Source organism: Streptomyces sp. TSRI0107, assembly GCF_001905845.1.
Taxonomy (GTDB): domain Bacteria; phylum Actinomycetota; class Actinomycetes; order Streptomycetales; family Streptomycetaceae; genus Streptomyces.
Window position 1 is genome coordinate 1 of the sequence record NZ_LIVZ01000015.1, and the last position, 216817, is coordinate 216817.

Consider the following 216817-nt stretch of genomic DNA (forward strand, 5'->3'; position numbering starts at 1 on the left):
AAACTCGCCCGCCACTACCAGGCCCTGGTCACCATCGCCTGCCTACGAATCTGGCTACCCTGACTTTGCGGACACCCCCTAGGCCAGTACGGTGCTGTCCAGGTGCTCGCTCCCGGGCACGCGCCCGCCCACACGGTCGACCGGGGAGACGCCATGGCCGGCAAGCAGACGGCGAAGCTGCCGCGCAAGACGTACGAGAGGGAGCTGCTGCGCCTGCAGACGGAGTTGGTGAAGCTCCAGGAGTGGGTGCGCGCCGAGGGCGCCCGGCTCGTCGTCGTCTTCGAGGGGCGGGACGCGGCGGGCAAGGGCGGCACCATCAAGCGGGTCACCGAGCATCTGAACCCGCGCGTGGCGCGGATCGCGGCACTGCCCAAGCCCACCGAGCGCGAGCGCACCCAGTGGTACTTCCAGCGGTACGTCGAGCAGCTGCCGGCCGGCGGGGAGATCGTGCTGTTCGACCGCAGCTGGTACAACCGGGCCGGCGTCGAGCACGTCATGGGCTTCTGCACCATGGAGGAGTACCAGCTCTTCCTGCGCCAGTGCCCGATCTTCGAGCGGATGCTGGTCGAGGACGGCATCCTGCTGCGCAAGTACTGGTTCTCGGTGAGCGACGCCGAGCAGCAGGACCGGTTCCGGCGCCGCCTGGAGGACCCGCTGCGGCGCTGGAAGCTGTCGGCGATGGACCTGGACTCGATCACCCGCTGGGAGGCCTACTCCCGGGCCAAGGACGAGATGATGGTGCACACCGACATCTCCGAGGCCCCGTGGTACGTCGTGGAGAGCGACGACAAGCGGCGGGCGCGGCTGAACATGATCGCCCATCTGCTGGACTCCGTGCCGTACCACGACGTGCCGCCCCCGGTCCTGGAACTGCCGGAGCGCCCACCGTCGAGCGGCTACGAGCGGCCGCCCCGCGATCTGCAGACCTACGTCCCCGACCACGCGGCGAGCCTGTGACGTCCGCATGACCCCTCTGCGCGCGGCCGCCCGGTCTCAGCGGCGCGCCCATTCCTCCGCGAGGAGTTCGTACGACCGGACCCGGTCGGCGTGGCCGTGGGTGATGGTGGTGACGAGCAGTTCGTCCGCGCCGGTGGCCTCCCTCAGTTGTTCCAGCCGGTCGGCGACGTGTGCCGGGGAACCGACGAACCGGGTCTCGACGCGGTCGGCCACCAGCGCCCGGTCGGCCTCGGTCCAGGCGTGGGCGCGGGCCTCGTCCGGGGTCGGATAGGGGATGGCGCCCTCGGCGGTGCGGATCGAGCGGACCCAGAGGGCGTAGCCGGTGGCCAGTTCGCGTGCGGTCGCGTCGTCCTCGGCGACGACGACGTCCGCGGAGACGCTGACGTAGGGCTTGTCGAGGTGGTCGGACGGCTGGAACGCGGCCCGGTAGCCCTCCACCGCCTCCAGCACGGTGGCCGGGCTGACGTGGTAGTTGGCCGCGAACCGCAGCCCGTTGCGGCCCGCGACGCCGGCGCTCTGTCCGCCGCTGCTGCCGAGGATCCACACCTGCACGTCGGCGCCCTCTCCGGGCACGGCGTGCGCCTCGGTGCCCTCCGGCGAACGGTAGTCGCCGCGCAGGAGGGCGAGGACGTCGTCGATCTGCTCGGCGTAGTCCTGGGGGTTCGCGCCGGGCTGGCGCAGCAGCCGCTGCTGGAGGCGGAAGCGCGGGGAGCCGAGCAGGTCGTCAGGGGTGAACGGGGCCGGTATCGGCAGGCCGTTGGGGGTGCGGCCGTCGACGACGGGCGTCGTGGTGGGCCGGGGTCGCGGCGGCGGGGCCGAGGGGCGGCCGCCGGAGCGGCCGAGGCCGAGGTCGAGACGGCCGGGGTGGAGGGCGTCGATCAGCCCGAACTCCTCGACGGTGGACAGGGCGGTGCGGTGGCCGAGCTGGACGGCGCCGGAGCCGAGCCTGATCGTGCCGGTCGCGGCGGCGGTCAGGGCCAGCACGACGGCGGGCGAGGTGCCGGCCACGCCCGGGTTCAGATGGTGCTCGGCGAACCAGTAGCGGTGGTAGCCGAATCGTTCCGCCTGCCGGGCGAGGTCGAGTGAGGCGCGCAGCGCGTCGGCCGCCGTGGAACCGGAGGGGATCGGGACGAGGTCGAGCACGCCGAGGGGTGTGCGGGGCATGGTCGGGTGCTCCTCAGCGGGGAAGGGACTCGGGTCCGGGCTCGGGGCCGACCGGCGCCCACGGGAACGGCGGGTCGGGGATCTCGCGGCGCAGCACGGGTGCGACGGCGGACTGGAACAGTTCGAGCGAGGCCCGGTGCCGGTCCGGGGCGAGGCCGCCAGCGTCGGCCTGCACGTGCAGCACGCTGTGGCCGAAGTGCTCGTGGTAGCGGTGGACCTTGTCGACGACCTGCTGCGGGCTGCCGACCAGGGCGGAGCTGCGTTCGACGAAGTCCTCCAGGGTGGGGAAGACCACGGGCAGGCCGGCCTCCTTCTGGAAGGCGAGGGTGCTCTCGAAGACCGGCCGGTACGCCGCCAGCGCCTCCTGGGAGGTGCGGGCGACGTACAGTCCGGCGGTGCCGGCGCCGACGGCGAGGTCCGCCGGGTCGTGGCCGTGGTGCTCCCAGCGTTCGCGGTAGTGGCGGATCAGCTCGGCGTACGGCTCGATCGGGTGGGTGACGTTCGCCGAGAACAGCGGGTCGCCGTGCCGGGCGGCCAGCTCCACGGACTCGGTGCTGGTGGCGCTCCCGTGCCAGACCCGCACGGGCCGCTGGTAGGGGCGCGGCCACACCTCGGCGTCCTTCAGCGGGGGCCGGAAGCGGGTGTCGGCGGTCACCTTGTCCTGCCGCCAGATCCGCCGGAACACCTCGTAGCTCTCGGCGTTGCGCTCCCACTGGTCGTCGGGCGTGACGTGGAAGAGGTCGCGCTGGGCGGTGCCGTTGCCCTTGCCGATGATCAGCTCCAGGCGTCCGCCGGAGAGGTGGTCGAGGGTGGCGTAGTCCTCGTAGGCGCGGACCGGGTCGAGCAGGCTGAGCGTGGTCACGGCGGTGAACAGCCGGATGCGCCGGGTCAGGGCGGCGATGTGGCTGAGGACCACCGGTGGGGAGGAGGAGAGGAACGGCCACTCGTGCCGCTCCCCCACGCCGAAGCCGTCGAAGCCCAGTTCCTCGGCGAGCAGCGCGTTGTCCAGCGCCTCGCGGAAGCGGTCCCGGGTGGGCTTGCGTACGCCGGTGACCGGGTCCGGGCGGTGCACGATCAGGGTGACGGCGAGGAACTTCACGACGCCACCTGCTCGCTCGGCGCGCCGTCCGGGTGGTCCAGGCCGAGATGGTCGCGCAGGGTGGTGCCCTCGTACTCGGTGCGGAAGACGCCCTGTTCCTGGAGGAGGGGGACGACCCGGTCGGCGAACTCGTCGAGTCCGCCGGGCGTGAGGTGCGGGACGAGGATGAAGCCGTCGGCTGCGTCGGACTGTACATACTCGTTGATGGTCCGGGCGACGGTGGCCGGTGAGCCGACGAAGGTCTGGCGGTTGCCGGTCTCGATGACCAGGTCGCGGATGGACCAGTTGTTGGCCGCCGCCAGCTCGCGCCACTCGCGGGCCGTGGCGAGCGGGTCGCGGTACATCCGGACCTGGGCGCGGCCCCGGGCGACGTGGTCGGCCGACACGTCGGGGTCGATGTCGGGGAGCGGGCCGTCCGGGTCGTAGCCGGACAGGTCGCGGTTCCAGACGAACTCCAGGTGCTTGAGGGCGGTGGCGCCGCTGACCTGCAGGCGGCGCACCTCCTTGGCGAGCTGTTCGGCCTCGGCGTCGGTGTCGGCGAGCACGAAGCTCGCGGCGGGCAGGATGAGCAGCTGGTCGTGGCGGCGGCCGTACTTGGCGAGGCGGGACTTCACATCCGTGTAGAAGGCCCGGCCGGTGTCGAGGGCGGCGTAGCGGCTGAAGATCGCGTCGGCCTCGGCGGCGGCGAACTCGCGGCCCTCCTCGGAGTCGCCGGCCTGGAAGATCACCGGGCGGCCCTGGGGGCCGCGCGGGACGTTGAAACGGCCGTGTATGTCGAAGTGCCGTCCCTCGTGGACGAACGCGCCGGCTTTGGCGTCGCGGAGGAAGACCCCGCCGGCCGGGTCGGCGACTATGTCGTCGCCCCGCCAGGAGTCGAACAGTTCGTGGGCGGTGGTCAGGAACTCCTTGGCGCGCGAGTAGCGCTCCTCCTCGGGCAGGAAGCCGCCGCGGCGGAAGTTCTCGCCGGTGAAGGCGTCCCAGGAGGTGACGACGTTCCAGGCGGCCCGGCCGCCCGACAGATGGTCGAGGGTGGCGAACTGGCGGGCCACCTCGTAGGGCTCGTTGAAGGTGGAGTTGATGGTGCCGGTCAGGCCGAGGCGGTCGGTGACGGCGGCGAGCGCCGACAGCACGGTGAAGGTGTCCGGCCGTCCCACCACGTCCAGGTCGTAGATCTTGCCGCCCTGCTCGCGCAGGCGCAGGCCTTCGGCGAGGAACAGGAAGTCGAACCTGGCGCGTTCGGCGGTCCGTGCGAAGTGCGCGAACGAGCTGAACTCGATGTGGCTGCCGGCCCGTGGGTCGCTCCACACGGTGGTGTTGTTGACGCCGGGGAAGTGGGCGGCCAGGTGGATCTGCTTCAGCGGCTTGCTCATGTGCGCACTCCCTCAGGCGGCGTAGCGGTTGGCGGGGCGGGCGAGGCCGAGCAGCCCGCGCAGGGTGTCCGCCTCGTAGGCGTGCCGGAAGACGCCCCGGCGCCGCAGTTCGGGCGCCAGCCGGCGGGTGATCCGCTCCAGGTCGTGGCCGATCACGCCGGGCCGCAGCCGGAAGCCGCTCAGGCCGGCGGTCCGCAAGTCCAGCAGGCGGTCGGCGAGTTGGTCCGGGGTGCCGGTGAAGATCTCGGCGTCGCTGGTGTAGGGCTGTCCGGCGAGTTCGTCCAGGCGGGCCTTGCGGTCCTCGGCGGCGCCGGGGTCGTCGTCGAGGAACACGACGAGGTCGCCGAAGACATGCACCGGCTCCTGGGCGCGCCCCGCCGCGGCCTGGGCCTCGCGGATCTCGGTGACAGCGGCGCGGGCCTGGCCGGTGGTGTGCGCGGTGATGTAGCCGACGTCGGCCGAGCGGCCCACCAGCCGGTACGGGACGCTGCGGTGCGCGAGCGCGGTGACGACGGGCTGGCCCTGCGGCGGGCGGGGGGTGATCGAGGGGCCCTTGACGCTGAACCAGCGGCCCTCGAAGTCGACGTAGTGCAGCTTGTCGCGGTCGATGAAGCGGCCGGTGGTGACGTCGCGGATCTCGGCGTCGTCCTCCCAGCTGTCCCACAGGCGGCGCAGCACCTCGACGTAGTCGGCGGCCTCGTCGAGCAGTCCGTCGATCAGCTCCTCGCCGGCCGGGGTCTCCCACTCCTCGGCGGTGAGCCGCGGGATGGCGCGGCGGCCGAAGTGGTCCGCCTCGTTGCGCCGCGCGGTGACCTGGACGCGCAGTCCGGCACGGCCGGTGCCGGCGTAGTCGAGGGTGGCGATCGCCTTGGCGAGGTGGAAGGGCTCGGTGTGGGTGACGACCACGGTCGGCACCAGGCCGATGTGCCGGGTCAGGGGTGCGACGCGGGCGGCGACGAGGACGGCGTCCAGCCGGCCGCGGACCTGGTCGGTGCGGTCGTCCGGCTCGGCGAAGTCCGAGGACTGGAGGCCGAGTCCGTCCTCGAAGGTGACGAAGTCGAGCAGGCCGCGTTCGGCCTCGGTCACCAGGTCGGCCCAGTAGGCGGCGGTGAACAGGTCGCGGGGGCGGGCACTCGGTTCGCGCCAGGCGGCCGGGTGCCAGCCGGCGCCGTCCAGTGCGACGGCGAGGTGCAGGGGTGAGGATGCGGACACGGAGAGGGTGCCTTCCTGATGGTGCGTCGGGCGGGGGCCGGCCCAGGGGTGCCGGCCTCGGCGGTGGGATGCGGTTTCAGGGACAACAGAGCGGGGCGGGCCGGCCGGTGCCGTCCGCGGTGTGCGCCGCCCAGTCCAGGATCTGCACCGCCGCTCCGGCGGCCTCCAGGCCCTGGCAGCGGGCGTGGTGGCGGCGGGCGATGCCGGTGAGGTCGAGGTGGCGGCCGAACGCGGGGTGGGTGGCCAGTCGGCGGGCGTAGGCCCACAGGTTCGGATGGCCGGCGACGCGGTGGACCGCGTCGGCGTCCAGGTGCCGGCGGTGCACGGTGTCGAGCTGGACCAGCGCCACCCACACGTGCACGTCGGCGAGGGTCAGCCGGTCGCCCAGCACGAACTCCTGGAAGCCGAGCCGCCCTTCCCACTGCCGCAGGGTGCCCAGCAGCCGGGTGAGAGCGGTCCGCCGTGCCGCGGGGCCGGCGCCGGCCCGCCCGGCGTTCTGCGCGGCCTCGTGCACGCCGTACGCGCAGAGGAGCTCGACGGCCTCCGTCTCCGCCCACGCGCCGGGCGGGCACAGGTCGGAGCGGTCCCGGCCGAAGTGGCGGACCATGTCCCGCAGGATGTCCGGGGCGTGGCCGCTGACGATCCGTCCGGTCCAGTCGTCGCTCAGCACCGGTGCCGCGGTGGGGCCGGGATGGCGGTGCGCGCTGGCCTCGTACAGCGGGCGCAGGGCGGTGTGCCCGCCGTCGGGGCCGTCGGGCACGGCCGGCAGCAGGGTGACGGGCAGGGTCTGCTCCAGGCCGAGCAGGCTGTGGGCGATGGCAAGGCGCAGACCGTGCGGGCACGACAGGGCGAGGTGGAGGCGGTAGCGGCGGGCGACGGCGTAGTAGCCGCTGCTCGCGTGGCAGCCGATCCTGCCCCGGAACGACGGCAGGGTCGGCAGGCTGGTCAGGGGTGCGGCGGGCATGTGTCTCCCTGGATCCGGATCCGGCTTCTGAGGGCGCGCGTTGGCGGCCGGCGGCGCACGGGAGGAGTCAGGGACGCGCGACGATGCCTGCCCGTGTGCGAGGGGTCCGCGGTGCCGGTGGGCACCGTCGGTTCAGTGCCCCCGGCGGCCGGCCGCGCTGCAGACGCGCAGGAGATCGATGTGGCGGCGGGAGGTCAGGAGCAGAGCCGGCCGGCCCGCGCGCATCGCGCGGTCGGTGGACGACTCCGGACGCTCCATCTTTTCCTACCTGTCCGCTGGGAAATCTCTCCTGGAGTGTCAGCCCGTCGCCGGGTCCCGTCAAGAGGGCCCGGGGCGGGTCCACAGCCCGCGCGCGGCGAGGCGCGGCAGCACGTTCTCCCCGAACCAGTACGCCTCCTCCAGGTGCGGGTAGCCGGAGAGCACGAACTCGTCGATGCCGATCCCGTGGTACTCGGCGATCCGCTCGGCGACCTCGTCGTGGCTGCCGACCAGGGCCGTGCCCGCTCCCCCGCGCACCAGGCCGATGCCCGCCCACAGGTTGGGGTGGATCTCCAGGTCCGCGCGGTCCCCGCCGTGCAGGGCGACCATCCGCCGCTGCCCCTCGGACTCGCTGCGGGCGAGGCCTTCCTGCACGGCGGCGACGGTCTCGGGGGCGAACCCGTCGAGCAGCCGCTCCGCCTCGGCCCACGCCGCGGCGGAGGTGTCGCGCGTGATGACGTGCAGGCGGATGCCGAAGCGGACGGACCGGCCCTCCTTCTCGGCGAGCGCCCGGATCCAGGCGGTCTTCTCCGCGACGGCGGCGGGCGGCTCGCCCCAGGTGAGGTAGACGTCCGCGTGCCGGGCGGCGACCTCTCCGGCGGCGGGTGAGGAGCCTCCGAAGTAGATGTCGGGCCGCGGGTCCGGCAGCCGGGCGAGGCGCGCGTCCTCGACCCGCAGGTGCCGCCCCGTCAGGTCCACGCCGCGGCCGTCCCACAGTTCGCGGACGATCGTCAGGAACTCGTCCGTGCGGGCGTACCGGGCGTCCTTGTCGAGGAAGTCGCCGTAGGCCCGCTGCTCCTTGCTCTCCCCGCCGGTGACGACGTTGAGCAGCAGCCGGCCGCCGCTGTGCCGCTGGAAGGTGGACGCCATCTGCGCGGCCAGTGTCGGGGAGACGAAGCCGGGCCGGAAGGCGACCAGGAACTTCAGCCGCTCGGTGTGCCGGCTGACCATGGCCGTGGTCAGCCAGGCGTCCTCGCACCAGGCGCCGGTGGGGGTCAGCGCGCCGGTGAAGCCGAGGTCCTCGGCGGCGCGGGCGATCTGGCTGAGGTAGCCGATCGTGGGCGGCCGGTCGCCGGCACTCGCGGTGGCCGGGGTGCCGTGGCCGCCGCCGACGACATGCCGGCTGTCGCCGTTGGTGGGGAGGAACCAGTGGAAGGTGAGGCTCACGTGCTGCTCAGGCCTTTCGTTCGGCGCCGCTGACGGGGGCGCCGGCGGACGGGGCGTCGGCGGACGGGGGGCGCTCGCTCATCCGGCGGCCGCCAGGAAGGCCGTACGGCTGCCCAGGGCGGCGGAGAACTGGTCGACGACCTGCGCCAGGGCCTCGGCGGCGGCGGGGGCGACGGTGAGGGTGCCGTCGTCGGCCACGGCGATCTCCTTGTCCAGGGTGAACCAGCCCTGGACGATGTGCCCGGCGCCCATGGAGCTGAGCACCGGGCGCAGCGCGTAGTCGATGGCGAGGACGTGCGCGGTGGTGCCGCCGGTCGCCAGCGGCAGCACCGTCTTGCCGACCAGCCCGTACTGCGGGAGCAGGTCGAGCAGGGACTTCAGCAGCCCGGAGTAGGCGGCCTTGTAGACGGGCGTGCCGATCACGACCCCGTCGGCGTGGTCGAACAGCGCGAGCGCCTCGGCGATCGCCGGGTGCCGGACGTCCGCGCCGAGCAGGGCCTCGGCGGGCAGGGTGCGGACGTCCAGCGGGATCACCTCGTGTCCCTGGGCGGTGAGCCGCCGGTCCAGGTGGCGCAGCAGCCGGGCGGTGCGGGAGGTGGCGGAGGGGCTTCCGGAGACGGACAGGACGGTGGCCATGGCGGACCCTTCGAGGTGCGGGACGGGCGGGACGGCTACTGGTTGGTCTTGGGCAGGCCGGGCGGGTTGATCTCGGACTGGGGGACGGCCTCCTCGGACAGGCCCCAGCGCTTGAGCACCTGCGCGTAGGTGCCGTTGTCGATGACCTCGTCGAGCGCGGCGGAGAGCGGCTTCACCAGGCCGCTGTCCTTCTTGGTGGTGGCCGCGATGAGGCCCTGGAGGGTGGCGCCGGCCCCGGAGTAGGTGCCGACGACCTCGGTCTTGCCGGAGGTGGCCGCGTGGTAGGCGGCGGTCGGGTGGGGGCCGAGGTAGAGGTCGATGCGGCCGGACTGGAGGGCGAGGTAGGTGTCGCTGTCGTTCTGGTAGTACTTGATGTCCACCGGCTTCCGGCCGGCCTTCTCGTTCTCCTCGCTCCACTCGATGAGCAGCTTCTCCTGGTTGGTGCCGCTGCCCACGGCGACGGTGCGGCCCGCCACGTCCTCGGGGCCGTCGATCTTCAGGCCGCTGCCCTTCTTCGCCTCGAAGCCGAGGTTGTCCTCGCGGTAGGTGGCGAAGTCGTACTTCTCCTTGCGTTCCTCGGTGACGGTGATGTTGCTGAAGCCGACGTCGTACTTGGCGCTGTCGAGGCCGACGAAGATGTTCTCCCAGGAGACCGTGTTGACCTTCGGCTTCAGGCCGAGGACGTCGGCGACCAGGCGGGAGAGGTCGGTCTCCACGCCGATGAGGGTCTTGTTGTCGGTGGCGTAGAAGTTCAGCGGCGCCGCCGAGGTGGAGGAGTAGACGATCTCCAGGGTGCCTCTCTCGCGGATCTCCTTCGGGACCTGGGCGGCTATGGAGTCGACCTTCCCGGTGGTGACGCGGTCCTGGTCGGGGCTGGTGTTGATCTTCGTCTTGGTGCCCTTGGTGTCCGCGACCTCGGTGGTGCCGCCGTCGTCGGGGTTGGCGCAGGCGGCGAGGACGAGGGCGGTGGCGAGTCCGAGAGCCGCTGCGGAGGTACGGCGGGTGAGGGTGGACACGGTGGTTCTCCTTGCGTGCGGTTGCGTGCGGTGAGGGTTGCTGGGTGGTCAGAGGACCTTGGAGAGGAAGGCGCGGGTGCGTTCGTGCCGCGGGGTGTCCAGGACGGCCGCGGGCGGCCCCTGTTCCACGACGACGCCGCCGTCCATGAACACCACGGTGTCGGCGACCTCGCGGGCGAAGCCGATCTCGTGGGTGACGACGATCATGGTGGTGCCGCCGGCGGCCAGGTCCTTGATGACGTCGAGGACTTCGCCGACGAGTTCCGGGTCGAGCGCCGAGGTGGGCTCGTCGAAGAGCAGCACCTTCGGTTCGAGGGCCAGCGCGCGGGCGATGGCGACGCGCTGCTGCTGGCCGCCGGACAGCTGACGCGGGTAGGCGTCCGCCTTGTCGGCGAGCCCGACCCGGTCGAGCAGCCGGCGGGCGGCCCGCTCGGCGTCCTTGCGCGGGCGGCGCAGCGCGGAGACGGGGGCCTCGACGATGTTCTCCAGCACGGTCAGGTGCGGGAAGAGGTTGAAGTTCTGGAAGACGAACCCGATGTGGGTGCGCTGCTTCAGGACGTCCTTCTCCCGCAGCTCGTGCAGCTTGTCGCCGGAGCGGCGGTAGCCGATGAGTTCGCCGTCGATGCTGATCCAGCCGCGGTTGACCTTCTCCAGGTGGTTGATGGCGCGCAGCAGGGTGGACTTGCCGGAGCCGGACGGGCCGAGGATCACGGTGACCTCTCCGGCGCGGACCTGGAGGTCGACGCCGCGCAGCACCTCCAGCGGCCCGAAGCTCTTGTGGACGCCGTGGACGTCCACCATCACCTGACTCATCGGCTGTCTCCCAGGGGCTTGAGGGTTACGACGGGCTGGTCGCGCCGGGCGGCCGCGGTGCGCAGGTCGCGGACGAGACGCCGGGCGCGCTGGAGCGGGGTGGGCGGCGGGGTGCGGTCGGCGCCGCGGGCGAAGTGCCGTTCGACGTAGTACTGGGCGACCGAGAGCACGGAGGTCAGCACCACGTACCAGGCGGTGGCGACGAGGAGCAGCGGGATCACCCGGCCGTTGCGGCCGTAGATCACCTGCACCTGGTAGAACAGCTCGCCGATCGACATCACGTACACCACCGACGTGCCCTTCAGCAGGCCGATGATCTCGTTGCCGGCGGTGGGCAGGATGGCCCGCATGGCCTGCGGGAGCACGATCCGGCGGATCTGGCGCAGCCGGGGGATGCCGAGCGCCGCGGCGGCCTCCAGCTGCCCGTGATCGACGGCGATGACACCGCCGCGGACGATCTCGGCCGCGTACGCCGCCTGATGCAGCGTCAGTCCGATGACGGCGGCGCCGATGGTGCCGATGAGGCTGTTGCTGTCGACGGACCAGAACACCGGCCCGAACGGGATGCCGACGCCCAGCCGCTCGTACAGGGCGCTCAGATTGAACCAGAACACCAGCTGGACGATCATCGGGATGGACCGGAAGACCCAGATGTACGTCCAGGCGACGGTCTGCAGCACCGGGCTGCGGGACAGGCGCATGAAGGCGAGCACGGTGCCGAGGAGGAAGCCCAGGACGGTGGCGTAGGCGGTGAGCTGGAGCGTCACCCACACGGCCTGGACGATGGTCTCGGACAGGATGTAGTCACGGAAGACGTGCCACTCCCACACGGGGTTGGTGGCCAGTCCGTGCGCGAACTGGGCGACCAGCACGATCACGGCGGTGGCCGCCACCCACCGGGCGTAGTGGCGGACGGGGACGACCCTGAACTCGGCCGGTTCGCCGGCCAGTCGCTTCGTCGGTTCGGTCAAGGTGTCGCTGCTCATGGGTCACCTGTGCTCTGGCGGGTTGATCCGCGACGCGTCGATCGCGGAGGCGCTGGTACCCCACTTGTCGAGGATCCGGGCGTAGGTGCCGTTCTCGATCAGCTCGTTGACCGCGGCCTGGAAGGCCTTGGTGAGCGGGGAGCCCTTCTGGAAGGCGAAACCGACATCGAGCCGGTGGTACTCGCCGAGGAAGGCGGTCCGGGACGCGGGCTGGGACGCCTGGTAGCGCAGTCCGTTGATGGTCGACATGATCACGTCGATCCGGCCCTGCTGGAGCGCGGTGAGGCTCGCCGCGTTCTCCGAGTACACCTTCACGTCGTACGGCTTCTTGCCCGCCTCGGCGCACACGCCCTTCTCCGCTTCGAGGGTCGCCTCGAAGGTGGTGCCGGCGTTGGTGCCGACGGTCAGGCCGCACAGCTGGGTGAGGTCGGTGACCTTTCCTTCGAGCGCGGGGCTGTCCTTCCGCACGGCGAAGCCCTGGCCGTCGTTGATGTAGGTGACGAAGTCGACGCGCTTCAGGCGTTCGGTGGTGACGCCGAAGTTGCCGGTGCCGACGTCGAACTTGCCGCTGCCGAGGGCGGGCAGGATCGACTCGAACGAGGCCTCCTGGCGCTCCAGCTTCACCCCGAGGACCTTGGCGACCGCGTCGGCGAGGTCGATGTCCTGGCCGGCGGGTGCCTTGTCGGAGCCGTTCGGGTAGTAGGCGCCGGGCGGGAAACCGATGGAGCTGCCGACCCGCAGGGTGCCCGACTTCCGTACGTCGGCGGGCAGCAGGGCGGCGATGGAGTCCACCTTGCGCACGGCGGCGACCGGGTCGTCGGTCGGCGCGGGGGACGGCTGCGCGCCCACCGCGGTGGTGCCGGTGGTGCCGCCGGAGCCGCAGGCGGTCAGCGCGAGGACCGGCAGGAGCGCGAGGCCGAGTGCGGACACGGTGCGTCGGAGGTTCACGGGGTGGCTGCCTTTCCGGTGGCGGCTGTGGTGCGGGCGGTGTGCGGCAGGTGCTTCTCGAAGGGCAGCGGGCCGATGGTCTCCGGATCGGCGTGCGTGTCGAAGAGCGGTGTGTAGCCGGTCGCCAGGTACAGGCCGCGCGCCTCGGGCTGGCGCGGGCCGGTGGTCAGGTAGACGCGTCGGTAGCCGCGGGCGAGCGCCTCGCGTTCCAGTTCGGCGACGACCCGCCGGGCGAGGCCGCGCCGCCGGTGGGCGGAGTGCGTCCAGATCCTCCCCCGGACTTCGTCCGGGGGGACCCCCATCCGTTCGGCCGTGCCGGTGTCGTACCGGCGGAACGCGCCGCCCGCGACGGGTTCGCCGCCTTCGAGGAGCAGCAGGAGGACACCGCCGTACCGGGCCGTGAACTCCTCGTCCGGGTAGCGGGCGAGTTCGGCGTGGGCGTCCTTGCCGTAGCGGGTGGAGTACTCGTCGCGGAGTTCGCGCAGCAGCGGCCGGACTCTGGGGTCGGAGACCGGGACCTGAACGACGGTCAGGTCGGGGGCGGACGTCATTCCCCCACCGCCGCCAGGGTCTGGGTGCCGCGGGCGGCGCGTTCGGCGTCGCGCTTGGCGACCTCCTCGCGGACGATCGGGATCACGTACCGGCCGAAGTCGATGGCGTCGCCCAGCAGGTCGTAGCCGCGGGCGGAGAGGATGTCGACGCCGAGGTCGTAGTAGTCGAGGAGGGCCTGAGCGACCGTCTCCGGGGTGCCGACCAGGGCGTTGGAGTTGCCCGCGCCGCCCGTGGCGGCGGCCGTCGGGGTCCACAGGGCGCGGTCGTAGCGCTCCCCCGCCTCCGCGATGGCGATCAGCCGCTGCGAGCCGGTGTTCTGCGGGGCACCGCTGCGGTGGTGGCGGACGAGTCCGGCCTCGCGGCGCTCGCGGATGGCCCCGACCGTGCGGTGGGCCTTCTCCCAGGCGAGTTCCTCGGTGGGGGCGATGATCGGCCGGAACGCCACCTGGACGCGGGGCACGTCGGTGCGGCCGGCCGCCCGCGCCGCGGCCTTCACGGCCTCGATCTGCTCGGCCGTCCTCTCCAGGGGTTCGCCCCACAGGCAGTAGATGTCGGCCTCGGCGCCGCCCGCGGCGTACGCGGCGGGTGAGGAGCCGCCGAACGAGACGCCGGGGCGGGGCTGTTGCACCGGGAAGACGTCGCTGACGAAGTCGTGGAAGCGGTAGTGCTCGCCCTCGTGGTCGAAGGGCTCGTGGGTCGTCCAGATCTTCTTGACGATCCGGATGTACTCGCGGGTGCGCTCGTAGCGCTCGTCCTTGGTGAGGGTGTCGCCCTCGCGGCCCTGCTCGTGGTCGTTCCCGCCGGTGATGAAGTGCACCGTCAGCCGGCCCTCGCTGATCTGGTCGAGGGTGGCGAAGGTCTTCGCGGCGAACGTCGGGTACGAGACGTTGGGGCGGTGGGCGAGCAGGATCTGCAGCCGCTCCAGCCTGCTCGCGACGTAGGCGGCGGCCGGCGCGGGGTCCGGGGATCCCGAGCCGTAGGCGAACAGCACCCGGTCCCAGCCGTGGTCCTCGTGCGCCCGGGCGAGCCGGAGCGTGTACTCCTTGTCGAAGGCGGCACCGGAGCGCGGGGTGGTTTCGGAGCCGTCGTTGGTGGCGGCGATGCCAAGGAACTCCACGGGCATGGGAGAGGGCCTTTCCTCGGGTTCGCTGAGGCGGCGCCGTGCCGTGCGGGGCGTGCGGGCACGGCACCGCGGCCTCAGTGCGGAACCGGGTGGTGAACGTGGTGAACGGGTGCGGCGACGCCGGGGCGTGGGCCGGCGGCGCGGCGGGAGAGCGGCAACACGGGTGCCGGGAACGGGGAGTCCGGCCCGCTTACGGGATGGGCCGGGAAAGAGAGGGGGCCGGTCGGCCGGCCCGCTGCCGCGTCAGGCGCAACACGCCGCGGACCACACCCGACCGAAGTCGATGTGGCCACGGGTGACCAGGCGCTGCTCGGCATTCATGCGATTAATTGAGCAGTACATCGCACGTCTCGTCAACTGCGGCCCGTATGCCGGACGACCCCTCCGAGCCACCTTCCCCAGATTTCCTATCGATTTACTAGGAAAGTATTGACGGTGCCTCAGAACGCTGCGCAGGATGAGGCACATGCCCACTGCCCCTGCGCCGTCCCAGCCCGCCGCGGAGCCCGAGCGAACCGGGCCCGGCCGTGCGCACTGGCTGCGCGTGACCCGTGAGACGGCGGACGACCTGGCCACCGACGCGGTGGTCCGGGAACAGGCCGGCAAGGCCCCGTTCGACGAGGTGTCCCGGCTGCGCGAGGCGGGGCTGCTGACCCTGCTGATACCGGCGGCGCTCGGCGGAGGCGGCGCGGACTGGCCCACGGCCTGCGCCGTCGTGCGGGAGATCGCCGCGGCCGACGGCGCCATCGGCCAACTGCTGGGCTCCCACTACTTCCTGTCGTGGAGCGCCCGGTTCCTCGGCGACCCCGTGTGCACCGACCGGCTCGCCCGGCGGTCCGCGGCGGAGCAGTGGTGCTGGGGCGGCGGCCTGGCCCGCCAGGAGCCGCAGTTGGCCCTGGCCCCCACCGCCGGCGGCCATGTGCTGGACGGCCGCCAGAGCTATGTCACCGGAGTGCTGGTGGCCGACCGCGTCGTCGTACGGGCCGTGCGCACGGACACGGCCGAACCGGTCGCCGTCCTCGTCGACCCGGCCGCCCCCGGCGTGCGGATAGACAACGATGCCGACCCCTTCGGCCAGCGGCTCGCGGCCGGCGGCAGCATGGAGTTCGACGCCGTGCCGGTCGCCGCCGAGGACGTCCTCGGCTCGCTGTCCGCGGAGGAGGAGGCGCTGTCGCCGCGCGCCGCCCTGGTGTCGCCGGTCGGGCGGCTGCTCTCCGCGCAGCTCCAGCTCGGCATGGCCGAGGGCGTGCTCTCCGAAGCCCGGGAGTACGGCAGAGCGGGTCACGCGCCCTGGCACCCCGCCTGGCCGGTCGGCTCCCCGCACGACCCGCATGTGCTGACCGCCTTCGGCGAGCTCACCGTCCTCACCCGCGCCGCCTCCGCCCTCACCGATCAAGCCCTGGCCGCGGTCTGCGACGGACTGGCCCGCGGCGACGACCTCACCTTCGAGGAGCACGCGGAGACCGCCGTCCTGGTGGCCATGGCCGAGGCCGCGGCCACCCGGGCCGCGCAGGAGTCGACCAGCCGGGCCCTGGACATCGTCGGCGCCCGCTCGACCTCCGCCCGGCTGGGCTTCGACCGCTTCTGGCGCAACGCCCGCACCCACACCCTCTATGAGCCCACGGCCCATCGCCTCCGCGATGTCGGGGACTACTTCCTGAACGGCGCACACCCGCCGTTCGCCCTGCCGATCTGACACCGGCCGGCGCTGGGGGCGGGGCGGGCCACTGGTGCCCGTGCCCCCTACGGAGAGCGGCCGGGACCTGCGGGATAATGGCCGTATGCGGATCTCAGCCAGGGCGGATTACGCGGTACGAGCCGCGCTGCAACTCGCCGCGTCCCGGGACGACGGGCCACTGAAGGCCGAGGCGATCGCGGCCGCCCAGGACATTCCGCACAAGTTCCTCGAAAGCATCCTGAACGACATGCGGCGCGGCGGCCTCGTGCTGAGCCAGCGCGGCGGCAACGGCGGCTACCGGCTGGCCAAGCCCGCCGACTCCATCAGCATCGCCGACGTGATCCGCACCGTGGACGGACCGCTGGTCTCGGTGCGCGGCGTCCGCCCGCCGGAGCTGTCCTACACCGGCCCCGCCGAATCGCTTCTGCCCCTGTGGATCGCACTGCGATCAAATGTGCGAGAGATCCTGGAGGGCGTATCGCTCGCCGACGTCGCGTCGGCCCAGCTACCTGCGGATGTGTCCGCGCTGACCCATGCGCCGGACGCCTGGGTGAACCCCTGATTCCGCCTGCATCCCAAGTTATGGGATGACAATGTCCATCATATGAACACCCCCTTGGGGTGCGGGCACCCTTCTGCCACGATCCCTAGCAACCAGGTAGGAAAACTAGGAATCCAGGGGGGTCGTCATGCGTGCGCTCACGCTCAGCCCCGCCACTCCTCTCCTGCCTCGTCTGACCTCGCGTCGCCACATCGATCTCGGCCGCATCTCCAGCGCGATCTGTCGGCTCGTCTGAGCCCTTCCGCAGCTCCACGGCGCCCCACGCAAAGCCCTGTCGCGCCCCCCACGGGCATGCCGCCCCGCTTTTTCCGCGCTTCCCTGATCACCCTTCCCTGAGAGGACACCTCCGTGTCTGCCGCAAGACCGCTCAACGCTCTCCGCGCCCTCGCCGCCATAGCGACGCTCCCCCTCCTGCTGACCGCCTGCGGCTACGGCGCCGAGTCCAAGGACGACAACCCGCAGGCCGAGGTCGCGGCGGGCGCCGAGAAGCTCTCCGCGGACCGGGTGCGCATCGGCTACTTCCCCAACCTCACCCACGGCACCGCGCTCGTCGGCCGTGAGAAGGGCATCTTCCAGAAGGAGTTGGGCGGCACCAAGGCCGAGTACGCCACCTTCAACGCCGGCCCGTCGGAGATCGAGGCGCTGAACTCCAAGTCGATCGACATCGGCTGGATCGGCCCCTCCCCCGCGATCAACGGCTACACCAAGTCCAACGGCCAGAACCTGCGCATCATCGGCGGTTCGGCGTCCGGCGGCGTGAAGCTCGTCGTCAACCCGGACAAGATCAAGTCCCTGAAGGACGTCAAGGGCAAGAAGATCGCCACCCCGCAGCTCGGCAACACCCAGGACGTGGCGTTCCTCAACTGGATCGCCGAGCAGGGCTGGAAGGTCGACGCGGAAAGCGGCAAGGGCGACGTGTCCGTCGTCCGCACCGACAACAAGGTCACCCCGGACGCCTACAAGTCCGGTTCCATCGACGGCGCGTGGGTGCCGGAGCCGACCGCGTCGAAGCTGGTCGCCGAGGGCGCGAAGGTGCTGCTCGACGAGGCCGACCTGTGGCCCGACAAGCAGTTCGTGATCACGAACATCATCGTGTCCCAGGACTTCCTGAAGAAGCACCCGGACGTCGTCGAGGCGGTGCTGCGCGGTGCCGTGAAGAGCAACAAGTGGATCAACGCCAACCCCGACGAGGCGAAAGCCGCCGCCAACGACGCGCTCGAGCGTGACTCCGGCAAGGCGCTGCCCGCCGAGGTCATCGACCCGGCCTGGAAGTCGATCACGTTCCTCGACGACCCGCTGGCCGCGACCCTCGACACCGAGGCCGCGCACGCCGTGAAGGCCGGCCTGCTGGAGGAGCCGGACCTGAAGGGCATCTACGACCTCACGCTCCTCAACAAGGTCCTCGCGGCCGAGGGCGCCGAGAAGGTCGACGACGCCGGTCTCGGCGCCAGCTGACGCACACCCGACGAGTTCCCAGGAGGTGACGACCATGGCCACCGCATCGGCCCCGGTCAAGGAGCACGCCCCGGCGATACCGCACGCCGCCCGGATCGACCACGTCTCGAAGTCGTTCCCGGGCACCGCCGGGCGGCAGCTCGTGCTGGACGACATCACCCTCGATGTCGCACCCGGCGAGTTCGTCACCCTCCTGGGCGCCTCGGGCTGCGGCAAGTCCACCCTGCTCAACCTGGTCGCCGGACTGGACGAGCCGTCCGCCGGGTCCATCGCGACCGACGGCCGCCCGGCTCTGATGTTCCAGGACCACGCCCTCTTCCCCTGGCTGACCGCCGGTCAGAACGTCGAACTCGCCCTGAAACTGCGCGGGGTCGCCAAGGCCGAGCGCCGGCCGGAGGCGGAACGGCTGCTGGAGCTCGTACGCCTGCGCGACGCGCACGGCAAGCGGGTGCACGAACTGTCCGGCGGTATGCGCCAGCGCGTGGCACTGGCCCGCGCTCTCGCGCAGGACAGCCGGCTGCTGCTGATGGACGAGCCGTTCGCCGCCCTGGACGCCATCACCCGGGACGTGCTGCACGACGAGCTGACCCGGATCTGGCGCGAGACCGGCCTGTCGGTGCTGTTCGTGACGCACAACGTGCGTGAGGCGGTACGGCTCGCGCAGCGCGTGGTGCTGCTGTCCTCCCGCCCGGGCCGGATCGCCCGCCAGTGGACCGTGGACATCCCGCAGCCGCGCCGCCTCGAGGACAGCGAGGTCGCCGAGCTGTCCCGGGAGATCACCGAAGAACTGCGTGGGGAGATCCGCCGCCATGGCCAGCACTGACACACCCGCCAAGGACGACCTCGCCGGCCTGGAGGCCGGGCTGGACGCCCTGGACTCGGTCCAGGTCGGCCGTACGCCGCTGCGGACCACCCTGACCCGCAAGGTGCTGCCGCCCGTCACCGCCGTCGCGCTGGTGCTGGCGGTCTGGCAGCTGCTGGTGTGGGCCGGGGCCGCCCCCGCCTACAAGCTGCCCTCACCCGGCGCCGTCTGGGCCGAGGTGGAGACCGCCTGGCTCCAGGGCACCCTCCTCGACTACATCTGGACGTCCGTCTCACGCGGCCTGCTCGGCTTCCTGCTGGCGCTGGCCATCGGCACGCCGCTCGGTCTGCTGGTCGCCCGGGTCGGTTTCGTCCGGGCGGCCATCGGGCCGATCCTGTCCGGCCTGCAGTCGCTGCCGTCGGTGGCCTGGGTGCCGCCGGCCGTGATCTGGCTCGGCCTGAACGACTCGATGATGTACGCCGTGATCCTGCTCGGCGCGGTCCCGTCCATCGCCAACGGCCTGGTGGCGGGCATCGACCAGATCCCGCCGCTGTTCCTGCGCGCCGGCCGGACGCTGGGCGCGACCGGGCTGCGCGAGGCCTGGCACATCGTGCTGCCGGGTGCCCTGCCCGGCTATCTGGCGGGGCTGAAGCAGGGCTGGGCGTTCTCCTGGCGGTCCCTGATGGCGGCGGAGATCATCGCCTCCTCCCCTGACCTCGGCGTCGGGCTCGGCCAGCTGCTGGAGAACGGCCGGAACAACGCCAGCATGTCGCAGGTGTTCCTGGCGATCTTCCTGATCCTGCTCGTGGGCATCGCGATCGACCTGCTGATCTTCAGCCCGCTGGAGCGGCGGGTGCTGCGCGGCCGCGGCCTGCTCGCGAAGGGCTGAGCGCGGCGGCGCGACGGCGGACGCGTCACCTCTGCGGCCTACCCCGGTTGGTCGCGGGGCGGCCGTCGCCCGGAAGGTGGAGAGGCGGGGCAGCGCGAGCGGGCCCCGCGATCCGTCCGAAAGGTGCCGGGCATGCGCCGCTACCCTCCCATCGCCGAGCACGGTTTGATCGGTGACCTCCAGACCTGTGCCCTGGTGTCCTCGGAGGGCGTCCTGAACTGGCTCTGCTGGCCGCGGTTCGACTCGCCGAGCGTCTTCGCCGCGCTGCTGGACCACGACCGCGGCGGGCATTTCACGATCACGGCCGCCGCGCCCGGCGTCACCGTCCGCCAGCTCTACCTCGCCGACACGGCCGTCCTGATCACCCGGTTCCTCACCCCGGACGGCGTGGGCGAGCTGGCCGACTTCATGCCGGTCGACCGGCCGGAGGAGGCGAGCCGGCGGCACCGGGTGATCCGCGTGATGCGGGCCGTCCGGGGCACGGTGCGGTTCGCCCTGGAGTGCCGTCCGCGCTTCGGCTACGGGCGCGAGCGGCACGAGCTGGAGGCGGACACCGCCGAGGCCCGCTTCCGCGGCCGGTCGGTGACGGCGTATCTGCAGACTCTCGGTGCGGTGCCGCTGCGGCGGGACGGCGACGGGGTCCGCGCCACCGCGACCCTGTCCGCCGGGCAGGTGGCCGCCGCCGTCCTCACCCTGGACGACTCCCGCAGCCCGGCACCGGAGCGGGTCACCGGGGACGGGCTGCGGGCGGAGTTCGCGGCGGTGCGGGAGTTCTGGCACGGCTGGATCGGCCGCAGCCGCTACCGGGGCCGCTGGCAGCAGCAGGTGAACCGGTCCGCGATCACCCTGAAACTCCTCACCTACGCGCCCACCGGCGCCCCCGTCGCCGCCGCCACCACGGGCCTGCCCGAACAGGTCGGCGGCGAACGCAACTGGGACTACCGCCACACCTGGGTGCGGGACGCCTCGCTGTCCGTGCGGGCCCTGCTCGACCTGGGCTTCGGCGACGAGGCCCACGCCTTCCGGCACTGGCTGGGCGACCGGCTGCGGCTGGGCGACACGGTCAGCGGCGAACCCCTGCAGATCATGTACCGCGTCGACGGCGATCCCCGGCTGCCGGAGCAGCGACTGGACCATTTCGAGGGCTGGCGCGGCTCGGCACCGGTACGGATCGGGAACGCGGCGGCCGGGCAGCTCCAGATGGACATCTACGGGGAGGCCGTGTTCGCGCTCAGCCAGGGCCCCGACCTCGGCAGCGCGGGCGGCTACGAGGCGTGGCAGCGGTTCGCCGCGCTGATCGACTGGCTGTGCGACCACTGGGACCGCCCCGACGAGGGGATCTGGGAGACGCGCGGCGGGCAGCGCGACTTCACCTACAGCCGGGTGATGTGCTGGGTCGCCTTCGACCGCGCCATCCGGCACGCCACGGCCTTCGCCCGCCCCGCCGACGTGCCCCGCTGGACCGCCGCCCGCGACGCGGTCTTCCGGCAGGTGATGGAGCGCGGCTGGAGCCCGGAGCGGCAGGCGTTCGTCCAGCACTACGACAGCCAGGTGCTGGACGCGTCGCTGCTGCTGATGCCGCTCGTCGGCTTCATCGCCCCGAAGGACCCGCGCTGGCTGTCCACCCTGGACGCCATGGACGCCGAACTGGTCGCCGACAGCCTCGTCCACCGCTACGACCCCGCCGCCTCCCCCGACGGACTGCGCGGCGCGGAGGGCACCTTCTCGCTGTGCAGCTTCCTGTACGTCGACGCCCTCGCCCGCGCGGGGCGGCTGGAGCAGGCCCGGTACGCCTTCGACAAGATGCTCACCTACGCCAACCATGTCGGTCTGTTCGCCGAGGAGATCGGCCCGACGGGCGAACAGCTCGGCAACTTCCCGCAGGCGTTCACGCACCTGGCGCTGATCATCGCGGCCATGGCGCTGGACGCGGAGCTGGACGCCGCCGACCCCGCGGCCGGAGCGGGATTCGGCCATGCCCGGCCATGACTCCGGGGAGCTGCCCGCCGCCGTGCTGGAGGCCCTGTTCACCCAGGCGCCGGTGGGGCTGTACGTGTTCGACGAGCAGTTGCGGGTGGTGCGGTACAACAGCGCCGGGCCCTGGGTGCGCGGGCTGCCGGAGGAGTCCGTGCTGGGCAAGCGGCTCGACGAGGTCGCGGAGGGCTTCGACGATCCGGAGTTCCCCGAGCTGGCCCGCCGGGTGCTGGCGGGCGAGTCGCGGGTCCAGGACCGGCTGCTGCGCGGACGGCCGCCGACGGCCCCGGACCAGGAGGTGGTGGTCTCGGTATCGGTGTTCCGGGTGCGGCCCGGCGGCGGACCCGTGCTGGGCGTCGCCGTCGCCCAGGACGTGACCGCCCGGCAGCGGGTCGCGGACCGGCTGGAGATCCTGCACGACGCGCACCGGGCGATCGGCACCAGCCTGGACATGCGGGCGACGGCGGAGGCGCTCGCCGAGGTGGTGGTGGGCCGGTTCGCCGACGCGGTCTCGGTGGACGTGCTGGACGAGGCGGTACGCGGGGCGCGGCCGCCGGCGGGTCCGGTCGACGCGGACGTGCCGTTGCGGCGGCTGGTGTTCCGCTCGGTGGACGACGGCCCGGCCCGGCTGCGGTCGGGCGCGCTGTCCACCTTCCCCTTCCCGACGCCGTTCACCCAGAGCCTGCGGGACGCGGCGCCCCGCCTGGTCGCGCGCCTGACGCCGGACGAGCCCTGGCTCGCGGCCGACCCGGAACGGGCCCGGCGGCTGACCGAGGCGGGCGTCCACTCGTTCCTGGTGACCCCGCTGGTGGTGCGCGGCACCGTCCTCGGCATCACCGCCCACTACCGGCACCGCGATCCCCGCCCGTACGACGAGGAGGACCTGGCGCTGGCCGAACAGCTCGCCCGGCGTACCGCGCTGAGCATCGACAACGCCCGCAGCTACGCCTACGAACGCGGCATCGCGAGCACCCTGCAACGCCAGCTGCTGCCCCGTACGCCGCCCCCGTTGACGGCCGTGGAGACCGCGCCGCTGCATCTGCCGGGCACGACCGGTGCGGGCGGCGACTGGTACGACGTCATCCCGCTGTCCGGCGCCCGGGTCGCCCTGACGGTCGGTGACGTCACCGGCAGCGGCATCGAGGCCGCGGCCGCCATGGGCCGGCTGCGGACCGCGCTGCTGGCCCTGGCGACACGGGACCTGGCACCGGAGGAGGTGCTGGCCTGCCTCGACGACATCACCACCGAACTGGCGCCCGAGCACGGCGAGCCGGTCACCGCCTCCTGCCTGTACGCCGTGTTCGACCCGATCACCCGTGCCTGCACCGCGGCCAGCGCCGGACACGCGGCCCCGGTGGCCGTCGGACCGGAGGGCGACCCGATCCGGTTCGCCGTACCGGCCGGCCCGCTGCTCGGCACCCGCCGGGGTGGCTACGAACCGGCCGGCGTGACCCTCCCGGACGGCGCCACGCTGGCCTTCTACACCAACGGCCTCGTGCCCTCGACGCCCGGCCCGGACACCGAGGCGGCCAGGGCCACCCTGCACCGCGTCCTGGCCCAGTCCGGCCGCACCCCGCGCCAGCTCGCCGACGACGTGGTGTACGCCCTGATGCGGGAGCCCGTCGAGGACGACGCGGTGGTGCTGATCGCCCGCACCCGGGGGCTGGACGAGGACCATGTCGCCGAGTGGACCCTGCCCGCCGACCCGGCCGTCGTCGGCACCGCGCGGCGCCTCGCCGCACACCAGTTGACGGCGTGGGGGCTGGACGACCTGGCCTTCACCACGGAACTGATCGTCACCGAGCTGCTCACCAACGCGCTCCGCTACGGCACCCCGCCGATCCGGCTGCGGATGATCCGCGACCGCACCCTGGTCTGCGAGGTCTCCGACGGCAGCAGCACCGCCCCCTACCTGCGGCACGCCCGCGTCACCGACGAGGGCGGCCGGGGTCTCGGGCTCGTCGCGCAGCTCACGGGCCGCTGGGGCACCCGCTTCGGTCACCGCGGCAAGACGATCTGGTGCGAGCAGCCGCTGGAGGACGGCGACGAGCCGGGGACGGCCCGGGCGGACTGACGCCGGGCGGCGGCGTCAGGGTGCGGGCACCGCGTCGCGCACGGCACGGTGGACGGCCCTGGCGAGCCGGGCACCCCACACGGAACGGGGGCCGGCGAAGGCGTGCGCCTCGGTGCCGGGGCCGGGCACGGCGGCGGCGACGCACACCGCGTCGGTGGGGGTGCCCGAGCAGTCGAGACCGGCGTCCAGCAGTGCCTGCACCTTGGCCTCGGTGGCGGTCGCCACCGCGTTGACCAGGGCGCCGTCGGTCAGGGCCACGGGCACGGCGACGACGATGTTGATCGTGCCGGGCCCGGCCGGGGCGGCCGTCCCCTCCGCCGCGACGGCGGCCCACCCCCGCACGGACACGCCCGCGGTGACGACGGCCTCGACGCCGCCGTCGTACGCCTGCGCGTACGCCGAGACGTCGGCGGCGGTCATGAGGCCGACGCCCGGACCCCGCAGGCCCATGGCGTCCGCCAGCTCGGCCAGGTGCCGGTCGGGATCGCGCCGGCGGTAGCCGTGCGCCACCTGGGCGTTGAGCACCCAGCCGCGCTCGCCGATGCCGCCGCCGAGCACGGCGTTGCTGATCATCCGCCATCCCGGCCCCGGCGCCCACAGCAGCGCGGGCAGCCGCTCGCCGTCCTCCGTACGGGTCGGACACTGCACGGACAGCGGCCCGGACGCGGAACGGGGCCGGGGGACGAACGCGGTCACCGGAAGGGACTCCTCACATGGCGGGAACCGCATGATCCTACGCACCGGGGCCGGACGGGTGACCGCGCGAACCGGCCGGGCCCGGCCGCGTCGGCGACACGGGTGTCCTGCTGTGCCCCGCGCCACCCGGCCCGCTCCTCGCGGGTGGGTCAGGCCCTGGCGAGGAGGTCGGCCGCCCGTTCGGCGAGCATGGTCACGGGCGCGTGGGTGTGCGCCCGTACGATGCTCGGCATCGCCGAGGCGTCCACCACCCGCAGGCCGGTCAGGCCGCGCACGGCGAACTCCGGGTCCACCACCGAGTGCGGGTCCGCGCCCATGCGGCAGGTGCCGACCAGGTGATGGATGCTGCCGCCGGTGGCCCGGACGTAGGCGGCGATCTCGTTCTCGTCCTCGGAGAGCGCCCCGTCGGTGAGCGGCTTCCCGCGCCACCGCGCGAAGTCCGGCTCCCGCAGGACGCGCTGGGCGGCGCGGACGCCGGCCACGAGGGTCGCGAGGTCGTCCCCCTTCTCGTCCGACAGGTACCGAGGGTCGATGAGCGGCGCGTCGTGCGGATCCGCGCTGCGCAGGGCGACCGTGCCGCGGCTGTGCGGGCGCAGCAGGATCACCCCCAGCGCGAGGCCGTGTGCGGCCGGCCGCCGGTGCTCCCCGAGCGGCAGCACCAGGTGCACGACCTCGATGTCCGGGGCGGTCAGCTCGGGGCGGGTGCGCAGGAACAGCAGTGCCTCGGAGACGATCGAGCCCAGCGGGCCGCGCCGGTCGCGCAGATACCGTGCCGTGTCCTCGGGTGAGGCGTCCGCGCCGGGCGAGCGGAAGCCCCGTGCCTCGAAGGCGAGCGGCACGAGGAGGTGGTCCGTCAGGTCGCGGCCCACGGACGGCAGATCCCGGACGACGGGGACGCCGTGCCGGGACAGCTCGTCGGCGGGGCCCACTCCGGAGAGCAGCAGCAGGTGCGGGCTGCCCACGGCTCCCGCGCAGAGGACGACGTCGCGCCGGGCGCGGACGGTCTCTGTTCCCGACGCCCCCTCGACCTCGACGCCGATGGCGCGCGTGCCCTCGAAGACCACCCGTCGTACCAGGGTGTCCGCGGTGACGGTCAGGTTCGGACGGTGGCGTGCCGGGCCGAGGTAGGCGTCCGCCGAGCTGTGCCGCAGGCCGTCGCGGTGGGTGGCGCGGGCCGGTGCGTACCCCTCCTGCTCCTCGGCGGCCGGCAGGTGCCCCAGCCGGGCGCAGGCGTCGGCGAAGGCCGCGGTCGGCGGCAGCGGGTGGCGCAGTCCGGCCAGACCGATCCGCCGCTCGGCCCGCTCGAAGCAGGGCCGCAGCTCGTCGTGGCTCCAGCCGGTGAGGCCCGCGTCCGCCCAGCCGTCGTAGTCCGCCCGGTGTCCGCGCGTCCAGAGCTGGGCGTTGATCACCGAGGAGCCGCCGACCGCCTTGCCGCGCGGGATCGGGATCGTACGGCCGTCGAGGCTTTGCTGCGGCACGGTGGCGAAGTTCCAGTCCAGTTCACCGCCGAACAGCCGGGGGAACAGGACCGGCACCCGCACCTCCGGGTGGCGGTGCGGGTCGGCCGTTCCGGCTTCGATCAGAAGTACCCGGGCCGTGGCGTCCGCGCTGAGCCGGTCGGCGAGCACACAGCCGGCCGATCCGGCGCCGACGATCACGTAGTCCCATTCGTTCTCGGTCATGACACACCTCGGTGTGGGGTCTTGTTCGTTGTCGGGTGGGTCGCCAGGTCAGCGCCCGGCCGGGACGTCCGGGTGACCGGCGGGCGAGGTCGCCCGCGGGTTCGACGCCGGCTCGGACCGGCCGCGCAGGGCGTGCCGGAGCAGGGCGAGGCCGGACAGCAACGCGGCCAGGGCGCACACCCCGGTCCAGCCGAAGGCGGCGTAGGCGCGGACGCCGAGCCATGAGCCGGCGCTGCCGCCGAGGAACGCGCAGGTCATGTACGCCGTGTTGAGGCGGGCCCGGGCCTCGGGGCGCAGCGCGAAGATGCGGGCCTGGTTGGCGACCTGGCCGGACTGCGTGGCCACGTCGAGCAGCAGCATCCCGGCGCCCAGGCCGACGAGGCCGACGGGGCCGCCCAGGAGGCCGGTGAGCAGGAGCAGGGCGGCGGCGAGGGCGCCCAGCATGCACCACAGGCTGACCGCGTCGGGCCCGCGCCCGTCGGTGCGGCGCCCCGCGAACGGGGTGGCGAACATGCTGGCCGCGCCCACGAGCGCCAGAACGCCGACGGCCTCGGTGCCCAGGCCGTAGCGCGGGCCGGTGACGAGCAGCGCGAGCGCGGTCCAGGCGGCGCTGAACGCGGCGAACACCAGGACCTGGTACTGGCAGGAGCGGCGAAGCAGCGGTTCGGTGCGCAGGAGGTGCCAGGAGGCCGCGAGCAGCGCCGGGTAGCGCCGGTCGGTGCTCGGTGTGGTGGGCGGGAGCGCGACGGCCAGCGCCACGGTGAGGACGAGGACCAGCGCGGCCGCGACGAGGTAGGGGGCGCGCCAGTCGAACCACGCGCCCAGCGTGCCGGAGAAGGTCCGGGCCAGGAGGATGCCGCCGATCAGGCCGGCGAGCAGTGTGCCGGTCACCGCGCCGCGGCGCGCCGGGTCGGCCAGTCCGGCGGCCATGGGGATGAGGATCTGCGGCACCACCGTGGTGAGCCCGACGAGCACGCCGGCCACGGCGAGGACGGGCAGGGCGGTGGCGGTCCCGGCCAGCACGAGGCCCGCGCAGGTCAGGGCCAGCAGGGTGGTGACCAGCCCGCGGTGCCGGAGCCGGTCGCCCAGGGGGACGAGCAGGAAGATGCCCGCGGCGTAGCCGAGTTGGGCGCAGGTGACCACGAGTGCCGCGGAGGCGTCCGTGACGCCCAGGTCGTCGGCGATCAGCGGACTGATCGCCTGCGGGAAGTAGATGTTGGCCACGGCGATGCCGCAGGCGACGGAGAGCAGCAGGGTCAGGGGGCGGCTCAGGACCGGAGTGACAGGTGACATGACTCGTACCTCGCCCGAGAGAGAAGGAGCTGGGGTGGGGGTGGGAAGGAGAGACGTGGGCACGGCGGCGGTCGCCGGTGCGGGCACGTCCCGCCGACGGCTGCCCGGTCCTGCCGGCTGCCCGCCGCGTGAGCGCGAACGGGCAGCCGGTCAGGTCGGAGTGGCTCTCACGCCGCGCGGTGGGCGGGCCGGCCCGGGTGCGCGTCCACCGGACGGCACCAGGAGCGGTCGTAGTGGAGCAGCGGGGTCTGGGGACCGGTGTGGGTGGCCTCGACCCGGCCGACCAGGATGCTGTGGTCGCCCCCGTCGAGGACGTCGTGGAGCCGGCAGGCCACCCGGACCGCCGCGTCGGCGAGACCCGGCAGGCCCAGTTCGCAGCGCTCCATGTCGCCGGCCGCGAAGCGGTCGGTGCCCCGCGCGGCGAACCGGGCCGCCACGTCGGCCTGATCGGCGGCCAGCACGTTGACGAGGAAGCAGCGCGCCGTGGTGAAGGCGCGGTGCACGCTCGCCGTCCGGCCGACACACACCAGGACCAGGGGCGGCTCCAGTGACAGCGACGAGAACGAACTCGCCGTGAAGCCCCACGGGCGCCCCTCCCGGTCGACGGTCGTGGTGACCGTCACCGGGGCGGGGACCCGTGCCATGGCGCGGGTGAACGCCGTGCGCTCGACGGCGCCGCTCACCGCCGTACCTCCTCTTCCAGGACGCCCGCCCCGGCACGGCCGGTGCCCGCCTGGAGCGGGATCCGCGCGGTCCGCGGCCGGAAGTCGACGATCGTCTTCAGGTCCGTGGTGGTCCGGTAGTCGGCCAGGATGTTCACGAGCCGGTCGTAGTCGTCGAAGGGGCAGACCGTGGACAGCAGCCCCTTGGCGTTCACGATCCCCGTGGACAGCATGTGCGCCGCGGCGACGATGACGTTGGCCGTCCGGTGCATGGGGAAGCTGGTGACGTCGAAGGGGGCCGAGCTGATGTCGATGCCCTTCGCCAGCATCAGCCAGGTGTCGAACTGCTGCATCTCCTGCGACGCCCCGTACAGGATGTACCGCCCGCGCGGCTTGAGCTTCAGCATCGCCAGCCGGCGCGGGTCCTGCTCCCGGTCCGCCGCCTTGACCGTGGGCAGCGCGTCGAAGACGTAGTCGAAGGTGTTGTCGGCGACGTCCCGCTTCAACTCGTCCGGCAGGTAGGCCCGCTCGGAGAAGTGTTCCTCGGCGTGCGTGTTGCGGCGCGGGTTGGCGTCCACCGAGACCACGCTGTGCGGGGCGAACAGACGCTTGATGACGCTGCCGACGATGATGCCGATGGGCCCGGTGCCGAGGACGAGGACACGGTCCCCGATCCTCGGCGGGTGGGTCAGCACCGAGCGGAGGGCGCCCGTGGTGGGCTCGATGAACGACGCCTCCAGGTCGCCGAGGGTGTCCGGGACCTTCACGGCGGCGGCTCGGTGGTCGTCGAAGAAGTCCCGGTCGGCCCAGAAGATGTCCTGCTTGTCCTCGCCGGAGAACACCGGCCGCAGGGACCGGTACTCGGCGAACCCGCCGAAGTCGGTCTGGCCCCAGTAGACGATCCGGTCGCCCACCGAGATGTCCACCGGGCCGCTGAACCGCGGCCCGATGTCGACGACTTCTCCGAGGTACTCGTGGCCGAGGACGACCGGATACTCCGAGGGGTACAGGTGTCCCTCGTAGAACGAGATGTCCGTGGAGCAGATGGACACGCACCGTGTCTTCATCAGCAGGCCGTCGGAGGGCGTCCGGGGCACGGGGACCTCGGCGAGGACGGTCTTGCGGGGAGCGAGGAGCTGGAGTGCCTTCATGGTCGGCATGGTGTTTCTCCTTCGGGTGTGAGGGGTTGCCGGTCAGCGGTGCAGGGCGAGGCCGTCGTCGAGCAGTCGGCGGCCGACGGTCTCGAAGTGCGCCGGGGACAAGGTGATGTGCTTGACCGCCGTGTGGATGTCGCGGAAGCAGCGTTCGAGGCGGCCGCTGGTGTACACGGCCCGTGACCCGGCCAGGTCGTAGAGGACGTCCACCGCTGCGGTGGTGTCCTCGGCGACGGTCGCCGCGGTCAGCCGGACCAGCGCGCTCAGCGGCTCTCCGCCGTCCTCGCCGTGGCTCGACACGCGCCGGGCCGCGTCGGCGAGCAGCAGGCCTGCGCGGCGCACCCGCATCTGGGCGCGGGCGAAGCCCGCCTGCGCGGTGGCGCCGGTGCCCGCGTCCGCGGTCAGCCGGCGGAACGTCTCCACCGCGTCCTGCGCGATGCCGAGGACCGTGGAGGCGGACGTGAACGGGCCGAAGTCGTGGTAGCCGATGGCGTACGCCCGTGAGTCACGGCGTGGCGGCGGGCGCAGCATCGCGTCGCCGTCGACGGTGAACTCTTCTGGTACGAAGGCGTCGTCGACCTCGAAGTGGCGGCTGCCGGTGCCGCGCAGCCCCACCGAGTGCCAGGTGTCCCGCAGCCGGGCCGCCGACCCGGGCACGAACAGCATGCGCGGCGCGGGCTCCGGTGTGCCGGCGTCCGTCACGCGGGCCGCGCAGACCAGCCAGTCGGCGTGCGCCGAGCCGCTGGCGAACGGCCAGCTGCCGGTGAGCCGGTAGCCGCCGGGGACCCGGCGGGCCCGGCCGGCGGGGCGGACGCTGCCGACGACCAGGCCGGAGGACTCGGCGAAGACGGTGCCGGCCGCCGATTCGGGAAGGTAGTCGGACAGGCGTCCGATGGCGCCCTGTACGCCCATCTGCCAGGCGACCGAGGCGTCCAGTCGCGCCAGGTACCGCAGGACGGCGGAGCCGGTGGCCAGGCTGACGTGCCCGCCGCCGAAGCGCCGGCCCACCCACATGCGGTGGAGGCCGGCCTCGCGGAGCGCCGCGACGACGGGCTCCGGGGTGACGCGGTCCCGTTCGGCCTGCTCCCGGTGGGCTGTCACCACGGGCGCGAGGTCGTCGACACGAGCCAGCCACTCCACCCCGTCGGCGGGAACCGGTGTCGTCGCGAGCAGCGACGGGCGGTGCTGGGTGTGAACTGCGTGAGCCGTCACGGTGATACCTCCTGTGCACGACGGCGTGCCGGACCGGATCGCCGTCGTGTCCCGAGGACGGCGATCCGGCGTGTCACCACCGTCGTGCGCCCGCCGTCCCGGGCACCTGAGCCGGTCCGCCCCTCCCCGTCCCCGTCGCGGGCGGGACGGCGGCGGGAGCGGAGGGGGTGCGCTGGCCCAGGCGCGACCGGGACACGGATGGGCTGCGCGGCCCATGCGGCCGGGCGCGCGGGCGCACGAGACTGGCCCGCGGGGTTGCCCGTCAGGAGGTCGCGGTGAAGGTTGTCAGAGCGCGAAGGGTCCGTCGGCCCCGCCGGCGCCGGGTGCGGTCAGCCGTGAGCGCGCGGCGGCGGGACGTCCACGCCGAGCCCCGCGTTACGGGCCCGGACGATGGCCTGGGCCCGGTCGTTCACCTGCAGCTTGGCGAAGATGTTGGTGACGTGGTTGCGGACCGTCTTGTCGGTGATGGTCAGCTTCCGGGCGATCTGCCGATAGTTGAGCCCGGCGGCCAGCAGGCCGAGGATCTCCAGTTCCCGCGGGGTCAGTTCCGGGAAGGCGGAGCGTCCCGGCGCGGCGGCCAGGGAGTCGAAGAAGGTGCGCAACCGCAGGGCGACCCGAGGGCTGAAGACGGCGCCGCCGCGCGCGACGGTGCGCATCGCCGTCAGGATCTCCTCCCGGTCCGCTCCCTTGACCAGATAGCCGTGCGCGCCCGCCCGCATCGCGGCGAGGACGTTCTCGTCGTCGTCGGACATGCTCAGCACCAGCACCTTGACGTCCGGGCGGTCGGCCAGCATGCGCCGTGTGACGTCGATGCCGGAGCCGTCCGGCAGCCCCAGGTCGAGGACGACCACTTGCGGGGCGGTACGGCGGCACACGGCGACGGCCTCCTCCGCGCTCGTCGCCACGCCCACGACGCGGAAGCCGTCCTGGGGCAGGAAGACACCGCGCAACCCGTCGAGGAACATCGGGTGATCGTCGACCAGCAGCACGGTGACCGTGTCCACGTCGGTCCTGGGGGCACTCTCCTCAGCCACGACGATTACTATAGGTGATCGCATGACTTCACGAAGTGCGTGGACGATCCCCGGCGTCACCCAACGCAGCGCGTCGGAACGGCAATTGGCGGCCGCGACACTGTGCGCGGCGGCAGTTGTCGTCCTCATCGGGCTGTGGGTCTGCTACCTGCTGGTACGCCTCGGCGATCCCGGGGTGGCGCCGGCCGCGCTGGGGTTGACGATCGTGCCGCACAGTCTGGCGGCCGTCACCGGTGGGGTCCTGCTGCACGCGCACCGTCCGGGCAGCTCGGCGGGATGGGCGCTGATCGTCTTCGGCGCCTCCAAGATCATCCCGTTCGCCGCCGACGCCGTCGTCTGGCTGGAACAGCCGGGCCCCGCGGTACGGGCCGCGGTGCTCGTCCTGGACACGCTGGCCAACCTGGTCCACACCACGCTCTGGTACACGCTGCCGCTGTGGTTCCCGCAGGGCCGGCTGACCAGCCGGTGGTGGTGGCTCCACGTGGCCGCCGTCGCCCTCTGGATGGTGCCGCCCTCGTTCGTCTTCGGGGCGGCGCCCGCGCCGTTCGAGATGCCCAACCCGCTGACCGACGGCTGGTGGGGGCGGACCGCGGACCTGCTGCGCGGCTTCGTGGGGAGCACCAAGGAGGTAACGTACTACTCGCTCACCGGCCTGGGACTCGCCGTGCTGCTGGCCCGGCTCCGGCAGGGCGAGACCCGGCAGCGGCGCCGGATCCTGCTGCTGGTGTCCGGCTACGTCCTGATGGCGTGCTGGCAGTCGGCTTTCCGCTACCTGAACAACGACTGGCTCGCGTTCTGCCTGTACCTGGCCGGCTCGCTGCTGTGGACGGCGACCTTCGCCCACTACGTGGTGCGGACCGGTTCCTGGCGCATCAGCCGTTCGGCACGCCGGATGCTCGCCGGACTCATGGTGGCGGCGCTGCTCACCGCCGCCTACGTGGGCGCCGCCGCCGTGCTGGTGACCGGTCCGGCCTTCGGCGAGACCGGCAACGCCCTGGTGCTGGTGGCCGTGGCCTTCCTGCTCGGGGTCGGACTGCGGCGCACCATGGCGCGGGCGACCGGGCTGGTGGACCACCTCTTCTACGGCGACCGGGCGCACCCGTACCAGGTGCTGGACACGCTGGCCACGCGGATCAGCCGTACGGTCAGCCCCGAGGAGATCCCGGACACCCTGTGTGCCACCGTCGTGGAGAGCCTGCGGCTGCCCGGCGCGGTCCTGGCCGTCCACACGCAGGCGGGTCCGCGTCTGCTGGCCGCCGCGGGACGGGTGGGGCCCGAGCCGCAGCACTTCGACCTGCTGCACCAGGGTGCCACCATCGGGCGTCTCTCGGTCGGTCCGCGCGACGGCGAGCGGGAGCTCGACGGCTTCGACACCGGCATCCTGGCGTCCCTGGCCAACCAGGCCGCCCCGGCCCTGGCCTCGCTGCGGCTCCAGGAGGAACTTCGCAGCAGCCGGGAACAGATCGTCACGGCGCGGGAGGAGGAGCGGCGTCATCTGCGCCGGGACATCCACGACGGGCTCGGACCGACGCTCGCCGGGCTTCGGCTGCGGGTCGAGAACGCGACGCTGAGCCTGTCCGCCGACGATCCGGTCCGCGAGGCGTTGCGCGGCGTCAGCGACGGCCTCGGCGCGGCGGTCACGGAGGTGCGGCGGATCACCGAGCACCTGGGTCCCGCGCCGCTGGTCGAGCTGGGTCTCACCGGCGCTCTGCGGCAGTTGGTCTGTGCCTTCGACGGCGCCCGGACCCGGATCGACGCGGACCTCAGTCCGTCGTTCCTGCCGTCGCTGTCGGCGGCCGTGGAGGTGGCGGCCTACCGGATCGCCGCGGAGGCGCTGACCAACGTGGTGCGCCACGCCCGCGCCGCGCACGCACGGTTGCGGGTCCGGGTCGACGCGGACCGGCTCACGCTGACCGTCCTGGACGACGGGATCGGCATCGGCCCCGAGCCGCGGCACCGGGGTGTCGGTCTGCGGTCCATGGCGGAGCGGGCCGCCGAGATCGGCGGGCACTGCTCGATCGACCGGCTGTCGCCGGGCACCCGGGTGTGCGCCGTGCTGCCCCGGTCGATCGGGGCGGTCCTGCACGCACCGCGTGAGGCGCCGGCGCCGGGTGCCTCACCGGACGGACTCGGGGGCCGCAGCGGTGGGCACCGTGCGCATGGCGCGCAGCGGTGACAGGAGGTTGGGCAGGACGCTCAGCGTCATGCCGGCCGTGCCGACGCACAGGGTGGCGGTCGCCCCGAACGCGGAGCCCGAGACTCCGCCCAGGAGCCCGCCCAGCGGAATGCCGCCCCAGGACACGAATCGAGCCGTCGCGCTCATCCGGCCGAGCAGCCGGTCCGGTGTGAGGGCCTGCTGGAAGCTCGACTGCGCCACGACACGCACGACTCCGCCCAGTGAGAGAGCCGCGAGCCCGACGGCGGCCGCGTACATGCTCCACCCCGGCCGGGCGAACGGCATGAGGCCGGTCAGCGGACAGGTGAGCAGGGACGCGAGCCAGATGATCCGGCCCTGGCCGACCCGTTTCGAGAGCGCGGTCGCCGACAGCGCGCCCAGCACGGCACCGCAGCCCATCCCCGAGAGGACGAGGCCGATGCCGGAGGCCTGGAGGTGCAACTCCCTTTCCAGGAAGACCAGCAGCATGGACTGGTACACGGCGAGGAAGAGGTTGAACACCGCGTCCGCCAGCATGATCGCGCGGAGCGCGCGGTGCCGGAGGACGAACGTCAGGCCCTCCTTGATGTCGCGGCCCAGCCGGGGGCGTCGGCTCGGCGCAGGTTTCGGTTCGCGTTTGCGGATGGTGCCGGCGAGCAGCCCGGACAGGGCCATCCCGGCCGAACTGACGACGAGTGCCGCGGGGGCGCCCACCGCGCCGACTAGCGGCCCCGCCACCGTCGGCCCGCTGACGCTGGTCACCGAGCGTATGGCCGACAGCTTCGCGTTGCCCTCGACGAGGTTGCCGCGTCCCACGAGGTGCGGGAGACAGCTGGCGTAGGCGACGTCGAAGAAGACCGTCAGCACCCCGTGGACCAAGGCGACCGCGTAGAGCCACCGGATGGTGAGCAGGTCCGCCCACCACGCCACCGGTATCGTCGCGAGGACCAGCGCGCGCACGAGGTCGGTGCTGATCATCACCGGGCGTTTGCGCATACGGTCCACCCACGCGCCCGCCGGCAGGCCGACGAGGAGCGAGCCCGCCGTGGTCGTCGCGGCGAGGAGTCCGACCTGGAACTCGTCGGCGTCCAGCTCCGTGATGGCGACCAGGGGCAGGGTCAGGAAGACGACACGGTCGCCGAGTTGGCCGAGTGCCGTGGCGGCGGACAGGCGGCCGAAGTCCCGGTCGCGTAAGAGTCCGAGCCGAGAGGGTTCTGACATGCGGGTTCCTGGTTCTCGAAGGCTACGGCCGGTCGACGCCGAACTCGTAGACCACTTCCCGGCGCGCGTCCGGGACGACGATGTCGGCGGTTTCCACCGGACGTCCGTCCGTGTCGTGGATGGTCCGCTCGATCCGCAGTACGAGGTCCCCGAGGCTGATGCCGAGCAGGTTCGCCTGTGCCTGGGTGGCGCGGGCGGGGCGGGGCACCTCGACCACGGTCTCGACGGTCACGCCGATGGAGCGCATGCGTTCGACCACGCCCTTGCCGGCCAGGGGTCCCGTCTCTGGCAGCACGATCGGCGTACCGCCGGTGACGGCCATCGGCTCCCAGGACTCGGAGAGCTGCACGGGCTGTCTGTCGGCCAGGAACTCGTAGTGCGTGGTGACGCAGAGGTCTCCGGGGGCGATGGCCAGCCGTTCGGCGATGGCCTTCGGGGCGGGTACGCGTACCTGGCTGTGCGCGTCCCAGGCGTCGGCCCTGCCCCGCTCCTGCCACCAGGGGGGAGTGCCGCCCCGGCGGTCGCGGTGCCGCGAGCGGACCAGCCGCAGACGCTCGCGCGGCGTGCGGACGTACGTGCCCGAGCCGGCGCGGCCTTCGAGCAGGCCCTCGATGATCAGACGGTCCATGGCCCGCTGCACGACGTTGCGCCCGACCCCGTACTCCTCGGCGAGCCGTACCCGCGAGGGCAGGCGCTCCCCGATCCCCCACTCCCCCGCGACGACCCGTGCGCGCAGCGCGTCGGCCACGGCGAGGTAGGGCGCGTCTCGGGGCATCGGTGGTCCTCCGGTCGTGTCGCACGGCAACTGGTCGTCCTGCGAGGGACGTCGGAAAGCTACTGCACCAGGTCGAGGCTGCTGGAGTAGCACTACGAGGCGCAGCCGGATAGCAGACCGCGGGTGGCGGCACAACCCGTCCGGGTCCGCCTCGGGCCGGGCCGGGTGTGGGGCCCTGCGCCATACCGTTGAGCGTTGAACCAGCTCTACGGTTCCGGGCACCTACCCGAGGAGCCGCCATGCAGCCACCGCCACCCCCCATCGCGTCCGCAGCACCACCCGCAGATCCCCCGCACCGCCGCCCGTCGGTACGGGTCTGGCGTGCTCTGCTGTCCCGTCTGGTGGCCGTCGTCGCCCTGTCACTCGGAGCGGCGCTGATCGCTCCGGCGCCGGCCGCCCACGCGGCGGTCGGCCTCACCGGAGTCGGCGACTTCGGCGCCAATCCGGGCCAGTTGAACATGTACGTCTACCGGCCCGCGGCCCTGCCCCCGAACCCGGCGGTGGTGTTCGCGCTGCACGGTTGCACGCAGAACGCCCAGGGCTACGCCGACAACTCCGGGCTGCCCGAACTCGCCGACCGGTACGGGTTCCTGGTGGTGTTCGCGGAGACGACGACCTCGAACAACGCCAACAAGTGCTTCAACTGGTTCCAGAGCGGCGACAACCGCCGGGGCCAGGGAGAGGCCGCGTCGATCCGTCAGATGGCCGCGCACACCGTCTCCGCCTTCGGCGCGGACGCCCGCCGGACCTACGTCACCGGCCTGTCCGCCGGTGGTGCCATGACGTCGGTGATGCTCGCCGCCTACCCGGACGTCTTCCAGGCCGGCGCGGTCGTCGCCGGGCTGCCCTACGGCTGCGCCGACGACGTGCTCAGCGCGTACTCGTGCATGAGCCCCGGAACCGACCTCACCCCGGCCCAGTGGGCCCAGCGGGTCCGCGGCGCCCACCCGTCGTGGTCCGGCCCGTGGCCGCGCGTGGCCGTCTGGCACGGCGACCGGGACACCACCGTCGTACCGCGCAACGCCGACGAACTCCGGGACCAGTGGACCGCGCTGCACGGCCTGTCCCAGACCCCGACCCGCACCTCCGCCATCGGGCCGAACTCCACCCGGCACGAGGAGTACGTCGCCGGGGACGGCTCGGTGGCCGTCGAGGTGAACCGGGTGCCGGGCATCGGGCACGGCACGCCCGTCGATCCGGGCAGCGGCGCCCAGCAGTGCGGCGGCACCGGCGCGGCCTACTTCCTGGACTCGATCTGCTCCAGCTACTGGATCACCCGGTTCTTCGGGCTGGAGGGGTCCGGCTCCCAGCCCGGTTCGCTGCCCGCTCCGACCGGCCTGGCCGCCACCGGCGCGACCGACACGACCATCGGCCTCGGCTGGAACCCGGTCGACGGCGCCACCGGCTACACCGTCTACCGCGACGGCGTCCCGATCGCCACGCCCGACTCGGCCTCGTACACCGACACCGGGCTGACCGCGGGCTCCTCCCACACCTACGCGGTGGCCGCCCGCGACGCCGACGGCAGGGCGGGGCAGCTGTCCGGCACGGTCACCGCGCGGACCACCGGCGCCACGGCCGCCTGCTGGACCGGCTCCAACTACGCCCACGTCCAGGCGGGCCGGGCCACCACCAGCGGCGGCTACACCTACGCCCGGGGCTCCGGACAGAACATGGGGCTCTACAACACGTTCGTCACCCACACGCTGAAGGAGTCACCGGCCGGCTACTTCACCGTCGCGGACGGAGCCTGCCCCTGACGGCCCATCACAGCGTCAAGGCACACTCCCGCCCCGGCCGCAGGCACGCGCACCGCGCACCGCGCACCGCGCAACGCGCACCAAGCACCAAGCACCAAGCACCAAGCAGCACGCCTGCGGCCGGGCGCACGTCATGGCGGCAGACCACGTGCGTCGGCCGCTCACCATGGCGGACGCGCACATGTTCCCTCGCCCCACTCGCCGCCTAGCCTCCAGGCCGTCCATCCATCGCACCCCGGAGGCTCTCGATGGCCCTGCCCAACGGCGTCACCCGGCGCCCGAGAAGGCGCACCGCTCTCGGCGCCGTCGCCCTGGCCGCCGCCGCGGCCCTGCTCCCCGCACCGGCGACGGCCCGGCCGACCGCCCCCGGCACCGCGGACGGTCACTGCGCCGGCGAGTCCCGTCTACGGGTACCGGGTGCCGCGCACCAGGTGACCGACTGCCTGAGCGAGCTCACCACGGCCGGCACGGTGGCCTCCGGTCACACCGATCCGGCCGACTGGGCCGGCCTCACGCCGAAGGACCTCGCCGTGCCCGGCGGGGTGCCCGGCATCCAGATCGACGGCTACTTCCCCGACTCCTCCACCACCAACACCAACCACGGCTGGAACCACGACGCGCAGTTCGTCATCCGGCTGCCCGACCGCTGGAACGGGGGCCTGGTCGTGGCCGGCACCCCGGGCAACCGCGAGCAGTACGCCAACGACCGGGCCATCGCCGACTGGGTGCTGGCCCGCGGCTACGCCTACGCCGCCACCGACAAGGGCAACACCGGCCTCGCCTTCCACCGCGACGGCCGACGCCCCGGCGACGCCGTCGCCGAGTGGAACACCCGCGTCACCCAGCTGACCCGCGCCGCCCGCGCGGTGGTCGCCCAGCGCTACCACCGGCCGCCCGCGCGCACGCTGGCCACCGGGATGTCCAACGGCGGCTATCTCGTGCGGTGGCAGCTGGAGAACCACCCCGAGCTGTACGACGGCGGAGTCGACTGGGAGGGCACGCTCTGGCGCTCCGAGGGCCCGAACCTGTTCACGTTCCTGCCGTCCGCGCTGCGCCACTACCCGGCCTACGCGGCCGGCGGACCCGGCGCGGAGCGGGCGCGGGAAGAACTGCACGACGCGGGCTTCCCGGCCGGCTCGGAGTTCCTGTGGCCGTTCCACCACCAGGTCTACTGGGATCTGACCCAGCGGATCTACCGCGAGGAGTTCGACCCGGCGTTCGACGGCGCGACGGAGGCCGGCACACCGTACTGCGCCCCCGGCACCCCGGCCTGCGACGCCGACTACGACTACGCCGGCCGTCCCGCCGACGTCCGGCGCGCCGTGGAGCGCGTCGCGCTGACCGGCCGTATCGGCAAACCGCTGATCACCGTCCACGGCACCCTGGACGTCCTGCTGCCCATCGGGCAGGACTCCGACGTCTACGCCCGGATGGTCCGGGAAGCGGGCCGGGGCGGTCTGCACCGGTACTACCGCATCGAGGACGGCACGCACACCGACTCCCTCGTCGACGCGTTCCCCGACCGGCTCCGGCCCCTGCTGCCCTGCCACCGTTCGGCCTTCACGGCGCTGGAGGGATGGCTCACCGCCGGGGACCGCCCGCCCGCGAGTCACACGGTCGCCCGGCCGGCCGGGGCCACCCCGTCGGACCTGCTCACCGGCTGCCGCCTCGACGGCTGACCGTCACCCCGGGTGGCCGGGCAGCGGGAGCAGGACGCGGAAGGTGCACCCCTGCCCGGGCTCGGTGTCGAGGTCGATGCGGCCACCGTGCGCGGTGACGAGGGCGTGGGCGATGGCCAGTCCGAGGCCGGAGCCGGCACCGGTGCTGCGGGTGCGGGAGGCGTCGGCGCGGTAGAAGCGGTCGAAGACCCGCTCGCGCTCCCCGTCCGTCAGGCCGGGGCCCTGGTCGGCGACTTCGAGGACGGCGTGGTCGCCGACGGTTCCGACACCGATCCGGACGGGTGTGCCCGGCGGAGTGTGGGTGACCGCGTTGCCGACCAGGTTGAGGACGACCTGGCGCAGGCGTGCCTCGTCGGCCGCGGCCGGCGCGGTGCCGGGTCTCCCGCCGCCCGGGCCGGTCAGGGTGACGGGCCGGGCGGCGTCGAGGGCGCGTACGTCGTGTAGGGCGTCGGCGGCCAGGGTGCGCAGGTCCATCGGCGCGATGTCGAGGGAGAAGGACGCGTGCCGGTCCGAGCCGGCGGGCGGCCGGTGGGCGTCCTCGTCGAGCCGGGCGAGGAGCAGCATGTCCGCCACGAGGCGGGTGAGGCGTTCGGACTCCTCGGCGATGCGGGTCATGGTCTGGTCGACGTCCTCACGCGTGGCCAGGGCTCCCATGCGGTAGAGGTCGGTGTATCCCTTGATGCCGACCAGCGGTGTGCGCAGTTCGTGACTGGCGTCGGCGAAGAAGCGCCGCGTTCTGGACTCCGCTTCGGCGCGGGCGGCGAACGCCGTGTCGATCTGCGTGAGCATCTCGTTCAGGCACGCGGTGAGCCGGCCCACCTCGGTGTGCGGGGCGGCGAGTTCGGGGACGCGGTGGGAGAAGTCGCCCGCGGTGATGGCGGTCGCGGTCTCCTCGATGCGGGTCAGGGGTCGCAGGCCGGAGCGGACGGCGAACCATCCCGCCGCGGTGAGCGCCGCGAGCAGCACCGTCCCGGCGGAGAGGGAGATGTTCCGGGTCTTGTCGACGGTACGGTCGACCTCGTCCAGGGAGGTGGCCACGACGACGCTTCCCGGCGCCTCGTCCGCGGCCCCGAGGGGGAACCGCACGCCGGACCGGGGCAGGGCGATCAGGCGCCAGTGGTGCTCGCCGTGGCGGGCGCCGACGGTGAAGGGGCGGCCCCCGTGGGCCTGTACGGCCGCACGGTCGAGCTCCGGCAGGTCCGGTCCCCCGCCGGGGAGTTCCGTGCTCGCCCCGAACGCCGTGCGGACGGTGCCGCCGTCGTCGAGGTAGGTCACGGTCGCGTCGCCGAACAGGCCGAGGGCGCGTATCACCGGCGGGGTGTCGTCGGCGGCGGGCGGGGACAGGCGGGCGGCGATCCGCCCGGTCAGGACGAGGCGGTCGTCGACCCGGTCCTGGAGGTAGCCGCGCAGCGCGGTGCTCACCACGGCCCCGGTGGCGAACAGGCCCACGGCGACCAGCGCGACGGCCAGGAAGAGCAGGCGGGCCCGCAGCGACAGCCGCCGCAGCGGACGCCCGGGGAAGGTCACGTCCGTGGCCCTCGGACGACGTATCCGACGCCCCGGACGGTGTGGATGAGTTTCGGCTCCCGGGTGTCGACCTTGCGGCGCAGATAGCTGACGTAGGTGTCGACGATGCTCGGGTCGCCGCCGAAGTCGTACTCCCAGACGTTCTGCAGGATCTGTTCCTTGGTCACGGTGCGGCCGGTGTTGGCCATGAGGAAGTGCAGAAGCCGGAACTCGGTCGGCGACAGGCGGATCGTGCCGCCGCCGCGTGTGACGTGGTGGCCCTCCGGTTCCAGCTCCAGGTCGCCCACGCTCAGCCGGGTCGGCTGCTCGCCCCGGGTGCGGCGCAGGACGGCCTGGATGCGGGCGAGGAGTTCCTCCAGGTCGAAGGGTTTGGTGATGTAGTCGTCGCCGCCGAGCCGGAGTCCGTTGATGCGGTCCTGGCGTGCCTCGCGGGCGGTGACGAACAGCACGGGCACGCCGCCGCCGTGGCCCGGGCGGGGCTGCCGGGGCTGGGCGCGCAGGCGCCGGATCACCTCGAAGCCGTCCATGTCCGGCAGCATCACGTCGAGCAGGACGAGGTCCGGTGAGCGCTGCGCGGCGAGGTCGAGCGCCTCCTGTCCCGTCGCGGCGGCGTCCACGTCGAAGCCCGCGTAGCGCAGCGCGGTGCGCAGCAGTTCGCGGACGGTGGGTTCGTCGTCCACGACGAGCAGGTGGTCCTTGCGGGCCGCCGCGCGGGACGGAGGTGTCGGTGCGGTCATGGTCTCGGGTGCCGCCTCGGGAACAGCGTGGGGTCGAACCGTGCGTCGTCGGGGACCTCACCGGAAGTCCCCGCCTCAGGAGACCACAGAAGGGCTGCCGGGATCACAGGGGGGTCGCGGAAGCCGAGTCGGAGGGGACTCGGACGCGCCCGGTGCGCTCGGTGCGGGCGGGTGACCGAGTGCCGCCGCGTGCCGTCGGCGCCGGGGTGTCCCGGCGGCCGGCGCGCAGCCCGTACAGCCGGCTGCCGGCGTAGGCGGCGAGCCCGGTGAGGATGAACGCGGTGAGCCCGGACAGCCGTACGGCCCCGTCGAGGCCGGCGGTGACTCCGCCCAGTTCGTTGTCCATGACGCTGATGCCGAGCCGCAGGGACCCCTGTGCCGCCAGGCACGTCGGCATCACCGCGAGGGCGACCGCGGTGGCGGTGCGCAGGGCCAGTTCCAGATGCCGGCCCAGCAGCGCGTCCGCCTCCTCCCGTGCCGTGCGGACGGGGGTGCGGGCGGCGGCGAGGTATCCGGCGAGCACCAGCAGGCACGTCAGCAGGACCAGGCCGATCAGCCACAGCGGCAGCCCGGCCCCCGACCACTGTCCGAGGGTGAGATTCCGGTCTGCGGCCCCTCCCTCGGTCCCGCCGGAGCCGCCGAGCATGCCCAGCAGGCCGCCGCCGTCGCTCTGTTCCCGCCGGATCCCGGCCTGCCAGGAGGCGCCGAGGCCGGAAGTGAGCAGCACCACCGGCAGGTTGGCGCCCGCCAGCAGCAGGGTTCCCGTCGCCGTGGCAGCCCGGTCGGCTCCGGCCAGGGCCGCGACGGCGGCGACGGCGGCCGCGGCCAGGACGACGGCGGACACCGCCGCCCCGATCGCGGTGAGCGCCGACGCGACGGGGTTCCACTTCAGCCGCAGCCGGCTCAGCGCGAGGGGCCGGGGCAGCGTCGTACGCCGGGCGGCGACGCAGCCGCCGCCGAGGACGACGAGCAGGCCGAGCAGCCCGAGGAGGACGGTGGTGGCCGCGTCGGCGCGGAAGGTCACCGAGGACAGGGCGTCGTCGGCGAGGGAGCCGATCCGTCCGCCGTTCCCGAGCCGGCCGGTCACCTCCTCGGGCAGCCGGGCCGTGCCCCGCGCCAGGGCCGCCGAGAGCGGCAGCAGCAGCACGGCGACGGCGACCGCCCCGCCGGTCCGCGCGGCGAGCAGGGCGGGCGCCGGCCGCGTGCGACGGCGCAGGGGGCGGAAGAAGCCGAGACCGAGCACGGTCGCTCCGAGGAACGTCAGCGTCAGCGGCATCGCCGTCACCTGCCCTTCCAGGCCGACGGTCAGGCCCTCGCCCGAGCCGCCCAGCATGCCGAGCAGCCCGGCGGCCGGGCCGTCGCCGGACGGCGACGCCGTCGCGCTCAGACTCACGTCGCCGCCGCAGGCGAGGCTCAGCAGCGCGGGGACGAGGCGGGACAGCGGCGCGACGTCGTCGGCGTCCAGGGCCAGCAGGGCCGCCCAGGCGGTGGCCGCCATCACCGCGAACGCGCCCGCTGCGGCGAGGGCCCCTTCCGCGGCGTTGCGCCAGGGGCCACCGGGTGGCGCGAGTACGGGGGCTGACGCGGCGGGCATCCGGGGCTCCTTCGGCAGGGTTCGAGCGCGGGCAGGCGGGAGGGGTCCGCCTGTGCGGCAGCGGAGCCTGCCAGCCGTCGCTGGCCGAAGCCGGAGAGTTCCTGGGAGATTCCGGAGAGCGCACGCCCCGGCCCGCGCCGCTGTCCGCGGCCGTGCCGGGCCCACGGCAGGACGCTCCCGGGCCTCCGGGCCGGAACTCTCCGGGAACTCTCAGGAACCGCGCCCCGGTTGCCAGGTCGCCGACATGCCACCTCGGTCACCGGGGCCACCGACCACTGACACCCGGTCTCGGGGGCGGGACGTCAGACGACCTCGAGGTTGGCCATCATCCCCATGTCCTCGTGTTCCGCGTTGTGGCAGTGGAACAGGTAGCGGCCGCGATAGCCGTCGAAGCGGGTGATGATCTCCACCGCCTCGCCCGGCCTCAGGGACACGGTGTCCTTCAGGCCCGCGTCGTGGGCCAGCGGCGGCCTGCCGTTGCGGGAGAGCACCCGGAAGCCGACCAGATGCAGGTGGACCGGGTGGTGGACGTCCGCGATCAGCCGCCACACCTCGACGTCGCCCAGGTCGACGGTGACGTCGGAACGCGCGGGGTCGAACGGGAGCCCGCCGATCAGCCACCCGTGACCGCCGCGCATGCGCCCGGCGCGGAACGCGAAGTCGCGCACCCGGACGGCGTCCGACCGCCGCCAGGCGGGCAGGTCGGTGGAGAGGGTGCGCGGGACACGGCTGTCGTCGCGGGCCTTGCGCACGACCCGGAAGGCCATGACGTCGCGGGTACGGCCGGTGCCGAGCCGGTTGACGACTCTGACGAGGCTGCCGACCTCGGCGTGTGAGAAGTCGACGACGACGTCGTAGCGTTCGGCAGGGGCGACCGGCAGCCGGTGGTGGGTGACCGGTGCCGCGAGCAGCCCCTGGTCGGCGCCGATCTGGACGAGATCGAGCCGGCGCCCGTCGGCACCGACCGCTTCGAGCGCGTAGTGGCGGGCGTTCGAGCCGTTCAGGACGCGCAGCCGGTACCTGGCCGTGTCGACCTCGTGCACGGGCCAGGGGGCGCCGTTGACGAGGATCACGTCGCCGAGGACTCCGCCGAGATAGGGCTCGCGCACGCCCGGCCGCCCGCGCAGGGTGGGTTCGAGGGCGGGGTAGGCCAGGCTCCCGTCGTCGGCGAACGCGCGGTCCGTGATCATCAGGGGCAGCTCGCGCGTCCCCGAGGGAAGGCCGAGGGCGTCCTCGGCGTCGTCGCGCACGATCGTCAGGCCCGCGAGTCCCCGCCAGATCGCGGGGGCGGTGAAGTCCATCCGGTGGTCGTGGTACCAGAGCAGGGCCGGACGCTGGTCCAGCGGGAAGGTGTAGTCCCGCGTCACGTTCGTCACCACCGCGCGCGGGTCGTGCATGCCGTGGCCCGCGTGGTGCCCGGCGGAGGCCGACGGCCACCCCTCGGGGAGCACCAGGTCGGTCGGGTACCCGTCGGCCTCCGCCGGGGTCCGTCCTCCGTGCAGGTGCACGACGGTCGGCACCGGCAGCTCGTTGCGGTGCGTCACGGTGACCGGCCGCCCGCGACGGGCCTCGATCGTCGGCCCCGGGAAGGTGCCGTCGTACGTCCACATCGGCGTCCTGACGCCGGGCAGGATCTCCAGGGTCGCCTCGCGCTGGGTGATCTCGTAGCGGTCGGCGCCCCCTGTCGTGCCGACCGGCGCCGCCACTGAGGGAAGCGGCAACGGCACCCGGAACGCGGGCGGCAGCGGCACGGCGCTGCGCAACTCGGCGCCGGTGCTCGACGGGCGGCGGGACAGCGCGGCAGACGCCGACAGCCCGGTGACCGCCATCAGCCCGAGGGCCCCGCCGACGCCGAACACCTGACGCCTGCTCACCCCGCGCACACGGCCGGGTCCCGCGTCGTGCCGGTCACGCATCGCCGGCCTCCCGCCGCCGCAGGGGTGCGAGCCACACGGCGACGAACAGCAGGACGACGCCGGCGACGGTCAGCACGCCGAGCGGTATGTGCAGCCACAGAGCGCCTTCCAGCCCCGCGAAGTACTGCACCGTCTCGGCGACCGTGACTGCCAGTGTCGCGAGGAAGGGCCAGGCCTGACGCAGCCGGATCCACAGGACGACCGTCACGACGACCTGCAGATAACCGATGGAGGTGACGACGTCGGCGCCCGTCCCGTGCCAGCGCAGACCGTCGAAGTCACCGCTCAGATAGACACCGGCGAACACCGGCTGGCCGAACACCGCGACGGCATGCGCGGTGACGACGGCGCGCAGCGACCACGCTGCTTTGTCCATGAGGTGGTCTCCCCCTCGTTCCTTCGATTCCGGGGACACTCATGAACGTATGCGCGGAAGACTATGACGTCTAAGATCTATATCGCTATGCCGTTATGACGTAGGGAGCATGACGCTGCCGTCGGCGCGAGGAGAGCCGCCATGGACCTGAACACGCTCAAGCAGTTCCTCGCCGTCGCACGGCTCGAGCACCTCAGCCGCGCAGCCGAGGAACTCCGCGTGGCGCAACCGTCGTTGAGCCGTACGGTCGCCCGGCTCGAGGCCGAACTCGGCACCCCGCTGTTCGACCGGGCCGGGCGGCTCCGGCTGAACGAGGCCGGCAAGGTCTTCCTCCGCTACGTCGAACGCTCCCTCGGCGAGCTGGAGGCAGGGCGGCGAGCCGTCGCACAGCTCACCGACGAGGGTTTCGGCACCGTGAGTCTCGCGTCGGAGACGTTCCTGACGCTGACGGGACCGCTCGCGGCGTACAAGCGGACCCATCCCTCGGTCGACGTGCAGCTGCACCAGATGGCCGCCGCGGAGATGGCCCGCCGCCTGCGTTCCCAGGACATCGACCTCTGCGCCGCCTCCCAGCCCATCCCCGGCGAGGGCCTGGAATCGGTCCTCCTGCTCGACGAACCGGTGTGGCTGGCCACGTCACTCGACCATCCGCTGGCGGGCCGCACCTCCGTGAGCATCGAAGAGTGCGCCGAAGAGCCGTTCGTGACCACGCGGAAGGGTCACTGGCAACGCCGGCTGCTCGACCGGCTGTTCGCCGGGCGAGGCCTCCGCCCGAAGATCATCTGTGAGGGGGACGAGCCCGGTGCCACCGCCGTCCTGATCAGCGCCGGTCTCGGTATCGGTCTCGTCCCCGACATGGCCCGGCGCTCCACCGCCCAGACACCCGTCGCCTGGATCGCCGTCGACAACCCGGACTGCCGCCGCCTGCTCACCCTGCACTGGGGCGCCGACGCCCCTCTCTCACGCGCCGCGAGACTGATGCGGGCCACCCTCACCGGCTGGGACTTCACTTCATAGCCCCGGCGGGGCCTCACACGTCCGCGCGGACGAAAACCGGCTTCAGCCGCTTCTCCGGCAGCGCGGCCGGCAGGTCCTCCCAGTCGACGATGTGGGAGACGACCTTCCCGGTGCCCGAGAATGAGGCGATGGACCGCTTGCTGCACCTCGACCGCACCCTCGACGAGCTGGACCCGCCTCGTTGGGCGGCTCCACCCGCCGACGCGACCCATCTGGTGCGCAAGGTGCACGGGCTGCGTCGCGTTCCGTTGGGCCGGCTCGGCCCGGCTGATCTGCGTACGCTGATCTCACAGCAGGTGGCCCTGCCGCATGTGCTGCCGCTCGCGGTGCGCCTGCTGCTTCAGGAGCCGCTGCTGGACGCCTACTTCTACGAGGGAGACCTGCTGCTCGCGGCCGTCGAGGCTCCCGCCTCGGCCTGGGACCTGTTGCCGGACCTTGCCGCGCGGCTGCGCGCCTCGGTCATGAGTCTGCCGGAGGCGGCGGTCGCCGAGCTGCCAGCCGGCGCTGCCGAGTCGCTCAGGCGCTTCGCCGCATTGGCGTGATCACTTCGCCGGCCTGACTCGGCTTCGCCTCATGAGCCTCACTGCGGCGCAGCGCCGCTCGACTACCTGACGACGAGTCGCGGCTGAAGAAACACCTGACGGATCGGGACCGCGTCGAGGCCGGGCTCGTCGAGACGGTCGAGGCACAATCGCGCCGCGTGCGGGCCCACTTCATGCTTGGGCGGTGCGACGGACGTCAGGGGTACGTTCGCCAGGGCGGCGATCTCGTCGTCGTAGGCGAGTCAGTGCGAGATCGTGCGGCGCGCACAGCCCGCATGCCCGCATGCCCGCATGCGGTGCATCGCGCCCCGCCGGTGATCGGTCACCACGAACTCGCAGGGCGCGAACTCGTCGGTCGGCTGCGTGAGGACGGGAACGCAGGGCCATCGGCCGTTCCCCGACGAACGCGCCCGGCCGCCGGTACGGCCCCGCGTCACGCGGTGTCCCGGGAAGCCGCCCTGCTACGCGTGTGACCGGCCCCGGCGCGGGGCCGGCGCCGGCCGTTCCCCGCACCGCGTTCGGACGACTACAACCCGAGGAGTTCCGCGGCCAGGCGGGTTCCCTCGACGCGCGCCCGGATCTTGGCGAACGCGGTCTCACGCGACGTCGACGTGTCGTCGGCGAAAGGCGCGAAGCCGCAGTCGTCGCACGTGCCGAGCTGGCCCGGCGGGATGAACTCCGCGGCTTCCAGCACCCGGTCGCGCACCTCCTCGGGTGTCTCGACCCGGGGGTCGATGGGGTCGGTCACCCCGATGAAGACACGTTGGCCGGGCTTGATGTGCTGCCCCACCAGGGCCAGCACACGGCGCCGGTCGTGCTCGCCGGCCATCTGCAGGTAGAAGTTGCCCGCGTTCAGCTCGAAGAAGCTCGGCAGGAAGTCCTTGTAGTCCACGTCCGCGCTGTGGGTGGAGTCCTGGTCGCCGCCGGGGCAGGTGTGGACGCCGATGCGCTGCCGCTCGTCGGGCGAGAAGCGCTCCAGCACGCGGTTGTTGAGGGCGACGAAGTCCCGCAGCAGCCCCCCGCTCGGATCGAGCTTGCAGGACACCCGCCCCTCGGTGAAGTCCATCTGGACCTTGTGGGCACCGCCTTCGAGACAGCCGCGCAGGTCGGCCTCCGCCTCGTTCACGAGGTCGTCGAGGAACTGCTCCCGCGAGTAGCCGTCGATGCCGTCCGGCGGGTAGAACAAGCTCAGCATGGACGGTGCGATCACCGCCTGCTTCACCGGGAGGTCGGTCATCGACCTGACCGTCCGCAGCACCTCGCGGGTCTTCCTCAGGTAGTCGCCGCCGTGCGTCTGGTACCGGAAGTTCCCCTCCGTGAGCAGCGGCAGCCGGCGCGTGTGGCCGTCGGCGAACGGCACGACCGCGCCGCCGGGGTCGAGCTTCAGCCCCGCGACGGGATAGGTGGCGAAGCTCGGCTTGCTCTGCTCGCCGTCGGTGATGACCGGGGAACCCGTCTCGATGAACTGCTCGATCGTGTCGCGCAGTGCGCGGTCACGGTGCTCGTCGAGTTCCCGCTGAGTGATCCGGCCCTCCTCGAAGTCCTGGTTCGCCTGGATCAGGTGCGCCGGGCGCGGAATGCTCCCGATCGGCTCGGTCGGCAGGGAGATCTTCGTGCTCACGGGCTGCTCCTTCGATACGGCAGGGACCACGGCGGCAACGTATCGGGGCGCTCAAGTTTCCTGATCCACAAGGGCGTTGCCGTCACTCGATGGAGTGAGACGGGTGGCCGAGACCGTGTAGCGGAGTGGCGGGATACGTCCGCCCGATCCGGCCGGGATCGCCCGAACCGTGCGGTCGGGCGCTCCCGAGCGCCGTCGCGTCCTGGTCCCGCTGGTCCTCCTGACGGCGGACCCTTCTCTCCCCTGTGACGAGCAAAGCCCGCGCACGGGTGTACGAGCCGTGATGACCTCGAGCGACACCGTACGGATCCATCTCCCGGACGGGACAGTGGAGTCGGTGCCGGTGTCTGCGCCGGTACGCGTCAGCGAGCCTCGTACACCCGGGTCAGCAGCTCGATGAGCTGCCGCCCCTCCGCCGCGCTGAGCGGTGCCAGGAGCGCCGCGTTGGCCTGCTCCGCCAACTCCGCGCAGCGCGCCAGGGTCCGCTCCCCGGCCGGGGTCACCGTCACCGCGTTCTTGCGGCGGTCCCGCGGATCGGGCGTCCGCACGGCCAGCCCGGCCTTCTCCAGGTCGTTGAGGAGGAGGACCACGTCCTTCGCGTCGAAGCCGAGTCGGCGCACCACATCGGCCTGGGCGACCGGTCCGTACTCGGACACCGCCGCGAGCACGGCGTGATGCTGGAGTCTGAGCCCTTCGGCGGCGAACGCCTCGGCGACCAGACTCCGGCCGCGGGCCGCCACCCGGCCGAGCAGCCAGCTGGGCAGGGACTGGATGTGCGCGAGGGCGGGCGGGCGTTCGGTGGCGGTCACGGCAGCAGGCTATCCCGATGTCACAAATCATTGGACTCCCCAACAACCTCCTACCTACGCTTGCGATCTGTTGGGAACCCCAACGATTCCGAGTCCGTGCACCGGGAGGTGTCCATGCGTCGCGTCCGCTACGAGGTCAACGGCGGCCCAGAGGTTCTCTTCACCGAGGAGGTCCCCGCCCCGCAGCCCGGCCCCGGTGAGCTGCTCGTCCGTACCGAAGCGGTCGGTGTCACGCTGCCCGCCGTGCGGAAGGTGCGCGAGGGCACCGAGCCCGGCCCGCTCGGCGGCGAGGTGGCGGGCACTGTCACCGCCGTCGGAGAAGACGTCACCGGTTTCGCCGTGGGCGACCGCGTCACCGGCCTGTGCTTCTCGCACGCCTATGCCGAACTCGCCGTGCTGCACCACTCGATGGCCTCGGCGATTCCCGACCGGGCCACCGCCGTGGACGCCGTGGCGCTGGTCCGCAGCGGCCTGGTGGCCCGCGGGGCATACGAGGCCGGCCGGCCCCGCCCCGGGGACGCGGTCCTGGTCACGGCGGCGGCCAGCGCGGTCGGCACCCTCGCCGTGCAGTACGCGAAGGCCGGCGGAGCCTCCCGCGTGGTCGCGGCCGTCGGCAGCGCGGACAAGGCGGAGTTCGTTCGCAGCCTCGGTGCCGACGAGGTCGTGCTGTACGAGGACGACTCCTGGGGCGATCCCGTCGACGTCGTCATCGACGGGGTCGGCGGAGAACTCCTCGGCCCCGCGGTGCGTGCCCTCGCCGCCGGCGGCCGCCTGGTCGCCTTCAGTTCGGGTGGCGGCACGATCGACGCCTACCAGCTGCTCGTCCGCAGTGCCTCGGTCATCGGCTTCCAGATGGCGGCCGTCGCCCGGGACAGTCCCGGGACGTACGCGCACTGGCTTGCCGAGCTGTGGGAACTCCACCGCCACCACACACTGCGCCCCCGCGTCTTCGCCGAAGTACCGCTCGCCGAGGCAGCCCGCGCCCACGAGATCGTCGAGTCCCGCAGCAACCTGGGGAAGGTCGTGCTGGTCCCCTGAGGCCCGGGACGTAGAGTGCGTCCTCGTGGACGCTGCTGAACTCGACCGCCGGGCCTTGGCGCACGACGGATGGATCCCTCCCCACCTGGTCTCCTGGCTCGTCGACCACGGCCATGCCGACGAGGTCGAACGCCAGGCGCGGGCCGGCGACTGGTTCTGTGCGCAGGCGTGGGTGCGGATCCTCGTCGAGGAGGACCGGCGGGACGAGGCGCTGGAAGTGCTCGGCCCGTACCTCGCCACCGGCTGGTGGGAGGCGGCCCACCGCGTCGCCGAGCTGCTCGAGCGGTGGGGGCGGGTGGACGAGGCGGTCGCGGTCTTCCGCGCGAACATGCGGCCCGACGGGCGGCGGGCGCTGAAGTACTTCGCGCTGCTACTGGCCCGGAACGGCCGGGGCGACGAGGCGTTCGGCCTGCTCCTGCCGCACCTCGACGACTGGTTCCTCGCCGACGCCCTGGTCGAGGCGAGCGCCGGCCTGGGGCGGGACGAAGAGCTCGCCTCGCTGCTGGCCGCCCGTGTCGAGGCGGGCCGGGAGGGCGAGTGGCCGGACTTCGGTGGGCGGACCACCAGACCCGGCAACGCCGTCGACCTGCTGGCCACCGTGCGCGAGCGGCAGGGCCGGGTCGACGAGGCGATCGCCCTGCTGCGGACGCGGCAGATCACGTCGGTCAACGGCCGTGACCAGCTGGCCGATCTGCTCGTCCGGCACGATCGGATCGAGGAGCTGCGGGAGTACGCGGCGGCCGATCCTCTCGGCGACGCCGCCCAGTGCCTCGCGGAATACTTGGAGCAGCGCGGGGACGTGGCGGGCGCGATCGACGTCTACCGGACGCTCGCTCCGGAAGACATGCCGCACACGGCGGTACTGCTCTCACTGCTGCTGGCCCGGCACGGCCGGGGGGACGAGGCGATCGAGCTGCTGAGCTCGCTGCCGAGCGCGGCCGGCGGCGACGAGGACTGGGTCGTCGGCACGCTGTGCACCCTGTACATCGAGCAGGGCCGTGCCGAGGACGGTTTGGCGCACCTCGACGGTCTCAAAGCCCGGGTCGGTGGCGAATCCGATGCCGAGGCGAGCGAGTTCTTCCGGCTGCGGACCAAGCTCCTGGTCGCCTGCGGCCGCCGGGAGCAGGCGATCGAGGAGGCCCGCGCGCGCCCTGGGTCGGCCGGCTGGTACGAGACGCAGAACCTGGCGAGGCTGCTTTTCGACGCAGGACGCCCGGAGGAGGCAGTCGCGGTCCTGGACCCGGCCGTACCGGCCAACCGCAAGGCCCTCGCCGCACATCTCATGACGGCCGGCCGCATCGAGGAATCGGTGGCCCTCTTCCGCGATCCGGTGGAGGAGGCCGAGCCCCTGCGTACGCGGATCTGGCCGGCCGTCGCGCCATAGTCCGATGAGCGGGAAGGGGTGGGAACAAGCTGCCGTCACTTCACTTCACACCGCCCTGACAAGGCGGTTGGCGAGTGTCGACATGGTGTACGTACCGATGCCCATGACGACTTCCAGGGCGTTGCGCTCCGTGTAGCCGTGCGCCAGCAGGGCCTTGATCACGTCGTCCTCCACGGCGCCCGCGGCGGACAGGACCTCGAGGGTGAACGTCCGGATCGCGGCGAGGCGTTCGTCGGCCGGCGCGCGTTCCTCCCGCAGGGCGGTGATCAGTTCCGGGTCCGCGTCGAGCTTGCGCAGCTTGCCGGTGTGCATGGCGACACAGATGTGGCACTGGTTGCGGACGGCGATGGTCATGATGACGACCTCCCTGGCCAGGGGGTCGAGAGTGCAGCGCTCGAAACTCGCGCTCAGGGACAGGAAACCGTTGAGCAGTTCGGGCGATGCGGCCAGCCGCGCCACGGCGTCCGGCATGATGCCGCCCGACGCCTCGGCCACGGCCCGCATCGCTCGTCGCGACGCCTGCGGGGCGTTCTCCACGCTGTGTGCAGCGAACATGGCACCCTCCTAATATGGTCAACATGGTTGACGAACAGATGGTAAACCAGGTTGCCTTTCCGGGGAAGGGTGAAGGCGACGGCGGCGGCGACGCCCGCGGAAACCCCGACCGGCCGAGAGCCGGGTACGAACTCCCCCTGCTCCTCTTCGCGGGCTTCCGCACCCTCATCGACGACGTGCACGCCGAGCTGGCTCGTCAGGGGCATCCGGACGCGCGCCCGGCACACGGATTCGCCCTGCAGGCCATCGGCCTCGACGGCGCCACCGCCAGTGACATCGCCCGTCGCCTGGGGATCTCGAAACAGGCGGCCGGCAAGACGGTCGACCGGCTGGTCGCCCTCGACTACGCCGAGCGCGTCGACGACCCCGCCGACGCCCGGCGCAAGCTCGTACGGCTGACAGCGCGCGGTCATGACGTACTGGCCCGATCGGCCGCGATCTTCGACCGACTACGTGCGGAGTGGGCCACGGTCCTGGGCGAGGAACAGTTGCGTGCGATCGAGGACGGCCTGAGCGCCGTGGCGGCACCCGGGGCGTTCCGGCTCGACGCCGCCGGATGGATCGGCGGGATGGGCTGAGTGGGCCGACCGGGTCGGCTGGGTCGGCGGGTCGCCTGGGGGGAGTAGATCCATTATCGCGGTCCGCACGGGCGCCTGTCACCATTCTCCGAAATGATCTTTCCGTCCGGAATGCGTTCTAACGTTGCCGGCAACGAGCACAACGGCACCGACACACACGGGAGTTGGAAGTGGCACACGACGTTGCCGCGCTGGCGGAGGAACTGCGGGCCATGGCCGCGGCCGATCACCGGTCCTCGGTCCACGCGAACAGCGACGACCCCGCCGAGCAGCTGGCCTGGCGGCGGCTGACCGCACGGCACGGCGACCGACTCGCCGAGATCATGGACGAGTACGGCTGGCCGACCGCGGACCTCGTCGGCGAGGAGGCCGCCCGCGCGGCCTGGCTGGTCGCCCAGCACGCCGACCGGCAGCTCGACGTCCAGCGACGAGCCCTCCGGCTGATGCGGCAGGCGGTGGCGGAGGGGTCGGCCGGCCCTCGCGAGCTGGCCTTCCTGCACGACCGCACGCTGGTCAACGAGGGCCGCGAGCAGATCTACGGCACACAGATCGCCGGCGTGCGGGACGGCGCCCCGGTTCCGTGGCCCTGCGAAGAACCGGAGCGCGTGGACGAGCTCCGCGCGGAGGTCGGCATCGAGCCCTTCGACGAGTACGTCGGCAAGTTCGCGATGGGCTGACGTCCCGGCGTGCCCGGCGGGCGGGGCGGGCGGGGCGAGGACCTAGGGGGTGTCTCGTCGATCAGGCCGGATCAGGGAGCGGCGTCTGGTGCCGTGCATCGCAAGGCGGAGGAGGGAGTCGATGCGGAGCGATGGGGGTGCCCCCGCGGGAGCTCGTTCGAGCGTGGGGGAGAGTGACGACAACGCGGCGAGGCGTGGTGCCAGGCGCCGCGAGCCCGGCATGATCGGCGAGACACCCCCTAGGCCTGGGCGCGGCGCACCGCGGTCCGGCACTCACCTCGTGTCGCTCTTCGTCTCCGCGCAGGCCGCCCGTCCGGCCTCCAGGCGGGCCACCGGGACGCGGAACGGCGAACAGGAGACGTAGTCGAGTCCGGTGGAGTGGAAGAAGCGGACGGAGTCGGGGTCGCCGCCGTGTTCGCCGCAGACGCCGATCTGCAGGCCGGGGCGGGTGGCCCGGCCCTCGGCGACGGCGATCCGGACCAGACGGCCGACGCCCTCGCGGTCGATGGTCTCGAACGGAGACGTGCCGAACACGCCTTTTTCGAGGTAGGCGGAGAAGAAGGCCGCCTCGACGTCGTCGCGGGAGAAGCCCCAGGTGGTCTGGGTCAGATCGTTCGTGCCGAAGGAGAAGAACTCCGCCACCTCGGCGATCCGGCTCGCCGTGAGCGCGGCCCGGGGCAGCTCGATCATCGTGCCGATCGGGCAGCGCACGGGGACGCCGGACTCGTCGGAGACCTCGGCCAGCACCTGCTCGGCCTGCTCGCGGACGAGCCTCAGCTCGGTGACGTCTCCGACGAGCGGAACCATGATCTCCGCCCGCGGGGCGCCGCCCGCCCGGGTGCGTTCCACCACGGCCTGGGCGATGGCTCGCACCTGCATGGCGACGAGGCCGGGGACCACCAGGCCGAGGCGTACCCCGCGCAGGCCGAGCATCGGGTTCTCCTCGCGCATGCGCCGTACGGCGTCGAGGAGTTCGGTGTCGCGGGACTCCGGCCGCTCGCCCCGGGCCCGCGCGGCCGCGACGCGGACGGCGAGTTCGGTGTGGTCGGGCAGGAACTCGTGCAGCGGCGGGTCGAGGAGGCGGATGGTGACCGGGAGGCCGTCCATCGCCTGGAGGATCCCGGTGAAGTCCTGGCGCTGGAGGGGCAGCAGCGCGTCCAGGGCCCGGTCGCGGGCTTCGTCGTCGCGCGCGAGGATCATCTCCTCGACGAGCTTGCGGCGCTCGCCGAGGAACATGTGCTCGGTGCGGCACAGGCCGATGCCCTGCGCGCCGAACCGGCGGGCGCGTACGGCGTCCTCGGGCGTGTCGGCGTTCGCGAGGACCTTCAACCGCCGCAGTCCGTCGGCGAGTTCCAGCGCCCCGGCGACGGCGTCCACGACTCCGGCCGACCGCTCCCCGGTCTCCAGGTACCGCATGACCGCGGAGTCGGCCAGCGGCACCTCGCCCGCGTACACGGCACCGGCGGAACCGTCCACCGAGAGCACCGCGCCCTCCTCGACGACGGTGCCGTCCCGGGTCGTGAAGCGGCGGCCCGCCGGGTCCACGAAAAGTCCCTCGGCGCCGCAGACGCACACCTTGCCCATGCCGCGTGCGACGACGGCGGCGTGCGACGTCTTGCCGCCCCGGCTGGTGAGCACGGCCTGGGCGGCGACCATGCCGGGCAGGTCGTCGGGAGTGGTCTCCTGGCGGACGAGCACCACCCGCTCCCCGGCCGCGGCCCGCCGTACCGCCTCGGCGGAGTCGAAGACCGCCGTGCCGACCGCGGCCCCGGGCGCGGCCGGGATGCCCCGGGCGAGCGGATCGCCGGTCGCGGAGGTGTCGAAGCGGGGGAACATGAGCCGGGCGAGCCCGTCGCCGCTCACCCGGGCCAGCCCTTCCTCCCGGGTGATGACCCCTTCGTAGGCCAGCTCGGCGGCGATCGTGAAGGCGGCCTCGGCGGTGCGCTTGCCGACGCGGGTCTGCAGCATCCAGAGGGTGCCGCGCTCGATGGTGAACTCGATGTCGCACAGGTCGCGGTAGTGCAGCTCCAGGGTGCGCGTGTGGTCGCGCAGTCGCCGGTACGAGTGCGGGTCCAGCCGTTCCAGGTCGGCGAGGGTGACGGTGTTGCGGATGCCGGCGACGACGTCCTCGCCCTGCGCGTTGGGCAGGTAGTCGCCGTAGAGGCCGGGCCTGCCGGTGGCCGGGTCGCGGGTGAAGGCGACCCCGCTGCCGGAGTCGGGGCCGAGGTTGCCGTAGACCATGCGCTGCACGGTGACCGCGGTGCCCAGGTCGTCGGGGATGTGCTCGCGGCGGCGGTACAGGCGCGCCCGCTCGCCGTTCCAGGAGCGGAAGACCGCGAGCACGGCCCGGCGCAGCTGCTCGGCCGGGGGCTGCGGGAAGTGGTCGCCCGTCTCCTTAAGGATGAGCCGCTGGTACTCCTGGACGAGTCCGGCCAGGTCGTCGGCGTCCAGGCGCAGGTCGTCGCGGGCGCCCCGCCGCTCCTTCACCTCGGTCAGGATCCGGTCGAACAGCGCGCCGTCGACACCCATGACCGTGCTGCCGAACATCTGGACGAGGCGGCGGTACGAGTCCCAGGCGAAGCGCGCGTTCCCCGACACCTCGGCCAGGCCCAGGACCGACTCGTCGTTGAGGCCGATGTCCAGGACCGTCTCCATCATGCCGGGCATGGAGAAGCGGGCACCGGAGCGCACGGACACCAGCAGCGGGTCGTCCGGCTGTCCCAGCCGCCGGCCGGCGTCGGACTCGACGGCCGTCAGATGCCGGGAGATCTGTTCGAACATGCCGTCGGGTGCCGCCCCGGTGGCCAGGAAGACCCGGCACGCCTCGGTGGAGACGACGAAACCCGGCGGGACGGGCAGGCCCAGCCGCGTCATCTCGGCGAGGTTCGCTCCCTTGCCGCCGAGGAGGCCGGCCAGGTCACGGCCGCCCTCCGAGAAGTCGTACACGTAGCGGACCATGGCACCGCGCTCCTTAGCTGTGCAGCCGCAGCCGTCCGGGCTTCCTCCCTTCCAGTCTGGGTCGCGGGCCCGGCCGGGGCAGGTGGGAACGGCCCCGCCCGGTACCGGCCGCCGGCCGTGCGGCGGACGCGGGAATGCCGGACGCTGAGAGTGTCACCCGCCCACGACGGCGAGCGACGCGACCTCACCCCGGGAGGCGCTGCCATGACCACCGCGCCCACACCCCGCACCGGCGGCAGGCCCGTAGGGGGGTGGCTGTGGCGGTGGCGGAACAACCCGCTGCGCCGCCTCAGCGACCGAGTCGAAGCCTGGCTCGTGCTGGGCGTCTGGATCGCCGCCGTGCTGGGCGGCGCCGTCGCGGGCCTGGCCGCGGCCGACTCGGTCGGCCATGCCCTCGACGTACGGCGCGCGCAGACGCGGCCCGTGCCGGCCGTGCTGACCGAGGACGCGCCGAGGACCGTACCCGTCACGGAGGACGGCTCGGGCGGGGACACGGTGTGGGCGCGGGTGCGCTGGACCAGCCCCGACGGCGCCACGCACACCGGACGCGCCCGGGTCGCGCCCGCCGCAGAGGCGGGCACGCGGGTGACGGTGTGGGTCGGCCCGAGCGGCACAACGGGTGCCCGGCCGCCCACGCTCACGGAGTCGACGGTCCAGGCAGCCGTCATCGGCACGCTGGCCGGGCTCGGCACCGTGGCGACGGCCTGGCTCGGCGGGCGGCTCGCCCGCGCGCAACTCGACCGGCGGCGTCTGGCCCAGTGGGAGGCGGAGTGGCGGCAGGTGGGTCCGCGGTGGAGGAAGCGGATGACCGGCTGAACCGGCTCCGCCCCGGCGTCGGCGGAGGGTACGGGGCACCGGCTCCCCGGGACGCCTCCCGGCAGGACACGGGCACGTCGCTCATGTCTCGCTCCCGCTGCCGTACGGGGCGTACAGGTCGAGCAGCCGGATGCGGGAGGCGTGCAGCCGGTCGGCGACCACCTGGCCGACCCAGAGCGCCACGGCCCGGCCGAACGCGGCGTCCTGCTCGCACAGCGCCCGTACGGCTCGCGCGTCGAACTCGTACGCCCGTACCGTGGTCGTCGCCTGGGCGCCCAGGTGCCACATGTGCGGCGGGAAGTGCCAGGACCAGCCGACCAGTTGACCCTGCCCCAGCGACTCGATGACGGCACTGCGGCGGCCGGGGACGTGGAGGTCGAGAACGACCGTCCCGGTGCGCACGACCCAGAACCGGTCGGCTCGCTGGCCCTCCTCGAACAGGCGGGTGCCCTCGTCGAAGGACACCTCGCGGGCGAGCCGCATCAGCCGCTCGCGGTGCTCGGCCGGCAGGGCCCTGGCCAGGGTGGTGACGGACATCATCGCTTCGGCTCCTCTGGGTCGGCAGGAGAAGTCCGGGTCGGGGCGGCGGCAGCGGCCCGCTCCATGTGAAGGGCAGTCGGTCGGCGGCGCCCTGCTTCCAGCGTCTGCCCGACCGCGGCGGCGCGCCACAGGCCACCCGGAGTCCCCGTAGGGGCCGAACGTCCCCGGCGGGGGACGAACAGCCCCTCGTGGCGGACCCTTCCGGGTGCGACCGTGGAAGTGGTTCTGCAATCTGCCCGGTGCCGAGGCGGTGGGAACGATGACGCTGGAACATCCCCTGGTGGTGGGCGTCGACGGGTCGGAAGGCAGCGACGTGGCGGTCGACTGGGCGGTGGACGAGGCCTCCCGGCACGGCCTCGCCCTGCGCCTGGTGCATGCCTCGCTGTGGGAGCGCTACGAGCACCTGGCCCCGTCGGGGAGCCTGGAGCGCCCGGCCGAGCAGGTGATGGCGGAACACATCGTCGCCTCCGCGGCCGAACGGGCCCGGCGCCGCGACCCCGACGTGAAGGTCCTCACCGACATCGTCGCGGCGGACGCGACGAACGCACTCCTCTCCGAGGGTGAGCGAGCCACGGCCCTGGTCACCGGATGCCGCGGCCGCGGCGGGCTGAAGGGCCTGCTGCTCGGCTCCGTCAGCCTGGCCGTCGCGGCCCGCGCGACCTGCCCGGTGATCGTGGTCCGCGGCGACAAGGCCGGCCTGGCCGGAACCCACCGCCGGATCCTCCTCGGCGCCGGGGACGCCGCGGAAAGCGGGGACGCCGCTGAGTTCGCCTTCCGCGAGGCCGAGTGCCGCCGGAGCGTCCTGGACGCGGTCCGCGCCTGGCGCCGCCCCGCGCACGAACCGGCCGGCTCCGCCACCGGCGAGGAACCGGCCCGGCATCACGAGCGGCAGGCCCGTACCGGGCTGGACGAAGTCCTCCGCGCCGCCGTCGCCGCGCACCCCGGCGTACGGGTGCGGCCCGCGACCGTGGAGGGGCCCGCCCACAAGGTGCTGGTGCTCCGGTCGGCCGCGGCCGACCTAGTGGTCGTCGGAGCACGGCGCACGCAGGGCCACTTCGGGCTCCAGCTCGGCCGGGTCGCCCACACGCTGCTGCACCACTCGTACAGCCCGGTGGCCGTGGTGCCGCAGCGTGACTGAAAGGCAACCGGCAACCGGCGAACGGCTACCGGCTGCCGGCTACCGGCTGCCGACCCGCCGGTCGGTTCAACGCGAATCGACGCTGAGCGGCCGCCTGACCGGGATGGTCCTGATGCCCGTCGTCGCCTGCCGTACCGGCATCCTGACGGTCAGGACACCGTGCTCGCACTCAGCCGTCGCCTCGTCGCTCATGGCGCCGGGCGGCAGCGGGGTGGAGTGCCCGAAGTGGAATACCGTGACGCCTTGATCGGTGGTCTCGCCGCTGCGCTCCGCACGGAGAGTCAGGCAGCCTTCCGCGACGATGATCTCGATCTCCTCGGCGTCGATCCCCGGAAGCTCGGCCTGCAGCTCGAACCTGTCGTCGACCAGGCGTTCCTCGACGTGGATCCCGTGCCTCGCCGGAATGGCGTCCAGCTCGGGGAACCCCGCCTCCAGCCAGTCGGACGGATCGGACAGTGCGGGCCGGCCAGGGAGCCGGTCGGTCGTACCGCTCATGTCTGTGCCTCCTTCTCCCCACATCCAGGGTCGCCGCAGAAACCCGCGGGCGCATGGGCCGACCGGCCCCATACCGGCCCCATACCGGTCCATACGGCCCCATACAGCCCATACGGGCCCGTCCGGCCCTGTCAGCCGATCGGCGAACCCCGCGGAGCCTCCCGGCGCCGGTTCACGACGCCCGCCCGTGGTCTGCGGCATAGGCCACGAAAACGTCCGTCGGTGTGCCACCCGTGTGGAGGAAACGCTGGTCGAGGACGGCGGCGAGATCCGTCAGCGCACCGGCGAGCAGCTCACCCGCCAGGCGCACCTCCGGCCGGCTCGCCGCCTGTCCGTGCTCGGCGAGCGCGGCGGCGTAGCCGACCATGGCCGCCAGCGACGAGTGGTCCTCCCCGTCATGGAAGTAGTAGGCCTCGGCGTACTGAGTGAAGTCGATCCGGACGCGTACAACTTCGACGGCCAGACTGTGCAGCAGCAGCGCCCCCGTGGTGCAGTCGATCTGCCGCGTCGCCGCCCCCGTGTCGCGCAGCAGCGCCAGCCGTACGGCCAGGACCCTTCTGCGCGTCAGTGCCGGGTAGATCTCCAGCACCCAGGAGACCGTGGCCGTCAGGAGGGCGAAGCCGACCAGGGCCTCCAGCGGCGAGACCAGGCGGAGCCATCCTTCGGCGGGCGCGATGTCCCCCAGCCCCAGGGTCGCGACGGTGACGAGCGACAGGTACACCGAGTCGAGCAGCGCCGGCTCCTGCGCGGCGTCGGACGCGGGCGAGAAGGTGAACGCCCCGGGCATGTGGGGCCAGTAGACGATCGCCCACCCGAGGACGATGGTGCCCGCCCACATGCACACGACCGTGATCATGGCGAGCGGCCCGACCAGCCCGACCACCCGCCTGCGGCCGCGGACCCGCCGGGCAAGTCGCCACAGCGCCGTCATGACGAGGCGGCTCAGCCCGCCGTGGCGGGTGGGGTGCCAGAGCGTGTGGAACAGGTCCCGCAGGGTGATCATGATGAGGCCCGCACCCGCCAGCGAGACCAGCCACTCCATCCGTGCCTCCCACGGCCCTGTCCCCCGAAGCCGACCCCCGCTCCCGGAGCGTAGGCGGACCGCACCGCCACCGCGGGGCCGAATCGCCGTGCCGCCGCTGCCGTCACCGAGGGCGGGTCAGGGCGGCGGCGTCGCCGACCAGGGCCGTCACGCGTTCATCGGACGGCGGTGCCGGTCGGCTCACCGGAGCCTCCCTCCTCCCGCGAGTCGGCGGCACGCCGGGGACGGGACCACGTTGCGGCGGCTCATCGGTCGGCAGGCATGATGCGTCGGCCGGTGAGGGTCGCGGGCCGGATCGACACCCACATCTCGCGTCGCCCGCCGGCCCATGGGGTGGTGTGGGCGCGCTGGGCGAGCGCGCGCACCGCGTCGGGCTCCGTGACGACGCTCGCGGTGCCGACGGCGAGCACGCTCCAGCCCCGGCTCATGGCCTCGTCCACGTGGTCGACCTCGAAGGCGACCTCCTTGCCCACGGCCGCCGCCGGGACGGAGTCGGGAGCGGTCCGGAAGACGATCGCGTCACCGACGACCTCGTAGTTGACCGGGACGACCGCCGGGCGGCCGTCGGACGTCGACACCGCGATGCGTCCCACACCGTGCGTGGAGAGCAGAGTGCGGCACTCCTGCGGGTCGAGGTCCACGAGCCGCGGGTGCAGCAGCGCGTGGCCTTGTCCGGGTGGGAGATCGGCGCCGCCGCCGCGCAGGGCTCCGACGGTGGTGCCGAGCGCGTCGGCGAGCCTGACGAGCGTCGCCACGCTCGGGTCGGCGGGCTGCTCCTCCAGATAGGCCAGGTAGCCGGGCGACATGCGGGCGCGGAGGGCCGTCGTCTCCCGGCTCAGCCCCCGCCTCTGGCGTTCGGCGGCCACGCGCCGGCCGATGTCCCCGGGGTTGAGTGTCCCCGGCGGGGCCGCCGCGGGCATGGCCTGCGCCGCATCCGCGTCCGGCTGGGGAGAGCCGTAGCCGGTCCCGGCCCGTTCGTGCTCGAGATGGCGGATGTGCGCGTCGGGCCCGGGGAAGACGAGCGTCACTTCGTCCGTGTCCGACCAGCGCACGTCGTACGGAGGTGTTCCGTCGTCGTGGTGGAGTCCGACGATCTCCCCGTCGCGCCTCGTCGCGCCGGTCGCCGGGCTTTCGATGACGAGTTGGTCGCCGAGGTGAGCTCGCATGATCGCCGCCCTCTCCTCACAGTCGTGCTGTATCCAACGTGCCACGCGCGACATGCCTCCGCAGGGGACGGCGGGCCGCCCGTCCCGGAAGGCCGATGTTGATGTGCCCGGTGTCGGTCACACGGGCCAGCCGGCGGCCTGGCGGGTCGCCCGGGGCGCGCCGGCGTCCTCGATGTCGCGCTCGGCCGCGTTCAGGAGCTGCTGGGCCAGGTTGTTCATCGCCCGGCCTGCCGCCAGTTCGTCGCCGATCTCCGGCACGTTCGTGTCCGCCGGGTGGCAGTGCGCGGTGCCGTGGCCGGTGAGCGCCATGGTGCCGGTGTCCAGCACCACCTCCGCCTTGGTCGTCCCCTGGTCGTCCTCGAAGACATGGAGTCGGACCTTCCACTCCGCCGTGTGCGGCATCGTTTCCCTCCTCACCTCGGCGCGGGCCGATGCGGTCCGCGCGTGGACGGTTGGTTCTGGTTGCGGGGCCGAGGCGAGCCGGCCGTCACACGTTTCTCGATGCGGTGCCGGAGGTGGTCGGTGAGTTGCGCGCAGCCGCTCGGAGCCGAGCGTGGGCCTGGCGCCGGTGCGTCGTACTCCACCATCTTGTACGCGGAGTCCAGGTACGGCGCGTCGGCCGAGACCGCGACGCGGGTGCCGACCAGAGGTCGCCGCCGTCCTGCCGTACGGCCGAGCCGGGCCCGGTTGCCCGGGTCTCCTTCCGGAGCGACGGTTGAGGGAGCCGGGCGAGTCGGCCAGGGAGTGGGTGACCATGCGAGCGCTCGTCTACCACGGCCCCGGGCAGATCTCCTGGGACACGGTCAAGGATCCGGTGATCGAGGACCCCGCCGACGCCGTCGTACGCGTCGACGCCACCAGCGTCTGCGGCACCGATCTGCACATCCTTCGCGGAGACCTGCCCGAGGTCAGGCCGGGGACGGTCCTCGGCCACGAGGCCGTCGGCGAGGTCGTGGAGGTCGGCGGCGACGTGCACGGCCTGCGCCCGGGGGACCAGGTGATCGTGTCGTCGGTCTCGGCCTGCGGGCACTGCCAGTCGTGCCGTGACGGCATGTACGGACAGTGCCGCGGTGGCGGCGGATGGGTGCTGGGGAATGCGATCGACGGGACCCAGGCCGAGCTGGTGCGGGTGCCCTTCGCCGACTTCTCCGCCCACCGGCGGCCGTGGAACCTCCCTCTCGATGACGCGGTCCTGCTCTGCGAAGTCCTCCCCACCGCCTACGAGGTCGGGGTGCGGAACGGACATGTGAGCCCGGGAGACGTCGTGGCGGTGGTGGGCGCGGGCCCCGTCGGTCTCGCCGCGGCCGTCGTCGCGCGGCTCCTCACGCCCCGCCGGATCATCGTGGTGGACCTGTCCACCACGAGGCTGGAGGCGGCGGCCCGGCTGCGGCTCGCCGATGCCGCCGAACTGCCGGGGAAGATGATCGCCGAACTGTCCGAGGGACCCGGCGCCGACGTGGTCATCGAGGCGTCGGGCGAACCGGACGGCTTCGTCCTGTGCACCCGCGCCGTCCGCACCGGTGGGCACATCGCCGGCATCGGCACGCACGGCAGAGCGGTCACCCTGCATCTGGAGTCCCTCTGGCGCAAGAACGTCGTGATCAGCACCGGGCAGGTGGACACGTCCTCCACCCCCTGGCTGATGGAGCTGGTGCAGTACGGACGCCTGCAGGTCTCCCCCCTGGTCAGCCACACCTTCACCTTCGATCAGATGCGGGACGCCTACGACGTCTTCTCGCACAGCGCCACCTCCGGCGCTCTCAAAGTCGTGATGCACCGCCGGTGAAGCTCCACGTGATGCCGCTCGCGCCCGAGCGCGACATGGTGGACGTGAGCGTCCGGCCGTCGAAGGGCAGGAGGAGCGATGAGCAGCTTGGTGACCGTAGGAGTCGACGGTTCGGAGCAGAGCCTCGACGCCGTCGCCTGGGCGGCTCGTGAGGCCGAGTACCGCGACGCCGGCCTGCGCGTGGTGAACGCCGTCAGCGACCCGCCGGCCGTGGCGTGGGATCCCGTGCTGGCGAGGGCGGCCACGGACCGTCTCCGCGTGGACGCGGAGCAACTGCTGGCCGACGCCGAGGCACGGGCGCGGTCGGTGGCCCCGGAGATCGACGTCTCGGGGGTGGTCCTGCACGGTGACCCTCTGACCGTGCTGGAGGCGCAGTCCCTGTCGTCGCAGCTGGTCGTCGTGGGCAGCAGGGGCCTCGGCGGGTTCAAGAGCCTGCTGCTGGGCTCGACCGCGATCGGGCTCGCGGCGCACGGTCGGTGTCCCGTTCTCGTCGTACGCGAGCCGGTGGAGCCGTCGGGGCCGATCCTGCTCGGGGTCGACGGATCCCCCGCCGGCGCGGCGGCCGTGCGGTTCGCCATGGAGGCAGCCGCCGCGCGGGGCGCGCGAGTCGTCGCCCTGCACGCGTGGACGAACTGGAACGCGCCCATGCCCCGTCCGCACGACCCGGATGAGCCGTACGCCAACCCGCCCGGCTCGCTCGCCGCCGCCGAGGATCGGCTGCTGACCGAGGCACTGGCGGGCACCGGCGAGCGGTATCCGGACGTGAAGGTGGAGCACCGCACGGTGCACGGACCGACCCGGCCGGCACTGATCGAGGCCAGCCGTTCCGCCCGGCTCACCGTCGTGGGCTCGCGCGGCCGTGGCGGCTTCAGCGGCCTGCTGCTCGGGTCGGTCAGCCAGGCCGTGCTCCATCACGCGTCGAGCCCCGTGGCAGTCGTCCGGGGCTGACGAGGAGGGCGGCGCCTGCCGCACGAGCCGCAGACCGACGAGCCGCGGACCGCCGCCACGCGGCCTTGGCGAGGCGGTGACGGCGCGAGGCGGTGACCGGCCCGAGACGGTGACCGGCTCCACCCGTCCGCCGCCGGTCAGAGCAGGGCGGGCGCCGCCATCTCGTCGGCGACCCGTGCCGCCCACCGTTCGATGCCGGGGAAGTCCCGGAAGTCGCCGCCCCTGCCGTCGCGCAGGATCATCCGGGCGACGAAGCCTCGCGCGCCCTCCTCCAGGCAGCCGCCGAACGTGATGTGCTCCTGCGCGTCGAGCCGGACCATGACGCGCCGCACGCCGGGCACGGGCGGAATGTCCCGCTCGCCGGCCGAGGAGTCCAGCGGGCCGCTGCTGAACAGCCACAGCGGACGCTCGGCCAGGGCGCGGCGGTGCCGCCGGACGAACCGGCGGGCGTCCTTGTGCCACCGCCCGGCGTACAGGGCGCCGCCGACCACGACGGCGTCGTACGGCGTGACGTCGTCGACCGCGCCGGCCGGCGCCGTCTCCACGGTGAGCCCCCGCGTGCGCAGCACATCGGCGACGGTCTCGGCGATGCGCGCGGTGGAGCCGTTCGTCGTGCCGTAGGCGACCAGCACTTTCTCCGTCATGGTGATCAGCCGTCCTCTCGGTGCTTCACTTCCGTTCCCCCCTCAGCGGAGCCGGCGCAGATACGGGTCCCGGGGCCGGCGGGGCAGCAGGCGCAGCCGCGCGTCCAGCACGGTGACGCCGCCCGGGGTGGCGAGTACGGGGTTGAAGTCGGCCTCCGCCAGCTGCGGCAGGTCGCTCGCCATGCGGGACAGCCGCAGCAGCAGCCCTTCGAGTCCTTCCAGGTCGACGGGGCCGCCGCCCTGAGCCCCGACCAGCAGCGGAGCGCAGCGCGGAGAGAGGATCAGGTCGTGGACGTCGTGGTCGGTGAGCGGGGCCAGGCGCGCCGCGTGGTCGGCGAGCACCTCGGTGGCGGTGCCGCCGAGACCGAACAGCACCAGCGGACCGAACACCTCGTCCTGGACCACACCGGCGAACAGTTCGGTGCCGCGGTCGGCGAGCGGCTGGACGACCACGCCGGTGAGCAGGCCCTCGAACCGGGTCTCCAGGTCCCGGTAGGCGGCCCGCACCTGGGCGTCTCCCCGGAGGTCCAGATGTACGGCGTGCTGCGCGCTCTTGTGCACCAGCCCGGGCCAGTAGCCCTTCATCACCACACGGCCGTCGGCGCCGCGCAGCCGCTCGGCGGCGCGGGCCGCCGCGTCCTCGGTGTCGGCCCAGGCCCAGGGCAGTTGGGGAATGCCGTAACACTCCAGGAGCGCGGCGCCGCGGTGGGGGTCGAGCCAGCCGCCGTCCGGGTGGGTGGCGAGGTAGGCGTCGACCGCGCGGCGGGCCCGTTCCGTCTCCACGTCGGGGAGAGCGGGAACGGTGCCGACGGGCCTCGCCAGCCAGGCCGCCCGGCGAGCGGCGTGGGCCAGGGCGCGTGCGGCGGCCTGGGGTTCCGCGTACGACGGTACGGTCGTGCCGCCGGACGCCGGCAGCAGCTCGACCGGGAGGGCCTGCTCCAGCCGGATCGCGACGACCGGCTTCAGCGCGCGGCCGGGGGCCTGTGTGACGGCCCGCAGGAGGTCGTCGCCGGTCGCCGCGGCCACGGCGGTGGGGACCAGGGCGACGAGGACGGCGTCGACACCGTCGTACCGCATGATCCGGTCCAGGCAGTCACCGAGCTGTTCCTCGCCGACGGCGGCGGTGGTGTCGAGGGGGTTGCCCACGGCCGCGCCCTCGGGCAGGACCGCGCGCAGGTCCTCGGCCAGTCCGGGAGTGGGCGGCGGCAGGACCAGGCCGGCCTCCGCGCAGGCGTCCGCGGCGAGGACTCCGGCACCGCCCGCGTTGGTGACGATCGCGACGCGCGGCCCGGCGGGCAGCGGCTGGGAGTGCAGCAGAGCGGCGGTCTCCAGGAGTTCCCCGATCGAGTGGGTGGCGGTGATCCCCGCCTGTGTGAACAGGGCCCGCCGGGTCATGGTGCGGGTGGCCGCGGCGGCGGTGTGCGAGGCCGCGGCACGCCGGCCGGCCTCCGTGCGTCCGGCGTCGACGGTGAGCACGGGTATGCGGCGGGTGACGCGTCGGGCGGTGCGGGAGAAGGCGCGCGGGTTGCCGAAGGACTCCAGGTGCAGCAGGGCGAGGTCGGTGCGGCCGTCGCACTCCCACCACTGGAGCAGGTCGTTGCCGCTGACGTCGTACTTCTCGCCCAGGGACGCGAAGGACGACACGCCGATGCCGAGCCGGGACAGCCCGTCGAGCAGGGCGATGCCCACGCCGCCCGACTGGACGGCGACACCCGCGGTGCCGGGGCGCGGATGGTCGGCGGCGAAGGTGGCGTCGAGACGGACGCCGGGCTCGGTGTTGGAGACGCCGAGGCAGTTGGGCCCGACCAGGCGCATGCTGTACGCGCGGCAGGCCGAGACGAGGTCCCGCGCCTGGCCGGCGTCGAGCCCCGCGGTGACGACGAGCAGCGCGCGTGCTCCCGCCTCTCCGCACTGCTGCGCGACGACGGGAACCGATGCGGCCGGCACGGCGACGACCACGAGATCGGGCGGGACGGGCAGCGCGGTCACCGACGGGTGGCACGGCACGCCGAACAGGGACGTGGCAGCGGGGTTGACCGCGAACAAGCGGCCGTTGAAGCGCCCGGCCTTCAGATGGTGCAGGATGGCCCGGCCGACCGAGCCCGGCCTGCGCCCGGCACCCACCACGGCGACGGTGCGCGGTCGCAGGAGGGCCTGGAGGCTGGCGGTGCCGGCGGCCCGTCCGCGTTCCTCCACGGCCGACAGGTAGGTGTCACTCGTGTCGAGCGCGATGCTGCAGCGCACCTCGGGGCCGTCGAAGTGCCGGGCCGTTCGCAGTCCCAGGTCGGCGAAGAGTTTCAGCACCGGGCGGTTCTCGCTGAGCGCGTCGGCCGTGAAGTCCGTGACGCCGTCGGCACGGGCGGCCGAGACCAGATGCTCCATGAGCAGCGTGCCCACCCCGCGGTGGTGGAGCCCGTCGGCGACGGCTATGGAGATGTCGGCCTCACCGCCGGTGCCGCCCGTGTCGTATTCGGCCAGCCCGATCACCCGTCCCTGCCGCTCGGCGAGCAGGGCGCGGTATCCGGGGCGCGGCGGGGCGCAGGCGCGGTCGGCGGCCGCACGCGCGGATGCGGGATTGGCCGAGAAGAAGCGCAGTCGCAGGTTGTCCGGGGACATCTGCTCGTACAGGGCCCGCAGTTGAGCGTGGTCGTCGGGTTCCACCGGGCGGATGCACACGGTGGTGCCGTCCATGAGCAGGGCGTGGACCGGTGCGCGGGTGATCGTCTCGTCCCTCATCGCCGATTCTCCTCACCGCTTGTCATTGGTGCGGCACCGAGCGGGCGCCCCGGCAAGACCCGGCTGCGCCGATGGAGCGGTTCATCGCGCTGCCTCCTCGTCGGCGGTCTGCTTCCAGCATCGCGGCGGGCCGAGCGTGTCCACAGGGGCCGAATGTCCTGGGCCGAGACCGACCGGCCCACCCCGGCTGGGCCCGGCATCGGCCGTACGGCGTCGGCGCAGGGCCGTACGTCCCGCCGCGCGCCTCTTGCCACCACGGGGCTCGTGCGGTGTGCTTGAAGTGACGGGAAGGACCTGACTTGGACGCGGGGAAGCGGCTCGCGGCCGCGCACCGCGCAATGAGGATCCGCAAGAAGCGGGTGAGTCCTTCCCGCCTTTCACGCCGCGCTCATGGATCCGGAGGTCCGGAGCCCCGTCACCCCGCGCCACTGCCGGCGCCTCGACACTCCGACGTGCCTGTGGCCGTTGCCGTGGCCGCCGACGTACACACGAGCACTCCGCCGTCGGCGATCAGTGCGTCACGACGGCCACTTCCTCATGCGACTCCCCGCCGAGCACCACCTTGAGCGCACCGGTGTCGGCGGCCCGAGCGAACACGTCGTACGCCTCCGCCATGTGCTGCAGCGGGAAGGTGTGGGTGACCAGTGCGGGGGCGGGCAGCCGGCCGGCGGCCGCCATCCGCAGCAGGGTGGGCGTCGAGTGGGTGTCGACGAGACCGGTGGTGAGGGTCAGGTTCTTGATCCACAATTCTTCCAGGTGCAGTTGCGCCGGCTTGCCGTGAACGCCGACGTTGGCGACGTGGCCGCCGGGCCGCACCATGCGGGTGCACAGCTCGAAGGCCTCGGGCAGTCCGACGGCCTCGATGACCACGTCCGCGCCGAGCCCGTCCGTCAGATCGGCGATCAGCTCCTCGGGCGCCTCCGCCGGGTCCGCCACCGCGTCGGCGCCCAGCTTCCGCGCGGCCTCCCGTCGCGCCGCGGCCGGGTCGACGGCGAGGATCCGCTCGGGGCTGAACAGCCGTGCGGTGGCGATGGCCGCGAGGCCGATGGGCCCGGCGCCGACGACGGCGACGGTGTCGCCGGGCCGTACTCGTCCGTTCAGGACGCCGACCTCGTAGGCGGTCGGGAAGATGTCCGCCAGGAGTACGGCGTCCCGGTCCGGGAGCGTGGCGGGCAGCGGGTGCACCGACAGGTCGGCGTGCGGGACGCGCACGTACTCCGCCTGGGTGCCGTCGATCAGATGGCCGAGGATCCAGCCTCCGCCGCCCCGGCACTGGCCGTACATCGCCTTACGGCAGTAGGCGCAGCGCCCGCAGGCCGTGATGCAGGAGATCAGGACCCGGTCGCCCGGGCGGACCGAACGCACGTCGGCACCGGTCTCCACGACCTCGCCCACCGCCTCGTGCCCGAGAACCGTGCCGGGGCGCACCTCAGGCACGTCGCCCTTGAGGATGTGCAGGTCGGTGCCGCAGATGGTGACGGAGTCGACGCGCACGATCGCGTCGGTGGGCTCCTTCACGTCCGGATCCGCCACGTCCTCCCAGGAGGACTGGCCGGGGCCGTGGAACACGTAGCCCTTCATGATGATCCTTCCTGGATTCACGCACAGAGCTTTGCTTGCCCCCTCATCCAGCTTGTGCCGTGACGCGGCGCCTCGCTTGGGCACCGTCACGTTTGCGGCTGCGTGCTCGTGCCCACCCGGCAGACGCGAACGGCATCCGGAGGAGGCGATCCACGGTGACCATGGTCAACGTCAACGACATGCTCGACACCTACCCCGCCGACCTGGGACAGGTGGACCGGGCCAAGCTGACCCGCTGTATCGAGGAGTGTCAGGCCTGCGCCCAGGCGTGCACGGCCTGCGCGGACGCGTGCCTGTCCGAGGGCATGGTCGGCGACCTCACCAAGTGCATCCGCACCGACATGGACTGCGCCGACATCTGCAACGCCACCGCCGCCGTCCTGTCCCGGCACACCGGCTACGACGCCAACATCACCCGCGCGATCCTCACCGCGTGCGCCACCGCCTGCAAGGCCTGCGGCGACGAGTGCGCCACACACGCCGACACCCACGAGCACTGCCGCCTGTGCGCCGAGGCCTGCCGCTCCTGCGAGCAGGCATGCAACGACCTCATCCAGGCACTGGGCTGACACACCGCGGCACGTGCGTCAGCGGGGTGGGCGCGGACCGTGTCCCAATGGGTCGTCGTGGGGGCGCGGCCTCAGGGTTGTTCCCGTCCAGGGCACAGGTCGAGGGGATCGCACAGCTGGATCACCTGATAGGGATCTTCCCCGAGGTCCGCGCCGCGCAAGCGGTGGCTGGGTGCACGCGCCCGGTCTGATGCTCGGTGAGGAATCCGCGGGGTATCGAACCGCCATGCGCTGCCTGTTTCGAGGGCCGGAGGAAGTTCTGCTAGGCCGCAGGGACGAGTGGCGCTTCCGCAGCCCGGAAGTAACGGCGTGGGGCGGCTGGATCACCGTGAAGTACGAGGCCGTCGCCTGGATCAATCACGCCGGGCCGTTGCGGGTGGGGCCGTGGCGGATCAGCGCCGACGAAGAAAGCTGGCTGATCGAACTCCGGCCACCCAGAGCATTGGTGAATGTCAAGTGGAGCCGCATCGAGGTCAAGCTGGGTGACCTGGATGCCCATCGCGTTCTTCCGCCGGGGGCCTCTGCGGGCGGTGGCAGCCTGGTGTGGACCGAGCAGTGGCCGCTGAAGGTCCAGGCCTACCTGAAGCCGCCTTGGCAGGGGTCTTTCGCCACGTGGGCCCCCCGGCAGGCTTCGTCGAGCCAGCTGAGAGTCGCCTCGTGGTGGGGGTTCGCGTCACTGCTGATCGTGGTGGCGGCCGTCAGCTACCGGTGGCCGCCCCAGCCGGGCTCGTCCCGCTGGTGGACGCGGTGGCGGTTCCGCAGGAACGACGGGAGGGGACACAGTGCCGGCCTGGCCCGGGCGGGCCCTGGAGTGGGCCGTGCTGAGTGCGGCGGTCGCCCTGGCCCTGCTCCTGGTGATCCCCGGCGTACCCACAGCGGACGTGCAGCCTCGGTACACGCTCATCAGCGTCGCGGCAGGCCTGGTCATGATCGTCGTCGCCCGGCCGTGGTCGCCCGCCCCGACGTGGGACGCCCGCGGGTCCACGGACGAGGACCTGGCCGTCCTCGAACGCGTCCGGCGCCGTCAGGCCGTCGCCGTGCTGACGGCTGCCGCGGGAGTCGCCGCTGTCGCCTTGCTGGTGGCCTTGGCACCTCGGCTCTTCAGGCTGCCGGATGTCGCGCCGGCGAAACCGCTGCCGGCCTTGGCGCTCTTCGGGCTCGCCGTGATGGGAACAGCGGTGATGTGGCTGTGGCTCGCGGCGATGACGGCCTGGGCGTGGCGCTTCGCGCAGGAAGGAGGACTGGCCAGGAAATGGAGAATTGCGCGGGATGTCCGCACAGATCGCCTACCTCCTGGCCCAGGTCGCCATCGCGGCTTCCATCTGGAGCCAGCTGGCCGCACGCGGCGGTGATCCGCCGTAGGAACCGGCGTGCGTCGGAGCGTCACCACCTCCGCTCCCGGGCACGGCCGAGGGCCTGTGCACGTGACCTTCGCTGCCCCAAGGCCGATACTTCCGACAGGAGCGTTTCGGCCGACCGACGTACGAGCTGAGCTCACCAGGAGGCTACCCATGAGGATGCTGATCAACGTCCCGGAAACCGTCGTCGCGGACGCGCTGCGGGGTATGGCGGCCGCGCATCCCGAGTTGATCGTGGATGTGGAGAACCGGGTGATCGTGCGGCGGGACGCGCCCGTCGAGGGGAAGGTCGGGCTCGTCTCCGGCGGCGGGTCGGGGCATGAGCCGTTGCACGGCGGGTTCGTGGGGCCCGGGATGCTGTCGGCGGCCTGTCCGGGGGAGGTGTTCACCTCACCGGTGCCCGATCAGATGGTGCGGGCGGCGGCGGCCGTGGACAGCGGGGCAGGGGTGCTGTTCATCGTCAAGAACTACACCGGTGACGTGCTGAACTTCGACATGGCGGCGGAGCTCGCCGAGGACGAGGGCATCCAGGTCGCCAAGGTGCTGGTCAACGACGACGTGGCCGTCACCGACAGTCTGTACACCGCCGGGCGGCGCGGCACCGGTGCCACGCTGTTCGTGGAGAAGATCGCGGGGGCCGCCGCCGACGAGGGGCAGCCGTTGGAGCGGGTCGAGGCGGTCGCCCGGCAGGTCAACGAGAACGCGCGCAGCTTCGGCGTGGCGCTGAGCGCCTGCACCACGCCCGCCAAGGGCAGCCCCACCTTCGATCTTCCGCCGGGCGAGCTGGAGTTGGGCATCGGCATCCACGGCGAGCCGGGCCGTGAGCGGCGGGCGATGATGACGTCGGGCGAGATCGCCGACTTCGCGGTGAACGCCGTGCTGGAGGACCTCGACCCGCGCAGTCCGGTCCTGGTCCTGGTCAACGGCATGGGGGCGACGCCGCTGCTGGAGCTGTACGGGTTCAACGCCGAGGTGCAGCGGGTGCTCGCCCAGCGTGGGGTCGCCGTCGCCCGCACCCTCGTCGGGAACTATGTGACCTCCCTCGACATGGCGGGTGCCTCGGTCACCCTGTGCCAGGTCGACGAGGAGCTGCTGCGGCTGTGGGACGCGCCGGTGCGCACGCCGGGGCTGCGCTGGGGTATGTGACCTGGCGGCCGACGCGGCCGACGTGATCCACCCACCTCTCACGCAAGGAGATCCAGTGCTCGACGCCGATTTCTTCCGCCGTTGGATGACGGCGACCGCCGCGTCCGTGGACCGCGAGGCGGAACGGCTCACGGCCCTCGACTCACCCATCGGGGACGCCGACCACGGCAGCAACATGCAGCGCGGGTTCGCCGCCGTGACCGCGGCGGTGGAGAAGGAGGCTCCCGCGACGCCGGGGGCCGTGCTGATCCTGTCCGGGCGGCAGCTCATCTCGACGGTCGGCGGCGCGTCCGGGCCGCTGTACGGCACCCTGCTGCGGCGCACCGGCAAGGCACTGGGTGACGCCGGCGAGGTGGGAGAGGAGGAGTTGGCGCGGGCGCTGCGGGAGGGGGTGGACGCGGTGATGGCGCTGGGCGGTGCCGCGCCCGGCGACAAGACCATGATCGACGCCCTGGTGCCGGCGGTGGACGCGCTCGGTGACGGCTTCGGCGCGGCGCGGGCCGCCGCCGAGCAGGGCGCGATCGCGACGACGCCGTTGCAGGCCCGCAAGGGGCGGGCGAGCTATCTCGGTGAGCGGAGCATCGGTCACCAGGATCCGGGCGCCACCTCGGCGGCGCTGCTGGTCGCGGGTCTCGCGGAGGCCGCCGGTGAGTGACACGACGGCCGGGAAGCTCGTGGGGATCGTGCTGGTGTCGCACAGCGCGCAGGTCGCCGCGTCGGTCGCGGACCTCGCGCGGGGGCTGGCGGGCGGCGGTGCGGAGGTGCCCGTGGCGCCGGCGGGCGGCACGGAGGGCGGGGAGCTGGGCACCAGCGCCGAGTTGATCGCCGCGGCGGCCGCCTCCGTGGACCGGGGGGCCGGTGTCGCCGTGCTCACCGATCTCGGCAGCGCCGTCCTCACCGTGAAGGCACTGCTCGCCGAGGGCGACGAACTGCCCGCCGGGGCCCGTCTGGTGGACGCCCCGTTCGTGGAGGGCGCCGTCGCCGCCGTGGTCACGGCCGCCACCGGAGCGGACCTGGACGCGGTGATCGCGGCGGCGCGGGAGGCGTACGACTACCGCAAGGTGTGAACCCTGCCCCGCGAGGGAGTCGCCCACGCGCGCCACGCCGGCGCCGGGCCAAGGTGCCGGGCCGGCGACCCGCCGCCCACGCCCCGCCGCCCGTCACCACCATGATCACGGCCGCCACCGAAGCGGGCCCGGACACGGTGGCCGCGGCGGCGCGGCAGGCGTACGACTACCGCAAGGCGTGAACCCGACCCCGCGCGGGAGACGCCCACCCGCGCCGGGCCAAGATACCTGGGCCAGCGCCCCACCGCCCGCGCCCCGCCGCCCTTCACCTACGCCTCGTCGCCGCCGTGATCACGGCCGCCCCCGAAACGGGCCCGGACACGGTGGCCGCGGCGGCGCGGCAGGCGTACGACTACCGCAAGGCGTGAACCCGACCCCGCGCGGTAGACACCCACGCGCCGTCGCCCGCGGCCCGACCCCGCGCCCCGTCACTCACACCCCACCCTCACCGCACCCCCTCCCCCACCACCACCAGCGCCGAGCGCATCGTCTTCGCCAGTTCCGCCTCTGCCGTCCCGGCGTCGTGGGCGGTGTCGGCGGTGTTCCAGGCGTAGTGTTCGACGGCCGCGCGGAGGGCGGCGTTGAACATGGCCGCCTGGATGGTGGGGCGCAGGTCGTCGGGCGGGAGGCCGGCGCGTTCGGCGAGGGCGCGGGCGAACGCCGGTTCCGCCTCGTCGTAGGTCTGCAGCCAGACCGCGCGCAGTCCGGGTTCGGTGCGGGTGAGGCGTACGAGCGCGCCGAAGGTGGCGCTCTCCGGTCCGGCCGTCCGGCGCGGGCCGGGGGTGAAGGCCCGGTCGAGGGCGGCCTCGAGGTCCTGGCCGGGCCGCCATTCGTGCAGGCACCGGGCGATCACGTCGATCCCGGCGGTGAACAGCGGCCGGACGCAGCTCTCCTTGCTCGGGAAGTACCGCCAGACCGTGCGGGCCGAGACGCCGACCGCCTGTCCGATCTGCTCGCCCGTGGTCGCGGCGACGCCCTGACGGACGAACAGGTCGACCGCGGCGCGGGCGATCTCCAGCCGGATCTCCGCCTTGCGTTCCTCGGTCAGGGGCGGTCGGCCCGTGCGTCCGCCTGCTGCGGTCATCTCTTCCTCCGGCACCGGTGATCAATGTCCGGCATTCTCCCCGAACCGACGAACACGGCGGACACGACTGCCGTGTCACCGGTCCCCGGGAGTCCGGTCACGCCGCCCTGACGCCCCCTCACTCCCCGTCTCACTCCCCGCCTCACTCCCCGCGACGAACCGCCGCGCCAGCCGCTCCCCCTCCGCGACGGCCGCGGCGTGGCTCTCGATGGGTGAGGCCTGGGAGTCCCTGAAGACGATGTAGGTGACGCCGGAGTCCGTTCCGCCGCGCCGCGGATCGGGTGGGATGCCGAGGCCTTCGGCGGTGGCGTACGACGCCTCGCCGATGATGTGACTCGGGCCGGTGTCGCCGACGACGGCGTACTGGACCCGGTCGTCGTGGACGACGACGGCGACCGAGCCGCCGCGTACCCCGTGGTCCCGGTAGTCCCAGATGTCGCTGGGGGTGGGGACGACGATGTAGGGCAGTTCCTCGGCGCTCAGGTAGCGGCCGTCGGACTGGGTGTGGGCCGTGGCGGACGAGAAGTGCGGGTCGGTGCCGGCGTTGCAGAGGCGGCCGGGGCGGCCGTCGCAGTCGATGTCCATGTCCGCCGTCCAGAAGACGGCCTCGCTGGTGCCGCAGACCGGGATGTCGGCGGGTTTTCCCTCGTCGCTGCGGTAGTCGCCGCGGGAGACGCGGGGGCAGTCCCGTGCTCGGGCCAGCAGGTCGGCGGCGCGGACGGTGCCTTCGCGATGGGCGACCGGCGCCATCAGGGGCCGGGCCGGGGCGGCGGCGCCGGCGAGGGTCGCCGGGGCGAGCAGGGCGGCGCTTGCCGCGGCCAGCGTGAATGCCTGGACACGCACGATCGGGAAGCCTCTCGTCGGGGGCTGACGGGCACTCAGGCCAATCTGCGACTCCGGGCATCTCGTGGCCAGCCGGAGGGGGCCGGACGGCGCACGGCTCTCAAGTGCTGGTGGGGGCCGGGGGCCTGAGCCTGTGTCGGCTCGGGCCGCCCGGCCGCCCGCAACCGGAGCGCGGGATCAGCGACGACAGCGGTCCGCGCCGCGGACGTGAACTCCCCTGTCCTGGTGGCGAGTTCGCCTGCGGGAGGATTCAGCATACGCATATCGGCGGAGGCGTCACCAACACACCCTCTTGATGTGGCCGCGTCAGCGGCGTCATATTGGTCCGGACCATTCCGTCGTCCCGCCCCGGGAGGCCGAGTCGTGCGACGCGTTCCCGTGCCCGCGCTCCTGCTGTGCGGCACCCTGACCCTGGCGGTGTCCTGCGGCTGGGGCGGGGACGGCGGCGAGACCGGCGCGGCACCCGGCGCGCCGACCGGGGTCACCGCGGCGGCGGGCAGCGCGACCAGCGTGCACGTGATGTGGAACGCGGTGTCCGCGGAGGCCGGGGTGAGCGGCTACGAGGTGTATCGCGGGCGCACCAAGATCAAGGACGTGCCGGGCTCCGAGCACATGGTGGACGTCACCCGGCTGCGTCCGTCCACCGCCTATGTCTTCACCGTGCGCGCCCGCGACGCGGACGGGCGGCTCGGGCCGCCCAGCCGGGAGGTCCGGGCCACCACCCCCGCCGCCGTGGCGGCGGACCGCTCGGCGCCGTCCCGGCCGGACGGGGTGCGGGGGCGGACGACGGGAAGCCGGGCCGTGCAGCTGAGCTGGGAGGCGGCGACGGACGACCGGGGTGTGGTGTCGTACGACATCCACCAGGGCGGCACGAAGATCCACAGTGTGGGCGGGACACAGACGGCGACGGTCGTCACGGGGCTTCGGCCCGGCACCCGGTACTCCTTCACCGTCCGGGCCCGGGACGCGGCGGACAACGTGTCCCCGGCGAGCACCGTCGTCCGGCTCTCCACCGCGGCCGGCGACGACGACGGACGCGGCACCGCGCCCACCGGGTTCCGGGCCGCCGCCCGCAGCGAGGCGGGCGCCCACTACCTCGACCTGTCCTGGGTGCCGCCCCGCGCCGACGGGGAGATCACGGAGTACGAGATCCAGCTCGACGGGCGGCCGGCCACTTCCCTCGTCTGGGGCGGGACCGTGCCGCGCGGGAAGGCGTCGTACAGCTTCTACCTGGGCCGGGAGGACGGCGTACGGCACCGGGTGCGGATCCGTGCCAAGCTGCCGGACGGCACCTGGGGCGGCTTCTCGGCGGAGCGGACGGTCACGACGGGCGGCTGAGGGCCGCCACCCGGACGGCGCGGGCGTCGCCCGGACGGCGGCACACGTCACCTGAGTGGGTGCGGCCCGCATGCGCGACAGGCGCGGGGGACATTGGCTGACCCTGAGGCAGCACGGGCGTTCCCCGACCCAGGCGGCGCAAGGGATGTACCGCCAACCGTGCCGCCGGAGGGCAGACCATGCGCAACCGTCAACGACTCCTCCGATCCGGGCTGGCCGTGGCCGCCTCCGCCGCGCTGCCGCTCGCCGTGGCCGCCCACCAGGCCGACGCGGTCTCCGGGATCTCGGTGAGCACCAACGGCTCCACCGTCTCGGTGGTGACCAGCGCCTGCACCCAGGTCGGCGGCAGCTGGGGCAACGCCTCCCTGCTGACCAGCAACCAGACCAGCTTCGGCCAGGGCCGTCAGGCGGCGCTGACGGGCACGGCCAGCCTGCAGTCGGCCGCCTGGTCCGATGTGAGCCCGGGGACCTACACGGTCATCGTGGTGTGCTCCAACGGCACCACCGCGGGCAGCCAGTCCGTCATCGTCTCCGCGCCCACACCCACGCCGACGGCCACCGCGACGCCGTCGCCCTCGCGGGGCGTGATGGGCGGCATGGGCGGCGGCACCAAGGACTACGGCACGGTCACGCTGGTGGCGGGCGGTGTGCTGGCCGGGGCCGGGGCCATCGCGGCGGGCTGGTTCCTGCGCCGCCGTTCCAAGCCCTACCGGCTCTGATCCGGCGGCAGCTCGGCGAACTCCGCGAGCGCGTGGGTGAGCCACTGGGTCCAGAAGGTCTCCAGGTCGATGCCCGCCCGCAGCACCAGATGCCGCAGCCGGTCCTGAGCGCTGTCCCGGCCGGGCGGGAAGTCCCGCTTCTCGATCTCCTGGTACTCGGCCAGCTGCCGTCGGTGCAGCTCCAGATGGCGGCGCAGATCGTCCGCCAGACCGTCGGTGCCGACCACCGCCCCAGCGCGCAGCCGCAGCAGCATGGTGTCGCGGTGCGGCTTGGGGTCCTGCGACGCGGCGGTCCAGCGGGCCAGTTCGGCGCGGCCGGCGGGCAGCACCTCGTAGCTCTTCTTCTGGCCGCGGGCCGGCTGCTCGCTGGGCAGCGCCCGGATCAGGCCGTCGGCCTCCAGTTTTCCCAGCTCGCGATAGATCTGCTGATGCGTCGCCGACCAGAAGTAGCCGATCGACTTGTCGAACCGTCGGGTCAGCTCCAGCCCCGAGGAGGGCTTCTCGAGCAGAGCGGTGAGGATCGCGTGCGGGAGTGACATGGGGGCCATCCTAGGGACGGCCCCCACGCCCGGTCGGGCGCACTACAGCGCCGCCGCCAGCTCGGTTCCCTGCTTGATGGCGCGCTTGGCGTCGAGTTCGGCGGCCACGTCGGCGCCGCCGATGAGGTGGGCCGGCCGGCCGGCGGCGACCAGCTCCTCGTACAGGTCGCGGCGCGGCTCCTGGCCGGTGCACAGCACGATGGTGTCGACCTCCAGGACGGTGCTCTCCTCGCCGACGGTGATGTGCAGTCCGGCGTCGTCGATCCGGTCGTAGCGCACGCCCGGGACCATCGTGACGCCGCGGTGCTTCAGCTCGGTGCGGTGGATCCAGCCGGTGGTCTTGCCGAGGCCCGCGCCGACCTTGGTGGTCTTGCGCTGCAGGAGGTGGACGGTGCGCGGCGGGGCGGGCCGCTCGGGCGCGGCGAGGCCGCCGGGTGCCGCGTAGTCCATGTCGACGCCCCACTGGCGGAAGTACGCCGCCGGGTCCTCGTGCGCCTTGTCGCCGCCGTCGGTGAGGTATTCGGCGACGTCGAAGCCGATGCCGCCGGCGCCGAGGACGGCGACGCGGTCGCCGACGGGCGCGCCGTCGCGCAGCACGTCGAGGTAGCCGAGCACGCTCGGGTGGTCGACGCCGGGGATGTCGGGGGTGCGCGGGCTGACGCCGGTGGCGACCACCACCTCGTCGTGGTCGGCGAGGTCGGCGGCGGTCACCCAGGTGTTCAGCCGTACGTCCACGCCGTGGGCGTCGAGCTGGTGGCGGAAGTAGCGCAGCGTCTCGTCGAACTCCTGCTTGCCGGGGACCTGCCGGGCCACGTTGAGCTGGCCGCCGATCTCGGCGGCGGCGTCGAAGAGGGTGACCTGGTGGCCGCGTTCGGCGGCGGAGACCGCGCAGGCGAGGCCGGCCGGTCCGGCGCCGACGACGGCGATCCGCTTGCGCAGCCGGGTCGGGGAGAGCACCAGCTCGGTCTCGTGGCAGGCGCGCGGGTTGACCAGGCAGGAGGTGATCTGCCCGCTGAAGGTGTGGTCGAGGCAGGCCTGGTTGCAGCCGATGCAGGTGTTGATGGCCTCGGGGGTGCCGGCGGCGGCCTTGGCGACGAAGTCGGGGTCGGCGAGCATCGGGCGGGCCATGGAGACCATGTCGGCCGTGCCGTCGGCGAGCAGCTGCTCGGCGAGTTCGGGGGTGTTGATGCGGTTGGTGGTGACGAGCGGGACGGTCACCTCGCCCATGAGCCGCTTGGTGACCCAGGTGTAGGCGCCGCGCGGCACGGAGGTGGCGATGGTGGGGATGCGGGCCTCGTGCCAGCCGATGCCGGTGTTGATGATGGTCGCCCCGGCGGCCTCGACGGCCTTGGCGAGGGTGCTCACCTCGTCCAGGGTGGATCCGCCGGGCACCAGGTCCAGCATGGACAGCCGGTAGACGACGATGAAGTCCTCGCCGACGGCCTCGCGCACCCGGCGGACGATCTCGACGGGGAAGCGCATGCGGTTCTCGTAGGAGCCGCCCCAGCGGTCGGTGCGGTGGTTGGTCGGCGCGGCGATGAACTCGTTGATCAGGTAGCCCTCGGAGCCCATGATCTCGACGCCGTCGTAGCCGGCCTGCCGCGCGAGGCGGGCGGTGCGGGCGTAGTCGTCGATGGTCCGTTCGACCTCGGCGTCGGTGAGCTCGCGCGGCGGGAAGGGGCTGATGGGCGCCTGGAGGGGGCTGGGGGCGACCAGGTCGCGGTGGTAGGCGTAGCGTCCGAAGTGCAGGATCTGGAGCGCGATCCGCCCGCCCTCGCGGTGGACGGCCTCGGTGACCACGCGGTGCTGCTCGGCCTCCTCGTCGGTGGTGAGCTTGGCGCCGCCCTCGTAGGGCCGTCCCTCGTCGTTGGGGGCGATGCCGCCGGTGACGATCAGCCCCACTCCCCCGCGCGCCCGGGCGGCGTAGAACTCCGCCATACGCGCGAAGCCGCCCTCGGCCTCCTCCAGACCCACGTGCATGGAGCCCATGAGGACGCGGTTGGGCAGCGTGGTGAAGCCCAGGTCGAGCGGGGTGAACAGGTGGGGGTAAGGGCTCATCGACGCCTCCGTGCGCGGTCCGGTGCCCTGTAGTTGTAGAGGACCGCGCACGGTTTATGCAACTAGTTGCACAACAAGGGGCCGCAGGACGTGACGGGACGCACACCCGCGGCGACCGCCGTCACCTCCCGCGGGTCAGCGGCTTTCCAGGATCAGGTGCAGTTCGCGCTCCTGGTCTCCGGAGGCCGCGCTCATGTCGTGGACCGAGAACAGCGAGTCCAGGGTCATACGGAACCGGTCGATCGCCCAGTAACCGCCCTGCACGTCGGCGGTGACGGGGGCCGAGAGCCGGGCGGGGCGGCCCCCCTCGTGGGCGTCGGCAACGTCGAACGTGCCGAGCCAGACCATGGGGCGCGTCTCGTGCCACTGCTCGGGCACGTCCTCGGCGCACCGGTCGGACGCGAAGCACGAGCACAGGGTGTCGAAGACGATCCGGGCGTCCTCCTTGCTGCAACCGCTGATCTCCACGGAGACGGACTCCGGGTGGGACCGTTCGGCGTTCATGGTGACCGCTCCTCTCGTGGCAGTGCCGGGGGTGCGCGAGTGCCCCGCGCGACGGCCCGCACTCACTCAGGAAAGCACCGGCGCCAGGAGAGCACCACCGGCGACAGCCGCTCACCGTGCGACACGAGCCGCCCCTATTGCACCGCTCACGGGTGATTCGTCCGACGCGTCGGGTCGTATCGGGGGATGGTGGAGAAGGGCGGGGTGGCGTAAGAGAGATGGTTGAGCGCAGGACGACAAGGGGAGTCGGCACGGGGGACGGCGTGCCGAGGCCGAAGGCGGTGCGTGCGATGGGTGCAACGGGGCCTCCCGTGGCCGACGGATCCGAGCCGGAGCGCGGCTCGGACCGGCCCAGCGGGCTGCTCGACGTGCTCGGCGTGGCCTCCGTGGTCCTCGACGCCGAGGGGCGGATCGTGCTGTGGAGCCCCCAGGCGGCGGAACTGTTCGGCTATTCGGCGGACGAGGCGCTGGGCCGGTTCGCGGCCCGGCTGATGCTGCACGAGCAGCACTTCGGCCTGGCCGTGAAACTGTTCGCCGACGTCCTGGCCACGGGCCGGAGCTGGGCGGGCGCCTTCCCGGTGCGCCACAAGGACGGCAGCACCCGGCTGGTGGAGTTCCGCAACATGCGGCTGCTGGACGACCAGGGCGACACCTACGCCCTCGGGCTCGCCGCCGACCACTCCACGGTGCGCCGGCTGGAGCGGGACGTGGCACTGTCGGCCCGGCTGGTGGCCCAGTCGCCGATCGGGCTCGCCGTCCTCGACACCGCGCTGCGGTACGTCTCCGTGAACCCGGCGCTGGAGCGGATCGACGGCATCCCGGCCGAACTGCACCTCGGCCGGACCGTGCGCGAGGTGCTGCCCCTGATGGAGGCCGACGCCCTGGAGGCCGCGGCGCGCCGGGTCCTGGAGACCGGGCAGGCGGTCGTCGACCGCTCCTGGGTCGGGCGCACCCCGGCCGACCCGGACGAGGACCACGCCTGGTCGGTGTCGCTCTACCGGCTGGAGGACGCGCTCGGCACGGTGCTCGGGGTGGCGCTCTCCGTGGCGGACGTCACCGACCAGTACCGGGCGGGCGCGGAGGCCGAACGGGCCCGGCGGCGCCTGGCGCTGATCGCCGACGCGTCCGCGCACGTCGGCACCACGCTCGATCTGGAGCTGACCGCCAGCGAACTGGCCGACGTCGCCGTGCCCGAGCTGGCCGACGTGGCCGCCGTGGACCTGCTGGAGGCGGTGGTGGAGGGCCGCCCCAGCAGCCTGGGCCCGGCCGAGGCCGCCGTGATCCGCGCCCTCGCGGTCCGCGCGGAGGGGTCGCCGGAGGCGCTGACCGCCGCCGACCCGCCGGGGCAGGTGGCCCGCTACGGACCGGACCGGCTGGTCACCGAGTGCGTGCGTACGGGGCGGCCGGTGCTGGTGCCGCACGTCAAGGACGACGACCTGCCGCGCATCGCGCGCTCGCCGGAGGCCGCCGTGCTGCTCGGCCGGGCGGGCGTCCACTCGTATCTGGCCGTGCCGCTGATCGCCCGCGGCGAGGTGCTGGGCGCCCTGGACCTGAAACGGACCGGCAATCCGCTGCCGTTCGGCGAGGACGATCTGCTGCTGGCCCGGGAGCTGGCGGCCCGGGCGGCGGTGCAGATCGACAACGCCCGCTGGTACCAGAACGCCCGCGACACCGCCCTCACCCTCCAGCGCAGTCTGCTGCCCAGCCATCCGCCGGTCACCGGCGGCCTGGAGGTGGCGTCCCGCTACCAGCCGGCCGGGGCCACCATCGAGGTCGGCGGCGACTGGTTCGACGTGATCCCGCTGGACAACGGCAAGACCGCGCTGGTCGTCGGCGATGTGATGGGCAGCGGCATAAACGCCGCCGCGACCATGGGCCGGCTGCGCACCGCCACCAACACCCTCGCCTCCCTCGACCTCGACCCGGCCCGGCTGCTCGAACACCTGGACAAGATCACGGAGGGCCTGGACCACTCCATCGCCACCTGCCTGTACGCCGTCCACGATCCACGGCTGCGGCAGTGCCGGATCGCCAACGCCGGGCATCTGCCGCCCGTGCGGGTGCGCGCCGGGAACGGTCCGGTCCTGCTCGACCTGCCCACCGGGGCGCCGCTGGGCGTCGGCGGGGTCGCGTTCTCGACGACCGTGTTCGACCTCGACCCGGGCGATCAGCTGGTCCTCTACACCGACGGGCTGGTCGAGACCCGCCGGCACTCCCTCGACGAGCGGCTCGACACCCTGCTGGGCCTGCTCGACGACCCGGAACGGCCGCTGGACGAGGTCTGCGACCTGCTGGTGCGCACCCTGCACCACCCCGACAACCACGACGACGTGGCGCTGCTCATCGCCCGCGCCCGCACCGAGGACTGACCGGGTGCGGGCTCCCGCCGGGGTGCCGCCCGCGCCGCTTGTCGAACGGGCGCAGACCGGCGGCTCTACCCGCGCCGCTCCCCGAACGCCACCGGCCGGCCGGTGAAGGCGTCCAGCAGCACCCGGTCGCCGACCGGCCGGTCCAGCCGCACCGTCACCTCGGCGGCGAGCAGTTCCGCGGTGCACGGGCCGTCGTCGGCGCCGGCGACCGACGCGGACAGCACCACGCTGCCCGCCGTCTCCAGCACGTGGACGGCGGGGCCGTCGTCGCAACCGCCGTGCCAGGCGACGACGGTGACGGTCCGTCCGTCCACGGCCACCCGGCCCGGCCCCGGCAGCGGCCCCAGCTCGTCGCCCAGTGTGTCCCGGGCCGGGCCGATCGGCGACCGCGGCGGCTCGGACGGGCTGGCCGCGGCCTGCTTCAGCGGGGTGCCGTACCCGTCGAGCGTGAACAGCCACGCCGGTACGGTCGCCGGGCCGCGGTCGGTGGCCAGCGTCATCTCGCCGAGCCGCACGCCGGTCACGGTGAGCGGCGCGCGGCCGTCGGAGCGGTCCAGGTCCGCGAACGCCTCCCGGGCGTCCGTCAGCGGCAGGGTGAGCGAGCCGCCGCCCTTCCACCGCACCGTCCCCTCCTCGCGTGGTACGTCGGGGAGTTCGCCCCGCAGCTCGAAGTCCCGGGCGGCGTAGGCCTCCTTGTCGGTGCCGCGCAAGGCACCCTCGGGCAGCTGGACCGTCTCCCCCGACGGGTGGTAGCCCGCGCGCCACACCTCGGCGGCCCGCGAGCCGTCCCAGGCCTCGGCGACCAGCCGGGCACGCACGGCGGCGCCCGGCGACGGGCCGCCGGTGCCGCCGCGCTGTTCGCCCGCGTAGGCGGCGAGCGCGCCGCCGCCTACGGCGACCAGAAGCGACACGCCGACGAGTCGGACCGAGCGGGCGTGTGTCCTGCGCATGGGCTCTCCAAGGGGGTGGTCGGCTGCTACCGCTCCTGTGACGCCCGAAGGCGGCGGGGCGTTCGCCGGAGGGCGGCTCCTGTGCCGCGTCCGCGAAGCGGCGCCGCCTGCTCGCGGGCGGGCGGCACGCCGGCCACATCATCTCCCGGGCGTCGCGGCGAGCCGGACGGGACTTCGCGGACAAGTCCTGCGGGATACGACGCCGCCTGCCCGAGGGCGTGCCTCGCGCCAGACGCTCGCGGCCTGGTCCGGCGTCACCAAGCCACCTGCCGGGCGTGGCGAGCCAGACGGGACTTGGGGCGCACGTCCTAAACGGCGGCGTCCCCTCCCCTGACCCCGATCACGACCTGGGCGTACAGCTCCTCGGAGACCGCCAGGCGGGTCGTCAGACCGGCCCGGGTGAAGGCCTCCACGGCCGCCGGGGCCTGCCGTTCGCTCGTCTCGACCAGTACGCAGCCGCCGGGCGCCAGCCAGTGCGGGGCCCCGGCGGCGACCCGGCGGGCGAGGTCGAGGCCGTCGGTGCCGCCGTCGAGGGCGGTCAGCGGCTCGTGGTCGCGGGCTTCCGCGGGCAGCAGGCCGACCTCGCCGGTGGGGACGTACGGCACGTTGGCGGCGAGGATGTCCACGCGGCCGCGCAGCGCGGTGGGCAGCGCTTCGAACAGGTCGCCCTCGTACACCCGCCCGCCCGGACCGGCGAGGTTGCGGCGGGCGCAGCGCACCGCGGCCGGGTCGATGTCGGCGGCGTGCAGTTCGACGGCGCCGAGCGCGTCCGCCAGGGCGGCGCCGACCGCGCCGGAGCCGCAGCACAGGTCGACGACGACACGCGCGTCCGGCGCCTGCGCGAGGGCCTGTTCGACAAGGAACTCGGTGCGGCGGCGGGGGACGAAGACGCCGGGTTCGACGGTGACGCGCAGACCGCGGAACCCGGCCCAGCCGAGGACGAGTTCGAGGGGCAGCCCGGCGACCCGGCGGTCCACCAGGGCGGCGAGTTCGTCCGGGGTGCGGGCGGCGCCGAGGATCAGTTCGGCCTCGTCCTCGGCGAACACACAGCCCGCGGCGCGCAGCGCGGCGACGACGGAGGAACGGGAGGAGGGTGTGGGAGAGACAGGTGAAAAGGGCATGTACCCAGAGCCTTTCGGGAGCCGAAGGGTGCCCTCGCGGTCAGCCGGACCGGCGATCCGCGCCGTGGTGAGGTGAGGACACCCGAGCCGTCACAGCGGTAATGGGTCTCACCTCCCAGGCTTCGCGCGGCCGGGTACGTCCACGGCCGGACCGTCACCCTATCCCAACCTCCGCCGCTCAGACGCCGACCGCCTCCTCGGCTTCCTCCTCCGCCTCCCGCCCGGCGCGGGACCGCTGGGCGTCGACGGCGGCCCGGCGGGTGCCGCCGCGCTCGTACGCGCCGGCGATCGCGGTCAGGGCGAGGCCCGCCAGCAGCCAGGCGACGAGGGTCCACACGCTGCGGCCGAGTCCGTCACCGTCGAAGTACAGGACGCTGCGGGCGCCCTCGACGAATCCCGCGCCGTTCCAGAAGGCGTGCAGGGTGCCGAAGAAGCCGTTCTGCAGCTCGGGCCGGAACAAACCGCCGGAGCTGGTGAAGTTGAGCATCACGAACAGCACCATCATGGCGAGCGTGGTCCAGCGCTTGAGGAAGGTGTGCAGGCCGACGCCGGTCAGCAGGATGCCCGCCGAGTACAGCCAGGCCAGCCCCCAGACCCCGGCGAGGTCGTGGTGGGCGAGGTGGAAGACGGGACCGGCGAGCAGGGCGCCGATGCCGCTGACCACGACGGAGACGCCGAGCGTCAGCAGGGCCCGCAGCGGCATCGGCAGGGTGCCGCCGGCGCCGCCGAGCACGGCGACCGAGGCGTAGGAGCCGATGCTCACGGCGATCATCAGGAAGAACAGGCCCTGTCCGGTGGGGTCGTCGTCGACCGGGGTCGCCACGTCGGTCACCTTCAGCGGGAGGCCCCGCTCCGCGGCGACGGGTGTGAAGACCTTCTCGACCGCCATGGCTCCCATGTCGGAGGCGGCGGTGGCGACGAGGACCTCGGGTGTCCTGGCGCTCGGCACGTAGGCGCCGGTGATGTCACGGGACTTCAGCAGGTCGACGGCCCGCTCGCGGTCCGGCACGGTGCGTACGTCGAGGGCGTCGCCCGCCTCGTGCTCGACGGACCGGGCGAACGTCTTCACCTGAGCGCCGGTGCCGACGACGGCGATGGGCAGATGGTTCGGTTCGGGGGTCACGAACGCCCCCATGTACGCCAGTCCCATGCCCACGCACATCAGCAGCGGCGTGATCAGGTGCGTGAGCACATGGCGCAGCGCGGGTGACCGCATGCTCCGGCCCTCCAATTGGTTGGCATATACAACTCTCATTTCAAGTTGTACTATACAACTAGAAGCGTGAGGGAGGTCCCGTGACAGCAGCCGAGGCCGTGGAGGCCATTCAGCGCGAGATGACGGTCTTCGCCCGCCGCGCCCGCGCCTCGGCGGGGCGGCTGCACCCGGAGCTGTCGCTCGTGTCGTACACCCTGCTCGGTCATCTGGAGGAGCGCGGCGGCCGCCGCGCCACCGACCTGGCCGCGCACTACGCCCTCGACAAGTCGACCGTCAGCCGTCAGGTGGCCGCGCTGGAGCGGGCCGGGCTGATCGAACGGCGGCTCGACCCGGACGACCACCGGGTCCAGGTGCTGCATCTGACCGACACCGGCCGGCAGCTCCTCGCCCAGGTCACCGAGAGCCGCCGGGCGGCGTTCCGGGAGCGGCTGGCGGACTGGCCGGAGGAGGATCTGGAGCGGTTCGCCGCGTATCTGATCCGGTACAACGCCTGGACACCGCCGGACGACGGCGACAACGGCGAAGACGGCTGAGACTCCGAGGGCTCCCGGCCCGGGACTACCGCGCGGCCGGTGCCGCCACCACGCGCTCCGGCACCCGCGCCGACAGGAACGCCGTCGTGCGGCGCAGCCGGAAGCCCAGGGACTCGTACAGGCGGATGGCCCCGGTGTTGTCCGCGCCGGTGTGCAGGAACGGGGTCTCGCCGCGTTCCCGGATGCCGTGGGCGACGGCGAGGATCAGCCGGGTCGCCAGGCCCTCGCCGCGTACGACGGGGTCGGTGCACACCGCGCTGATCTCGGTCCAGCCGGGCGGCCGCAGCCGCTCCCCGGCCATGGCGACCAGTACGCCGTCGCGCCGGATGCCCAGGTAGTCGCCGAGTTCTATGGTGCGGGGCAGGAAGGGGCCGGGCCGGGTGCGGGCGACCAGGTCGAGCATCTCCGGTACGTCGGCGGGGCCGAGTGGGACCGCCTCCGGGTCCGGTGCGGCGGCGAGCCCGGCGTCCACGTACTGCACGCCCGGCATCCGGAAGGTGATCTCCCAGTCGTCCGGCACCGGCCCCCGGTACCCGAGCAGCGGCACCTCGCCGCCGGGGCCCGCCAGCGCCGCCAGGTCCGCCCAGTCGCGGGCGTCGGGCTCGTCGGGCAGGGCCAGCCAGGGAGTGACGTCGACGGGGTAGCGCAGGATCCGGCCGTGCCGCTCGGCGAAATGGGCGTGCGGGCCCGTGAGCGCGGCACGCGCGGGGTGGTCGAGGACATGCCCTCCGGTCGCTTCCTGCATCACTCCTGCTCCCTCTCGCCGCCACCGGCGGGGACTCGCCGCCGCCACCGGCGCTCTCCGGTACCACCAGAGATCAAGAGGGCGCGACCTGCGGGTATTCCCGGGCGCCAGGACGTTCACACGCCTGTCACGATCGACCCCGGGCGTCGGGGCGGGGCCCGGAGGCACGTACCGTTGAACCATGAACGTCACCCGAGGCTTCACCGGACGCCCGCGCGTCCACCGTCCCGGCCTGCCGCCGGGGCAGTACGACGCGGGCGACGACTGGCCCGTCCTGTCCGCCGAGGTCACCCCGGACCTGGCCCCCGCCGACTGGACCTTCCGTGTCGACGGCCTGGTCGAGGAGCCCCGCACCTGGAGCTGGGAGCAGGCGCACGCGCTGCCCGGTTCGGCGTACGAGGGCGACATCCACTGCGTGACGAGCTGGTCGAAGTTCGGAGTGCGGTTCGGCGGTGTGTCGCTGGACACGTTCCTGGGCGCCGTACGGCCCCTCGCCTCCGCCACGCACGCGGTCGCCTACTCCCACACCGGGTACACCACCAACCTGCCGCTGGCCGACCTGACCGGCGGGCGGGCGTGGATCGCGTTCACCTACGACGGGCGGCCGCTCGCCCCCGAGCACGGCGGCCCGGCGCGGCTGCTGGTGCCGCACCTGTACTTCTGGAAGAGCGCCAAGTGGATCGCCGGCCTGCGGATCCTCGACCACGACGAGCCCGGCTTCTGGGAGCAGAACGGCTATCACGCGCGGGGCAACCCGTGGGAGGAGCAGCGGTACTCCGGTGACTGACACCTTCACTCCCCCGAGCCGGTTCGCCATCCCGGGCCGGATCGCCGTGACCCACCAGGGCGCGAACGTCTGGCAGACCGCCACCCTCATCGAGATCCGCCGGGAGACCCCGCGCGCCGCCACCTTCCGGTTCGCGGTGCCCGCCTGGGTGGGCCACGTGCCCGGCCAGCACCTGCAGCTGCGGCTGACCGCCGGGGACGGCTACACCGCCCAGCGCCACTACTCGCTGGCGTCCGCGCCCGACGGCTCCGGGCACATCGAGCTGACCCTGGACCATGTCGAGGGCGGTGAGGTCTCCGGCTGGTTCCACAACGAGGCCCGGCCCGGCGACCGGGTCGAGGTGCGCGGCCCGGTCAGCGGCTTCTTCGCCTGGCCCGGCGACCGGCCCGCGCTGCTGATCGGCGCCGGCTCCGGCGTCGTGCCGCTGATGTCGATGGTCCGGCACCACCGGGCGCTCGGCCTCGACGTGCCCCTGCGGCTGCTGGTGTCCGCGCGCAGCCCCGAGGAGCTGATCTACGCGCGGGAGTACGGCGCCGAGACCACGCCGGTGTTCACCCGGAGCGCTCCGGACGGCTCGCCGGTGGGCCGGATGACGGCCGCGCACCTGGCGCCGGTCCTGGCCGAGCGGCCCGCGGGCGGCTGGGAGGCGTACATCTGCGGCTCCAACGCCTTCGCCGAGCACGCGTCCCGGCTGCTGGTGGAAGCCGGGCAGCCGGTGGACCGCATCCGCATCGAACGCTTCGGCTGAGCCCGGCCGGAACCGCCCGGCCGCGATCGCCCGCCCGTACTCGGCGTGAAGGACCCCCGTCGGACGGGGTACGAGACGCATGTGGGTACTCGCACGCGGACGCGGCGAGGAGGCGGAGATGCGAACCCGGGTGCGCGGCTGGCGATGGCGGTGCAGTCCGCTGCGACGCCGGTCGGACGTGGTGGAGGCGTGGACGGTGCTCGTCATGACCGTCCTGCTGGTGCTGGGCGCGCCGCTGGCCGGCGTGGCCGCCGGCTGGTGGGCGCACCAGGACGCGCGGTCGACGGCGGCCGAGCAGCGCGCGGACCGGCAGCGGGTGCGGGCCGAGGTGGTCGGCCGCGTCGCCGACACGGTGCCCGCCGTGCAGGGCGGCCGGGAGTACGCGTACCGCGTGAGCGTCCGCTGGACCGACCCCGAGCAGGGCGTCCGGACGGCCGTCGCCCGGGTCCCGGTGGGCACCGAGCGGGGCGACACCGTCGACGTGTGGCTGGACGAGCGCGGCCGCAGCGTGGCCCCGCCGCCGGACGGCACCGCGATCTGGCAGCACACCCTCGCCATGGGCATCTGTGCCGCGGGCGGCGCGGTCGGGGTGGTCGTCCTCGGCCACCTGCTGGTCCGCCACACGGCGATGCGGCACCGGCTGGCCGAGTGGGATCGGGACTGGGCGCGCACCGAGCCGGAGTGGACCCGCCGGTGGGCGTGACCGGCCGGCGCAGGGCGACTCGCGCCGCTTCGTGCGGGCGAAAGTTTTCGGACCTGGCGATCGATCATGGCGCCGCCTTACGGTGTGATCACCACCCGGCCCTCTCCCCAAAGGCGGTCCTCCATGGCCTTGTTCGACCTCCCGCTCGACGAGCTGCGCGCGTACCGCAGTGACGCGAACGAGCCAGAGGACTTCGACGCCTTCTGGTCCAAGACGCTCCAGGAGGCCCGCGAGCACGACCTGGACGCCCGGTTCGAGCCGGTCGACACCGGCCTGTCGACCGTGCGGGTCCACGACGTGACGTTCGCCGGGTTCGGCGGCCACCCGGTGAAGGGATGGCTGATCCTGCCCGCCGGGGCGCGGGAACCGCTGCCGCTGGTGGTGGAGTTCGTCGGCTACGGCGGCGGGCGCGGCCTGCCCCACGAGCATCTGCTGTGGGCGTCCACCGGCCGGGCGCACTTCGTGATGGACACCCGCGGCCAGGGCAGCGCCTGGGGCGGCGGGGGCGGCACCGCCGACCCGGTGGGCGGTGCCCCTGCCTACCCCGGCTTCATGACCCGGGGTATCGACGCACCGGAGAACTACTACTACCGCCGGGTGTTCACGGACGCCGTACGGGCCGTCGAGGCGGCCCGCTCGCACCCGCTGACCGACGCCTCGCGGACCGTCGCGGTCGGCGCCAGCCAGGGCGGCGGCATCACGCTCGCGGTGGGCGGCCTGGTGCCGGACCTGGTGGCGATCGCGCCGGACGTGCCGTTCCTGTGCGACTTCCCGCGCGCGACGACGGTGACGGACCGCCACCCGTACCGGGAGATCGGCCTCTACCTGAAGACGCACCGCGGCCGCACCGAGGACGCCCTGCGCACCCTGTCCTACTTCGACGGTGTCCACTTCGCCGCCCGCGGCCGGGCGCCCGCGCTGTTCTCGGCGGCGCTGGAGGACCAGACCTGCCCGCCCTCGACCGTGTTCGCGGCGTTCAACGCCTGGGCGCACGACGAGAAGGCGATCGAGGTGTACGACTTCAACGACCACGAGGGCGGCGGCCCTTACCAGGAGCAGGCCAGGCTGCGCTGGCTGCGCTCGTACGCCTGATCTCGCGGGTGAACGCTTCCCTCCAGTCCGACCAGTCGGTACGTTCATTCGGCGCCCGGTGCGCAGCAGCGCGCCGGGTACTCGACGGACGACGGAGGATGCATGTCCGAGCGCGAGCCGGAAGTCCACGGCCACTGCGACAGCCGCTTCTCGGCAGTACGAACGGCGTTCGAGGAGAACTTCCGCGACCGCGGCGAGCTGGGTGCCGCGGTCGCCGTCACGGTCGGCGGGGTGACCGTCGTGGACCTGTGGGGCGGCTGGGCCGACCCGGCCCGCACCCGCCCCTGGGAGCGCGACACGCTGGTCAACGTCTGGTCCACCACCAAGGGACCGGTCGCCCTGTGCGCGCACGTCCTGACCGACCGGGGCCTGCTCGACCTGGACGCGCCGGTCGCCACGTACTGGCCGGAGTTCGCCGCGGCCGGCAAGGAGAAGGTGCTCGTCCGGCATCTCCTGTCGCACCGCGCCGGGCTGAGCGGCCCGCGCGAGCCGCACTCCTTCGCGGACCTGTGCGACTGGGAGCTGACCACGGCCCGGCTCGCGGCGACGGAGCCGTGGTGGGAGCCGGGCACCCGCTCCGGGTACCACGCGCTGACCTACGGCCATCTGGTGGGCGAGGTGGTGCGCCGGGTGTCCGGTCTGCGGCCGGGCGCCTTCCTGGAGCGGGAGGTCACGGGGCCGCTCGGCGCCGACTTCACCATCGGGCTGCCGGAGCGGGAGGCCGGGCGCGCCGCGACCCTGGTGCACGCGCCTGCCGTCCGGAACAGTGAACAGGCGGCGGCGTTCAGCCAGTTGACGCCCGCCGCGCTGGCCGCGCTGACCAACCCGGCGGTGGGTGCGAAGGAGGCCAACACGCCCGCGTGGCGGGCCGCCGAGATACCCGCCGCGAACGGTCACGGCACCGCCCGCGCGGTCGCCGCCCTCTACGGCGTACTGGCCGGCCGGGGCACGTACGGCGGCCACCGTGTGCTGTCCGCCGAGGCGGCCGAGCGGGTGCGCGAAGGGCAGGGCGCCTGCCGGGACCTGGTGCTCGGTGCCGGGTTCGACGGGGAGACGGAGGCCGGGCTCGGCCTGTGGCTGAGCGGGCCGCACGGCTCGTACGGGCCCAACCCGCGGGCCTTCGGCCATGACGGCTTCGGCGGTTCCTGCGGGCTGGCGGACCCGGAGGCGGGAGTGTCGCTGGGCTATGTGATGAACCGCATGGGCCCGCGCATCGCGGACGACCCGCGGAAGATGGCGCTGGTGGAGGCCGTGTACAGCGCTCTGTGAGACACCGGGAGGGGCGGCCCGCGCGGTGCGGTTTCGGCCGAACCGCCGGGTTGCCCTTCCCTGGTGGTTTAGACCAATGCTAATTGTGGTGGCGCAATGAGCCCGCACGGCTACGGCACGTCACCAACAGGAGGGCGCGGCATGGCCCGCACCACCCCGCACGACCGTCCCCGGACCGCCGACCGGACGACCGACCGGCCCGCCGACCGGCCCGCCCACCGCGCCGACGATCCGCCGCTGTACTGGCGGATCGCCCTGGAGCTGCTGGGCGAACTGCGCGACGGCAGCATCCCGCCCGGCGAACGGCTGCCCGGGGAACGGCACTTGGCCGACCACTACGGGGTCAGCCGGGAGACCGTACGGCAGGCGCTGGAGGTGCTGCGCCGCGACGGCCTGGTCGCCACCGACCGGCGCGGCAGCCACGCCGCCCTGCCCGGTCCGCCGGTCGAGCACCTGTCCTCGCTCGCCTTCCCCGTCGGCGCCCGGCGCCCCGCCGACCCGCGCGCCGTCGACCGGGCCACCGTCGCCTGGGAGACGCCGCCGCCGGAACACGCCGAGGCGCTGGGGCTCGCCCCGCACCGGCCGACGCTGGTGCACCGCTACGAGGCCGCCGGAGCCGACGGCCGGAGCCGGCGCACGGCGATGACCTCCTTCTCGGCGGTGGTCCTCGCCGAGGTCGAGGAGCTGGCCCGCTACCGCGACCGCGCCGACGGCACCTCCTCGGCGCAGCTGCGCCGCGCCTACGACTGGATGCGCCGGGCCGGTCTGGCGCTGCACCACCGCGACACCATCACCCGCATCCCGGACGCGCCATCGGTCCGGGTGACCCGGCTCGTACAGGACCAGTACGCACGGCCGTTGGAGATCACCGACCTCGTCGTGGACGCCCAACAGGAGGCGCTGGTCTACGAATTCACTCTCCCGGCGGCGGTCTGACCCCCCACGCCGAACGCTACGGGAGCCGCCGGGCCGCCACCGTCCGGACCCGTGGGCTCCCGTCCCGCCGGTGCCCGAACTCCGGCAGGGCGTACAGCTCCACGGCGAACCCGGCGCGGGCCAGCTCCCGCCGGACCTCGCCGAGCGCGAAGGTGCGGTAGTACATGACGAACGGCGGCCGCCACACGGCGTTGCGGACCCGCATCGCCACGTCGAAGCCCAGCAGCGCCCAGTACGCGCGCGAGGCCGGGCGGGGCGGGGCGACGACCGGGAAGACGAAACGGCCGCCCGGCCGCAGCACGGAACGCACCTGCGCGAACAGGCCCGGCAGCTCGGCCGGCAGGAAGTGCCCGAACGCCCCGAAGCTGACGACGACGTCGAACGCGGGCCCGAAGGGCAGCGCACGGGCGTCCGCCCGCACCCAGGAGAGCGCCGGCCCGCCCGCCGAGGGCCGGACCCGCCGACGGGCCACGTCGAGCATGCCCGCGCTGAAATCCACCCCGACGACACCGCGCTCGCAGACCCGCGCCAGTGTCCCGACGCCCGCACCGGTGCCGCAGCACAGGTCGAGCCCGGTCCCGAAGGGTCCCATCCGGCGCAGCGCCGTGCCGACGGCGTCCAGCACGGAGTCCGGGGTGCGGAACGGGGTGTGGTCGAACTTCGGCGCGAGCAGGTCGTAGCCGCGCTCGACCGACGACAGCGCCTGGACGGCGAGTTCGCGGAGGCTGGGACCTTCGGGGCTGAACATCCACACCAGCTTACGCGGTCACGAGCATCGGGACCGATCCATGTGCTAGGGTGGCCTCAGCACTTGTGTACGCCCCGTCGTGGGCGCCGGTGTCGTTTCTTTCTCTTTCTTCTCTCTCACCTCGCGGTACGGCTCACGAGCCACGATTTTCGGTTTCCCCGCCGAGGTGTCTCCGCCGCCCCAGGGCGCCTTCCGTCCGGCCCTGCCCTCCATGCGGCCTCTCCCCCTCGTCTGCTTCTTCCGCAGTCCTCGAAAGGACCCGTCCCATGACCACCACCTTGGAACACCCTCCGCTCCAGCAGTCCTCCCCCGCGTCCCAGGCCGTCAGCGGGATCCTGGACATCGACGCGGGCGGGAAGGGGCACCTGCGCGCGGCGCACTTCCTGCCGTCGCCCGCCGATCCCCACGTCCCCGCCGCGCTGATCCGCCGTCACGGGCTGCGCAAGGGCGACCTCGTCGAGGGCGTGAGCGGCGCGCGGCGCACGCTGGCCGGCGTCGAGCGGATCGACGGCCGTACGCCCGAACAGGCGCGCGGCCGACGGCAGTTCCGCGACCTCACCCCGCTGCACCCCGTACGGCGGCTGCGCCTGGAGCATCCGGCCGCCGGGCTCACCGGCCGGGTCGCCGACCTCATCACGCCGGTCGGCAAGGGCCAGCGCGGGCTGATCGTGGCCCCGCCCAAGACCGGCAAGACGGTCCTGCTCCAGCAGTTCGCCGCCGCGATCGCCGGCAACCACCCCGAGTGCCGTCTCATGGTCGTCCTGCTCGACGAGCGCCCCGAGGAAGTCACCGACATGCGGCGCTCGGTGCGGGGCGAGGTGTACGCCTCGACCTTCGACCGGACGCCGGCGCAGCACATCGCACTGGCCGAACTCGTCGTCGAGCGGGCCAAGCGGCACGTCGAGCGGGGCGAGGACGTGGTGGTCCTGCTCGACTCGCTGACCCGGCTGTGCCGGGCCCACAACAACGCGGCGGCCTCCGGCGGCCGCACGCTCAGCGGCGGTGTCGACGCGGGGGCGCTGCTCGGCCCCAAGCGGTTCTTCGGCGCCGCGCGCCGGGCCGAGGAGGGCGGTTCGCTCACCATCCTCGCGACAGCGCTGGTGGAGACCGGGTCACGGGCCGACGAGTACTTCTTCGAGGAGCTGAAGAGCACCGGCAACATGGAGCTCCGGCTCAGCCGCGAGCTCGCCTCCCGCCGGGTGTTCCCGGCCGTCGACATCACCGCGTCCGGCACCCGCCGCGAGGAACTGCTGCTCTCCCCCGCCGAGTCCGCCGCCGTGCGCGGGCTGCGCCGCGCCCTGCGGTCCCGGGACCCGGAGGCCGACCTGCAGACGCTGCTCCAGCGGATGCGCGAGACCCCGGACAACGCGACGTTCCTGCGGCGGATCCAGCCGACGCTGCCGTCGGGCTAGCGCGTACGGCATCCGGGTGCACGCGTGCGGTGTACGGCGCGGGCAGCGTTGTGGACGCGGGGCACCTTTCTAGGTTGATCGTATGACGATCGGATTCTCATCCCGGATGGCTGTGTCGGCCTGCGGGGCGTGTCTGGCGGGCGCCCTGGCTCTCGCGCCCGTCGCGACGGCCGCCCAGACCCGTACCGACCCCGGCGGGCCGGGCGGGGAGCGGGCGGCGGCGCCGTCCCCGTCGCTGCTGTACCGGTCCGGCACCCACGTCCGGCCGCTCGCCGGAGCGCCCGAGGTCCCGGAGGTCTCCGCGCTGTCCTGGCTGGTGGCCGACGCCGACACCGGCGAGGTGCTGGCCGCGCACGACGCGCACCGCGAGCTGCCGCCCGCGAGCACCCTGAAGACCCTGTTCGCGCTCACCGTGCTGCCGGTGCTGCCCGGCGGCATCCGGCATCGCGTCGAGGCGGAGGAACTGGAGGGCATCGGGGAGGGCAGCAGCCTGGTCGGGATCGCCGAGGGCCGCTCCTACCGGGTGTCCGACCTGTGGCGCGGCGTCTTCCTCAGCTCCGGCAACGACGCCGTGCGGGTGCTGGCCGGGCTCAACGGCGGCTGGCGGACCACCGCGAAGCGGATGCAGGCCAAGGCCCGGGCGCTCGGGGCGCGGGACACGCACGTGGTGTCTCCCGACGGCTACGACGAACCGGGCCAGGTGTCCTCGGCGTACGACCTGGCCGTGTTCGGCCGCGCCGGACTGCGCAACGAGGACTTCGCCCGGTACTGCGGACTGGCGGAGGCCCGCTTCCCGGGCGGCGACGGCCGGCGGTACAGCATCCAGAACACCAACCGGCTGCTGACCGGCGCCGACGGCGTCGAGCCCTACCCGGGACTGATCGGCGTCAAGAACGGCTACACCAGCAACGCGGGCAACACCCTGGTCGCCGCGGCGCGCAGGGGCGAGCGGACCATCGTGGTGTCGGTGATGAACCCGCAGTGGGGCAACGGGCTGGAGGTCTACGAGGAGGCCCGCTGGCTGCTCGACTGGGGGTTCGACGCGACCGGCCGGGTCGATCCGGTCGGCTCGCTGGACGCCCTGCGGGTCCCGCCCAGGCCGGGCCCCGACGCGGTACCGGCGGCGGCACCTCCCGCCCCGGCTACCGCCGGGCCCGGCTGGCCGGAGACCGCGGAGATCGGTCTCGCCGCGGTGCTGGGCGCCGCGTTGGTCGCGCTGGCGCTGCGGCTGGTGTGCGGCCGTGCGGTACCGGAGTGACGGGTCGGCAGCCGGAGCAGCAGGCCGAGGGTGATCCAGGCGTAGGCGTTGCCGCCGAGGAAGCCGTCGACGCCGGACGCGTCGTGGAACCACAGCCACACCACGCTGGTGCACAGCACCGCGTACAGGGCGCCCGCGAGGCGCGCCCGGCCGGCGCGGACCAGCACGGCGAACGACGGAAGCAGCCACACGAGATGGTGCACCCAGGTCACCGGGCTGACCAGACAGGCCGTCAGCCCGGTCAGCGCGAACGCGGCAGGCCAGTCGCCCGCCGCCACCGCCTGCCTGGACCGCCACGCCCACACGCCGAGGACGAGCAGCACGGCCACCGCCCACACGGCGTGGCCGGGCTGGCCGAGGCGGGCGAGGACACCCTGGAGGGACTGGTTGGAGACGTAGTCGAGCCGGCCCACCCGGCCGGTGTCCCACAGCGCCCGCGTCCAGTAGAAGCGGGAGGCCTCCGGCGCGACCCACGCGGCGAACGCCGTCGCGCCGGCGGCCACGCCGGTCGCCAGCGCCGCGGACCGCCCCCGGCGGGCGAGCAGCAGCAGGCCGATGAAGAGCGCGGGCGTCAGTTTGACCGCCGCCGCGAGCCCGATGCCGACGCCCGCGTACCGGCCCCGGCCCGTGGCCAGCAGCCAGGCGTCGCCCAGCACCAGCGCCAGCAGCACCAGGTTGACCTGCCCGAAGCTGACGGTGTCGCGGATCGGTTCGTACAGCGCGAGCGCACAGGCGGCCAGGGCGCAGCCGTACCAGCCGTAGCGCCGCCAGGCGTCGCCCGTCAGCACCCGCAGGGTCACGGCGAGGGCGGCCAGGTCCAGCAGCAGGGCGATCACGATCGCGGTGCCCAGCCCGACGAGAGCCATCGGCAGCATGGCGACGGCCGCGAACGGCGGGTAGGTGAATCCGTACGGCGTCCCCGGCACCCGGTAGTCGTAGAGGGGCTCGCCGTCGTGGATCCAGTGGTGGACCGCGCCGTGGTAGACGCGCAGGTCGAACCAGTCCCGCAGCAGCGGCACGGTCGCGGTGAAGACGGTCACGGCGCCGGCGAGGAGCAGGACGAGCAGCAGCCGGCCGCGGTCGGTGCGGGGAACGTTCATGCCGTGCGTCCCATGACCGGTGCCTGCGCGGCCTGGTGGGCCTGCCACAGCACGACCACGGCGAGGGCGCCGCCGGACACCGCCAGCAGCAGCTGGCCGAGGTCCGCCGGTCCGCCGCTGGGCAGCACGGCGAGGGCGAGCAGACCGGTCACGGCGGCCACCCGGTGGCGTACCGAGGTGGTGGGGGCGGCCGCGGCGATGAGGAACAGGCCCCACAGCGCGTACCAGGGGCGGATCGCCGGTCCGAACGCGGCCACCGCGGCGAGGCTCAGGCCGAGCGCGTACACGGGGCGCGAGCGCAGCCGCACCCAGATGAACAGCAGTGCCGCCGCCGTCAGCGCGAGGCCGAGGACGTGCCAGACGGGGACGGCGAGCGGGGCCAGGTCGCTGCCGAGGCGGTCCAGCAGGGCGGCGGTCGCGCGGCCGAGCAGGCTGGTGAGGGCCCAGTTGTGCGGGGAGACAGGGGTGTCGAGGGCGGCTGTCCAGCCGTAGCCGGTGCCCGCGACGGCCGTCGCGGCGACGGTGGTGGCGGCCGCGGCCCCCGCGGTCGTCAGGACCGCCGGTACGGGACGTCGGCCCGCGCGCGTCCGGAGCAGGACCACAGCGGCCAGCCCCAGCACCGCGGGTGCCTTGACCAGGGCGGCGAGGGTCACGAGGACCGTGCCGAGAACCGGTCGGCGGCCGAGCGCGGCGACCAGGCCGACCCCGAGCAGGCCCAGCATCATCGCGTCGTTGTGGGCACCCGCCACCAGGTGCAGCAGCACCAGCGGGTTGAGCGCGCCGAGCCACAGCGCGGCGGCCGGGTCCGCGCCGCTGTGCCGGGCGAGCCGGGGCAGCGCGGCCGCCATCAGGGCGACGCCGAGCAGGGCGAGGAGCCGCATCCCCATCAGCCCGGCGGGGAGTTCGCCGCGGGTCACCCCTGACAGCGCGGAGGCCACGGCGAGGAACACCGGTCCGTACGGGGCCGCGGTGTGCTGCCAGAGGGGGGCGACCTCGTCGGCCAGCGGACCGCCGAGGGCGGACGGGCCGTGGGTGTAGACGTCGATCCGGGCGTCGACCATCGCGCCCTGCGCGAGGTAGCTGTAGACGTCCCGGCTGAACAGCGGCGGGGCGAGCAGCAGCGGCGCCGCCCAGACGGCGAGGACGAGCAGCAGGGTGCGGGGAGTGGGCGGCTGGGGCCCGCGGACCAGCCGCCCGAGCAGTGCCCAGGCGGCGATCAGCAGGACGACGCCGAAGTAGACCCCGACCAGGCCGAGGGCGGCAGCCGCCGACGCCGGGGAGAGCACGTCGCGGACCGGCAGGGCTCCGGCGGTCTCACCGCCCAGGGCGAGGACGGCGGTGCCGGCCAGTCCCAGAATCTGGCAGCGGCGGAGATCGACGGAGGAAGCCATGGCCAACACTCGGTCAGCGTGTCAACGCGGGGTGGCCGGAAAACGAAGCGGGGCCCTCGGGGCGGCGGCCTGCGTGTGACCGCCGCGTGATCGGTGCCGGTGAGGGCGTCAGAGGAACCGGGAGCTGGACACCGGGCCCGACGACGTCAGGCCTGCCCGGTCGCCCCGCAGCCAGGAGCCCCGGACGGCGGTGACGAACTCGGCGAGCCGTTCGTCCGGGTCGGCGGGTGCCGATCCGTCCCCTTCGTCGGCCGACGGATCGGCCGCCAGGATCTCCGCGGCGATCTCCTCCTCGGGCCGCCCGTCGGGGGCGCCGCGCTCGATGTTCCCGTCCTCGTCCGCCCGCAGCTGCCCCTCCCAGGGGGCCGTCGCCGACTGGTGCAGCAGCGTGACGCTGTCGGCGGTGACGACCGGCGGGTCGGTCCAGTTGCAGGCGTGCTCGTGCAGCACCTGTCCCGGCACCCGCTCGACGAGCCCGCCGAGGATGTCCGGGCCTCCGGGCGCGCCGGCCATCTCGTTCAGGTCGTACGCGACGACGACGGTGTCCTCCCGGCCGGGTGCGAACGGCTCGGCCGGCAGTTCCAGCAGCCGGGCCGCGGCCAGGCCGAGGATCCTGCTGCCGCGGTCCGGCAGCAGGGACACCGACGTGGGGCGCAGCCCGGCGGCGCCGAGGACCGTCCTCAGCCGCAGCAGGCCCCGCAGGCACTGGTCGTGGGAGTCCTGCAGCCAGGCGAACCGCCCGGCCATGCCCGCGTCGAAGCCGTACGGGGACAGCGTGCCGAGCACGGTGCCGCCCATGACGTACTGCCATCCCCGGAGATCGGCCTGGTCCAGCGGGCTCACCGGCTCGGCGCTCGCCGCCCGCTCCAGCATGCCGCGCTGACGGGCCTGCGCGGGCAGCCACATCGGGTCGTCCGGATCGGACAGCAGCACGTGCTGGCGGCGGGCCAGGGCCAGGTCGCCGGCCATGACGGCGTTGTGGACCAGCAGATAGCGGTCCGGCCAGTCGGCGAACTCGTTCTCTCGCGCGAGCAGGACGTCCGCCGCCTCGCGGTGGCGGCCTTCGCGCTCGTACGCCGAGACCAGCTCGCGCAGGACCGCCGCGGAACCCGGAGCCTGGTCCAGTGCCGTGCGCAGGGCCGGTATCGCCAGGTAGGGCACGCCGCGCTCCACGCACGCGTACCCGAAGTCGTAGAGCGCCCGCGGGTTTCCGGGGCGGGCGGCCAGGGCGCCGGCGGCCGTGTGCAGGTCGTCGAAGCCGGCCGCGCCGGCGGCCCGGCCGACGACCAGGGCGACCTCGCCCAGCGGCAGGTCGTCGGTGCCGTGCCGCAACTGGCGCAGGGCTCCGGGGATGTCCCCCTCGTCGAGGGCTTCCCAGGCCTTGAGCAGTTCGGGGGTCTTCGGTCGGCGATTCCTGCGCGAGAACATGAGCCGATCCTCACCGGCGGCCGGGCCCTTCCTCAAGTGCGTTTTCGCGGGGCGGGCCGGTGCCGGTGTCAGAAGACCGACAGTCCCGTGAGCGTCGTGAAACGGTCCAGGGCCGCCACCCCCGCCACCGAGTTGCCCCGCTCGTCCAGCCCCGGGCTCCAGACGCACAGCGTGCAGCGGCCCGGGACGACCGCGATGATGCCGCCGCCCACCCCGCTCTTGCCGGGCAGGCCGACCCGGTAGGCGAAGTCGCCGGCCGCGTCGTAGGTGCCGCAGGTCAGCATCACCGCGTTGACCTGCTTGGCCTGGCTGCGGCTGAGCAGCCGGGAGCCGTCGGCGCGGACGCCGTGGCGGGCCAGGAAGGCGGTGGCGCGGGCCAGGTCGGCGCAGGAGGCCCGCAGGGAGCACTGGCGGAAGTACTGCTCCAGCAGCAGCGGCACCGGGTTGTCGATGTTGCCGTACGACGCCATGAAGTGGGCGAGAGCTGCGTTGCGGTCGCCGTGCGCGGCCTCGGAGGCGGCGACCTCCTCGTCGTAGGACAGCTCCTGGTTGCCGGACTCGGCTCGCAGGAACTCCAGGAGGGTGCCCGACGCGTCGCCGGTGCGGGTCTGGAGGCGGTCGGTGACGACGAGCGCGCCCGCGTTGATGAACGGGTTGCGCGGGATGCCGTTCTCGTACTCCAGCTGCACCAGGGAGTTGAACGGGTTGCCGGACGGTTCGCGGCCCACGTGCTCCCAGAGTTCGTCGCCCTCGCGGGCCAGGTCGAGAGCGAGGGTGAAGACCTTGGTGACGGACTGCGTGGAGAACGGCTCGCGCCAGTCCCCCACGCCGTACACCGTGCCGTCCGGCTCCGCGACGGCCATGCCGAAGCGGCGCGGGTCGCAGGCGGCGAGCGCCGGGATGTAGTCGGCGGGCCGGCCTCGGCCTGGGGTCCGCTCGATCTCCTCGGCGATGCGCTCCAGGACCGGCTGGAAGCTCGTCGACGATGTCATGATCACCATTGTGCCTCCGTGCCGTTCCCGGTGCGCATCGGCGAGGTCGTCCGCTCCGCGCGCGTCAGACGACGGGCGAGCCGTTGCCCGCGACGACCTCGGGCCGCAGCAGCGCGGCCAGCTTCTCCTGGGGCAACAGCCCCTTCTCCAGGACGAGTTCGGCCACGCCCCGACCGGTGGCCAGCGCCTCCTTGGCGATGTCGGTGGCCGCCGTGTACCCGATGTGCGGGTTGAGGGCGGTGACCAGGCCGATGGAGTTCTCCACACTGGCCCGCAGCACCTCGGTGTTGGCGGTGATCCCGGCGACGCAGCGCTCGGCGAGGGTGACGCAGGCGTTGCGCAAGTGGGTGATGCTCTCCGAGAGGGAGTGCAGGATGATCGGCTCGAAGGCGTTGAGCTGGAGCTGTCCGGCCTCGGCGGCCATGGTGATGGCGACGTCGTTGCCGATCACCTCGAAGGCGACCTGGTTGACGACCTCGGGGATCACCGGGTTGACCTTGCCGGGCATGATGGACGAACCGGCCTGCACGGGCGGCAGGTTGATCTCGCCGAGGCCGGCGCGCGGCCCGGAGGACAGCAGGCGCAGGTCGTTGCAGCTCTTGGAGAGCTTGACGGCGATCCGCTTGAGCACACCGGACATCTGCACGAACGCGCCGCAGTCCTGGGTGGCCTCGACCAGGTTGGCGGCGGTCACCAGCGGCAGGCCGGTGATGTCGGCGAGGTGGCGGCGGGCGGCCTCGGCGTAGCCGACGGGCGCGTTCAGGCCGGTGCCGATGGCGGTCGCGCCCAGGTTGATCTCGTGGATCAGCTCGACGGCCTCGGCGAGACGGCTGCGGTCCTCGTCGAGCATGACGGCGTACGCCGAGAACTCCTGCCCGAGTGTCATCGGCACGGCGTCCTGGAGCTGGGTGCGGCCCATCTTCAGCACGTCGCGGAACTCGACGGCCTTGCGGGCGAAGGCGTCCTGGAGCACCGACATCGCCTTGAGCAGGCCGCGCACCGCGAACACCGTCGCGATCTTGACGGCGGTCGGGTAGACGTCGTTGGTGGACTGGGAGAGGTTGACGTCCTCGTTGGGGTGCAGGAACGCGTACTGGCCCTTGTCGTGGCCCAGCAGCTCCAGCGCCCGGTTGGCGACGACCTCGTTGGCGTTCATGTTGGTGGAGGTGCCGGCCCCGCCCTGCACGACGTCCACCACGAACTGGTCGTGCAGTTCACCGCCCCGGATCTCCCGGCAGGCGGCGACGATCGCCGCGGCCTTCCTCGGGTCCAGCAGCCCCAGCTCCTCGTTGGCGAGCGCGGCCGCCTCCTTGACGGCGGCCAGGGCGGTGATCAGATGCGGGTAGGCGGAGATCGGCGTGCCGGTGATGGCGAAGTTCTCGGTGGCGCGCAGGGTGTGGACACCCCAGTAGGCGTCGGCGGGAACGTCCCGGTCACCGAGGAGGTCGTGCTCGCGGCGGGTGGCGGCGGTCATGGGGTACGGGTCGCTTTCTCGGAAGAGGGAGGGGAAGTGCCGGGTAGGGGCGCGGGGAACTGCGCGACCGGCCACGGACGGCCGGCGGACCGGCTACGACGCGCAGTCCCCCTTCGATCCGTGATCAGGACGTCACAGGAACCGGCTCCAGCGCCCGCACCGGCCGCACACTGCCGACCGGCAGCCCACCGCCGAGCAGCGGCTCGCCCGCGAACTCGGCGAGCGTGGACGGCTCGACGCCCGCGAGGGCCAACGCCGCCGCGGCGACGGGAATCCGCGCGCGGTTCGCACCGTCCGCGATCTTGACGGCGATGGCGCGGCCGTCCGGCAGCGCGGCGACCTGCACGCCCTCGAAGCCGTCCTTGGCGAGCAGCCCCGGCACGGCCCGCATCAGCGCGGCCACGTCCCGCCCGGCGCCGGAGGCCATCTCCGCGTGCTCGCGCATCGCGTCCGCGACCCGTGCCTCGGGCGTACCGGCCGCGGCGGTCGTGATACGGGCGGCGGCGCGGGCGAGGCCGTGCAGGGAGACGGAGAACAGCGGCGCCCCGCAGCCGTCGACGGTGACCGCGGCGACCCGCTGCCCGGTCAGGTCCTCGACGATCTCGGCGATCGCCTGCTGAAGGGGATGCCCGGGGTCGAGGTAGTCCTCCAGAGACCAGCCGTTGAGCCGGCAGGTGTACAGCATGGCCGCGTGCTTGCCGGAGCAGTTCTGGGCGAGCCGGGACGGCGCCCGGCCCTCGCGCACCCAGGCGTCCCGGAACGCCGGGTCGTACGGCATGTCGGGCGTGTTGCGCAGGTGGTCCTCGGTGAGCCCGGCCGACTCGAGGATCCGCCGGGCCCCGGCGAGGTGGCGTTCCTCGCCGGAGTGGCTGGCGGCGGCGAGCGACAGCAGCTCCCCGTCGAGCGGCAGTCCGGCCCGCACCATGGCCGTGGCCTGGACCGGCTTGAGCGCCGAGCGCGGGTAGAAGGCCGCCTCGATGTCGCCAAGCTGGAAGGTGACCTGGCCGTCGGCGCCGAGGACGACGACGGAGCCGTAGTGGACGCCCTCGACGACGCCGCCGCGGACGAGGTGGGCGACGGGGGCGTGGCGGGGTTCACGGACGGGGGGTGCGTCCGCGACGGAACTGCTGTACATCACTGCCTGGTTCTTCGGGGGGTCGGTGTCGGCCGGGGCGTGGTTCACACGTCGGCCCTGGTGGGGGTCTCGGGGGTGTTCCCGATCCGGCCGCGGACGGCGTACCAGCCCGCGACCAGCGCTGCGGCGATCAACGGCAGGCACAGCACGGTGGTGCGTCCGGCGCCGCCGTCGGCGTACATGAGGACCAGGACGGAGGCGAGGAAGGCCAGCGTCACGATCTCGGTCCAGGGGGAGCCCGGCAGCCGGTAGCCGGGGCGGTCCAGTTCGCCCTGCCGGGCCTTCCGCCAGAAGAGCAGGTGGCAGAGCATGATCATGCCCCAGGTGGCGAGGATGCCGATCGCGGCGAAGTTCAGCACGATCTCGAAGGCCTCGGCCGGGACGACGAAGTTGAGGCCGACGCCGAGGACGCACATACCGCTGGTGAGCAGGATGCCGCCGTACGGGACCTGGTTGCGGCTCATCCGCGCGGTGAACCTGGGGGCGGATCCGGCCACGGCCATGGAGCGCAGGATGCGGCCGGTGGAGTAGAGGCCGGAGTTGAGCGAGGACATCGCCGCGGTGAGCACGACGAGGTTCATGATGCCGCCGGCCGCGGGGACGCCGATGTTGGAGAGCACGGTGACGAAGGGGCTCTCCCCCGCCTTGTACGACGACCAGGGCAGCAGCATGGAGAGCAGCACCACCGAGCCGACGTAGAACAGGCCGACGCGCCACATGATGGAGTTGATCGCCTTCGGCATGATCTTCTCGGGGTTCTCGGTCTCGCCCGCGGCGACGCCGACCAGCTCGACCGAGGCGTAGGCGAAGACGACGCCCTGGATGATCAGCAGCATCGGCAGCAGGCCGTTGGGAAAGACGCCGCCGTTGTCGGTGATCAGCGACGGACCGGGGGTGTGGCCGTCGACGGGGTGCTGGGTGACCAGCAGGAAGATGCCGATGCACATGAAGACGACGAGCGCGCCGACCTTGACGATCGCGAACCAGAACTCCAGTTCGCCGAACATCTTCACCGAGATCAGGTTCACGGTGAGCACGACGGCGAGCGCGATCAGGGCGAGCACCCACTGCGGGACGTCGGAGAACATGCCCCAGTAGTGGGTGTAGGTGGCGACCGCGGTGATGTCGGCGATGCCGGTGGTGGCCCAGTTGAGGAAGTACATCCAGCCCGCGGTGTATGCGCCCTTCTCGCCCATGAACTCCCGGGCGTACGACACGAAGGCGCCGGATGAGGGCCGGTACAGCACGAGTTCGCCGAGGGCGCGCACGACGAGGAAGGCGAAGACGCCGCACACCGCGTAGGCGATGAAGAGGGAGGGGCCGGCGTCGGCGAGGCGACCGCCGGCGCCGAGGAAGAGGCCGGTGCCGATGGCGCCGCCGATGGCGATCATGTTGACGTGCCGGGACTTCAGGGACTTGCTGTAGCCCTCGTCTCCGGCGTCTACATGGCCGGAACGTTTCTGCACAGCGTTGTGCCCGGTCTGCACCTCTTTGTGCAGGGACTGCTCGCTCACGCCTCGGGTCCGCCTTCCATGGGGGTGTCCGTGCGCGCGGGACGCACGATGTGGGTGAGGGTGGTCTCGACGCGGTCGAGGTGGTGGGACATCGCCTCGACGGCGTCGTGCTCGGAACCGTCGACCAGCGCCTCGACGATGGCCCGGTGCTCGCGGTTGGACTGCTCGCGCCGGCCGCCGACCTCGTTCAGGAACGCCGACTGGCGGGCCAGCGCGTCCCGGATCTCCTCGATGACCCGGCGGAACACCGGGTTCTGGGCGGCCTCGGCCACGGCAAGATGGAAGAGGGTGTCCATCGCCACCCACGCGGTGGTGTCGGTCTCCCGCTCCATCCGCTCCATCAGGTGGGCCAGGTGGTCCAGGTTCTCGGGCGTGCGGCGCAGCGCCGCGTACCCGGCGACCGGGATCTCGACGTGCCGGCGCACCTCGAGCAGATCGCTGGCCGCGTAGTCGCCGAAGGTGGGGTCCTCGACGCTGTTCGCCACCACGAAGGTGCCCTTGCCGGTCTTGGCCACGGTCAGCCCGAGGGCCTGCAGCGCACGCAGCGCCTCACGCAGCACGGGCCGGGAGACCTCAAGGGTGCGGCACAGTTCCGCCTCGGAGGGCAGCTTGTCGCCGACGGCGTACTCGCCGCGCTCGATGGCGCCACGCAGGTGGGTGAGCACCGCTTCCATGGCACTGACGCGCCGCGGGCCGGGAAAGGCTGTCTGGCTGTCTGACAGGTTCACGGGGGTTGATCCTGCGGGTAGCGCCAGGGGCGTGTCAAGAGAAGCGAAAGGAAAGATTCACGGAGGCGGTGTCATGCATTGATCCTTTTCATGGAGTGACCTCCTTCGGGCGGCGCCGCTATCCCCACACCGCCCGGGCCAGCGCGACCCCCGCGAACGCCGCTCCCAGGCCGGCCACCACGCTCGCCGCCGCGTTGACCGCCGCCTGCGTCCGCGCCCCGGTCTCGGCGAGGCGGAAGGTCTCGTACGAGAAGGTCGAGTACGTGGTCAGGGCGCCGCACAGGCCCGTGCCGAGCAGCAGCCGCAGCGGGGAGGCGACGGCCGCGCCGGTCAGCAGGCCGAGGACGAGGCAGCCGGTGACGTTGACCGTGAAGGTGCCCCAGGGGAAGACCGAGTCGTGGCGGGCCTGCACCGCCCGGTCGGTGAGGTAGCGCAGCGGGGCGCCGATCATGCCGCCCGCGACGACCAGCAGCCAGTTCACCCGGCCCCCTCCCCCGCGCCGGGGCGGACGACCTCGCAGTGGTCGAGGGTCACCAGTCCGTCGGTGACCAGTTCGTCCAGGTCGGGCAGGAAGGCCCGTACGCGTTCCTCGGTGTCGACGATCACGACGGCCACCGGCAGGTCCTCGCTCAGCGACAGCAGCCGGGACGTGTGGACCACCGAGGACGCCCCGAAGCCCTCGACGCCGCGGAAGACACTGGCCCCGGCGAGGCCCGCCGCGTGCGCGCGGTGCACGATCTCCGAGTGGACGGGCCGATGGTGCCAGGTGTCCTGCTCGCCGACGAGGACGGTGAGGCGCAGGGCGGGGCCGGTCGTCCGGGTCATCGTTGCCTCACTTTCAGCAGCCGGCGGGCCGCGCCGGCGGCGAGCCACACCGCGGTGAGCGCCGCGAGCAGGGTCGCGGCGAGGTAGGCGAACGCCGTGGTGAGGCGGCCGGCTTCGATCAGCCGCTGGGCCTCGACGGCGTAGGTGGAGAAGGTGGTGAAGCCGCCGAGCACTCCGGTGCCGAAGAAGGGGCGGACCAGCGGGTGCGCGGGGCGCACCTCCGTGACGGCCACCAGGAAGACGCCGATCACGGCGCAGCCGGCGACGTTGACCCAGAACGTCGTCCAGGGAAAGCCGGCCGGCGCGGCGGGCCACCACAGGGAGGCCGCGTAACGGGCGGTGGCGCCGAGGCCGCCGCCGAGGGCGACGACGCCGACGACGGGGGCCTGGGCGCGCCAGGCGGGCCGCTGCGGTGCGGGGGCGGGGGCGGTACGCAAAGGGGTGCTGTCCGGGCTTGTCATGGTCGGTCGGTTCCTGCTCGCCTGGGTTTCACGAGCGGCCGGTCGACAGGGTAGCTCCGAGGTCGTACGGGGGTCACTTCGGCGCCGGTGCCGCGCAGACCGCGACCCCGCGTTCCTGGACACTGCCCAGCACCAGCAGCTCGCCGGTACGGCAGACGCTGGTCACCATGCGGTAGCCGGAGCGGCGGCGGGTGAGGTGGTGGACGGTCTCTCCGTGGTCGTCGACCGCGAGGACGCCGATCGTGCCGGAGGGGCGGAAGGGGGCTTGGAGGGCGAGCCGGGCGGCGGCGCGACGTACGGCGGGGGCGGTGCGGTGCAGCAGGTCGAGGGGCGGGACGCGGGGGCCGGCCAGGGACACCCAGACCGGTTCGCCGGGGGCGCCGCGCCAGAGGTTGTCGGGCATGCCCGGCAGGTTCTCGACGAACGGCTCGGTGCGCCCTGCGCGCGGACCGGTGATCCAGTGGCGGCTGAGGCGGCGGGCGCCGGTCTCGGCGACGACCAGGAAGCTCTCGTCGGCGCTCGGCGCCAGGCCGTTGGCGAACTGGAGGCCTTCGGCGACCACGTCGAGACCGCCGTCGGGGGTGAGCCGCAGCAGCCGTCCGGTGCCGGTGTGTTCGACGATGTCGCCGATCCACTGGCTGAGGGGGTAGCGGCTGCTGGAGACGGTGAAGTACACCGTGCCGTCGGAGAGCGCGACGGCGTTGCTGCAGAACCGCAGCCGCTCCCCCGCCACCGCGTCCGCGAGGAGGTCGACGGTGCCGTCGGCGAGGTCGACGCGCAGCAGTCCGCGTTCGGCGTCGCACACCAACAGCGCGTCGTCGGGGAGGAGTTCGAGGCCGAGGGGGCGGCCGCCGGTGTCGGCGAGTGTGGTGACGCTGGGCGTGCCGTCCAGTCCGTCGAGGCGCAGGATGCGGCCGTCCTCGACGCCGGTGAGCACCCGGCCGCGGTCGTCGGCGACGACGTCCTCCGGGCCGTGGCCGCCAACGTCGACGTAGCGCAGGGGAACGAGCGTGGCTGATCGGTCCATGGCGCCCATCCTGTCAGGTGACGCGCCGTCAGCAGTAGGCGTGGGGAGTGAGCATCACGAGTGGGCGTCGGGCGCGGCCGTCACCAGCCCTTTTCGAAGATGCGGGCCACCTCCGCGGCCCGGACCTCGTCGCGGCGGTAGTGGACTTGGTCACCGATCCGGTGGCTGCGGAGCAGGCCGAGGGCGGCGAGGAGGGCGAGGTGGGTGTCGGCGACCGGGCGCGGCAGGCCGAGTTTCGCGGCGACGGCGTCGGCGGTGACGCCGTGCGTGGGACAGGTGTCGGGATGCGGCGGGAAGTGGGCGGCCGGATCCTTGAGCCATTCCAGGATGCGCATGCGGGTGTCGTTGACGGGAGTCCTCAGCATCTCGTCCCCCTCGGTCGGGCCCCTCACTGCCGGTTTTCCCCGCGCGGCGCGGGGCGAGACATCGCATCCCGGCCTCCGCGCCTCCTGTCCGATGTCGAACGGGTCTTCGACTCCCGGTGGCGGGAAAGGCCGAGGGCCCGGCCGCGCGGGTGCGTACTCGCGCGGCCGGGCCCCGGGGTGCGTTGGCCGGCGGTGGCCGAAGCGGCTCAGCGGGAGCCGGCCGGCGGGCTCAGCGGTGGCCGAACCACGCCATCGCCGGGAGCGCCCGGTCGTCGTAGCCGAACAGGGCCTGGTTCTCCCAGCCGTTGCCGGAGGAGGCGTCGGTGGGGTCCCAGCCGTTGCCGGTCACCGCCGTCCAGGTGGCCTCCCAGTAGAAGACACCGAGGCCGCGGCCGTTCGGGACGGCCTCGACGATGCTCGCGATGTCGTTCATCCACTTCGTCTGCCCGGCGGTGGTGGCCGGGTAGCCGGCGACGAGCTCCTCGGAGAGGTCGATGATGTTCTCGTGCGCGTCCTCGCTGTCGAGCCGGAAGGGGTAGGCCGTCTCGGCGACGAACACCGGCTTGCCGTAGCGGGTGGCGGCGTCGTCCAGGGTGGTCTGGAAGTCGTACAGGGAGCCGTGCCAGTAGCCGTAGAACGACAGGCCGATGGCGTCGAACTTCACGCCGTTGGCCACCGCCGAGTCGAACCACCAGCGGGTGCCGCTCAGGTCACCGCCCTTGGCGAGGTGCAGGGCCACGGTGGTGGAGGAGCTGACCGCCTTGACCGCGTCGTAGCCGGAGTTGAGCAGTCCGGCCAGCTGGGACCAGTTGCTTGTGGAGCCCTCGTTCCACAGCATGCCGCCGTTGATCTCGTTGCCGACCTGGACCATGTCGGCGGTGGTGCCCTGGGCCTTCAGCGCGTTCAGCACGTCGTACGTGTGGTTGTACACGTCCGTCTTCAACTGGCTGTAGGAGTGGCTCGCCCAGGCGGCCGGCTTGGACTGGGCGCCCGGGTCGGCCCAGGTGTCCGAGTAGTGGAAGTCGACGAGCAGTTTCATGCCCTGCGCCTTGATCCGCTTGGCCTGGGCGAGCACGCGCGTCTTGTTGTGGTAGCCGTCGGCGGGGTTCACCCAGACCTTCAGCCGGGCGTAGTTCATGCCGGCGGACTTCATGACGGCGAGCGGGTCGGCCTTGCCGCCGGAGCTGGTCCGGTAGACCCCGCCGAGGGCCTCGCTCTTGGCGATGGAGGAGACGTCGGCGCCGTGGATGGTGGTGCCGGACGTGCCCGAGGTGAACGTCAGGTCGTCGACGTTGATCCAGTTGCCCGCGTTGGCGTCGCTGTTGATGCTGATCGTGCACTGGTTGGTGGTCACGTCGACCGGTACGACGATGCGGATCCAGCCGTCGGCGGAGACCGGCAGGTCCGTGCGCTGTTCGGCGCCGCCGCAGTTCTTCAGGGCTATGTACGCGGAGTTCTGGCCGCCGCCGGAGCGGACCCAGGCGGTCAGCTTGTACTTGCCGTTGGTCAGGCCGGAGAGGTACTGGTACGTCTCCACCTTGTAGGCGGTGGACGCCCAGTGGCTCAGCCGGTAGGCGCCGCCGTGGCCGCCGGCCTCGGTGAAGGAGGCGCCGGTGGAGCCGTACTCGGACCAGCCGCCCGGGGTGGCGGAACCCGCGCCGTCGGCCTCGAAGCCGCCGTTGGTGAGGGTGCTCGCCGCCTGGGCGGTCTGCGCGGGCAGGAAGGTGAGGGCGAGCCCGGCGGCGAGCGGCAGCAGCAGGGCTCTCAGGGTGCGTCTGGGATGGAACATCGTCGTCCGTCGTCCCTTCGACGTAAGGGGGGATGGAGACCTCCGCGCCCCGGGCAGGGCCTGCCCGGAGTGGTGGAGGCGGCCCCTCCGCCCGCGGCTCTTCCGGCTCGCGCGGGCGGAGGGGAGTCGGTTCGGCCCTCGGGCCGGGTTCAGCCGTCGAGCCGGACGACCCGTACGGCTCCCGCGGGGACCTCGACGCGGCCCGCGGCGCGCTCGCCCGTCAGCAGCTCGGTGCCGGGCGCCTCAAGCGGCACCTTGGCGTCGGTGCCGGTGTGGTTGACGGCGAACAGGTACGTGCCCGACTCGCCGGTGCGCAGCACCACTTCGACGTCCCGCGGCAGGTCGGCGCGCGGGGCGAGGCGCGCGTCCTCGGCGGCCCGGCCGAGGACCGCGTCGATGCCGTCCGCGCCGAGGCGGGTGGAGACGTACCAGGCGGTGCCCTCGCCGAGGCGGTGGCGGGTGACGGCGGGGCGGCCGGCGGTGAGGCCGTCGGCGTACGTCCACACCGTCTCGGCGCCGCGCGGCACCACGAACTCCGTCCACACGTCGGCGGCCAGTTCGCCGCCGTCGGGACCGGTGACCCGGACCGTTTCGCCCTTCAGCAGTGGCGAGAACTCCTCGACGGTCAGGCCGAGGACGTCGCGCAGCGCGCCCGGGTAGGCGCCCTCGTGGACGGCGTCGTGCTCGTCGACGATGCCGGAGAAGTACGACACCAGCAGGGTGCCGCCGTTCTCGACGTACCGGGTGAGGTTGCGGCCGGCGGCCTCGGTCATCAGATACAGCGCGGGCACCACGACCAGGGGGTAGGCCGACAGGTCGGCCTCCGGGTGGGCGAAGTCGACGGTGAGGTGGCGGTCGTAGAGCACCTCGTAGAAGGCGTCGGCGCGTTCGCGGGCGTCGTGGTCCTCGCTGGGCCGCCAGTCCAGGTTCTGCGCCCACCAGGAGTGCCAGTCCCACAGGACGGCCACGTCGGCCCGCGTGCGGGTGCCGCGGATCTCGTTCAGCGTGCCGAGGGAGGCGCCGAGTTCGACGACCTCGCGCCAGACGCGGGTGTCGGTGCCGCCGTGCGGGACCATCGCGGAGTGGAACTTCTCGGCGCCGCGCCGGGACTGCCGCCACTGGAAGAACATGGCGCCCTCGGAGCCGCGCGCCACGTGGGCGAGGGAGTTGCGGGCCATCTGGCCGGGTGCCTTGGCGGGGTTGCGGGCCTGCCAGTTGACGCCGGAGGTGGAGTGCTCCAGGAGCAGCCAGGGGGCGCCGCCGGCGACCGAGCGGGTGAGGTCGGCGGCCATGGCGAGGTTGACGTGGGTGCGGCGGCCGTCGGTGATCAGGTAGTGGTCGTTGGTGACGAGGTCGACCTCGCGGCCCCACGCCCAGTAGTCGATGGAGTCGCACTGGCTGAGCGCGGTCATGAAGTTGGTGGTGACCGGGACGCCGGGCGAGAGGCGGTGCAGGATGTCCCGCTCCGCCACGAAGTTCTCGCGGATGGTGGCGTCGGCGAACCGCCGGTAGTCCAGCGCCTGGCCGGGGTTGCCGACGGTGGGCGTGCGGCGCGGCGGGTTGATCTGCTCGAAGCCGGTGTACCGCTGGCCCCAGAAGGCGGTGCCCCAGGCCTCGTTGACCGCGTCGACCGTGCCGTACGTGTCCGCCAGCCAGCGGCGGAAGTGGGCGGCGCAGCTGTCGCAGTAGCAGGCCGAGACCGGCACCCCGTACTCGTTGTGCACGTGCCACATGGCGAGTGCGGGGTGGTCGCCGTAGCGCTCGGCGAGCCTGGTGGCGATGTTCGCGGCGGCCGCCCGGTAGTCGGCGTTGCTGTGGCAGATGGCGCCGCGGGAGCCGAACTCGTGGCGGATGCCGTCGGCGGTCACCGGCAGCGCCTCGGGGTGCGCGCGGTAGAACCAGACCGGGGGCACCACGGTGGGGGTGCCGAGGTCGACGCGGACGCCGTTGTCGTGCAGCAGGTCCAGCAGGCGGTCGAGCCAGCCGAAGTCGTACTGCCCGGGTGAGGGCTCCAGCAGCGCCCAGGAGAAGATCCCCACGCTCACCATGGAGACGCCGGCCTCCCGCATCAGCCGTACGTCCTCGTGCCAGACGCTTTCCGGCCACTGCTCGGGGTTGTAGTCCCCACCGAAGGCGAGCCTGGTGAGGCCCTTGGGGGTGGTCTCCGGCATGGATGTCTCCCGGGTAATCGATCATTTGGGAACGTGCACACACAACGGTGGCGGTGTGAGCCCAACATAACCGCACAGCAACAACCATTGACAAGTGTCCGGGATGTTTCTCTACTGTGAACGCTCACAGAAGCATGGCAGGTTCTCGCGACAGGCGAGGACCCAGGTCAGGGGAGATATCCATGCCGAACACGAAGCGCCGTCGCCTGGTGGCCACCACCGTCGCCGTCACACTCGGCGCCACCGTCCTCGCCGCCTGCGGCTCGGAGGACGGGGACAGCGAGGCCCGGTCCGGGCCCGTCTCGCTCACGTACTGGACCTGGACGCCCGGCATGGACAAGGTCGTCGACCTGTGGAACAAGGGCCCGGGCAAGAAGGAGCAGATCACCGTCACGGTGAAGAAGCAGGCGTCCGGCGACACCCTGGTCACCAAGATCCTCACCGCCCACAAGGCCGGCAAGGCGCCCGACCTGGTGCAGGCCGAGTACCAGGCGCTGCCGACCCTGGTCAGCAATGACGCGCTCGCCGACATATCGGGCGAGGTCGGCGGCGCGAAGGACAAGTTCGCCGAGGGCGTCTGGCAGCAGACCACGCTGGGCACGGACGCGGTGTACGCGGTTCCGCAGGACATCGGGCCGATGATGTTCTACTACCGCGAGGACCTGTTCGAGGAGTACGGCCTGAAGGTCCCGACCACCTGGGAGCAGTTCGCCGAGACCGCCCGCGCGCTGAAGAAGAAGGCTCCGGACAAGGACCTCACCACCTTCTCCGCCAACGACTCCGGCCTCTTCGCGGGCCTCGCCCAGCAGGCCGGGGCCAAGTGGTGGAGCACCGAGGGCCAGAAGTGGAAGGTCGGCATCAACGACCCGGCGACCCGGAAGGTCGCCGAGTTCTGGGGCGGCCTCGTGAAGGAGGGCGCCATCAACAACCAGCCGATGTACACCCCGGCCTGGAACAAGGCGCTCAACACCGGCAAGCAGATCGCCTGGGTCAGCGCCGTCTGGGCGCCCGGCACGCTGACCACCGCCGCGCCCGACACCAAGGGCAAGTGGGCCATGGCCCCGCTCCCCCAGTGGTCCGGCAGCGAGAACGTCACCGGCAGCTGGGGCGGCTCGTCCACCGCCGTCACCACGGACTCCGGCAACAAGGAGGCCGCCGCCAAGTTCGCCGCCTGGCTGAACACCGACGGCGAGGCGCTGAACGCGCTGGCCAAGGAGAGCGGCATCTACCCGGCCTCCACCGCCGCCCAGCTCAGCGGCGCCTTCACCAAGTCGCCGGAGTACTTCTCCAACCAGGCCGACTTCTACACCCAGGCCGCCGAGATCGCGCAGACCACCGCGCCGTCCGCGTGGGGCCCGAACGTGAACGTCGCGTACACCACCTTCAAGGACGCCTTCGGCGCCGCCGCCAAGAACAAGTCGGACTTCACGGCCGCCCTGGACACCATGCAGGAGGCCACCGTCGCCGACATGAAGAAGCAGGGCTTCGAGGTTTCCGAGTGACGACCGCACGCCGGAAGTCGTACGGGGTCAAGGGGGCCCCGTACGCCTTCCTCCTCCCCGCCACGATCCTGTTCGCCCTGTTCTTCGCGCTGCCCATCGGGTACGCGGTCTGGCTCAGCTTCCGCAAGGTGAAGGTGTCCGGCCTCGGCCTGGGCTCCGGCGCCCGCACGGAGGTCTGGGCCGGCCTGGAGAACTACACCGCCGCGCTCTCCGACAGCGAGCTGCTGGACGGCGCGCTGCGCGTGCTCGGCTACGGCTGCCTCGTCGTCCCGCTGATGCTGGGCCTCGCCCTGCTGTTCGCGCTGATGCTCGACTCCGACAAGGTGCGGCTCGCCCCGTTCACCCGGCTCGCGATCTTCCTGCCGTACGCCATCCCCGGCGTGGTGGCCGCGCTGCTGTGGGGCTTCCTCTACCTGCCGGACGTGAGCCCGTTCTACTTCGTGCTCGACAGGCTGGGCCTGCCGCAGCCGGACCTGCTGGACGGCGGGCCGCTCTATCTCGCCCTGTCGAACATCGCGGTCTGGGGCGGCACCGGCTTCAACATGATCGTCATCTACACCTCGCTGCGGTCGATCCCGGCCGAGGTGTACGAGGCGGCGAAGCTGGACGGCGCCACCCCGCTGCAGATCGCGCTGCGCATCAAGATCCCGATGGTGGCGCCCTCGCTGGTGCTGACCTTCTTCTTCTCGATCATCGCGACGCTCCAGGTGTTCAACGAGCCGACCACCCTCAAGCCGCTCACCAACTCCGTGTCCACGACGTGGAGTCCGCTGATGAAGGTGTACCAGGACGCCTTCGGCAAGGGTGACATCCACGCGGCGGCCGCCCAGGCCACGATCATCGCCCTGGCCACGCTGCTGCTGTCCTTCGGCTTCCTGCGGGCCGCGAACCGTCGTCAGAAGCAGGAGGCGGCACGATGAGTTCTCTTGCCATCGCCAAGACCGACACGGCCACGGACGCCACGCCCGGCACCGGCCGGCGCCCGCCGCTGCGCCGCCGGATCGCGCTGATCCCGACGGTGACGCTGCTGCTCGGCGCGCTGTACTGCCTGCTGCCCGTGGCGTGGGTGGTGATCGCCTCGACGAAGTCCGGCAGCGAGCTGTTCTCCACGTTCACCTTCCTGCCGGGCTCCGGCTTCACCGAGAACCTCTCGGACCTGAGCGCCTACCGCGACGGCGTGTACTGGCAGTGGATGGCCAACTCCGCCCTCTACGCGGTCCTCGGCGCCCTGCTGTCCACGGCGGTGTCGTCCTTCGCCGGGTACGCGCTGGCGACGTACCGCTTCCGCGGCCGCGAGACGATGTTCAACGTGCTGCTCGCGGGCGTGCTGATGCCCCCGGTGATCCTCGCGATCCCGCAGTACCTGCTGCTGGCGAAGGCCGACCTCACCGACTCCTACCTGTCGGTGCTGCTGCCGCAGATCCTCTCGCCGTACGGCGTCTACCTCGCCCGCATCTACGCGGCGGCCGCCGTGCCGGGCGACGTCGTGGAGGCCGGGCGGATGGACGGCGCGAGCGAGTGGCGGATCTTCACCCGGATCGCGCTGCCGATGATGCTGCCGGGCCTGGTGACGGTCTTCCTGTTCCAGTTCGTGGCGATCTGGAACAACTTCCTGCTGCCGTACATCATGCTCAGCGACGACGAGAAGTTCCCGATCACGCTCGGTCTGTACACGCTGCTGGAGCAGGGCTCCAACACCCCGGCGCTGTACACGCTGGTGATCACCGGCGCGTTCCTCGCGGTGCTCCCCCTGGTCGCGCTGTTCCTGGTCATCCAGCGGTTCTGGAGCCTGGATCTGCTGTCCGGGGCCGTAAAGTCATGACCATGGGCAATACGGGGGGCCGGCGCAAGCCGCCGACGATTCACGACGTGGCGCGCGAGGCGGGCGTCTCGCGCGGCACCGTCTCGCGCGTGCTCAACGGCGGCCACTACGTCAGCCCGGCGGCACAGGAGGCGGTCAACGCCGCCATCCGCAAGACCGGGTACGTCGTCAACCGGCACGCGCGCTCCCTGATCACCGGCCGCTCGGACTCCGTCGGCTTCCTGCTGACGGAGCCCCAGGAGCGGTTCTTCGAGGACCCCAACTTCAACGTCCTGCTGCGCGGCTGCACCCAGGCGCTGGCCGCGCACGACATCCCGCTGCTGCTGATGCTGGCGGGCACCGAGGACGAACGGCGGCGCATAACGCGGTACATCACCGCCGGGCACGTCGACGGGGTGCTGCTGGTCTCCAGCCACTCCGGTGACCCGGTCGCCCAGGAGCTGCGCGAGGCGGGCGTGCCGCTGGTCGCCTGCGGCAAGCCGATCGGGCTGGGCTCCAAGGTGAGTTACGTCGCCGCCGACGACCGGGACGGCGCCCGGGACATGGTCCGGCATCTGCTCTCTCTCGGCCGGCGCAGGATCGGCGTGGTGACCGGTCCGCTCGACACGCCCGGCGGTGTGGAGCGGCTCGCCGGTTACAAGGAGGTGCTGGCCGAGGCAGGCCTCCCGGTCGACGACGACCTCATCGTCTCCGGCGACTACAGCCGCGCCAGCGGCGAGGCGGGCGCCGAGCGGCTGCTCGCGCAGGCCCCCGGCATGGACGCGGTGTTCGTCGCCTCCGACCTGATGGCCCAGGGCGTGCTCACCGCGCTGCAGCGGGCCGGGCGGCGGGTGCCGCAGGACATCGCCGTCGGCGGCTTCGACGACTCCCCCGCCGCGCTCGCCGCGAGCCCCGAGCTGACGACCATACGGCAGCCGTGGGACCGGATCAGCGCCGAGATGGTGCGGGTGCTGCTCGCCCAGATCGGGGGCGAGGACCCGGCGGCGGTGATCCTGCCGACGGAGCTGGTGAGGCGGGAGTCCACCTGAGGGCCTGACGGACGGCTCATGCCTCGCCCGCCGCGAGGAACATCGGCAGGGCCGCGAACAGCCGGTCCTGTCCGGCACGAACGCGCTGCTCGGCGATCCAGCCGGCGGCGCGTTCGGCGTCCACGGCGCCCGAGTCCGCCACGGTGCGGGCCAGGGCGGTCACGAAGGGCAGGGCGTCCGGTCCGGTGAGGACCGTCGTGCGGACCTCGACGGTTACGTCCCGGAAGCCCGCGTCCTTCAGCAGCGTGCGGTGGCGGCGGGCCGCGCGGGGCGCGGTGACCAGGTCGGCGCGGGCGTGCACCAGGGTGCGGGTGAGTGCGGGGTCGTCGGAGTCGATGACGAAGGCGTCCCAGTCCTGGGCGGCCAGCACCGCCCGGCCACCGGGCACGAGCACGCGGCGGGCCTCGGCGAGGGCGCGGTCGGGGGCGGCGAGTTCGTGGAAGACCTTGTCGGCGCGGTAGCCGTCGACCGAGCGGTCGCCGAGCGGCAGGTCGTAGGCGTCGCCCGCCCGGAAGTCGGCGTCCGGCCACCGGGTCCGGGCGGCGGCGAGCATCCGTGCGTCCACGTCGACGCCCACCGCGGCCACGCCGCGCCGCGTCAGTTCGGCCACCGCCCGTCCGGCCCCGCAGCCGACGTCGACGACCGAGCGGGCGGCGCCCAGCAGGCCGTAGGAGAGGTTCCGCAGTTCCCGCGCGGCGGGCAGCCGGTCGGCGGCGTCGAGCCGGGCGAGGAGAGGGGCGAGGGTGTCGACGGGGCCGACGGGGAGCTTGGGAGGCTGCTGCTTAGTCATGGGCGTCAGCGTGCGACTTAATGTCGGCGTGAGGTCAACCGAGCGGGACGAGACGATGAGCATCGGGGCGCTGGCCGGACGCTTCGGGCTGGCCGCGCACGTGCTGCGGCACTGGGAGTCGGTGGGGCTGCTGACCCCGGCCCGCGACGCGGCGGGCCGACGGCGGTACGGCGCCGCCGACGTGGTGCGGGTGGGGGTGATCCTGCGGGGCAAGGAGGCGGGGCTGTCGCTGGAGGCGATCCGTACGCTCACGTCCGGTGACCATCGCGCCCGGCGGGACGTGCTGCGCCGGGAGGCGGAGGCGCTGCGGGCCCGGATCGCGGCGGCGCGGGTCTCGCTGTCGCTGGTCGAGTGCGCGCTGGGCTGCACCCACGAGGAGCTGTCGGACTGCCCCCACTTCCGGCGGCAGGTCGCCGGCCTGACGGGCTCGCTCCAGGGCGGGGCCACCTAGGGCCTGTCGTTTGGATCATCCCGGCGTCGCGGAGTCTGGCACGCACATCTGCCGCGTTGTCGTCACTCGCCGACGCGCCGCGTCGACTCCCTCCTCCGCCTTGCAGCTGCACGCACCAGACCCCGCTCGACTCGGCCAGGACGCACCGTCCCTCGCAGCCGGCCTGATCCAAACGACAGGCCCTAGGACCAAGGCCCTATGCCGGATCGGACCCTGGCCCGCCGACGGTGTGCCGCCGGCTGCCTAGGGTGAGGGGCATGCCTGACACGACGCCGTTCGACCTCGACGCCTACCTTCGCCGGATCGGATGGGAGGGGCCGCGGCGCGCCGACCTGGCGACGCTGCGGGGCCTGCACCTGGCCCATATCCGGGCCATCCCCTTCGAGAACCTGGAGGCACTGCACGGCCGAGCACCGTCCCTGGACCCGGACGACCTGATGGCCAAGCTGGTGCACAGCCGCCGGGGCGGCTACTGCTACGAGCACAACCTGCTGTTCTCGGCCGCGCTCGAAGCGCTCGGTTTCCGGGTGACCGGACTGGCCGCGCGTGTCGTCGTCGGCGCCGACCGGTTCGAGAGCCGCCCGCGCACCCACATGGCGCTGCTGGTCACCGCACCGGGCGACCCGCAGCCGTACCTCACGGACGTCGGCTTCGGGGCGATCGGCTCGCTGCTGGAGCCGGTGCCGCTGATCGCCGGCACCGAGTTCCACGACGCGGGGCGCCGCCATCGGCTCGTGCACGCGCCCCACGGGGGGCCGCTGGAGATGTGGGTGCTGGAGGCGTACGACGAGAGCGGCGACGACGGCCCGTGGGTGGCGCAGTACGCGTTCACCCTGGACCCGTTCGAGCGGGCCGACTACGAGGTGTTCAACTGGCATGTGGGGACGAACCCGCGGTCGCCGTTCACCGGGCGCCTGTACGTCCAGCGGGTCACGGCCGACGGACATCTCCTCCTGGAGGACGGCCTCCTCACCGAGACGCGGGCCGACGGCTCGGTCAGGAAGCGGGAACTGGCAGGCGAGGCGGAGGCGCGTCAGGTGCTGGACGCGGACTTCGGCATCGCCGTCCCGGACGGGATCACGCTGCTGACCTGACGTCCGCCGTCAGGGACGCGCCAGCAGCGTGCGCACGCCGTCCGAGGTGAGGGTCAGCCCGTGGGACGAGCTGGCGTCGATGGTGAGGGACAGGTCGTCGGAGGGCCACTGCGCGGCCAGCACGCCCAGCGGGACCAGGCGGTAGCGGGAGACGAACGGCAGCAGTCCGGCCATCTCCAGCTCGGACGTGAACACGGGCACGACCGGCACGCCGTCCGGCTGCTCCAGGACGGGCAGCGCCACGGCGGAGGGGTCGGTCGCGTCGGCCTCCGTGACGTCGTCGGGCACGGGGATGAGCACGTCGCTGTGCGCGAGGGTGTCCAGCGCGTCGGTGTCCTCGGTGTCCCGGGCCAGCGCGTCGAGCGCCCGGGAGGCGGCGTTGGTGCCGTTCTCGGCTGGTGTGTCCATGGCGGGTCCCCAGGTAGCGGCGGTCGTACGGTGCGTCCGGCCCAAGATCGGGATCGGGCGCGGTGTTCCTCGCGTACCCGAAGGGGCCGGTCCCATGCGCCGGCCATGCGTTAACGCGCCGGAAAACCGGCTGAGCCGGGTGGCGTGCGCGTGTTTCCATGGCGGGCATGCCGACCGTCGACCGTCTGGTGGCCTTCGCGGCCATGTCGTCGCTGCTGATCGTCGTCCCCGGGCCGAGTGTGCTGTTCGTCGTCGGGCGGGCCCTCGCCGCGGGGCGGCGCGCCGCGCTGACCTCCGTCCTGGGGAACACGCTGGGCGCGTATGTGCTGGTCGTCGCGGTGGCCCTGGGGGTGGGGTCGCTCGTCGAGCGCTCGGTCGTGGTCTTCACGGTGCTCAAGCTCGCGGGCGCCGCCTGGCTGCTGTACCTGGGGGTGAGGGCGTGGCGGCAGCGAGGCGCGCTGCGGGGCGCGCTCACCGGCGGCGGGGGTGCCGGGCAGGGCGGGCTGCGCACGCTGTGGGAGGGGTTCGCGGTGGGGGTGGCCAACCCCAAGACGATGGTGTTCTTCGCCGCCGTACTCCCCCAGTTCGTCGACCGGGACGCCGGGCACGTGGTCGCGCAGATGCTCCTGCTGGGTCTCGTCTTCAACGTCATCGCGCTGGCCTGCGACAGTGTCTGGGGGCTGGCCGCGGCCACGGCCCGCGACTGGTTCGCCCGCTCTCCCCGGCGGCTCTCCCTGGTGGGCGGCGCCGGCGGCCTGACGATGATGGGGCTGGGTGTGACGGTGGCGGTGACGGGGCGCAAGGACTGATCCGTCGTGCGGCCGTGGTGAGCACCGGGGCGCTCGTGGTTACCCGGTAGGGGCGGACACGAGCTTGGAGAGGCAGCCATGGACCGAGCGACGAGTGCCCGCGACGTGGTGGACGCCATCAAGGACGTCGACTTCCCCGCGGACAAGGAGAAACTGATCGATGCGGCACGCCGGGCGGGGGCCTCGCAGGACGTCGTTGCCGCGCTGCGCGGCATGCCGCAGGAGAACTACACGAACCGCGACGATGTGGCCCGGTCGGTGCGGTTGGCCCCGGATTCCGACCTCGGCCTGACGCGCGCCCAGCAGGCGGAGCAGGCCCGCATGGGCGGCAAGCCGGGCCAGTCGCAGCATCTGCGGGACGCGCCGAAGACGCCGATACAGGAGGAGCTGGACCGCTGACGCGACGGCGCCCGGGCCGGCCGTTGAGGGCCGCCCCGGGCGCCGTGTGCTGCCGGGCCGCTTGACCGCTGGACTGCCGGACTGCCGTCAGCCCGGAGTCATGATCGAGCCACAGTCATGATCAAGCCACTGTCACGGTCAGACCAGGTCGTACCGGTCCAGCTCCATGACCTTGACCCACGCGGCGACGAAGTCGTTCACGAACTTCTCCTTCGCGTCGTCGCTCGCGTACACCTCGGCGAGCGCGCGCAGCTCGGAGTTCGAGCCGAAGACCAGGTCGGCCCGGCTGCCGGCCCACTTCAGCTCGCCCGTGGCGGCGTCGCGGCCCTCGAAGGTGGTCTGGTCCTCCGAGGTGGCCTTCCACGTCGTGCCCAGGTCGAGCAGGTTGACGAAGAAGTCGTTGGTCAGCGCGCCCGGGGTGTCGGTGAGGACGCCGAGCTGCGACTGCTGGTGGGTGGCGCCGAGCACGCGCAGACCACCGACGAGGACGGTCATCTCGGGGGCGCTCAGGGTGAGCAGGTTGGCCCGGTCGAGCAGCAGGTACTCGGCCGGCAGGCGGTTGCCCTTGCCCAGGTAGTTGCGGAAGCCGTCGGCGGTCGGCTCCAGCGCGGCGAAGGACTCCGCGTCGGTGTGCTCTTCGGTCGCGTCGACGCGGCCCGGGGTGAACGGCACCTCGATGTCGAAGCCGGCGTCCTTGGCGGCCTTCTCGACGGCGGCCGAGCCGGCGAGGACGATCAGGTCGGCGAGGGACACCTTCTTTGTGCCGGTGTTCCACTCCTGCTGGATGCTCTCCAGGGTGCTGAGCACGACCGCGAGCTGGTCGGGGTCGTTGACCTCCCAGTTGCGCTGCGGCTCCAGGCGGATGCGGGCGCCGTTGGCGCCACCGCGCTTGTCGCTGCCGCGGAACGTCGAGGCGGACGCCCAGGCGGTGCCGACCAGCTGCGCGACGGTCAGGTCCGAGTCGAGGACCCTGGCCTTGAGCGCCGCGACGTCGGCGGCGTCGATGACCTCACCCTCCCGCTCCGGCAGCGGGTCCTGCCACAGCAGCGTCTCCGCCGGGACCTCCGGGCCGAGGTACAGCGACTTCGGGCCCATGTCGCGGTGGGTCAGCTTGTACCAGGCGCGCGCGAAGGCGTCGGCGAACTGGTCCGGGTTCTCCAGGAAGCGGCGGGAGATCTGCTCGTAGACCGGGTCGAAGCGGAGCGCCAGGTCGGTGGTGAGCATGCCCGGCGCGATCTTCTTCTGCGCGTCGTGCGCCGAGGGGACCGTGCCCTCGCCGGCGCCGCCCTTCGGCCGCCACTGCTTGGCGCCGGCCGGGGACTCGGTCAGCTCCCACTCGAAGCTGAAGAGGTTCCAGAAGAAGTTGTTGCTCCACTTGGTCGGCGAGCTGGTCCAGGTGACCTCCAGGCCGGAGGTGATGGTGTCCGCGCCCTTGCCGGAGCCGTAGGTGCTCTTCCAGCCGAGGCCCTGCTCCTCCATGGAGGCGGCCTCGGGGTCGTTGCCGACGTGGTCGGCCGGGCCGGCGCCGTGGGTCTTGCCGAAGGTGTGGCCGCCGGCGATGAGGGCGACGGTCTCCTCGTCGTTCATCGCCATGCGGCGGAAGGTCTCACGGATGTCGCGGGCCGCGGCCAGCGGGTCCGGGTTGCCGTTGGGGCCCTCCGGGTTGACGTAGATCAGGCCCATCTGGACGGCGCCGAGCGGGTTCTCCAGCTCGCGGTCGCCGGTGTAGCGCTGGTCGTCGAGCCAGGTGGTCTCGGGGCCCCAGTAGACGTCCTCCTCCGGCTCCCAGACGTCCTCGCGGCCGCCGCCGAAGCCGAAGGTCTTGAAGCCCATGGACTCCAGGGCGACGTTGCCGGCGAGGATCATCAGGTCGGCCCAGGACAGGCTCTGGCCGTACTTCTTCTTCACCGGCCACAGCAGCCGGCGGGCCTTGTCCAGGTTGGCGTTGTCCGGCCAGCTGTTCAGCGGGGCGAAGCGCTGCTGTCCGGCGCCGGCGCCGCCGCGGCCGTCGCTGATGCGGTAGGTGCCCGCGCTGTGCCACGCCATGCGGATGATGAACGGCCCGTAGTGGCCGAAGTCGGCCGGCCACCAGTCCTGCGAGGTGGTCAGCACCTCGGCGATGTCCCGTTTCACGGCGGGCAGGTCGAGGGCCTTGAACGCCTCGGCGTAGTCGAACTCCTCGCCGAGCGGGTTCGCCACGGCGGGGTTCTTGGCGAGGATCTTGAGGTTCAGCCGCTCCGGCCACCACTGGCGGTTGCCACCGCCCTGGGTCGGGTGCAGCGCACGCCCGTGCGCGACCGGGCAGCCTCCGGCGCCCTCCGCCTTGGGGTCGGTGACGATCGCATCGGGGTTCTCAGCCATGGAAAAAGCCTTCCGAACTAGTGATCACGGAGCTCAGGAACTGCTGGTGGAACAGGCGGGGCACAGGCCCCAGTAGATGACCTCGGCCTCGTCGATCGCGAAGCCGCGGTCATCCGACGCGGTCAGGCAGGGGGCGTGGCCGACGGCGCAGTCGACGTCGGCGACGACGCCGCACGAACGGCACACGAGGTGGTGGTGGTTGTCCCCGACCCGGCCCTCGTAGAGGGTCGGGCTGCCGGGGGGCTCGATGCGGCGGACGAGTCCCGCCGAGGCGAGCGCGTGCAGTGCCTCGTACACGGCTTGCAGCGAGATGTGGCCCACGCGCTCGCGCACTCCGGCGGCGATCGCCTCGACGCCGAGGTGGTCGCCGGCGCGCACGGTCTCGAGCATCGCGACGCGGGCGGCCGTCACCCGCAGGCCGGCACCGCGCAGTTCGTCGGCGGTGGTCGGGGGCCCGGATGCGGTCATGGGGGCCAACCTACCGGCTAAACACGAACTATTAAAGAAAACAAACCGTTCAAGTTGAGTGGCCGTACCAGGGGGTCCGGGCGACGGGAGGGTGGTGCGGTTCGGGGCCGGGGCGGATCAGCGGCTGTGGACGCCCACTTCGTGGAGCGAGTAGCCCCAGCCGGTGCCGCGCTCCACGCCCTGGACACGGACGTGGCGGGCCGGCGTGGGCGTGAACCGCGCGGTGTCCAGGCCGCCGTCACCGGCCGTCGTGGACCAGGCGGTCCGCCAGTTCACGCCGTCCGTGGAGAGCTCGACACGGTACGACTTCCCGTACGCGCGTTCCCAGTCGAGGGTGACGCGGCCGACCAGCCGGGTGGCGCCCAGGTCGACGCGCAGCCACTGGCCGTCGCTCCACTCGCTGGCCCAGCGGGTGTCCCGGGAGCCGTCGACGGCCCGGCCCGGCGCGTAGCTGGTGAAGGGGTTCCACCACTCGGTGGAACTGGCCGTGGCGGTGGCGCCGGCGGCCAGGTTCGTCTCCGCCCGGTGTCCTTCGACGGCGCCCCAGGTGCCGAGGTAGGACTCGGCGCCGCGGAACAGGTCGTCGACCACGTCCCGGCCGCCGACCTGCCGGATGTCCTCGATCCAGTCGGGGACGAGCCCGTAGTGGGCGGCGCCGTCGGTGTTCAGGTCCCAGGTGCGTTCGCCGGTGGTCTGACGGTCGATGAGGGAGCCGCCGTCGACGCTGCGGAACGGGTAGCGGACGGGGTTGCCGGTGTCGGCGCCCCGCGGGCCCGGCCAGCCGCCGACGCCGTTCATGTCGGTGCCGTAGCCGTAGCCGGCGTCGTACTTCTCGCGCAGCGCGTCGGTGCGCCGGGCCTCGGCGACGAAGCCCTCGGAGCCGTGCATGTACTGGGCGATGAAGCCGCCGAGGCGGTAGACGCGCTCGGTCCAGTCCTGGTCCATCCAGCTGTGCGAGGAGAGCACGCCCGGGTAGGACTCGGCCTCGAAGATGTCGAGCACCCGGCCGGTGGCCTTGACGCTCATGTGGTCGATCTCGAGCATCATCTTGCGCTGCATCATGCCGCGCACGGCGTACTCGCCGAGCGCGGTGAGTCCGCGCGCGTTGCACCGGGCGTCCTCGTCGTACGAGGGGACGGCGACGCCCGCCGGGAGCCGCTTCTCGGCAGACGGGGCCGCGGCGAGGCCGATGGGGTTGTCGGCCTGCGGGCCGGTGCACTTCTCGGTCTTCCAGAAGGTGCCGGTGGACAGGAACTGGCCGACGTTGATGGCGGTGCCGAGCGTGCCGGAGTCGAAGCGGACGCCGCACAGCGCGTTGTCGAACTTGTGGCACAGGAACATGCTGCGCACGCCCAGCGCGTACAGCTCGTCCAGCCCCTTGTCGATGTCCTCCTTGCTGCACTGCGGCACGTCGAGGATCTGCTTGCAGCCGAAGGGCTCGGAGGTCTCGACGCCGAGGACCACGGCCAGCTTGCCCTGCTCGATCACCCGGCGGGCCTGCGCGCTGTCGGTGACGACGCGGAACCAGCCCTTGCCGGGGCCGCCGTACATCCGGTCGACGTAGGCCTGGAGGTCGTAGGTCAGCTTGGCCTGGAGCCGGATGGAGGTCATCTCGTCGCAGCCGCGGTCCTTGAAGAAGTAGACCGAGCAGATCACGCCGTTGGTGACGAGGTCGTTGACGAGCACCCGCTGGCCGCCGCGCCAGGCGCGTTCCACCCAGGCGTAGTAGTTCTGCTGGTGGGTGAGGGAGTCGTGGGCGGGCCAGTCCTTGAAGGTGGGCCAGCCGACGGGGTCGTGCCTGCCGTCGCCGCCGTTGGTGATGAAGTCGAAGACCGCCAGCGATCCGTCGGGGTAGTGCTCGGAGCAGTCCTTGAGGGCGTCGGCGATGCCCGCCTCGGAGAAGGTCTTGCCGCAGATGAGCCGGCCGCCGAAGGCCTCGTTGGAGAACAGGTGGTTGTGGGCGTCGACGAATCCGCGCACCTCGCCCTGGGCGTCGGTGCCGGTGAAGGGCTCGCCGGTGACGCCGATCGCCGAGTCGGGGGCGGGGCGTGCGGTGGGGGTCCACCAGTCGGTTCCGGCCGCGGAGCTGGGCGCGGTGCCCAGGACCATGGCCAGGACGAGGAGCAGCAGCGCCGGTATGGTGGCGTGCTTCCGGCGGCGGTACGAGCGTCGAGCCACGGTCACTGCCCACGTCCCTCGGTCGACGGGATGCACGGCCGACGAGCCGGGCACGCTCGCCTGGCTTGTCATGTCCGGCGCAAGGTAGCCGACAGGATCGCCGGGGGCGCCCGAAGAGTCAAGATGCGTGCGGCAACCATCGGAGGCCGGACCCGTCGGGCCCGGACCCGTCGGCGAGACTGGACCCCGTGAACGACTACCGCCTGGTCCACCAGGAACCCGCTCCGGAGCACTACGGACGGCTGCGCGTGCGGACCGCCGACCTCGGCCCGGCCCAGTGGCTCGTCGAACGAGCCGCCGAGCACGGCGCGTTGGGGATCGTGGCCGGCGTGGCCGCGCCGGGCTTCGACGCCTACGTCCGGGTGCTGCACCCGGCCTCGCTGGAAGAACGGCCGGTGCGCTGGGCGACGGTGGCCGCGGCCCACGGACGTACGGTCACGCCGACCACCCGCTGGCACGAACTGACCGGGATGGACGACACCTACCAGAACGCCTCCGAGTACGGCCTGCCCGGCGTCTGGGACGAGCACCCGGCGGAGGGCCCGACGCCGCCCGCCGTCGCCGAGGCCCTGATCCCCGTCCTGGCCCGGCACACCCGCACTCCGGACCGGTGCTGGTACGGCCTCTGGAACGGCTACGGGCGCTGGGACTTCGACCGGTTCCCCTCCTTCGAGACGCCCGGCCGGGACGAGGTGCTGCTCACCGGCACCCTCGCCGACGCCGTCTCCCCCGTCACCGTCGACGAGTTCGCCGAGCTGCCCGACCTGTGGTGGCCGCAGGACCGCGCCTGGTGCGTGGGCGGTGACGTGGACCTGGTCAGCACCTACGTCGGCGGCTCCGCGGAACTGATCGCCGACCTGCTGGCCGACCCGGACCTGGAGACGTACCCGGTCACGGCGGACGACCGGATGGGCTGACCGGGAGCGACGGCCGGGTCAGCTCTCCTGGATCACGGAGAGGACGTTCCCCGCCGGGTCGGTGAACCACGCGATCGCCGCGGGGCCGTCGCCGTCGCCGGCCCGGACGACGCCCTTCTCGTCGTGGTCGAACCCGGTGTAGCGCTCCAGGGTGACGCCTCGCCGCTCCAGCTCCGCGACCGCCGCGTCGATGTCGTCCACGGGGAAGTTGAGGATCGTGAACGACGCCGGGGTGTGCGTCTCCTTCGGGTAGACGAGGACGTTCGCGCCGCCGCCCAGCCTCAGGGTCAGGAGCCGCATGTCGCCCTGCCCGGTCTCCTCGACCCGCAGGCCCAGCTTCTCGCCGTAGAAGCGGCGGGCCGCGTCGAGATCGTCGACCGAGAAGCCGCTGAACGCCTGCGCCTGTCCGAACATGCCGTCTGTCTCCTTCGCTGGTGGAGCGTCCTGGCCTCTCAGGGCACACCACCCGCGCCGCGGCCCGGACCGCCGCCACGCGGGCGGCGTCCGGATGGTGGTGCGCTCTTCACCCTCACGAAGCGGTGGCCGGTCCCCGCCGTGCCGGGGCCTCGCCGCGAGGGGGCCTCGCCGCGAGGGGCCGGAAGTGATCCGTGGAAACCCACGCCCCGTTGATGACTCGTGGCGTCATCGGTTTCATTGCTCCGCCCGGCGGTGACCGCCGCCGGGTTCGGACCCGTGAGGGATGGGGGGACCGTGGGCCGGTCCAGAGCGAGATCGGAAAGACGGGCGGGGTTATCCAGAGCACGAAGAGGCGGCATATCCGGTGCGGCGGCGCTGATCGGCGTCGCCGCACTCGTCGTCCCGGTGCTGCCCGCCCAGGCGACGGCGGCGGAGGCGGCGCCCGTGCCGCCGAGTCCGGGAGAGGTGATTCCCGGGCAGAGCACTCGGACGCCCGCCCTGGTGGAGGGCATCCGGGAGCAGGCCCCGGCGGCACGGAACGCGGCGGGCGCGGCGCGGGCGTACCTCGCCGAGCGGCGGGACCGCTACCGGATCGCGGACGCCGGGCGGGACCTGGAGCCCGTGGGGACGGTCACGGCGGACGACGGCCAGGAGACCGTACGGCTGCGGCAGACGCACCGCGGCGTGCCGGTCCTCGGCGGCGAGTACGTGGTGCGCATGGAGCGGGAGCGGGACGGCGGACGGGTCGTCACCGGCACGTCGGGCCGGTACTTCACCGGGCTGCGCACGGACACCACGGCGGAGGTCGACGACGCGCTCGCCGTCGAGCGGGCGGTCGACGCCGTCCTCGCCGAGCTGGGCACGGAGCGGTTCACCGCGTACGAGGCGGCCGAGGAGGGCGGGACGCCGCTCACCGGCACCTCCCACGGCCTGGTCGTCCTGCCCACCGGTACCGGTACGCTCACCCGGCACATCACCGTGCGCGGCGACGACCCGGCGCTCGGGGAGCCGGTACTGCGCGAGGTGTACGTCGACGCACGGGCCGGCTATCCGGTCCTCCAGTACAGCGGTATCAAGACGTTCGGCGCGCCCCGGGCGGCGACGGAGGGGGCGGCGGCCGGCCGCCGCGCCGGTGAACCCGTCGCCGCGGAGGCGGGTTCCGGCGTCAAGCTGGACGGTACGGCGGTCGGCCTCCAGGTCACGCACGACGAGGGGCGCGGCGCCTACGTGCTGCGCGACCGCTCCCGCCTGCCGCAGGACACCGGCAACGTCCTCGCCACCTGGGACGCGCGCGGCAAGTGGGCCAGTCAATGGGCCGGCGCCTGGCCCGAGACCATCGACGAGTTCGCCTCGCCCACACCCGCGTTCGGCGCCGAGGCGACCGAGGCGGGCGCGGTGGACGCGCACTGGGCCGCCGGGGAGGTGTACGACTACTACAAGGCGAGGCACGGCCGGGACAGCCTGGACGGGCGGGGCATGACGGTCGACTCCCTCGTCGGCGTCACCGACTACGGGCAGCCGTACGTCAACGCCTTCTGGGACGGCCGGAAGATGGTGTACGGCTCCGGCGACGCCGAATACCGTCCGCTCTCCGCCGCACTGGACGTCGTCGGGCACGAGATGACCCACGGTGTCGTCGAGCACTCCGCCGATCTCGTCTACGCCGGCCAGTCCGGCGCCCTGAACGAGGCGATCGCCGACTACTTCGGCAACGCCATCGAGACGGACGTGCTCGGCATCCCCATGGACAGCCCGGACTCCGGGCTGGTGGGTGAGGCGCTGTGCCGCACCAAGGCCCCGCGCGACTGCGCCTTCCGCGACCTCGACGACGGGCGGACCACCACCGCGTCCTTCCTCGGCGTGGGCTTCGGCACCGACAACGGCGGCGTCCACCTCAACTCGACGATCTTCGCCGGTGCCTTGTGGGACATCCGCCGGGACCTCGGCCCCGAACTCGCCGACCGGATCGTCTACAAGGCGCTCACGGAGTACCTCACCCCGCTCGACGGCTTCACCCAGGGACGGAACGCGGTGATCGCGGCCGCCAAGGACCTGAAGGCGGGCGGGCAGGACCTGACGGCCGTCCGGCGGGCCTTCGACGCCCATGGCATCGTGCCCAACTGGGAGCTGGCCCTCGGCATCGACTCCGACCTGGTGCTCGAGCGCGTCAACACCTACGACTCGCGCCTGGGCGCGGGCGGCGGCTGGTGGGCGGCCTCCAGATCGAACGAGGACGGCTCGGAGCCGTACTCGGTGTGGGCGGGGCGCACGGACGGAAAGGGGCAGCTGAGACTGATGAGCCCCAACGACGGCCGCTATCACGTGAACCCGGCCACCGACGGGAAGACCGTGGTGTGGGTGGCGTACGGGTCCGGCCCGGTGGAGGTCCTGGCCCGGCCGCTGGCGGGCGGGCCCGTAAAGACGCTGTGGTCCGGCCGGAGCACCGGCTCCGCGGTGGCCGTCGAGGGCGACGTCGTGACGTTCGAGCACCACAACCACGGCGGGAGACGCGGGGTGACGTATCTGAGTCTGAAGGACCCCGAGAACAAGGTGTCGCTCGGCGGGGGCACCTACAGTTCGGCGTTCTTCCCGTCACTGAGCCACGGCAGGATCGCCTACCAGACACGGCACCGGGTGTCGGGCAGCACGTACGAGTACGCGACCCGGGTGCTCGATGTGGCGACCGGCGAGAGCACGGTGGTCCACCAGGCGGCCCCGGGGGCCGGTCTGGGGCCGACGGCGGTCAACGGCGGGCACGTGTACTGGCTGCTCGACGAGATCGGCCAGAACGGCACGACGGCGCTGCGCCGTGCCGCGCTCGACGGCTCGGGCGTCACGGACCTCAGCCCGGAGACCGGCCCGGCGGCCCTGAACGTCCGTGACGTGACGGCCTCGGAGGAGGCGGTGACGATGGAGGCCCGGACACCGGTCCCCGAGTTCCGCAACGAGTACCTCGCCAAGCTCTGGCAGTTCGCGGCGGATGCCGACGGCGGGGACCCGCGCCGCAGCCGGGTCTCCTGCAACCGGGGCGAGCAGCTCTCGGCCGCGGCGGCCGACGGCACCCGGGTGCTGTGGCTCGACGCCACCACGGGCGTCAGCAACGTGGTGACCCGGAAGCGGCCGACCGGCAAGTGCGGCTGACGTAAGCGGGCAGGCGGCCGGCCCGGCGGGCGGAACCCCGCCGGGCCGGCGGCCTCCTCGATGCGGCCTGCACGGCCTGTGTGGCCGTGTGGCCTGTGTGGCCGTGTGGCCGTGTGGCCTGTGTGGCCGTGTGGCCTGTGTGGCCTGTGCGCGGCCTGTGTTCAGAGGCCGCGCGGATCACAGTCCGCTTCCGGCACCGCGACGCGGCGGTAGGCGGCGTGGGCGTGATGGAGGCGGGCCAGTGTCGTGCCCAGCAGGGCCGCGGCGAGCAGGCAGGTGAGCCAGAACATGTCGCGGTGCCCGGTCCAGGTGAGGATGCCGAGGGGCGGGACGGCGAAGCCGTTGAGGAACAGCCAGCACAGGACGGCCGTGCCGGGGGCCGCGGCGAAGTGGGCGCGCAGGCCCAGCAGCGCGGCGAGCAGGGACAGACCGGTCAGGGCGAGCGACGGCCGGCCGGGGCCGACGAGGGTGTTGAGGACCGCCACCGTCAGCAGCGCGCCGACGGACGCCGTGGCCCACACCAGCGGTGTGGCGACGGGCCTGGGAACGGGCCGGGCCCCGGTGCTGAACGACACCCACTCAACCATGCTCGTTAGGGTGTCATCGAACGACCGGTCGAAGTAACGCCCCAACCAGACAGGGGAGACACTCGTGGGCGCTGCGCGCATGAGCAGTACGCCGTTGCCGGGCATCGGCGTGCGCTACGACCTGACCACGCGGGAGCGGCGCCGGCTGTCGGTGGTCGCCCACCGCGACGGTGCCCGCACGGTGAACGCGTACCAGGAGGACGATCCGGACGCCTGCGCGCTGTCCGTGCGGCTGACCTCGGCGGAGGCCGCGACGCTCGTGGATGCGCTGATGCCCGCGCACCACAGCCCGAACCTGCTGTCGACGACCGAGCTGGGGCTGGTGGCGGAGCGGATCACGCTGTCGGCGGGGTCGCACTGGAACGGCCGGCTGCTGGGCGAGACCCGGATGCGTACGGAGACCGGGGTGTCGATCGTGGCCGTACTGCGCCGTGCCGAGGCGATCCCCTCCCCCGGGCCGGACTTCCGGCTGTCCGGCGGCGACACCCTGATCGTGATCGGCACGCGCGAGGGCGTGGAGGCCGCCGCGGTGATTCTCGGGCGGGAGTGAGCCGTCGGCGCGCCGCCGCTCACAGCGGCCGGGCCGGCCAGTCGAGCAGGCGGGCGCCGAGAACCGCGGTCTGCAGGGTGTAGCGGTGGGCGGGGTCGGTGGGGTCGGTGCCGGTCAGGGTGTGGACGCGGGCCAGGCGGTACGTCAGGGCCCGGACGCTCAGTGACAGGCGGCGGGCGGTCTCGGCGGCCACGCAGCCGGTGTCGAAGTAGGCGGCCAGCGTGTCGAGCAGCGGCCGGGCCCCGCCGCGGGCCTGCTCCAGCGGGCTGAGGGTGCCGCGCACGAGGTCCACCAGGGCCTGCCGGTCACGGGCCAGGACGGGGAAGACCAGCAGGTCGGCGGCGCGTAGCAGCGGCTCGTCGAAGCCCATGCGCGCGGCGACGTCGAGGGCGTTGAGGGCTTCCTCGTAGCTGTGTCCGATGCCGATGGCGCCGGGGCGGGGGCGGCCGAGGGCGACCCGGCCGCCGCCGGTGGCGGCGCGGGCCTGTTCGGCGAAGTGGGTCAGGACGTCGTCCTGGTCGCCGGGGGCGACGCAGACCATCCGGCCGCCCTTGGTGGTGAACAGGATCCGCCGGTTCTCGAAACGGCCGAACAGCGCCTCCTGCACCTGGCGGGGCACGCGGTCGGTCTCGTCGTACTTGGCGGGTCCTTCGGCGACGGCGACGGCGTGGGCGCGCGACAGGCGCAGCCCGAACCGTTCGGCGCGCGCGGCGAGGTGGCCGGCGTCGCCGCGGCCGTGGAGCAGGTCGTCGATGAACTCCCGTCTGGCCGCCTCCTCCTGGCGTACGACCAGGCGCTGGGCGTGCTCGTAGCCGTCCGCGAAGGCGTCCAGGGCCTGCTGCATGACGGACAGGACGCTGTCCGGGGCGGCCGCGGCGGGCCAGCCGGTGCGGCTGGCCGCGAGATGCTCGCGGACCAGCACCCGCCAGCTGTGGCCCGACGCGGCGGCGCGGGCGCCCAGTTCGCGGCGGGAGCTCAGTTCCTCACGGGTGAGGCGGCGGCCGGTGGCGGCGGCTTCCGCCAGGATCCGGACGTAGCCGTCGAGGAACTCACCAGGCGTGTCGTGCACGGTCACAATGCCTCCTGCCCATGGCCGGGTCGGCGGGTCCTGCCTCGGGTGTGGGGCGTCCACCGGCCGGACCCGCCTGATCCTGAAGCCGGTCGCCACCGCTGTCAGACGGTCACGTGCGCGGACTCGGCCTGCTCCGCGTCGACGGGGTCGTTTTCCAGCCGCGACGCGAGGGGCCGACGGGTGAGACGGAGACGGCGGGCGAGCGGTTCTGTGTAGCGGGCGGTGAGAGGGCCCATGACGACCAGGATCAGGACGTACGCGGTGGCCAGCGGCCCGATGCGGGGCTCGACGCCGACGGCGAGTCCGGCGATGACGATGGAGAACTCGCCGCGGGCGACGAGGGTGCCGCCCGCCCGCCAGCGGCCCGCGCCCCGGATTCCGGCGCGGCGCGCGGCGTACCAGCCGGTGGCGACCTTGGTGAGGGCGGTCGCGACGGCGAGGAGCAGGGCCGGGACGAGGACCGGCGGGATGTCGGCGGGGTCGGTGGACAGGCCGAAGAAGACGAAGAAGACGGCGGCGAACAGGTCCCGCAGCGGGGTGAGGAGGCTGCTCGCGCCTTCGGCGACCTCACCGGACACGGCGATGCCGACCAGGAAGGCGCCGACGGCCGCCGAGACCTGGAGTTCCTGGGCGATGCCGGCGACGAGCAGGGTGAGGCCGAGGACGACCAGCAGCAGCAGTTCCGCGTTGTCGGAGGAGACCGCGCGGCTGATCAGCCGTCCGTGGCGGAGCGCGACGTAGAGGACGGCGCCGACGGTGCCGAGGGAGATCAGCAGGGTGACGGCACCGCCCGCCAGGCTGACGCCGGCCAGCAGGGCGGTGAGGATCGGCAGATAGAGGGCCATGGCGAGGTCCTCGATGACGAGGACGCCGAGCACGACGGGGGTTTCGCGGTTGCCGAGCCGGCGCAGGTCGCCGAGGACCTTGGCGATGACGCCGGAGGAGGAGATCCAGGTGACGCCGGCCAGCGCGACGGCGGCGACCGGCCCCCAGCCGAGGACGAGTGCGGCGGCGGCGCCGGGTGCCGCGTTGAGGACGAAGTCGACCGCGCCGGAGGGGTATTGGGTCTTGAGGGTGGTGACGAGTTCGGACGCGCTGTACTCCAGGCCGAGCAGGAGCAGCAGCAGGATGACGCCGATCTCGGCGCCGGTGGCGACGAACTCCTCGCTGGCCTGCAGGGGCAGGACGCCGCCGTGGCCGAAGGCGAGTCCGGCCAGGAGGTAGAGGGGTATGGGTGAGAAACCCACACGTCCGGCGAGGCGGCCCAGCAGGCCGAGGGCGAGGATGATCGCTCCCAGTTCGATGAGCATGGCGGTCGTGTCGTGCACGGGCGTCGGTCCTCCGGTTCGGTTCGGCGACGGCGGCGTCTGTGCCTTCGTGGCAAGGGCGGCGGCGAGCGGGCGGGCGCTGCCACGCGTGAGCGAAGGGTGGGGCGGAAGGGGTCGTCGGCGACTGCCCCGGGCGGCCGGGTGCCGGCCGGCGAGGGCGGATCGGGAAGAGAGAGATCAGAAGCCGAGGACGGCGGTGCCCGGATCAGGGACGCTGTCACGAGCGGTGTTGTCGATGCGCACAGGTCGCTTCATGCCATGTCCCCCCATCGCACCGAGATCCCGGAACACCGGAAAACGCGAACCCCACAGAATGAGCGATCAACCGCTCAGCAGAGCGTTTAGGCTCGGTAACGAAGTTTACCGTATGACGAAATGCCTATAGGCCGTATCCAGTTGGTCTCCGCTGGGCAGGCCGGCGGGAGCGGGGACGCACCGCGTGTCGGCATGGGAAGGCCCGGGGGCGCGACCGCGCGTTCCCCGGGCCTTCCCGATGCGGAAGCCGCCTTCGTCTAACGGCGGCTGCGCACCAGCAGGCAGAGGAAGTACGGCGTGCCGATCAGCGCGGTCATGAGGCCGGCGCCGAGTTGGGCCGGGGCGATCACGGTCCGGCCGACCAGGTCGGCGGTGCAGACCAGGATGGCGCCGAGCAGCACGGCGACCGGCACCACCCGGGTGTGCCGGCGGCCCACCAGGGCCCGGGCCGCGTGCGGGGCGACGAGTCCCACGAAGCCGATCGTGCCGGCGGCGGCCACGGCCGCGCCGCTGAGCAGGACGCTCAGGGTGAGGAAGCCGAGGCGCCCCCGCCCCAGGGCGAGCCCGAGGAGCCTCGGCGTGTCCTCGTCGAGCGACACCAGGTCGAGTTCCGCACGCCGTGCGACGGCGACGAACACACCCACGGCGAGCACGACCGCGAGCGGCACCACGTCGGGCAGCGACCGGCCGTACGTGGAACCCGAAAGCCAGGTGAGGGCCTTCGTCGCGTTGAACGGGTCGGTGAGGATGATGAGCAGGCTGATCAGCGCGGCCGCGCCGGTGGCGACACCGAAGCCGACGAGGACGAGCCGGTTCTGCTGGAACCCGCCCCGCGCGGCGAGGCCGAAGACGAGCACGGAACTGGCGGCGGCACCCGCGAACGCCGCGCCCGCGACGCTCCACGACCCGGCCACCGGCACCGTGGTCACCAGCAGCACGGCACCGAGCGCGGCACCGCCGGAGACTCCGAGGATGCCGGGTTCCGCGAGCGGGTTGCGGGTGACGGCCTGGACGAGCGTGCCGGCCAGGGCGAGCGCCGCGCCCGCGAGGAGGGCGGCGAGGACGCGGGGCACACGGGTGTCGAGGACGAACGTGACGGTCTGTCCGGCCCGGCCCTGCGCCCAGTTCAGCACGTCGCCCAGGAGCAGTTTGGAGTCGCCCAGCAGGACGCCGGCCACGGTGACGCCGACGAGCAGGACCGCCAGGACGGCCGTGGTGGTCACGAAAACCGCCCGGCTCCTGATGCGCAGCCGGTCCGCCGCGGGGGCCCCGGCGGTGTCGCGGACCCGGGTGGCCATGACGACCACGAACACGGCGCCGAGGAGGCTGGTGACGACGCCGGTGGGCACGGCCACGGCGACGTCCGCCGGTATGACGGCGCGCAGCAGCACGTCCGAGCCGAGCACCAGAGCCGCGCCGACGAGACCCGCGACCGGAATGCCGACGCGTGTCCGGGTGAACGCGCGGAACCGGCGGGCCAGCGGGCGGACCAGGGCGGGGGCGCACAGGCCGACGAAGCCGATCGGTCCGGCCAGGGTGACGGCGGCCGTGGACAGCAGGGCCGCGAGCACGACCGCGGTGACGCGGGTGGCCCGGACCGGGACGCCGAGGCCGCGTGCGGCGTCGTCGCCGAGGGCCAGGGCGTCGATCCGGCGGGCGAGGAGCAGCAGCCCCGCCAGGCCGAGCACGGCGAGGGGAACCATCTGCAGCACGCCGTCGAAACCGTTCTGGGCGATGCTGCCCTGGTTCCACGCGTAGAGGCCCTCGGTCTCCCGGGGGAACAGCAGGAGCAGTCCCTCGGTGACAGCGGTGAGACCGAGGGTGAGGGCGCTGCCCGCGAGGACGAGCCGTACGGTGCCCGCGCCCAGGCCGGACAGCCCGAGCACGACGGCCGCCGCGGCGAGGCCGCCGACGAACGCGACGCCGGACGAGGCGAGCAGCGGGAGCGAGACACCCGTGACGGCGGCGAGTCCGAGCGCCAGATAGGAACCGGCGTTCACGGCGAGGGTGTCGGGTGAGGCGAGGACGTTGCGGCTGACCGCCTGCAGGGCGGTGCCCGCCATGCCGAGCACGACGCCGACGAGCAGTCCGGCGGCCATGCGCGGCAGCCGCGAGGCGATGACGACGGACGCGTCGCCCGGGTCGGCCCGTCCGGTGAGCGCCTTCCAGACCTCCGGGGCGCCGACCGCCGCCGTGCCCTGGGTGATGTCGACGACGGCGAGGCAGGCGACGAGCAGGACCAGGGCGGCCGTCACCGCGGCCGCGCCCGTCCGGGAGGTCGCCGCCGACGGACGGGTGGCGGGAGTTGTCGCGGTGACGGCCATGGTGTTACTTCGTCAGCGCGGCGACGACGGAGTCGATGTACCGGGTCATCGACTCGGGACCGCCGAACATCCAGATGCCGTCGGGCAGCCGGTGGACGTTGCCCTTCTTCACGAACGGCAGCGAGGTCCACACCTTGTCGTCGGCGAGCTTGCCGGTGAACGGCGTGCTGTTCTTGTCGCCGTCGTTGCCGATGTAGGCGAAGTGGACGTCGTCGCCCAGCTTGGTGAGGCCCTCGACGTCGGTGGAGCCGAGCCCGTACGCCTCGTCGCCCTTGACCGTCCAGGCGTTCTTCAGCCCGAGCTCCTCGCTGACCGCGCCGACCAGGGAGCCGCTGGTGAAGGGGCGGACGGAGACCTGGTTGGAGACGACGTAACCGTCGGCGAAGGCGTACTCCGCGCCGTCGAGGCCGGCGTCAGCGAGGGCCTTCTTGCCCTCGGCGACCTTCGCGTCGAACTCCTCCTTGAGCTTCGAGGCCTGCTCGGTGGTGCCGGTGGCCTTCGCGATCAGGTCGAGGTTGTCGTTCATCTGCCCGATCGGGTCGGCGGCGTCGGCGGAGCGCACCTCCAGGACCGGGGCGACCTTGCGCATCTGCTTGACGGCGGCCGGCGGCAGGTCGGTGCTGGCGACGATGAGGTCCGGCTTCAGCGCGGCGATCGTGTCCATGCTCGGCTCACCGCGGGTACCGATGTCCTTGGGCTCGTTCTTCAGCGGGACCGCGCTGTCCCAGGTCTTGTAGCCCTTGACGTCGGCGACGCCGACGGGGTCGACGCCCAGCGAGACCAGCAGCTCGACTTCGTGCCACTCGGTGCCGACGACCTTCTTGGCGGGGCCGTCCAGCTCGACCTTCGTGCCGGAGGCGTCGGTGAGGGTGATGGTCTCGCCGGTCGTCCCGGCCTTGTCTTCGTCGGCGGCGGGCTCGGTCGTCCCGCAGGCGGACAGGGTGAGGGCCGCGGCGGTGGCGGCCGCCGCGGTGAGGAGGAGGCGTCTCATGGGGTGGTGCTGAGCCTTTCGCTTCGCGAGTGGTGCCGGCCGATGGCACGGGTGCGCAGCCGGCCGGTGAGGGGGTCGGTGTCGACTTCGATGCGGATGCCGTACGTCTCCGTCAGCCGCGGGGCGGTCAGTACGTCCTCGGGGAGGCCGTCGGCGACGACCCGGCCCGCGTGCAGCAGCACGACCCGGTCGGCGACGGCCGCGGCCTGGTCGAGATCGTGCAGGACCGCGCCGACCGCGATCCGGTGATCGTCCGCCAGGTCGCGCATCAGGTCGAGGAGTTCGACCTGGTACCGCAGGTCGAGGTAGGTCGTGGGCTCGTCGAGGAGCAGCACGCCGGTCTCCTGGGCGAGGCAGCCGGCCAGCCAGACCCGCTGGAGCTGCCCGCCGGAGAGGTGCTCGGCGCCTCGGTCGGCGAGGTCCGCGACGCCGGTGAGGGCGAGGGCGCGGTCCACCGCCGCCCGGCCGCCCGGGTCCGCCTTGCCCCAGCGGCCGCGGTACGGGTAGCGGCCGAACTCGACGACGTCCCGTACGGTCAGCCCGCTGGGTGTGGGGCGTCCCTGGGTCAGCAGGGCCACGCGGCGCGAGAACTCACGCGGGCTCAGGGCGAGGCCGTCGGTGTCGCCGTCGATGACGAGCCGGGCGGTCCTGGGCCGCTGCAGGCGTGCGAGCGTGCGCAGCAGCGTCGACTTGCCGCTGCCGTTCGGCCCGACCAGAACCGTCACCTCGCCGGGCCGCAGCGTCAGCGCGGCGTCGTGGACGACGTCGACGCCGTCGTACGCCACGGTCACGTCCGTGGCCGAAAGTTCATGGCCTTGGGGTCCTGGGGCCGCGGGGAAATCTTCACCAACTCGCACGCAGCAGAGGTTAGCCTAACCTAAACATGGCGCAAAGAGGCCCCCCCCCCGGCACACCGTGGCGGGGGGGCGTGACTCCCCCGGCACCCCCCGGACGGGCGCGCGGGGAGCGCGCATTCGACGCGCGCCGGAATCCGAAACGGGAGCGGAAAAAAGCCGTTCCTTCTCGTACCTTTGTTATGCGGAAGTGCTCTGCGTGTTTCGTAGCGATGCGCTCTGCTGTGCGCGACGATTTCCTGCGTCCAGCAGAAGGAACACCGAGACAGGAAGAAGGACGGGCATGTCCGGCAGCGAAAGCGAGAACCCCGCAATCCCCTCCCCGACTCCCACGCCGACTCGGCCCAGGACGAACCGGGACTGGTGGCCGAATCAGCTGGACCTTCAGGTTCTCCATCAGCACTCGCCCCGCGCCAATCCGATGGACGAGGACTACGACTACGCGAAGGAGTTCGCGACGCTCGATGTCGACGAGCTGAAGCGGGACGTCTTCGAGGTGATGACGACGTCCCAGGACTGGTGGCCCGCCGACTACGGTCACTACGGGCCGCTCTTCATCCGGATGAGCTGGCATGCCGCGGGTACGTACCGCATCGCGGACGGCCGGGGCGGCGGCGGCAGCGGCGCGCAGCGCTTCGCCCCGCTGAACAGCTGGCCGGACAACGCGAGCCTCGACAAGGCGCGCCGTCTGCTCTGGCCGGTCAAGCAGAAGTACGGCCGGAAAATCTCCTGGGCCGACCTTCTGGTCTTCGCCGGCAACTGCGCCATGGAATCGATGGGATTCAAGACCTTCGGCTTCGGATTCGGGCGAGAGGACATCTGGGAACCGGAGGAGATCTTCTGGGGGCCCGAGGACACCTGGCTCGGAGATGAGCGATACAGCGGCGACAGAGAACTCACCGGTCCTTTCGGTGCCGTGCAGATGGGCCTGATCTACGTCAACCCCGAGGGGCCCAACGGCAACCCGGATCCGATCGCGGCCGCGCGGGACATTCGCGAGACATTCGGCCGCATGGCGATGAATGACGAGGAGACCGTCGCGCTCATCGTCGGCGGCCACACCTTCGGCAAGTGTCATGGCGCGGTCGACGCCAGCTACATCGGCCCGGAACCCGAGGGCGCGCCCATCGAGCAGCAGGGTCTCGGCTGGCGGAACACGTACGGCACCGGCAAGGGCGGCGACGCGCTCACCAGCGGGCTGGAGGGCGCGTGGACGACCGAGCCGACCAAGTGGGACAACGGGTTCCTGGACAACCTGTTCCGGTACGACTGGGAGCTGACGACGAGCCCCGCCGGCGCCAAGCAGTGGACTCCCACGGATCCCGCGGCGAGGGACACCGTGCCCGACGCCCATGACCCGTCGAAGCGGCACGCGCCGATGATGCTGACGACGGACCTCGCGCTGAAGGTGGATCCGGTCTACGGGCCGATCGCGAAGAGCTTCCACGAGAACCCGGAGCAGCTCGCCGTGGCGTTCGCCAAGGCCTGGTACAAGCTGCTGCACCGCGACATGGGCCCCGTCTCCCGCTATCTCGGCCCGTGGATTCCCGAGCCGCAGCTGTGGCAGGACCCCGTGCCCCCCGTCGATCACGAGCTGGTCGGGGACGAGGAGATCGCGGCCCTCAAGAGCAGCGTCCTCGCCTCGGGACTGTCGATCCCCCAGCTGGTCACCACCGCCTGGGCGGCCGCGGCGAGCTTCCGCGGCACCGACAAGCGCGGCGGGGCGAACGGGGCCCGGATCCGGCTCGCGCCGCAGAAGGACTGGGCGGTCAACGACGTTCCCGAGGTGACCGAGACACTGGCGACGCTCGAGCGGATCCAGCAGGACTTCAACCAGTCGCAGACCGGCGGGAAGAAGGTCTCCCTCGCCGACCTGATCGTCCTCGGCGGGTGCGCGGCCGTCGAGCAGGCGGCGAAGAACGCCGGGCACGACATCACGGTCCCGTTCGCGCCGGGGCGCACGGACGCCTCGCAGGAGCAGACGGACGTGGACTCGTTCGCCGTGCTCGAACCCGCGGCGGACGCCTTCCGCAACTACCTCCGGCCGGGCGAGAAGTTGTCGCCGGAGACGCTCATGCTGGACCGCGCCAACCTGCTGAACCTGACCGCACCCGAGACGACGGCCCTCATCGGCGGCATGCGTGCCCTGAACACCGGCTACCGGCGGTCCCCGCACGGCGTCCTCACGCACCGGCCGGAGACCCTGACCAACGACTTCTTCGTCAACCTGCTCGACATGGGCACGGAGTGGAAGACGTCGGCCTCGGACGAGAACGTCTACGAGGGCCGGGACCGCACCACGGGCGAGGTCAAGTGGACCGCCACCGCCGTCGACCTCGTCTTCGGCGCGCATTCCCAGCTCCGCGCCGTCTCGGAGGTCTACGCGTCGGCGGACGGGGCGGAGAAGTTCGTACGCGACTTCGTGGCCGCGTGGGACAAGGTGATGAACCTCGACCGGTTCGACCTGTCCTGAGCCGGCTGTCCCGGACTCCCTCCGCGGACTTTATGTCGCGCAGAGACATAAAGTCGTAAGGTGCTGATGGCGGTGACCGGAGATCACCGCCATCGGCCGCGGAGGGAGTACTTCATGTCCGGCGGTCCGAGCGCACGCAGCGTCATCGTGACCGGGGCGGGGTCGCGGACCTCGACGCCGAGGGCGCGGCCGCGGTCGTCGAGGAGATGGCGCAGGCGGGCGGCACCGCCGAGGCCGTCACGGGCGACCTGAGCGAACAGGCGGTCGTGGACCGGGTGACGGCGACGGCGGTGGAGCGGTTCGGCGGGGTGGACGTCCTCGTGAACAATGCCGGGATCATGGACCGCATGTCGGCGGCGGCCGACGTGAGCGACGCCGAGTGGGAGCGGGTGATCCGGGATGCGGGCACGGTACGTCATCGTCTCCACCGGCACCCTCAACCAGGCCAAACTGCCCGGCATCCCCGGCATCGAGTCGTTCCGCGGCCACACCTTCCACACCAGCCGCTGGGACTACGGCTACACGGGAGGCAGCGTGGAGGACGGACTGCGCGCACTCGCCGACAAGACGGCCTCGACGCGCCCCAGGGACTGGCGGTCCTCGGTGACGAGCTGTTCGTCGTCGAGGCCGGCAGCAGGAGACTGCTCGCCCTCTCGCCGGTGACCGGCGAGTACACGGTGGAGGCCGAGGACCTGCCGGTGGCGCCGCCCGCCGGTGCCGTCCGTCCCGAGCCCGCGCTGTTCGCCCACGGCATGCCGGGCGTGCCGCGTCCGTTCGCGGGGCTCGCCGCGGGACCCGACGGCACGCTGCTGCTGCCGGCCAACGGTGAGGGAACCGTGCTGCGTCTGCGCCGACGGCACCCGGTGACGGGCTGAGGCGGTGGGCACGGTCCGTACACTTGCGCGCGTGGTTGACGAACAGGTCGCGGAGTGGGACGGGGTCACCCTTCGGTCGTCGCTGAAGGACAGGTACGCGGCAGAGCGTGACCGGCTCGCCGACGCCGCCCGGGACGGGAACTGGCGCACGGTGTTCGAAGTCCTCGACGAACACGCGGCGTGGGTCAACACCGCACGCCTGGAAGGAAGCAGCGGCTACACCCCGCTGCACCAGGCCGCGTGGCACGGCGTCCCCGCCGAGACGGCCGACCGGCTTCTGGCGTACGGCGCCGCCCGCACCCTGCGCACGAGTGACGGGAACCGCGCCGTGGACATCGCCGAGCGGCGGGGCCACCGCCACCTCGTCGGCCTGCTGGACCCGGCCCCGAAGCACCCGCTGCCGCAGGACGCCGCCGCCCGCCTCACCGGGCACCTGCACCGTCTGATCCGGCACCGAGCGGGCCTGACGGACGGCTCCGACCTGGCCACACGGCAGCGGATGCGCCTGCCGGAGGTCGAGGCTCTGACCGAACTCGGCCATCCGGCGTGCTGGTTCCCCGTTCCCGGCATGTACGGGGGTTTCAAGATCGTGCTGCGGGGCGGTGAACTGATCGTGGACAGCTGGATCCGCGTCGTCGGCGGCTCCGAGCGGACGGATCGCGTCACGGTCGACGGAGTCCTCCTGCAGGAGGGCGGGCGGCTGTGACCGGTCGGCGGACGCGGACGCGGACGCGGCTTCGGCGAGGAGACATGCCGCGATCGGTGCAATCCTGATGCTGAGCTGTTTGGCGGGTCATCCTGTGGGCTGTCGGTCACGGTCGTGTCAGGAGTCCATGGGTGTACCGATCGCCTGACCTCGACGGATCGCGTGACCTCTACAGGCGGAGCGGGCTGACGTGATGGCGGGTGGCAAGGAGGGGAACGGAACGAGACGGCCGCACCAGGCCGACCCGCTGCAGCAGCTGGACGCCCAGCTGGCCCGGATCGACGAGCAGCTGCGTTCCCTGGCCGCCGCGCGCGACCGCATCCAGGGGCTGCTGGGCGCCGTCGTGGCCATCAACCGGGAGGTCGAGCTGGCGGCGGTGCTGCACCGCATCGTGACCACCGCCATGGACCTGGTCGGCGCCCGTTACGGGGCGCTGGGGGTGCTCGACGAGTCCGGTGACCACCTGGTGCAGTTCATCCCCGTCGGGCTGTCCGACAGGGAACGCGCGGCCCTGTACGACGTGGGCTTCCCGCGTGGCCTGGGCGTGCTCGGGCATCTGATCCACAATCCCCGGCCGATGCGGGTCGACGACATCGCGTCCCATCCGGCGGCCGTCGGGTTCCCACCCGGCCACCCTGCGATGACCACACTCCTCGGCGTCGCCGTCACCGTCCGCGGCGAGACCTACGGCGACCTCTATCTGTCCCAGCGCCGTGACGGACAGCCCTTCGACGTCCACGACGAGAACATCGTCGTCGCCCTCGCCAGCGCCGCCGGCATCGCCATCGACAACGTCCGCCTGCTGGAACAGGTGCGTTCCGGGTCCGAGCAGTTCCAGCGGCTGCTGCTGCCGACACTGCCCGACCTGCGGCCCTTCGAGGCCGCCGCCGTCTACCGGCCCGCCGCCGCGCCCAACCCGCTCGGCGGGGACTGGTACGACGCCATCCCGCTGCCCGACGGGGCGGTGGCGCTCGTCATCGGCGACGTCGTCGGTCACGATCTGCAGGCGGCGGCCGCCATGGCCTCCACCCGCAACATGCTGCGCTCCCTGCTCTTCGAGCTGCGTACGCCGCCCAGCGCGGTCCTCACCCAGCTGGACCGGACCCTCGACGCCATCACCGACAACCCGGTCACCACCACCGGTCTGGCCCGCATCGAACCCGCCGAGGGCGCTTGGCGGCTGCTCTGGAGCACCGCGGGGCACGTTCCGCCGCTGCTCATCACGCCGGACCGCCGGGCGCGGTACCTGTCCGCGGAGCCGGGACTGCCGCTGAACGTGGACTGCGATCAGCACCGCCCGGACCACAGCCACCCGCTGCCGCCCGGCGCCACCGTGGTCTTCTTCACCGACGGTCTGGTCGAACACCCCGACCACTCCATCGACGACAGCCTCGGCCACCTTGCCGCACTCGCCGAGATCTACGCGGACCTGCCCCTGCAGGACTTCGTGCAGGCCATCGCCGACCACCACCCCAGCGACGGGCACGACGACATGGCCGTCCTCGCCCTGCGCACCCCGCGGTGAAGCCACCCGGCGGCGGCCGCAGGCGCGCCGCGGACCCGGCGGGGGCGGGGACTGCGACGAGGGCAGAAGATGGACTGAGAGACGGGGCGAGGGACGGTTCTCCTGATGACTGTCGCGTGGCGTGACAGGCTCCGGCGTGGTGGCGTGACGGCCCTGATGATCGGCGCCGTGGCCGGGCTGTACTACGGCGGGGGCGAGCTGGGGCTGCTCCAGCAGCTCGTACGGGGGCAGGTCACGCCGCTGTGGCCGGCCACCGGCATCGCCGTGGCCGCGCTGATCCTCCTCGGCCTGCGGGCCTGGCCCGGGATCGCCCTCGGCGCGTTCCTGATCAACGTCTCCCTCGGGCCGTCGGTCCCCGCGGTGATCGCGATCACCGCCGGCAACACCCTCGCGCCACTCGCCTCGTACGCGCTGTTGCGCCTCGTCGGGTTCGACCTCCGGATGAACCGGTTCCGGGACGCGCTCGCGCTGGTCTTCCTCGGCGCCTTCACCGGCATGCTGATCAGCTCGACGGTGGGCAGCGGCACCCTGGAGCTGGTCGGCGCGCTGCCCCCCGGTGAGTTCTGGACCACGTGGTGGGTGTGGTGGACCGGCGACGCGATGGGTGTCCTGGTGGTGGCGCCGGTCCTGCTCGTGCTCAGACACGCGCACCGGCCCAGGGACGCGCCGCCGTCCCGCTGGGCGGAGGCGGCACTGCTCGCGGCGGCCGCCGTCGTCGTCGGTTTCCTGGAGATCTCCACGGCGCCGCTGATCTTCATGGCCTTCCCGCTGCTGACGTGGGCGGCCTTCCGCTTCCAGCACGCCGGCGCCGCGCCCTGCGCGCTGGTCGCCTCCACGTTCGCGATCGTCGCCGCCACCCGGGGAACGGGCCCGTTCGCCGGTCACACCGTCATAGTCGCGATGAGCTCGCTCCAGGCGTTCAACGGCGCGGCCGCCCTGACCGCGCTGCTGCTCTCCGCCGCCATCGCCGAGCGCAACCGGACCCAGCAGCGGATCGAGCAGGCCTCCCGGCGACTCGCCGACATGGTCGCCAGGACCGCGGGCGGCACCGGCGACCTGCCCATGTTCGCCGCCGACCGAGAGGACGACGACGGGCAGGGCTAGCGAGACACCCCCTAAGGGGCCGGGGCCGCCCCGACCCGGGGCGGGAGCGGCTCGGCAGGGCCGGACGCTACGAGGGGACCGGCGCCCCGGAGGGCGACTCGTCGGCCTCCGGTTCCGGCTCCGGTTCACTCAGCTGCTCACGCAGGTAGTTCCAGACCACCGCGATCAGCGCGGCCGCCGGTACCGCGAGGAGGCTGCCGACGATGCCGGCCAGGCTGCCGCCCAGCGTGACCGCCAGGAGGACCACCCCCGCGTGCAGGCCGAGCCCGCGGCTCTGGATCATGGGCTGGAACACGTTGCCCTCCAGCTGCTGCACCACGACGATGATCGCCAGCACGATCAGCGCGTCCGTCGGTCCGTTGGAGACGAGGGCGATGAGGACCGCGACCAGACCCGCGAAGAGCGCGCCCACGATCGGCACGAACGCGGAAACGAAGGTCAGTACCGCGAGCGGCAGCACCAGCGGAACCTTGAGGATCCACAGGCCGATGCCGATGAGCACGGCGTCGAGCAGACCGACGAACGCCTGGGAGCGCACGAACGCGCCGAGGGTCTCCCAGCTGCGCTCGGCCACGACCGGGATGTCCGTGGCCAGCCGGCCGGGGAGCTGACGGGACAGCCAGGGCAGGAACCGCGGGCCGTCCTTGAGGAAGAAGAACATCAGGAACAGCGCCAGGACGGCGGTCACCACACCGTTGACCACGGTGCTCAGCCCCGCGGCCACCGTGGTGAGCAGGCTGCCGAGACTGTCCTGGAGCCGGGCCACGGCCTTGTCGAAGCCGTCGGTGATCTGGTCGTCACCGATGTTCAACGGCGGCCCGGCGGCCCACTCGCGGATCCGCTGGATGCCCTCGACCGCGCCGTCGGCCAGCTCGCCGGACTCGGACGCCACCGGAATCGTGATCAGCGCCAGGATGCCGGTGACGACGAGCAGGAACAGCACGGTCACCACCGACGCGGCCAGCGCCGGCGGCCAGCCCCGCCGACGCAGGAACCGGGCCGCGGGCCAGGTCAGTGTGGTGATGAACAAGCCCACTATGAGAGGCCAGACAACGGACCACATCCGCCCCAGGAGCCACAGAACCACCGAGGCCGTGAAGAGGACCACCAGCAGGTCGAGGCAGGCACGTGCCGAAGTGCGCAGCGCCGCGGTGGTTTTCGTGGAACTCAACGAACCAGGCATGGGGGTAACCCTATGGGTACGTCCGCCGCGCGCTGTCATCGCCGAGTTCCGGCCGGGCTCGCTCATGGCCGCCTACCTCTGGGACGGGAACACGAAGAAGCCCGCGTCCGTGCTGATGTAGCCGTAACCCGACGGCTGCGAGAACAGCGGCAGGTTCCGCTCGGGCAGGCTCTTGGCGAGCACCTTCTTGGTGCGGCCGTCGACGGCGAGGAACACGGTCTCGCTGAAGCCGTCCTCCTTGGTGCTGCCGTAGAGGACACCGTTCGGGGAGAAGCGCAGCGGCGTCATCGCCTTCTCGCCCTCCTTCTGGGCCCAGATCTCCCTGCCGTCGGCGGGCTGCCACACGGCGGTGCCCAGTTCGGTGTGAGCGGCGGCCAGCGTGCGGTCGGGGGTGAAGACGGAGGTGCCCTCGGTGTCGAGGGTGTCGGCGGGGCTGTCCTCGTACGAGTACGTGGAGGAGCCGCCGACCTGCTTGCCGCTCGCGATGTCGTACGTCGCCGTCACCCAGGTGTCGGGAGAGAGCGCGCCCGCCCCCCACGCGGTGAGGACGCGGCCGTCGCGCACGTCGAGGACCCGGAGGGCACCGCTGGTGCGCTGCCCGTCGTCGTCCAGCTCCACGTCCGCCGGCGGAGTGACGTCCCCGGTGCTCCAGACCTTCTTGCCGGTGGCGAGGTCCGTCATGACGAGCTGTTCGGGCTCGTCCTCGTAGTTGGACGCGTTCTCCACGTGGAAGGCGTACGTGCCGGTGATCAGGGGCGCGTGGGCCTGCCCGCCGTCGATCTGGTGGTTGCGCGAGTCGTAGGAGCACCGCGCCAGTTGTCCGGTGCAGGTGACCTTGCGGGCCGCGCCTCCGTCGACGGGCGTGAGCTTCAGGCTCTCGTCACCGTCCTGCTCGATGATGTGGCCTTCGCGGACGTCGAATTCCTCGGCCCCGCTGGTGGCCTCGCCCAGCCGCGCGCCGTCGCTGCCGTAGACGGTGACCTTGGTGGTGGTCTTCTCCTCGCTCAGGCCGTCCGACTCGGTCGTGGCACTGGCGAACACGGCGACCGCCGGGACGCCGTCGTGCCAGGTCGTCGCGGCCACGCGTTCGGTCGTCACCTCCAGGGTCTTGCGCACCTCGCCGGTCTTCACGTTCCGGAACTCCAGGGTGACCGGCTCGGGGTCGTCGGTGAAGTGCAGGGTGCCGACCGAGCCGTCGGCCGGCTCCGACGCGTAGCCCTCGCCGAGCGCGTACGCGCCCTGGGCGTCCTTGACGAACAGGAAGGTGTCACCGAGGTCGATGGCGTGGGCGGGCGGCAGGCTCCACGCCGCCTTGGCGGCGAGGCCGGGTATCGCGGGCCCGCCGTAGGAGGGGCCCTTGGGCGCCGCGCCGTCCGGGCCGGCCGAACTGCCGTCCTTGCCCTTGGCGGTGGAGCCGCCGCCGTCGGAGGAACCGCAGCCCGCGACCAGACCGAGCGACAGGACGAGGCCGACGGCCATCACTGTGTACTTGTTCATGTCCCCGTTAGTTTTTTCGAAGGCGATCTTGAAATGCTCACGGCAGCATAGGGGTGTCCGGGCGAACGCGCCCGCGGGGGCCCCGGGGTTACGGGCCGGAAGGCGGGCAGAACTCCCCCGAGACGACGGCAGGTTGCCCTCGGTCGGCACGGTGGTCGTCATCTGCCGGAGCTGGGCGGGGCGCAGCAGCCGGCAGCTCGCCTCCGCGCACTACTCCGCCGGACGCGTCCGGCAGGCCCTGCTGCTCCTCGACGAGGCCGCGGAGCTGAGCGAGCACGTCAGCGACGACCGGGCCCGGATGCGTCACCTCGGCAACCGGGCCGCGCTGCTGCGTGAACTCGGCGAGGGGGCCGAGGCCCGGGCGACGCTGAACCGGTGCCTCGCTCTGCGCCCCGAGCGACCGACCCCCGGCGAGGAGGCGCGCTGGAAGGCCGGGGCCTCGCCGGGTACGAGTTCGGACACGTCCTGGAAGCCCTCGGAGACGAACACGCGGCCCTTGGGGTCACCGACCTGCGGGCCCTGACGGAAGCACCGGGCGATGCCCGTGGCTGAACCGCCCGGTGCCGCTCACGAACCAGCCTCAGGCCGCACGGCAGACCGCACATCCATGGCGTTCGATCGAGGCCGCCAGTTCGCTCGCCGCCGCCCGCACCGCCGGGTCCTCGTCACGGGTCAGCACGTCCGCCGTGGTCGTGCGGTCCAGCACGGCCAGGTGAGCCGCGCGCTGTATCTCACGCTGCGAGGCGCTGTGTTCGAGTATCGCCCGCAGCAGCTCGATCACGGCGGGCCGGCTGGTGACGGTCTCGGTCACCGCGAGATCCCACAGGAAGGGAACCGCCGCGACGGTCGCGTCGAAGACCGCCAGCTCACCGAGCCACAGACCGAGATCGCTCAACGCCTCCTCACCGGCCCTGGCGTCACCCCACGCCACACGGGACAGCCGGCCCGGGACGTCCCTCGCGGATCCGTACGCATGCTTCAGCTCATGCCACGGAACCCGGCTCATGCCCTTGAGTATCGTCCCCACCGCGCCCTCCCACCGGTCCCCTGCTCAGTCGGATGACGAACGGTCAGAGCCTCGGGTTCCCGGACTGCGCCTCGACGAGTTCGGCGGCCTCTTCCTCCGTCTCGACGCAGGGCGGCGAGCCGGCCAGGGGCTCGTTGGCGGTTTCCCTCATGCACAGGACCGCGACGACACCGACGACCGCGGCCGCCATGGCGTAGTAGGCGGGCATGAGATTGGTGCCGAACACGCTGATCAACGCGGTGATCACCAGAGGAGTCGTACCGCCGAAGACCGACGTGGACAGGTTGTAGGCGACCGAGAGGGAGCCGTAGCGGACGTGGGTGGGGAAGATCGCGGGGAGCGCCGACGACATCGTGCCGAGCATGGCCACCAGGGAGAGCCCCATCAGGAACAGGCCCAGGCCGATGAGGATGACGTTGCCCTGCCTGATGAGGAGGAAGGACGGCACGGAGAGGACCAGGAAGCCGAGCATGCCCGCCAGCAACAGGGGCTTGCGCCCGAAGCGGTCCGAGAGCCGTCCGACCTGGCTGATGACGCACATCTGAAGGACCATCACGATGAGCAGGACCAGCAGACCGTGGTTGGTCCCGTAGCCCAGCTCCTCCGACAGGTACGTCGGCATGTACGACAGCAGCATGTAGTCCGTGATGTTGTACGCCGCGACGAGCGCGAGGCACAGCAGCAGCGGCCGCCAGTACCGCGTGAAGATCTTGCCGAGGTCGGCGGTGGCCGAGGTCTCCACCGCGTCGGCGGCCTCGGTCGCCCTGGCGTCGCCCTCCTCCAGCTTCTGGAAGGCCGGCGTCTCGTCCAGCTTGAGCCGCAGGTACAGGCCGATCAGACCGAGGGGCGCCGCGACCAGGAACGGAACACGCCAGCCCCAGCTCAGCATCTGGTCCTCGCTCAGGACGCTGGTGAGGACGACGACGAGGCCGGAGGCCCCCACGTACCCGGCGAGCGTGCCCAGTTCGAGGAAGCTGCCGAAGAAACCGCGCCGCTTGTCGGGGGCGTACTCCGCGATGAAGGTCGAGGCGCCGCCGTACTCCCCGCCGGTGGAGAAGCCCTGCACCAGCCGGAAGAAGATCAGCAGGGCCGGGGCCCACAGCCCGATGCTCGCGTGCGCGGGGATCAGGCCGATGGCGAAGGTGCCCACCGCCATCATGATCATCGTGATGGAGAGGATGCGCTTGCGGCCCAGCTTGTCGCCGAGCGGCCCGAACACCATTCCGCCGACCGGACGCACCAGGAAGGCCACGGCGAAGGTCGCGAAGGAGCTGAGCAGTTGGGCGGTGTCGCTCCCCGAGGGGAAGAACACCTTGCCCATGGTCGCGGCGAGATAGCTGTAGATGCCGAAGTCGTACCACTCCATCGCGTTGCCGAGGGCGGCGGCCTTCGTGGCGCGTTTGACCGCCGCCTCGTCGGTGACGGTGATGTCGCTGCGGCGCAGCTTCGGCCGGTGTGTCCTCTCCATCGCCCGGAACAGCACGCCGTGGCGTCTGATCGCGGCGGGCTCCACCGACTCGTCGTTGTCGGGCGCCGCCATGGCAAGGCTCCTTTCGCCGGTGGTCGTACCAGGCAGAACACCTGCACAGTTCTGACGCGCTCAAACTGACCTGTTCGTGCGGCACCCGGACGACTGCGGAGAGTGATCACCGGAGTCGTCCTCGAGGAGGACGCTTCGGGGCGAGCAGGTCATCCGAAATGTCCGGTCGTTTCCGGCACCCCGTGTGGATGAATCAGAAATCCCGGAATGAGAAGGTCGAAATCATCTGAAATGGCCGGATACGCGCCACACCTCGCCCGGAAGGAGTCACGCCATCATGAGCAGCACACCTCGGCCGCTCCCCCGCATCAACGTCACCCACGAGTGGGGAACCCTGAAAGAGACGGTGGTCGGCCGCGTCATCGACTTCCGTATCCCGGAGCGAGTCGGCGCGGGAGTTCCGGACTCACTGCGCTTCCTGCCCGACCGCACCCGGCGGCGACTGCCACGCTGGGCCGGCAAGCTGTGGTCCGACGCGGACCCGGAGGGCTACGAGAGGACCGTCGAGCAGATCGACGGACTGGTGCGCTTCCTCACCGGCCGCGGGGTGGCCGTGCACCGCCCACGGGAGCTGAGCGACGCCGAGCTGAGTGTGTACGACAGCGACGGCGACGGGTTCCGCATGCAGACGTTCGTGCGCGATCCGATGATCGTCGTGGGCGATCACGTCATCGAGGCCGCGCTGCGGCTGCCGGCCCGCTACAAGGAGCGTTTCGGACTGCGTCCCGTCTTCGCGGAGGCCGTGTCCCGCGGAGCGCGCTACTCGGTGATGCCGCCGCCTTCGCCGGTACCCGTGACCGAGCTGTCGTCGGCGACGGGGCCCTTCCTCGAAGGCGGTGACGTCGCGGTCGTCGGCCGGGACATCCTCGTCGGCTGCGGACGGGGCGGAGCGGCGTCGGACGCGGCGGGCGCCCGGTGGCTGGCGCGCCTGCTCGGCGACGGCTACCGCGTGCACGAGGTGCCGGTCAGTGAGCATGTCATTCATCTGGACGACGGGCTCACCGCCGTACGCGAGGGCCTGGCGGTCGTGTGCCGGCAGCAGTTCGTCGACGGAGTGCCGGCGCCCGTCGCCGACTGGGATCTGGTCGACGTGAGCCTGCACGACGCGGTGAACCTGCTCGCGGGGAACAGCCTCGTCCTGGCGCCCGGTGAGGTACTCGTCGACGAACGGCTGACGGCGCTCGCCGAAGCGCTGACCGCGCGGGACGTCACCGTGCACCCGCTCCCCTTCGACGCGGTCACGGCGTTCGCCGGTGGCTTTCGCTGCGCGCATCATCCGCTGGTACGCGAACTGGACGAGTGACCGCCGGCAGGGCTTCGTCGAAGCAGAGCCAGCCGTCCACTTCGACGTTCCGCTCCAGTGGACGCGCCTCAAGGCCCGGCGCCGCGAATTCGAGCAGGCGCCGGGCCGTTCCCGGCTCGTAGAGGTTGAGCCAGGCGCGGTCCGGGAGGCGTACGACCGTGCCCGCCTCGAAGTACGAGTTCGAAACGATCCTTTCCGGTCCCGGGGCGAAGACCAGGGACAAGCGGCGCCGAAGGCCACGCTCCGATGCCTCGGTGAAGAAGGAGAGCGTCAGCCGGCAGTCGGCGTAGTCGGGTCTGACGCGCTGCCGGACCGTCCAGTGCCAGACGGTCCCGTCGACCACGAGGCGGCGGACACGCCGATCGGTTCCCATCGGGCCACCGTAGGGTGAAGTGCCGCTGCGAGCACCTGCTTTCCCGCCGGATCGGGGCGGGGCGTTGTCAGTGGCGGCTGGCAGCATCGGCGGTATGACGGAGATCGATGACTGGCGGTCCTTACTGGTGCGCTGGAGCCAGGAGTGGGCCGACGCGCAGGATCCGGACGTGCCCGCGGAGGAGCGGCGCGCGGGGGACGAGGAGGCGCTGCGTACGCGCTGGCTGGGGTTCCCGCCCGCGTCCGAGGAACGGATCCTGGCCTTGGAGGAGCGGCTCGGGCACCGGCTGCCGCCCTCCTACCGGACGTTTCTGGCGGTGAGCGACGGCTGGCGGCACGCGGGGGGCTTCGTCTGGCTGCTCGGGGGGACCGACGGGGTCCGGTGGCATCAGGACGCGTCGGGGCTCGCCGAGTTCTACGAGACGGACCCCGAGGACGACCCCACGCCCGAGGAGACGCTCCTGGCCGGGATGTGGCATCGGGCGCTGCAACTGGATGTGGAGTCGGACGCCGTCTACGTCCTGCTGGACCCGGGGGACGTGGACGGCGACGGCGAGTGGGCCGTGTACTGCTACGCGTCGTGGCGCGCGAGTCCGCCGGAACGGTACGGGTCGTTCCGGGCGTTCATGGACGCCATGTACCGGGAGTGGCACCGTCTGCGGGCCCACGAGCCGGCCGGCGAGGGACCGGAGTTCACCAACGCGACGACGCGGGCGCTCGACGCGTCCGTCGAGACGGCCCGGCTGGAGGCGCTGGGCGGACGGTACGAGCAGGCCGAGGGCTTGCTGGCGGAGGCGATCGCGTTCGGCAGGCCGCGCGCGGCGGGGCTGCGCGACCAGATCCGCCGGCTGCTCGGGCAGACCCACATGGTGTCCTTCGGCCTGCTCCCCGACGATCCCCGCTACGCGTGGGAGTTGCTGCCCGTGCTGGCTGCCGAGCACCTGCGCTTCCACCGGGGCACGCCGTGGCAGCCCCACTTCCGGGGAGGCGCGTCGGCGTCGCTCCAGGAGACGGCGGGCGAGGTGGAGCGGCAGTTGCGGGAAGACGTCTTCCGGTACAGCGCCGAGGGCGCCTTCGGGCGGGCCGTGGAACAGGCACGGGAACAGGCGCGCTGGGGCGACACGGACGCGGCGTGGCACACGCTGCGCGCGGCCCTGCCGGAATGGCGGCCGCTGGGCCCCGACCACCTGGCCCCGGTCGGCCTCGTCGCCGACCCGCTGCTCGGTCCCCTGATAGGCCCCGAACGGGGCCGGGAACTGCTCGCCACACCCCGGGCGGGGCACCGCGGGGAGGCTCCGGCGCCGGCGGCCGATCTGGATCCGCCGGGTCTGGCATGGCTGTCGGAGGGGGATCCGAACGGCTTCCTGGAGTCGTACCGCTTCGTTCTCGTGGAGGGGGTGGAACCGGCCGAGCTGCCCGGTCTCATCGGCGCCGACGGCGCCGCGCTGAGCGAACCGATGACGATGTGGCAGTCCCGTACGGGCTTTCGCGGCGACCCGGACGCGACTTGGGAGGACAGGGCGTCGACCTCCGTCGGACGGGCGGGGCCGGGCTGGAGCTTCGCCGTGGAACCACGGCCGGGCGGCGGCTTCCACGAGGAGCGGTTCGTCTCCCCGGGCGTCGCCGCCTCCGCGAACACCCGCGCCGTCACGGTCTGGAGCGAGCCGCCTCTCGGCCGCCGTCCCGGTCTCTTCCATCTGTCCGTCGCGCGGGACGGGGCGGAGCTGTACGCGTTCACGGTGCGGGGCACCCCGGTCGCCCGGCGAGGAGACGTGCCCGAAGTGCTGGACCCGGACCGGTTCTTCGAGGACGACGACGCGGACGCCTGGCGGGCGGCCGAGGGTCGGGCCCTTGAGGCGATCGCCACCGAGTTCGGCGTCCGTCTCCCGCGGCTCGCCCTCACGCGCGGACGTCTGCACACCCTCCGGACGCGCCCGTGGAACCGGCCACCGCGTCCCGGCGAGCGATACGCGACGCTGCGCTGGGTGCGCACCCGGCCGTGACGCGGTCCGGGAACGGCTCCCGACGGTGTTGTCAGTGGTCTCTGCCATGATCGGCTTCCATGAGCGACATCAGTCTGGAGCGGGTACGGGCCGCCGTGTCGGTGCTGCGCGCACGGGGCATGGAACCGCTCGACGGTTTCCCGGACGCCGAACTGGACCGGTGGCCGGTCGAGTTGCCGCAGGCCGTGCGTACCGTGCTGCGGGAGGCGTCCCGGAGGACATCCGTACCGTGCTGCGCGAGATCGGCGGCATACGGATGCCGGGGCTGCCCCCGCTGCGGCTCGCACCCGGCGTGCCCGAGCACGCCGTCGACCCGGAAGCGCACCGCATGATGGGCGGCGACGGCACCTACTGGCCGGTCGCCCGTCTCGGCCGCGGACCGCACGACGACGCGCTGATGCAGGTCCGTGTCGACCCCCGCACCGGTGAATGGGGTTACGTGGTCTCGATCCCCGCGGACCCCGGCGTCCTCCGCGGGGAACCCGGCCTCGCCCTGGTCGCCGAGTCCCTGCCGCATCTGCTGCTGACCGTGGCCCGCATCGGCCGTGCGGCGGCTGCCGCCGCCGACTTCGCCTCCCATGTGCGGGGCGCCACGGAGGGCTTCCTCACGCACACCGGCGAACCGTGGACTCGTCCCGTGCCGATCGAGGAATGGGCCGGTTCGCCCGATCCGCTGCGCGCCGCCCTCGCCGCGCTCCCGCCGGGCACCCACGCCGCGGACCTGCGCGACTCCCCCATCCCCACCGACCTCTGCTTCGACCGTGCCGAGGACTGGCCCTACGGCGCGGACACCTTGGACCACCTCCGCTTCGAGGCGGCGGGACGGCTCGTGGCGGCCGTCCGGAAGAGGCGCTGACGCCCCCCCGGCCGCTCGGCACATCGCCGCTCGGCGCATCCCCGCGCCGCGCCCGGGTCACGCGGGCGTTCTGACGCCGAGCACCGCGAGCATGGCCATGGTCGCCGGGCTGGGGTTGAAACGGCTCCACGCCAGATACTCGACGCGGCGCGGGCCGTCGACCACCGGCACCAGGGCCAGTTCCGGGTCGTCGGCGGCCAGCGGGCCGATGAACGCCGACGGCATCAGCGCGATGCCGAGCCCACGGGCGATCAGCCGTGTCATCAGCTCCACGACACCGGCCTCGTACGCTACGTCGCGGACGAGGCCTGCCGCGGCGAACGCCTCGTCGGACTGGGCGCGGGCGGGCGTCCCGGCCACGAAGTCCACGAAGGGCTCCCCCGCGATCTCCTCCAGGGTGACCCTGGAGGCGCCCGCGAGCCGGTGCCCGGCCGGCACCACCAGCACGTGCCGGTCGTGGTCGAGGTCGACGCACTCGACCCCGGACGGGCGTCGGCCCTCCGGCAGGCCGAGGAAGGCGATGTCCAGATCGCCGTCGCGGATCGCCGTCACCAGGTCGTCGCTGCGCCCGGACCGCAGGACGACCTGGACCTCGGGATGCCGGGCGCGGTACCGCTGAAGCAGCTCCGGTACGTCGACGGCGGCCGTGGTCACGATCACGCCGACGGCGAGCCGGCCGCGCACCACACCGGTCGCCGCGGCGGCTTGGGCGACCGCGCGGTCCGCGGCGGCCAGGCACTCCCGGGCGCCGGCGACGAACGCGACTCCGGCGCTGGTCAGTTCGACGCGGCGGCTGGAGCGGGCGAAGAGCTGGACGCCGAGTTCGCGTTCCAGCCCGGCGATCCGGTGACTCAGTGAGGACTGCACGACCGAGCAGCGCTCGGCGGCACGGGTGAAGTTGCGGGTCTCGGCGAGGGCGACGACGTAGCGCATCTGCTGCAGGTCCACGCATTCATCGTCCTCATTCATGCCTGGCATGACAAGCATGCTTTGGATTCATGAGCTGGGGAGTCGAGACTTCCCGCATGCAGACCTTGACCGAGCGGTCCCGCGGCCTGCCGCGGGCCGTGTCCGCGCAGCGGGTGGTGACCGTCGCACTGACCGCGCTCGCTCCGGCCGCGTGGGGCACCACCTACGCCGTGACCACCGAACTCCTCCCAGCCGGGCATCCGTTGTTCGCCGGGCTGATGCGCGCCCTGCCCGCCGGGCTGATCGGGCTGGCGCTCACGCGGGTGCTCCCGCGCGGGGACTGGTGGTGGAAGGCCGCCGTCCTCGGGGTGCTCAACATCGGCGCGCTGTTCCCGTTGCTGTTCGTCGCGGCCGAACGGCTCCCCGGCGGGGTCGCCGCCACCCTCAGCGCCACGCAGCCGCTCCTGGTCGCGGCCCTGGCCATCGCGGTGCTCCGCGACCGGCCGGCGGCCTGGCGGTGGATCTGGGGTGTGCTCGGCGTGCTCGGCGTCGGACTGGTCGTGCTCGGGCCGCAGGCGCGGCTGGACGCGGTCGGGGTGGTCGCCGGTCTCGTCGGTACGGCCACCATGGCAGGCGGCGTCGTCCTCACCAAGCGCTGGGGCCGTCCCGAGGGGGTGGGTCCGCTCACCCTGGCGGGCTGGCAACTGACGGCGGGCGGACTGCTGTTGCTCCCGCTCACCCTCGTACTCGAAGGGGTGCCGCAGCGGATCGACTGGGCCGCCGCCGGCGGCTACCTCTGGCTCGGCAGCATGGGCGGGCTGATCGCGTACACGCTGTGGTTCCGCGGGATCGGGCGGCTGCCGGTCGGCGCGTCCGCGCCGCTGGTCCTGCTGTCGCCGCTGGTCGCCACCGTCGTCGGCATCGGGCTGGGCGAGTCGCTGAGCCTGCCGCAGAGCGTCGGCTTCGTCCTCGCCCTGGCCGCTTTGCTCGCCGCGCAGTTCGACCCACCGAAGCGGGCGGGCGCGGGGCGGACGGCGGGCCCGCGGGGTCCGCGGCCGAGAACCACCACTCACCACTCTCAAGAGGAGCTGAAGCGATGACGACCCGCAGGACGATCGCCGTACTCGGCGCCACCGGCATGGTGGGCAGCCGGGTGATCGACGAGGCCGGTGCGCGCGGGCACGGCGTGCTCGCCCTGGCCCGCAAGCCCGTGGACGGGAGGCCGGGCCTCACTCCGGTCGCCGTCGACGCGAACGACCCCACCGCCCTGCGCGAGGCGCTGACCGGCGCCGCGACGCACGGCGTCGTCCCGGACGCCGTGGTGGTGACGCTCCGGACCTTCCCGGTCGACCAGGAGTTCCTGGTCGGCGCGACCCGTACGGTGCTGGACGTCGCCGCCCGCGAGGGGATCCGCGTCCTCGTGGTCGGTGGCGCCGGCGCGCTGCGCAGTCCCGGCGACCGGGACCTGATCCTGGCGGACGACCCCACATATGTGCCCGCCGAGTACCGGGCGGTGGCCGTCGCCGGGATCGCGCAGTTGCGGACCTGCGAGGACCGTCCGGGCGCGGACTGGGTCTACCTGAGCCCGCCGGCCCTGCTCGAACCCGGTGAGCGCACGGGCCGCTACCGGCGCGGCACCGACACCCTGCTCACCACCGCCGACGGCCGCTCGTGGATCAGCGCCGAGGACCTGGCCGTCGCCGTGCTCGACGAACTCGAGACCCCCGGGACCGATCGCCACATCACGGTCGTCCACCAGGACCGTCAGGCGGTACCCGGCGCGGGGAGCGCCTAGGTGTGCTGTCCCGGGACGTTGGTGACACGCGTGCTGGGTGCTTGAACGGGTGAGGGCCTTCTGGGTTCGGTGTGGATTGCGACATCTACCGCCGACCGCCAGGAGGCCCTCGTGTCCCACCGTAATGCCCCGCTGACTCCGACCGGCAGGCTGCGTCTGGCCCGGTGTGTTGTGGACGACGGATGGCCGCTGCGGCGGGCCGCGGAACGCTTCCAGGTCAGCCACACCACCGCCGCCCGGTGGGCGGGCCGCTACCGGCAGCTGGGCCCGGCCGGGATGCACGACCTCTCCAGCCGTCCTCACCACAGCCCGCGCCAAACGCCGGCTGCCGTCGAACAACAGGTCGTGCGGCTGCGGCGTGAGTACCGCATCGGACCGGTGCGGCTGGCCGCCCGCTGCAACATCGCCGCCTCCACCGCCCACCGCATCCTCGTCCGGCACCACCTGCCCACTCTGGTCGTCTGCGACCGGGCCACCGGTGAACCCGTGCGACGCTACGAACGCTCCCGGCCCGGCGAACTGGTCCACATCGACGTCAAGAAACTCGGCCGCATCCCCGACGGAGGCGGCCACAAGGTCCTCGGCCGAGCGGCCGGCAGCCCGAACAAAGACCGCCGCAACGGCGTGGGATACGCCTACCTGCACACCGCCCTGGACGACCACAGCCGCCTGGCCTACACCGAAGACCTGCCCGACGAAACCGCCGCTGCCTGCGCGGGCTTTCTCACCCGAGCCGTGGCCTGGTTCGCCGGCCACGGCGTCACCGTCGAGCGGGTCCTGACCGACAACGCCTGGGCCTACACCAAGAACACCTGGCGTCAGACCTGCCACGAGCTGGGCATCAGCCCTCGCTGGACTCGGCCCTGGCGGCCGCAGACCAACGGCAAGGTCGAACGCTTCCACCGCACCCTGCTCGATGAATGGGCCTACCAGCGGCCCTACACCTCAGACACCGAACGGCGAGCAGAGTTTCCCGACTGGCTGGACTGGTACAACTACCACCGACCCCACACCGGCATCGGCGGCCACCCACCAGCCAGCCGCGTCACCAATCTGTCCGGACAGCACACCTAGGCCCTGTCGTTTGGATCAGCCCGGCGTCGCAGGATCTGGCACGCACATCTGCCGCGTTGTCGTCAGTCGCCGACGCGCCGCGTCGACTCCCTCCTCCGCCTTGCAGCTGAACGCACCAGACCCCGCTCGACTCGGCCAGGACGCACCGTCCCTCACAGCCGGGCTGATCCAAACGACAGAGCCTAGCCGGCCAGCGTCTCGGTGATCTGACGGGTCGTCTGCGCGGCGACCCGGGGCTCGGTGGCGGCGTAGGAGACGTGGGCGTTCAGGCCCGTGGCCAGCGCCCAGCCGCGGCCTCGGGTCCAGGTGGCGTCGTCCACGCCGAGCGCGGCGCGGAAGGCGGCGCGGGGGCCGGCGGACATCAGCGTGAAGGCGATGGTCAGGTCACGGGACGGGTCGCCGACGCCGAGTCTTTCGAAGTCGATGACGGCGCTGAGGCGGCCGTCGCTGGTCAGCAGGTTGCCGGTGTGGAAGTCTCCGTGGAACCAGACCGGGGGCCGGTCCCATGCGGGGGCGTCGAGCGCGGCTTCCCACAGGCAGGTCATGGCCGACGCGTCGAACTCGCCGTCGAGCCGGGCGATGGCGGCCCGTGTCGCCCGGTCCCGGGCCGCGAGGGTGTCGGCCGTGTCCTCGGCGGGGCGTTGTCGGGCGTGAAGCGCTGAAGGGCGGTCAGGAATCCGGCGAGTTCGACGGCGGTGTCGTACGAGTCGGCGAGTGCCGCCACCGTCGCCACCTCGCCGTCCAGCCAGCGAGCCACCATCCAGGGCCACGGATAGCCGAGGCCGGGCTTCCCCACGGCCACCGGGACCGGGACGGCCAGCGGCACGTGCGGGGCGAGCCGGGGCAGCCACTCGGCCTCCTTCTCGGCCTGCCCGATGGCCCCGGCGTGGCGGGGCAGCCGTACGGACAGCTCCTCGCCCAGGCGGTGGATCACATGGTCCGATCCGGCCTGTTCGAGCCTGCGCAGGGGGAGCCCGGACCACTGCGGGAACTGCGTGTCGACCAGGCGCCTCACCAACGCGGTGTCGATCGCGGGGCGGTCGGGGTCCTGGGGCGTCGCGGTCGCCAAGAGCGGCTCCTGGGTTCGGCCCGCTGCGGACGGCGGGCTGCCGGACCCCCATCACAGTGCGTCAGCCGGTCGCCTGTCGACCGTTTTTCCCGCGACCGGGCACGCTCCCACGACCGGGCACGCCGGCGTCACGTCACGGGGTGGCCCGCGCTGTCCGTCTGGTCCGCCTGGCTGGAGAACTTGTTCAGGAAGACGTCGTACCGGCCGTCGGGGCGGCGGGTGAGCGTGGCGCCGTCCTGCCAGATGCCGTTCTCGTCCCACCACTGGGATCCGGCCGGGTCGCCCTGGTTCTGGTGGATGTTGTGCATGCCGAGGTCGCCCTCGGGGTCGTCGGTGAACGGCTCCCCGAAGACGAGCACACGCCGCCCGGGCACCAGGATCGGCTCCAGTGCGACGGTGGCGTCGGCGTGGGAGCCCGCGTGCCAGGGCCGGGCACCGAAGAGGTCGAGCACGTCCTGCAGCCAGGACGGCGGGCGCCGCTGGAACAGTACGCCGGACCGGTCGACCAGCGCCGGATGGCGCAGATAGTCCAGCGCTCCGGAGACCGAGCCGGGCGCGAGATCGTGGTAGCCCTGGGCGAGGGCGGCGACCGGTCCGAGCTCACTGGCCTTCAGTGTGAACACCTTCCACTGGACACCCACGTTGGACTTGTGGCTGTCGACGTCCACGGCGCAGTGGTAGCGACCACCGGGGGCGTCCACCTCCACGTTCACATGGAACCAGCGGCCCTGGTTGTCGGGCTGGTCGCGGTAGTGACGGTGCAGGGTCCCGGACAGCACGCCGTACTTTTCGAAGGGCATGCCGCCAGTGAACCAGAACAAAACAGGCGAACAGGGTATCGGCACCGTCAGGACTCGTGGCGGAGCAGGACGTTGTCGATGCGGGTGGACAGGGCTTCGTACGCGAGGACGGCCTGGCTGACGGCTGCCGGGTCCACGGCGGTGGTGTGGGCGAGCGCCGAGAGCAGGGCCCTGACGTAGCCGGTGTGCACGCGGGGATCCTTCCAGTCGTCCCAGTCACCGGTGGGGCCGTACACCGGGCGCAGGCTCGCCAGGTCCGCCTCGCCCAGTTCGACGTCCGGCGGCGCCTCGCCGCCGCCCTCGCCCCATCCCGTGTCCGGGCCGGCGCCGCCCAGGTAGGGCACACGGTCACGCAGGGCGAATTCGAGGCGGCGGGCGATGGGAGCGGATTCCTCGTCCTCGGGGTACCAGGCTTCCGGGTCGCTCATGAGGGCGAAGACGCTGCGGGCGTGGGTGGGCAGCATGTTCGGCGGTTCCTCCCCGCCGCCCTCCCAGTCCTGCCAGCCGTCTTCCCTTCCGCCGCGGGCGGGCTCGGGCACGTCGAAGTCGTACGCGCCGGCCCAGTCCTCGCTGTCTTCGTCGCTCTTGTCGTCCTCCAGTTGTTCGGCGGCCGTGGGCTCGGCGTCCTCGGCCTCCGCCGGTTCGGTGGTGTCGGACACGATGTGGCCTGCGGCGTCCCGGACGGTGACGCGGCGGTTGCCGTTGCCGTCCGGTCCCCGGTTCACCGTGGTGATCGCGACTGTTCCGTCCGGGCGGTTCTCGACGGTGACGACCACGGTGTTGCCGCGGGCGTCGACTCCCCACCCCTCGTCGACCAGGCGCCCGCCGGCGGCGGAGCCGGCCGTCGGCCGGAATCGCCCCGCGGCGCCGCCGGACCCGCCGTGCACGACCGACTCCTGACGGCCCTGGAAGACGGACCGGCCGGCGCCGTCGGCGAGGAGGCGGGTGACGCTGACGTCCCGGATCCGGCGGCCGCCGGGCTGGAGCAGTTCGTCGATGTGGCGGATGGTACGGCTGCCGTCGCCGAAGGTCTGTACGACGGAACCGGTACGTCGGGTTCCGTCGGCGGCCGTGACCGTTTCTCGGATCCGCTCGACCACGCTGCCCTCGGGCATGTCCGCCCACGCGGTGCGGCGCCGGAACCGGCGCTCCCCGTCCGAGGCCACGGTGGAGACCCGCTCGCTGACGCTGATGCCGCCGTGCGGGTACACGGTCTCGGACCGGGAGGCGATGCGCGTGCCCGTACGGCCTGACTTGCGGGCGCAGGTGCTGGCGGTCTCGCGCAGCCGCTGCCCGTCCGCGTCGTCCCACCGGCGGGTCACCGAGGCCGTACCCTCCTCCAGCCGGCCGTCGCCCGTGATCCGTGAGCCGTCCGCGCGGACGTCCACGATGCTCCAGCGGCCGCTCTCCAAGCCGTCCATGAACATCTCCCGGGTGCGCCGCCCGCCCGTCGCGGCGTACGCCGTCTCCGCCGCCTCGACGCCCTCGTCGACGGCCCGGGCCACCCGCAGCCTCAGCAGGTCGCGGCGCCGGTCGACCGCCCGCCCCAGGCGCACGGTCGCCTCGTACCAGCCGCCTTCCGGGGGCAGCGACAGCACCGACAGGACGCCGGACGCCCCGAACGCGACCCTGATCAGACGGCCGTCGTCGCCCGGCGCCCCGCCGAGCACGAAGCTGCCGTCGGAGCCGAGCCGGATACGGGCCCAGGGAGGGGATGACGGCATGGGGACCTCCAGGGGGTACGGGTGGGGGAGGCGACCGAGCGTAATCAAGCGAGGGCACCCGTCCTGCCGTTGCACCCAGGGGCGCGAGCACATACGCCCGGATGTGCTGCGGGTTCGGCCGATCGGCACAACCCGAGCGGAACCGAGATGCCGGGGCAACCCTCGGGGCCGTACGAAGGTCAACTGTGCATGTCCCAGATACTCCACGGCCGCCGTGTCTCCGCCAAGTACGACTCCGACGCGGTCCGTATCGAACACCCCGACCGGCAGGTCGGCATCCCCCTGGCCGTCGTGCGGGAGGTCAGGACGCCCGAGCCTCGGGTCGTCGAGATCGTGCTCACCGACGGTGCGGTGCATCGCGTCGAGGGCGGCAACCCGACCGCCACCGCCGCGTTCGCCGCCGCGCTGACCGGTGTCCTTCCCGCGCTGCGGGATCCGGCGGGCAGCGCGCTGGTCACGACGGACGAGTCACGGGAGCCGCGGCTGTGGTGGGTGCTGACGCCCCTCGTCCTGCTGGTGCTCGCCTACCTCGGATACGCCGGGTGGGTCGCCGCGACGCACGGGGCGCGGATCCTTGGTGTGGTCGTCGGGCTGGTTCCCCTCGCCATCGGCCTGCTGGGCTTCCTCGGCGGCATCGAGGAGGCCACCCGGCGGGCCGCGCTGGCGCGGCGGGGCATCTCCGTGCACGGGTACGCGACCGGGCGGCGGAAGAAGACCGTCTACTACAGCTACACCGACGCCGACGGCGGTGTGCACACCTACAGCTGCCGGCGGAACGTCCAGCGCACCGAGATCGTCTACGACCCCCGGCAGCCGTCCCGCGCCGCGCACGCGCAGTGGCTGCCGTTCCTGCTGATGAAGCTGTTCCTCATGATCTTCGGCGGTGCGGTCTGGTTGTTCATCGGCGTGGTGATGGTGTTCGGGGTGCTGTGGTGAGGCGACGGGGGCTGCTTCTTTCGCTCGCGGCCCCGGGGCGGGCCGCCTGGTGAGAGGGCCGTGCTCCTCTCACCGGGCGGCCGTCGCTTTCCCGGGCGGCGCACGTCGTGACCGCAGGGCACGAGGGGCCGGTCTCAGGCAGCCGGCTATGACGTGCCTGCGGCTGCACCGTCCATGAGGGGGTGCTCCGCCAGGTGCTCCAGCATCTTCCGCAGCTGCTCGGTCTCCTGGTCCGGCAGCGGCAGCAGCGGCGTCCGCGGAGAGCCGGCCCCGCGGCCCTGTAGCCGAAGCCCCGCCTTGATGGCACGCGGCAGGCCATGGCCGACGATGAACCTCAGGAACGGCAGAAGCTCTGCCAGAACCGCGTCGGCCCGCTCGTCGTCCCCGCGCGTCACCGCGGCGTACAGCTCCAGGACCCACCGCGGCGCCAGGCACGGTGCCGCGGTGCACCAGCCGGCGGCGCCGGAACGGAACGCCTCCAGCGCGACGGGATTGCTCCCGTTGTAGACGGACAGCGCCCCGTCGGACAGCTCACGCAGGGCACGGAAGCGGGCGACGTCGCCGGAGCTCTCCTTGACCATGGTGAGGTTCGGGATCTTGCGGGCGAGAGCGACCACGGTCTGCGGCAGCAGGTCGACCCCGCTGGTGCCCGGGTTGTTGTAGAGCATCATCGGAAGGTCCGTGGCCGCCGCCACCGCCGCGTAGTGCCGCTCGAGTTCGGCCGGTGTCAGCTTCCAGTACACCTGGGGCAGCACCATGACCGCGGTGGCCCCGTTGCGGGCGGCCACACGAGCCCGGCGGATCGTGCCCTCGGTGCTCCAGTGGGAGACGCCGACCAGGGTGGGGACCCTGCTCGCGACGGTCTGCAGCGTGGTCTCGCAGACGGCGTCCCATTCGTCCTCGCGGAGGTAGGCGCTCTCGCCGGTGCTGCCGAGCGGGGCGACAGCATGACTCCCCGCGGCCACCAGGTCCTCGGTGAGCCGGCCGAGCGCGGCCAGGTCGACCTCGCCGGTGGCCGTGTCGAAGGGGGTGATGGGGTAGGAGATGATGCCCTTCAGCGGCGGATTGGTCATCAGAGTTCCACCTTGCCCGAGAGACAGTCGGGGTGGTTGCGCAGGGCTTTGCGCGCGTAGTAGGCGAAGTTCGCCTTGTTGCGGCGGTCGGTCGACGTCCAGTCGTGGGCCTCACGGGCGAGCTTCGGATCGAGCGGCTGGATGGTGCCGGCGGACATGGCGAGGAGCTGGAGGCGCGCGGCGCGTTCGATGAGCACGGCCAGGTTGCAGGCCTCCTCGACGGTGGCGCCGGTGACGAGCTGGCCGTGGTGGGCGAGGATGATGGCGCGCTTGTCACCGAGGGCGGCGGCGATGATCTCGCCCTCCTCGTTGCCCACGGGAACGCCCGGCCACTCCTTGAGGAAGGCGCAGTCGTCGTACAGGGGCGTGGTGTCCATCTGCGAAACCACCAGGGGCACTTCCAGCATCGCGAGCGCAGCCGTGTGCAGCGAGTGCGTGTGGACGATGCAGTTGACGTCCTCGCGTACCCGGTAGATCCAGGAGTGGAAGCGGTTGGCGGGATTGGGCATGCCCTCCCCCTCGAGAACCTGAAGGTCCTCGTCCACCAGCAGCAGGTTGTCCTCGGTGATCTCGTCGAAGCCGAGGCCGAGGCGCTGGGTGTAGTAGGTGCCGGGCTGCGGTCCACGGGCGCTGATCTGGCCGGCCAGCCCCGAGTCGTGGCCGCCGTCGTAGGCGATGCGGCACGTGAGGGCCAGCTTCTGCCGCGTGGTCAGCCGGGAATCGCCGAAGAATTCGTCCATCTGCCGATTGACGCGATCGACGAGGACGTGCTTCGGATCGTGCAGAGTGCTTGACATCTTCTGCTCCAGTCCAGGGGTCCGGCCTGTCGGCGGGCCCCACGTCCGTGTGCCCGGAGAAAGCGACACCGAGGAAACTGTGTTCACCATAGGACACCTTGTGTCCTGCGCCAAGAGGTTGAGACGCGTGGCCGGACTCCCCTCGGCCGCGGATCACGGAAGGCGGGAGTGCGGTGCCTGCGGAGCGTCCGGAGGGAGCTGGTCATCCGCGACGAGGAGGAGCAGGGTGGCGCGCTCGGCGCCGAGGGAGCGGACCTTGTGCGGGGTGGTGGCCTTGAAGTAGGCGCAGTCCCCGGTGTGGAGAGTGATGGTGCGGGACGGAAGGATGAGCTCGACCTCCCCCTGGTGTACGAAGAGGAACTCCTCGCCGGGATGGTCACGGAAGGGGACGCGGTCGGCGTCATGCGGGGGGTAGAGCATGAAAGGAGTCATGCTCTTGGTGCCGGCTTCGAGCGCCATGCCCTCATAGCGGGTGCCGGATTCCTCCTGGTCAGGGGTGAGCGGCCGGCGTTCCCCGGCCCGGGTGACGGTGACCTCGGCGAGTTCTTCGGCCTCGGCGAAGAGATGGTCCAACGGAACATCCAGAGCCTTCGCGAGAGAGGCGCAGACCGCGATCGACGGGACGCTCCGGCCGCGTTCGACCTTGGACAGGTAACTCTTGGTGACACCGGCACGCTCGGCCAGCGCTTCCAGCGTCATCAGTCGCTGCTTGCGTAGCTGTCGCACCCGATTGATCACAGTTCCCCTTCGTGCCCTCGCCCGAGCGTCGGCCGGACGACGCCACAGTATGTCGCGGCGTGCCCCGCGTGTTCGGCATACAGGGCCCGCCTTCCGGATCATGCCTGGCGTGATCCGGAAGGCGGGCCCTGGCGCGCGTCCGCGTGAGGACGCGTTACCGGCCGCCGGGCCGTGCCGGTGTCAAAGGCCGGCCCGGCGGGCGGTCAGGCGCGGCAGCGCAGCATCTCCAGCGGCGGGCTCGTGTAGAGGTCCGCCCAGAAGTCCTCGCCGAACTCACGGATGCCGGCTTCCGACACCTGCAGCGGAACCCACTCGACGTCACTGAAGCCGGCCGCCCGCAGACACCGCTCGTAGACGTCGCGGCGCGGGGCCGTGGAGACGATGCTGATCGGCTGCGGCTCGAGCAGGGCCGTGACCCGCACCCGCGGACCCGTCTCGATCTCCTCGCCGGTCGGCTCGCAGCGGAACCCGTACCTGTCCAGGGAGGCGCAGTCGAACTTGTAATCGGGATTCTGTGAGAGCACGAAGAACTCTCCGCCCGGCACCAGGTTCCGGTGGATGTTACGGCTCATCCGCTCCATCTCCGCGATGTCCTCGGCGTAGTTGAGGCACTGCACGCCCAACGCGACGTCGAAACGCCGGTCCAGCGACCCCAGCTCGCCGACATCACCGACCTCGTAGCGCACCCCCAGCGGGTCACGCTGCTCGAACTCCTGCGCGGCGGCGATCATCTCGACGGAGATGTCGACGCCGAAGACATCCGTGGCGCCGCGCCGCTTGAACTCCCTGCTGTAGAAACCGGTGCCGCACGCCACGTCGAGAACCGACTTGCCGCGCACGTCCCCGACCATTGCCAGAAAGCTCGGCACTTCCCCGTAACGCATCAACGGGAGGGACTTGAACCCCTCGAAGGCCTCGCCGATCTCGTCGTACTGCTGCACGCTCACCGTGCCGCCCCCTCTTCACATCAGATCCTGAACGTCGCCACGCCCGCCCTCCGCAACTCGGAGGCGGAGGGCGGGACTTGGCCGTGGCAGAGAGTCTGCTCCGCGGTGTTCCGGCAGCCGTACTGGCAGATGGCACGAAGAAGTCGGCAGGCGACCCTCGCATCACCCAACACCGCCTCGGGAGACGTTCGGGCGTCGCGCCAGACGCGTGTCGGGTGACCTTGCCGCGCGGTTCTCGCGGCCGCCGGGGGTCAGCGGTTGATCATGTCCCGGGTCTGGGCGTAGACCGTCGCGTCGACGAGCAGGTCCGAGTGGCCGAGGCAGACGGTCCTGGTGTTCGCCGCCCCGGACAGGGGCACGGAACTGTCCGGGTTGATCACCAGGTCGCAAGGCGACCACCAGGTCGCGTAGCGGGATGAGCCCGGTGTCTCGTCTCCGGAGTTGAGTGCGGCGAGGTAGCCGGAACCGATACGCATCTCGGTGCAGGAGGTGTCGAAGCAGCTGTTGGCGCTGTCCGTGCCGTGATTGGGGCCGCCCAGCGACACCCAGGCGTCGACCTTGGAGGTCCCTCCGAGGTTCTTCAGGAAGTAGCGCGAGGAGAGCCCGCCCATGGAGTGGCTGACGATGTCGACTCGGGCGGCGCCGGTGGCCGCGAGCAGGCGGTCGACCTCGGCCGACAGCTGCCGGGCCGTCGTGGCGTTCGACTGGCGCCAGTCGTACGACCACTGGTCCAGGTGGGAGGACGGCCAGCCGTCGGTTCTGAATCGGTCGGCCATGACGTTCCAGTTGCCGGCGTCACCGGTGTAGCCGTGCACGAACAGGACGGGATCGGCGGTGGAGCTGCTCGACGCCTGGGCGGGAGCTGGGGCCTGCACCGCGAGGAGGGCGCCGGCCACGGCGGCGGCAGCGGTCATGAGGGTTTTCTTCACGATGGACTCTCACAGTGGGGTTCGGGGGAAGCGCTCGACGGCGCCGTCTGGCTGAAAGACCGCGTCGGGCGCTGCCCGGGTCACGGGAACACGGACTCGGCCTGTGGGCGTGCGGGAGCGTGCCGGGGGGCGGGTGCGCCGCGGCGGCACGGGGGCTAAGCGCTGGTGTTCTGAGGGTGGCGAGAGCGTACTGACCAGTAGGTACGGATGGTCAAGAGGTGCGCGTCGGGTTTCTTCGCCTGGTCGCCGCCGAGGTCTTCCGCCCGTCCCCTCAGGCCTCCCGCGGCTCCCACTCACCCCTGCGGGGTCCCGTCTCCATCCGGTCACTCCTCTACCGCTCGGTAGACACGGAACTCCGTGAATGGAACGCTCCTTACAGAGCGCGGACGGCTCAGACGCCGTTCACGACGTTCACGACGTTCACGCCGTTCACGCCTTTCACCTCCCGCCGGCGCTCCTGCCCGGCCTGCCTCGCCGCTCCGACGCGGCGACACGTCCTCGTAGCAGCCGAGTCTTCCTCCCTCGCCGAGAGGAGTTCATCCGATGAACCTGCGAACCGGCCCGGTGGTACTCACCGTCGGCCTCGCCACGGCCCTGGCACTCGCCGCGCCCACGACCGGCGCCGCCGCCCCCGCGGCCGCCGGGCCCACGGAGTTCACCGTGGACACCACGTCCGACGCGGTCGACGCCGACCCGTCGGACGGTCTGTGCCGCACCGCGTCGGGCACGTGCAGCCTGCGTGCCGCGGTGATGGCCGCCAACGCCCGCCAGGGCAGCACCATCATCCTGCCTCCCGGCCGCTACCGGCTGTCCATCCCGCCCGATCCCCGCCTGATCATCGGCGACAACCCCGACCCGACCACGGGTGACCTGAACGTCGCCGTGCCCACCACGATCCGCGGCTCCGGCGCGCGGACCACCATCATCGACGCCGACCACCTGGACCGCGCCTTCCGCATGCAGGCGGACACCCGGCTGTCCGATCTGACGATCACCGGGGGCACGGCCAAGCAGCGCGAACTGCCGGTCACCGACACCGGTGGCGGCGGCATCGCCAACGGGCACCACATGACGCTGCGACGCGTGGCCGTGACCGGGAACTCCGCGGGCTACGGCGGCGGCATCTTCAACACCCCCGGCTCGCACCTGGATCTGATCGAGAGCACCGTCAGCGGGAACGTCTCGGGAGAGGCCGGAGGCATCAGGTTCGACGACGGCGGAACCGTCATCAACTCGACCGTCGCCGACAACCGGGTGACGAACCCGGGCGACCGCCCCGGCAGCCTCGCCGGTTACGGCGGTGGCATCGACATCCGCGGCCGCGAAACCGTGTCGATCCTCAACTCGACGATCTCGGGGAACAGTTCCAGTGACGGCGGGGGCGGCATCAACATCGCCCCCGCCTACCTCGACAGCCTGCCCTCCCCGATCCCCGACATCATCGATCTGCCCCTGGGGCGGCTGACGCTGCGCAACTCCGTCATCGCCGGCAACACCGTCGACGGCAGGGCCGCCGACTGCGAGAGGGCCTTCGCCACCATCGCGTCGGAGGGCCACAACATCGACGGTGACGGCAGCTGCCGGCTCACCGCCGCCGGCGACCTGCCCAGCCGTACGCCGCTGGTCGGCCCGCTCGCCGACAACGGCGGCCCCACGGACACCGCCGCGCTGCTGCCGGGAAGCCCCGCCCTGGACGCCGCGGCCGACTGCCCGGCCACCGATCAGCGCGGTGTCGCCCGCCCGCAGGGTGCCGCCTGCGACATCGGCGCCTACGAGCAGACGTCATGACCGCGCCGCCCGCACCGGCATCAGGCGTGGCGACGAGATCGCCGAGCCCGCGCGGCGCCCCGGCCCTCGGCCTGATCGCGGTCGTGGCCCTGCTGCTGTCCTGCCTCGCCGTCGCCCCGAGCACGGCCGCCGCCGCTCATGACTCCCTGGTCCTGCGCACCGACCGCGGCTGGGTGCGCGGCGCGGCGCACGGAGACGGCATCCGGGTCTTCCAGGGCATCCCCTTCGCCGCCCCGCCGACAGGCGAGCTGCGCTGGCGTCCCCCACGGCCCGCCGAGCGCTGGCCGGGCGTGCGGGACGCCACCGCGCCTGCCCATCCCTGCCCCCAGCTGCCGCTGACACTGCTCCCCGACGGCGGCCCCGTCCTGCCCGGCGCGTCCAACCGCACCGGCAGCACGACGGAGGACTGCCTGTACCTCAATGTGTGGACACCCGCCCGTACCGGCGGCCGGCCCCTCCCCGTGCTGGTGTGGCTGCACGGCGGCGGCAACGCCTACGGCGCCGGCAGCGACTACGACGGTTCGGCGCTGGCCGCGCGCGGCATGGTCGTGGTGACCGTCAACTACCGCCTGGGAGCGTTGGGCTTCCTCGCCCACCCCGCCCTGTCGTCGGAGAGCGAGGACCACGCCTCCGGGGACTACGGCCTGATGGATCAGCAGGCCGCGCTGCGCTGGGTCCGGCGCAACATCGGCGCCTTCGGCGGCGACCACGGCCGGGTCACCCTCGGCGGTCAGTCCGCCGGATCCGTGGACACCTGCGCCCATATCGCCTCCCCGACCGCCGAAGGCCTGTTCCAGCGGGCGATCCAGCAGAGCGGGAGCTGCGCCTCGGACGGTGGACTGACCCCGCTCACGCTGGGCGCGGCCGAGCGGCGAGGAGCCGACTTCGCGGCCTCGGCCGGCTGCCCGGACCCGGCGACCGCGGCGGCCTGTCTGCGCGCCCTGTCCACCAGCGAGCTGCTGCGCGGCACCGGGACCGGGACCGGGACGGCTTCCTTGTGGGGTCCGAACACCGGGCCGCGTGTCCTCCCGCGCGCTCCGGACAGGGCGTGGGCCGAGGGACGAGTGAACGCCGTCCCGACGCTGATCGGCAGCACCCACGACGAGTACCGGTACTTCACCGCGCTGTACGTGGACCTGCTCGGCGGCGGCCCGCTGACTCCCGCCTCGTACTCCGCCCTGGTCGGGCTCCAGCACGGGGGCCGCGCGGCGGCGGTCCTGCGCACGTATCCGGCCTCGGCGTATCCCTCCCCCAACCTGGCCTACTCCGCCGTCAACACCGACCAGCGGTTCGCCTGCCCGGCACGGGCCGACAGCCGGCTGTACGGCACCCGGACGCCCGTCTACGCCTACGAGTTCCACGACCCCGAGGCGCCACCGTTCATCCCGGCGCCGCACACGCCGCAGGGCGCGTTCCACGCTTCCGAACTGGCGTATCTCTTTCCCATGGACGCGATGCGCCTGACGCCCGCCCAGCGGCGGCTGTCCGCGACGATGACCTCCTACTGGGCACGGTTCGCGGCCACCGGCGATCCCAACGGCCCCCATGTCCCCGCCTGGCCCCGCCACACGGCCGAAGGAGACCGCGTCCAGGTGCTGGCGCCGGACCGGGTCGCGTCCACCACCGGCTTCGCGGCCGACCACCACTGCGCGTTCTGGTACCCCTCCCCCACCTGACCGCCGGGCGTCATGCCCTGTCCGTGCCGTCACGCGACAGGGCATCGTCACCGGAGGTCCCGTCCGCGAGCACGCCGTGGTGAGCCGCGAGCGCGAGCAAGGCGACGTGCAACGGCTCGGTGTCCAGGACGGCACTCGGATCGAACCAGCGTGCGACGACGGTGCCGCTCGCCATCCTGAGAGTGAAGCGAGCCAGCTCGTCCGCGACCTCCGGTCGCTCGTTCAGCCCGAACACGGCGCTCAGCGCATCCCGGCACCAGGCCACCAGCGCGTCGCGGTAGTGGTGCACCTCGGCCACTGCCGCCGCGCCGGCGTCCTGCTGCACCAGGCCCAGCCCCAGCAGAAGCTTCACACCACGCGGCTGACACTGGAGCGCGGCCTGGACCTGCGCGAGGAAGACGTGCAGACGCTGCCCGGCATCGGCCCCCTGCACCTCGACCGGGGGCAGGGCCGCCAGCAGCGCGGTCCTCGCACGCTCCAGCACCGCGACGTAGATCCCGTCCTTGCTGCCGAAGTGCCAGTAGATGGAGCTGGCCGGCAGACCGCAGTCGGCGGAGATCATGGAGATGGAGGTCGCGGCGTAGCCGTGCCGCGACATCAGCTCGCCGGCGCTGTCGAGAATCGCGTCGCGGGACCGTGCGCCGCGGTCCTGGGCCGGTGCCTGCGTCATACAGCCGACTCTAGGCGAGAACCCGGTGTCCGCTCAGCCGTCTGCGGGGCCCGTTCGGGTCCCGGGACCCCCGCAGCGGACGGCAACGGCCGCGATGTCGTCGTCGAGTCTTCCGCCGCTGTAGCGGAGCAGGTCCTGGTGGAGCCGGTCCAGCAGCTCTCGGGGCGCCGTCGGGCCGAGCTGCCGCATCCACTCCGGCAGCGGGAAGAACGTACCGGTGCGGTCCCGGGTCTCCGTCACGCCGTCGGTGTAGATCAGCATCTGGTCGCCCGAGGTGAAGGCGACGGTGTCGACGTTGTAGTCGGCTCCGAGGAGCGCCGCCAGGTTGAGGGGCGGCGAGGGAGCGCTGGGCTCGAGGACGCGGATCTCCCCGCTCCGCACCAGCAGTGGCGGGGGGTGCCCGCAGTTGAGGATTCTCACCACCCCGCCGCCGTACTGGATCTCGGCGATCAGAGCGGTGGCGAAGTGCTCGGGCTGGTCCGGGTCGAGCATCGCCAGGCTGTAGCGGCCCAGGCTGGTCTCCAGGCGGCGGATGATGCCCTTCAGGTCGGGCTGGTCGTACGCGTTCTCCCTGAAGCAGTTGATCACCGCCGAGGCGGCGCCCACCGCCGACAGCCCCTTGCCGCGCACGTCACCGATGAGCAGCCGGACCCCGTACGGCGTGTCGGCCACCTCGTAGAAGTCGCCCCCGATCCGGGCCTGCTCCTGGGCCGCCAGATACAGCGACTCGATCTCGACGTCCTGGACCCGGCAGGGCATGGGACGCAGCAGCACCTTCTGAGCCGCGTCCGCGACGAGCCGGACCTGGAAGAGGGCCTCCTCCCGCTGGAGCCGGAGACGGCTCGTGTACGCGGCCGCCAAGGTGACCGCGACGATGGCGGCCGCCGTGTAGGGCGTCCCCAGATCGGAGTAGAACTGGCTGAGCACGATCATGACGAGCAGACAGAACGCCCCCAGCAGCATCGTGGGCACCACCGGCCACATCGCGGCGGCGAGGGCGGGTGCGGCGGGCAGGAGACGGCTGAAGGCGATCTCCCTGGGGGTGGCGAAGGCCAGGCCGGAGATGAGGAGGGTGAGGATCAGGGGGGACAGCACTACGGCCTCGCGCCGGCCACCGTACGGGGCGCGGTGACGCCGAGGCCGTCCTGTTCTGATCACAAAAGTATCCTATCGGGGCATAACGGGCTTCGTTTCGTGAGAGGGCGCGCGCCAGCGTCAGCTCCCCCGAGTGGTGCTATCAAGGGTGTATGGAGGTATTTTCCGGGCGCCCTCGGAGCCCGGAACGTCATCCGTCTGTCGGACGTTCTCGCGAAGGCCGAGCCTCGCTGCTGAACCTGCGCAGTGCGGCCGGTCAGGTGTTTCTGCTCCAGATCGTCATCGTGGTCCTGCTGGTCGCGGCGGCGGTGGTGGGGATGGTGCTCCAGGCGGCGAGTGACGCTCTGCAGCAAGGGCGCCGGGAGTCGGTCGTCGCGGCCCAGACGTTCGCGAACGCCCCCGGCACGGCCGCGGCGCTGCAGAGCCCGGACCCGTCGGCGGTGCTGCAGCCGCGGGCCGAGGAGGCACGCAAGCGCGCGGGCATGGACTTCATCGTCGCCATGAACACGGAGGGGATTCGCTACACGTACCCGTACCCCCAGGAGATCGGGAAGAAGTTCGTCGGCACCATCGAACCGGCGCTGCAGGGCCGTACCGTCGTCGAGCAGGCCGGCGGTCCGCCGCTGCCCGTGGGCAAGGGGACGAACGTGCAGGCGGTGGTCCCGGTGACCGACTCGCGCGGCGAGGTGGTCGGCCTGGTCTCCGCCGGGCTCACGGTCAAGAACGTGGCGCAGCTGTGGCTGCCGCAGCTGCCGATCATCCTGGGCAGCGGCGCCGCAGCGCTCGTGCTGGCCATCGCGGGAACCACGCTGGTGATCCGGCGGCTGCGGCGGCAGACCCGCGGCCTGGCCCCGGTCGAGCTGGCGCAGCTGTACGAGCACCACGACGCGGTCCTGCACGCGGTGCGCGAAGGCGTGCTGATCATCGGCCCCGACGGGCGGCTGCTGCTGGCGAACGACGAGGCGATGCGACTGCTCGGACTGCCGGAGCAGGTGCAGGGGCGTCCGGTGCGGGAGCTGGGACTGCCGGAGCCGATGCTGCGCCTGCTGTCGTCGCCGGACGCGGTCACCGACGAGGTGCACAGCGTGGGGAACCGGATGCTGGCGGTGAACAAGCGGCCGACGTACCCGCACGACGACCGGGCCGGCTCCGTGGTGACGCTGCGGGACACCACGGAACTGGCGGCGGTCTCGGGGCGGGCCGAGGTCGCGCGCGAGCGGCTGAAGCTGCTGTACGAGGCCGGGATGGGCATCGGGACGACGCTGGACGTGGGGCGTACCGCGCAGGAGCTGGCCGACGTCGCGGCGCGGCAGTTCGCCGACCTGGTGACGGTGGATCTGCTCGACGCGGTGCTGCGCGGATGGGAGCCGACGGCGGAGGGCTGGCGGCATCTGCGCCGGGCGGCGATCGGCGGCGACCACCAGAGGGTGCCGGTGTATCGACTGGGCGAGGTGATCACGTTCTCGGTCCACACCCCGCAGATGCGGACGCTGCAGGAAGGGCGGGGCCTGCTGGAGACGGACCTGTCGCAGGCGCGAGGCTGGCGGGAACAGGATCCGGAGCGCGCCCGCAAGGCCCTGGAGTGCGGGCTGCGGTCGCTGGTGACGGTGCCGCTGCGGGCGCGGCACGTGGCGCTGGGCGTGGCGAACTTCTACCGGACGGCGGACTCCCCGGCGTTCGAACCGGAAGACCTCGACATCGCGGAGGAGCTGGCCGTCCGGGCGGCGGTGGCCCTCGACAACGCCCGGCGGTTCACCCGGGAGCACGCGATGGCGGTGACACTGCAGCGCAGCCTGCTGCCGCGCGGTCAGCCGGATCAGGACGCGCTGGAGGTGTCCTGGCGGTATCTGCCCGCGGAGGCGGGAGTGGGCGGGGACTGGTTCGACGTCATCCCGCTGCCCGGGGCTCGCGTCGCCCTGGTGATGGGTGACGTCGTCGGGCACGGCCTGCACGCGGCGGCGACGATGGGCCGGCTGCGCACCGCGGTGCACAATTTCTCCACCCTCGACCTGCCCGTGGACGAGGTGCTCGGGAACCTGGACGACCTGGTCGTCCGCATGGACAACGAGGAGGGCGCGGACGACGCCGCAAACGGCCACGAGGGGCAGGGCGTGACGGGCGCGACCTGTCTCTACGCCGTCTACGACCCGGTGGCGGGGTCCTGCACGATGGCCCGCGCGGGACACCCGGAGCCGATGGTGCTGCTCCCGGACGGGACGGTCACCTGTCCCGGGGTCCCGGCCTCGGCGCCCCTGGGTCTGGGCGGCTACCCCTTCGAGACCGCCGAGTTCACCGTGCCGGAGGGCTCACAGCTGGTGCTGTACACCGACGGCCTGGTGGAGGACCGCGCCCAGGACATCGACGTGGGGATGGAGAGGTTGCGCCGGGCGCTGGACGGCTTCGGGGACCGCAGTCCGGAGGAGACGTGTCAGGCGGTGATGGACGCGCTGCAGCCGTCGCCCTCCTTCGACGACATCGCGCTGCTCACGGCACGTACCCGGATCTACCCGCCCTCGCGCGTGGCCGAGTGGGACGTGCCGCCGGACCCGGCGCTGGTGCCCTCGGTGCGGGCGCGCTGCCGGGAGACCCTGGCGCAGTGGGGGCTGGAGGAGACCGGATACGCCACGGAGCTGATCGTCAGCGAGCTGGTCACGAACGCGATCCGGTACGGCTCGCCGCCGATCGGCGTGCGGCTGCTGCACGGACGCTGTCTGACCTGCGAGGTGTCGGACGGCAGCGGCACCTCGCCACGCCTGCGGCGGGCAGCGACCACGGACGAGGGCGGACGGGGGCTGTTCCTGGTGGCGCAGTTCGCCCAGCGATGGGGAACGCGGCACACGCCCCGCGGCAAGGTCATCTGGGCGGAACAGTTCCTCCAGGACGGCGCTTCCGGCGCCTCACACCCCGCACCGGTCAGCTTCCTCCTCGACCAGTTCGACCTGGATCAGTTCGACCTCGATCAGGATTGATTGATCCCGGCTTGTGAGCGCCTGCCGAGCCCTTCCCCGGCTCGGCCGTGCGTCAGGACTTCAGCTCGCCCGGGCCACTGTCCATGACGATGTGCAGGCCGTCTCCCATGACCGCCGCCGCCCGTACCTTGAGGCCGAGGGCCTCGGCTGCGGCCTTCACTCCGGGGGGCTCGGCCTCGCTGTCGCCGGAGAGCCCCTCTCCCGCGGCCTTCCCGTCGTCCACCGGTACCAGGGCTAGGCCACCGGAGTGATCCACTTCCGGCTCCAGCACCATTTGCCTCGGCGCGCCTATCCCGGCTGTCTCCACGGTGACGGTCCCCTCTTGCCTGTTCATGGCCACGGACGTCACCCCTATGCCCGGTGCCACCTTCCTGAAGGCTTCCGCCATGGAGTCCTCGTCCACGATGGCCATCCCGTGGACACGCTCGAAGTCGGGCGATGAGCCCAGCCGAAGACCGAACACCTCGAGCTGGATCGACACGCCCGTGTACGGTCCCAGCGTGGCGTTGTCCGCCACGACGTCCACCTGTTCCAGTCGTTCCCCGGTCAGGGCGGCCAGAGCCCAGCCGTCGCGCTGCCGGACCGTGGCGTCGGCGCCGACGAGGCCCGGGTCCTTCCGGATCCGGTCCGCGACAGCCTCCCGGGCCATCCACTCGGCCGCCCCGCCCATCGCGGCCAGACACAGGCCGACGATCATGACGACGCCTATCGGGTGTTCGGTCACAACCGATCTCAGCCGGACAAAACGGGTCACGCCATTCTCCTTGGACGCAGCGAGCAGGATGTTGCGCGCATGACTGATTGATGGAAGACGGAATGTCTGTTTGAGCACGCCCGACGCGATGCCCTCGCATCGGTGCACCGGTGGCCTGCGCACGGCTCGCGACGATGGAAGCACGCGGCGCCTGGGAACCGAACGGCGAGAACGTCCGTGTTCAGCGGGGACCGGTGGAGAGATGCTCCACGATCCGCACGGAACCGAGGACCTGAATCACGGTTCTCCACGCGGCGGCTGCCTGCCGGCCACGGTCCGACGGGGCAGCGCGGGCGGCTCCGCCGGAAAGCCGTCGTCAGCGCCGTCCCCGGCTACGGCGGCCTGCGCATCAGGGGTCTCACTCGCGCCGAACCAGGACACGGCCTCCCCGTCGGCCGGCGGGACCACCGGCCGAGGCGTCCTCGCCACGGCTGCCGCCCGCCCGGCCGGTGCCGGCCGGGAGCCGGTGCCGACGGGCAGGAAGAAGACGTCGCCGACGATGTCGGAGTGGAGGGTGACGATGCCGGAAGGCAGTTCCAGGTGGGCACTGCTGCTGGGTGACACGGCCGCGTGCGCGGCGAGGTGCCGCAGTTGGTCGCCGGTGACGGTCTCCTCCCGGATGAACTCGCCCCCGACCGAGCTCAGCCCCTGGAAGCGGCTGGTGTAGCGAGGGGCGGTGATGCGCTGGACCTCGCCCGCGGCGAGCCGGTGGACCAGTGCGAACCGGCTGTCGGGCCGAGCGCGCTCCTCCCACCAGCCGGCCACCACGTCATCGGACAGGACCGGCCCGCCCGGCCGGTCGGGCCTCTCCCACCGGCCGTCGCGGCGCCACCACTCCAGCCCGTCGGGGCTGCTGGCGCAGTCCCCGTCCACCAGCGGCGGAAGCGTGGTGGCTGCCTGAGCGGCACGCGCCTGCGCGAAGAACTGGGCGGCCGCCAGACGTGGCCCCTGGTGCGCACCGGTGGCGCGCCCGGGCGTGACGGGAAGAGCAGAAGTAGGCATGGGAAATCTCCTGACTGGCCGCGGCGGAGATGCGGGCCGGTCCTGGCGGTGCGGGAGAGCGGTCAGGTCGCCGCGACACCGCTCAGGCTGTGATGGGCTTGGTGTCGGAGCACTTGGTGAACGGCTTCCACGGCCTGCTGCCGTCCACCTGCGGGGCACCCGCGTAGGTCGGGTTGCCGGTGATGGTCTGTGTCTTCTCCTCGTGTGTGACGTCGATGCCGAACAGCTTGAATCCCACGCCGAGCGAGCCGGCGGACAGGCCGAAGCCGATTCCGAGGGAGGCGTTCCACCAGTCGGTGTCGACGTCGTAGTCCAGGCTGGAGATCTGGGCGTTGTCGTGCAGCAGGCGCTCGATCGGCCCCGCGGTCGCGGACGACTTGTCCGCGAGGTCACTCGGGGAGGGGACGCCTCGTTCCGCGGGGTTGCCGCCGCGGCCGCGTATCCAGTCCTCCACGGCTGTGCGGTCCTCGTCGTCGGTCAGCACGATCTCGGCGCTCTCGGTGTGCAGCGTGGAATGGGTCTTGCCACCGCCCGCGCCGATGTCGATCGTGACCGGGCCGGTGTTCACGGAGCCGCCGACGTTGATGCCGCCGCCCCTGCCGCTTTCCTCGCTCGTGACGATCTTCAGCTTCTCGGGGCGGTGCGGCTTCTTCTCCTTCACCTCCTTGTCGTACGCGGCGGCGTCGTAGGTGACGGCGATCTGCTGCATGTGCGTGCCGTCGGCCTTGCCTCCCACGCCCGCGCTGCCGCCCATGGAGAAGGTGTAGACGAAGGTGACCTTCCCCGCGTCCGGACCGGTCTTCGTGCGCATGACGACCACGTCCTTGCTCATGGCCCCGGACAGGCCCTGGAGAGAGCCGCCGCCGACGCCCTTGGTGTCCGGAGCGGAGCCGACGAGGGTCTCCTGGGCCTGCTTGGTCCTGCGCGCGAGCTCGGCGGACGAGGCCCCCGGATTGGCCTTCTTGATCTCCTTGGCGATGTCGTCCTTCAGGGACTTCAGCTTCTTGTCGTCCTTGGCGTACTTCCCGCCGAAGCTCACGTCGCCCGACACGTCGGTCGTGGTCTTGGTGATGTCGACGTCCGGAGCCTTCTCGGGATCGACGTCGGGCTTCTTCTTCTTTGCGTGGTGGCCGCAGACCATGCCGAGCTCGGTGGAATGAGGGCCCGCCGGGCGGCTGCGGCACTTCTCCGCCGCCTTGAGGAACTCCGCGAACTGCTTCGCGTCCTTGAGGTTCTCCTCCAGGTCCTTCTGGTGGTCGTCCGACTTGTGGGCGTTGAACATCCACTGCCCGCCGCTGCCGCTGCTCTTGACGTAGCTGCCGCCCAGCGATGCGCCTCCGCCCCAGTTCTTCAGACCCGGGATGCTCGCACTGATGCTGCCGGCGACTCCCCCGCCCTTGGTGGCCATGCGCTCCAGCGTCACCGAGCCGTCCGACCACTGCTGGACCTTGATCTGCTCGCTGGAGGAGATCTTGATGAAGAGGATCTGCACGACCACGGTGTCCTTCGTCTCTTCCGACGAGAGCAGACACTTGGCCGGCTGGAAGGGATCGTCGTCCGGCGGCGGCGCCTCGGGACCGCCGGTGGGATCACCGTCCCCCGGCGGCTTGCCCGCGTCGTCGCCCTTTCCGCCGCATCCGCCGCCGCCGGCCAGTCGCTCGACCTGACAGATCAGTTTGTGGTCGACGTCCGTTCCGAGTGCGGTTCCCGCAATGGCCAGGACGACGGCTCCGACCACCGCGACCAGACCGAGATACTCCGTGGTCCCCTGTCCACGGTCCGCGTCCGTCGCGCCCCCGCGCACCGTCCGTTCCGGTTCCGAACCACGCATGCTCCAGCCTCTCGGTCGTCCAACCGCTACTCGTATACGGCCACTTCGGCGGGTATGACGGTAGGAACGGACCAGGACTCGGCGACAGGGCCCCCGGTGCCCATCGGGGCCTAATGCAGGCCCAAAGCCATGACGCCGTCACGCGGTGTGCGGCCATGGAGAGAATCTCCATCCCTGGTGTGACGGTGTGGTCGATCGCTCCATGGCCTTCGGAAACCACGGCCGCATCATGGAGAGCATGGAAGACCGACGTCCGACCACCTCGTCCGGTGACCCGTGGCTCGACATGCTGACCGACGGCTGGACGTCCGTGGAGATCGAGGATTACCGCCGCCTGCGGCTGACCGAGTCGCCGGCGCACGAACATCAGGCCATCGAGGTCCAGGCCTTGCGTACGCTCGCGCTCCGCGAGCGGCTGGCGGAACAGCAGCGGCACGCGGACGAGCTCAGGGTCCTCAACGGTCTCGCGCGGCGGCTCGCGTCACTGAGGGCTTCTTCGGAGGTGCTGCAGGAGGTGGCCGTCCAGGCACGGCGCCTGCTGGGCGTCGACGTCTCGTACATCATGCTGACCGAGGCGGACGGGACACTGCGCATCGACGTCGCGGACGGATCGATGGGATCGAGCCTGCGCGGCATCCGGTTGCCCTCACAGAGCGGTCTCGGCGGCGAGGTCGTACGCACGGGCCGGCCCGTCTGGAGCGAGGCGTACCTCGACGACACCTGCTTCCCCCACACCCCGTCGAGTGACGCGGCGGCCGCCGACGAACGGCTGGGCGGAATCCTCGGGGTCCCGCTGATCGCCGGGGAGGAGACCATCGGTGTCCTGTTCGCCGCCGACCGGCGCTCGCGGCTCTTCGTCGCGCGGGAGGTGGAACTGCTGGCCGCACTGGCGTCGCATGCCGCGGTGGCCATCACGAACGCACGACTGTTCGAGCAGTACCGGGCCACGGCCCGCGACCTCCAGACCGCCTACGAGCACCTCACCCACACCGACAACGTGCGTCAGCGCGCCATCGAGCTGCGCGAGGAACTCACCGGCGTGATCATCCACGGAGGGGGCTTCAAGGAGATCGCCGCCGCCCTCGAGAGCGCGCTGGGCACACCGGTCGCCGTCTTCGACCACCTCGACAAGCGGCTGGCGGGGTCACCCGTGGGGGTGCCGGGCGGGCCGGGCGGGGTCAGGGAGCTCGTCGGCCTCGCCGGCGATCCCGCCCCTCGCCGGCTTCGCGACGAGCACGGTGAGCGCGTCATGGTCCCGGTGCTGCTGCGCAGCGGATACGCCGGCTGCCTCGTCGCGGCGTCGCCCACACCGATCGACGACGAGGCCGTGCATCTGCTGACCATCGGCGCGACCTCGGTGGCGCTGGTCGTCATGTCCGAGCGCTCCCTCGCGGAAGCCGAGCGGCGCAACCGCGGCGAGGTCATCAACGCGCTGCTCTCCTCGGACATCGACGAGGCGACCACCCGGCGAAGAGCCCGGTCCGCGGGAATCGACATGGAGAGGATCACGGCCGTCGCCGTACTCGATCCAGCGCCCGACGACTCCCACGGAGCCGTCCAGTGGGGGCAGCGGCTCGTGTCCGAGCTCGGCGGCTGGTCGGCCGAGTACTCGGACCACGTCGTCGCGCTGATCGCCGGGGCCTCCCCCGTGGAGGTACGGGACCGGCTCACGTCCCTCGCCGCCGGAACGGAGCTGCCCTGCACGGTCGGCGTCGCGTCCTGCTCGGGTGGCAGCCGCGCTGCCCGCGACTCCCATGAGAAGGCCCGGCAGACAGCCACCGTGCTGAACGCCCTCGGAAGACCGGGAACCTGCGCCCAGGCGTCCGAACTCGGCGTCTACCGAGGCCTGTTCAATCAGGCGGGGCGAGACGAGATAGCCGCGTTCGTGCGCCTCACCATCGGCCCGTTGCTCGAACACGACCGACGACGCCGGCGTACGCTCGCGCACACCCTGGGCGTGTATCTCGATCAGTCCCGGCACCACGCCAGGACCTGCGGCGAGCTGCACATTCACGCCAACACCCTGTACCAGCGCCTGGAGAAGATCACCGAGCTCATCGGGCCCCGCTGGAAGGACCCCTCGCACAGCCTCGAGATTCAGCTCGCGCTGCGGATGCAGCGCCTGCTCGACACCTTGGCCCCGCGCCATGACTGACCCGCTGAGCCTGGGCCCCCGAATCGCCGACCGTGCATGCCCGCCTTTCCCTTGCCGGCCGGCCTGGTCGCGCAGCTCACAGCGCCGGCCTGCCCGATCCGGCGGCCGCCGTGCCCGTTTGCCGTTCCACGCGCCCGTGGTCGTGACCGTACGGGCAAGGGCGGCAGCTCCCCGGCAGTCCACTGCCCGGACGTCAATTGGGCCTGTTATGGGCCCGCCTGGGTACGGCGGCCCTGTCATGGGCCCTGATTCGTTCGTAGCGTCTTCTCCAGGGAACCGGGTCGGAAGCTTCGCAGGAACGTGACGAACGCGTGAGACGGAAAAAGCTTGGTGTGCGGGCGATCGCCGGCTGTGCCGCCGGTCTGCCCATTGATGTGCCATGCATTGCGGATTGGGCCGATGGCACAACGTACGGCCACTTATGTTGACGAGTTTTCCCTCACGGCCTTAGATCTGCGCCAGATGACTGGTTCAGCGGCTGATGCCCGGAAGCTGGGATCCGAATGGAGCTTGGGATCCGAATGGAGCTCCGGACACGAGCCGAGACGTTCCGTGCGGTCGCATCGGTCATGACCGACGGCAGGCAACCGCGAGAACAAGAAGCGCCGTTGCCGTTCCGAATCGATTCGGCGCACCCCAGGAAGGCAGGTGTGCCGACAGCCGTCAGACAAGGAGCCCGCGTGTCCACTGCGATCGCCGTCACCAGCGCCGACATGGCGCTGCCCGCACAGGACGACCGCACCGTGCCCGCCGCCGTCCTGAACGATCTGGACCGGCAGCCGATGGAACATTCCGTGGATGCCGTGCGGACCCTGCTCGACCGGCACGGGCACGTGATCGTCGTCTACTCGGACGCCGTCCCGGCGGCCGTGAATCGCCGGCTGCACGCGGTACGCTCCCTGCTGGAGAGCGATCGCATCGCCCTGTTCCGGCCGGAGCTGCCGCCTCTCGGTGTCGCCGTGCTGGCACGCCAGTTGAGGCAGCTGGCCGCCTGTGGGATCAGCCCCGGCGTGCTCGCCTCGGCCGGGACGCTGCTCACCCATTACGTCCACTGCGGCGCCGTACTGAATTCCGTCATCCGCCTCGACCGCGTGCCCGTCGGACTCAAGGCGCACGCGAAGTCGTGGATGCCTGGCAGCCGGTTCGGCGTGATCGCCCACCCCGCCCCCCAGCTGATCCGCGTGGGCGGCGAAGCCACCCTCACCGGACCGGACTTCGGCAGCTGGATGCTCGTCGCCAAGGGCCGGCTCGAGTCGGACTGGGCCGGCGCCACCCTGGCCCCGGCCTGGAACATGGCCGGGCTGCGCGAGGCGGCGCTGCCGGCCGAGTCGGCGGCATGGTGGGGGACGGGAAAGCTGGTCGAGTTCTGCACCTACCTGCCCGACCCGCTGGTCCTGTACCAGCTGGTCACCTCGGCGCGTCGAAGCGTGTGCCACTGGTGTGGCATCGATGTCATCGGCGACCACTGCGTCTTCTGCTCGGCCACCGCGCCGGCCGGTGACGAGCCCGTTCGTGAGGCTCACACGTCCCCGGAGTGAGCCCGCGCCGGCCGGCCCCACTGTCCCACTTTGCTCGACCGATATCCCCCGATGAGGTTGCACGGTTCATGAACTCCCGTCAGCGCCGCGGCGTGATACTTCTGCTCCTGTCCGTCCTCTGTGCCCTCGGCGCGTTCGCGGGCGTGCTGTCCGTGATCAACGACGCCAAGTCGAAAGTCGGACCCGAGGTCACGGCCTACCGGCTCAAGACCGATGTGAAGCCGTACACGCCGCTGGCCACGAGCCAGTTCGAGAAGATCAAGATGCCGAAGCGGTGGCTGTCGCCCAACGCCGTCACCGACATCACCCGGATCCAGGGGAAGACCGCGGTCACCACACTCCGGCAGGGCTCCCTGCTGCAGAGCGACATGATCGTGGACCAGCCCGTCCTGCGGCCGGGACAGCAGGAGGTCGCCATCATGATCGACGCGGCGACCGGCGTGGCCGGCAAGATCACCCCGGGCTCCAAGGTCAACGTGTACGCCACCTTCCCGGGGAAGCACGAGGGCGATCCCGCTCAGTCCAAGGTCATCGTGACCGGCGCCAAGGTGCTCGACGTGGGCCGGATCACCGCTCTGGACCCGGTCTCCGACGGCAGGGAGCCGAAGCTCGGCGAGGCCGTCCCCATCACCTTCGCGCTCGACACCACCGACGCCCAGCGCGTCACCTACGCCGAGTCCTTCGCCCAGCGCGTCCGGCTCGCGCTGGTCGCGCCCGGCGGCGACAGCGGCGTTCCCGCCGAGGACCGGACCTATGAACTCGCGAAGGACAAGTGAGAGGCCCGCATGCCCACGAGGATCCTCCCGGCTGTCGGTGACGCGGACGCGGTCCGGTCCCTCACGACACTGCTCAGCCAGCTCCCGGACGCGGAGCCCCTGACCCCCGTCGCCGACTCCACCCAGCTCGTCGACACCCTCGCGCGCCTGGCCGCCGAGTCCGTCGACGAACTGCCCGAGGTGGTGGTCGTGCACGAGCGCGTCGGCCCGGTCCCCGCCCTGGAGCTGATCCGCGAAGTGGCGCTGCGCTTCCCGGCCGTCGGCGTCATCCTGGTCACCTCCGACGCCGGCCCCACCCTGTTCCAGGCCGCCATGGACTCCGGGGCGCGCGGGCTGGTGGCCCTGCCCCTGAGCTACGAGGAACTGGTCAGCCGGGTACAGGCGGTGGCCCAGTGGTCCGTGGGCGTACGGCGCCATCTCGGGCACGGCGGCGACGTGTTCACCGGCACCGGCGGGCGGGTGGTGACGGTGAGCGGCGCCAAGGGCGGTGTGGGCGCCACCCTGACGGCCGTCCACCTCGCCCTGGCCGCACAGTCCTCCGGCCACAGCACGGCCCTGGTCGACATGGACCTCCAGGCCGGGGACATCGCCTCCTACCTGGACGTCCGGTTCCGCCGCTCGGTCGTGGACCTGGCCGCCATCACCGACATCTCCCCCCGCGTCCTGGCCGACGCCGTCTACCGCCACGGCACCGGTCTCGCGCTGCTGCTCGCCCCCGGCGAGGGCGAACGCGGCGAGGAGGTCACCGACCGGGCCGCCCGCCAGCTCGTCAGCGTCCTGCGTTCCCGCTACGAGGTGATCGTCCTGGACTGCGGCGCCCAGATGAGCGGCGCCGCGGCGGCCGCCGTGGAGATGGCCGACACCGCGCTGCTGCTCACCACCCCGGACGTGGTCGCGGTACGCGCCGCGAAACGGACGGTTCGTATGTGGGGCCGGCTCCAGATCCGCAAGGCCGAGGAGACCACGGTCGTCGTCAACCGCCACAGCCGCGATACGGACATCCAGCCGCCCCTCGTCCGGAAGATCACCGGCGCGGGGCTGGCGGGCACGGCGATCCCCGCGAACTTCAAGGAGCTTCAGGGCGCGGTCGACGCCGGCCGCATCCACGAGCTGGACGACAAGAGCACGGTCAAGCAGGCCCTGTGGGCTCTCGCGGGCGAGCTGGGCATCGTCAAGGCCCCCGACGCCGAGCGCAAGGGCGGCGGACGGCTGCGGGGCGACCGGGGGCCGCTGCGTGTCCGGCGGCGCAAGGAGGCGGGGCGATGAGCGCGCGGGCGACGTCCTCGGCTCGCCGGGGATCCGGGCGCGCATTCCGCTCGGACCGCGGCCAGGTCGCCGTCGAGCTGCTGGGCATGGCACCGGTGATCATCATCACGCTCGTGCTGCTGTGGCAGTGCGTGCTGCTCGGATACACGTACACGCTCGCGGGGAACGCCGCGGACGAGGCGGTGCGGGCGGGGACGGCCGCGACCGGCGACCGGCAGGACGCCTGCGAACGGGCTGGACGGAAGAACCTGCCGAGCGCATGGCGGGACGGCGCGACCATCGGCTGTTCCCTGGACAGGACGGGCTTCGTCACGGCCGACGTCGGCCTCGAGGTGCCGGTCCTCTTCCCCGGGACGATCGGCTTCCCCGTCACGCTGCACGGCCGCGCCGGCGCCGTCGGGGAGGTGACGGACTGACATGACGTACGCCAACGGGCGCCGCGACCGCACAAGCCACCGGCACGACGACCGGGGTCAGGCCGCCCTCGAATACCTCGGGTCCCTTCCGCTCCTGCTTCTGGTCGGCATGGCCGCCGTCCAGATCGGGCTCGTCGCCCACGCCGCCCAGCAGGCCGGCACGGCGGCCCGGGCCGGGGCGCGGGCCGCCTCCCTGGGTCTGGACGATCAGCGGGCGTGTGAGCGGGCGGTCAGCAGCCGGCTCGCGGACGAGATCGTCTGCGAGCAGTCTCCCGGCGGGGACACGGCCACCGTCACGGCCACGGTCCGCATCCCGTCGGTCATTCCCCTCTGGGACCCGATCGGCGACGCCCGCCGGACCGCCACCATGCCGCTCGACCGCTGACCAAGTACGAGGAGCCCTGCACAGCCATGAGCCTGCGCGCACGTATCAACGCCCCCGAGGGGCAGGCCGGCCGTGGGGAGGACGGTCATCTGGTCGCCTCCTACCGGACCAAGCTGCTGGAGGAGATCGACCTCGCGGAGATGAGTTCGCTGGCCGCCGCCGAGCGCCGGGCGCGGCTGGAGCGGGTCCTCGGGCACATCGTCAGCCGCGAGGGCCCGGTCCTGTCGACCGTGGAGCGCTCGCAGCTGATCCGCCGGGTCGTGGACGAGGCGCTCGGCCTCGGCATCCTCGAACCGCTCCTGGAGGACCCGTCGATCACGGAGATCATGGTGAACGGCCCGGACTCGGTCTTCGTGGAGCGCCGCGGCCGGGTCGAGCAGCTCGCCCTCGGTTTCCCCTCCAACGACCAGCTGATGCAGACCATCGAGCGGATCGTCTCGACGGTCAACCGCCGGGTCGACGAGTCCAATCCGATGGTCGACGCCCGCCTCCCCTCCGGCGAGCGCGTGAACGTCATCATCCCGCCGCTGTCCCTGACCGGCCCCGTCCTCACCATCCGCCGCTTCCCGCGCTCCTTCACCCTGCACGAGCTGATCGGCTTCGGCTCGCTCGACGAGGACATGCTCCTCCTGCTGGCCGGGCTGGTGCAGGCCAAGTTCAACATCATCGTCTCGGGCGCCACCGGCACCGGCAAGACGACCCTGCTCAACGCCCTGTCGGGGCTCATTCCCGAGGGCGAGCGGATCATCACCATCGAGGACTCCGCCGAACTCCAGCTCCAGCAGCAGCACGTCATCCGGCTGGAGTCCCGCCCGCCGAACGTCGAGGGACGGGGTCAGGTCACCATCCGCGACCTGGTGCGCAACTCGCTGCGCATGCGCCCCGACCGCATCGTCGTCGGTGAGGTCCGCGGCGGCGAGTCGCTGGACATGCTCCAGGCGATGTCGACCGGTCACGACGGCTCGCTGGCCACCGTGCACGCCAACAACGCCGAGGACGCCCTGATGCGGCTGCAGACCCTCGCGTCCATGTCCGACGTGGAGATCCCGTTCGTCGCCCTGCACGACCAGATCAACAGTGCCGTCGACGTCATCGTCCAGCTCACCCGCTTCGCCGACGGCGCCCGCCGGATCACCGAGATCGCCGTGCTCGACAGCCACGGCGGTGAACCGTACCGGCTGGTCACGGTGGCCCGGTTCACCGCCCGGCCCATGGCCGCCGACGGCCGGATCCACGGTGCCTTCGCGCACCACCCGCTGCCGCGCCGCACCGCCGACCGCCTCCGCATGGCGAGCCAGCCCGTGCCGCAGGCCTTCGGCGTCGCCGAGTCCACCGACCAGCTGGCCATCCGAGAAGCCAGGTAGCAGGCAGGAAAGCGTCCCCATGGATCTGAGCACCCTCGTTCCCCTGACCACCGGCGTCACCCTGCTGGCCTGCGTCCTGGCCGTCGCCGGTCTGCACGCCTACGCCATGGGCAGAGCCCAGCGGGCGGAACTCGCCGACCGGCTGTCCCGGACCGGGCAGGTCGCGACCGGCCGGCGGCGCCGCTTCCGGAGCCTGGACCGGCGACTGCGCCACACCCGCCTCGGCCGCCGGCTGGAGCTGCGTCTCGCGGCGACCGGTCTGGACCTCACCCCGGGCGAGTTCCTCGCGTACATGTGCGCGACGGTGGTCGCGCTCTGGCTGATCGGCCAGGCCGCCCTGGCCCCCTTCTTCGGCCCGCTCACCGGGCTCCTCGGCGTCTGGGTGGCGGTGCAGTTCCTCAACTGGCAGCGGCAGAAGCGCATCGAACGCTTCATCGGCCAACTCCCGGAACTGGCCCGCATCCTGGCCAACGCCACCCAGGCCGGCCTCGCCCTGCGCACCGCGATCGGGATGGCGGCGGAGGAACTGGAGGCCCCGGCCGGTCAGGAACTGGCCAAGGTGGCCCACCAGCTGGCGCTGGGCGCGTCGATGGACGACGCCCTGGGCGAGCTGACCGATCGCCTCCCCTCCCGTGAACTGGTCGTCCTCGTCACGACGCTGGTGCTGTCGAACCGGGCCGGCGGCCAGGTGGTGTCCGCCCTGCGCAACCTGACCGAGACGCTGGAGGAGCGCAAGGAGACCCGGCGCGAGATCCGCACGCAGTTGTCCCAGGTCAACATGACGTCGTACGCCGTGCCGGTGCTCGGCGTCGGCGCGCTCTTCCTCATGAACGGCGTCAAGGCGGGGGCTCTGGACCGCATGACCGGTTCCCCGGTCGGCCAGATCGCGGTGATCACCGCGTTCGCCCTGTACGCCGTCGGCTTCGTCCTCATCCGCCGCCTGTCCCGCATCGACGTCTGACCCGCGGGACGAACGACTCACGAACAGGAGAGAAGGCAGGGATGGCACTGCTCCTCGCCCTGGTGACGGGCCTCAGCGTCTGGGGGGTCTTCACCGGCATCCGCGTGTACCGGGCGGAAGCCGTACTGCCCGACGATCTCGCGCTGGCCCTGGAAGTGGGTGTGACGCGCACCGGCCCGGTGGACTCCCTGGTCGACCGACTCGGCATGCGCTACGCCCCGGCCGTGCTGCGTCTGATGGGGCCCGGGACGGTCGCCAGGTACCGGCGCAGGATCGACCTGGCCGGCAATCCCGGCGGCCTGACGATCGACCGCTACGCGGCCCGCCGGGCGGTGTACGGCTTCTTGGGCGCGGTCGGCGGACTGGTGTTCCTGACGCGCGGCCAGTACATCGTCGCGCTGCTCCTCTTCGCCTTCGGGATGTTCTGGACGGAGGTCGGCATCTGGTCGGCCGTCCGCATCCGCAAGGACGTGATCGAACGGACGCTGCCGGACTTCCTGGACGTGCTGGCGGTCGTGGTGAGCGCGGGTCTCGGCTTCCGCCAGGCCCTGGACCGGGTGGCGTCCAGGTACGAGGGTCCCTGGGCGGACGAACTGCGCATCACCCTGCGGCAGATGGACCTCGGCATGAGCCGCCGCCAGGCCTTCGCCGAGCTGCGGCGGCGAAACGATTCGGAGCAGGTCGCCATGTTCGTGACGGCGCTCCAGCAGGGCGAGGAACTGGGCGCCCCCATCGTGGACACCCTGGTGGCGCTCGCCAAGGACATGCGCCGCACCGACGCCCAGAACGCCCGCCGCAAGGCCGCCCGCGCGGTCCCCAAGGCCACCATGATGATCACCACCTTCATGGTCCCGGCCACCATGATCCTCCTCGGGGCGGGTCTGATCCTGGGCTCCGGCGTGGACTTCGGCTCCCTCACGGGCAAGTGAGACGAGGGGCCGAGCGACCATGAAGCCCAAGGAGGAACGCGCCGGACGCCGGGGCTTTCTCCGCCGCCGCCCGAGGGCCGCCGAGATCACCACGCCCCGCGCGGGCGCGGTCTTCCCGGCAGCCGCCGGAAACGAGCCCCGCCCTCAGGGGTCGCTGGGCCCGCAGGACCCATCGGAGGCGCCCGCCCCCACGACCGGGTCCCAGGCCACCGGCCGGCGCCCGCGGGGCCCCGCACCGGAGCAGATCCAGATCAGCGCGCTGCAGGCGATGTGCCGCCACGTGTTCGCCTTCCGCCTGGCGATGATCGCCCTCTCCGCTCCCGCCGCCCTGCTCAACGCCGCCCCCGGCCTGGCCACCCGCCTGGTCGGCGCGGCCGTCGTCGTCACCTTCATGGGCTCCTACGTCCTGTTCCGGGACTGGGAGCGGTTCGGCCCGCTCCTCCTGCGGCACCCCGCCCTCCTGGCCCTGGACACCCTGTTCGGCTCGCTGCTCCTGATCGCGGCGGGCCCGGACAGCCCGCTGGCCTACGTGTGCGTGTGCACGCCCCTCCTCGCGGGCCTCGTCTACGGCCGGCTCGGCGCGGCCCTGTTCGCCTCGCTGCAGTCGCTGATCCTGTTCCTCGTGACCGCGGGCTCCGAGGGGCCGTCCACGAACCCGGCCCACTCCGCTCTCTTCCCCGGCCTGTGCGTCATCGCGGGCGCGGCCGGCGTCAGCCTGCGCGATCTGCTGCTCCACTTCGGGGAGGCCACCTGGGCCCTGACCACGGTCCGGGCCCGGCTGGCGGTCACGGAAGCGGTGGGCGCCGAACGGGCCCGGCTGGCCCGCGAGATGCACGACTCGGTGACCAAGACCCTGCACGGCGTGGCGCTGGCCGCCGACCGTCTCGCGGGGTCGGCGGGCGCCGACCGGATGGATCCGGCCCTGGTGAGGCAGCAGGCGGAACTGGTCGCCCGCTCCGCCCGCCGAGCCGCGACCGAGGGCCGTGAACTCCTCGCCGACCTGCGCCGCGAGCACGATCCCCGTCACGGTACGGACGTACTGGCCGAACTGGCGGCCCGCACCCGTGACTTCGGGCACCGCACCGGTCTGCCCGCCACCTACCGCCGGACGGGCGAACACCCCGTGCCCCTGGTGCCGCCCGCCGTGGCCCGCCAGCTCCTCACCATCGCCTCCGAGGCGATGGAGAACGCCCAGCGCCACGCCGCGCCGAGCCGGGTCGACGTCCTCGCGGGCGTGCACGGCGACGTACTGCGCATCAGCGTCCACGACGACGGACGCGGCCTGCCTCCCGGCACCACGCTCGAACAGCTGCGCCTCTCGGGCCACTTCGGCCTGATCGGCATGGTCGAGCGCGCCGCCTCCGTGGGCGCCCGTATCCGCATCGGTCGCGGCAGCCATCCGAAGGGCACGGAGGTCCGCCTGGAGCTCCCCCTGGGCGCCCTGACCGCCCCGGTACCACCACCGACAGCATGAGCCCGTCCACGACCTGAGAAAAGGCCGCCGATGTCCGACCCGACACCGAACCCCTTCGACGCCGTTCAGCACGCGAGCCCGCCCGCGCCTCTGCGCGTCGTCGTGGCGGACGACAACCCGGTCGTCCGCGCCGGCCTGAGGGCGCTGCTCTCCGAGCGAGCGGACATCACGGTCGTCGCGGAGGCCGTGGACGGCCGCTCCGCCTGGGAGGCCACGCACGAGCACCGCCCGGACGTGGTCCTGCTCGACGTCCGCATGCCCGGCGTGGACGGCATATCGGTGCTGCCGCACCTGGTGGGGATGGCGCCGGTCATGATGCTCACCTACAGCGCCGAGGCCGAGACGGTCCAGGAGGCCATGAGCCGCGGCGCGCAAGGCTATCTGGTCTACGGCGAGTTCACGGCGGACCAGCTGGTGGCGGCGGTACGGGGCAGCAAGGAGGGCAGGGCCCACTTCACGCCCACGGCGGCGGGGGCCCTGCTGGCCCGGTTGCGCGAGGGCCAGGGCCCCGGCCGGGAGCAGGCGACGGTGCCGGGCCCGCTCCCAGGGGTGCCGCATGGTCCGTACTCGCCCCAGGCGCCCTTCGGAGGACCGCCCCTCGTCGACCGGTCCAGGTTCCGGCTGAGCGCGCGGGAGGTGGAGATCATGGACCTCATCGCGTCCGGCATGACCAATCAGCAGATCGCCGCGACCTGCTTCATCGCGGAGAAGACCGTCAAGAACCACATCAACCGCATCTTCGCCAAGCTGCACAGCACCAGCCGTGCCGAGGCCGTCGCGAAGTGGCTGGGCACGGCCTCGGGCCTGCCGTCACGAGGGGTGGGTGACCTGCGATGACGCCATGGCGGCCGGGCAGCGGGTGGGTCCTTGTTTGGGGTCGGGATGGGGCCTGGGGGCCCTCGGAGCGAAGGAGCGTTCCGGCCTACGTTTCCGGTGTCGCAAGCGGCACCGATACCGACACCGGAGGAGAACACCATGAGCGACCGGATGATGCAGACCGTGCTTCGCTGGAAGAGCACCGCGATCGAGGCGATGGAGCGCCGCGCCGACGACCGGGGACAGACCGCTGTCGAGTACCTCGGCATCATCGCGGTGGTGGTGGCGATCGTGCTGGCCATCACGGGCACCGACATCGGCCAGTCGATCCTCGACAAAATCACCCAGCAGATCGACAAGGTCGGCAACGGCAGTTGATCCGACTGCGACGTCACGGCGACGCGGGGCAGGCCTTCCCGGTCTACATCACGGTGGTCGGGGGCCTGCTCCTCCTCGCGCTCGCCTACTTCGCGGTCGGGCAGGCGACGGTGAACCGAGGTGCCGCGCAGACGGCGACCGACGCGGCCGCCCTCGCGGCGGCCCAGGACAGGCGTGACCAGCTCGCCGACGAGTGGTCGGAAGACGTACTCGACCCGGCGAAGTGGCAGCAGATCTTCGACGGGCACGGGCGGGAGGTCCGTTCGCCGTGCCTGCGGGCGGACGAGCTGGCCTCGCGCAACGAAGCGCATGTGCTGAGGTGCGTGCCGGACGGACGGCTCGCCTACGTGGTCGAGGTCGAGACGGACGAGACCGTGGGCGAGTCGGTCGTGCCCGGTACGGAGGACGAGCGCTCCGAGGCCCGTGCCAGGGCCGTGGTCGTGCCGCGCTGCACGTTCGAGCCCTTGTCCGAAGACGCCGAGTCCGCCGCACTGCCGCGTCTGACCTGCGGTGACGAGGTCTGGGATCTCGACCCGGAGCACCTGACCGAACTGCCGGAGCCCCAGGACCTCTTCGATGTCCACCTGGCCGACTGACAAGCGAACGACGAGCGACGAAGGAAGCACGGTGATGAGCATGCGGTCGACCGCGAAGGCCCGCAGAGGGATGGCCGTCGTGACCGTCGCGGCCGGTCTGGCCCTCGGGGTGGCCGGCTGCGACAGCGTGGGTGGCGACGACAAGGTGCCGGACACGTCCGCCTCGGCGTCACCGGGCAGCAGAGCCGATGCGAGGCCTCAGCAGCAGCGCTCCCAGGCCCCGCTGGCCGAGATGCGGGGCCCGCACGGCCTGCTCCTGCGGATCACTTCCGCCCAGCGGGATCCGGGCGGCTTCCTCACGGTGGCCGGGGAGCTCGCGAACGACGGGCCCGAGTCGCAGGTCGTCCCGGCCAAGCTGCGCGGTGACGAGACGGCGATCCTCAGGCACGGCTCCTCACTGGGCGGTGCCACCCTCGTGGACCCGCAGGGCAGGAAGCGCTACTACGTGCTGCGTGACACGGAGGGACGGCCCCTGACGACGACGGGCCTCACGACGATCGGAGCAGGTGAGACCATCCCTGTCTTCATGCAGTTCCCCGCACCGCCGGCGAGTGCGGGCGACGTCGACCTGCACCTCCCCGCCTTCACCGCCGGCACGATCAAGATCTCCGGGTGAGGCAGCCCACCATGACCCGCACCCCGAGCCGCCTCCGCCCGCGGCTGACTCCCGTCCTCACGACCGCCGCCCTCCTCGTGGCCGTGGACCTTCACGGTGCCGCGGCGGCCCGCGCCGACGGCGGTACCGACGGCCCTCCGAGCCCGGAGCCGTCGGCGTCCGCCCCCGTCAAGGTCGATCCGAACGATCCCGACCTCAAGCTCCCGGAGGACGCCACCCTCGCCGCACCCAAAGTGCTGGACGTCAAGTTCGTGGTCGAGGACCAGGGCGGCGAGGAGCGCCGGGAGGACACGAACACGGACGTGACGTTCGCCCTGCAGGCCGAGGTGCTGTTCGGCAGGGACAGTGCCCGGCTGAGCGATCGGGCGAGGTCCCGCATCGAGGAGGTGGCCGGGGAGATCGAGAAGCACAGGCCGCGGGAGGTCCGGGTGTCCGGGTTCACCGACAACCTCGGCACCCACGAGCACGGCGTCGTCCTGTCCGAGCAGCGCGCCGACGCCGTCCGGAAGGTTCTCGCCCGGGAGCTGAAGGACCCGGACATCGGTTTCGTCGTACGCGGCTACGCCGAGCAGTACCCCGTCGCGGACAACTCCACGGAGGCCGGCCGCAGCAAGAACCGCCGCGTCGAGATCGGCTTCCCTCGCGTCCGAAGCTGAGGCTCCCCCCAGACTGCCCTCCGCGCGCTGCATCTCCCCCCCCCGTTGGCGCGCGGAGGGCCTTTCGCATCACCTGGACGCGTCGGGCACGTTCAGCTCCGCCCACACGGTCTTCCCCTCCTGCTTGAACCGGGTGCCCCAACGGTGTGCGAGCCGGGCGACGAGGAACAGCCCGCGCCCGCCTTCGTCGGTCGTACGGGCGTGGCGCAGCCGCGGGGAGGTGTTGGCGCCGTCGGAGACCTCGCAGATCACTCCGGCGTCCTTCCGGATGAGGCGCAGTCTCAGGTCGGGGCCGGAGCCGTAGCGGATCGCGTTGGTCACCAGTTCGCTCACGGTGAGTTCCACCTCGAACTCCAGTGCCCCCAGCTGTCGCTCCCGCAGGCAGTCGACGGCAGCCGACCGGGCGAGCGTCACCGCCTTGGGGTCGGAGGGCAGGGACCAGGTGAAGACGCTGTCCGGTCCGAGCCCGTGGACCCGTGCGAGGAGCAGAGCGACATCGTCCTCGGGGGAACCGTCGACGAGGGCCGCCAGGGCGCTCTGCCCCAGGGCGTCCAGCGGCTGCCGCTGCCGGCTCAGTACCGCCGCCAGCTGACGCAGACCGGCATGGGCGTCCCGTTCACGTGTCTCGATCAGGCCGTCGGTGAACAGGGCCAGCACACTGCCGTCCTCGACCTGGACCTCCGTCGAGGTGAACGGCAGACCGCCGAGGCCGAGCGGAGGTCCCGCCGGGAGCTCGGGGAAGCTGACGGTGCCGTCCGGTGCCGCGATCGCCAGTGGCGGATGCCCGGCTCTGGCCATCGAGCAGGACCGGCCGACGGGATCATAGATCGCGACCAGGCAGGTCGCTCCGATTCCGGCCAATTCCTGTGGTTCGTCCGTCGCCGACCCGGGCTCCATGCCGATGATCAAGTCGTCCAGGTGAGCGAGCACTTCGTCGGGCGGCAGGTCCATGTTGGCCAGCGTCCGTATCACCGTGCGGTAGCGCCCCATGGAGGCCGCCGCGTGGACCCCGTGGCCCACGACGTCTCCCACGACGAACGCCGACCGGGCCCCCGACAGGGGGATGACGTCGAACCAGTCGCCACCCACGCCGTTGCTGGACTGGGCGGGGACGTAACAAGAGGCGACCTCGACGGTCGGGGACACGGTGAGACCTCGGGGCAGGAGCTCACGCTGCAGTGCGAGCGCCGTGGTGCGCTCGTGCGCGAAGCGCAGGGCGTTGTCGATGTTGACCGCGGCGCGCCGCACCACCGCCTCGCAGGTCAGAAGCTCGTCGTGCTCGAAGGGTTCCTCGGGCCGCCTGACGAAGGTGGCGACGCCCAGCGGGCGGTTCGGCACGCTGATCGGAACCGTGATCACCGACGCGGCGAGCGCGTCGTCGTGCACCGAGCGGGCGGAACTCACCGCTTTCCAGGCGCCGGGGTCGGCACCCATGTCCGGGCCTGTGTAGGTGACGTCGTCGACCAGGCACCTTCTGTACGGGGACGCCGGGCCGTGGCTCTGCAGCTCGCCCGTGGGCGCGATGGGGCCGAGGCCGGCGTCGGAGGCGGACCGAAGACCGGCCCTGCGCATGACGAGCGGTTCGCCGGACCGGGGCAGGTACGGTCGCCCGGCCTCGGGCACCACGTCGAGCAGGTCGACGACGGCACGGTCGGCGAGCCGCGGTACCCCGATGTCGGCCAGTGCCTGCGCCGCGTCCGCGACGTCCAGGGTGCGGCCGGTGTGCTCCCCCGCCTCGTTGAGCAGGGCGAGGTGTTCCCGGGCTCGCCATCTGTCGTTGACGTCCACGATCACCATGCAGAGCCCAAGCGTCTGTTCGAACGCGTCCTCAAGGCGGAAGAACGACGCCGAATAGGCGCGGTCGCGGTAGGGGTGAGCGGGTGATCTCAGCAGATACTCGTAGTCCAGAACCGGTTTTCCCGTTTCGATCACGCCGCGCATGGCGCTCTCCACCGCGAGCGTCAGATCCCTGGGGAATTCGCTGAGCTCCGAGAGCATTTTCCCGGCCCGGTGTGCTGCCGGGATGCCGATGATCCGTTCCAACGCGCTGTTGATCCAGACGTTCCGCAGGTGGGGATCCGTTATCGATATGCCTATCGGAGCGTCGTTGAAGAACCGTTGCAGGGCGGGAAGGCTGGCGTCCCACCACGATCGCTGGCTGACCTCGACCAGCGCGACCAGGTGTGCGGCTTCGAGGTCGCCGGAGAGAGGCCAGGTGAAGACGCCCAGGCGGCAGGGGCGGCCGTCGGGGCGGTGCCCCGCGACGATTCCCATCCAGCCCTGGCGGCCCCCGGTGAGCCCTGTCGCCGCCGTCGGCCGGTCGGCGTCCTGGCTCTCGGGGAGGAAGCGCGCCATCGGCCGGCCGAGCACGTCCTTGACCGGGCAGCCGAGGACGGGGCCTGTCTCCCCCGCGCAGCCGACGATCACGCCTTCCGCGTCCACCAGAGCGATCACGGTCCCGTCCCCGGGCATGGCCCTCGTGGCCTTTTCCGGGGGGACCGATGCGGCCGAGCTGCCCATGACATCAACCCACTTCGGTAGGGCTTTCCCTCATCTCGGCACGGACCTGCCGGAGCGCGATGAGCCCTGGTTGACGGGGTACCCCTGTCCGGTGCTCCGCACTCGACGCGCCGCCCACCCGGACCGGCCCCGGCCGCGGTCAAGGCCTCCGGGGCACCGTGAGCGCGCTCCCGAAGTCGAGGAGAGCCTTGTTGAACGCCTGCGGCTGCTCGATGTTGGTGCCGTGGCCGGCGGTGGCGATGACGACCGACGAGCCCCGGGGTGCGAGCGATGCCGCGGCGGCCGCGTGCGACGACGGCCAGAGCTCGCTCTCGGCTCCCGCGGTGAAGAGCACCGGTACATCGGTCGCCGCGATCACGGGTCGCCAATCGGCCTTCGCGTGATCGTCGAGAAGGACGAGGTCTCCCGGGGTGAGCGTGCGCTGGGCGCCCTTCATCGCCCTGACCAGGCGCACCAGCCGCATGCCGCGCCGCCAGAGCGGGGTGCCGTGGCCGGTCTCGGGTATGCGCTCGGCGAAGTACGTCTCGACGTTCGACTCGTCGTAGCCGTAGAAGCCGTGGGGCCAGTCGGCGGTGTTCAGCATCTTCGGGGTCTGGTCGACGACGACGATGCCCGCGAGGCGGTCGGCGCCGAACTGGGAGACGTACGACCAGATCGTGTTGCCGCCCATCGAGCCGCCGACGGCCAGGACGTCGCGCAGGTCGAGGGCGTCCAGGAAGGCCCGCACGTCCTGTCCGCGGCGTGCCATGTCGACGCCCGACGCCGGCCGGTCGGCTCTCCCGTGGCCGCGCAGGTCGACGGAGAGCACCCGGTATCCCGCTGCCGCGAGCGGGCCGACCTGGTAGAGCCAGCTCGTCGCGGCCCCCTTGAAGCCCGAGAGGAGGACGACGGGCCGCCCGGAGGGATCCCCCGCCTCCGTGTAGTGAAGACGGATGCCGTCGTCTGCGGCGATGGAGGCCATGAGCTTGATTCTCCGTTTCGTAAGGGAGGGGGTCTTGGGTCAGGAAAGGACTTTGCCTGGGTTGAGTACGCCGTGCGGGTCGAGGGCCCGCTTCACCGCGTGGTGCATCGCCATCACCTCGGGCGTCACCTCCGCGAGGAGCCCCGGGCGCTTGAGCAGTCCCACACCGTGTTCCCCGGTGACCGTCCCGCCGAGCGCGATCGCGTCGGCGATGATCTCGTCGAAGGCTCGCTGCGCACGGGTCTTCGCCGCCTCGTCCCCGGGCTGCGTGACCAGCACCGGGTGCAGGTTGCCGTCGCCGGCGTGCGCGACGTTCGCGATCAGGATGTCGTGCCGGGCGGCGGTCTTCTCGATCCTGCCGAGCATCTCCGGGACGTGTTCCCTGGGGACGCAGACGTCCTCCGTCACCACCGGTCCCAGCCGCTCCAGGGCCGGGTAGGCCAGGCGCCGGGCGGCCAGCAGCGCTTCGGCCTCGTGGTCGTCGGTCGACTGTTCGGCCCACCCCGCGCCCGCCTCCCGGAAGCAGGCGACCACGCGTTCGGCCTCCGCCCGCCCGGCCTCGCCCGGCTCGTCGACGCGGGCGAGGAGCACGACGTCCGCCTCCGCCGAGAGCCCCATGTTCTTCCAGTCGTCGACGGCGCGCAGACAGTGCCGGTCGACGAGTTCGAGCGCCGACGGGGTCAGCCCCGCGGCGGCGATCGCGCGTATCGCGGCGCCGGCGTCGGTGAGCGACGAGAAGAAGCCGGCGATCGTCGTCGCCGGGGCGGGCAGCGGCCGGAGCCGTACGGTCACCTCGGTGACGATGCCGAGCGTGCCCTCCGACCCCACGATGAGACCGGCCAGGTCGTAGCCCGCGACCCCCTTCGCGGTCCGCCGCCCCAGGCGCACGACCTCACCGAGCCCGTTGACCACCTCCAGGGCGAGGACGTAGTCCCGGGTGACGCCGTACTTGACGCAGCACAGCCCGCCCGCGTTCGTCGCGACGTTGCCACCGATGGTCGACCAGGGGGCACTGGCCGGGTCCGGCGGGTACCACAGGCCGTGCCCGGCCACCGCCGCCCGCAGGTGGTCGTTGACGACGCCCGGCTGGACCACCGCGAGCCGTTCCAGCGGGTTCACCTCGAGGATCTCGTCCATGGCGTCGAGCGCCACCACCACACATCCGTCGATCGCGTTGGCCCCGCCGGACAGTCCCGTGCCCGCGCCGCGCGCGACGACGGGGGTGCGGTGCTCGACGCAGGCGCGGACCACGGCGACGACGTCCTGAGTGCACGTCGCCCGCACCACGGCCACCGGACGGCCGTACGGCGCCCAGGCGGCCTGGTCGTGACTCAGTCCCTCGACGCTCTCCGGGGTGGTGAGCACCCGGTCCACCGGAATGTGCTGGAGGATCGCGCGTACGACGGGGGCGCTCATGGTGGTCCTCTCGACGGATCGACGGGCTCGTAGCGGGCCCGTGGCGCACAGCTTGCGACGATCGAAACACGGCGTGCGACGGAACCGAACGGAGAGAACATCCAGTCCGCGCCCCCTCTCGGAGAAATTGCACAATCCCGCTCGTCGCGCCTTCCCCGACCGCTGCCGGCCCGGGAAGGCCGACAGCCGATTCGCCTGGAGAAGGGGCCCATCGCGCAGTCGTGGAAATGTGAATTCTCTCCGTTCATTACGACCTATCGGCGTGTTGTCATCTCTCCACCCGACGCAGCTTGAACCACGCGATAGGAGCGTCCATATGGTTCGACTGGTTTTTCGGCGCCTTTTGTGGTCCATCCCGTCATTGCGCATCGTTTCGGCACTCGCATTCGTATTGGCCTGGCTGGCGCCCGGAGACGCGGCCCGCGTGATACTCGGCACGAACACCGATCCCGATGCGTACAACCAGGTGCGTGCCCAAATGGGACTGGACCGGCCTCTGTGGTCTCAGTACACCCACTGGCTGAGCGACGCGGTGCACGGCGACCTCGGGAACTCACTGTTCACCGGCGGTGCGGTGCGGGAGATTCTCGGGTCCCGGCTCACCGTCAGTCTCACCCTGGTCCTGGGAGCCACGGCCATCGCCGCCACCGTCGGTGTGCTGATCGGTCTGCTGTCCGCGCTCAGGGGCGGTGCGTCGGCTCGTGCCGCCGACAGCGTCGCCCTGGTGGCGATGAGCACTCCGACGTTCTGGCTGAGCCTCCTGCTCGTGCTGGTGTTCTCGGTGAAGCTTTCCTGGCTTCCCGCCACCGGCTTCGTCCCGTTCGAGCGGGACCCGGGCGGGTTCGTGCAGTCCCTGATACTGCCGACCTGCGCCCTCAGCCTGGGCGCCATAGCGACGATCGCCAAGCAGACCCGTGGCGCCCTCGTCGACGTCATGGGACAGGAATACGTGCGGGCGCTGCGCGCCAACGGACTGCCCGGGCGCAGCGTCGTCCTGCGCCACTGTCTGAAGAACGCCGCGCCCTCCGTCATCCCGGTCGTGGGCATCGTGATGATCGGCCTCCTCGGCGGCACGATCCTCGTCGAGCAGGTCTTCGCGATGCCCGGCATGGGCCAGCTGACCGTCACCGCGACAACTCAGCACGACCTGCCGCTCCTTGTCGGAGCCGTCATCTACTACACGCTCATCGTCGTCGCATCGAACCTCCTGACCGACATCGCCACCGCATGGCTGAGCCCGAGGACTGAAGACCTGTGAAAGACGCCATCGGCCGCGCCGACGCAGTGCGGGCAACCATGCCGGCCACCGCGCCCGACACCCCCATCTGGCGCCGCATCATGAGGCGGCCCGCCATAGCCCTGGCCGCCGCCTGGCTGGCGCTCATCACAGCCGGCTCCCTCGCAGCCACCTGGGTGGCTCCGTACGGCCCTGTCTCCCAGGACCTGTCCGCCAGTTACTCGGGCCCCACCGCCCGGCACCTGCTGGGCACCGATCAACTCGGCCGGGACGTCCTCAGCCGCATCCTCTACGGCGGACGCACCAGTCTGCTCGCCGTCGCGGAGGTCGTCTGCGTCTTCGTGGCCCTGGGCCTCTTCTTCGGCCTCGTCGCCGGCTACAAGGGAGGCCTCGTCGACCGCTTCGTCATGCGCTGCTGCGACATCGTGATGGCCATCCCCCTGGTCGTCACCCTGCTGGTGGTGCTGGCCATCTTCAGCCGCAACGAGACCGCCGCGATGCTCACGTTCGGTGTGCTCGCGTCCGCCGGACTCGCCCGCGTGGTGCGGGCCTGCACCAGGGCGGTCAGGACGGACGACTACGTCCGGGCGGCGGTGGTGGCGGGGCTGACACCGGCGCAGGTGGTCCGCCGGCACATCCTGCCGCGGGTCCTCGGTCCCGTTCTCATCCAGGCGGCGCTGCTGGCGGCGTCGGCCCTGCTGGTCGAGAGCGGCCTGAACTACCTGGGGCTGGGCGTGCAGCCGCCGAATCCGAGCTGGGGCGGCCTCGTCACCGACGCCTCGGTGGCGATCTACCAGCAGCCCTGGCTGCTGGTGCCCAGCGGCCTGACGATCATCCTGACCGCCCTCGCGTTCGGCATCATCGGTGACAGCGCCCGCGACGCCGCCTCCGACCGCAGTCGTCTGGCCGCCGGCTCCTGGCGGCAGATGATCACCAGAGTGCGCAGCGGCGCGCCGAAGCCGGCTCCCGGGGGCGGCCGCAAGGAGTCGGTCCTGCGTGTCGAAGGTCTTACCGTCCACGCCGCGGGCGCCGAGCTCGTGGAAGGCTTCGACCTGGACATCGAACCCGGGGAGATCGTCGGTCTGGTGGGCGAGTCCGGCTGCGGCAAGTCGACGGTGATTCTCTCCCTGATGCGGCTGCTGCCGCCCGGTGTCGAGATGACGGCCGACGCGTACACCCTGACCGGCAGCGACGCCCTCCACCTCACCGAGCGCGGCATGGCCCGGCTCCGGGGACGTTCCATCGGCTACATCCCGCAGGAGCCCGTCGCCGGACTGGATCCCGCCTTCACCGTGGGCTCCCAGCTCACCGAGCTCTCCCGGCACCACACCCGCGGTGGGCGACGCCAGGCCGAAGCGCACATCCGCGAGTTGCTGACGCTGGTCCAACTGCCTGAGGTCGACCGGGTCATGAAGTCGTACCCGCACGAGCTGTCCGGCGGCATGGCGCAGCGCGTGGCGATCGCCCGGGCGCTCATCGGCGACCCCGAGGTGCTCGTCGCCGACGAACCGACGACGGCCCTCGACGTCAGCGTGCAGGCCGAGATCCTCGATCTCATCCTCTCCCTGCGGGACTTGAGGGGCATGGCCATTCTCATGGTCACCCACGACTGGGGTGTGGTCGCCGACATCTGTGACCGTGCCGTCGTCATGTACGCCGGCCAGACGGTCGAGGAAGGGCCGGTGCGGGAGTTCTTCCGGCGCCCCCGCCATCCGTATTCGCGGGCTCTGCTCGGCGCTTCCCCCTCCGTCGCCCGCTTCCGCGCGAAGCTGCCCGCGATTCCCGGCACCGTGCCGGCTCCGGGTGAGCGGCCGTCGAGCTGCCACTTCGCCGATCGCTGCCCGCGCCGCCAGGACGAGTGCACGAGCAGCCCCATCACCTTGACCCGTACGTCGAAGGACCGCGCACATCGCTGCCTTCTTCCCGAGCCGGCCACGGAGGCACTCGATGTCAGCACTCGTTGAGTTCGACAGGCTCACGGTGGAGTACGGCCGGGGCAGGAAGCTGAAGCGGGTTCTTCACGACGTGAGCCTGGACGTGCGACCAGGTGAGGCGCTCGGCCTGATCGGCGAGTCCGGCAGCGGCAAGACCACGCTGAGCAAGACCCTGCTCGGGCAGGTGCCGGTGACCTCCGGTCGCGTCCTGTTCGACGGGACCGACATCACCCGGCTCAGTGCCCGGGACCGGCGGGGACTGAGCCGCCGCATCCAGGTGGTGTTCCAGAACCCGTACTCGTCCCTCAACCCGCAGCGCACCATCGCCCAGTCCGTCGGGGAGACCCTGGCCACGGACACCGGGCTCACCCGTCAGGAAGTACGGCGACGGGTCCTGGAGATGCTCGAGCAGGTCGGGCTCTCCCCGGACGCGGCGGACAAGTTCCCCGCCGCGTTCTCCGGTGGACAGCGGCAGCGCATCGCGATCGCCCGGGCCCTGCTCCCCATGCCCGACCTGGTGATCTGCGACGAGGCGGTCAGCGCCCTGGACCTGTCCGTGCAGGCCCAGGTCCTCAACCTGCTGGCCGACCTCCAGGACCGGCTCGGACTGGCGTACCTGTTCATCACGCACGACCTCGCGGTCGTACGCCACTTCTGTCATCGCATGGCCGTGCTCAAGAGCGGCCGGATCGTCGAGACGGGACAGACCGGGGCTGTCTGCGCGCAGCCCCGGCACGACTACACGCGCACCCTGCTCGCCTCGGCACCGGTGGCCGACCCGGACGCGCAGGCAGCGGCGCGGGCCCGGCGCCACAGCGTGGCGCAGCGAACCATGGCCTGACACGAGGAGCGAGAAAAAATGCCCCGAAACACTTCTGTGCCGGCCCAGGCCCGCACGCGACGGCGCCGTTCCGCCATGGCGGCCGTCACCATTCTGACGATGACCGCGGCGGGCTGCGGTACGGGTGGAGAAGACCTGCCCGGTGACTCCACCGGGACACTCACGATCGGCATCGGCGCCAAGCCGCAGAGCCTCAACCCGGGAAAGAACGGCAACGGCGGCCAGAACATCGTGCAGTGGCTGGCCTACGAACCCTTGATCAGAATGAATTCCGACGGCTCCTACAGCCCCGGTCTGGCGACCGAGTGGGGGTACAAGGGAAGCGGCAACACCTCCTTCGAGATGACCATCAGGACCGACGCCAAGTTCGCCGACGGAACGGCCGTGACGGCCAAGTCGGTCGTCGACACCCTGACGTACTACCTCAAGAACCCTGGTCCGCTGAGCCACTACATGGCGGGGATCACCTCGGTCCGGGCCAAGGGTGACAAGACCGTCTCCGTCTCCCTCAGCCAGCCCAACCCCATCCTGCCGACCGTCTTCAGTCAGGTGGCCAACTGGGGTGACATCATCAGCCCGGCCGGCCTCGCCTCCCCCGGCAAGCTCTCCTCACAGATGTTCGGTGCGGGCGCCTACACGATGGACCCGGCTCAGACCGTCGACGGCGACCACTACACCTTCGTCAAGAACGAGCACTACTGGAACAAGGCCGCGGTTCACTACGACAAGGTGGTCGTCAAGGTCCTCCCCGACCCGAACACCGCTCTCCAGACGCTCCGCGGCAGTCAGATCCAGGTCGACATGAACGCCACCGGGGCCCTCGCGCAGCAGGCCCGGTCGGCCGGGGCCCGGACCATCCAGGGCCCGGGGTTCAACCAGACGCTCTTCCTGGTCGACCGTGCCGGCAAGACAAACAAGCCACTGGGCGACCTCAAGGTGCGGCAGGCACTGAACCACGCGGTGGACCGGAAGGCGATAGCGAAGGCGCTGGGTGGGGCCTACGAGGCGTCCACGCAGATCTCCCCGCGCGGCACCGACGGATACGACAAGGCTCTGAACGACCGCTATCCCTACGACCCGGCCAAGGCCAAGCGGCTTCTCGCCGAGGCCGGTTACCCCGACGGCTTCTCCATGAACGTGCTGTCGACCAGCCTCCTCGACATGGACACCGTGGCCCAGGCCCTCGCCCAGCAGTTCGCGAAGATCGGCGTCAGGGCCGACATCAAGAGTGTCGGCACCGACCTGAACAAGCTGATCTCGGACATGTCGAGCAAGCGGTTCCCCGTCGTGATGTTCAACACCGGCACGGACATGTTCACCAACGCGCTGCAGAACTTCGCGTCCCCGGTGTCTCCTCTGAACCCGTTCAACAGCCGCGGCAAGGAGGTGACCAGCGCGTTCGACAAGCTGGCCCGGGCACAGGAGAGCCGGCAGCGCAGCGCCGCGGTCGAGCTCAACAAGGCTGTCGTCGACAACGCCTGGTTCGTCCCCGTCGCCGACACCCCCACGTACATCTTCACCAAGGGCATCACCAACGTGGGGACCATCGGATCCGCGGGAGCCATCGACGTCCTGAAGTGGCGGCCGGCGTCCTGAGCGCTCACTGAGGTCTTCCCACAAGACGACCGCCCCGAGAACGGCTACGGCTGTTCTCGGGGCGGTCGTCTTGCTGTGGGTGCGGATGCAGGACACGGACTCGACATGCTGATCGAACACGGCACAGGTGCACGGAAACACCGGTGCACGGACACGACGATGCACGGACACACCGGTGCACAGAACCAGCGCTGCCGCGCACGCGGTGATGCGTGCGCGGCAGCGCTGTCGTGCCCGGTGACCGGTCGTCATGTCACCGCAGGCGCGGCGTTCCTCTCCGCGAGAGCGTGAGCGGCGGTTCGGTCGCCCGCTGTGCCTCGGTGAGGGTCACGTCCGGGGCGAGTTCGACCACGACGACTGTGCCGTCGACGAGGTCGAACACGCCGAGGTCCGTGATGATCCGCTGGACCACCGCCTTGCCGGTGAGGGGCAGCGAGCAGTCGTTGACGATCTTGTAGGAGCCGTCCTTGGCCAGGTGCTCCATGAGCACGATGACCTTCCTGGCGCCGTGGACGAGGTCCATGGCTCCGCCCATGCCCTTGATCATCTTGCCGGGGATCATCCAGTTGGCGATGTCCCCGGTGGCCGAGACCTGCATGGCGCCCAGGATCGCGGCGTCGATCTTCCCGCCGCGGATCATCCCGAAGCTGGTCGCGGAGTCGAAGTAGGAGGCGCCCGGGAGCACGGTCACGGTTTCCTTGCCCGCGTTGATGACGTCGGGGTCGACCGCGTCCTCGCTCGGGTACGGGCCGGTGCCGAGGATGCCGTTCTCGCTCTGCAGCACCAGTTCGACGCCGGCCGGCACGTGGTTGGGCACCAGCGTCGGCAGTCCGATGCCGAGGTTGACGTACATGCCGTCGGACAGCTCGGCGGCGGCCCGTGCCGCCATCTGTTCGCGGTTCCAGCTCATGCCGGGGCCTCCGTCCGCACCGTCCGCTTCTCGATCCGCTTCTCCGCGGCCTGCCCGGGGTCCAGGGCGACCACGCGGTGGACGTAGACCCCGGGGGTGTGCACGTCGTGCGGGGCGATCTCACCCGGCTCCACCAGCTCCTCCACCTCGGCGATGGTGATGCGGCCGGACATGGCCGCCAGCGGATTGAAGTTGCGGGCGGAGTCCTTGTAGACGAGATTGCCGTGCCGGTCCCCCTTCCAGGCCCGCACCAAGGCGTAGTCGGCCACGATCGCCCGTTCCAGGACGTAGTCGGTGCCGTCGAAGCGCGCGGTCGGCTTGGGGGGACTCGCGATCTCCACGTTGCCGTCGGCGTCGTACTTCCACGGCAGGCCGCCCTCGGCGACCTGGGTCCCGACGCCCGACGCCGTGTAGAAGGCGGGGATGCCGGAGCCGCCCGCGCGCAGCCGCTCGGCGAGCGTGCCCTGCGGGGTGAGTTCCACCTCCAGCTCACCGGAGAGGTACTGCCGGGCGAACTCCTTGTTCTCCCCCACGTACGAGGCGACGATGCGCCGCAGCCGCCCGGCGCCGAGCAGCAGGCCGAGGCCCCAGTCGTCGACGCCGGCGTTGTTGGAGACGGCCTCGATGTCGCCGGCCCCGGTCTCCAGGAGCGCCCGGATCAGCACCGCCGGGATGCCGCAGAGCCCGAAGCCGCCGAAGGCGATCGTGCTGCCCGAGGTGATGTCGGCGACCGCCTCGGCCGCCGACGCCCTGACCTTGTCCATGTCAGTCCTCCGTCGCGGGGGCCGTGGTGCCGCTCGGCGTGGCGGCGATCTCGAAGAGCCGTGCGCCAAGGGCGACTTGGTCCCCCGCCCGCGCGCTGACGACGCTGACCGTGCCGTCGCACGGGGCCGTCAGGGTGACCTCCATCTTCATCGCCTCCATCACGCCCAGCACGTCGCCCTGGGCGACCCGGTCGGCCACCGCCACCCGCACGTGGACGACGGTGCCCGGCATCGGTGCCGCCACCGTGCCGTCGCCCGCGGCCACGGCACCGCCGGTCACCCGGTCCGGTGGGACGAGGACGTGCCGCTGGCCGTGGCAGACGACTTCGAGACCGGCGCCGTGCGCGGCGACGTACGCCGTCACCGCTCCCTCGCCCGGGTCGGCCACGATCCGCGCGATGCCGTCGTGGTCGGTGAGGGCGATCTCGCGCACCGGCAGGCCGTCGACGGTGCCCGCCGCGAGGTCGACCGGCACCGGCACGTCCAGCCGGATGCGGGCCGGAGCGGCGTCGGCGGTGGTGCGGAAGCCGTCGCCCGCCCAGGGCCCGGTGGTCGCGGCGAGGCGGCGCGCCGCGACCCACGCGCCGAGCGCACGGGCCGTGTCCTGCGGCGGGGATTTCACCTCGTGACGGTCGAGCCAGGCGGTGTCGATGACCGCGTCACGGAACTCGTCGGTGGCCAGCAACGCCCGCAGGAACCCGGTGTTGGTGGTCAGGCCGAGGATGGCGGTGCGGTCGAGTGCGGCGACAAGCCTGCGGCGTGCCGTCTCGCGATCGGGGCCGTGCACGATGATCTTGGCAAGCATCGGGTCGTAGGCGGTGCTCACCACCTGGCCCGACTCCAGCGCCTGATCGACCCGGGCGAGCTCCTCGGGCCACTGGACGAAGGAGGCCCGGCCGGCCTGGGGCAGGAAGCCGCCGAAGGCGTCCTCGGCGTAGATGCGCGCCTCGATCGCGTGGCCGGTGCTCGCGACGTCGTCCTGGGTCAACGGCAACGACTCGCCCGCGGCGGCGAGGAGCTGCAGCTCGACCAGGTCGAGGCCGGTGATCGCCTCGGTGACCGGGTGCTCCACCTGGAGGCGGGTGTTCATCTCCAGGAAGTAGAACTCCCCCGTCGCGGCGTCGAGAAGGAACTCGACGGTGCCGGCCCCCACGTACCCGACCTCGCGGGCCAGGTCGACGGCCGCCGCGGTCAGGCGGGCCCGGGTGGCGGCGGGGATGGTGGGTGCCGGCGCCTCCTCGATGACCTTCTGGTGGCGCCGCTGGGTGGAGCAGTCGCGCTCCCACAGGTGCAGTACGGTGCCGTGGCTGTCGCCCATCACCTGTACCTCCAGGTGGCGGCCCGACTCGACGTACTTCTCGATCAGGAGGGTGTCGTCGCCGAAGGCGCCGGCGGCCTCGCGCCGGGCCGCCGCGACGGCCTCGGCGAAGCCGTCGGCGGAGCGGACCACGCGCATGCCCTTGCCGCCACCGCCGGCGGCGGCCTTCACGAGGACCGGGTAGGCGAAGCCCGCCGGGTCGTCGTCGAGGGAGTACGACGGCACCACCGGCACCCCGGCGGCGACCGCGACTTCGCGGGCGGCGTCCTTGCGGCCCATGCGCTCCATGACCGCGGCGCTCGGCCCGGCCAGCCGCACCCCGGCTCTCTCGAGCGCTTCGGCGAAGGCGGCCCGCTCCGACAGGAAGCCGTAGCCGGGGTGGACCACGTCGGCGGCCGTGGCGACGGCGGCCGCGACGACGGCGTCGATGTCGAGATAGCTGGACACGCGCACCGCCTCGTCGGCGGCCCGCACGTGCGGGGCGGCGGAGTCGGTGTCGGTGTAGACGGCGATGGTGCGCAGGCCGAGCCGACGGGCGGTGCCGAAGATCCGCAGCGCGATCTCACCGCGGTTGGCGACCAGGACCGATGTCAGGGTGGACGGCATCGTGAATCACATCCTGAAGACGCCGTAGGACGGCGCGGGGATCGGGGCGTGCGCGGCGGTGGCGAGTGCCATGCCGAGGACCCGGCGGGTGTCGGCGGGGTCGATGACGCCGTCGTCCCACAGCCGGGCGGTGGAGTAGTAGGCCGAGCTCTTGCGCTCGTACTCGGCCCGGATCGGGGCTTTGAACGCCTCCTCCTCGTCCGGGGAGTCGAAGCCGCGCACGGTGGCCAGCACCGACGCGGCCTGTTCCCCGCCCATCACCGAGATGCGGGCGTTGGGCCACATCCACAGGAAGCGGGGGTCGTAGGCGCGCCCGCACATCCCGTAGTTTCCGGCGCCGTAGGAACCGCCGATGACGACCGTGAACTTCGGCACCACCGAGCAGGCCACCGCGGTGACGAGCTTCGCGCCGTCCTTGGCGATGCCGCGGTTCTCGTAGTCCTTGCCGACCATGAAGCCGGTGATGTTCTGCAGGAAGAGCAGCGGGATGCCGCGCTGGTTGCACAGCTCCACGAAGTGGGCGCCCTTGACGGCCGACTCGTTGAACAGGATGCCGTTGTTGGCCACGATGCCGATCGGGTAGCCGTGGATGCGCGCGAAGCCGCACACCAGGGTGTCGCCGTAGAGGGCCTTGAACTCCTGCAGCCGCGAGCCGTCGACGATGCGCCGGATCACCTCGCGCACGTCGTACGGCGTGCGCGAGTCGGTGGGCACGACGTCGTAGAGCGTCTCGGGGTCCTCGAGCGGTTCCTCCACCGGCGCGGCGCGCAGCGAGGCGGCGTCGGGCCGCTCGAAGGTCGCGACGATGGAGCGGACGGTCTCCAGGGCGTGCTCGTCGTCGTCGGCCAGGTGGTCGACGACACCGGACTTGGTGGCGTGCACCAGGCCGCCGCCGAGGTCCTCGGCGGTGACGATCTCGCCGGTCGCCGCCTTCACCAGGGGCGGTCCTCCGAGGAAGATCGTTCCCTGGTCGCGCACGATCACGGTCTCGTCCGACATGGCGGGCACGTAGGCGCCGCCGGCGGTGCAGGAGCCCATGACCGCGGCGATCTGCGGGACTCCGCGGGCCGAGAGGTTGGCCTGGTTGAAGAAGATCCGGCCGAAGTGCTCCCGGTCGGGGAAGACTTCGTCCTGATGCGGCAGGTTGGCTCCGCCGCTGTCCACCAGGGCGATGCAGGGCAGCAGGTTGTCGGCGGCGACCTGCTGGGCGCGCAGGTGCTTCTTCACCGTCATCGGGTAGTAGGAGCCGCCCTTGACGGTGGCGTCGTTGGCGATCACCAGGCATTCGCGGCCCCGTACCCGGCCGATGCCGGTCACGATGCCCGCCGAGGGCACCGTCCACGGGTCGTCGCCGGTGCCGTACATCCCGTACGCCGCCAGCGGGCCGAGCTCGAGGAACGGGCTGCCGGGGTCGAGCAGCCGGTCTATCCGGTCGCGCACCAGGAGCTTGCCGCGGGCGGTGTGCTTCGCACGGGCCGCGGCGCTGCCGCCCTGCCGTACGCGCGCCAGTCGAGTGCGGAGTTCGGCGGTGAGATCGCGCAGGTCCTCCATCAGCGGCCTCCTTCCATGTCGTCGGTCAGGGCGGCGAGCCGGACGATCCGCTCCGCCTGTGCGTAGATGGGGCCGTCGACCATCCGGCCCTCGAAGGTGGTGACACCGCGTTCCGTGCCCGCGTGGGCCAGGAGCCGCCGGGCCCACGCCAGCCGCTCCGGGCCGGGGCGGTACGCCGCGCGGATCACCGGCGTCTGGGTGGGGTGGATGGCCACCTTGGCGTCGAAGCCGCAGGCGACCGCGTCGTCCGCTTCGGCGCGCAGCCCGTCGAGGTCGGGGATGTCCATGTACACCGAGTCGAGGGCGAGCCGGCCGGCCGTCTTGGCGGCGATCAGCGACTGCGAGCGGGCGTGTACGGCCACGTCGCGGTAGCGGCCGTCCTCGCGCCGGCTGGCGAAGCCTCCGAGCCCGGCGACCAGGTCGTCGGCGCCCCACATCACGCCGATCACGTTGGCCTGCGCGGCCAGGTCGACGGCGTACGCAACTCCGCGCGGCGTCTCCAGCAGCACGATGACGTCGTGGCGCAGGGCCGCGACGGTCTCCGGGCGTTCGGCCTTGGCCAGCATGAGCCGGGGAATCGCCAGTTCGCCGGCGAGGGTCAGGTCGGCCGGGTGCTCGGGGGAATCGGCGGCGTTGACGCGCACGACGGTCCGGTCGCGGTCGAAGGAGCCGTCGGCGACCAGGCCGCGCAGCGCGTCCCGTGCGGCCGCCTTGCGGTCGGGGGCGACCGCGTCCTCCAGGTCGACGATCACCACGTCGGCGGCGGCCAGGGCCTTGGTGTACCGCTCGGGCCGGTCGGCGGGACAGAAGAGCCAGGCCGGTCCTGGCTCCCAGCGGTTCTCAGACATCCGGCGCCATCCTCACCAGCGTGTTGCGGGTGGCCACCGCGACGACCTCGCCGTGCTGGTTCCGGGCGGTGTGGGCCATCGTCACCACGCCCTCGCCGGGCCTGCTGGAGGAGGGCCGCTTGTCCACGATCAGTGTCTCGGCGTAGATGGTGTCGCCGTGCCGCACGGGGGCGGGGAACCTCACCTCCGTGAAGCCCAGGTTGGCCACGATGGTGCCCTGGGTCAGCTGTGCGACCGAGAGCCCGACCAGTGTGGAGAGGGTCCACATCGAGTTGACGAGCCGTTCGTGGAAGGGCGGCCGGTCGCCGCTCTCGAAGGCGTCGAGGTGGAGGGGCTGGGTGTTCATCGTCAGGGTGGTGAACACCACGTTGTCGGCCTCGGTGGCGGTGCGTCCGGGGCGGTGCTCGTACACGGCACCGACCTCGAACTCCTCGAACCACAGGCCCCGTTGGCGGATTCGCTGCTCGCTCATTCGTGCTTTCCGTTCATTCCACCGGCAGGCCGAGGCCGCGGGCGATCAGCATGCGCTGCACCTCGGAGGTGCCCTCGCCGATCTCGAGGATCTTCGCGTCGCGGTAGAACCTCGCGACGGGGTATTCCTCCATGAACCCGTACCCGCCGAAGATCTGGGTGGCGATGCGCGTCGCGGTGACCGCCGACTCGCTGGCGTAGAGCTTCGCCACCGACGCGGCGCGCTTGAACTCGGCCACGTTCGGGCCGCCCGGCCGGCCCATGGCGTCCTTCATGGCGGCGGCCTTGTAGGTGAGCAGGCGGGCGGCCTGCACCATCGTCTCCAGGTCGGCGATCTGGAAGGCCACGCCCTGCTTGCGACCGATCGCCCCGCCCATCGTCTGCCGCTCCTGGGCGTAGCGCAGGCACTCGTCCAGGCAGGCCTGGATCAGGCCCACCGCGAGGGCCGCGATCGCGACCCGGCCGTCGTCGAGGGTGGCGAGGAACTGCGCGTATCCCCGTCCCCGCTCGCCGAGCAGGTGGGAGGCCGGGACCCGGCAGTCGGTGAAGGTGAGCGGGTGGGTGTCGGAGATGTGCCAGCCGAGCTTGTCGTACGCCGGCTCGACGATGAATCCGGGCGTGCCGGACGGCACGATGATCGCGGAGATCTCGCTTCGGCCGTCGGGCCGCGTGCCGGTCCGGGCCGTCACCGTGACGACGGAGGTGAGGGTCGAGCCGGAGTTGGTGATGAACTGCTTGGCGCCGTTGACCACCCACTCCTGGCCGTCGAGCTCGGCGCGGGTCCTGGTCGCGCCCGCGTCCGATCCGGCTCCCGGCTCGGTGAGGCCGAAGCCGGCCAACCGGCGGCCGGCGACCAGGTCGGGCAGCCAGGTCTGCTTCTGCTCCTCGTCGCCGAAGGTGAGGATCGGGTTGATGCCCAGCCCGACCGCGGCCTCCAGGGTGATGCCCATGGACTGGTCGACACGGCCGATCTCCTCGATCGCCAGGCACAGCGAGGTGAAGTCGCCGCCGCTCCCGCCGTACTCCTCGGGAGCGGTCAGGCCCATCAGCCCGAGTTCGCCCATCTTCTGCACCACGTCGACGGGGAAGTGGTGGTCCTTGTCCCAGTGGGCGACGTGCGGCGCGATCTCCTTCTCCGCGAAGTCACGCACGACCTTGCGGAAGTCCTCGTGTTCCACGCCCAGCGCGAAGGCGCTCATCGTTGACTACTCCTTGACTGGTTGAGCTTCGTGATGCCGTGACCGGGGCGCGCCGGTCTCAGTGCCGTCCGCGGACGGTGCCCTGATCGACGCTCCGGGCCGGGCCCTCGCCGGGGCCCGAGTCGAAGCGCTCGGTCAGCTCCCGCAGGCGGGCGCGGTACGCCTCGACGTTGCGGAGCTTGACCTCCTCGAACCCGCGGACCATGTCGGGGAGCGAGGCGATCTGCACGGCCACCGCGTGGTTGCCGGGGGTCAGCCCGGTGAGCAGGTGGGCGACACGCTCGGTGTACTCCTCGAGCAGCGCTCGCTCGACCTTGCGCACATGAGCCCGGCCGAAGGGGTCGAAGGCGGTGCCCCGCAGCCTGCGCATGCCGTGGAGGGCGGTGAACCCGGGGCGGAACCAACCACCGAGCCGGATCTTGCGCCGCATCCCGAGGGCTCGTAGCACCGGGGGCTGCAGGTTCCACTGCGCCCGCGCCCCGGGACCGAACTGCTCCGCCAGGTCGGCCGCGACACCCTCGTCGAGGGCGAGGCGGGCCACCTCGTACTCGTCCTTGTAGGCCATCAGCTTGAACAGGTTCCTGGCCACAGCCGTGGTCAGGTCCTCGGAACCGGGGACGATCTCCCGCTCGCGCTCGCGGACCGCGTCCACCGTCTCGGCGTAGCGGGCGGCGTACCGGGCGTCCTGGTACGCCGTCAGCTCGCCGACGCGGTCGGCGACGAGCCGGCCGAGCGGTGTGGTGTCGGCGGACGTGTCCGTCGTCCCGGGTTCGGAGACGGGCGAGTCGTCCTTCCGGACGGCGGCCGCGACCGTGCCGCGGTCCGCGATCCACAGCCGCCCGTAGCGGAACGCCTGGAGGTTGGCCTCCACCGCGACGCCGTTGATGCGGATCGCCTCCTCGACGGCGGCGGCCGGCAGCGGGAGGGCGCCCAGCTGGAATCCGACGCCGACCAGGAAGGTGTTGAGGTACTGGTCGTCGCCCAGCAGAGCCAGCACCGTCTCCCGCGCGTCCAGCACCTCGGCGCCGGGGCGCACCCGCGCCAGCAGCCGCTCGCTCATGGCGGTGGTGTCGGGGAAGGTCTGGCGGACGTCGGCGACCATGTGACCGGTCGCGACCCGCGCGGTGTTGAGCACCGCCACCGTCCGCTCGGGGGAGGTCACCGTGAGGTTGGCCTCGTCGGCGGCCACCAGGATGTCGCAGCCGAGGTAGAGGTCGCACTCGCCGGCGCCCAGTTTGTTGGTACGCCCCTCCCCCGCGCGGTGGAAGCGGATGTCGGAGACGACCGCGCCGCCCTTCTGCGCGAGTCCCGTCTGGTCCAGCGAGCGCGGCGTCCAGCCCGCGAGCAGGCCCGCGGTGGCGAGGATCTGGGAGATCGTCACCACACCGGTGCCGCCGACGCCGGTCAGCCTTACGCCGAAGTCGCCGCCCGTGACGGTGGGGACCGGGTCGGGCAGGGGGGCCTCGCCGAGCACACGCGCATCGCGGGCCGTTCCGCCGCCGGCGGAGCCCTTGACCGGCTCGACGCCGGTGATCGTCATGAAGGCGGGGCAGTCGCCCTTCAGGCAGCTGTAGTCGACGTTGCAGGAAGCCTGGTGGATCTGGGTCTTGCGGCCGAACTCGGTCTCGACCGGCTGAACCGACAGACAGTTGGACTTGTGCCCACAGTCACCGCAGCCCTCGCAGATGCGCTCGTTGATGAAGACCCGGGTGGTGGGCTTGTCGAGCTTGCCGCGCTTCCACTTGCGCCGCTTCTCGGTGGCGCACTCCTGGTCGTGCACCAGCACGGTCACGCCGGGCACCCGGGCCAGTGCCCGCTGCGCCTCCTCCATCCGGCCGCGGTCCCAGACCGCCACCTCGCGGGGCAGCCGCATGCGCCGGGTCCGGCGTACGTCGTCGGTGGTGACGATGATCCGGGCCACCTTCTCGGCGCGCAGGACGTCGACGATCTGGCGGAGGTCCATGGCACCGACCGCGCTCTGCCCGCCGGTCATCGCGACCGCGGAGTTGTACAGCAGCTTGTAGGTGATGTTCACCCCGGCGGCCACGGCGGCCCTGATCGCCAGCGAGCCGGAGTGGTCGAAGGTACCGTCGCCCAGGTTCTGCAGATAGTGCCCGCGCTCGGTGTACGGCGCCATGCCGATCCACTGCAGGCCCTCGCCGCCCATCTGGGAGAGGCCGGTGACGGTGCCGACCTGGTCCTCGTCCATGAGCAGGACCATGGCGTGGCAGCCGATGCCTCCGCCGACCAGCGAGTCGTCGGGCACCTTGGTGGAGCTGTTGTGCGGACACCCGGAGCAGAAGTAGGGGGCACGCTTGGGCAGGCTGATCAGAGGGAGCTGTACGCGGCCCTCGATCCGCTCGGGTCGCTGCCCCTCCACCGGGACGCCGCGGGCGCCGAGCTCGCGGGCGAGCGGGCGGACGAGGGCGTCGGCGTCGAGCTCGCCGTAGGACGGGATCAGCTCCTTGCCCTGTTCGTCCTCCTTGCCGAGGATCAGGGGGGCACCGGCGCGGCCGTAGAGGGCTTCGCGCACGGCGGTCTCGATGAAGGAGCGCTTCTCCTCGACGACGATGATCCGGTCGAGGCCGTCGGCGAACTCGACGATCGTCTCGGCGTCCATGGGGTACGGCATGGAGATCTTGAGGAGCCGGATGCCGGCCTCGGTGAGGCGTGCGTCGGTCAGACCCAGCCGGTCCAGCGCGGCGCGGAGCTCGCGGTAGGTGCGGCCGGAGGCCACGATCCCGATGACGTCGTCGTCGCCGCGCAGTTCGATCCGGTTGAGCCGGTTGAGCCGGCAGTACTCGCGGGCCAGCCGCAGCCGGGTGGTCATCAGGTCCCGCTCCAGCGGACCGAGGGTGGGCTGGAGGAGCCGGGCGGTCGGCTGATGACGGCCCGAACCCGGAGGCAGGACCGGCGCGGGACGCTCGACGCCGAGATCGACGAGCGAGGAGCCGTCGGCGACCGCGGTGACGATCTTCAACCCCACCCAGAGACCGCTGGCGCGCGACAGCTCCACCGCGTGGAGGCCGAGGTCCAGCACCTCCTGGGAGTCGGCCGGGTGCAGGAACGGGATGGCCAGGTCCATCAGCGCCAGCTCCGAGGAGCAGGGCACGCTCGACGACTTCGCGGCCGGGTCGTCGCCCACGAGCACCAGTGCGCCGCCCGCGGGGTGGGCGCCCATGAGGTTGCCGTGCCGCAGGGCGTCGGTGGCCCGGTCCAGGCCGGGGGCCTTGCCGTACCAGACGCCGAGCACACCGTCGTGCGTGGCGCCGTCGAGGGTGTTGACCAGCTGGCTGCCCTGCACCGCGGTGGCCGCGGCCTCCTCGTTCAGCCCCGGCACGTGCCGCACGTCGTTGGCGTCCAGCAGGGACCGCAGGCGGCCCAGCTCCAGGTCGTAGCCGGCCAGCGGCGAACCCTCGTAGCCCGAGACGAAGGTGGCGATGTTCCTTCCGGCGGCGAGATCGCGCCGGTGCTGGTCGATCGGCAACCGCGCCAGTGCCTGGATCCCGGTGAGCTGCACGTGACCGGCTGTGGCCTGGTACCGGCGACGGGGGTCGACCGGCACACCGTCGCGTTCGCCGTCGTGAGGACGGGAGTCGGCGCTGACGAAGGTCGTCATCTCGCCTCCTGTTCATGCTCGAGGAGCGCAGAGTGCGCTGGGGCACAGTCGCACCAGGATGGGCCTGTGGCCTGCCCCGAACGCCGACTACTGATCCGTTGGACCAGAACATCCACGCCTTTGCTGGGCCATGTGATCCATCGGCACAGGCCGCCGGCGCGTCAGGCCCTGCCGGGCACCCTCCTCGCGGACCACCCGGGCCTCCCGGAACGCGGGAAGAGGGCGGTCCGGGCCGTGTGGTGGCCCGGACCGCCCTCTTCGGCGAAGCCCGCTCGTGATCAGTCGGCTGCCGGCGCGGACGCCTTCGTCTCGTTCGGCGCGAGGTCCTGCGCGACCAGGGACAGCAGCGATGTGATGCGGCTCGGCAGCCGCTCGCTGAGCGCGATCTCCGTACGGCAGCGCACCACACCCGGCAGTTGCAGGAAACGCTGGATGATCTCCTCGACGTGCTCGGTGTCCCGGGCGGCGACCCGGCACAGCACGTCGCCTTCCCCGGCCGTCGAGTGCGCTTCCAGCACCTCGTCGACGAGGGCCAGGGCCCGTGTCACCCGGGCGAGCTGCCCCTGCGCCAGATGGAGATGGACGAACGCCAGGATGGGGAAGCCGAGCTGCGCCGGTGAGATCCGCGGCGCGTAGTCGGTGATCACGCCCATCCGCTCCAGGCGGCTCATCCGCGTGTGCACCGTCCCGCGGGCGATGCCGAGCGAGCGGGCGAACTCGCGCATCCCCGCTCGGGGCCGGGTCAGGAGTTCTCGCAGGATGGAGACGTCCAGAGCGTCGAGAGCGGCCACGATGACCTCGCAATATCTCAGTGGAGCAGGACACACGGCCAGGCCTCGGCTGCCGGGTGAGCGCCGATGTTAATGCAAGGCCTCGAATACTTGAACACCTGGACAGGAGGCGGTCGATCCGGTGGGCCGATGGCGCAATCGGCCACGCGATCCCCTGGACAGCATCGTTAACGGTGATTAACCTCAAAGGGCGAGTTAACGGCTATTAACACGGCCGATCATTCCATGCAGGGTCCGTCGAGTCGCGTGGGTCATCCGCGTCGGGACCGTCGCATGCTTTCCCAGTCCACCGCGCCGCCCGCAGGAGATTCAGCGTGAGCTTGAGGATCGTTGTCACTGTGAAGTACGTGCCCGACGCCACTGGCGAC

At 72.4% G+C, this 216817-nt stretch carries 193 protein-coding genes and 5 pseudogenes; 89 read left to right on the plus strand and 109 right to left on the minus strand.

The features are described 5' to 3' along the window. Nucleotides 1-153: 153 nt before the first annotated feature. Entirely contained in the window at nt 154-957 is an 804-nt protein-coding gene (gene ppk2 / locus AMK31_RS33565; protein WP_073944517.1) for a polyphosphate kinase 2, read from the plus strand. 36 nt (nt 958-993) lie between these two features. Here ppk2 and AMK31_RS33570 read toward each other — a convergent pair whose 3' ends face one another. The 14 genes from AMK31_RS33570 to AMK31_RS33630 form a co-directional block, all read right to left on the minus strand. Further along, nucleotides 994-2121, minus strand: coding sequence for an MsnO8 family LLM class oxidoreductase (locus tag AMK31_RS33570; RefSeq protein WP_073944518.1), 1128 nt, complete (start codon nt 2119-2121; stop codon nt 994-996). Between the two features lie 13 nt (nt 2122-2134). Further along, nucleotides 2135-3220 (minus strand): LLM class flavin-dependent oxidoreductase, encoded by a 1086-nt coding sequence (locus tag AMK31_RS33575; protein ID WP_073944519.1) that lies wholly within the window; start codon nt 3218-3220, stop codon nt 2135-2137. Next, nucleotides 3217-4590 (minus strand): NtaA/DmoA family FMN-dependent monooxygenase, encoded by a 1374-nt coding sequence (locus AMK31_RS33580; RefSeq protein ID WP_073944520.1) that lies wholly within the window; start codon nt 4588-4590, stop codon nt 3217-3219. The genes AMK31_RS33575 and AMK31_RS33580 overlap by 4 nt, the downstream gene beginning before the upstream one ends. Before the next feature lie 12 nt (nt 4591-4602). After that, the gene (locus AMK31_RS33585; RefSeq protein ID WP_073944521.1) at nt 4603-5802 is read right to left on the minus strand and encodes an LLM class flavin-dependent oxidoreductase; all 1200 of its coding nucleotides are present in this window, start codon (nt 5800-5802) and stop codon (nt 4603-4605) included. A gap of 76 nt (nt 5803-5878) precedes the next feature. Further along, nucleotides 5879-6766, minus strand: coding sequence for a glutathione S-transferase C-terminal domain-containing protein (locus AMK31_RS33590; protein ID WP_073944522.1), 888 nt, complete (start codon nt 6764-6766; stop codon nt 5879-5881). A 132-nt stretch (nt 6767-6898) separates the two neighbouring features. After that, nucleotides 6899-7024, minus strand: coding sequence for a hypothetical protein (locus AMK31_RS42205; RefSeq protein WP_274535985.1), 126 nt, complete (start codon nt 7022-7024; stop codon nt 6899-6901). Between the two features lie 60 nt (nt 7025-7084). Then, complete coding sequence (locus AMK31_RS33595; protein ID WP_073944523.1) at nt 7085-8191, minus strand: LLM class flavin-dependent oxidoreductase; 1107 nt, start codon at nt 8189-8191, stop codon at nt 7085-7087. 78 nt (nt 8192-8269) lie between these two features. Further along, nucleotides 8270-8827, minus strand: a complete 558-nt coding sequence (ssuE, locus tag AMK31_RS33600) for an NADPH-dependent FMN reductase (protein WP_073944524.1) — start codon at nt 8825-8827, stop codon at nt 8270-8272. Between the two features lie 35 nt (nt 8828-8862). Continuing rightward, on the minus strand, nt 8863-9843 hold the full coding sequence (locus tag AMK31_RS33605; protein WP_073944525.1) for an ABC transporter substrate-binding protein: 981 nt from the start codon (nt 9841-9843) through the stop codon (nt 8863-8865). Between the two features lie 48 nt (nt 9844-9891). After that, on the minus strand, nt 9892-10656 hold the full coding sequence (locus AMK31_RS33610) for an amino acid ABC transporter ATP-binding protein (protein ID WP_073944526.1): 765 nt from the start codon (nt 10654-10656) through the stop codon (nt 9892-9894). Next, nucleotides 10653-11642, minus strand: coding sequence for an amino acid ABC transporter permease (locus AMK31_RS33615; RefSeq protein WP_073944527.1), 990 nt, complete (start codon nt 11640-11642; stop codon nt 10653-10655). The genes AMK31_RS33610 and AMK31_RS33615 overlap by 4 nt, the downstream gene beginning before the upstream one ends. A gap of 3 nt (nt 11643-11645) precedes the next feature. Further along, nucleotides 11646-12590, minus strand: a complete 945-nt coding sequence (locus tag AMK31_RS33620) for an ABC transporter substrate-binding protein (protein ID WP_073944528.1) — start codon at nt 12588-12590, stop codon at nt 11646-11648. Beyond that, on the minus strand, nt 12587-13141 hold the full coding sequence (locus AMK31_RS33625; RefSeq protein ID WP_073944529.1) for a GNAT family N-acetyltransferase: 555 nt from the start codon (nt 13139-13141) through the stop codon (nt 12587-12589). Before AMK31_RS33625 ends, AMK31_RS33620 begins: the two co-directional genes overlap by 4 nt. Then, nucleotides 13138-14265 (minus strand): LLM class flavin-dependent oxidoreductase, encoded by a 1128-nt coding sequence (locus AMK31_RS33630; RefSeq protein ID WP_073944530.1) that lies wholly within the window; start codon nt 14263-14265, stop codon nt 13138-13140. The genes AMK31_RS33625 and AMK31_RS33630 overlap by 4 nt, the downstream gene beginning before the upstream one ends. Before the next feature lie 466 nt (nt 14266-14731). Between AMK31_RS33630 and AMK31_RS33635 the strand changes: the two genes are divergently transcribed. From AMK31_RS33635 to AMK31_RS33665, 8 genes are all read left to right on the plus strand, one after another. After that, on the plus strand, nt 14732-15961 hold the full coding sequence (locus tag AMK31_RS33635; protein WP_073944531.1) for an acyl-CoA dehydrogenase family protein: 1230 nt from the start codon (nt 14732-14734) through the stop codon (nt 15959-15961). Nucleotides 15962-16046: 85 nt separating this feature from the next. Beyond that, a complete protein-coding gene (locus AMK31_RS33640; protein WP_073944532.1) occupies nt 16047-16505 on the plus strand; it encodes an RrF2 family transcriptional regulator in 459 nt (152 codons plus the stop codon). Between the two features lie 127 nt (nt 16506-16632). Further along, entirely contained in the window at nt 16633-16740 is a 108-nt protein-coding gene (locus tag AMK31_RS42480; RefSeq protein ID WP_365512758.1) for a putative leader peptide, read from the plus strand. 113 nt (nt 16741-16853) lie between these two features. After that, nucleotides 16854-17960: an aliphatic sulfonate ABC transporter substrate-binding protein gene (locus AMK31_RS33645; RefSeq protein WP_073944533.1), complete on the plus strand. Its 1107-nt coding sequence runs from the start codon at nt 16854-16856 to the stop codon at nt 17958-17960. A 34-nt stretch (nt 17961-17994) separates the two neighbouring features. Next, on the plus strand, nt 17995-18783 hold the full coding sequence (locus AMK31_RS33650) for an ABC transporter ATP-binding protein (RefSeq protein ID WP_073944534.1): 789 nt from the start codon (nt 17995-17997) through the stop codon (nt 18781-18783). Next, nucleotides 18770-19651 (plus strand): ABC transporter permease, encoded by an 882-nt coding sequence (locus tag AMK31_RS33655; protein ID WP_073944535.1) that lies wholly within the window; start codon nt 18770-18772, stop codon nt 19649-19651. Before AMK31_RS33650 ends, AMK31_RS33655 begins: the two co-directional genes overlap by 14 nt. Nucleotides 19652-19783: 132 nt before the next feature. Beyond that, entirely contained in the window at nt 19784-21640 is a 1857-nt protein-coding gene (locus tag AMK31_RS33660; protein WP_073944536.1) for a glycoside hydrolase family 15 protein, read from the plus strand. After that, the gene (locus AMK31_RS33665; RefSeq protein WP_073944537.1) at nt 21627-23699 is read left to right on the plus strand and encodes a SpoIIE family protein phosphatase; all 2073 of its coding nucleotides are present in this window, start codon (nt 21627-21629) and stop codon (nt 23697-23699) included. Before AMK31_RS33660 ends, AMK31_RS33665 begins: the two co-directional genes overlap by 14 nt. A 15-nt stretch (nt 23700-23714) precedes the next feature. On the opposite strand, the gene AMK31_RS33670 is transcribed toward AMK31_RS33665, so the two are convergent. The 7 genes from AMK31_RS33670 to AMK31_RS33700 all read right to left on the minus strand — a co-directional run bounded on the left by AMK31_RS33670 (nt 23715) and on the right by AMK31_RS33700 (nt 31432). Next, nucleotides 23715-24395 carry an adenosylcobinamide amidohydrolase gene (locus AMK31_RS33670; RefSeq protein WP_073944538.1) on the minus strand — a complete coding sequence of 227 codons (681 nt, stop codon included), beginning with the start codon at nt 24393-24395 and terminating at the stop codon, nt 23715-23717. A gap of 149 nt (nt 24396-24544) precedes the next feature. Beyond that, nucleotides 24545-26077, minus strand: a complete 1533-nt coding sequence (locus AMK31_RS33675; protein WP_073944539.1) for a GMC family oxidoreductase — start codon at nt 26075-26077, stop codon at nt 24545-24547. Nucleotides 26078-26125: 48 nt separating this feature from the next. Beyond that, nucleotides 26126-27370: an MFS transporter gene (locus AMK31_RS33680; RefSeq protein WP_073944540.1), complete on the minus strand. Its 1245-nt coding sequence runs from the start codon at nt 27368-27370 to the stop codon at nt 26126-26128. A gap of 167 nt (nt 27371-27537) precedes the next feature. Beyond that, on the minus strand, nt 27538-28053 hold the full coding sequence (locus AMK31_RS33685) for a flavin reductase family protein (protein ID WP_241842810.1): 516 nt from the start codon (nt 28051-28053) through the stop codon (nt 27538-27540). After that, nucleotides 28050-29192, minus strand: a complete 1143-nt coding sequence (locus tag AMK31_RS33690; RefSeq protein WP_079187050.1) for a zinc-dependent alcohol dehydrogenase — start codon at nt 29190-29192, stop codon at nt 28050-28052. The genes AMK31_RS33685 and AMK31_RS33690 overlap by 4 nt, the downstream gene beginning before the upstream one ends. 33 nt (nt 29193-29225) lie before the next feature. Continuing rightward, the gene (locus AMK31_RS33695) at nt 29226-30398 is read right to left on the minus strand and encodes an acyl-CoA dehydrogenase family protein (protein WP_241842811.1); all 1173 of its coding nucleotides are present in this window, start codon (nt 30396-30398) and stop codon (nt 29226-29228) included. 329 nt (nt 30399-30727) lie between these two features. Continuing rightward, nucleotides 30728-31432, minus strand: coding sequence for a response regulator (locus tag AMK31_RS33700; protein ID WP_241842812.1), 705 nt, complete (start codon nt 31430-31432; stop codon nt 30728-30730). A 22-nt stretch (nt 31433-31454) separates the two neighbouring features. Between AMK31_RS33700 and AMK31_RS33705 the strand changes: the two genes are divergently transcribed. Further along, a complete protein-coding gene (locus AMK31_RS33705; protein ID WP_143204285.1) occupies nt 31455-33608 on the plus strand; it encodes a sensor histidine kinase in 2154 nt (717 codons plus the stop codon). On the opposite strand, the gene AMK31_RS33710 is transcribed toward AMK31_RS33705, so the two are convergent. After that, nucleotides 33549-34808, minus strand: a complete 1260-nt coding sequence (locus tag AMK31_RS33710; protein WP_073944543.1) for an MFS transporter — start codon at nt 34806-34808, stop codon at nt 33549-33551. The two genes, AMK31_RS33705 and AMK31_RS33710, sit on opposite strands and share 60 nt — an antisense overlap. A gap of 22 nt (nt 34809-34830) precedes the next feature. After that, nucleotides 34831-35583, minus strand: coding sequence for a GntR family transcriptional regulator (locus AMK31_RS33715; RefSeq protein ID WP_073944544.1), 753 nt, complete (start codon nt 35581-35583; stop codon nt 34831-34833). Nucleotides 35584-35822: 239 nt separating this feature from the next. On the opposite strand from AMK31_RS33715, the gene AMK31_RS33720 reads away from it, so the two are divergent. Further along, nucleotides 35823-37343, plus strand: a complete 1521-nt coding sequence (locus AMK31_RS33720) for an extracellular catalytic domain type 1 short-chain-length polyhydroxyalkanoate depolymerase (protein ID WP_079187052.1) — start codon at nt 35823-35825, stop codon at nt 37341-37343. A gap of 248 nt (nt 37344-37591) precedes the next feature. After that, nucleotides 37592-39022, plus strand: a complete 1431-nt coding sequence (locus tag AMK31_RS33725; protein WP_073944545.1) for a 3-hydroxybutyrate oligomer hydrolase family protein — start codon at nt 37592-37594, stop codon at nt 39020-39022. A gap of 3 nt (nt 39023-39025) precedes the next feature. Here the strand turns inward: AMK31_RS33725 and AMK31_RS33730 are convergent, their stop codons facing one another. From AMK31_RS33730 to AMK31_RS33750, 5 genes are all read right to left on the minus strand, one after another. Next, the gene (locus AMK31_RS33730) at nt 39026-40549 is read right to left on the minus strand and encodes a sensor histidine kinase (RefSeq protein WP_073944546.1); all 1524 of its coding nucleotides are present in this window, start codon (nt 40547-40549) and stop codon (nt 39026-39028) included. Further along, nucleotides 40546-41286 carry a response regulator transcription factor gene (locus AMK31_RS33735; RefSeq protein WP_073944547.1) on the minus strand — a complete coding sequence of 247 codons (741 nt, stop codon included), beginning with the start codon at nt 41284-41286 and terminating at the stop codon, nt 40546-40548. Before AMK31_RS33735 ends, AMK31_RS33730 begins: the two co-directional genes overlap by 4 nt. 103 nt (nt 41287-41389) lie before the next feature. Beyond that, the gene (locus tag AMK31_RS33740; protein WP_073944548.1) at nt 41390-42880 is read right to left on the minus strand and encodes a streptophobe family protein; all 1491 of its coding nucleotides are present in this window, start codon (nt 42878-42880) and stop codon (nt 41390-41392) included. A gap of 302 nt (nt 42881-43182) precedes the next feature. Next, the gene (locus AMK31_RS33745; RefSeq protein WP_073944549.1) at nt 43183-44796 is read right to left on the minus strand and encodes a multicopper oxidase family protein; all 1614 of its coding nucleotides are present in this window, start codon (nt 44794-44796) and stop codon (nt 43183-43185) included. After that, nucleotides 44789-45172, minus strand: coding sequence for a hypothetical protein (locus AMK31_RS33750; RefSeq protein ID WP_073944550.1), 384 nt, complete (start codon nt 45170-45172; stop codon nt 44789-44791). Before AMK31_RS33750 ends, AMK31_RS33745 begins: the two co-directional genes overlap by 8 nt. A 141-nt stretch (nt 45173-45313) precedes the next feature. Between AMK31_RS33750 and AMK31_RS33755 the strand changes: the two genes are divergently transcribed. Both AMK31_RS33755 and AMK31_RS33760 read left to right on the plus strand, forming a co-directional pair. Further along, entirely contained in the window at nt 45314-46189 is an 876-nt protein-coding gene (locus AMK31_RS33755; protein WP_073944551.1) for a LysR family transcriptional regulator, read from the plus strand. A gap of 128 nt (nt 46190-46317) precedes the next feature. Further along, nucleotides 46318-46731: a contact-dependent growth inhibition system immunity protein gene (locus AMK31_RS33760; RefSeq protein WP_073944686.1), complete on the plus strand. Its 414-nt coding sequence runs from the start codon at nt 46318-46320 to the stop codon at nt 46729-46731. Between the two features lie 62 nt (nt 46732-46793). On the opposite strand, the gene AMK31_RS41830 is transcribed toward AMK31_RS33760, so the two are convergent. The 3 genes from AMK31_RS41830 to AMK31_RS33775 form a co-directional block, all read right to left on the minus strand. Beyond that, nucleotides 46794-46955, minus strand: a complete 162-nt coding sequence (locus AMK31_RS41830; RefSeq protein ID WP_338013064.1) for a substrate-binding domain-containing protein — start codon at nt 46953-46955, stop codon at nt 46794-46796. Between the two features lie 302 nt (nt 46956-47257). Then, entirely contained in the window at nt 47258-48340 is a 1083-nt protein-coding gene (locus AMK31_RS33770) for a cobalamin-independent methionine synthase II family protein (RefSeq protein ID WP_073944687.1), read from the minus strand. A gap of 374 nt (nt 48341-48714) precedes the next feature. Next, nucleotides 48715-49161: a MarR family winged helix-turn-helix transcriptional regulator gene (locus AMK31_RS33775; RefSeq protein ID WP_073944552.1), complete on the minus strand. Its 447-nt coding sequence runs from the start codon at nt 49159-49161 to the stop codon at nt 48715-48717. 114 nt (nt 49162-49275) lie between these two features. Here AMK31_RS33775 and AMK31_RS33780 point away from each other — a divergent pair, with 114 nt between their 5' ends. After that, the gene (locus AMK31_RS33780; RefSeq protein ID WP_073944688.1) at nt 49276-50199 is read left to right on the plus strand and encodes a quinone oxidoreductase family protein; all 924 of its coding nucleotides are present in this window, start codon (nt 49276-49278) and stop codon (nt 50197-50199) included. 25 nt (nt 50200-50224) lie between these two features. Continuing rightward, nucleotides 50225-51583, plus strand: coding sequence for a tetratricopeptide repeat protein (locus AMK31_RS33785; RefSeq protein ID WP_073944553.1), 1359 nt, complete (start codon nt 50225-50227; stop codon nt 51581-51583). A gap of 45 nt (nt 51584-51628) precedes the next feature. On the opposite strand, the gene AMK31_RS33790 is transcribed toward AMK31_RS33785, so the two are convergent. Continuing rightward, the gene (locus AMK31_RS33790) at nt 51629-52138 is read right to left on the minus strand and encodes a carboxymuconolactone decarboxylase family protein (RefSeq protein ID WP_073944554.1); all 510 of its coding nucleotides are present in this window, start codon (nt 52136-52138) and stop codon (nt 51629-51631) included. 38 nt (nt 52139-52176) lie between these two features. On the opposite strand from AMK31_RS33790, the gene AMK31_RS33795 reads away from it, so the two are divergent. Together AMK31_RS33795 and AMK31_RS33800 are read left to right on the plus strand one after the other, a co-directional pair. Further along, nucleotides 52177-52716, plus strand: a complete 540-nt coding sequence (locus AMK31_RS33795) for a MarR family winged helix-turn-helix transcriptional regulator (protein ID WP_241842814.1) — start codon at nt 52177-52179, stop codon at nt 52714-52716. Between the two features lie 170 nt (nt 52717-52886). After that, nucleotides 52887-53393 carry a DUF6624 domain-containing protein gene (locus tag AMK31_RS33800; RefSeq protein ID WP_073944556.1) on the plus strand — a complete coding sequence of 169 codons (507 nt, stop codon included), beginning with the start codon at nt 52887-52889 and terminating at the stop codon, nt 53391-53393. 273 nt (nt 53394-53666) lie between these two features. Here AMK31_RS33800 and ppdK read toward each other — a convergent pair whose 3' ends face one another. Next, nucleotides 53667-56351 (minus strand): pyruvate, phosphate dikinase, encoded by a 2685-nt coding sequence (gene ppdK, locus AMK31_RS33805; protein WP_073944557.1) that lies wholly within the window; start codon nt 56349-56351, stop codon nt 53667-53669. 204 nt (nt 56352-56555) lie between these two features. On the opposite strand from ppdK, the gene AMK31_RS33810 reads away from it, so the two are divergent. Then, complete coding sequence (locus AMK31_RS33810; RefSeq protein ID WP_073944558.1) at nt 56556-57167, plus strand: Rv1733c family protein; 612 nt, start codon at nt 56556-56558, stop codon at nt 57165-57167. Between the two features lie 81 nt (nt 57168-57248). Here AMK31_RS33810 and AMK31_RS33815 read toward each other — a convergent pair whose 3' ends face one another. Continuing rightward, the gene (locus AMK31_RS33815; RefSeq protein ID WP_073944559.1) at nt 57249-57707 is read right to left on the minus strand and encodes a cyclic nucleotide-binding domain-containing protein; all 459 of its coding nucleotides are present in this window, start codon (nt 57705-57707) and stop codon (nt 57249-57251) included. 259 nt (nt 57708-57966) lie between these two features. On the opposite strand from AMK31_RS33815, the gene AMK31_RS33820 reads away from it, so the two are divergent. Then, a complete protein-coding gene (locus AMK31_RS33820; RefSeq protein WP_107468809.1) occupies nt 57967-58845 on the plus strand; it encodes a universal stress protein in 879 nt (292 codons plus the stop codon). A gap of 66 nt (nt 58846-58911) precedes the next feature. On the opposite strand, the gene AMK31_RS33825 is transcribed toward AMK31_RS33820, so the two are convergent. From AMK31_RS33825 to AMK31_RS33840, 4 genes are all read right to left on the minus strand, one after another. Continuing rightward, nucleotides 58912-59340 carry an Hsp20/alpha crystallin family protein gene (locus AMK31_RS33825; protein ID WP_073944560.1) on the minus strand — a complete coding sequence of 143 codons (429 nt, stop codon included), beginning with the start codon at nt 59338-59340 and terminating at the stop codon, nt 58912-58914. A gap of 172 nt (nt 59341-59512) precedes the next feature. After that, on the minus strand, nt 59513-60382 hold the full coding sequence (locus tag AMK31_RS33830; RefSeq protein ID WP_073944561.1) for a potassium channel family protein: 870 nt from the start codon (nt 60380-60382) through the stop codon (nt 59513-59515). A 245-nt stretch (nt 60383-60627) separates the two neighbouring features. Next, nucleotides 60628-61548 carry a pyridoxamine 5'-phosphate oxidase family protein gene (locus AMK31_RS33835; RefSeq protein WP_073944562.1) on the minus strand — a complete coding sequence of 307 codons (921 nt, stop codon included), beginning with the start codon at nt 61546-61548 and terminating at the stop codon, nt 60628-60630. Nucleotides 61549-61665: 117 nt separating this feature from the next. Beyond that, complete coding sequence (locus AMK31_RS33840) at nt 61666-61950, minus strand: DUF1876 domain-containing protein (RefSeq protein WP_073944563.1); 285 nt, start codon at nt 61948-61950, stop codon at nt 61666-61668. A gap of 352 nt (nt 61951-62302) precedes the next feature. Here AMK31_RS33840 and AMK31_RS33845 point away from each other — a divergent pair, with 352 nt between their 5' ends. Further along, nucleotides 62303-63334: an alcohol dehydrogenase catalytic domain-containing protein gene (locus AMK31_RS33845; RefSeq protein ID WP_073944564.1), complete on the plus strand. Its 1032-nt coding sequence runs from the start codon at nt 62303-62305 to the stop codon at nt 63332-63334. A 78-nt stretch (nt 63335-63412) separates the two neighbouring features. Next, the gene (locus AMK31_RS33850; RefSeq protein ID WP_073944565.1) at nt 63413-64282 is read left to right on the plus strand and encodes a universal stress protein; all 870 of its coding nucleotides are present in this window, start codon (nt 63413-63415) and stop codon (nt 64280-64282) included. Nucleotides 64283-64419: 137 nt separating this feature from the next. Here AMK31_RS33850 and AMK31_RS33855 read toward each other — a convergent pair whose 3' ends face one another. From AMK31_RS33855 to AMK31_RS33865, 3 genes are all read right to left on the minus strand, one after another. After that, nucleotides 64420-64926, minus strand: a complete 507-nt coding sequence (locus tag AMK31_RS33855) for a flavodoxin domain-containing protein (protein ID WP_073944566.1) — start codon at nt 64924-64926, stop codon at nt 64420-64422. Nucleotides 64927-64968: 42 nt separating this feature from the next. Then, nucleotides 64969-67662, minus strand: a complete 2694-nt coding sequence (locus tag AMK31_RS33860; RefSeq protein WP_073944567.1) for a bifunctional acetate--CoA ligase family protein/GNAT family N-acetyltransferase — start codon at nt 67660-67662, stop codon at nt 64969-64971. Between the two features lie 510 nt (nt 67663-68172). After that, nucleotides 68173-69243 carry a zinc-dependent alcohol dehydrogenase family protein gene (locus AMK31_RS33865; RefSeq protein WP_073944568.1) on the minus strand — a complete coding sequence of 357 codons (1071 nt, stop codon included), beginning with the start codon at nt 69241-69243 and terminating at the stop codon, nt 68173-68175. 161 nt (nt 69244-69404) lie between these two features. Between AMK31_RS33865 and AMK31_RS33870 the strand changes: the two genes are divergently transcribed. The 7 genes and pseudogenes from AMK31_RS33870 to AMK31_RS42210 all read left to right on the plus strand — a co-directional run bounded on the left by AMK31_RS33870 (nt 69405) and on the right by AMK31_RS42210 (nt 73565). After that, complete coding sequence (locus AMK31_RS33870; protein WP_073944690.1) at nt 69405-69812, plus strand: four-helix bundle copper-binding protein; 408 nt, start codon at nt 69405-69407, stop codon at nt 69810-69812. A gap of 172 nt (nt 69813-69984) precedes the next feature. Continuing rightward, nucleotides 69985-70509 (plus strand): annotated as a pseudogene (locus AMK31_RS42485) (DUF6185 family protein); the annotation flags it as partial. Between the two features lie 121 nt (nt 70510-70630). Beyond that, nucleotides 70631-71164, plus strand: coding sequence for a DUF6185 family protein (locus AMK31_RS40790; protein WP_158074567.1), 534 nt, complete (start codon nt 70631-70633; stop codon nt 71162-71164). A 159-nt stretch (nt 71165-71323) separates the two neighbouring features. Further along, on the plus strand, nt 71324-72316 hold the full coding sequence (gene dhaK / locus AMK31_RS33880; RefSeq protein WP_073944570.1) for a dihydroxyacetone kinase subunit DhaK: 993 nt from the start codon (nt 71324-71326) through the stop codon (nt 72314-72316). Nucleotides 72317-72371: 55 nt separating this feature from the next. Beyond that, the gene (gene dhaL, locus AMK31_RS33885; protein WP_073944571.1) at nt 72372-72971 is read left to right on the plus strand and encodes a dihydroxyacetone kinase subunit DhaL; all 600 of its coding nucleotides are present in this window, start codon (nt 72372-72374) and stop codon (nt 72969-72971) included. Beyond that, complete coding sequence (gene dhaM / locus AMK31_RS33890; protein WP_073944572.1) at nt 72964-73383, plus strand: dihydroxyacetone kinase phosphoryl donor subunit DhaM; 420 nt, start codon at nt 72964-72966, stop codon at nt 73381-73383. The genes dhaL and dhaM overlap by 8 nt, the downstream gene beginning before the upstream one ends. 53 nt (nt 73384-73436) lie before the next feature. Further along, nucleotides 73437-73565, plus strand: a complete 129-nt coding sequence (locus AMK31_RS42210; protein WP_274535986.1) for a hypothetical protein — start codon at nt 73437-73439, stop codon at nt 73563-73565. 263 nt (nt 73566-73828) lie between these two features. On the opposite strand, the gene AMK31_RS33895 is transcribed toward AMK31_RS42210, so the two are convergent. Together AMK31_RS33895 and AMK31_RS33900 are read right to left on the minus strand one after the other, a co-directional pair. After that, nucleotides 73829-74467, minus strand: coding sequence for a TetR/AcrR family transcriptional regulator (locus AMK31_RS33895; RefSeq protein ID WP_073944573.1), 639 nt, complete (start codon nt 74465-74467; stop codon nt 73829-73831). Nucleotides 74468-74542: 75 nt separating this feature from the next. Then, entirely contained in the window at nt 74543-75310 is a 768-nt protein-coding gene (locus tag AMK31_RS33900) for a glycoside hydrolase family 75 protein (RefSeq protein WP_073944574.1), read from the minus strand. Between the two features lie 363 nt (nt 75311-75673). On the opposite strand from AMK31_RS33900, the gene AMK31_RS33905 reads away from it, so the two are divergent. Then, the gene (locus AMK31_RS33905; RefSeq protein WP_073944575.1) at nt 75674-76648 is read left to right on the plus strand and encodes a fibronectin type III domain-containing protein; all 975 of its coding nucleotides are present in this window, start codon (nt 75674-75676) and stop codon (nt 76646-76648) included. A gap of 179 nt (nt 76649-76827) precedes the next feature. Continuing rightward, nucleotides 76828-77367: a hypothetical protein gene (locus AMK31_RS33910; protein ID WP_073944576.1), complete on the plus strand. Its 540-nt coding sequence runs from the start codon at nt 76828-76830 to the stop codon at nt 77365-77367. Here the strand turns inward: AMK31_RS33910 and AMK31_RS33915 are convergent. The 3 genes from AMK31_RS33915 to AMK31_RS33925 all read right to left on the minus strand — a co-directional run bounded on the left by AMK31_RS33915 (nt 77355) and on the right by AMK31_RS33925 (nt 80468). After that, entirely contained in the window at nt 77355-77906 is a 552-nt protein-coding gene (locus AMK31_RS33915) for a PadR family transcriptional regulator (protein ID WP_073944577.1), read from the minus strand. The genes AMK31_RS33910 and AMK31_RS33915 overlap by 13 nt on opposite strands. Nucleotides 77907-77948: 42 nt before the next feature. Continuing rightward, nucleotides 77949-79964: an NADPH-dependent 2,4-dienoyl-CoA reductase gene (locus AMK31_RS33920; protein WP_073944578.1), complete on the minus strand. Its 2016-nt coding sequence runs from the start codon at nt 79962-79964 to the stop codon at nt 77949-77951. A gap of 135 nt (nt 79965-80099) precedes the next feature. Continuing rightward, the gene (locus AMK31_RS33925) at nt 80100-80468 is read right to left on the minus strand and encodes a hypothetical protein (protein WP_073944579.1); all 369 of its coding nucleotides are present in this window, start codon (nt 80466-80468) and stop codon (nt 80100-80102) included. Between the two features lie 290 nt (nt 80469-80758). On the opposite strand from AMK31_RS33925, the gene AMK31_RS33930 reads away from it, so the two are divergent. Beyond that, complete coding sequence (locus AMK31_RS33930; RefSeq protein WP_073944580.1) at nt 80759-82837, plus strand: SpoIIE family protein phosphatase; 2079 nt, start codon at nt 80759-80761, stop codon at nt 82835-82837. A 65-nt stretch (nt 82838-82902) separates the two neighbouring features. Here the strand turns inward: AMK31_RS33930 and AMK31_RS33935 are convergent, their stop codons facing one another. From AMK31_RS33935 to AMK31_RS33945, 3 genes are all read right to left on the minus strand, one after another. Next, on the minus strand, nt 82903-83787 hold the full coding sequence (locus AMK31_RS33935) for a hypothetical protein (protein ID WP_073944581.1): 885 nt from the start codon (nt 83785-83787) through the stop codon (nt 82903-82905). Between the two features lie 308 nt (nt 83788-84095). Beyond that, nucleotides 84096-84908: a putative protein N(5)-glutamine methyltransferase gene (locus AMK31_RS33940; RefSeq protein WP_073944582.1), complete on the minus strand. Its 813-nt coding sequence runs from the start codon at nt 84906-84908 to the stop codon at nt 84096-84098. A 178-nt stretch (nt 84909-85086) separates the two neighbouring features. Next, complete coding sequence (locus tag AMK31_RS33945) at nt 85087-86124, minus strand: hypothetical protein (protein ID WP_073944583.1); 1038 nt, start codon at nt 86122-86124, stop codon at nt 85087-85089. Between the two features lie 80 nt (nt 86125-86204). Between AMK31_RS33945 and AMK31_RS33950 the strand changes: the two genes are divergently transcribed. After that, nucleotides 86205-86657 (plus strand): MarR family winged helix-turn-helix transcriptional regulator, encoded by a 453-nt coding sequence (locus tag AMK31_RS33950; RefSeq protein WP_073944584.1) that lies wholly within the window; start codon nt 86205-86207, stop codon nt 86655-86657. Between the two features lie 25 nt (nt 86658-86682). Here AMK31_RS33950 and AMK31_RS33955 read toward each other — a convergent pair whose 3' ends face one another. Next, nucleotides 86683-87402: a GNAT family N-acetyltransferase gene (locus tag AMK31_RS33955; RefSeq protein WP_073944585.1), complete on the minus strand. Its 720-nt coding sequence runs from the start codon at nt 87400-87402 to the stop codon at nt 86683-86685. A 181-nt stretch (nt 87403-87583) separates the two neighbouring features. Here AMK31_RS33955 and AMK31_RS33960 point away from each other — a divergent pair, with 181 nt between their 5' ends. From AMK31_RS33960 to AMK31_RS33985, 6 genes are all read left to right on the plus strand, one after another. Continuing rightward, complete coding sequence (locus AMK31_RS33960) at nt 87584-88189, plus strand: sulfite oxidase-like oxidoreductase (protein WP_073944586.1); 606 nt, start codon at nt 87584-87586, stop codon at nt 88187-88189. Further along, on the plus strand, nt 88182-88937 hold the full coding sequence (locus AMK31_RS33965) for a ferredoxin reductase (protein WP_073944587.1): 756 nt from the start codon (nt 88182-88184) through the stop codon (nt 88935-88937). The genes AMK31_RS33960 and AMK31_RS33965 overlap by 8 nt, the downstream gene beginning before the upstream one ends. Before the next feature lie 118 nt (nt 88938-89055). After that, entirely contained in the window at nt 89056-89640 is a 585-nt protein-coding gene (locus AMK31_RS40795) for an Rv1733c family protein (protein WP_073944691.1), read from the plus strand. 123 nt (nt 89641-89763) lie between these two features. Beyond that, a complete protein-coding gene (locus tag AMK31_RS33975; RefSeq protein WP_073944588.1) occupies nt 89764-90732 on the plus strand; it encodes an acetylxylan esterase in 969 nt (322 codons plus the stop codon). Between the two features lie 102 nt (nt 90733-90834). Further along, nucleotides 90835-92001 (plus strand): serine hydrolase domain-containing protein, encoded by a 1167-nt coding sequence (locus AMK31_RS33980; RefSeq protein ID WP_073944589.1) that lies wholly within the window; start codon nt 90835-90837, stop codon nt 91999-92001. A 141-nt stretch (nt 92002-92142) separates the two neighbouring features. Further along, entirely contained in the window at nt 92143-92937 is a 795-nt protein-coding gene (locus tag AMK31_RS33985) for a GntR family transcriptional regulator (protein ID WP_073944590.1), read from the plus strand. Between the two features lie 16 nt (nt 92938-92953). Here the strand turns inward: AMK31_RS33985 and AMK31_RS33990 are convergent, their stop codons facing one another. Continuing rightward, on the minus strand, nt 92954-93685 hold the full coding sequence (locus AMK31_RS33990) for a class I SAM-dependent methyltransferase (RefSeq protein ID WP_073944692.1): 732 nt from the start codon (nt 93683-93685) through the stop codon (nt 92954-92956). A 266-nt stretch (nt 93686-93951) separates the two neighbouring features. Here AMK31_RS33990 and rho point away from each other — a divergent pair, with 266 nt between their 5' ends. Beyond that, nucleotides 93952-95097 carry a transcription termination factor Rho gene (gene rho, locus AMK31_RS33995; RefSeq protein ID WP_073944591.1) on the plus strand — a complete coding sequence of 382 codons (1146 nt, stop codon included), beginning with the start codon at nt 93952-93954 and terminating at the stop codon, nt 95095-95097. 106 nt (nt 95098-95203) lie between these two features. Continuing rightward, nucleotides 95204-96013: pseudogene (locus AMK31_RS34000) on the plus strand (D-alanyl-D-alanine carboxypeptidase family protein); the annotation flags it as partial. Nucleotides 96014-96099: 86 nt separating this feature from the next. Here the strand turns inward: AMK31_RS34000 and AMK31_RS41835 are convergent. From AMK31_RS41835 to AMK31_RS34075, 15 genes are all read right to left on the minus strand, one after another. Continuing rightward, the gene (locus AMK31_RS41835) at nt 96100-97455 is read right to left on the minus strand and encodes a glycosyltransferase 87 family protein (protein ID WP_073944593.1); all 1356 of its coding nucleotides are present in this window, start codon (nt 97453-97455) and stop codon (nt 96100-96102) included. Next, entirely contained in the window at nt 97452-98846 is a 1395-nt protein-coding gene (mptB, locus tag AMK31_RS34010; RefSeq protein ID WP_073944594.1) for a polyprenol phosphomannose-dependent alpha 1,6 mannosyltransferase MptB, read from the minus strand. Before mptB ends, AMK31_RS41835 begins: the two co-directional genes overlap by 4 nt. Nucleotides 98847-98954: 108 nt before the next feature. Further along, entirely contained in the window at nt 98955-100274 is a 1320-nt protein-coding gene (locus tag AMK31_RS34015) for a tetratricopeptide repeat protein (RefSeq protein WP_073944595.1), read from the minus strand. A 68-nt stretch (nt 100275-100342) separates the two neighbouring features. Continuing rightward, nucleotides 100343-101275: a glutaminase gene (locus tag AMK31_RS34020; protein WP_073944596.1), complete on the minus strand. Its 933-nt coding sequence runs from the start codon at nt 101273-101275 to the stop codon at nt 100343-100345. Between the two features lie 55 nt (nt 101276-101330). Then, the gene (aspA, locus tag AMK31_RS34025) at nt 101331-102740 is read right to left on the minus strand and encodes an aspartate ammonia-lyase (RefSeq protein ID WP_073944597.1); all 1410 of its coding nucleotides are present in this window, start codon (nt 102738-102740) and stop codon (nt 101331-101333) included. Between the two features lie 124 nt (nt 102741-102864). Continuing rightward, nucleotides 102865-103875, minus strand: coding sequence for an asparaginase (locus AMK31_RS34030; protein WP_073944693.1), 1011 nt, complete (start codon nt 103873-103875; stop codon nt 102865-102867). Nucleotides 103876-103919: 44 nt separating this feature from the next. After that, a complete protein-coding gene (locus AMK31_RS34035; RefSeq protein WP_073944598.1) occupies nt 103920-105389 on the minus strand; it encodes an amino acid permease in 1470 nt (489 codons plus the stop codon). After that, nucleotides 105386-106063 carry a FadR/GntR family transcriptional regulator gene (locus AMK31_RS34040; protein WP_073944599.1) on the minus strand — a complete coding sequence of 226 codons (678 nt, stop codon included), beginning with the start codon at nt 106061-106063 and terminating at the stop codon, nt 105386-105388. The genes AMK31_RS34035 and AMK31_RS34040 overlap by 4 nt, the downstream gene beginning before the upstream one ends. 172 nt (nt 106064-106235) lie before the next feature. Next, entirely contained in the window at nt 106236-106598 is a 363-nt protein-coding gene (gene crcB / locus AMK31_RS34045; protein WP_073944600.1) for a fluoride efflux transporter CrcB, read from the minus strand. After that, nucleotides 106595-106942, minus strand: coding sequence for a DUF190 domain-containing protein (locus tag AMK31_RS34050; RefSeq protein ID WP_073944601.1), 348 nt, complete (start codon nt 106940-106942; stop codon nt 106595-106597). Before AMK31_RS34050 ends, crcB (AMK31_RS34045) begins: the two co-directional genes overlap by 4 nt. Next, on the minus strand, nt 106939-107403 hold the full coding sequence (crcB, locus tag AMK31_RS34055; protein ID WP_073944602.1) for a fluoride efflux transporter CrcB: 465 nt from the start codon (nt 107401-107403) through the stop codon (nt 106939-106941). The genes AMK31_RS34050 and crcB (AMK31_RS34055) overlap by 4 nt, the downstream gene beginning before the upstream one ends. Nucleotides 107404-107476: 73 nt before the next feature. Continuing rightward, nucleotides 107477-108430, minus strand: coding sequence for an SMP-30/gluconolactonase/LRE family protein (locus AMK31_RS34060; protein WP_073944603.1), 954 nt, complete (start codon nt 108428-108430; stop codon nt 107477-107479). A gap of 80 nt (nt 108431-108510) precedes the next feature. After that, entirely contained in the window at nt 108511-108795 is a 285-nt protein-coding gene (locus tag AMK31_RS34065) for a helix-turn-helix domain-containing protein (RefSeq protein WP_073944694.1), read from the minus strand. A gap of 229 nt (nt 108796-109024) precedes the next feature. Further along, nucleotides 109025-110584 (minus strand): glycoside hydrolase family 53 protein, encoded by a 1560-nt coding sequence (locus AMK31_RS34070; RefSeq protein WP_073944604.1) that lies wholly within the window; start codon nt 110582-110584, stop codon nt 109025-109027. 149 nt (nt 110585-110733) lie between these two features. Continuing rightward, nucleotides 110734-112755: a beta-galactosidase gene (locus AMK31_RS34075; protein ID WP_073944605.1), complete on the minus strand. Its 2022-nt coding sequence runs from the start codon at nt 112753-112755 to the stop codon at nt 110734-110736. A 182-nt stretch (nt 112756-112937) separates the two neighbouring features. Here AMK31_RS34075 and AMK31_RS34080 point away from each other — a divergent pair, with 182 nt between their 5' ends. The 4 genes from AMK31_RS34080 to AMK31_RS34095 are packed head-to-tail and all read left to right on the plus strand — an operon-like array spanning nt 112938 to nt 117107. Further along, nucleotides 112938-114257, plus strand: a complete 1320-nt coding sequence (locus AMK31_RS34080) for an ABC transporter substrate-binding protein (RefSeq protein WP_073944606.1) — start codon at nt 112938-112940, stop codon at nt 114255-114257. Further along, a complete protein-coding gene (locus AMK31_RS34085) occupies nt 114254-115177 on the plus strand; it encodes a carbohydrate ABC transporter permease (protein ID WP_073944607.1) in 924 nt (307 codons plus the stop codon). The genes AMK31_RS34080 and AMK31_RS34085 overlap by 4 nt, the downstream gene beginning before the upstream one ends. Then, complete coding sequence (locus AMK31_RS34090) at nt 115174-116079, plus strand: carbohydrate ABC transporter permease (protein ID WP_073944608.1); 906 nt, start codon at nt 115174-115176, stop codon at nt 116077-116079. The genes AMK31_RS34085 and AMK31_RS34090 overlap by 4 nt, the downstream gene beginning before the upstream one ends. After that, nucleotides 116076-117107, plus strand: a complete 1032-nt coding sequence (locus AMK31_RS34095) for a LacI family DNA-binding transcriptional regulator (protein WP_073944609.1) — start codon at nt 116076-116078, stop codon at nt 117105-117107. The genes AMK31_RS34090 and AMK31_RS34095 overlap by 4 nt, the downstream gene beginning before the upstream one ends. Before the next feature lie 16 nt (nt 117108-117123). On the opposite strand, the gene AMK31_RS34100 is transcribed toward AMK31_RS34095, so the two are convergent. After that, nucleotides 117124-117897: a methyltransferase domain-containing protein gene (locus AMK31_RS34100; RefSeq protein WP_073944610.1), complete on the minus strand. Its 774-nt coding sequence runs from the start codon at nt 117895-117897 to the stop codon at nt 117124-117126. 28 nt (nt 117898-117925) lie between these two features. Here AMK31_RS34100 and AMK31_RS34105 point away from each other — a divergent pair, with 28 nt between their 5' ends. Both AMK31_RS34105 and AMK31_RS34110 read left to right on the plus strand, forming a co-directional pair. Next, nucleotides 117926-118348 carry a MerR family transcriptional regulator gene (locus AMK31_RS34105; RefSeq protein WP_338013062.1) on the plus strand — a complete coding sequence of 141 codons (423 nt, stop codon included), beginning with the start codon at nt 117926-117928 and terminating at the stop codon, nt 118346-118348. Between the two features lie 257 nt (nt 118349-118605). Next, complete coding sequence (locus AMK31_RS34110) at nt 118606-119442, plus strand: arylamine N-acetyltransferase family protein (RefSeq protein ID WP_073944612.1); 837 nt, start codon at nt 118606-118608, stop codon at nt 119440-119442. Between the two features lie 9 nt (nt 119443-119451). Here AMK31_RS34110 and AMK31_RS34115 read toward each other — a convergent pair whose 3' ends face one another. Then, on the minus strand, nt 119452-119850 hold the full coding sequence (locus AMK31_RS34115; RefSeq protein WP_073944613.1) for an SseB family protein: 399 nt from the start codon (nt 119848-119850) through the stop codon (nt 119452-119454). A gap of 167 nt (nt 119851-120017) precedes the next feature. Between AMK31_RS34115 and AMK31_RS34120 the strand changes: the two genes are divergently transcribed. Next, a complete protein-coding gene (locus tag AMK31_RS34120) occupies nt 120018-120659 on the plus strand; it encodes a LysE family translocator (protein WP_073944695.1) in 642 nt (213 codons plus the stop codon). Between the two features lie 78 nt (nt 120660-120737). Next, entirely contained in the window at nt 120738-121058 is a 321-nt protein-coding gene (locus tag AMK31_RS34125; RefSeq protein ID WP_073944614.1) for a DUF2795 domain-containing protein, read from the plus strand. A 138-nt stretch (nt 121059-121196) separates the two neighbouring features. Here the strand turns inward: AMK31_RS34125 and katG (AMK31_RS34130) are convergent, their stop codons facing one another. The 3 genes from katG (AMK31_RS34130) to AMK31_RS34140 all read right to left on the minus strand — a co-directional run bounded on the left by katG (AMK31_RS34130) (nt 121197) and on the right by AMK31_RS34140 (nt 126071). Beyond that, the gene (gene katG / locus AMK31_RS34130; protein WP_073944615.1) at nt 121197-123419 is read right to left on the minus strand and encodes a catalase/peroxidase HPI; all 2223 of its coding nucleotides are present in this window, start codon (nt 123417-123419) and stop codon (nt 121197-121199) included. Between the two features lie 33 nt (nt 123420-123452). After that, the gene (locus AMK31_RS34135; RefSeq protein WP_073944616.1) at nt 123453-123887 is read right to left on the minus strand and encodes a Fur family transcriptional regulator; all 435 of its coding nucleotides are present in this window, start codon (nt 123885-123887) and stop codon (nt 123453-123455) included. Nucleotides 123888-124004: 117 nt separating this feature from the next. Further along, the gene (locus AMK31_RS34140) at nt 124005-126071 is read right to left on the minus strand and encodes a galactose-binding domain-containing protein (RefSeq protein WP_241842815.1); all 2067 of its coding nucleotides are present in this window, start codon (nt 126069-126071) and stop codon (nt 124005-124007) included. A gap of 182 nt (nt 126072-126253) precedes the next feature. Here AMK31_RS34140 and AMK31_RS34145 point away from each other — a divergent pair, with 182 nt between their 5' ends. Further along, entirely contained in the window at nt 126254-126982 is a 729-nt protein-coding gene (locus tag AMK31_RS34145) for a hypothetical protein (protein WP_073944617.1), read from the plus strand. 18 nt (nt 126983-127000) lie between these two features. Here the strand turns inward: AMK31_RS34145 and AMK31_RS34150 are convergent, their stop codons facing one another. Then, nucleotides 127001-127396 (minus strand): VOC family protein, encoded by a 396-nt coding sequence (locus AMK31_RS34150; RefSeq protein ID WP_073944618.1) that lies wholly within the window; start codon nt 127394-127396, stop codon nt 127001-127003. Between the two features lie 408 nt (nt 127397-127804). Here AMK31_RS34150 and AMK31_RS34155 point away from each other — a divergent pair, with 408 nt between their 5' ends. Next, nucleotides 127805-130540: a M4 family metallopeptidase gene (locus AMK31_RS34155; RefSeq protein ID WP_241842816.1), complete on the plus strand. Its 2736-nt coding sequence runs from the start codon at nt 127805-127807 to the stop codon at nt 130538-130540. Nucleotides 130541-130701: 161 nt separating this feature from the next. Here AMK31_RS34155 and AMK31_RS34160 read toward each other — a convergent pair whose 3' ends face one another. Continuing rightward, nucleotides 130702-131127 (minus strand): hypothetical protein, encoded by a 426-nt coding sequence (locus tag AMK31_RS34160; protein WP_073944620.1) that lies wholly within the window; start codon nt 131125-131127, stop codon nt 130702-130704. A 79-nt stretch (nt 131128-131206) separates the two neighbouring features. On the opposite strand from AMK31_RS34160, the gene AMK31_RS34165 reads away from it, so the two are divergent. Beyond that, entirely contained in the window at nt 131207-131677 is a 471-nt protein-coding gene (locus AMK31_RS34165) for a cation:proton antiporter regulatory subunit (RefSeq protein ID WP_073944621.1), read from the plus strand. A 19-nt stretch (nt 131678-131696) separates the two neighbouring features. Here AMK31_RS34165 and AMK31_RS34170 read toward each other — a convergent pair whose 3' ends face one another. From AMK31_RS34170 to AMK31_RS34190, 5 genes are all read right to left on the minus strand, one after another. Further along, nucleotides 131697-132752 (minus strand): PucR family transcriptional regulator, encoded by a 1056-nt coding sequence (locus tag AMK31_RS34170; protein ID WP_073944622.1) that lies wholly within the window; start codon nt 132750-132752, stop codon nt 131697-131699. A 98-nt stretch (nt 132753-132850) separates the two neighbouring features. Beyond that, nucleotides 132851-134077: a cation:proton antiporter gene (locus tag AMK31_RS34175; RefSeq protein WP_073944623.1), complete on the minus strand. Its 1227-nt coding sequence runs from the start codon at nt 134075-134077 to the stop codon at nt 132851-132853. A gap of 512 nt (nt 134078-134589) precedes the next feature. Further along, nucleotides 134590-136656, minus strand: a complete 2067-nt coding sequence (locus AMK31_RS34180; RefSeq protein WP_073944624.1) for an iron ABC transporter permease — start codon at nt 136654-136656, stop codon at nt 134590-134592. 4 nt (nt 136657-136660) lie between these two features. After that, nucleotides 136661-137647 carry an ABC transporter substrate-binding protein gene (locus AMK31_RS34185; RefSeq protein WP_073944625.1) on the minus strand — a complete coding sequence of 329 codons (987 nt, stop codon included), beginning with the start codon at nt 137645-137647 and terminating at the stop codon, nt 136661-136663. After that, a complete protein-coding gene (locus tag AMK31_RS34190; RefSeq protein ID WP_073944626.1) occupies nt 137644-138504 on the minus strand; it encodes an ABC transporter ATP-binding protein in 861 nt (286 codons plus the stop codon). Before AMK31_RS34190 ends, AMK31_RS34185 begins: the two co-directional genes overlap by 4 nt. Nucleotides 138505-138784: 280 nt before the next feature. Here AMK31_RS34190 and katG (AMK31_RS34195) point away from each other — a divergent pair, with 280 nt between their 5' ends. From katG (AMK31_RS34195) to AMK31_RS34220, 7 genes and pseudogenes are all read left to right on the plus strand, one after another. Next, entirely contained in the window at nt 138785-140974 is a 2190-nt protein-coding gene (gene katG / locus AMK31_RS34195; RefSeq protein WP_073944627.1) for a catalase/peroxidase HPI, read from the plus strand. A gap of 161 nt (nt 140975-141135) precedes the next feature. Beyond that, nucleotides 141136-141372: pseudogene (locus tag AMK31_RS34200) on the plus strand (SDR family NAD(P)-dependent oxidoreductase); the annotation flags it as partial. A gap of 1 nt (nt 141373) precedes the next feature. Further along, entirely contained in the window at nt 141374-141637 is a 264-nt protein-coding gene (locus tag AMK31_RS41150; protein ID WP_198948630.1) for a hypothetical protein, read from the plus strand. Next, nucleotides 141541-141849: pseudogene (locus AMK31_RS34205) on the plus strand (hypothetical protein); the annotation flags it as partial. The gene AMK31_RS41150 and the pseudogene AMK31_RS34205, both read left to right, overlap by 97 nt. Before the next feature lie 31 nt (nt 141850-141880). Beyond that, nucleotides 141881-142555, plus strand: coding sequence for an ankyrin repeat domain-containing protein (locus AMK31_RS34210; protein ID WP_073944628.1), 675 nt, complete (start codon nt 141881-141883; stop codon nt 142553-142555). A 193-nt stretch (nt 142556-142748) separates the two neighbouring features. Further along, nucleotides 142749-144080: a PP2C family protein-serine/threonine phosphatase gene (locus AMK31_RS34215; RefSeq protein ID WP_079187056.1), complete on the plus strand. Its 1332-nt coding sequence runs from the start codon at nt 142749-142751 to the stop codon at nt 144078-144080. Nucleotides 144081-144185: 105 nt separating this feature from the next. After that, complete coding sequence (locus tag AMK31_RS34220; RefSeq protein ID WP_073944629.1) at nt 144186-145184, plus strand: MASE1 domain-containing protein; 999 nt, start codon at nt 144186-144188, stop codon at nt 145182-145184. Between the two features lie 67 nt (nt 145185-145251). Here the strand turns inward: AMK31_RS34220 and AMK31_RS34225 are convergent, their stop codons facing one another. Together AMK31_RS34225 and AMK31_RS34230 are read right to left on the minus strand one after the other, a co-directional pair. After that, nucleotides 145252-146367, minus strand: a complete 1116-nt coding sequence (locus tag AMK31_RS34225) for an AI-2E family transporter (protein WP_073944630.1) — start codon at nt 146365-146367, stop codon at nt 145252-145254. A gap of 72 nt (nt 146368-146439) precedes the next feature. Continuing rightward, nucleotides 146440-147864, minus strand: a complete 1425-nt coding sequence (locus AMK31_RS34230) for a hypothetical protein (RefSeq protein WP_143204287.1) — start codon at nt 147862-147864, stop codon at nt 146440-146442. A gap of 133 nt (nt 147865-147997) precedes the next feature. Between AMK31_RS34230 and AMK31_RS40555 the strand changes: the two genes are divergently transcribed. After that, nucleotides 147998-148387 (plus strand): hypothetical protein, encoded by a 390-nt coding sequence (locus AMK31_RS40555; RefSeq protein ID WP_073944632.1) that lies wholly within the window; start codon nt 147998-148000, stop codon nt 148385-148387. Nucleotides 148388-148444: 57 nt separating this feature from the next. Here the strand turns inward: AMK31_RS40555 and AMK31_RS34240 are convergent, their stop codons facing one another. Both AMK31_RS34240 and proP read right to left on the minus strand, forming a co-directional pair. Beyond that, on the minus strand, nt 148445-148870 hold the full coding sequence (locus AMK31_RS34240; protein ID WP_241842817.1) for a hypothetical protein: 426 nt from the start codon (nt 148868-148870) through the stop codon (nt 148445-148447). A gap of 64 nt (nt 148871-148934) precedes the next feature. Continuing rightward, nucleotides 148935-150431, minus strand: a complete 1497-nt coding sequence (proP, locus tag AMK31_RS34245) for a glycine betaine/L-proline transporter ProP (protein ID WP_073944634.1) — start codon at nt 150429-150431, stop codon at nt 148935-148937. 277 nt (nt 150432-150708) lie between these two features. Between proP and AMK31_RS34250 the strand changes: the two genes are divergently transcribed. Then, the gene (locus tag AMK31_RS34250; RefSeq protein ID WP_073944635.1) at nt 150709-151734 is read left to right on the plus strand and encodes an amidinotransferase; all 1026 of its coding nucleotides are present in this window, start codon (nt 150709-150711) and stop codon (nt 151732-151734) included. On the opposite strand, the gene AMK31_RS34255 is transcribed toward AMK31_RS34250, so the two are convergent. Beyond that, nucleotides 151670-152107, minus strand: a complete 438-nt coding sequence (locus AMK31_RS34255; RefSeq protein WP_198948625.1) for a hypothetical protein — start codon at nt 152105-152107, stop codon at nt 151670-151672. The genes AMK31_RS34250 and AMK31_RS34255 overlap by 65 nt on opposite strands. Nucleotides 152108-152201: 94 nt before the next feature. Between AMK31_RS34255 and AMK31_RS34260 the strand changes: the two genes are divergently transcribed. Together AMK31_RS34260 and AMK31_RS34265 are read left to right on the plus strand one after the other, a co-directional pair. Continuing rightward, the gene (locus tag AMK31_RS34260; protein WP_073944636.1) at nt 152202-154109 is read left to right on the plus strand and encodes an SMI1/KNR4 family protein; all 1908 of its coding nucleotides are present in this window, start codon (nt 152202-152204) and stop codon (nt 154107-154109) included. A gap of 229 nt (nt 154110-154338) precedes the next feature. After that, a complete protein-coding gene (locus AMK31_RS34265; protein ID WP_073944637.1) occupies nt 154339-154965 on the plus strand; it encodes a hypothetical protein in 627 nt (208 codons plus the stop codon). Nucleotides 154966-155022: 57 nt separating this feature from the next. On the opposite strand, the gene AMK31_RS34270 is transcribed toward AMK31_RS34265, so the two are convergent. Beyond that, on the minus strand, nt 155023-155913 hold the full coding sequence (locus tag AMK31_RS34270; RefSeq protein WP_073944638.1) for a LysR family transcriptional regulator: 891 nt from the start codon (nt 155911-155913) through the stop codon (nt 155023-155025). Between the two features lie 77 nt (nt 155914-155990). Between AMK31_RS34270 and AMK31_RS34275 the strand changes: the two genes are divergently transcribed. The 3 genes from AMK31_RS34275 (at nt 155991) to AMK31_RS34285 (ending at nt 158743) form a co-directional block, all read left to right on the plus strand. Then, entirely contained in the window at nt 155991-156974 is a 984-nt protein-coding gene (locus AMK31_RS34275) for an EamA family transporter (RefSeq protein ID WP_073944639.1), read from the plus strand. Then, nucleotides 156971-157669, plus strand: a complete 699-nt coding sequence (locus AMK31_RS34280; protein ID WP_073944640.1) for an NAD(P)-dependent oxidoreductase — start codon at nt 156971-156973, stop codon at nt 157667-157669. Before AMK31_RS34275 ends, AMK31_RS34280 begins: the two co-directional genes overlap by 4 nt. A 111-nt stretch (nt 157670-157780) precedes the next feature. Then, the gene (locus AMK31_RS34285; RefSeq protein ID WP_107468805.1) at nt 157781-158743 is read left to right on the plus strand and encodes an IS481 family transposase; all 963 of its coding nucleotides are present in this window, start codon (nt 157781-157783) and stop codon (nt 158741-158743) included. A 182-nt stretch (nt 158744-158925) separates the two neighbouring features. On the opposite strand, the pseudogene AMK31_RS34295 reads toward AMK31_RS34285, so the two are convergent. The 3 genes and pseudogenes from AMK31_RS34295 to AMK31_RS34305 all read right to left on the minus strand — a co-directional run bounded on the left by AMK31_RS34295 (nt 158926) and on the right by AMK31_RS34305 (nt 162336). After that, a pseudogene (locus AMK31_RS34295) lies at nt 158926-159812 on the minus strand (aminoglycoside phosphotransferase family protein). Nucleotides 159813-159940: 128 nt separating this feature from the next. Then, nucleotides 159941-160612, minus strand: coding sequence for a DUF2278 family protein (locus AMK31_RS34300; protein WP_073944698.1), 672 nt, complete (start codon nt 160610-160612; stop codon nt 159941-159943). Between the two features lie 47 nt (nt 160613-160659). After that, nucleotides 160660-162336, minus strand: a complete 1677-nt coding sequence (locus AMK31_RS34305; RefSeq protein ID WP_073944643.1) for a hypothetical protein — start codon at nt 162334-162336, stop codon at nt 160660-160662. A 189-nt stretch (nt 162337-162525) separates the two neighbouring features. Here AMK31_RS34305 and AMK31_RS34310 point away from each other — a divergent pair, with 189 nt between their 5' ends. Then, nucleotides 162526-163272, plus strand: coding sequence for a DUF3592 domain-containing protein (locus tag AMK31_RS34310; protein WP_073944644.1), 747 nt, complete (start codon nt 162526-162528; stop codon nt 163270-163272). Between the two features lie 146 nt (nt 163273-163418). Here AMK31_RS34310 and AMK31_RS34315 read toward each other — a convergent pair whose 3' ends face one another. The 5 genes from AMK31_RS34315 to AMK31_RS34335 all read right to left on the minus strand — a co-directional run bounded on the left by AMK31_RS34315 (nt 163419) and on the right by AMK31_RS34335 (nt 167756). After that, nucleotides 163419-164345 (minus strand): dihydrodipicolinate synthase family protein, encoded by a 927-nt coding sequence (locus AMK31_RS34315; RefSeq protein WP_073944645.1) that lies wholly within the window; start codon nt 164343-164345, stop codon nt 163419-163421. Next, complete coding sequence (locus AMK31_RS34320; protein ID WP_073944646.1) at nt 164345-165142, minus strand: aldolase; 798 nt, start codon at nt 165140-165142, stop codon at nt 164345-164347. Before AMK31_RS34320 ends, AMK31_RS34315 begins: the two co-directional genes overlap by 1 nt. 153 nt (nt 165143-165295) lie before the next feature. Continuing rightward, the gene (locus AMK31_RS34325; RefSeq protein ID WP_073944647.1) at nt 165296-165880 is read right to left on the minus strand and encodes a helix-turn-helix domain-containing protein; all 585 of its coding nucleotides are present in this window, start codon (nt 165878-165880) and stop codon (nt 165296-165298) included. 203 nt (nt 165881-166083) lie between these two features. Next, entirely contained in the window at nt 166084-166827 is a 744-nt protein-coding gene (locus tag AMK31_RS34330) for a class I SAM-dependent methyltransferase (RefSeq protein WP_073944648.1), read from the minus strand. Nucleotides 166828-167078: 251 nt separating this feature from the next. After that, the gene (locus AMK31_RS34335; protein ID WP_443333946.1) at nt 167079-167756 is read right to left on the minus strand and encodes an esterase/lipase family protein; all 678 of its coding nucleotides are present in this window, start codon (nt 167754-167756) and stop codon (nt 167079-167081) included. A 543-nt stretch (nt 167757-168299) separates the two neighbouring features. On the opposite strand from AMK31_RS34335, the gene AMK31_RS34340 reads away from it, so the two are divergent. Both AMK31_RS34340 and AMK31_RS34345 read left to right on the plus strand, forming a co-directional pair. Further along, on the plus strand, nt 168300-169544 hold the full coding sequence (locus tag AMK31_RS34340; RefSeq protein WP_073944650.1) for a choice-of-anchor Q domain-containing protein: 1245 nt from the start codon (nt 168300-168302) through the stop codon (nt 169542-169544). A gap of 26 nt (nt 169545-169570) precedes the next feature. Next, nucleotides 169571-171220, plus strand: a complete 1650-nt coding sequence (locus tag AMK31_RS34345) for a carboxylesterase/lipase family protein (protein WP_241842819.1) — start codon at nt 169571-169573, stop codon at nt 171218-171220. 10 nt (nt 171221-171230) lie between these two features. On the opposite strand, the gene AMK31_RS34350 is transcribed toward AMK31_RS34345, so the two are convergent. After that, nucleotides 171231-171890 carry a TetR/AcrR family transcriptional regulator gene (locus tag AMK31_RS34350; protein ID WP_073944651.1) on the minus strand — a complete coding sequence of 220 codons (660 nt, stop codon included), beginning with the start codon at nt 171888-171890 and terminating at the stop codon, nt 171231-171233. A gap of 33 nt (nt 171891-171923) precedes the next feature. Then, entirely contained in the window at nt 171924-173048 is a 1125-nt protein-coding gene (locus tag AMK31_RS34355) for a PP2C family protein-serine/threonine phosphatase (protein WP_073944652.1), read from the minus strand. Between the two features lie 89 nt (nt 173049-173137). On the opposite strand from AMK31_RS34355, the gene AMK31_RS34360 reads away from it, so the two are divergent. Further along, the gene (locus tag AMK31_RS34360; protein ID WP_073944653.1) at nt 173138-175954 is read left to right on the plus strand and encodes a SpoIIE family protein phosphatase; all 2817 of its coding nucleotides are present in this window, start codon (nt 173138-173140) and stop codon (nt 175952-175954) included. Nucleotides 175955-176006: 52 nt separating this feature from the next. On the opposite strand, the gene AMK31_RS34365 is transcribed toward AMK31_RS34360, so the two are convergent. From AMK31_RS34365 to AMK31_RS34375, 3 genes are all read right to left on the minus strand, one after another. Further along, nucleotides 176007-176708 carry a hypothetical protein gene (locus tag AMK31_RS34365; RefSeq protein ID WP_073944654.1) on the minus strand — a complete coding sequence of 234 codons (702 nt, stop codon included), beginning with the start codon at nt 176706-176708 and terminating at the stop codon, nt 176007-176009. A 237-nt stretch (nt 176709-176945) separates the two neighbouring features. Continuing rightward, nucleotides 176946-177710, minus strand: coding sequence for a hypothetical protein (locus tag AMK31_RS34370; RefSeq protein ID WP_073944655.1), 765 nt, complete (start codon nt 177708-177710; stop codon nt 176946-176948). 82 nt (nt 177711-177792) lie between these two features. Further along, nucleotides 177793-179541 carry a hypothetical protein gene (locus AMK31_RS34375; protein ID WP_073944656.1) on the minus strand — a complete coding sequence of 583 codons (1749 nt, stop codon included), beginning with the start codon at nt 179539-179541 and terminating at the stop codon, nt 177793-177795. 238 nt (nt 179542-179779) lie between these two features. Between AMK31_RS34375 and AMK31_RS34380 the strand changes: the two genes are divergently transcribed. From AMK31_RS34380 to AMK31_RS34450, 15 genes are all read left to right on the plus strand, one after another. Further along, nucleotides 179780-181696, plus strand: coding sequence for a helix-turn-helix domain-containing protein (locus AMK31_RS34380; RefSeq protein ID WP_143204288.1), 1917 nt, complete (start codon nt 179780-179782; stop codon nt 181694-181696). 713 nt (nt 181697-182409) lie between these two features. Next, nucleotides 182410-183234: a hypothetical protein gene (locus AMK31_RS34385; RefSeq protein ID WP_073944701.1), complete on the plus strand. Its 825-nt coding sequence runs from the start codon at nt 182410-182412 to the stop codon at nt 183232-183234. A gap of 68 nt (nt 183235-183302) precedes the next feature. Beyond that, entirely contained in the window at nt 183303-184010 is a 708-nt protein-coding gene (gene cpaB / locus AMK31_RS34390) for a Flp pilus assembly protein CpaB (RefSeq protein ID WP_073944657.1), read from the plus strand. A 9-nt stretch (nt 184011-184019) separates the two neighbouring features. Continuing rightward, complete coding sequence (locus AMK31_RS34395; RefSeq protein ID WP_073944658.1) at nt 184020-185276, plus strand: AAA family ATPase; 1257 nt, start codon at nt 184020-184022, stop codon at nt 185274-185276. After that, entirely contained in the window at nt 185273-185692 is a 420-nt protein-coding gene (locus AMK31_RS34400; protein WP_073944659.1) for a TadE/TadG family type IV pilus assembly protein, read from the plus strand. Before AMK31_RS34395 ends, AMK31_RS34400 begins: the two co-directional genes overlap by 4 nt. Before the next feature lies 1 nt (nt 185693). Beyond that, nucleotides 185694-186077, plus strand: coding sequence for a TadE/TadG family type IV pilus assembly protein (locus tag AMK31_RS34405; RefSeq protein ID WP_073944660.1), 384 nt, complete (start codon nt 185694-185696; stop codon nt 186075-186077). A 26-nt stretch (nt 186078-186103) separates the two neighbouring features. Continuing rightward, nucleotides 186104-187441 carry a CpaF family protein gene (locus AMK31_RS34410; RefSeq protein WP_073944661.1) on the plus strand — a complete coding sequence of 446 codons (1338 nt, stop codon included), beginning with the start codon at nt 186104-186106 and terminating at the stop codon, nt 187439-187441. Nucleotides 187442-187460: 19 nt separating this feature from the next. Beyond that, on the plus strand, nt 187461-188402 hold the full coding sequence (locus tag AMK31_RS34415; RefSeq protein ID WP_073944662.1) for a type II secretion system F family protein: 942 nt from the start codon (nt 187461-187463) through the stop codon (nt 188400-188402). Nucleotides 188403-188443: 41 nt separating this feature from the next. Next, nucleotides 188444-189331, plus strand: a complete 888-nt coding sequence (locus AMK31_RS34420; RefSeq protein ID WP_073944663.1) for a DUF5936 domain-containing protein — start codon at nt 188444-188446, stop codon at nt 189329-189331. 268 nt (nt 189332-189599) lie between these two features. Next, complete coding sequence (locus tag AMK31_RS34425) at nt 189600-190805, plus strand: sensor histidine kinase (protein WP_198948629.1); 1206 nt, start codon at nt 189600-189602, stop codon at nt 190803-190805. 30 nt (nt 190806-190835) lie between these two features. Then, nucleotides 190836-191642 (plus strand): response regulator transcription factor, encoded by an 807-nt coding sequence (locus AMK31_RS34430; protein ID WP_073944665.1) that lies wholly within the window; start codon nt 190836-190838, stop codon nt 191640-191642. 138 nt (nt 191643-191780) lie between these two features. After that, nucleotides 191781-191999, plus strand: a complete 219-nt coding sequence (locus AMK31_RS34435) for a Flp family type IVb pilin (RefSeq protein WP_073944666.1) — start codon at nt 191781-191783, stop codon at nt 191997-191999. Further along, nucleotides 191996-192595: a pilus assembly protein TadG-related protein gene (locus AMK31_RS34440; protein WP_073944667.1), complete on the plus strand. Its 600-nt coding sequence runs from the start codon at nt 191996-191998 to the stop codon at nt 192593-192595. The genes AMK31_RS34435 and AMK31_RS34440 overlap by 4 nt, the downstream gene beginning before the upstream one ends. A gap of 34 nt (nt 192596-192629) precedes the next feature. Further along, nucleotides 192630-193211, plus strand: a complete 582-nt coding sequence (locus AMK31_RS34445) for a hypothetical protein (RefSeq protein WP_073944668.1) — start codon at nt 192630-192632, stop codon at nt 193209-193211. An 11-nt stretch (nt 193212-193222) separates the two neighbouring features. Then, the gene (locus AMK31_RS34450) at nt 193223-193867 is read left to right on the plus strand and encodes an OmpA family protein (RefSeq protein WP_073944669.1); all 645 of its coding nucleotides are present in this window, start codon (nt 193223-193225) and stop codon (nt 193865-193867) included. A gap of 69 nt (nt 193868-193936) precedes the next feature. Here AMK31_RS34450 and AMK31_RS34455 read toward each other — a convergent pair whose 3' ends face one another. The 3 genes from AMK31_RS34455 to AMK31_RS34465 all read right to left on the minus strand — a co-directional run bounded on the left by AMK31_RS34455 (nt 193937) and on the right by AMK31_RS34465 (nt 198764). Further along, nucleotides 193937-196321 (minus strand): ATP-binding SpoIIE family protein phosphatase, encoded by a 2385-nt coding sequence (locus AMK31_RS34455; protein WP_158074568.1) that lies wholly within the window; start codon nt 196319-196321, stop codon nt 193937-193939. A gap of 205 nt (nt 196322-196526) precedes the next feature. Continuing rightward, nucleotides 196527-197348: an alpha/beta fold hydrolase gene (locus AMK31_RS34460; RefSeq protein ID WP_073944671.1), complete on the minus strand. Its 822-nt coding sequence runs from the start codon at nt 197346-197348 to the stop codon at nt 196527-196529. A 39-nt stretch (nt 197349-197387) separates the two neighbouring features. After that, nucleotides 197388-198764, minus strand: a complete 1377-nt coding sequence (locus tag AMK31_RS34465) for an FAD-binding oxidoreductase (protein ID WP_073944672.1) — start codon at nt 198762-198764, stop codon at nt 197388-197390. 316 nt (nt 198765-199080) lie between these two features. Here AMK31_RS34465 and AMK31_RS34470 point away from each other — a divergent pair, with 316 nt between their 5' ends. The 4 genes from AMK31_RS34470 (at nt 199081) to AMK31_RS34485 (ending at nt 204372) form a co-directional block, all read left to right on the plus strand. Beyond that, on the plus strand, nt 199081-200022 hold the full coding sequence (locus AMK31_RS34470) for an ABC transporter permease (protein WP_073944673.1): 942 nt from the start codon (nt 199081-199083) through the stop codon (nt 200020-200022). Then, nucleotides 200019-201965, plus strand: a complete 1947-nt coding sequence (locus tag AMK31_RS34475; protein WP_107468806.1) for a dipeptide/oligopeptide/nickel ABC transporter permease/ATP-binding protein — start codon at nt 200019-200021, stop codon at nt 201963-201965. The genes AMK31_RS34470 and AMK31_RS34475 overlap by 4 nt, the downstream gene beginning before the upstream one ends. Next, nucleotides 201949-202776 carry an ATP-binding cassette domain-containing protein gene (locus AMK31_RS34480; protein WP_073944674.1) on the plus strand — a complete coding sequence of 276 codons (828 nt, stop codon included), beginning with the start codon at nt 201949-201951 and terminating at the stop codon, nt 202774-202776. The genes AMK31_RS34475 and AMK31_RS34480 overlap by 17 nt, the downstream gene beginning before the upstream one ends. 99 nt (nt 202777-202875) lie before the next feature. Next, nucleotides 202876-204372 carry an ABC transporter substrate-binding protein gene (locus AMK31_RS34485; protein WP_158074569.1) on the plus strand — a complete coding sequence of 499 codons (1497 nt, stop codon included), beginning with the start codon at nt 202876-202878 and terminating at the stop codon, nt 204370-204372. A 253-nt stretch (nt 204373-204625) separates the two neighbouring features. Here the strand turns inward: AMK31_RS34485 and AMK31_RS34490 are convergent, their stop codons facing one another. The 9 genes from AMK31_RS34490 to AMK31_RS34530 form a co-directional block, all read right to left on the minus strand. Further along, nucleotides 204626-205282, minus strand: a complete 657-nt coding sequence (locus AMK31_RS34490) for a CoA transferase subunit B (RefSeq protein ID WP_073944675.1) — start codon at nt 205280-205282, stop codon at nt 204626-204628. After that, nucleotides 205279-206046 (minus strand): CoA transferase subunit A, encoded by a 768-nt coding sequence (locus tag AMK31_RS34495; RefSeq protein ID WP_073944676.1) that lies wholly within the window; start codon nt 206044-206046, stop codon nt 205279-205281. The genes AMK31_RS34490 and AMK31_RS34495 overlap by 4 nt, the downstream gene beginning before the upstream one ends. 1 nt (nt 206047) lies before the next feature. After that, nucleotides 206048-207970: an ATP-binding protein gene (locus AMK31_RS34500; protein WP_073944677.1), complete on the minus strand. Its 1923-nt coding sequence runs from the start codon at nt 207968-207970 to the stop codon at nt 206048-206050. Between the two features lie 6 nt (nt 207971-207976). Beyond that, nucleotides 207977-209521, minus strand: a complete 1545-nt coding sequence (locus AMK31_RS34505) for a carboxyl transferase domain-containing protein (protein ID WP_079187061.1) — start codon at nt 209519-209521, stop codon at nt 207977-207979. Beyond that, nucleotides 209521-210369, minus strand: a complete 849-nt coding sequence (locus tag AMK31_RS34510; protein WP_073944678.1) for an HpcH/HpaI aldolase/citrate lyase family protein — start codon at nt 210367-210369, stop codon at nt 209521-209523. The genes AMK31_RS34505 and AMK31_RS34510 overlap by 1 nt, the downstream gene beginning before the upstream one ends. After that, complete coding sequence (locus AMK31_RS34515; RefSeq protein WP_073944679.1) at nt 210362-210841, minus strand: MaoC family dehydratase; 480 nt, start codon at nt 210839-210841, stop codon at nt 210362-210364. The genes AMK31_RS34510 and AMK31_RS34515 overlap by 8 nt, the downstream gene beginning before the upstream one ends. Nucleotides 210842-210854: 13 nt before the next feature. Next, nucleotides 210855-212039 (minus strand): acyl-CoA dehydrogenase family protein, encoded by a 1185-nt coding sequence (locus AMK31_RS34520; protein WP_073944680.1) that lies wholly within the window; start codon nt 212037-212039, stop codon nt 210855-210857. 58 nt (nt 212040-212097) lie between these two features. Then, complete coding sequence (locus AMK31_RS34525) at nt 212098-215658, minus strand: indolepyruvate ferredoxin oxidoreductase family protein (RefSeq protein ID WP_073944681.1); 3561 nt, start codon at nt 215656-215658, stop codon at nt 212098-212100. Between the two features lie 278 nt (nt 215659-215936). Beyond that, the gene (locus AMK31_RS34530) at nt 215937-216449 is read right to left on the minus strand and encodes an Lrp/AsnC family transcriptional regulator (protein ID WP_073944682.1); all 513 of its coding nucleotides are present in this window, start codon (nt 216447-216449) and stop codon (nt 215937-215939) included. Nucleotides 216450-216817: the final 368 nt, after the last annotated feature.

What these genes read in the sequence shown, in the direction of transcription:
- AMK31_RS33720 (WP_079187052.1), top strand. Translation starts at nt 35,823, where the DNA reads ATGCAGCCACCGCCACCCCCCATCGCGTCCGCAGCACCACCCGCAGAT.
- AMK31_RS34430 (WP_073944665.1), top strand. Translation starts at nt 190,836, where the DNA reads ATGTCCGACCCGACACCGAACCCCTTCGACGCCGTTCAGCACGCGAGC.
- AMK31_RS34420 (WP_073944663.1), top strand. Translation starts at nt 188,444, where the DNA reads ATGGCACTGCTCCTCGCCCTGGTGACGGGCCTCAGCGTCTGGGGGGTC.
- AMK31_RS34050 (WP_073944601.1), bottom strand. Translation starts at nt 106,942, where the DNA reads ATGACCCGGACGACCGGCCCCGCCCTGCGCCTCACCGTCCTCGTCGGC.
- AMK31_RS34180 (WP_073944624.1), bottom strand. Translation starts at nt 136,656, where the DNA reads ATGGCCGTCACCGCGACAACTCCCGCCACCCGTCCGTCGGCGGCGACC.
- AMK31_RS33665 (WP_073944537.1), top strand. Translation starts at nt 21,627, where the DNA reads ATGCCCGGCCATGACTCCGGGGAGCTGCCCGCCGCCGTGCTGGAGGCC.
- AMK31_RS34490 (WP_073944675.1), bottom strand. Translation starts at nt 205,282, where the DNA reads ATGAGCTGGAACCGCGAACAGATGGCGGCACGGGCCGCCGCCGAGCTG.
- AMK31_RS34090 (WP_073944608.1), top strand. Translation starts at nt 115,174, where the DNA reads ATGAGTTCTCTTGCCATCGCCAAGACCGACACGGCCACGGACGCCACG.
- AMK31_RS34300 (WP_073944698.1), bottom strand. Translation starts at nt 160,612, where the DNA reads ATGCCCTTCGAAAAGTACGGCGTGCTGTCCGGGACCCTGCACCGTCAC.
- aspA (WP_073944597.1), bottom strand. Translation starts at nt 102,740, where the DNA reads ATGACCGCCGCCACCCGCCGCGAGCACGACCTCCTCGGTGACCGGGAC.
- AMK31_RS33635 (WP_073944531.1), top strand. Translation starts at nt 14,732, where the DNA reads ATGCCCACTGCCCCTGCGCCGTCCCAGCCCGCCGCGGAGCCCGAGCGA.
- AMK31_RS33760 (WP_073944686.1), top strand. Translation starts at nt 46,318, where the DNA reads ATGGACCGCTTGCTGCACCTCGACCGCACCCTCGACGAGCTGGACCCG.
- AMK31_RS41150 (WP_198948630.1), top strand. Translation starts at nt 141,374, where the DNA reads ATGCGGGCACGGTACGTCATCGTCTCCACCGGCACCCTCAACCAGGCC.
- AMK31_RS33750 (WP_073944550.1), bottom strand. Translation starts at nt 45,172, where the DNA reads ATGGACAAAGCAGCGTGGTCGCTGCGCGCCGTCGTCACCGCGCATGCC.
- AMK31_RS34065 (WP_073944694.1), bottom strand. Translation starts at nt 108,795, where the DNA reads ATGCTGAGGACTCCCGTCAACGACACCCGCATGCGCATCCTGGAATGG.
- AMK31_RS33850 (WP_073944565.1), top strand. Translation starts at nt 63,413, where the DNA reads ATGAGCAGCTTGGTGACCGTAGGAGTCGACGGTTCGGAGCAGAGCCTC.
- AMK31_RS34215 (WP_079187056.1), top strand. Translation starts at nt 142,749, where the DNA reads ATGGCGGGTGGCAAGGAGGGGAACGGAACGAGACGGCCGCACCAGGCC.
- ppdK (WP_073944557.1), bottom strand. Translation starts at nt 56,351, where the DNA reads ATGGTCCGCTACGTGTACGACTTCTCGGAGGGCGGCCGTGACCTGGCC.
- AMK31_RS34020 (WP_073944596.1), bottom strand. Translation starts at nt 101,275, where the DNA reads ATGGTGATCATGACATCGTCGACGAGCTTCCAGCCGGTCCTGGAGCGC.
- ssuE (WP_073944524.1), bottom strand. Translation starts at nt 8,827, where the DNA reads ATGGCCACCGTCCTGTCCGTCTCCGGAAGCCCCTCCGCCACCTCCCGC.
- AMK31_RS34185 (WP_073944625.1), bottom strand. Translation starts at nt 137,647, where the DNA reads ATGAGACGCCTCCTCCTCACCGCGGCGGCCGCCACCGCCGCGGCCCTC.
- AMK31_RS33610 (WP_073944526.1), bottom strand. Translation starts at nt 10,656, where the DNA reads ATGAGTCAGGTGATGGTGGACGTCCACGGCGTCCACAAGAGCTTCGGG.
- AMK31_RS33825 (WP_073944560.1), bottom strand. Translation starts at nt 59,340, where the DNA reads ATGAGCGGTACGACCGACCGGCTCCCTGGCCGGCCCGCACTGTCCGAT.
- AMK31_RS33710 (WP_073944543.1), bottom strand. Translation starts at nt 34,808, where the DNA reads ATGTCAGAACCCTCTCGGCTCGGACTCTTACGCGACCGGGACTTCGGC.
- AMK31_RS34100 (WP_073944610.1), bottom strand. Translation starts at nt 117,897, where the DNA reads ATGACTAAGCAGCAGCCTCCCAAGCTCCCCGTCGGCCCCGTCGACACC.
- AMK31_RS34230 (WP_143204287.1), bottom strand. Translation starts at nt 147,864, where the DNA reads ATGAACAAGTACACAGTGATGGCCGTCGGCCTCGTCCTGTCGCTCGGT.
- AMK31_RS34385 (WP_073944701.1), top strand. Translation starts at nt 182,410, where the DNA reads ATGGCGCTGCCCGCACAGGACGACCGCACCGTGCCCGCCGCCGTCCTG.
- crcB (WP_073944602.1), bottom strand. Translation starts at nt 107,403, where the DNA reads ATGACAAGCCCGGACAGCACCCCTTTGCGTACCGCCCCCGCCCCCGCA.
- AMK31_RS33755 (WP_073944551.1), top strand. Translation starts at nt 45,314, where the DNA reads ATGGACCTGAACACGCTCAAGCAGTTCCTCGCCGTCGCACGGCTCGAG.
- AMK31_RS33615 (WP_073944527.1), bottom strand. Translation starts at nt 11,642, where the DNA reads ATGAGCAGCGACACCTTGACCGAACCGACGAAGCGACTGGCCGGCGAA.
- AMK31_RS34310 (WP_073944644.1), top strand. Translation starts at nt 162,526, where the DNA reads ATGTCCCAGATACTCCACGGCCGCCGTGTCTCCGCCAAGTACGACTCC.
- AMK31_RS34315 (WP_073944645.1), bottom strand. Translation starts at nt 164,345, where the DNA reads ATGACCAATCCGCCGCTGAAGGGCATCATCTCCTACCCCATCACCCCC.
- AMK31_RS34395 (WP_073944658.1), top strand. Translation starts at nt 184,020, where the DNA reads ATGCCCACGAGGATCCTCCCGGCTGTCGGTGACGCGGACGCGGTCCGG.
- AMK31_RS34110 (WP_073944612.1), top strand. Translation starts at nt 118,606, where the DNA reads ATGCCTGACACGACGCCGTTCGACCTCGACGCCTACCTTCGCCGGATC.
- AMK31_RS34480 (WP_073944674.1), top strand. Translation starts at nt 201,949, where the DNA reads ATGTCAGCACTCGTTGAGTTCGACAGGCTCACGGTGGAGTACGGCCGG.
- AMK31_RS34515 (WP_073944679.1), bottom strand. Translation starts at nt 210,841, where the DNA reads ATGAGCGAGCAGCGAATCCGCCAACGGGGCCTGTGGTTCGAGGAGTTC.
- AMK31_RS34030 (WP_073944693.1), bottom strand. Translation starts at nt 103,875, where the DNA reads ATGTACAGCAGTTCCGTCGCGGACGCACCCCCCGTCCGTGAACCCCGC.
- AMK31_RS34425 (WP_198948629.1), top strand. Translation starts at nt 189,600, where the DNA reads ATGTGCCGCCACGTGTTCGCCTTCCGCCTGGCGATGATCGCCCTCTCC.
- AMK31_RS34380 (WP_143204288.1), top strand. Translation starts at nt 179,780, where the DNA reads ATGGAAGACCGACGTCCGACCACCTCGTCCGGTGACCCGTGGCTCGAC.
- AMK31_RS34165 (WP_073944621.1), top strand. Translation starts at nt 131,207, where the DNA reads ATGAGCAGTACGCCGTTGCCGGGCATCGGCGTGCGCTACGACCTGACC.
- AMK31_RS34120 (WP_073944695.1), top strand. Translation starts at nt 120,018, where the DNA reads ATGCCGACCGTCGACCGTCTGGTGGCCTTCGCGGCCATGTCGTCGCTG.
- AMK31_RS40795 (WP_073944691.1), top strand. Translation starts at nt 89,056, where the DNA reads ATGCGAACCCGGGTGCGCGGCTGGCGATGGCGGTGCAGTCCGCTGCGA.
- AMK31_RS34400 (WP_073944659.1), top strand. Translation starts at nt 185,273, where the DNA reads ATGAGCGCGCGGGCGACGTCCTCGGCTCGCCGGGGATCCGGGCGCGCA.
- AMK31_RS33990 (WP_073944692.1), bottom strand. Translation starts at nt 93,685, where the DNA reads ATGTTCAGCCCCGAAGGTCCCAGCCTCCGCGAACTCGCCGTCCAGGCG.
- AMK31_RS33675 (WP_073944539.1), bottom strand. Translation starts at nt 26,077, where the DNA reads ATGACCGAGAACGAATGGGACTACGTGATCGTCGGCGCCGGATCGGCC.
- AMK31_RS33580 (WP_073944520.1), bottom strand. Translation starts at nt 4,590, where the DNA reads ATGAGCAAGCCGCTGAAGCAGATCCACCTGGCCGCCCACTTCCCCGGC.
- AMK31_RS34510 (WP_073944678.1), bottom strand. Translation starts at nt 210,369, where the DNA reads ATGTCTGAGAACCGCTGGGAGCCAGGACCGGCCTGGCTCTTCTGTCCC.
- AMK31_RS33680 (WP_073944540.1), bottom strand. Translation starts at nt 27,370, where the DNA reads ATGTCACCTGTCACTCCGGTCCTGAGCCGCCCCCTGACCCTGCTGCTC.
- AMK31_RS34095 (WP_073944609.1), top strand. Translation starts at nt 116,076, where the DNA reads ATGACCATGGGCAATACGGGGGGCCGGCGCAAGCCGCCGACGATTCAC.
- AMK31_RS33735 (WP_073944547.1), bottom strand. Translation starts at nt 41,286, where the DNA reads ATGACCGCACCGACACCTCCGTCCCGCGCGGCGGCCCGCAAGGACCAC.
- AMK31_RS34350 (WP_073944651.1), bottom strand. Translation starts at nt 171,890, where the DNA reads ATGACGCAGGCACCGGCCCAGGACCGCGGCGCACGGTCCCGCGACGCG.
- AMK31_RS34240 (WP_241842817.1), bottom strand. Translation starts at nt 148,870, where the DNA reads ATGAGCCGGGTTCCGTGGCATGAGCTGAAGCATGCGTACGGATCCGCG.
- AMK31_RS33945 (WP_073944583.1), bottom strand. Translation starts at nt 86,124, where the DNA reads ATGCGGTCACCCGCGCTGCGCCATGTGCTCACGCACCTGATCACGCCG.
- AMK31_RS34370 (WP_073944655.1), bottom strand. Translation starts at nt 177,710, where the DNA reads ATGCCTACTTCTGCTCTTCCCGTCACGCCCGGGCGCGCCACCGGTGCG.
- AMK31_RS34465 (WP_073944672.1), bottom strand. Translation starts at nt 198,764, where the DNA reads ATGAGCGCCCCCGTCGTACGCGCGATCCTCCAGCACATTCCGGTGGAC.
- AMK31_RS34375 (WP_073944656.1), bottom strand. Translation starts at nt 179,541, where the DNA reads ATGCGTGGTTCGGAACCGGAACGGACGGTGCGCGGGGGCGCGACGGAC.
- AMK31_RS33925 (WP_073944579.1), bottom strand. Translation starts at nt 80,468, where the DNA reads ATGAACGCCGAACGGTCCCACCCGGAGTCCGTCTCCGTGGAGATCAGC.
- AMK31_RS33910 (WP_073944576.1), top strand. Translation starts at nt 76,828, where the DNA reads ATGCGCAACCGTCAACGACTCCTCCGATCCGGGCTGGCCGTGGCCGCC.
- AMK31_RS33980 (WP_073944589.1), top strand. Translation starts at nt 90,835, where the DNA reads ATGTCCGAGCGCGAGCCGGAAGTCCACGGCCACTGCGACAGCCGCTTC.
- AMK31_RS33780 (WP_073944688.1), top strand. Translation starts at nt 49,276, where the DNA reads ATGCGTCGCGTCCGCTACGAGGTCAACGGCGGCCCAGAGGTTCTCTTC.
- AMK31_RS34500 (WP_073944677.1), bottom strand. Translation starts at nt 207,970, where the DNA reads ATGCCGTCCACCCTGACATCGGTCCTGGTCGCCAACCGCGGTGAGATC.
- AMK31_RS34135 (WP_073944616.1), bottom strand. Translation starts at nt 123,887, where the DNA reads ATGACCGCATCCGGGCCCCCGACCACCGCCGACGAACTGCGCGGTGCC.
- AMK31_RS33745 (WP_073944549.1), bottom strand. Translation starts at nt 44,796, where the DNA reads ATGCGTGACCGGCACGACGCGGGACCCGGCCGTGTGCGCGGGGTGAGC.
- AMK31_RS34125 (WP_073944614.1), top strand. Translation starts at nt 120,738, where the DNA reads ATGGACCGAGCGACGAGTGCCCGCGACGTGGTGGACGCCATCAAGGAC.
- AMK31_RS33590 (WP_073944522.1), bottom strand. Translation starts at nt 6,766, where the DNA reads ATGCCCGCCGCACCCCTGACCAGCCTGCCGACCCTGCCGTCGTTCCGG.
- AMK31_RS34305 (WP_073944643.1), bottom strand. Translation starts at nt 162,336, where the DNA reads ATGCCGTCATCCCCTCCCTGGGCCCGTATCCGGCTCGGCTCCGACGGC.
- AMK31_RS34445 (WP_073944668.1), top strand. Translation starts at nt 192,630, where the DNA reads ATGAGCATGCGGTCGACCGCGAAGGCCCGCAGAGGGATGGCCGTCGTG.
- AMK31_RS33715 (WP_073944544.1), bottom strand. Translation starts at nt 35,583, where the DNA reads ATGCCCCGAGACGCGCCCTACCTCGCCGTGGCCGACGCGCTGCGCGCA.
- AMK31_RS33640 (WP_073944532.1), top strand. Translation starts at nt 16,047, where the DNA reads ATGCGGATCTCAGCCAGGGCGGATTACGCGGTACGAGCCGCGCTGCAA.
- AMK31_RS33960 (WP_073944586.1), top strand. Translation starts at nt 87,584, where the DNA reads ATGAACGTCACCCGAGGCTTCACCGGACGCCCGCGCGTCCACCGTCCC.
- AMK31_RS33865 (WP_073944568.1), bottom strand. Translation starts at nt 69,243, where the DNA reads ATGAAGGGCTACGTGTTCCACGGCCCCGGCCAGTCCTCCTGGGAGGAC.
- AMK31_RS33870 (WP_073944690.1), top strand. Translation starts at nt 69,405, where the DNA reads ATGGTCAACGTCAACGACATGCTCGACACCTACCCCGCCGACCTGGGA.
- AMK31_RS34460 (WP_073944671.1), bottom strand. Translation starts at nt 197,348, where the DNA reads ATGGCCTCCATCGCCGCAGACGACGGCATCCGTCTTCACTACACGGAG.
- AMK31_RS33725 (WP_073944545.1), top strand. Translation starts at nt 37,592, where the DNA reads ATGGCCCTGCCCAACGGCGTCACCCGGCGCCCGAGAAGGCGCACCGCT.
- AMK31_RS34495 (WP_073944676.1), bottom strand. Translation starts at nt 206,046, where the DNA reads ATGGACAAGGTCAGGGCGTCGGCGGCCGAGGCGGTCGCCGACATCACC.
- AMK31_RS34225 (WP_073944630.1), bottom strand. Translation starts at nt 146,367, where the DNA reads ATGCCTGGTTCGTTGAGTTCCACGAAAACCACCGCGGCGCTGCGCACT.
- AMK31_RS33795 (WP_241842814.1), top strand. Translation starts at nt 52,177, where the DNA reads ATGGTAAACCAGGTTGCCTTTCCGGGGAAGGGTGAAGGCGACGGCGGC.
- AMK31_RS34280 (WP_073944640.1), top strand. Translation starts at nt 156,971, where the DNA reads ATGACGACCCGCAGGACGATCGCCGTACTCGGCGCCACCGGCATGGTG.
- AMK31_RS33660 (WP_073944536.1), top strand. Translation starts at nt 19,784, where the DNA reads ATGCGCCGCTACCCTCCCATCGCCGAGCACGGTTTGATCGGTGACCTC.
- AMK31_RS34470 (WP_073944673.1), top strand. Translation starts at nt 199,081, where the DNA reads ATGGTTCGACTGGTTTTTCGGCGCCTTTTGTGGTCCATCCCGTCATTG.
- AMK31_RS34320 (WP_073944646.1), bottom strand. Translation starts at nt 165,142, where the DNA reads ATGTCAAGCACTCTGCACGATCCGAAGCACGTCCTCGTCGATCGCGTC.
- ppk2 (WP_073944517.1), top strand. Translation starts at nt 154, where the DNA reads ATGGCCGGCAAGCAGACGGCGAAGCTGCCGCGCAAGACGTACGAGAGG.
- AMK31_RS33860 (WP_073944567.1), bottom strand. Translation starts at nt 67,662, where the DNA reads ATGAGGGACGAGACGATCACCCGCGCACCGGTCCACGCCCTGCTCATG.
- AMK31_RS34260 (WP_073944636.1), top strand. Translation starts at nt 152,202, where the DNA reads ATGACGGAGATCGATGACTGGCGGTCCTTACTGGTGCGCTGGAGCCAG.
- AMK31_RS33915 (WP_073944577.1), bottom strand. Translation starts at nt 77,906, where the DNA reads ATGTCACTCCCGCACGCGATCCTCACCGCTCTGCTCGAGAAGCCCTCC.
- AMK31_RS33975 (WP_073944588.1), top strand. Translation starts at nt 89,764, where the DNA reads ATGGCCTTGTTCGACCTCCCGCTCGACGAGCTGCGCGCGTACCGCAGT.
- AMK31_RS41835 (WP_073944593.1), bottom strand. Translation starts at nt 97,455, where the DNA reads ATGAACGTTCCCCGCACCGACCGCGGCCGGCTGCTGCTCGTCCTGCTC.
- AMK31_RS33810 (WP_073944558.1), top strand. Translation starts at nt 56,556, where the DNA reads ATGACCACCGCGCCCACACCCCGCACCGGCGGCAGGCCCGTAGGGGGG.
- AMK31_RS33815 (WP_073944559.1), bottom strand. Translation starts at nt 57,707, where the DNA reads ATGATGTCCGTCACCACCCTGGCCAGGGCCCTGCCGGCCGAGCACCGC.
- katG (WP_073944627.1), top strand. Translation starts at nt 138,785, where the DNA reads ATGTCCGGCAGCGAAAGCGAGAACCCCGCAATCCCCTCCCCGACTCCC.
- AMK31_RS33740 (WP_073944548.1), bottom strand. Translation starts at nt 42,880, where the DNA reads ATGCCCGCCGCGTCAGCCCCCGTACTCGCGCCACCCGGTGGCCCCTGG.
- AMK31_RS33895 (WP_073944573.1), bottom strand. Translation starts at nt 74,467, where the DNA reads ATGACCGCAGCAGGCGGACGCACGGGCCGACCGCCCCTGACCGAGGAA.
- AMK31_RS33985 (WP_073944590.1), top strand. Translation starts at nt 92,143, where the DNA reads ATGGCCCGCACCACCCCGCACGACCGTCCCCGGACCGCCGACCGGACG.
- AMK31_RS33790 (WP_073944554.1), bottom strand. Translation starts at nt 52,138, where the DNA reads ATGTTCGCTGCACACAGCGTGGAGAACGCCCCGCAGGCGTCGCGACGA.
- AMK31_RS34160 (WP_073944620.1), bottom strand. Translation starts at nt 131,127, where the DNA reads ATGGTTGAGTGGGTGTCGTTCAGCACCGGGGCCCGGCCCGTTCCCAGG.
- AMK31_RS42205 (WP_274535985.1), bottom strand. Translation starts at nt 7,024, where the DNA reads ATGGAGCGTCCGGAGTCGTCCACCGACCGCGCGATGCGCGCGGGCCGG.
- AMK31_RS34415 (WP_073944662.1), top strand. Translation starts at nt 187,461, where the DNA reads ATGGATCTGAGCACCCTCGTTCCCCTGACCACCGGCGTCACCCTGCTG.
- AMK31_RS34150 (WP_073944618.1), bottom strand. Translation starts at nt 127,396, where the DNA reads ATGTTCGGACAGGCGCAGGCGTTCAGCGGCTTCTCGGTCGACGATCTC.
- AMK31_RS33570 (WP_073944518.1), bottom strand. Translation starts at nt 2,121, where the DNA reads ATGCCCCGCACACCCCTCGGCGTGCTCGACCTCGTCCCGATCCCCTCC.
- AMK31_RS33935 (WP_073944581.1), bottom strand. Translation starts at nt 83,787, where the DNA reads ATGCGCAGGACACACGCCCGCTCGGTCCGACTCGTCGGCGTGTCGCTT.
- AMK31_RS34525 (WP_073944681.1), bottom strand. Translation starts at nt 215,658, where the DNA reads ATGACGACCTTCGTCAGCGCCGACTCCCGTCCTCACGACGGCGAACGC.
- AMK31_RS34360 (WP_073944653.1), top strand. Translation starts at nt 173,138, where the DNA reads ATGGAGGTATTTTCCGGGCGCCCTCGGAGCCCGGAACGTCATCCGTCT.
- AMK31_RS34405 (WP_073944660.1), top strand. Translation starts at nt 185,694, where the DNA reads ATGACGTACGCCAACGGGCGCCGCGACCGCACAAGCCACCGGCACGAC.
- AMK31_RS34115 (WP_073944613.1), bottom strand. Translation starts at nt 119,850, where the DNA reads ATGGACACACCAGCCGAGAACGGCACCAACGCCGCCTCCCGGGCGCTC.
- dhaK (WP_073944570.1), top strand. Translation starts at nt 71,324, where the DNA reads ATGAGGATGCTGATCAACGTCCCGGAAACCGTCGTCGCGGACGCGCTG.
- AMK31_RS34410 (WP_073944661.1), top strand. Translation starts at nt 186,104, where the DNA reads ATGAGCCTGCGCGCACGTATCAACGCCCCCGAGGGGCAGGCCGGCCGT.
- AMK31_RS34435 (WP_073944666.1), top strand. Translation starts at nt 191,781, where the DNA reads ATGAGCGACCGGATGATGCAGACCGTGCTTCGCTGGAAGAGCACCGCG.
- AMK31_RS33855 (WP_073944566.1), bottom strand. Translation starts at nt 64,926, where the DNA reads ATGACGGAGAAAGTGCTGGTCGCCTACGGCACGACGAACGGCTCCACC.
- cpaB (WP_073944657.1), top strand. Translation starts at nt 183,303, where the DNA reads ATGAACTCCCGTCAGCGCCGCGGCGTGATACTTCTGCTCCTGTCCGTC.
- AMK31_RS33650 (WP_073944534.1), top strand. Translation starts at nt 17,995, where the DNA reads ATGGCCACCGCATCGGCCCCGGTCAAGGAGCACGCCCCGGCGATACCG.
- AMK31_RS42480 (WP_365512758.1), top strand. Translation starts at nt 16,633, where the DNA reads ATGCGTGCGCTCACGCTCAGCCCCGCCACTCCTCTCCTGCCTCGTCTG.
- AMK31_RS33820 (WP_107468809.1), top strand. Translation starts at nt 57,967, where the DNA reads ATGACGCTGGAACATCCCCTGGTGGTGGGCGTCGACGGGTCGGAAGGC.
- AMK31_RS33955 (WP_073944585.1), bottom strand. Translation starts at nt 87,402, where the DNA reads ATGCAGGAAGCGACCGGAGGGCATGTCCTCGACCACCCCGCGCGTGCC.
- AMK31_RS33830 (WP_073944561.1), bottom strand. Translation starts at nt 60,382, where the DNA reads ATGGAGTGGCTGGTCTCGCTGGCGGGTGCGGGCCTCATCATGATCACC.
- AMK31_RS33840 (WP_073944563.1), bottom strand. Translation starts at nt 61,950, where the DNA reads ATGCCGCACACGGCGGAGTGGAAGGTCCGACTCCATGTCTTCGAGGAC.
- AMK31_RS34485 (WP_158074569.1), top strand. Translation starts at nt 202,876, where the DNA reads ATGACCGCGGCGGGCTGCGGTACGGGTGGAGAAGACCTGCCCGGTGAC.
- AMK31_RS34520 (WP_073944680.1), bottom strand. Translation starts at nt 212,039, where the DNA reads ATGAGCGCCTTCGCGCTGGGCGTGGAACACGAGGACTTCCGCAAGGTC.
- AMK31_RS33940 (WP_073944582.1), bottom strand. Translation starts at nt 84,908, where the DNA reads ATGCCCTTTTCACCTGTCTCTCCCACACCCTCCTCCCGTTCCTCCGTC.
- AMK31_RS33835 (WP_073944562.1), bottom strand. Translation starts at nt 61,548, where the DNA reads ATGCGAGCTCACCTCGGCGACCAACTCGTCATCGAAAGCCCGGCGACC.
- AMK31_RS34070 (WP_073944604.1), bottom strand. Translation starts at nt 110,584, where the DNA reads ATGTTCCATCCCAGACGCACCCTGAGAGCCCTGCTGCTGCCGCTCGCC.
- AMK31_RS33930 (WP_073944580.1), top strand. Translation starts at nt 80,759, where the DNA reads ATGGGTGCAACGGGGCCTCCCGTGGCCGACGGATCCGAGCCGGAGCGC.
- AMK31_RS33630 (WP_073944530.1), bottom strand. Translation starts at nt 14,265, where the DNA reads ATGCCCGTGGAGTTCCTTGGCATCGCCGCCACCAACGACGGCTCCGAA.
- AMK31_RS34015 (WP_073944595.1), bottom strand. Translation starts at nt 100,274, where the DNA reads ATGTTCTCGCGCAGGAATCGCCGACCGAAGACCCCCGAACTGCTCAAG.
- AMK31_RS34450 (WP_073944669.1), top strand. Translation starts at nt 193,223, where the DNA reads ATGACCCGCACCCCGAGCCGCCTCCGCCCGCGGCTGACTCCCGTCCTC.
- AMK31_RS33625 (WP_073944529.1), bottom strand. Translation starts at nt 13,141, where the DNA reads ATGACGTCCGCCCCCGACCTGACCGTCGTTCAGGTCCCGGTCTCCGAC.
- AMK31_RS34275 (WP_073944639.1), top strand. Translation starts at nt 155,991, where the DNA reads ATGCAGACCTTGACCGAGCGGTCCCGCGGCCTGCCGCGGGCCGTGTCC.
- rho (WP_073944591.1), top strand. Translation starts at nt 93,952, where the DNA reads ATGACCACCACCTTGGAACACCCTCCGCTCCAGCAGTCCTCCCCCGCG.
- mptB (WP_073944594.1), bottom strand. Translation starts at nt 98,846, where the DNA reads ATGGCTTCCTCCGTCGATCTCCGCCGCTGCCAGATTCTGGGACTGGCC.
- proP (WP_073944634.1), bottom strand. Translation starts at nt 150,431, where the DNA reads ATGGCGGCGCCCGACAACGACGAGTCGGTGGAGCCCGCCGCGATCAGA.
- AMK31_RS34340 (WP_073944650.1), top strand. Translation starts at nt 168,300, where the DNA reads ATGAACCTGCGAACCGGCCCGGTGGTACTCACCGTCGGCCTCGCCACG.
- AMK31_RS33705 (WP_143204285.1), top strand. Translation starts at nt 31,455, where the DNA reads ATGACTTCACGAAGTGCGTGGACGATCCCCGGCGTCACCCAACGCAGC.
- AMK31_RS34250 (WP_073944635.1), top strand. Translation starts at nt 150,709, where the DNA reads ATGAGCAGCACACCTCGGCCGCTCCCCCGCATCAACGTCACCCACGAG.
- AMK31_RS33690 (WP_079187050.1), bottom strand. Translation starts at nt 29,192, where the DNA reads ATGCCGACCATGAAGGCACTCCAGCTCCTCGCTCCCCGCAAGACCGTC.
- AMK31_RS34040 (WP_073944599.1), bottom strand. Translation starts at nt 106,063, where the DNA reads ATGGAAGCGGTGCTCACCCACCTGCGTGGCGCCATCGAGCGCGGCGAG.
- AMK31_RS34220 (WP_073944629.1), top strand. Translation starts at nt 144,186, where the DNA reads ATGACTGTCGCGTGGCGTGACAGGCTCCGGCGTGGTGGCGTGACGGCC.
- AMK31_RS33655 (WP_073944535.1), top strand. Translation starts at nt 18,770, where the DNA reads ATGGCCAGCACTGACACACCCGCCAAGGACGACCTCGCCGGCCTGGAG.
- AMK31_RS34075 (WP_073944605.1), bottom strand. Translation starts at nt 112,755, where the DNA reads ATGCCGGAGACCACCCCCAAGGGCCTCACCAGGCTCGCCTTCGGTGGG.
- katG (WP_073944615.1), bottom strand. Translation starts at nt 123,419, where the DNA reads ATGGCTGAGAACCCCGATGCGATCGTCACCGACCCCAAGGCGGAGGGC.
- AMK31_RS33845 (WP_073944564.1), top strand. Translation starts at nt 62,303, where the DNA reads ATGCGAGCGCTCGTCTACCACGGCCCCGGGCAGATCTCCTGGGACACG.
- AMK31_RS34080 (WP_073944606.1), top strand. Translation starts at nt 112,938, where the DNA reads ATGCCGAACACGAAGCGCCGTCGCCTGGTGGCCACCACCGTCGCCGTC.
- AMK31_RS33920 (WP_073944578.1), bottom strand. Translation starts at nt 79,964, where the DNA reads ATGAGCCCTTACCCCCACCTGTTCACCCCGCTCGACCTGGGCTTCACC.
- AMK31_RS34060 (WP_073944603.1), bottom strand. Translation starts at nt 108,430, where the DNA reads ATGGACCGATCAGCCACGCTCGTTCCCCTGCGCTACGTCGACGTTGGC.
- AMK31_RS34255 (WP_198948625.1), bottom strand. Translation starts at nt 152,107, where the DNA reads ATGGGAACCGATCGGCGTGTCCGCCGCCTCGTGGTCGACGGGACCGTC.
- AMK31_RS34505 (WP_079187061.1), bottom strand. Translation starts at nt 209,521, where the DNA reads ATGGAGGACCTGCGCGATCTCACCGCCGAACTCCGCACTCGACTGGCG.